We start from the raw sequence: 230,686 nt of genomic DNA on the forward strand, positions 1-230,686 counted from the left end.
GCCCATTCATCTGTTTCACCGTATGCGATATAAAGTACTTTTGGCTTTTTATTTTTCAGTTCGTCTAAGGCCTGATAATGGGTAAAAACATCCAGACATTCATCCATATGAAAGGGTTTAAACGAATTATCACGCATTTCATTTAATAAATTTTGAGCAGCGGTTGGTTTATTTCCGCCCACTTTGTCAAAAGCAGAAATTACCGGGAATCCGCTTCTTTCCTCATTTAGAATCCTGTCAAAAGCATCCCAGGCGCCGAACGCAGCTATTTTTCCTTTTAGTTTGGATTGCTGATTTAAAAATTCCAGAATATTCACATTGGGATTGGCTTTGTAACCGTTTGAATTGACTTTTAAATCTACATTTCCGGTCATGATTTCGCTGTATCCTGGATAACTAAACCAATACGGATTGGCTACATCGACTTTATTACCTAAATCTCTATTGCCATAAATCTGCCCTTTCGAAGCAATTTCAGACCAGAAAAAAGGCATTAGTTTTTTGCGTGCCTCTTTAATGTTGGCATCAGCATATTTTTTATAAATGTAAGCGCTGTCTCCCTGATTAAATTTTTTATCATTGGCAATTGCAGGATCAATTCCTTTAAAAACTTCCTGCCATCTAAAACCATCTGTTGTAATAATAATGATGTTTTCTGTTTTTTGAGCCAGAGATTTACAGCTTAATAAAATGAAGAGAATTACGATTGCTTTTTTCATTTTGTAATAGTTTCAATTTTATTCAAAACTACTTAATTTAAGTAGCTTTTTTTATGGGATAACATAATATAACTATAAATTAATAAAAGGCTAAGTTTACATTTGAAAGCTTTTACAAAATCCCTCTGGATTTAATTTCCAAATATTTATTGATTGCATCAAGCGTAAGATTTTCTGGCTGCGTTAAAACCGAATGAATTCCGTATTTTTTTAATTCATTCACAATTAAACGTTTTTCGAACATGAATTTTTCGGCAATTACTTTATCGTAAACTTCCTGAATTGTAGCTGTTTTTTTATTGATGATGGAGTTTAATTCTGTATTTTGAAAGAAAACTACAACCAGTAAATGGCTTTTGGCAATTCCTTTTAAATAAGGCAACTGACGATTTAAACCATCCATGGTTTCAAAATTAGTGTACAGAATAATCAAACTTCTCTGATTGATGTTTTTCTTAATATCAACATACAATCTACTGTAATCGCTTTCGAAGAAATCTGTTTTTATATTGTACAAAGTTTCCAGAATCTTCTGCATTTGTGAGCCTCTTCTTTCTGCAAAAACTCTGTTTTCTACTTTTTTAGAAAAAGAAAAAAGCCCGGCTTTATCTTGTTTTTTCAAAATAACATTTGATAAAACCAAAGAGGAATTAATTGCATAATCCAACAAACTCAAACCATCAAAAGGCATTTGCATGACACGCCCTTTGTCAATGGCCATGTAAACAGATTGCGATTTCTCGTCCTGAAACTGATTGACCATTAAAGAATTCCTTTTTGCGGTAGCTTTCCAGTTTAAAGTTCGTAAATCGTCACCCTGAACATATTCTTTAATCTGTTCAAATTCCATAGTATGACCAATTCGACGAATTTTCTTTATTCCGTATTGAAACAAATTATTTGAAAAAGCCAGTAAATCGTATTTCCTTAACTGAATATAAGACGGATAAGTCGGAACCATTTGGTCTTTGTCAAAAGAAAATCTTCTGGAAATCAATTTTAATGGTGAAGAAACATACACATTTAAAGCTCCGAAATGATATTCTCCACGTTCTGTAGGGCGAAGCTCATAAGTAATTTCTTTTTGTGTTGAAGCTTTTACAGTTTTGATAATTTTAAAATCACGTACCTGAAACTGAAATGGAATCTCATCAATAATCTTAACCGAAACTGGAAAAGAATAGTGATTTTTTAAATTGATTTTTATTGGATTTAAATCTCCATTAGATAATTTTTCTGGTGTAATTCGTTCTGCTTCCAGTCCGGTTTTTGCGATATACAAAATCAAAAGATCCAGAGCTAAAAAAGTACCAAGCGCTAAAACAATAAGCCAGACAGCATTATAAATGTTTGGAAAAATAAAAGCGCAAACAAATAATCCTATTATGCCTGTCAGCACATAGAAGAAGAAATTATTCAGATATAGACTTTTTATGAATTTCATGGTTTTAAGTTTTCAGTCGCGGTTTTCAGTCTCAGTCTCAGTTTTCAGTCTTAGTTAAAACTGTTTACTGCGACTGCGACTGAAAACTAAATATTATCTCGGAATTTCCACCGTTTCAATAATCTGCTTAATGATTTCGGAACTTGTGATGCCTTCCATTTCACGTTCCGGAGTTACAATAACTCGGTGTTGTAAAACAGGAATAGCAGCTTCTTTAATATCTTCGGGAGTTACAAAATCGCGTCCTCGGATAGCAGCAAAACCTTTAGCAGCGTTCAAAATTGCAATTGAAGCACGAGGAGAAGCTCCTAAATATAAAAAAGCATTTTCTCTGGTATTTACAACAATTCGCGCAATGTACTCCAATAAATTTTGTTCCACTCTGATTTGTTTTACCAAACCTTGATATTCTTTAATTTCATCAGAAGAAAGAATGGTTTTTATAGCATCTAATTTTCCATGATCCTGTAAAGAATGTTCTCTTTGGATAATTAGAATTTCTTCGTTTAGTTTTGGATAATCGACTGTAATTTTGAAAAGAAAACGGTCTAACTGAGCTTCCGGAAGACGGTAAGTTCCTTCCTGTTCAATTGGATTCTGCGTTGCAATTACTAAAAATGGTGCTTCTAACTGATAACCGGATCCATCAATTGTAATTTGACGTTCTTCCATTACTTCAAAAAGTGCCGCTTGTGTTTTTGCTGGTGCACGGTTGATCTCATCAATTAAAATTAAATTAGAAAAGATTGGTCCTTTTTTGAATTCAAATTCAGAACTTTTCAAATTAAAAATAGAGGTTCCTAGAATATCAGAAGGCATTAAATCCGGTGTAAACTGAATTCTGCTAAAACCAATATTTAAAGTTTTAGATAATAATTTGGCAGTAATGGTTTTCGCAACACCCGGAACACCTTCTAAAAGAACGTGTCCGTTTGATAAAATAGCCACCAAAAGCTGATCCACCATTTTATGCTGACCCACAATTACAGTTTCGATCTCTTGTTTAATCGTATTAACGTGTTCTAAAAGAGGGCCTAAATTGATTCGGGTTTCAAAATTCACATTTTCATTTGTGATTTCACCTGATGTTGTATTGATCTCGTCCATAATTGGTATGTTTTGTTTTTTTAGTCAAAGATTAAAGAAATTAAAAGTTTTTTGTTGAAATGGAATAACTTGTATTATTTCTTTTTAATCTGTGGCAAATATTTCTGGTTAATGTAAAATCTTTTCTATTGCTGTATTTATTTTAATCAAATCTTCTTCGAGACTTCCGTGATAACTATTTCGATGATCATTGATTAATCTGACAAGATCTTCAATGTCTTTTTCGTCTTTTCCGGTTTTGTAATGCAGTTTTTTTATAAACTCTTCATCCAGTTTCGAAGTATCAATCAGATAATCGGTTCTGATTTTTTCTAAGAAATAAATAATTTTTTTATCAATAATGTTGGTATGATCTCCTTCCTGATAATATAGATTCCCAATGGTTTTGGTAAAATCTACTGTTAGATTCTGCAATGGTTTTTCAATTGGTACAATACGTTGTTTGCGTTTTGCATTAAAAATCATAAAAATAAAAATGCCTAATAGTCCTAATAGCCAAGCCGATTTTAAAGCCGGCTGACTAAAAATATAACGCAACGGAGAATTCGAAATTCTTTTATCATTTAAACTTTTATTATACCAGAAAATATTTCCTTTTGTAAAATAAGAAAGTACATTTTCAGCATATTGAGAATGATCTTTTTTTAACAGATTGTAATTGGTAAATGCCACTGGCTGAGTGTGTAAATAGACATAACCATTTTTATAAGGAACTTCAATAAAGTTAATTTGTCTTTTATTTTTATTGCCGTTTTGATAACCTAAAACTTTTGTATTGAGAGTATCTATTTTAGAAAAATAATCACTTAAACCCGTATTGAAAGTATATTTTTTAGTACTGACATTTTTATTAGCCATCCAGATTGAAACATTTTCTGAAGGCATAAAATCGGTTTGCAATTCAATCTTTAAAGAATCTAATAAAATTTTTGGAAATGCACGCATGCTCAAAAAAGCCTTGTTTCCATGCGAAACAAAATATAAAATTTCTTTCATAGACTGGTCATCAATATTGTTGGCTTCAGAAATATTGATGAAAGTACCTTTGATTTTATAGGTTTCGACATTTTTATTGTCATCGTATTGAGCATCTAAATATTCATACGGTGTCTGGCTTGCTATTTTTTCTACTTTCTGATTCTTAAAAAAATCTTTGATTTCGTGATCGAAGATGTATAATCCAAACGGGATTTTATCATTTACAGAATAAGTAGGAGTCCAGTCGATAGGTTTTGGTTTTCCTTCGTCTGTAAGTAGTACTAAACCGAATATAAAAACGAGAATAGCAATGTATATTTTAACGTTTTTATCCATTGCCAAACATTTTTAAAGCATTCTTAAATCTATTTTCTGTTTTTCTGAATACAATATCATCAATTTCAAATTCGCCGTACCAAATGTAATTGTACAAATAAGAAAGATACATGAATTCTTCTTTATGAGCGGGTTGCTGTAATTCGTATAAATAATCTGAATTTGTTTTTTCGATATCCCATTCGATATAATTACGCTGTGCCATCACTTTTAAAAGCCACAGATAATAATAGCGTACAGCGATTCTCTTTTCGCCCGCTTCGATACTTTCTTTTATTAATTTTTCGAAATCTAAAAGGTGAATATTTTTTTCGGCATCAGAATAAAAAATGGCTTTTTTATTGGCGCTTTTTCCAAAAATCCATCTTCCTTCTTGTTTGGTTAATGCTCTTGCTATAAAATAGATTAACGCAATAATAATTAAAACCATTAAAATCCTGAACAAAATAACAACAAAGTTGAGTGAGCTTTTAACGCTTTTAAAATTGAACAGTTTAATAAATAAGTTTGCCAGCCAATGCTTAAAATGATCCCACCAGTTTTTTTCCGGCTGCTTATACTCGTATACAAATTCCGGATCTGTATATTTTTTTTTGAAGTTTTTATCAAAATGCTTGGTAGTTATTGGGCGGGAATCGACCTGAATATCCTTTTCAGTATATTTAATGCTACTGATTTTGGGTGGATCTACAGGTATTACAACAGAATCCTGAGCCTTAGAAACACAGCAGCAAAAAAGAAAAGATAAAATAAAAAATAATCTTGTCATTACTTGGACTTAAAGTTTTTCGGCAGTTAATGAATTTAATTTTTTGTGTACAATAAAAGGATAAACCAGGTAATAAAATGAAATAATGGCAAGCGTAAATAAAATGATAAAACTGCTTAACCAATTGGGCATATCAATAGAATATCGTGTAATAAAACCTTCCAAAAATCCTGCACTTATGGTGAAAGGAAAAGTACTCAGGAAAATTTTGAAACTGTTTTTAAATCCAATTTTAAATGAGTTTAATCTGGAAAAAGTTTTAGGAAAAAGAATAGAAGCACCTAAAATAAATCCGGCAGTAGTTTCGATTACAATGGCAAAAATTTCCATAGAACCATGAATCCAGATCCCTCTAACACTTTTCCAGAAAACATCCTGCTCATAAAAGAAATACTGAAATGAACCCAGCATAATACAGTTTTGAAGAAAAATATAAAAAGTACCGATTCCTGCAAAAAGGCCATAAAAGTAACATTTGGCACCGACGTAAAGATTGTTAACGGTAATACCAATAAAACTTCCCCAATTGCTTCCTGAGCCATATACAGCCATAGGATTGCCTTTTTTGATGTTTTCTAAAGTCATATTGACATAATCATCTCCTAAAATCAAGCGGACAAAATCCTGATCGTAACGAGCGGAAAGTACACCAATTGAAACGGTGATAAAAAATAAAACAAAAGCATAAGCAAGGTATCTTTTGTATTCGTAAACCAGCAAAGGAACATCGATTTTAAAGAAATCGATAAATTGATTACTGTCGGTTCGTTTGGTTTTGTAAATCTTCTGATAAATCTGAGAAGCTAAATGATTTAAGTAGATAACCGTTTTGCTTTTAGGGTAATACGTTTGGGCATACGCTAAGTCATTCATCATTTGAATGTACAAATTAGCTAATTCATCAGGATTTTTTTTAGCTTTACCGAAAATTGCCAGCTCAAATTCGAGCCATTTTTCTTTGTTTTGTTTTATAAAAGCGATTTCTCTCATTGTAGGCTAAAATATAAAATATGTCAGAATTATCTATTAATACGACACAAAATGTCAAAATAAATTTTATCGCTGCAACTGTAGGCGAGCGATTAGGAGCTTTTTTCATTGATATTGCTATCATAGTCTCTTATATTTACACCATTTCGCTGGTTATTTTTGACTGGCTTCAGGTTGATCGTTTGATGTTTAATCTGGATGGCTGGTCCAAAGGAGCAGTTTATTTAATTATATATTCACCCATTATTGTCTATTCTTTAGTTTTAGAAAGCATTTTTGAAGGACAATCGTTTGGAAAGAAAGTGGTAAAAATTAAAGTGGTAAAAATTGATGGTTATCAGGCGGGTCTTGGAGATTATTTAATTCGCTGGTTTTTTAGAGTCATTGATTTTTTTAGTTTTTTTGGACTTCCGGGACTTATAACCGTAATTACAAGTAAGAAATCACAGCGTCTGGGAGATATGGCGGCAGGAACAGCTGTTATTACTTTAAAAAACAGAATCAATATCAGTCATACCATTCTGGAAGAAATTGGAGAAGCGTATGTACCGACTTATCCTTTGGTTATCAAACTTTCAGACAATGATATGCGAATCATTAAAGAAACTTATCAAAAAGCCGAAGCCAAAAACGATCACGAAATCATTTACAAACTGGTTGCAAAAATCGAAAGTGTAACAGGTATTAAAAACCAATCCGGAAATAATATTGATTTTATCAGAGTGATTTTAAAAGATTACAATTTCTATACACAACATATGTAATAGATTTAATGAAGAAGAATTGAAAATGTTTTTCAATTTGAAGTTATATTTTTTATATTTAACTGATTATTAGTTTTTAATGTGAAAATTAAACTTCCAAAACATGAAAAATAGAAAGTCTTTCCTTGTTGTTTTAATGTTGTTTGCATTCATTTTCAGTTTCGCTCAGGGCGGAAAAAAATTAGATAAAATCATCAAAAGAGATTATCAGATTATCGAATGTACGATTTCAAAGGTGTCTGATACAAGCGTGGAATATTCACTTCCCGGCGAGACTCTTCAAATTGCTCTGGATGTGTCAAAAATTGCACGAATTGATTTTGCCAGCGGAAGATCACAGACTTTTGATGTAAGTGGTGGAAATACCGAATCTCCATCTGGTTCTACTGCAATTACAGCTTCTGAAATGAAACCCAATACAATAGCCGTTCTTCCGGTTCCGTATTTAAATTCAGATAATCAGGAGAGTTCAGAAGACATGGCAAAATTTGCTCAAAACGATCTTTACAATAAACTTCTGGACAAATCATCCAATATTTTTCCGTTAACAGTTCAGGATTTAAGAACCACAAACAGTTTGCTGCATAAAGCGGGAATTGACCATAATAATATTGACGAAACTCCAATTGACGATCTTGAGAAAATACTGGGAGTAGATAATATTGTGGCTGCGAAAATTTCTTATACAATTGGAACTAGTACAACAGCGACAACATATAACAGTGGAAACGCAAAGGTAAGTGACAATAACAAAAAAGTAAAAACCAACGATGTTTCTACTACAACTGCCAATAATCAGACTTATTACTATTACACTGTTTATTTTGATATGTATAAAAACAAAGATAAAATATATTCGCAGACCCGAAAGCCATTTTTGGCGGTAAAAGACAGTTGGATGGATTCTGTTACCTATCTGCTGAAAAGAAGTCCGATTTACGTAAAAAAATAAGCATCGTTATTTAAGAATTTAAATTGTTCAGATAATTCCTTACAACTTTGTAACTTTGACCCTTTGCATCTTTGTAACTTAAGAAAAAATGTTTCACTTACTTGATATTATTGGGACAATGGCCTTTGCTATGTCCGGCGCTTTAACGGCAATGCATAAAAAACTAGATCCGTTTGGGGTTTTTATAATTGCATTTGTTACGGCGGTAGGAGGCGGAACACTGCGAGATGTGCTAATTGGAAGAACTCCGGTTGGCTGGATGCGTGATATGCAATATGTTTATGTGATTATTTTAGGTTTTTTTTTAGCAATTCTTTTTAGAAAAAGCTTTGATAAACTAAGAACTTCTTTGTTTCTGTTTGATACGATTGGTCTTGGCGTTTTTACTTTAATTGGTTTGGAAAGAGGAATTCTGACAGGTCTTCATCCGGCAATTTGTATTGCACTTGGAACCATGACAGCCTGTTTTGGAGGCGTAATCAGAGATATTTTGTGCAACGAAATTCCGAACGTTTTTAGGGAAGAAATTTATGCTACAATCTGTATTTTTGGCGGAATTGTATTTTTTGGTTTGAGAAGCTTAAACCTAAACGATGATATTTTATATTTGGTTACTTCGCTTGTAATCATTGTAATCCGTTTGATGGCAGTAAAATACAAATGGCATTTAAAAGCATTTGATCACAAGTAATCAGGAAATGACAAAATATATCATAAAAAAATACGATCAAAACGATTTTACAGCTTGGAACGACTTTATTTCCCAGGCAAAAAATGCTACTTTTTTATTTCATCGCGATTTTATGGAATATCATAAAGATCGATTTGAAGATTATTCGCTTTTAGTTTTTGAAGAGCATAAATTACGAGCTGTTCTTCCGGCCAATAGAAAAGGAAATACCGTTTATTCACATCAGGGACTTACTTACGGCGGATTGGTTTTTTCTTCTAAGTTGAATGGCGAAAAGGTGGAATCTATTTTAGATAATATTTTACTTTTTTTGAAAGAAAATAAGATTGAAACTTTTTATTATAAACCAATTCCTGATTTTTACTTTTCTGGAGGAAATAAGGAAATGGAGTTTTTTTTATTGAAAAGGGGAGCGGTTTTAGAAAGAAAAGAAATGAATCTGGCGGTTAATTTATCTGTTCCGTTACAGATTTCTAAAAGTAAAATGAAGCATTTCAGAAGAATTGAAAATCTTGATCTAGATATTTTCGAAGAAGAAAACTTTGATCCATTTTGGGAAAAAGTTTTGGAACCTAGATTGCAGGAGAAATTCAATACAAAACCCGTTCATTCCAAAGAAGAAATCACATTTTTAAAATCTAAATTCCCTCAAAATATAAAACAATATTCGGCGTACAGAAACGATGAAATTATTGCCGGAATAACAATTTTTGAAACAAAGAATGTGATAAAATCGCAGTATGGAGCCACTTCAAAAACAGGAGAAGAATTTCGGGCTCTTGACTTTTTATTCATAAATCTGATTCATAAATATAAACGAAAAGGAAAACATTTTTTTGATATGGGAATTGTGAATTCTGATACTGAAGATTACAATGTCGGACTTTTAAAACAAAAAGAAGAATTAGGCTGTACGGTTTACAGTCAGGATTTTTACAAAATTGAACTCAAGTGATACCTTTTTTAGATCTAAAAAAAATAAACGAACCGTATGAAACTGCTTTTCAGGAAAAACTGAAAACGGTTTTAAATAACGGCTGGTATATTTTAGGAAAAGAAGTGGAAACCTTTGAAGAATCTTTTGCTCAATATTGCAAATCAAAATATTGTATTGGTGTTGGTAACGGTTTTGACGCTTTAGTTTTAATTTTTAAAGGATATATTCAACTTGGAAAATTAAAAAAAGGAGATGAGGTTATTGTTCCTGCCAATACTTACATCGCAAGTATTTTGGCCATTCTACAAGCCGATTTAGTACCGGTTTTGGTTGAACCAAGATTAGAGACATACAATATAAATCCGGATTTAATTGAGGAAAAAATCACTCCAAAAACAAAAGCCATTTTAGCTGTTCATTTATACGGACAATTGGCCGAAATGGAAAAAATCAATGAAATTGCAATAAATAATAATCTGATTGTAGTTGAAGATTGTGCCCAATCACATGGAGCGATCAATGATCTACAATCTACAATCTACAATCTAAAATCAGCCTGCGCATATAGCTTTTATCCTGGGAAAAACCTGGGATGTTTAGGAGATGGAGGCGCAATTACAACAAACGATTCTGAATTAGCGAAAGTGCTTTTTTCGCTTCGAAATTATGGCTCAGAAAAAAAATATCATAACGAATATATTGGCGTAAACTCCAGATTGGACGAATTGCAGGCAGGATTTCTAAATTTAAAATTACCGAATTTAGATACTGACAATGAAAAGAGACAAAAGATTGCAAAGCGTTATTTGTCTGAAATAAAAAACGATAAAATAGAATTACCATTTTGGGATTTTTCGAATAATCACGTTTTTCACTTGTTTGTTATCCGAACAAAAAACAGAGAAAAGCTGCAGGAATATTTAATGCAATATAATATTCAAACCTTAATTCATTATCCAATTCCTCCGCACAAACAAAAAGCTTTTCCGGATTGGAATCACTTATCTTTTCCTATTACCGAAAAGATTCATAACGAAGTTTTGAGTTTGCCAATGAGCCCCGTTTTAACGGAATCTGAAGTCGATTTTATTATAGAAATATTAAATCAGTACTAAATTTGAATTTCTATAAAAAAATAGTTCAAACCAGTTTGTTTAAGATTACTTCTTTAAACAGTTTCAGCGTGGTTTTAAAAATAGGAATTGGCTTAATTACGTCAAAAATATTAGCCATTTTTATTGGTCCTGGCGGAATGGCTTTGGTTGGAAATCTTCGCAATTTCTTGACTTCACTGGAAAATATTTCAACTTTAGGTTTTCAAAATGGTATTGTAAAATACGTTGCCGAAAACGAAAAAAATCAAGTACAACTCCAAAAAATAACCACAACTGTTTTTCTTAGCTTATTTGGTGTAGCTGTTATTTTGAGTGTTTTTTTGTTCTGTACAGCCAACTATTGGAATTACAAAATTTTCGGAAATAATACCCAATATGTGATGATTTTTAAGGTTCTGGCTTTGGCTTTGCCTTGTTATGCGGTTTCCATTTTTTTTGTTGCTTTGATAAACGGGTTGGGTAAATTTCAAAAGGTAATCTGGATCAATATCATCGGAAATACAATAGGATTATTGGTTTCTGTTTTCATGATTTTACAATACCAGACAATTGGTGCTTTACTGGCTATTATTATTGCACCCGCTTTATTGTTTTTTTTTACGTTCTATCTGGTTCAAAAAGAAATTAATTTTTCTCAAATCATAAACTTCAGTTTCTTTGATTTTCAGGTTTTAAAAAACCTCTCATCTTATTCGTTAATGGCTTTGGTCTCGTCTGTTTTTGGACCAATTGTATTCCTGGCAATCCGAAATCAAATTATTCAAAGTTTGGGAGTAGAGCAGGCAGGATATTGGGAAACTATAACCAGAATTTCGTCTTACTATCTATTGTTTGTCAGCACAATTCTAACCGTTTATTTTTTGCCTAAACTGGCGAAAGCCTCAACAAGAGAAGAAACAAAAAGTATTTTTTGGCAGTTTTATAAATTCATTCTACCCGTTTTTATTTTGGGTTTAATTGTACTTTACGTCCTTAGATTTTTTGTAGTCGAACTTCTTTTTACAAAAGAATTTTTGCCTGTAACCAATTTGTTTTTCTGGCAGTTTTTAGGAGATATTTTTAAAGTTTGTGCACTAATTTTAGGCTATCAGTTCTTTGCTAAAAAATTGACTTCAGCTTTTATAATAACTGAATTGTTTTCTATTACGCTTTTGTATTTTGCAAGTTTGTTTTGTATTAAAATATTTCAAATTGAAGGAGCTGTAATAGCTTATGCCTTTCAAAATTTAATCTATTTGATTGTACTTTGTCTCTATTTTAGAAAAAGCCTTTTTTAATTGGCGCTCCATTTTTGGATATACAGCTGAGCGATTTTTACATAATGATGTTCTTTTTCTATAAAAGCTCTTGCGCGTTTTCCAATCGCAATAATTTCTTCGGGATTTTCAATTAAAAAAGACAATTCGTTTACCAAATAAGCAACATCCGGAATAGCGTTTATACAGACTTTTTCAGAAAGATTGTAATATTCCTGAAATTCAGTTTCTGCATTGGTAAAAACGACCTTCCCTTTCGCCATCGATTCCAGTGCATTATAACCCTGATCGTATCCGTAAATTTGATCCAATAAAATGTGAGAACGATTATAGAGATTAATATACTCTGAATAAGGAATGCTTCGAACAGTAATTACTTCAATTTTAGAACCATATTTTTTTTCGATTATCTCCAAGGCTTTTTCAAAATAATCATTTCCTTTTTTTAAATAATTATCATTGTTAATACCATGAAAAATGATGATTTTATCATTGATTTCAATAGGTTGAAATGGAAGTTTGTCAATATTAATCGGATTTGGAATCATGCCTAAATATTTAGGATTTCCTTGCAACGGAAGATGATAATCTAAATCTGATGCAATAATTCCGTTGCAGTTATTATAAATAAACTGATGTAGTTTTAAAAAGGCTTTTTTACGGAATTTCAGAACATTCGCAAAAGATTTTTTATCAATTTGATTGTTTTGATATAATGAAACCACAGATTTGAAATCAGGATTTTCGAAGCAATATTTCACATTTAAATAATCGTAGCCGGAACTTAGTAAAAACAATTTTTTATTGTTTTGTAAAAGGCTTGAGATGATCTTTTTTTCAAAGTTAAAAGTACAGTGAAAACTGTTTTCGTTTATTAACTGTACCACATCAAAACCGGAACACTGTTTTTCGAATTTTAGAAACTGACGATAAGTTAGATACGAACTAATATCAAATCCTGAAATTTTAAAAATACCAATTTTGATTTTTTTAAGTAAACCTGAATCCCATTTCTTTTGAATAGAATAATCAACAGGAAAATTTTTAAAGCCGTCATTTTGACCAATGATAAAAACATCATGTCCCAATTGCTGCAAACCATCTTTCAAAGAATTGTGCAAATGACTGTATTCTCCTACCAGTAAAACTTTCATTTATGTGTATATTTGACAAATATATTTACTTTTTTGATCAAAAGCATGAATAAAAAGAAAGTTGCAATAGTTTCAAATTCTTTAGGGAAAGGAGGAGCAGAACGTTTTGCAGCTTTATTGACATTTATGTTGGAAGATTCCGGTTTCGAAGTACATTCGATTATTGTAAATAATGTTATAGATTATTCGTATACAGGAACTTTATATAATTTAGAGAAGGAAAGTTCCCAATCCTCATTTCCTTTCAGAAAGCTGAAAAAAGGAATTTTATTACGTCGCTATTTAGTTGAAAATAACATAGAGATTGTAATAGACAGCAGAACCCGAAACGTGTTGTTAAGAGAATTGATTACGAGATTCATTTATCGAAATACGAGAATTTTTTACATTGTGCATAGTTACAATTTTGAAAACTATTTTCCTTCCTCAAAATTTTGGTCAGGAGTAATTTATAAAAAGGCAGAGGCTTTAGTTTGCGTGTCAAAAGCAATCGAACAGAAAGCAAAACAACTCTACAGATTCAACAATACGATTACAATTTACAATTCTTTTTTTATTGCTGAAGAGGAATTCCAAAAGCAGGTTTTAGAAGCTAAGAAAGTAATTTTGTACTTTGGACGATTTGATGAAAAAGTAAAAAATTTCACGTTGATGCTGGAAGCTTTTTCATATTCTAAAGTTTTTTTGAAAGAGTATCAGCTTCATTTAATGGGATCTGGAAATGATTCCAAATTTATTCAACAAAAGATAGAGGAATTGAATTTGAGTAATTATGTTGAAATTTTTCCTTTTAAACAAAATCCTTATAATGAAGTTCGCGAAGCAAAATTTACAATTTTGACGAGTTATTACGAAGGTTTCCCAATGGCTCTTGTTGAATCTTTGACTCTAGGAACTCCGGTTTTAGCGGTAGATTGCAATTCTGGACCGAGAGAAATTATTCAGAACGAAATTAATGGGCTATTGGTCGAAAATCATAATGTAAAAGCATTAGCAGAAGCGATGAATCGATTTGTAGATGACGAAGAATTATACCATTTTTGTAAAAAGAATGCTGTTGAAAGTGTTGCACATTTATCTTTAAAAACGATTTCCGTACAATGGAAGAATCTTCTAACCAAATAAAAATGACCAGTATTTCAGATATTCAAATAATAGAAGTTCCTAAAATTCAGGATCGAAGAGGAAATCTTTCGGTTGTTGAAGGAGATACGATTCCGTTTGTTTTCAAAAGAGTTTATTATTTGTATGATGTGCCAAGCGGAAGCAAAAGAGGAGGACATGCACATATTGAACAACAGGAATTTTTAATCGCTTTAAGCGGTAGTTTTAATGTGGTTTTGAAAGACGGGAAAAATAGTAAAACTGTAACGCTCAATAAACCGAATGTTGGATTACTAATTGTTTCGGGGATTTGGCGTGAACTTAAAAATTTCTCTTCCGGAAGTGTTTGTTTGGTATTTTCTTCGGGTGAATTTAGTGAAGATGATTATATTCGGGAATATAAAAAGTTCAGGTTATTTAAAGACCGATGAACCCAGACCTAAATTAGCGAGTAGTGTTTTTACTTTAATTAGAAGGATCAAAATAAAAGCTGGAAGACGTAATAAAAGCCTTTTCTTTAATCCCAAATTCTTTAAATCAATTGGTTGATAATATTTGGTAAACAATTCTTTTTCTCCTGCAATTTTACTTTTTACAGCCAGCGAAAAACGGTTTAAATCCAGAAACTTTTTGAGGTCAGCATTGCTTTTTTCTATTTCTTCATATTTCGAAAAATCCATTTTTTCGTGGATCAATTTATTGTTTTTTGAAAGACTTTTAGGATCGTAAACATAACGAGCTAATATTTTCCAAGAAAAAACAACGGGGTAGAGCAAACCAATTCTAATCCATAAATCAGTGTCCTGACCGCTTTTTATTCTGGTGTCAAAATTTCCGGCTTTTTCAAAGACCGTTTTATGAAAAACAGCGCATGAAGTACAGAGAACGGTTTCTTTTAAACTAGCTTTAAAATAATTTACAATTTCAAAGTCATTATTTGATTTTGAAATCGAATATTGCACAGGGATTATTTTTTTGGAAGTATCAAATTCAATCGCTGCAGAAAATACGTTTTGATCCGGAACTTTTGAAATGAGATTAAACATCGTTTCTAAAAACGTCGGATACCAATAATCATCAGCGTCGAGAAAGGTTATAAAATCTGATTTTGCTTTTTCTATTCCGTAATTTCTTGCCGTTGAAGCCCCTTCATTTTTTTTGCTGAAATAATGAATTCTGGAATCTTTAAATTTTAATAATTTTTCTTCACTTTTATCTGTAGATCCGTCATTTACCACAATAATTTCAAAATCCTGAAAAGTTTGGTCTAAGATACTTTGTATCGTGTTTTCGATAAAATGTTCTTTATTATAAAGCGGAATTATTACAGAAAAAAAAGCCATTTATTGTGATTTTAAAAAAGAATAATAGCCTAATTTATAAATATCAAACAGAAAAAGAGATGGGTGTGCTGAGACTAGATTTCGTTCGATTTTTGATTGTGATTTTCGAAAAATAAAAGAAAAAACAGCAAGCAATTTTAATGTTTTCAAAAGTTCAAAAGAGGCAATAATTCTGCTTTCATTGATTGAAATCTTTTTTGCGGCGTTTAAAATTACCAGATTTTCTAAAGCTGTTTTTGTTTTATTTAAAAAAAGGGAGGAAGTTTCTAAATTTAAATGGAAAACGGGATTGTCAATATGGGTAATTTCGATTTGCTTTGCTTTTAAAGCAGTGAAAAAAAGTAAATCTTCGTAACCATATTGTGTCAGTGTTTCATCAAACGGAAAGAGAATTACAATTTCCTTTTTTATAAATAAATTAGAAGCCAAAGCCGATTCTGATGGATTTTGATTTCTTTGAGAAATGTTTAAAGCTTCTCGTTCTTTACCATAAATCCAACGTAAAAGTACTTCTTTGGAAGGCTTTTGGGTTTCATATAAAATACCTCCAAAAACTACTTTTGGATTCGTTGTTAATGCTGAAATATAATTAGAAATAAAATCGTGATGTACAGGAATGGTATCGGCATCTAAAAAAAGCAGATTTTCATGAATTGCTTTTTGTGCCAATAAATTTCGAATTGCACTTCGTCCTATATTTTTTTCTAAAATAGAAAAGGAGCAGTTTGTAAATTGATTAATTCTTTGGTTTTCAATTGTATATTCTTGCGAAGCGTCATCTAAACAAATAATTTCAAAAGGAATGTCACAATCCGAAATTTGTTTATGCAACGTTTCAACAAGTGTAAAAATGTTGTAATTGTAAACCGGAATTAAAACGGAAAGCATTACACGCTTCTTTGCACCACTTCGAAGATTCTCTCATCTTCGCATTTCAATGTTTTAGAAGGGAATTTCATTAATAAAGCATAATCATGAGTAGCCATGATAATTGTTTTACCAGCAGCATTGATTGCTTTTAATACTTCTAAAACCTCAGAACTGGTTTGTGGATCCAGGTTTCCTGTTGGTTCGTCTGCCAGGATAAATTCGGGATCGTTAAGAAGAGCTCTTGCAATAGCAACACGTTGTTGTTCTCCTCCCGAAAGTTGATGCGGCATTTTATTCACAAAATCTTTCATGCCTACTTTATCCAAAACTTCATCAATTTTGTGCAACATTGCATCTTTTTCGTGCCATCCGGTTGCTCTTAGTACAAAAAGCATATTGTCTTTTATAGAACGGTCTGGAAGCAATTTAAAGTCCTGAAACACGATTCCGATTTTACGTCTCAAAAATGGAATATCGTTTTCTTTTAGTGCAGCCAAATCAAATTCAACAATATGTCCTTCTCCTTCAACTAGCGGTAAATCAGCATATAAAGTTTTTAAGAAACTACTTTTTCCGGAACCTGTTTTTCCAATGATGTAGATAAATTCACCGTGGTTAACATCCAAATTAATGTGAGAGATAATTTTTCTTCCTTCTTGATATATAGTGACTTCTTTAAGAGATAGTACGGTTTGTGACATAATAAAATTGATTTGAATGGTAAAAGTAATAAGATAACGTTTGTATTCAAAATAAATTTGAATCATTTCTGTAAGAAATTAAAAAAAATGAGAATAGATTAAAACAACAAGAAAAAATGGAATAATACTTGTGTTAAGAAAAATTTCATTTTAGAAAGTTTGAGAACCAATATTTTGAAGTTTGAATAAACAAAAAATCATGTCTGATTAATGTTTTGTTCATAATAAAACCTTAAAACGTTTCGTTATAAACCGTATAAAATTGATACATTTGAATACTAAATATTATTAAAATGCGTAAACTTTCCTGGTTCTTTTTATTCCAAATCATTCTTTTATCGACCACAGTTTCGGCACAAAAATCAGCTATTTATACTTACGATTTAAAGGATTTTGACAAAGCGCTGGCTTTATATAATGATAAACAATATGCTTCGGCACAGCTTATTTTCGAGCATGTTAAAAATAGCGGTGTTACCGAAGAAGTACAGTCAGACTGTGCATTTTATATTGCCAATTGCGCGATAAGAACCAACAAAGCAAATGCCGATGCATTGGTCGAAAAATTCGTTAACGATTACCCAACCAGCACCAAACAAAATCAGGCTTATATAGAAGCGGCTCAGTTCTTTTTTGAGCAGGGAAATTATCCAAAAGCCTTGCAATGGTTTGATAAAGTAGATGAAAGTTATATGAGTAAAGCGGAATCGGACAAATTCAACTTTATGAAGGGATACAGCTATTTTAATGCTAAAAAGAAAAAAGAAGCGACAAACTATTTTAATAAAGTGGTTAATTCTAAAGAATATGGTTCTCAGGCTAAATATTACTTAGGATTTATGGCTTATGAAGGAGACGATTATAAAGAAGCAACCAAATATTTTGATGAGGTTTCGGGCGAAGAAAAGTACAAAGAGAAACTTTCGTACTATCAGGCTGACATGAACTTTAAATTAGGAAATTTCCAAAAAGCAATTGATTTAGGCCAAACTGCTATGGCTAAATCAAATGAAATGGAAAAATCGGAATTGAATAAAATCATTGGAGAAAGTTATTTCAACTTAAAACAATACGAAAAAGCGATTCCATATTTAGAAAAATATGCGGGTAAAAAAGGAAAATGGAACAACACCGATTTTTATCAGTTAGGTTATGCTTATTATGAGCAGAAAAACTACGAAAAAGCGATTTCTCAATTCAATAAAATTATTGAAGGAAAAGATTTCGTGGCACAAAATGCTTATTATCATTTAGGTCTGAGTTATTTGAATATCGGTAAAAAACAAGAAGCTTTAAACGCTTTTAAAAATGCTTCTGAAATGGATTTCAATGCGCAGATTCAGGAAGACGCTGCCTTAAATTATGCTAAATTGAGTTATGATATTGGAAATGCGTATCAGGCGGTTCCAGGGATTTTATTGGATTTCCTGAAAAAATACCCAAATAATTCAAGCCGCTCTGAAGTAGAAAAACTATTAGTTGATTCTTATATTTCTTCTAAAAACTACAAAGAAGCTTTGGCTTTGTTAGAAAAAAACAGAACTGCTGAAAACAAAGCGGCTTACCAAAAAGTGCTTTTTTATCGTGGAGTAGAATTGTATAATGAATCAAATTACCAGGAAGCAGGTAAAATGTTCAAAAGTGCTATCAGCGAACAAAAAACGCCGGAATTCACTGCTCGTGCGACTTTCTGGAAAGCAGAAACAGAATATCTGAATGATGACATGCAAAATGCTTTATTGACTTACAAGCAATTTGCAGGAATGGCCGCAGCAAAATCTACAGACGAATACAAAAACATCAATTACAATATTGGTTACACTTACTTTAAGTTGAAAGAATACGATCAGGCTGCGAATTCTTTTCAGGCTCAGATTGATAATTCTCCATCAGACAAAGTACGTTTAAACGATTCCTATCTTCGTTTGGGAGATTGTCGTTTTGTAACTTCAAAATACAGTGCAGCAAATGAAGCTTACGGAAAAGCAATTGCCGCAAAAGGTGTTGATGCAGATTATGCACAATTCCAAAAAGCACTTTCTTATGGATTCATGTCAAATAATGCGAAGAAAGTAGATGAATTAAATAATTTCCTTCAGATGTACAAGAAATCATCTTACAGAGACGATGCTTTATTTGAATTAGGAAATACTTATGTGGCTGAAAAGAAAAACGATCAGGCTTTAAAAACCTACGATCAGCTGATTTCAGAATTCCAAAACGGATCTTTTACTTCAAAAGCAATCTTAAAACAAGGTCTGATTTATTATAACTCAGATCGTGATCAGCAGGCTTTAACAAAATTTAAAAAAGTAGCTGCAGAATTCCCGAAAACTCCTGAAGCTCTGGAAGCGGTTGCTACGGCAAGATTAATCTATGTTGATTCAGGAAAAGTTGATGAATATGCGACTTGGGTTCGTACATTAGATTTTGTTGAGGTTTCAGATGCTGAATTAGACAACGATACTTACGATGCCGCTTTCAAACAATACAGTCAAAACAACAGCAAAGCTGCGATTACAGGATTTGCAGGTTATGTTAGCAAATTTCCAACAGGTTTACATGCATTAGAAGCTAATTTCTATCTAGGACAGCTTTATTATGCAGAAGGTTCTGAAACAAAATCGACATCAAATTATCAATATGTTGCAGATCAGCCAAGGAGCGAATTTACAGAGCAGGCTTTAAACAGACTGGCTCAGATTTATTTGAAAACAAAAGATTGTGATAAAGCAATTCCGGTATTAAAACGTTTAGACAGCGAAGCAGATTATCCACAAAATAAAACTTTTGCACAAGCAAACCTGATGAAATGTTATTATGATAAAAAAGATTATGATAACTCTGTTATTGCTGCTGAAAAAGTGCTGGAAAATGCAAAATCGGATGCCGGAGTAAAAGCCGATGCACAAATTATTGTAGCTCGTGCCGCAATTCAAACAGGTAATGAAGATAAAGCGAAAACAGCTTACGCTAAATTGTTAACGACTTCGAAAGGAGAACTAGCAGCAGAAGCTTTGTATTATGATGCTTATTTTAAAACGAAAGAAGGAAAATATGATGCTTCCAATACTGCAGTTCAGAAATTAGCAAAAAGTTATTCTGCTTATAAATATTATGGAGCAAAAGGTCTGGTGTTAATGGCGAAAAACTTCTACGGATTAAAAGATAGTTATCAGGCAACTTATATCTTGGATAACGTAATCAACAATTTTACAGATTATCCGGATGTTGTAGAAGAAGCGAAAAAAGAATTAAATGCTATTAAAGCAGAAGAGTCAAAAACAAATTCGTCGATTAATAGATAGAAGAAAGAGAATAGAAAAAAGAATATAGAACATAGATATAAAAGCAAAGATTGGAAAGTCTATTCTCTATATTCCTTATTCTATTTTCTAAAAAAAAAGAAATAAAAAAATGAGTTTACCTTTTTATATAGTAGATGTTTTTGCAGATAAAAAATACGCCGGAAATCAACTGGCAGTTTTTATGGATGCAGAAAATCTTAGTACAGCACAAATGCAGCAGATTGCCCGCGAAATTAATTTTGCAGAAAGCACATTTGTTACCAAACTGGACAGAACAAATAATAAAGCAGAAATTAGAATATTTACACCTGCACATGAAATGCAGTTTGCGGGACATCCAATCATTGGGACTTCATGGGTTTTGATGAATAAGATATTTGAAAATGCTCCGTCAGAAATTAAATTGGAAGTGCCGATTGGACCGATTTCAATTCATAAATCAGAAGATTTGATTTGGTTAAAAGCAGCGCAGCCAAAGTTTTGGGATGTTTTTTCGAAAGAAGATTTTACACATTTCAGTAATTTGAAAGTAAGCGATTTTGAAAATCAATTTCCGGTTCAGGAAGTAACAACAGGAAGTGCTTTTGTATTGGTTCCTTTAAGCAGTGAAAGGGCTCTGAAAGATTTGGTTTTAGACAAAGATAAAGCCGATCAATGGATGAAGCAACATTGTAAAACGGATCACAGAGGCTTATATTTTTACTATTTTGAAGGAACAAAAGTAACAAGCAGATTATTGTACATTGAACACAATCAGTTAATGGAAGATGCTGCGACAGGAAGTGCGAGCACATGTTTGCAAGCCTCTTTGTTAAAATACAATACCAAAGAAATTGAACTAATCAACTACCAGGGAGAATTTATAAACAGACCTTCTGAAATATATTTTAAAGGAAAATTAGTTGACGATCAATATGATATTAATATTGGAGGAAAAGCTCAGTTTGTTGCTAAGGGAGAATGGGAAGCTTAAGCAAGAAAATAGAAAATAGAACAAAGAAAAAAGATTTTAGAATATAGAAAGAGAACAAAGAGTTTTTAGCATAAGAATTAAGGAATAGTATAAGTCTATTTTCTATATTCTTTTCTCTATACTCTTAAAAAAAAGAAATATGAAATTAAATTGCCAGTATAAAATTGTCGTTTTACTAGTATTATTTGTTGTCCAGCTTTCGTTTTCCCAAGTTAAGAAAAATGAAAGTATCGGAACGGAAACTGTAAACGTTGTAAAACCGTATTCGCCGACTATTTCAGACGCTTTTAAAGTAAAAGAAAATCCTTCGCTTGACGATAGTGGAAATCAGCAGAAAGAAGTAATTAAATATAGTATTTTGTCTGTTCCTGTTGCTTCTACTTTTACGCCTTCTAAAGGAAAAGCGGAAGGAGTTGAAAAAGCTAAAAAAGAGAGATTATTTAATAATTACGCAACTTTGGGTATTGGAAATTACAGTACTTTGAATGCGGAGTTATTTGTAAACCAGGATTTAGGTAATAATGATTATGTGGCAGGAATGTTTCGTCATCATTCTTCGCAGGGCGGAATTAAAGATGTAGAGTTAAATGATGAATTTTACGACACATCAATTAATGTAGGTTACGGTCAGAATAACAGGGATAATAACTGGAATGTTGATTTAGGATATCAAAACCAAATCTACAACTGGTATGGGCTTCCGGCAGATTTTGGTTCTACAATTCCGGCTCAGCGTTATGATTTGGTAAATAGCATCAATCCGGATCATTCTTACAATACAATCTGGCTAGGTGGAAATGCTGAATTTACAGAAAGTATTTTTAGTAATCTTGCTGCAAAATTCACTCATTTCTCAGATAGTTATTCTTCATCAGAAAACAGATTTTTTGTAAAGCCGACTTTTACTGTTGATGTAATGGATCAGGCAATTAAAACAAATGTAATTGTAGATCATGTAAGCGGTTCTTTTAAAAACAATTATTTACAGGATAATACGGAAGCTGTCAAATACAGTTTTACCAATGTTGGAATTGAACCAAGTTTTGTTATTCATGAAAATGACTGGACTTTAGAATTAGGAGCTGGAGTTTTCTACAGCGGAGACACGGAAAACAGTGGGAATAAATTTTATTTGTATCCAAAAGTAAATGCTTCTTATAAACTAGTTGGCGACTTAATGATTTTTTACACTGGAGTAGATGGAGGTTTAAAGCAAAACTCTTATGCTGATTTTGTGACTGAAAATCCGTTTTTATCACCGACTTTAAACATGCGTCCGTCAAGTACACAGTATAATGTATTTGCTGGTTTAAAAGGAAAATTGGCAAACAATGTAAATTATAATTTGACTGGTTCTTACATGAACGAAAAAGACAAAGCATTGTTTAAAGCGAATGATTATACAGAAGTAATAACAAATGAAGATTACGCTTTCGGAAACTCATTTGGAGTTGTGTATGAGGATATTAGAACATTACGATTTTATGCAGAATTAAAGGCCGATTTCTCTCAAAATGTAACTTTTGGAATTAACGGAACGTTTAATAGTTATAATACTGATAATGTTGTTGAAGCATGGAATTTACCAACAATGAAATTAAGTTCAACTTTAGACGTTAATATTACTAAGCAATGGTATGCAGGATTGAATGTGTTTTATGTGGGAGAAAGAAAAGATATGCAGGCAAATTCGGGTATTGCAGCTAATTATGCTCCGATAACTTTAAAAAGTTATTTTGATGCCAATGCTCATTTAGGTTACAAGTTCAGCGAGCGTTTGACATTTTTCTTAAAAGCTAATAATATTGGAAATCAAGCATATCAAAAATGGTTGAATTACCCGGTACAGGGATTCCAGATTTTAGGAGGGGCAAATTATAAATTTGATTTTTAAAGCTATATAGCCACAAAGACACCAAGGCACCAAGGCACAAAAACATTTCAAATGAAAGTGCCTTTTTTTTTCAGCCATGAACTCATGAATTTTTTGGAGTAGATTCGTGAATTCGTGGCTGTTTTTTAAATTTTATCTTTATGGAAATTAATTTACGTCAGGAAAATAAAAAGGATTTTGAAAGTGTTTTTCAATTAATAGAAAAAGCTTTTGAAAAGGAAGAATATAGCGATCATAAAGAACAATTTTTAGTAGAAAGATTAAGGGATTCCGATGCTTTTATTCCAGAATTATCTATTGTTGCTGAAATTGGTGATACAATCGTTGGATATATTTTATTTACCAAACTGGAAATAAAGAATGAAACTCAAACCTTTCAATCATTAGCACTTGCACCAGTTTCAGTTTTACCAGAATTTCAGGGAAAAGGAATTGGTTCTAAACTTATTTTGCATGGACATGAAATTGCAAAAGACTTAGGTTATAAATCGGTTATTTTACTTGGGCATCAAGACTATTATCCAAGATTCGGATATGAACTTTGTAAAAAATACAACATCAAAATGCCTTTTGATGTGCCAGCTGAAAATTGTATGATAATAGAGCTTATAGAAGATGGTTTAAAAGCAGTAAGCGGAGAGGTAGTTTATCCAAAAGAATTTTTCGATTAAGATTAGAAAAAAAATCACTTATCTTAGCGCCTTAGTGCCTTCGTGGCAAAAAAAAAACCTTTGCATCTTTGCAACTCAGAACCTCAGTACCTAAAAAAAATGACTTTCAAAGAAAAAATATATACTCACTACACACAAATGGTTCAGGATCGAATAGATGTTTTTAGAGACATGATTTCCAACTTGACAGAAGATTCAAAAAACGATGCCAAGGGATCTGCCGGTGACAAACATGAAACAGCATTGTCGATGATGCATATAGAGCAGGAAAAATTGACTGCTAAATTAAAAGAAGCGATCGAACAAAAAGGTATTTTAGATAAAATTGATCCGTTGAAAACTACTGAAAATATAGTTTTGGGAAGTTTGGTAAAAGCAAACGGAATTTATTTGTATGTAAGTGTTGCACTTCCTAAAATTACAATTGACGGAATAAATGTTATTGCACTTTCTCCTCAATCTCCATTAGGGAATCATTTAATGGGGAATAAGGCTGGATTTCAATTTGAGATAAATAAGACGCATTACACGATTCAAAGTGTTGAGTAATCTTATTTACTAAGTCTGGAACTTTGTCAAAGTTTTAAACTTTGACAAAGTTGAATTAACCTCAAAGTATTCTCCATAATCTTGTCATTTTCGAGGAACGAGACCCGAGCGATAGCGAATAGGCGAAGCAAATCTTTGCAGGTAACTCTGCAAAGTATATTGCCAATCTTAGTTTTTTGTTAAATATAGCCCGTGGTTTCAACCACGCGACACGTTTTATATATTGCATCCCGTGGTTGAAACCACACACTATATTTGATAAACGATTGTGGAATTTATAATTTTAGAACAGTTTGATGTTGTCTCTTTACGGATTCTTTATTGATGCTGAAATAACTCAAAATTTAATTCAAAAAATCGTTCTGAACTTTCAAATTTAAAGCGTTTTTTGGTTCCAAATTAAAATTTTCAAGTTTCGACCTTATTTTTACTTCTAAATTTTACATTTTATGCGTAAATTGTTTTTTTTGGTTGATAATTGTAATTGATATTAAGGTTTGTGTTTTTCAATTGTAACTAATACTTCATCTTTGCCTTATCAAATTAAAACTTAAAAATTAAAATATAGAATATTATGTGTGGAATTGTATGTGCCTTTGATCTTAAACAAAAAGCCGAAGCGTTAAGACCTCAAGTATTAGAAATGTCAAAAATCATTCGTCACCGTGGACCAGACTGGAGCGGAATTTACAGTAATGATAAAGCAATTCTTTCTCATGAGCGTTTGGCTATTGTAGATCCAGCTTCAGGAAAACAACCTTTATTTACAGAAGATAAAAAATTGGTTTTAGCTGCAAACGGTGAAATTTACAATCACAGAGATTTGCGTAAGCAATTTGAAGGAAAATATAACTTTCAAACTGAAAGTGACTGTGAAGTTATTTTAGCTTTATATAAAGAAAAAGGAGTAAGTTTTGTTGACGAATTAAACGGAATTTTTGGATTTGCAATTTATGACGTTGATAAAGATGAGTATTTTGTTGCTCGTGACCATATGGGGATTATTCCATTATACATTGGATGGGATCAGCACGGAACTTTCTATGTGGCTTCTGAGTTAAAAGCTTTAGAAGGATACTGTACAAAAATCGAATTATTCCCTCCAGGACATTATTTATCAAGTAAAGATGGCGAATTTGTACAATGGTACAAAAGAGACTGGACAGAATATGATGCAGTTAAAGACAACGAAACTAGCATTCCAGAAATCAAAAAAGCATTGGAAGCGGCAGTTCACAGACAATTAATGAGTGATGTTCCTTATGGAGTTTTACTTTCTGGAGGTTTAGATTCTTCTATTACTTCGGCTGTAGCCAAAAAATTTGCACAAAAAAGAATTGAATCTGATGATACTACAGATGCTTGGTATCCGCAATTACACTCTTTTTCTGTTGGTTTAGAAGGTTCTCCTGATTTAGCTGCAGCAAGAAAAGTAGCAGATCATATCGGAACTATTCACCACGAAATTAAGTTTACAATCCAAGAAGGTTTAGATGCGGTTCGTGATGTAATTTACAACTTAGAAACGTATGATGTAACTACAGTTAGAGCTTCAACTCCAATGTGGTTAATGGCTAGAGTAATCAAGTCAATGGGGATCAAAATGGTTCTTTCAGGTGAAGGTGCAGATGAGTTATTCGGAGGGTATTTATATTTCCACAAAGCGCCAAACGCAAGGGAATTCCACGAAGAAAACGTTCGTAAATTAGGAAAACTTCACATGTATGATTGTTTACGTGCCAACAAAAGTTTGGCAGCTTGGGGAATCGAAGGACGTGTACCTTTCTTAGACAAAGAATTTATGGATGTTGCAATGCGCATCAACCCACAAGATAAAATGATCAACAAAGAACATCCAATGGAAAAATGGGTAGTTCGTAAGGCTTTTGAAGACATGCTTCCGGAAAGTGTTGCTTGGAGACAAAAAGAGCAATTTTCTGATGGAGTAGGATACAGCTGGATTGATACTTTGAAAGAAGTGGTAGCCAGAGAAGTTTCAGATGAACAATTGGCAAACGCTAGATTCAAGTTCCCATTACAGACACCAACTTCAAAAGAAGAATATTACTATCGTTCAATCTTTACAGAGCATTTTCCAAGTGATGCAGCGGCATTATGCGTGCCTCAGGAAGCAAGTGTGGCTTGCAGCACAAAAATCGCTTTGGAATGGGATGAAGCTTTCAAAAACATGAACGATCCATCTGGAAGAGCAGTAGCAAGTGTTCACGATGATGCTTATGTAAAAGCCTAAAGAAGAGTTTAATTTTTAGAATTAGTATATATATTGCCGAAAGACGTTCTTGCAAAAGAACGTCTTTCTTGTCTAAAATTGTTAAATTCTAGATTTCAGTTCTTTATAAAAAGTTTTTGGTAATTAGTAAGCTTACTTTTTTTATATTTGGCATTCTCCGAAATAAAATTGAATCTCCAAAGATTTTAATATGGAAAGTATTAGGAAAGCAAAAAATAATCTTTAGTTTTGCTTTTAGTGAAAATTTTTAATGATTTTTTAATGTACAGCTTGCTTTAAGTTTTGTGCAATACAATATAATAATAAATAGAATAGTATGTCTGGATTGTTAGCCGTAATTGGTAAAGGAAAAGACCCCAAACTTGTTAAAGAACTTTCAGAAAGAATGTCATATCGCGGCCCTGATGAAAGTGATGTCCATATTATGGAAAATGGCAGTATATTGTGTCATGAAAGTCTATCAATTATTGATCTTAATTCAGGAAAACAGCCGATTCAGGGAACAAATAAAGCCTGGATGGTTCATGATGGTGAAATTTATAATTATCAGGAACTGAAAGATACAGTTTTAAAACATCATGCTTTTAGAACAGAATCGGATTCAGAAGTGATTGTACATCTTTATGAAGAGTTTGGCTATGATTTTTGTAACAAACTCGATGGCGATTTTGCTTTTGTAGTAATTGACGGAGATAAATATATTGCTGGTCGTGACCCTATTGGGGTGAAGCCATTATATTATGGTTTGGACGAAAGAGGAAGAATTTATTTTTCTTCAGAAATGAAGTCTATTGCAGATCAGTGCAAATCATTTTCTACATTTCCTCCGGGACATTATTATACAGCGAAAACAGGTTTTGTAAAATATTATCATCCGGAATATGAAGATCATAAAAATGCAGATCAGTCTTTGGATTTAGATGTAATTCGCCAGAGTTTAATCAATGCTACAAATAAACGATTGTTGGCAAATGTTCCTGTAGGAGTAATACTTTCAGGAGGATTGGATTCTTCTTTAACCTCTTCTATTGCTTCTCGTACATTAAAAGAAAATGGGCAGAAATTGCATTCTTTTTCCATTGGTCTGGATGCTAATTCACCGGATAATATTGTGGCAAGAAAAGCGGCAGAGTTTTTAGGAACAGAGCATCATGAAATTCATTTTTCTGTAGAAGAAGGAGTTCAGATTTTGGAAAAAGTAATTTATCATATTGAAACTTATGATATTATTTCGGTAAGATCAGGTGTACCAATGTATTTGTTGTCTAAAGCAATTGCTGAACAAGGAGTCAAAGTGATTTTATCAGGAGAAGGAGCAGATGAGGTTTTTGGAGGGCATTTGTATTTTAGAAACGCACCTTCGACAGAGGAATTTCAAGATGAAACCATAGAAAGAGTTCAGAAGTTGTTTACGGCAGATTTACTTCGTGCAGATAAAACAACAATGGCACACGGACTGGAAGTGAGATTTCCATTTTTGGATACCACATTCTTAGATACTAATATTCGAATCAAAACAGAAGAGAAGCAACCTAAAACCTATGACGGTATTGAAAAATACATTTTAAGAAAAGCTTTCGATACACCGGAAGATCCTTATTTGCCTTCAGAAGTTTTGTGGCGTCAGAAAGAACAGTTTTCTGATGGTGTAGGGTACAATTGGGTTGATGAATTAATTGAATATTGTGCTTCTCAAGTTACAGACGAACAATTAGCGAGTGCAAATGCAGAATTTCCATATAATTCTCCAACGACAAAAGAAGCTTATTTGTACCGTTCTATTTTTCATAAATATTATCCACAGGTCAGTGCAGCGCAAACTGTGCGTAAATGGATTCCAAAATGGCAGGAAAACCTTGATCCAAGTGGAAGAGCAAATGCAGCACACTTACAGGGAAATTTTGAAAGTGTAAAATCTGGTGTTCCGGTTTAGAAAACAAATTCCAATTTTATAAATTCCAAATTCCAAGATTGGAATAAATATAGAAAAGCCGAAATACATTAAAGAAATGTAGTTTCGGCTTTTTAGTTTTTACATTATTTCCAGTTTTATAATTTAGAATTTAAGAAAATTAGAATTTAAAGTTCGCTTTTAGAATTTTTTTTGGGTTTTTCAGACAATTGTGTTGATAACTTAAGTGCTTTAAGTGGTATTTTACTGGGTATATAGCCTGCGTTTTCATATATTTGCCTGTTAGACAATAAATACATTTATTAGAATAAATTATATGAGCGAAGAAATCAAGAAGAACAATTATTCAGCAGATAGTATTCAGGCATTAGAAGGAATGGAGCACGTAAGAATGCGTCCATCGATGTATATTGGAGATGTAGGGGTTCGAGGACTGCATCATTTAGTTTATGAGGTTGTTGATAACTCTATTGATGAGGCCATGGGAGGACATTGTGACGCTATTAGTGTTGCGATAAACGAAGATGGTTCTGTTACAGTTGAAGATAACGGACGTGGTATTCCAGTTGATTTACATAAAAAAGAAGGTGTTTCTGCACTTGAAGTTGTAATGACTAAAATTGGTGCCGGAGGTAAATTCGATAAAGATTCATATAAAGTTTCCGGAGGTTTGCACGGTGTAGGGGTTTCTGTAGTAAATGCCCTTTCGGTTCATATGAAATCTACCGTATTTAGAGAAGGTAAGATTTATGAGCAAGAGTATGAAAGAGGAAAAGCTTTATATCCGGTAAAACAAATTGGAGAAACAGAAAAAAGAGGTACGCGTCAGACTTTCTTTCCTGATGATACTATTTTTCAACAAACTACTGAGTTTTCATACGATACGCTTTCAGCTCGTATGCGTGAACTTTCGTTCTTAAACAAAGGAATTACGATCACATTTACGGATAAGAGAGAAGTTGATGATAAAGGTGAATTTAGAAGTGAAGTTTTCCATTCAGATGAAGGGCTTAAAGAATATATTCGTTATTTAGATGGTAACCGTGAGCCAATCGTTTCTCATGTTATCAGTATGGATAATGATAAAGGTGAAATTCCGGTTGAGGTTGCCTTAATTTATAATACAAGTTATACAGAGAATATTTTTTCTTATGTAAATAATATCAACACTCACGAAGGAGGAACGCATTTACAAGGTTTTAGAAGTGGTTTGACAAGAACGCTTAAAAAATATGCTGATGCTTCAGGTTTATTAGATAAATTAAAATTCGAAATTGCCGGAGATGACTTCCGTGAAGGATTAACAGCTATTATTTCGGTAAAAGTTTCTGAGCCTCAGTTTGAAGGGCAAACGAAAACTAAACTTGGAAACAGGGAGGTGGTATCTCCGGTTTCTCAGGCTGTTGGAGAAATGTTGGAGAATTATTTGGAAGAAAATCCAAATGATGCGAAATTGATTATCCAAAAAGTAATTTTAGCAGCGCAAGCACGTCACGCAGCGAAAAAAGCACGTGAAATGGTACAGCGTAAAACCGTTATGGGCGGCGGCGGATTGCCTGGTAAATTATCTGACTGTTCAGAACAAGATCCAGCAAGATGTGAGGTTTACCTTGTCGAGGGAGATTCGGCTGGTGGAACAGCTAAACAAGGACGTGATCGTAACTTTCAGGCGATTCTGCCATTACGTGGTAAAATCCTGAACGTGGAGAAAGCGATGCATCATAAAGTATTCGAAAATGAAGAGATTAGAAATATTTTTACGGCTTTAGGAGTAACGGTTGGAACTGCTGAGGATAGTAAGGCATTAAATCTGGAAAAACTTAGATATCACAAGGTAATCATCATGTGTGATGCCGATGTCGATGGTAGTCACATTTCTACCTTAATATTAACATTCTTCTTCCGTTTCATGAAAGAACTTATCGAAGAAGGTCACGTATACATTGCGGCACCACCTTTGTACTTGGTTAAAAAAGGACAAAAGAAAGAATATGCTTGGAATGATGTACAGCGTGATCAGGCTAACGAAAGAATGGGTGGAAGTGCAGCTATTCAGCGTTATAAAGGTCTTGGAGAGATGAACGCGGAGCAATTATGGGAAACCACAATGGATCCAAATTTCAGAACTTTGCGTCAGGTAAATATTGATAGTTTGGCAGAAGCTGACCAAGTTTTCTCTATGTTAATGGGTGATGAAGTACCGCCTCGTAGAGAGTTTATCGAGAAAAATGCAGTTTATGCAAATATTGATGCATAAAATGAAAAATTAATAATTTCAATTCGTTTAATTGTTTAAATTTACTAGACAATTAAACGAATTGCCTTTTTAAAGAATAGGCATATTAATAACCGATAAAGTATAAAATATGAAAGTTACCATTGTAGGAGCAGGAAATGTTGGAGCTACATGTGCAGATGTTATTTCTTATAGAGGAATTGCAAGCGAAGTAGTATTGTTGGATATTAAAGAAGGTTTTGCAGAAGGAAAAGCACTGGATATTACACAGTGTGCTACAAATACTGGTTTTAATACCAAAGTATCAGGTGTAACCAACGATTATTCTAAAACTGCAGGAAGCGATGTAGTTGTAATTACATCAGGTATTCCAAGAAAGCCCGGAATGACAAGAGAAGAATTAATAGGTATAAACGCAGGAATTGTAAAGGCAGTTGCTGAAAATGTACTAAAGTATTCGCCAAACACCATAATTGTTGTAGTGTCGAATCCGATGGATACAATGACGTATTTAGCACTGAAAGCAACTGGTCTTCCAAAAAACAGAATTATTGGAATGGGAGGCGCGTTAGATAGTTCTCGTTTTAGAACGTATCTTTCTCTTGCTTTAGATAAACCTGCAAATGATATTTCGGCAATGGTAATTGGAGGTCATGGTGATACGACTATGATACCATTAACACGTCTGGCATCGTATAACGGAATTCCGGTTACGGAGTTCTTGTCTGAAGAGGTGCTTCAAAAAGTGGCGGCTGATACAATGGTAGGAGGAGCTACTTTGACGGGTTTGCTTGGAACTTCAGCCTGGTATGCGCCAGGAGCTTCTGTAGCTTATTTAGTGGATAGTATTTTAAATGATCAAAAGAAAATGATTGCCTGTTCTGTTTTTGTAGAAGGAGAATATGGTCAAAATGATATTTGTATCGGAGTGCCATGTATAATTGGTAAAAATGGAGTAGAGGAAATTTTAGATATTAACTTAAATGAACACGAAAAGGCTTTATTTGCGAAAAGTGCAGATGCAGTTCGTAGCATGAATGAGGCTTTAAAAACGATTTTAGTGTAATAAAAAACGAAATAAAAGAAAAAGGCTGCACTTTTGCAGCTTTTTTTTTGAGATTAATTAATAAATTAATTGGTTAATATTTTCGTTAATTATATATTTGCTCGGTTTAAAAAAAAATTGGTAATTCGTGATCTCGTATTTTTGTTTTAAAAAATCATGTCAGGGCTTATTTTATGGGACTTTAAAACAAAAACAAAAATAAAACATAATTAATTTTTAGTAATAATGCAGAATAAAGGACTTATTAAATTTTTCGCAATTCTATTTGCATTGGTAAGTATTTACCAACTATCATTCACTTTTGTGGCAAATGGCGTCAAAAGTGAAGCCAAAGCTTTTGCAGGAGACAATCCAGATAAAGAGCTGAAATATTTAGATTCTATTGGTAAAGAAAAAGTATTAAATCTTGGTTTTACTGATTTCACTTATAATGAAGTGAAAAACAAACAGCTTAATAAAGGTCTTGACTTAGAAGGAGGAATCAACGTAATTCTTCAAATTTCTATTAAAGATGTATTAAAAGGTTTGGCTAATAATTCTAAAAATCCAGTTTTTAATAAATCATTAGCTGATGCATCTGCAAATTTAGAAGGAAACAAAACATATTTAAATAAGTTCTTCGAAGCTTTTGAAGCAAATTCAAAAGGAAGTGTGAAATTGGCATCGCCAGATATTTTCGCTAACAGAAGTCTTCAGGGAGACGGAGGAGTGGATTTTCAAATGTCAGATGCTCAGGTTCAAAAAGTAATCAAAAGAAAAGTTGATGAGTCTGTAGAAAGTGCTTTTAAAGTATTAAGAGAGCGTATCGATAAATTTGGTGTTACTCAGCCAAACATCCAGAAATTAGGAGAAACAGGAAGAATCTTAGTAGAGCTTCCAGGGGCTAAGGATGTAGACAGAATTAAAAAATTATTAGGTGGAAAAGCTCAATTAGAGTTCTGGGAAACTTATAAAATTGAAGAAATCGGAAATTTCTTAGTTGCTGCTAACGAAGCATTAAAGAAAACAGAAGTTAAGAAAGTAGAAACTAAAACTGTTGCTAAAGACTCATTGAATGCTTTATTGACAGATGATGCTAAAGATTCTACTGCTGCTAAAAAAGGAAACAATCCTTTATTTGATAAAATTATTGGTAATGGTGGTGGACCGGTTTTGGGTTATTTTGCACCAAAAGATACAGCAGCAATCAATGCTTATTTTAAAAGACCAGAAATTAGAGTTTTATTGGCAGCTGATCAGCATTATGCAAAATTTGTTTGGAGTAAGCCAACTACTATAAAAGATCAAAAAGCAAAAGATTTAGCAAGTGCTAAAGATATTGAAGTTGTTGAATTATATGCTTTAAAAGGAAACAGAGACAATAATCCTGCAATGAGCGGTGGTGTTGTAACTGACGCAAAAGATACTTTTGATCAAATGGGTAAACCTGCAGTTTCTATGCAGATGAACAGCCAGGGTGCTAAAGTTTGGGAAGAATTAACAGGAAGAGCATTTGCTCAAAAAAGTTATATTGCTATTGTTCTTGATGACATCGTATATTCTGCTCCTGGTGTTACAAGTGGTCCTATTGCGGGAGGAAGATCTGAGATTACAGGTTCTTTTGATGTTGCTGAAACTAAAGATTTAGCTAACGTATTAAATGCAGGTAAGTTGCCAGCTTCTGCAGATATTATTCAGTCAACTGTTGTTGGGCCATCTTTAGGTCAGGCAGCTATTGATGCAGGTACAATTTCTTCTGTATTAGGGTTCTTATTGGTTTGTGTTTGGATGGTATTCTATTATGGTAAAGCTGGTTGGTATGCAAACCTTGCTTTATTATTAAACTTACTATTCTTGTTCGGAATTATGGCAAGTTTTGGTTTCGTATTAACGTTACCAGGTATTGCGGGTATCGTATTAACATTAGGTACTGCAGTAGATGCTAATATTATTATTTACGAAAGAGCAAAAGAGGAATTACGTGAAGGAAAATCTCTTTCTGATGCAGTTCAGGCTTCTTACGGATGGCATGGAGCAATGCGTTCTATTATTGATGCTAACGTTACTCACGTTTTAACTGGAGCAATCTTGTTTATCTTTGGTACAGGTCCAATCAAAGGTTTTGCTTTAACGTTATTAATCGGTATTGTAACTTCATTGTTTACGTCAATCTTTATCGCTAGAATCTTCATTGATAGAAATATCATTGGAAAAGCAGATTTAACGTTCTCTACAAACATTACTAAAAATTGGTTTACTAATTTCCACTTTGACTTTATTAAAGTTAAAAAATTCACTTATATCTTCTCTTCTATTGTAACGGTAGTAAGTTTAGTATCTATTTTCTTTGTAAATGGATTAGATGAAGGTGTTGATTTTGTAGGAGGTAGAACTTTCCAGGTTAAATTTGAAAAAGCGGTAGATGCTACTGCAGTTTCAGATGAATTATCTGCTGCTTTCGGTACGCCGGTTGAAGCTAAAATTTTAGGTGATGATGATCAGTTGAAAATCACTACTAAATATAAAATCAAAGAAGATGGTGTAGCTATTGACGAAGAAGTGAATCAAAAATTATACGCTGCTTTGCAGAAATATTTCCCAAATACTTCGTATGATAAATTCATTAACTCTTACAACGGTAAAACGGTAGGAGTATTACAAGCTTCTAAAGTTGGTGCTTCAATCTCTGAGGATATTAAAACAAACTCATACTGGGCAGTTCTTGGAGCAATGGCAGTTATTTTCTTATACTTAATGGTATCTTTCCGTAAATGGCAATATTCATTAGGTGCGATTGCAGCTGTTGCGCACGATGTTGTTTTTGTATTAGGAGTTTATTCATTATGCTATAAATTTATGCCTTTCCACATGGAAATGGATCAGCACTTTATCGCTGCAATCTTGACTGTAATTGGTTACTCAATGAATGATACAGTAATTGTATTTGACAGGGTGAGAGAATTTATCATCGGAAACCGTAAAGGAAGTTTTGAAGATATCGTAAACGCTTCTATTAATACTACATTATCAAGAACTTTGAATACTTCATTAATGATGATTATTGTATTGTTAACAATGTTTATCTTCGGAGGAGAATCTATCAGAGGATTTATCTTCGCGATGTTAATCGGTATTATTGTAGGTACTTATTCTTCATTATTTATCGCAACTCCTGTATTGGTTGATACGATTTCAAGTGATGAGAAACATACAATTGAAGACAAGCATAATAAGGTTTCATAATTAAAAAATCTTGTTTTTAAATAATAGAAAGATCCAGTGAAAGCTGGATCTTTTTTTTATGTTTGTAATTACCTTCAAAAATGATATATGATTCAAAAACAGATATTCTTCATTGCTTTATTGTTTGCTGCAGTGCAGCTTAAAGCACAGCAGATAAACAGTAATTATAGAATAGGTCTTAGTTATGGCTTTGGAAGCGAATTTAATAATCGAAACTATACATTTACAAATCATTATTATAAAGTACAATTGTATTATAAGATTAAAGAATCTGAAAATTTTCAATATGAAATTTTAGTACAGCCTGAAGTTAATTTTGGAAAACATCAGTTGCTGAATTTATATTTCGTAAAACCAGAAACTCTGGATTTTGAACAGAAACGTATTGAGTACATGCAATTGAAAAATGTGCATGAATATGCTCTTAATTTTGGGTTTCTTGTTAAGAAGCCAATAGGGAGGTTGTTTTCTTGCTATGCATTGGGAAGTGTGGGGCCAATGATAACGGATACAGAAACAGAACGAATGTCTAAGGGTTTTGCTTTCGCTGATGTTCTTGCAGTTGGGTTTACGGTTGATTATGATAAATTGCAGTTTGATATTCGTCAAAGTTTACGGCATGTTTCAAATGCAGGCTTAGGAAGCTCAAATGCGGGCTATAATACAAGAAATATCGAGTTTGGTGTTTCTTATCAGCTATAAAAGAAAATGCCCAATATCGACTGATATTGGGCATTTTTTATTTTTATGAATTATAATTTTATGATTCAGCAAGCGGATTTCTCTGTGCTCTAATGATAAAAAATAATCCGATGATGATAAATGGAATGCTTAACCATTGTCCTGTAGAGAAATAACCTAAATTTTCTTCGATACCGCCTTGGCTTTGTTTTACGAATTCGACAATAAAGCGCACGACGAATAAAAGAACTAAAAATAATCCGAATAAATAACCTGATTTAAGTCTGGTATTTGTTTTCCAGTATAAGAAATATAAAATAGCAAACACAAAAATATAAGAGAATGCTTCATACAATTGTGCAGGATGTCTCGCTGGAACTTCTGCTAATAAATTTGCAAATTTTGGATTAGTAGCAATGGCATTATAAGCCTCTTTTGGATCTGCAATTCCAGTTTTTTGTACAGCTTCATTTTTGCTGAAGGCATCATGTAAAAAACGAATCCCGAATGAAGATGTTGTTTCGTTACCAATGATTTCTGAATTGAAAAAATTTCCTAAACGCACAAAAATAGCACCGCTTGCAACTGGAATAACAATACGATCTAGAATCCATAAAAGTGGACGTTTTAAGATCTTTTTGCTGTAATAATACATGGCGACAATAATAGAAATCGCTGCACCATGACTTGCTAATCCCTGAAAGCCTGTGAATTCAAATTTTGGTTCAAATCGAAATGGAAGGAAGATTTCTAATAAATGATTTCTAAAATATTCCCAATCGTAAAAGAAAACATGCCCTAAACGCGCTCCGATTAAAGTTGCCAGAACGGTCCATACAAATAAAGAATCCAGTTTTTCCAGTGATTCATTTTCTCTTTGAAAAATCTTTTTCATTAAAAACCATCCTAAAAGAAAAGCAATTACAAACATTAAGCTGTAATAGCGAATCATAAAAAATCCCAGATTGATTCCTTCTGAAGGATTCCAAACAAAATTTAAGGCGTGTGTCATGTAAAGTGTTTTATATATTGTAAAAATAAATATTTAATGTAAAGTACCGTTTTATAAAAGGTTAATGTTTATGACTGCATTTCTTTTCGGGTACCGGATCATAACCGCTTCTTCCCCAGGGATGACAGCTTAAAATGCGTTTCATTCCCAGAAACCCTCCATAAAATAATCCGTGGGTTTGTAGTGCCTGAATCATATAAGTAGAACAAGTCGGTTCAAATCTGCAAGATGCCGGAGTAAACGGAGAAATTGCTGTCTGATAAAAACGAACCAGTATTACAAAAGGATATATTAGAATTTTGGATAGCTTCATTAAATAGTTGTTTGATTTTTCAAACTCTTTATTTGTTGTTTAGAAATGAATTCTGTTAGATCCAAAACTTTATTTTCTTATTGAATGCTAAACGATGTTCCTTCTTTTCCGTCTTTTAGTTGTATTCCTAAAGCAATTAACTGGTCTCTAATTTGATCTGAAAGAGCAAAGTTTTTATCTGCTCTTGCCTGATTTCTCATTCCGATAAGCATATTAACTACGCCTTCCAGTTTATCATTGTCTCCATCGGCGTTTTTCTCGTCAATAAGGCCTAAAACATCAAATACGAATGCGTTTACTGCTGTTTGAAAATCAGCTAAATCAGTTGCTGAAATTGTTTCTTTACCATCTTTTAATAAATTGATATAACGAACGGCTTCAAACAATTGAGCAATTAAAATAGGCGTGTTAAAGTCATCGTTCATCGCATCGTAGCAAAGTTGTTTCCATGCTGCGAAATCAATCGAACTAGTATTTCCTGCTGTAACATTTGGTAAGGCATCAACAGCTTCCATTAATCTTTTGTATCCTTTTTCGGCAGCAACAATAGCATCATCAGAAAAGTCTAAAATACTTCTGTAATGTGCCTGTAGCATAAAGAAACGTGTTACAGATGCTGAAAATGGTTTGCTTAGAATATTATTATCACCGCTAAGAATTTCGCCTGGAAGAATATTATTTCCAGTTGATTTAGCCATTTTCTTTCCGTTTAAAGTCAGCATATTGGCGTGCATCCAGTAATTTACCGGAGCCTGACCGGTGCAAGCTTCATTTTGTGCAATTTCACATTCGTGGTGAGGGAATTTTAAATCCATACCACCTCCATGAATATCAAAATGATTTCCAAGATATTTAGTGCTCATCGCAGTACATTCCAAGTGCCAGCCAGGGAAGCCATCGCTCCAAGGCGAAGGCCATCTCATAATATGTTCTGGTTCTGCCTTTTTCCAAAGTGCAAAATCCTGCGGATTTCTTTTGTCCGACTGTCCGTCAAGATCACGAGTATTCGCCAGCATATCGTCAATGTTTCGACCGCTTAGAATACCGTAATTATTGGTTTCGTTATATTTTACAACATCAAAATAAACAGATCCGTTGGCAACATATCCAATGCCTTTGTCAATTATTTTTTTGATGATTTCAATCTGTTCAATAATATGTCCAGTAGCAGTTGGTTCAATACTTGGATGTAAAAAGTTGAAAGCTTTTAGAATATTATGAAAGTCTACAGTATAACGTTGTACTACTTCCATTGGTTCTAACTGCTCCAAACGTGCTTTCTTAGCGATTTTATCTTCACCTTCATCTACATCATCTACAATATGACCTACATCGGTAATATTACGAACATAGCGAACTTTATAATCCAAATGAAGAAAATATCTGAAGATTACGTCAAAAGACATAAAAGTTCTTACGTTTCCTAAGTGAACATTACTATATACGGTAGGTCCACAAACATACATTCCAACATTTCCATCATGGATGGGTTTGAAATCTTCTTTTTCACCAGATAGTGAATTGTATATTTTTAAGGGTTGACTGCTATATAGTGGCATATTTTTAACTTAATATTTGTTGTTTATTGTTTGTTGTTTTTGGTTGAAGATGTTATTTAAACTTTAATCCTTTGATTTCACAATTATTAAGATAGTTCATCATTGCTCCAATTTTGTTTTTTACTATTTCAACCCTTTCATTTAATTTTAAATGCTGTTCTTCAGAAATCAGTTTTTTGTCAAAAGCTCTATAAGATTGTGATTTTACCTCGCCGGCAGAACCTTTCGCAATACTTAAAAAATTGATGAATTCTCTATTTCCATTTCGCTCAAACCCCTCAGCAATATTATCCATAACTGAACCTGAACTTCTGTCAATTTGATCTTTAAGAGAATAGTTTGTTTTTAAGTTTGTATTTTGAATTAAAAATTCGATTTGCTGGCAGATTTCTCGCGCAAATCTCCAAATTTCTAGATCTTCAAATTTCTCTATTTTCGCCATCAGAACAATAAACTATTAACTATAAACAATAAACTTTTTTAAAACTGTGTTTCTAGTTTAATGTAATCAAGAAATTCTCTTTTTGTTTGAGGGTCTTTAAATTTTCCTCCAAATTCAGAGGTTACGGTACTGCTTTCGATATCTTTAATTCCACGTGAATTTACACAAAGGTGTTTTGCATCGATAACGCAGGCAACATCTTCTGTTCCTAAAGCTTTTTGAAGTTCCTGAACAATCTGCATGGTTAAACGCTCTTGTACCTGAGGTCTTTTTGCATAATATTCAACAATACGGTTCATTTTGGATAAACCAATAACTCTTCCGCTTGAAATGTAAGCGACGTGAGCACGCCCAATGATTGGTAATAAGTGGTGTTCGCAGGTAGAATAAACCGTAATGTTTTTTTCTACTAACATTTCACCATATTTGTAATTGTTGTCAAAAGTAGAAGCTTTTGGTTGTTTTGCAGGGTTTAAACCTCCAAAGATCTCTTTTACAAACATTTTAGCAACTCGGTTTGGAGTTCCTTTAATACTGTCATCTGTCAAATCCATTCCAAGAGTTTGCAGAATGTTTTCAACATCTTTTTTTATTTTTTCTATTTTTTCTTCGTCAGTGATATCAAAAGCATCTGCTCTTAAAGGGTTTTTTGCATTACTGCTGAAGTGACTGTCACCAATTTCGTCTAAAAAATCTTCGTTATTTATCATTAAAAACTACTATTATAATGGGTATATCTTTTTAAGGCGGTAAAGATAATTAATAAATGGGAAACCTTTTCTATGGTTTTTACGATTTAATTGTTCCTTTTTGGATATAATTTAAAATTGATTCCAAAAACAAAAGACAATAACGAAAATGGTTATTGTCTTTTGAAAGTTATGTTTGAATATTTTTATCTATTATTATAAACCAATAAAGCTTCTTTTAAGATGTTTACGGCTGTAATTAAATCTTGTTTGTTTAAAACATAAGCAATACGAACCTGATTTAGTCCCATTCCTGGTGTTGAATAAAAACCTTTTGCCGGGGCAATCATTACTGTTTCACCGTTTAAATTATAACTTTCCAAAAGCCACTGCGCAAAATCATCAGAGTTTTCTATTGGCAATTCTGCAATACAATAAAAGGCACCTTTTGGTTTCGTTACAATAACGCCATCAATTTTATTTAATTCGGCAATCAAAGTGTTGCGGCGTTCTTTGTATTCTGCAATAACTTCGTCAAAATAACTTTGAGGAGTGTCTATTGCAGCTTCACAGGCAATTTGTTCAATGGTTGGCGGACTTAAACGCGCCTGAGCAAATTTCATTACTGTTGCTAAAACCTCTTTGTTTTTAGTAACCAAACAGCCAATTCTTGCTCCGCACATGCTGTAACGCTTAGAAACAGAATCTACCATAATCACGTTTTGCTGTACATCTTCCAGATTCATTACAGAAAAATGAACATCATCGCCATCGTATAAAAATTCACGATATACTTCATCAGCAATTAAGTATAAGTCATGCTTTTTGATTAAGCTTGCCAGTTGTTTAATTTCTGTTTCAGAATATAAATATCCAGTCGGATTTCCAGGGTTGCAAATCAGAATGGCTTTTGTTTTTGGTGTAATTAGTTTTTCAACTTCTTCAATACTTGGCAATGCAAAAGCAGTTTCGATAGTAGAAACTAACGGAACAACAGTTGCACTAGTTGAAGATGCAAATGCGTGATAATTAGCGTAAAAAGGCTCAGGGATAATGATTTCATCTCCCGGGTCTGTTATTGTGGCCAGCGCAAATAGTAAGGCTTCAGAGCCACCAGTTGTTACAATGATGTCTTCTGTGTTAACGTTTACATTTTGGCGCTGGTAAAATTGTGCTAATTTTTTTCTATAGCTTTCATATCCGGCAGACGGACTGTATTCTATAAGAGTCAAATCAATATTTTTTACCGCCTCGATGGCCACTTCCGGTGTCTTGATATCCGGTTGACCAATGTTTAAGTGATACACTTTGTGTCCTTTTTTCTTTGCTAAATCTGCAAAAGGAGCCAGCTTGCGTATCGGGGATTCAGGCATGTTTCTGCCTTTGTGTGAAATTGTTGGCATGAGTATAAATTATTGAAGTGCAAATTTGCATTTTTTTTTCCAATTTAACGTAAACAATACGGGTACTTATAAAAATGTAACAATAATAAATATATTTAGTAATTTTATAATAAAATATTGTCAATGAAAAAATATATAGTATTGTTTTTTGGGTTATTCTTACCTTTTATGCTTTTTGGACAAGGCGATTTTTTATTAGAGAACAATGCAACAAAGGCTATAGTGCCATTTAAATTCATCAATAATCTTATTTTTATTCCTATAAAAGTAAACGGAATAGAACTTAATTTTCTTCTGGATTCGGGTGTTGAAGAGACTATTTTATTTAGTATGGAGGATAAGCAGGAAGTGAGTTTTAACAATGTTGAAAAAATTAAACTGCGAGGCTTAGGAAGCGAAGAGGAAATTGAAGGCCTGAAGTCAACCAAAAATATTCTGGAAACACACGGACTAAAATCGAATGACCATATGGTTTTTATTATTTTAGATCAGAGTTTTAATTTATCCTCTCACATAGGTATTCCTGTTAATGGAATTATCGGCCATAAATTCTTTAAAAACTATCTCGTTGAAATTAATTATCAAAAAAAAAGAATTGTAATTCATGCCAAGAATGCTAAATTTCAGCAAAAACTGGACAGGAAATTTAGAAGGGTTCCCATAACCATTGAAAGATCAAAACCTTACTTAGTAACTACTGCTACAGTTAAGAATGTGCAAATTCCCGCAAAACTGCTTATTGATATAGGAAATAGCGATGCCTTTTGGATTTTTGAAAATAATAAAATAAAACTTCCGGATAAAAATTTCCCCGATTTTTTAGGTAAAGGATTTAGTGGTGATATTGAAGGACACCGGGCTAAAATTGATAAATTTTCTATCGATGAATTTGATTTTAAGAAACCCATTGTTTCATTTCCGGATTCCGCTTCTGTTCGAAACGTTAAGATGGTTCCGGGACGTATTGGTTCAGTTGGAGGAGAAGTTCTTAAACGGTTTACTTTGGTTCTTAATTACAAAGACAAAGAACTGTATTTAAAGAAAAATAACAGATTTTCTGAACCTTTTACTTACAATAAAAGCGGAATTACCGTTCAACATAACGGATTGCAATGGGTTCAGGAAACAGTACATTTAGAAACAGTGCAGGTCGCATCTTCAATTGATGAGATACAGGAGAGAGAGAGGAATAATAATAATTTTAAATATAAGTTTGCCCTTAAACCGGTATATGAAATTGTCAATGTACGCAAAAACTCAGCTGCAGAAAAATGTGGTTTGCGTAAAGGGGATATTATTGTAAGTATAAATAGAATTCAACCTTATAAGTACAGTTTACAACAAATTAATAATCTCTTAAAATCAGAAGAAGACATTTGGATAAACTTAGAAGTAGAACGAAACAGTTTAGTATTGAAATTCAGATTTAAATTAGAAGATGAACTTTAGGAACAATCCTGTTGTGGAAATACTTAATGGAATCAAAATCAGTTTTTAAGATGTTTTTTTAGAAAAATTATTCCTTTTTGTGAAAAAACATTTGTTAAAACTAGTTTTTTGCCTGGATATTTTATTATGTTTAACAAAAATTTAATCCATGGGGAAAAACTACATTAATTTCTTACAATTTGTAATAATTTTTATTTTTTTAACCTTCTTTTCTGAAAAACTTAGTGCACAATGTGCCGGAATTGATTCGCAAAAAGTGATTTGTGATATAGAAAATCCGGTTTATCAGTCACTATCCTTATTTTCATTGTTAGATGGTTCGCCAGTGCCGGGCGGAACCTGGTCTGATAATAACAATTTAAGAGGTCTTGATCCTTCAACAGGAATTTTGAATGCTCAGCTTATTAGTTCAGGCGGTACCTATAAATATACTTATACTGCTCCTGATACCACAGGATGTAGTAATAACACAGCTGTCGTCACACTTACAATAGGTGCCTATGCGGGAGTTGGATCACAGGCTACGATCTGTAGTGATTTAGGTACTTATAATCTTTTTAACGCATTTGACAGCAAGGTAATGGGGCCGCACTCCAATGGAATTTGGACTAATGCAGCGGGGCAGGAAATAAGATCTCCTATTTCTGTGGGAAATATTGAACAAAAAACAACATATCAATTCACATATACGGTACCGGTAGTACCTGAATGTCCTTCAACTCCACTTTCGTCGACTATATTTGTTACTGTTTTAAGAGCTCCCAGACCAGGAACGCCTTCAAACTTGACTCTATGCGGTACAACAGATTTGTCAGGTTATACGAATTATGATCTAAATGAACTATTAACCGGAGAAGACAGTGGTGGTTCATGGATTGGTCCTGGTATAACTTCAGGTTCTGATCATAATGTGAATCTTCAGGAAATTTTTGATACTATGGGGGCTAATGAATATCACTATTCTTATACTGTATTGGCAATTCCTGATAATAATATCTGTCAAAACAAAACCTCTGAAGTAACCATTACTTTAGAAAAGAGACTTGATTTTACCGGAGCTAAAATTACAGTAGAAAAAGATATATGTGAATCTGAGATTGAAACAGCTACATATAGGGCAAAAATCACACAAGGTCCTGATTTTATTCCTAATGGAGAATATGATGTTTCATTTACCGTTTCCGGACCTTCATCAGTATCACAAACGATTACTGGAAATTTTAGAAATGGGGTATTAGATTTTTCAATCCGCCCTTCTTATTTTAGACAAGTAGGAAAATTTACGATAACGGTCACCAAAATTGTCTCCAATTCAAGTAAAAAATCCTGTACAGATATTTTCAGTCCATTTGCAACAGATTTGAATATTTATCCTCTTCCAAAATTAGATGGAGCTGTACTAACAGCGAATCCTGTTTGTCAAAATGATACAGCTTCAGTTCAGATAGATGCACCTCAATTGCTTGACGGAAAGTATAGTATCACTTATAATTTGTATGGTGATAATTTAGCTATGGCTGAAACTGCAATTGTAAATACGATAGGAGGTAAAGGTACTTTTGAAATTCCGGGAATTTTAAATGCAAGAAGCGGATTGTCTGTAATTAATATCCTTAGTATTGTCAACATTACAAATCCTGCCCCACAATGCAGTAACTCGGCAAATGTAATAGGAAATTTAATTATAAATCCTTTGCCTAATGTAAATGCAGTAAAGATAACAGTGAATGACAATTGCTTAAATGAACGATTTACTGCCAGAATTTCGGGATTAGGAAATCTTACAAATGTTACATTTGCTTATACTATTTCGGGAGCTAATTCATCTACTTTACAAACCGTTTCTTTATCAGTGCTAAATGGAAATACCAGTTTTCCAATTCCTTTATCTCTTTTGGTTAACTCCGGTTCAACCACAATTTCAGGAGTTAGTCTGACCAATAATGTTACAGGATGTCAAAGTGTACTCCAGAATGTTTCACATGATTTTTTAGTGAATCCAATTCCTATTGCTCCAACTGTAAATCCCCTTTCATTTTGTAAAGTAGAGGAAGCGACAGTAGCTAATTTAGTTCCAAATGGAAATCAATACAAATGGTATACTTCTCCAACAGCAACAACACCGCTGGAGAATACTGTGCTTTTGCAAACCAGTACTTATTACGTAAAAGAAACTTCTGTTGCCGGTTGTACCTCAGAAGCTGCTGCGGTTGCAGTTACCATAAACGATTCACCAGTGCCGGTATTAAATTCAGAGGGACAAAATTTCTGTGGATTAAACAATCCGACTATTGCAGATTTATCCAATAATACGAATATACCTTCAACAGTAGTTTGGTATGATGCGCCTGATAACGGAAATTTACTATCAGTGACAACTCCTTTGACTGAACAAGGCCGATATTATGGATTTAATTTTCCCGATACAGATTGTTTTTCTTCAGCATATATAGAAGTTACGGTAACCTTAACAAACTGTGATAATGTGCCCAATAACTTTTTTGTACCCGATGGTTTTTCTCCAAACGGAGACGGAACAAACGATTCATTTGTAATAAAGGATATTGAATTTTTATACCCAAATTATACACTTGAAATTTATAACAGATACGGAAATGGTATGTATAAAGGAGATAAAAATAAACCCGCCTGGGACGGAATGAACTATGAAAAGAGCGGAATCGCCGGCGGAGTTGCACCAAACGGAGTTTATTTTTATGTGCTTCATTTTAATAAAGACAATAAACCGCCCCAGCAAGGCCGTCTTTATTTAAATCGATAATTCTCTTTTTATATTTTTAATATATTTTAAATGAAAAAAATACTACTCCTTATAAATTTCCTTTTTTATTTATCAGTTGCTGCTCAGCAAGATCCGGAATACACCCATTATATGTACAATATGAGTGTTGTTAATCCCGCTTATGCGACAGGTGTACCCGCAATGATGAATTTTGGAGGATTATACAGAACACAATGGGTTGGAGCATACGGTGCTCCAAAAACATTTACATTTTTTGGACACAGTGCCATTACAGATAAAATTGAAGCAGGAATTTCATTTATCTCAGATGATATTGGAGATGGTGTCAAAAAGGAAAACAATGTCTACGCTGATTTTGCCTATGTTTTAAAATTAAGCGGACAAAATAAGCTGTCACTTGGTTTAAAAGCCGGATTTTCTTCCATGCAGACCAATTTTAACGGATTTCGTTTTACAGATCCTCAAACTGATTTTGCTTTTTCTGAAAATATAAATGCTACGAAACCTAATATTGGAGTTGGGGCTTATTATTTTAGAGATAATCTTTATGTTGGATTGTCAGTTCCTAATTTGCTGAAATCGAAATACATTCAGGAAAAATCAGGAGTAAATGCTTTTGGTTCTGAGGAAATACATACATTTTTAACAGCAGGTTATGTTTTTCAGCTGAATGATATGTTGAAATTAAAACCGGCATTTATGTCCAAATTTGTAAAAGGTGCTCCGATAACTTTAGATGTTACGGCGAATGTTTTGTATAACGAAAAATTTGAATTTGGTGCAGCTTACAGAATTGACGATTCTGTAAGTGCCTTGTTTAATATCAATGTGACACCAACATTGAGAGTTGGTTATGCTTATGATTATACGCTTACCAACTTTGGGCAGTTTAATTCCGGCACACATGAAATCATGTTGTTATTTGATTTGGATTTGTTAGGAAAAGGATTTGATAAATCACCAAGATTCTTCTAAGATGAAAAATATGAAAAAACTACTCGTTATTATATTCGTATTTTCAATACAGTTTATAAATGCACAGGATCAGGAATTAGCCAGAGCAAAGAAATTCTTTGACAGAACATATTATCAGGAAGCAATTGTTCTGTATCAAAAATTGGCTGACGAAAGACCGTCACAGGAAGTCGTTAAAAATTTGGCCGATTCTTATTTTTACACCAATGATCTGATAAAAGCACAACGTTATTATCGACTTTTAGTAAAAAACTACAGTAATAATCTTGACAGGGAATATTATTTCAGATACGCGCAAACTTTAAAAGCTACTAATAGTTATGACGATGCAAATGCTGTCCTTAAAGAATATTACGTAAAATCATCAAATCCGGAAGATAGTACTGTTTTTGAAAAAGACCTTAAAACACTTGAAAATGTCAGTGCAATCGGAAAGCGTTTTGAAATTAAAAATCTGGCAATAAATACTCCTAATTCTGAATTTGGAGCAGTAAAATATAACAATAATTTAGTTTTTGCCGGAGTTAAACTGAAACCCAATTTATTTGATAAAAAATACAAATGGGATAATGAAACGTATTTAAATTTGGTGAAAATTCCATTAAAAAACCTTAACACAGCTGATTCTGTTGTTCAATATTTTGCGAAAGAATTAAAAACAGGAATGCACGAATCAAATGCTGTTTTTACAAAAGACGGCAAAACCATCTATTTTACCCGAAATAATTCTAAAAACGGACGAAAAAAGAAAGACGATAAAAAAATATCTAACCTTCAAATTTTTAAAGCAGAATTAGTAAACGGAAAATGGACAAATGTAACATCGCTTCCGTTCAATAGTCCAAACTATTCAACAGAACATCCTGCTTTAAGTGCAGACGAAAAAGTGTTGTATTTTGCTTCAGATATGCCGGGTTCATTTGGCTCTTTTGATATTTATTCTGTAAATATCAATAAAGGAGCTTTTGATACGCCAAAGAATCTTGGCTCGGAAATTAATACAAGTAAAAGAGAACAATTTCCTTTTGCTTCAGCAGATAATAAACTTTATTTTTCTTCAGACGGGCATTTAGGATATGGATCTTTGGACGTTTTTGTTTCTGAAATTAACGGAAACGAATATTCAAAACCAGTTAATATCGGACTACCGCTAAATTCAAATTCAGATGATTTTGCTTTTACGGTTGACGTTACTACTAAAGAAGGATTTTTTGCGTCAAATAGAGAAGGAGGAAAGGGAAGTGACGATATTTATCAATTTAAAGAAATCAAAGATTTAATTGTAGAAGATTGTAAACAGTTTATTGCCGGAACTATTACCGATGTGGATACTAAACTGGCTCTGGAAAATGCAACTGTAATTCTGCAGGATTCAGAGAATAAAACGTTGAGCACAATTACAACTTCTGTAGATGGAAAATTTAGTTTTACAGTAGCCTGCGAAGCTTCTTATAAGGTTGCTGCTTTTAAAGAAAAATATACAAATGAGTCAAAAATATTGGCTTTAGACAAAATAAGAGACAAAATAAACGACGGTTCTTTAGCACTAAAATCGTTAGAAGCAATCAAACAGGAAGAAAAGGAAAAGGCAGAAAAGAAAAGACAGCAGGAAATTATTATTGAAGAAGAAAACAAGAAAAAAGCAGAACTTGCTGCCATTGAATTAAAACAAAAAGAGAAAAAAGCCAAAGAAGCGGAAATTGCTGCTGCCGAGGTAAAAAAACAGGAAAAAGTAAAAGAAATTTTAGCGCAGGAAAAAGATGTTGTAAAAGACAAAGACCGCCTGATAATAAAAACGGATCCAATTTACTTTGACTATAACATGTGGTATATTCGTAAAGAATCAAAAGTAGTCTTAGGAAGAGTTGTCGATTTGATGAAGAAATATCCGGGAATGGTAATCGAAATTGGATCACATACAGATTCCAGAGGGAATGCTAAATTCAATGAAGATTTATCTCAGAAACGAGCCAATTCTACAAGGGAATTTATGATTCAGTCAGGAATAGAGGCTAAAAGAGTTACTGCAAAAGGATACGGAGAATCGGTTCCAATTGTAAAATGTAAAACGGATGAAGCTTGTTCTGAAGAAGATCATGAATTAAACAGAAGATCTGAATTTGTAATTAAAAATTTATAAAATAGTTTTTTAATACGTTACAATTAGCCTGAGAGTTTTAAAACTTCTCAGGCTTTATTTTTACAGAAAATTTTGCTAAAATCTTTTTGTTGATTTGTTTTTTATTTAATTTTATAGAATAACCCTGAAATAAAATAGCTAAATATGAAAAATCTAGTGTTACCATGTCTGCTTGTAATCTGTATTGGATTTCAAAGTTGTAAAAATGAAGAAAAACAAAAAGAAGCTGCAGCAGCAAAAGCCGAAGGAGAAACAGTTGTAAGTACAGAATGCTACAAAGCAATCTACGAAAAAGATACTGTTGATTTGAAACTGAATACCTTAAAGAACGGAAAATTATCTGGCGAAATGGTTATGAAAGTGGCGCCTTCAACAGTTAGAACCGGAGAAGTAGCCGGTGAGTTTCATGGAGATACTTTATTTGTAGATTATACCTTTAAAGATTCAGCTACTAAAAACACTACATTTAAAAATCCGATGGCACTATTGAAACGTGACAAACAGCTAATTTTAGGAAACGGAACCATGCAAACCACAATGGGAGTTACATATCTTGTAAAAGACAAACCTATTGATTTTGAAAAAGTAAAATATAAATTTGATGCAGTTGAATGTGCTGCTAAATAATACTGCAGAATGTAAAATGATTTAGTTTTATAGGTTGTCAAAATAAAAAAGCCGTTTCTTTAATTAGAAACGGCTTTTTGTAATTTATAATTTTAAGTTTTTTTATAAAACTTCACCTTTAATTTTAAGAGCGACACGCCCGTCAGGATAATTTACTGCATTTGTTTCAACAGTAATGGTTTTACGAATTGGCCCTGAAACCATGTTGTATTTAACATCGATTTTTCCTTTTTTGCCCGGCAAAATTGCTGCGGCAGGTTTTGTAACTACAATTGAACTCACGGTTGATTCTGCGCCTGTAATCAATAAAGGAGCGTCTCCGGTGTTTGTAAATTCAAAGGAGCGCAGTCCGTTATCCGTTTTAGAAATTTTTCCATAATCAATTGTATTGTCCGGGGCTGCAAATTCAATTTTTGGGCCGTTTTGTGCATAACTTATTGCGCTAAACAATAAGACTGCAATAAAAGAGGCTGCATTTTTCATATGAAATCAGTTTTTAATTGTAAGTAAATATACATTCTTTTAATTAACACACAAATTATTATTTCTCTTTTTATAGTCTACTTAATTATTTACTTTTGCTGTCAGTTATAAATACAAAAATTGAACCAGTTTTTTGTTTAACCGTTTAATCGTTATTTCGTTTAATCGTTTTTTAGGTTGAATTGTAAATGATTTTATTATTGCAGTTAAACAATTAAAAGTAGACGTATAACACTTATCATTCGATTAAATAGTTAAACAAATAAACGATTAAACAACCTAAGTAAATGACAATTCCAGCACAATTTGACGCTAAAGCGATTGAGAACAAATGGTATGATTACTGGATGAAAAACAACTATTTTCATTCAGAACCAGATCATAGAACACCGTACACCATTGTAATCCCGCCGCCAAACGTCACTGGAGTCCTTCATATGGGACATATGTTGAACAATACAATTCAGGATGTTTTAATTCGTCGTGCCCGCTTAAAAGGTTTCAATGCATGTTGGGTTCCGGGAACAGATCACGCATCAATTGCTACTGAAGCAAAAGTGGTAGCAAAATTAAAAGCAGAAGGAATCAATAAAAACGATTTAACTCGTGAAGAATTCCTAAAACACGCTTGGGAATGGACCGATAAATATGGCGGAACAATCTTGGAACAACTTAAAAAATTAGGTGCTTCTTGCGATTGGGAACGTACTAAATTTACGATGGATCCAGATATGTCTGCATCTGTAATTAAATCGTTTGTTGATTTATATAACAAAGGATTAATCTACAGAGGTTACCGAATGGTAAACTGGGATCCGGAAGCGAAAACAACTTTATCTGACGAGGAGGTAATTTACGAAGAACAACAAGGAAAATTATTTTTCTTAAAATATAAAATCGAAGGTTCAGAAGATTTTCTTACGATTGCAACAACACGTCCTGAGACTATCTTTGGAGATACTGCAATCTGTATCAACCCGAACGACGAGCGTTTTACGCATTTAAAAGGTAAAAAAGCTATCGTTCCAATTTGTGGCAGAGTAATTCCAATTATCGAAGACGAATATGTAGATGTTGAATTCGGAACAGGATGTTTGAAAGTTACGCCTGCACACGATATGAACGATAAAACGTTAGGAGAAAAACACAATCTTGAAATCGTTGATATTTTTAATGAAGATGCTACATTAAATAGCTTCGGATTACATTACCAAGGAAAAGATCGTTTTGTAGTTCGTACTGAAATTGCAAAAGAATTAGAAGAAATTGGAGCTTTGGCGAAGACCGAAATCCATTTAAATAAAGTAGGAACTTCTGAAAGAACGAAAGCCGTAATCGAACCAAGATTATCAGATCAATGGTTTTTGAAAATGGACGATTTGGTAAAACCGGCAATTAAATCAGTTTTAGAAACGGGAGACATTAAATTGCATCCAAAACGTTTTGAGAACACTTATGCGCATTGGTTGAACAACATTCGCGATTGGAATATTTCCCGTCAGTTATGGTGGGGACAACAAATTCCGGCTTACTATTACGGAGACGGAAAAGAAGATTTCGTAGTTGCAGAAAACATTGAAGATGCATTAGTTTTAGCAAAAGAAAGAACCAACAACCAACAACTAACAACCGACAACTTAAAACAAGACGTTGACGCGTTAGATACCTGGTTTTCTTCTTGGTTATGGCCAATGTCAGTTTTTGGAGGAATTATGGATCCGGAAAGCCCAGATTTCAAATATTACTATCCAACAAATGATTTGGTAACAGGTCCGGATATTTTATTTTTCTGGGTTGCGAGAATGATTATTGCAGGTTACGAATATGCTGGTGAAAAACCGTTTACAAACGTATATTTAACTGGTTTAGTTCGTGATAAACAACGTCGTAAAATGTCTAAATCATTAGGGAATTCTCCTGATCCTTTAGATTTGATCGATAAATTTGGTGCCGATGGTGTTCGTGTAGGATTGCTTTTAAGTGCTTCTGCAGGAAACGATATTATGTTTGATGAGGAATTATGTAATCAAGGAAAAGGTTTCTCTAATAAGATTTGGAATGCATTCAAATTGATTAAAGGTTGGGAAGTTTCTGAAACTATTCCACAGCCAGAATCATCAAAAGTAGCAATCGAATGGTACGAAGCAAAATTGCAAAAAACATTAATTGAAATTGAATATTGTTTTTATAAATACAGAATTTCAGATGCTCTAATGGCTATTTATAAATTGGTTTGGGATGATTTCTGCTCTTGGTTTTTAGAGATGATTAAACCGGCATATCAACAACCTATAGATAAAACAACATTTGAAAAAGCAATCGAAATATTGGAAAGTAATTTGAAATTACTTCATCCGTTTATGCCTTTCTTAACAGAAGAAATTTGGCATTTAATTGAGAAAAGAACTCCAGAAAAGGCTTTGATTATTTCTGAATTTCCAGTTTCGAAATATATAGATGTAAAAAGTAGTTCAAATGAATATGAAAAATTAATTTTCGAATTATATCTTAAAATTATCGAAATTGAAGCTAGTCTTTCATATAATGAAGAAATCAATTCTTCCCTTAGATTAGACGACTCTTTTAAAACATTAAGTATTAGATTTAGTTCTTATGAAGATTTATTGAAAGACTTAGTTTTGTTAAAAAACTTTGATTTTTCAACCGAAGTAATTTCTGGAATAAGAACGATCAGAAAAGACAAAAATATTCCGTTTAAAGATGCAATAGAATTAAAAGGAATCAACAGCGAAAATGTTTCGACTTATTTTGATTCAGTTGTAACGAAATTAGGAAACGTTTCTGCTTTCGAATATGTTTCTGAAAAAGTAGATGGCGCTTTATCTTTCCGTGTAAAATCAAATGAATATTTCATTCCGATTACTGGAAATATAGATGTTGAAGCTGAAATCAAAAAGCTGACAGAAGAATTGAATTACACAAAAGGATTCTTAAAATCTGTTGAAGCAAAACTTTCAAACGAGAAATTCGTAAACGGAGCTCCAGAAAAAGTTTTAAATATAGAAAAACAAAAACAAGCAGATGCTTTAGCAAAAATTGCTACAATTGAGCAGAGTTTAGCTGGTTTGAAATAAAATTCAGAGTTTCTATTACTTTATAGAATTAAACCCGACAGGTTTTAAAACCTGTCGGGTTTCTTGTTTTTATATGCAATTTGTCATTCCGAGGAACGAGGAATCACACTATTGGATCGATAAAGATTGGCGACTTTCTTTGTGGAATTTTGCGTGTGATTCCTCGTTCCTCGTAATGACAGAAGCATTATCTTTTTCTTTATAGACAATCAGATTTATTGTTTTTATATGCCCATTTTTTCTAAAAAATAGTCTGAGTTTTTTGATTTTTGTATTTCAAAAAGATATAAATTTAATACGATTTTACGTTAAAATAAAAAATATCATTGCAATGAAAAAATATCTGTTACTTGTGATTATTTCTTCTTTTTTATTGGGATGTTCCAATAAAGAAAATAAAGTTAAAAATGTCGAAAGAGCCTTCTATCACTGGAAGAGTGGATCTTCTTTAAATCAGGAAACAGTCGATCAGCTAAATAAAATGCAAGTAAAGAAAATCTATTACAAATTTTTTGAGGTGGATTATAGTGAAACGATGGGAAATTTCCCCTATCAAAAAAATAGTCCTGATCGATACACATTAAAAAATCTGGATTCCGTAAGTATCGTTCCAACCATTTTTATCAAGAATGAAATCTTTCAATACAATAATGAAAAGTCACTGGATAAGCTTGCAGATAATATTGTTTTTTTAATAAATAAATACCGTAAAGGTCGTTATCAATACAACAACAACGATGAAAACAATTTCGATTATTCTGAAATTCAAATTGATTGTGACTGGACAAAATCAACAAAAGATAAATATTTCTATTTATTAAAAAAGATAAAACAATTATCTAAAAAAGAAATTAGTTGCACGCTACGCCTTTATCCATATAAATATCCTGATATAATGGGAGTTCCACCTGTAGATAAAGTCACGCTAATGTGTTATAATTTGATTAAGCCACAATCTCAGAAAGACAAAAATTCAATTTTAGATATAAACGAGTTAAAATCTTATTTAGATAAAAAAAGAAGTTATCCGGTACATTTAGATGTTGCGTTGCCTGTTTTTTATTGGACATTATGGTATCACAATAATCGTTTTGCCGGATTGGTCAATTTTAATTCTGCAGATATAAGCGGAATTGCTAAACAAACTAAACCAATGTGGTACGAAATGACAGAAGATTATACTTTTGAATATGAATATTACTTAAAAAAAGGCGACCAACTAAAAATCGAAGAAGTCGATTCGAAAACAATTCAAGAAGCGATTTCGATTATTAAAAAAAATGTCGAATTAGACGACACAACAACAATTTCATTATTCCATTTAGACGACAGTACTTTTAAAAAATACAATCATGAAGAAGTTTCTAGTTTTTATAGTTCTTTTAGTAAGTAGTTTTTACAAAAGTTTTGCTTGCGGATATTCGCCTTATGGTGAAGATGTGAGATATTGTTTGTTTAAACCTCAGTATTTTAATTATACTCAGTACAAATCATTCTTTTACAATGCAGATTTATGGGGATTTGATTATAGCAGAAATCCAGAAGATTATAAGCTGAATGTAGATTCTAATATTGCAGACTGGTATAATTATACCAATAAAAAAGTTTCGATTGATGCTATTGAAGATTTTAATTTCAATTTGTCTTACACTGATATTCACTCTAAAAGCGACAACGACTTTATAAAATACTTATATCAACATAATAAAACAACTGCAATTGCTTACCTTAAAATGGCAAAGAATTGTGAAATGATTGGTGATGCAGAAGATGTTTGGGAGAGAAATGAAAATGCAAACAATAAAAGCAAAGCTGAATTATTAGATAAAATTGTAGACGTTATCAATAAAGAACAAAATCAATATTTTAAACGAAAATATGCTTTTTTAACTATTAGATTAGCTTATTATTCTGGAAGAAATGATATTATCAAATCGGTTTTTGAGGCTAATTTTAATAAAGCTAAAAAAGATTATTTGTACTACTGGAGTTTATTTTTCTACACTTTTACGAAATCAAATCCGGGATATATGGTTGATGTAGCCAATTTAATGGCAAATTCTCCAGAAAAAAGTTACGCAAGCTATTTCTATTTTCATCATTATTTTAAAATTCAGGAAGCTTTAAAATACGTTGAAAGTAAAGAAGAAACAGCAAATGTTTATGCTTATGCATCGGTTCAGAAAGTAGATAAAAACCTCGACTATTTGAAAGCGATTTATGAAAACAATCCAAAGTCTCAGATATTAGGATTCTTGCTCTTGCGTGAGATTAATAAAATTGAAGATTGGGTTTATACGCCTTATTATTCTAATTATAATCCGTCTACAGATTTTGGAGATTTTTGGAGAATTGACGAAAAAGTAAAAGTTACAACCGAAACCTTACGCAATCGCTCTGAAAAGGATAGGTTGTATGCAAAAGAAGTTTTGGATTTTATATATACGGTAGATGTTGCTAAAACACAAAATCCGATTGTTTGGGAAGCTTCAAAAATCAACTTGCAATTTATTACAAGAAATTATACGGGTTGTTTAAAAAATATTTCCCTTTTTGAAAAAGCACATCAATCTGAAAAAATAACGGCTGAAATAGAGAAAATAAAAGCGCTTTGTATTACAGCAAATCAGGAAAAAGGAAAAGCGATTATCAAACCTGAAATCGAACCGATTATCTTAAAATATAAAGACGATCCACGTTTTATTTTTGCTTTAGGAAGAGAATTGGAATTTAAAGAAAATAGTACTGACGGATTGGCTTTAATGGCTCTAATTGAAGAAACAACACAGCGATCATATGATTCAGATGATGTAGAATGGCGAGGAAACAGAATTAAAACATCGGGTAATTTACAGGAGTTTTATGTTTATTTTGATTATTTGGATTTTGTTTATTCTGCTAAAGATTTGCAAACCATTGTTGATAAAATAGACAAAGGTTTTTCTACAGAATTTCAAAAAATAATTTATGCAAAACTCTTGAAAGACAAAGATTATCTTAAAGATTTATTAGGGACGAAATATCTTAGAGAGAATCAATTAAACAATGCATTAATTACGTTTAGATCTTTGGATAAAAAATATTGGGATGATAATTATAATGCTTGGGAAAGAGGAAGCTTTGGAGATTATTACGTTTTTGATCAAAATCCGTTTTATGATTTTAAGTACACAAATTCTTTTATTGAACATAAAGAAAAATATTTGGTTACTAAACTTTCTGTGGCGGAACATTTAATAAAATATACGAGTTTGGCAAATAATCCAAAAACGAAAGATCGCGATTATTACTATTTTCTAATTGCAAATTGTTACTATAATATGTCAGATTATGGTAATTCCTGGATGATGAGGCGTTATTCAAGCTTTAGTTATGGAAGTAAAGAAGTAAATGAATCTTATATCGACGAAATTGAATACCGAAACAAAATCAAAGCTATTGCAAATTATAAATTGGCTTATCAAAATGCAAAGACAGATAAATTTAAAGCGCTCTGTTTGCGAATGATGGATTATGTAGAAAAAAATGAATATTCGAGTTCAAAAAGAGTGGACAAAGAATTTCCTGAATTCAGTTCAGATTTATCAGGATGCGAAAGTTTAAAAAATTACTTTACTTCGAGAAGATAATTCAACCCAACAGGTTTTTAAAACCTGTCGGGTTTGTTACTTAAAATCTTAATTTTTGTTCTTTTTTTTCAAAACCAAAAATAAAGGATAAGAAACAACCGTAATTCCAATAATAATAGCAAAGCCTTTTGGATCGCTGTAAATAAATCCAAATAACAAAGCGATAGAGACAATTATAGCAATTATAGTTGTCCACGGATACCAAAAAGAGCGGTAAGGTCTTGGTAAATCTGGTTCAGTTGTTCTTAGTCTTAAAAGGGAATAATACGCCAGTCCCCAAACAATTATAGAGATAAAAGCGGCGAAAGAAAACAACACTTCAAAAGAACCAATACAGATTAAAAACAAACTGAAAAGAGATGAAACCAAAAGCGCTACAATTGGTGTTCCGCCTTTATTGACTTGTGTTCCCTGTTTGATGAAAAATCCGTCTCGGCTTAATCCGTAAAGAATTCTTGGTGGAATCATCATAAAAGCATTCAAAATACTGATTAAAGAAAAAATCGAAATTACCGTTACAATTTTTGCTCCGCTGTCTCCAAAAATAATTTTGGCAACATCGGCTGCAGCAAGATTTGATTTGGCTAAAGTTTCAATTGGTAAAACATGAAAAAAGGCTGCATTTACCAAAATATAAATCGCTACAACTAGTAAAACCCCACTGTATAAGGATTTCGGAATGTTTTTGCTTGGATCATCATTTTCTTCAGCAAAAAAACAAACGGCGTTCCAACCGTTATAAGTTCCTATAATAAGCTGTAAAGACTTAAAAAATCCAAAAATAAGTCCGATTTGAAAGATGGAACTATCGGTTTTGATTTTTGGAACTTCAACTCCTGAATACATAAAACAGGCAATTACCAAAGCTACAAAACAAATCACTTTTAAGAAACTTGTAATTTGTTGAATTACGCTTCCATTTTTGACGCCGCTTAAATGCAAAAGCACAAAAGCAATTAATAAAGAAACGGATATTACGGTAGAGTAATTGACCAGTTCCGGAAATAAAATAATAGTATATTCACTAATCACAATACAGTAAAATGCAGGCGGAATGGCATTGACAATATAATCAAACCAGCCCGATAAAAAGCCTGCATATTCGCCCAAAGCTCTTTTAATATAATTATAAGAACCGCCAGCTTTTGGTAACATTGTAGCCAGTTCGGAGTATGAATTGGCCCCTAACAAAACATATAAACCTCCAAAAAACCAGGAAGCAAGAATTAGCCAGTAATTATCTAATAATCCGGCAATGGAACCAGGTGTGCGTAAAATCCCAACTCCAATTGTTCCGCCAATCAATACAGCAATGTTAAAACTTAGCCCAAGAGTTTTCTTTAATTGGTTTTGTTTGGAATGGGACATATACAGGAATTTAAAATTAAAGTGGTTTCGAAGGTAAAAGTACTTATTAATAAAGAACATTTTTTAAGAAAATAAAAAACCTCACCTTTTGAAAGATGAGGTTTGAATTTTCAAAAAAAATCTGAAGGAATACTAATTCAATATTTTTAGAACTTATAACGAAGACTTGTCATTACCTGACGAGGAGCGATTGGGTTCACACTGTAATTTTCGTGAACAGTATAATTTAACTCATTCGTAATGTTTGATAATCGGCATAAGATGGAGAATTTTCTCCATTCATAACCAAGAGAAGCGTCTACAGTAACGTATCCTTCTAATGGAATATCACGGTCTCTGATAGTTATGGTGTAAGCAGGATCTGGCTTTGGATTAGTTGGAGTAGGAGTAACTGCTGTCCAAAGATAATCATCATTCCAGCCTCCTGTACGATCACCAATATAGTTTCCAATGGCTCCAAAAGTTACTCCTTTAAATAAGCCACTCTGTAATTTGTAGAAAAAGCTCAAATTGGCAGTATTTCTTGGTGTTCTTGCTAAAACATCTCCCACAACAAGACTTCCGTTTGTTCTTGATGATTTAGACACTTTTGTTTCATTATAACTATAACCAGCCATAATATTCAAACCTTCTACAGGATTAGCGGTAATATCAATTTCAACTCCTTTTCCTTTTGTTGCTCCAACCAATTCTTTAATATTCGTGTTCACATTTTGTGTGACACCATCTGCCAAATAAGGAGCGGTTTGTGCTAAATTGTTGTTTGTAATTTGATAAACCGTAACGTTTGTACTCAAAAGACCTTTCCAGAAATCTTTTTTTACCCCCACTTCATATTGATCTATAATAGATGGATCTAAAGGTTTTGAATCGACTGTTGTTCCTGTATTTGGAGTAAAAGAGTTGGAATAACTTGCAAACAAAGATAAATCTTTAGTTGGCTGAACTACCAATCCTGCCTTAGGTGAAAAAGCTTTATTAATGGCTTTAGCTCCTGTTACAGGTATTGCATTTTCGTAAGTAGTTGTAATGACATTTACATTATTCTTTTTCTCTATAACTTCTTTTGTAGTGGTAGCTTCGCTTTCTTGCCATGACCAACGTAATCCTGCCAGAACTTTTATGTATTTATTTATTGACACTAAATCTTGAAAATAGGCTCCAAAACGTTGCGTTTCTGTATTTGTTAATTGAGTAGTTCTTGTTGGATAAGGAATAACAGTACTTTGTGTGCTGTAATTGTAAGTATATAAATTTATAGCGGTAGCTTCTGTGGTTAAAAGGTCTGCAGGTTTTCCAGGAGCGTAGAATCCAAAAGTATAACTAGGAGCCATAGCGTTTTCGTAATCTACACCGGTAAATAATTGATGTTTAATCTCGCCTGTATTGAAAGTTCCTTGTAAACTTAACTGATCACCGAAAATGTTTTCAGCCGCATCAGATTTTGTTAAGCCTCGTTTCCAGTTTCCACTAGCATCAATCGTACTTAATTGTGCTGTAGAAGTTTGTGTTCTTCTGTAATATTGATAAGAAGAATTAAAGTTTAACTTCCAGTTTTTATTAAAGTCATGATTAAATAGCATGGAAGCACTGGAAGATTTTGTGTTTGCAGTTGACCAAAGCGCTCCGAAAAACTCGTTGCGAGGCAGGTCTAAAATAGTCTTTCCATAAATTCCTGTACCAAAATCCGGAGTCCAGTTGGCACTTAGATAATCTCCTTGTAAAGTAATTTGGGTTTTATCTGATAGATGAAATAAAAAGGAAGGATTAACATAAATACGTTCATTTTTAACATAATCTCTAAAGCTTTCAGAGTTTTCATAAGATCCTGTAAAACGATATGCAATAGATTTGTTTAAAGGACCGTAAAAATCAATAGAAGGTTTATAATAAGCATAGCTTCCTAATTGCATAGACACTTCGCCACCCTGAGTGAATTTTGGTGTTTTAGTAACCAAATTCATGATTCCTCCCGGAGCCACATTTCCATACAACAAAGCAGAACCTCCTTTTAAGAATTCTACTTTTTCTAAAGAAGAAACTTCAGGTATTGAACCTGCATTATAACGGAATCCATTTTTAAACATGTTATTGGCACTCATATCATATCCTCTTGAAAAGAAAGATTCCTGTGCACCACCACGGGCAGATCCAACATAAACACCGTTAAGGTTTTTTACAACTTCACTTAATCTGATGGCTTGTTGTTGTTCTATTATTTCACTTCCAACGATTTGGACACTTTGTGGCAAATCCATTACTTTAATTCCGGAACGTGCAGCTTCAATTGGTTTTTTAGGCTTATTTGCTGTGATTAAAACTTCATTAAGAGTTTCCCCTTTTTTATTTTTTACAGTATCGGTTACTGTAGAAGTAGTCTCTCTGCCTGAATAATCCTGACCGTAAGAGACAAAGCTCAATAATCCTAGTGCTAATAGTAAATTATATTTCATGGTATTTATTTAGATTCAATAAAAATTATTGAGTGCAAATATAAATACACATCTTCTTTAACAGGAAATTATGAAGTGGTTTTCTTACTTAAACCTTGCTTAGTCTTTTCTTAAGATTTGCTTAAGTTTTTTCTAATGTTATTTTAATTTTGTATTAATGTGGAAAAAAAAACCTTGCCGCGAAGCAAGGTTTTTTCAATTGAAATTAAATCTAAGAATATATGTCTTAATACAATTATTTTACAACAATTTGGTAAGTAGCCATTTTCCAGATTTCATCGTATTTTTTACCATTGTGTTCTCCGGAAGCTTTATCAGTGTGTGCATATTCTACCATATAATTTCCAGACCAGATTGGAGTAAAAGAGAATTCTCCTTTATCGTTTGTCCATAATTCTTTTTCCCATCCGTTTGGTGCAATTACTTTAATTTTTGCTTCTTTTGCGATAGTTCCGTCATAAGAAGCAAGACCTGTAATTTTAGTATCTTTTTTTGCTACATCTGCATTTTCTGAGAAAACTGCAATTTTGTTTGTGTTTGATGCGATTGTATTTCCTGCAGCTTTGTTTCCAACAACAACTGTTGCACTAGAGTTGTAATCTAATTTCATAGTTCCGTAAACATCTTTTACAGTATGTTGCATTACAACCGTGTAAACACCGTCTTCAGTTGGAGTAAAAAAGGCCTGATATTTATTGTCTAATGCTTTAGAAGTAAGTTTTGTCTCTTTTTTGGAAGGAGAAATAACAATCAAAGAGAAATCTTTTAAATCAGAAAACCATTTATCGGCTTTTGTAATATCATTATCAGAGAATTCTCCAAAGTAAATAGAAATTTCCTGAGCTTTTCCTTTTGTCCCCGTTGCTTTAGTTTCGATCCAAAGTGCGTGAGCAAAAATTTGCGGTGCAGCAAAAAGCATTAAAAATAAAAAAGTTAATGTTTTTAAAGTATTTGATTTCATACGATCAAGTTTAAAATTAGTAGAATGATATTTTTTACAAACATAGTTCTTATTTAGAATAATTAAAAATAAAAACGCATAAAAAAAGCCTTGAAACCAATATATTCTTTGGATTTCAAGGCTTTTTTGTGATTTAAATTCTATTTAGAATTTATAACTGAAACTTGCTACGACATTTCTTGGTTTTTGGGGATTTAAAGTAGACCAGCCACCATTGAAATAATTTTTATTGGTAATATTATTTACATTTAAGCTTACACGGAATTTATTTGAGTTATAAAAAACCGAACTATTAATAACGGTATACGCAGGTAGTACAAATTTCCCTGTAACATTACTGTCCAAAATAGCGTTATCACTGGCATAATTTCCTCCAAACCCAAGTCCAAAGTTTTCTAAAGCTCCTTCATCAAATTTGTAGGTTGCCCAAAGATTTACCAAATTTTTTGGACCAGCCCAGAAAGGTCTTTTCCCCTGATCAAGCCAAACGTTATTTTCATCACCTTTTGTAATTTTACTTTGGTTATAGCTGTATCCCGCAATAATACTTAGGTTTTTTAATGGCGAAGCATTCAGGTCAAATTCAAATCCCTGACTTCTTGCTTCACCACCCTGCGAACTGTACATTGGATTGCTAGTAACTAAATTGGCAACATTGATATCATAATAACTTGCAGTTGCAGTTAATTTGTTTGAAAGCAAATCTGCTTTTATTCCCGCTTCTAACTGATTCGCATGTTCGGGTTTAAAAGTCTTTGAGCCAATAAAATTACCGTCATTATCATATATTGCGCTTGGAGCAATATTTCGAAAGCCATTCATGTAATTAGCAAAAACAGATAACTGATCCTGAATTGGCTGATAAACAAAACCAAATTTCGGGGATAATGCTGTTTGATTGTAATTATCTATGTCAGTTTTGATATTTCCTTCGGTGTCAAAATAATCCACTCTTAAACTTGCCATTACCAATAATTTTGAAGTAATGTTCAAGACATCTGATGCATAAGCACTGTAGGTTGCATCTTTAGAATTATAATTCGGTCCGGCTTCTCCCGCTAACAATTTGTCTACAGATGTCTGAGTAAGATTATAAGGATTATCCGGATCTAATTGTCTTACTTCACCCTGAGCTGTTACATTGTAAAGTTTTCCATAGCCAGAACCGCCAAACATTACATTTCGGTCAAAATAATCTAAACCAACTATGAGACGATTTCTCATGTTTCCAATTCTGAAATCACCAATAAAGTTCTGCTGAATATCAGTAGTTGCTGTCTGTGAATTTTCTTTGGTAATCCAAAAACCAAAGTCGCGATTTCCGTCTTCGTTATCATAGATATAAGAATAATATCCTTTTGATTTGGAAGAAGTCCTGGAAAGGACAGTTTGGGATGTCCATTGGTCAGAAATTTTATAGGTCATTTGTCCCTGCAGATTAAATCTCGGGTTTTTCATTGGAAGATCATTACTGTAAAATGATAAATCAGTATTGTAATTTAAATCGGCCAGATCAGTGAATTGCAGTGGAGCATCCCTTCCTAAAAATAACATAGATGGCGTCGTTTTTTCTTCCGACATAAATTCGGTATTGATCAGGAAAGATAATTTATCATTTACTTTATAAGACAGGGAAGGAGCTACAAAGATTGAAGTACGAAATCCGGCATCCTGAAAACTATTTTCGGTTTGGTAAGCTGCATTTATTCTAAAAAGTACATCATTGTTATCATCAAGAGGCGTATTAAAATCTGCTGTGACTCTGTTTAAACCAAAACTTCCTGCCAAATAAGATATTTCACCTCCAAAACCGCTGTAAGGTTTTTTAGTAACCGTATTAATAAGTCCGCCGTAGCTCACTAAACTGCTTCCGAATAAAGTTCCGGAAGGCCCTTTGATAACTTCAATTCTTTCAATATTTGCGGGATCAAGAGTACCGCTTGTAACGCCCGGAAGACCATTTACAATATTTGCCTGAACTTCAAAACCACGAAGTGAATAATAAGAACCTCCATCGCCACCGCGACCAGTAGATTCCCATAATTTTTGAATTCCGGGAACATTTTTTAAAGCATCTTCATAATTTGTGATTGCCTGTTCTTTCATCAGTTCAGACGAAACAATGTTGTAAACCTGAGGATTTTCAACATTTTTAAGAGGCATTTTAGAAACATAAGTACTTTGTTTTGGAAATGCTTTTCCTCTATTATTTGTAATGATAACTTCCTTTAATTGTTTGTTGGAAACAGTTAGTTGTAAATTTAGAATTGCTGTTTCATTTGCTGTTACATTTACCTGTTGTTCTAATGTTTCATATCCGGATAATGAAACTTGAAGTGTATAATTATTTGGTTTTATCCGATTAAATTCGAAAGCCCCCTTTTCATTACTGACAGTGCCATATTTTGAATTTTTAAGGATTATATTAACTCCGACAGCATTTTCACCATCTGATGTAGTGATTGTCCCTTTAATTTTACCCAGATTTTGCTGGGCAAATACATTGCTGCTAAAGAGTAGCAATAAGCAGATTTTGGTAAGGATCTGCATAAAGCCGATTTTCGAATAATTCATGGTAATTACTTTTTTTGGATTAATTTTAAAGTTTGCTATTTAGAATAAATAAAAACAGAGCAAATTTAAAAATTATAATTTCCTGAACAATAATTAGTCTAAGTTGATTGCTTCTTTTTTTTGTTATTTCTTCCCCACCAAATGAGAAAGCCTGTAATCGGTAAACTTGCACAAATCAGGCTGGCAAAAAAAGCGAGTACTTTACCTGGAAAGCCCAGAATACTGCCTACATGAAGATCATAATTTATAAAACGAAATTTTTCGCCATTACTTTTGTCTTTGTACTTTATCGTTCTAAGAGGTTTTGCAGTATATTGGTCATAATCTGTAGCTGTATCATCAAAGCGGCTTTTGTATCTGATAAAGGTATTGTAAGTTGCAAGTGAATCAGTTTCTTTTGGAAGAAACATATAATAACTTTTGGCCTCAGGATGCGATTGTTTTACAGAGGCATAAATTTTGTCAAGCGGTCTGTTTTTGGTGAATTGAGTAGTATCTGAAACTACTTTTTCTCTTTTGAATGTTTTTCCCCCATTAAATAACCATTGCAAACCTTTATCATAAGATTGAAATGCCCAAACCAATCCTGTAAGTGCAATTAGCAAGGCAAAAAGCATCGAATAAAAACCGAGTATATTATGCAAATCGTAGTTTTTGCGTTTCCATTTTGTACTGTTTTTCCATTGAAACCAAAAACGCTGTTTAGCAGCCTGTTTGTTTTTTGGCCACCAAAGAATAAGCCCAGTAATTAAGGAAATGATAAAGATAATCGTAGCCGTTCCAGTAATTGGATCTCCAATTTTGCTATTAAGGCATAATGTCTGATGCAGCATTCGAACAAAAACAAAAAACTCGAAATTAACATTTTCCTGTTTTTTAACCGCTCCACTGTAAGGATCTACATAGAGATAAGTGCTTTGATATTGGTTCCAATACCAAAAGGCATCTGGATTTAATTCTTCATAAAACCACACAATTACGGTGCGGTCATTTTCATTAAGTATTCGACATCCTGAAATAGATTCTTTTGGGTTTTTGTTGGCTTTTTTTGCAATTTCTATGATTTGGCTCAGAGGCAGTTTTTTTTCTTTTACCTGATCTACGTGATAATAATCATGAACGATAGGACGTAATTCCTCCTCAAAAGAGTACAAACATCCCGTAATACCCAATATTACTACAATTAGGCCGGACGCTAATCCCAGCCATAAGTGAATTTTAAGAATGAGTTTTTTAAAAGTCATAAAAGTAATTCTGATTGTTATAATTAAAAGCGCCTCAATTTAATAAATTGAGGCGTCAGTTTAATTGTTTTAGGTCTTAGAATTTGATTGTCAGATTTGCTAACAAGTTGGCTGGTGCCATTGATGAACCCCAGAAATCCCAGTATTTTTCGTTTGTAATATTGTTGAATTTTAAACCTAATCTCCATGTTGGTTTTTCATAATATACAGTTGCATTGTAAACGGTATAAGAAGGCATATAAATTAAATTATTTGCAGTAAAGTAATTCTTGTCGATATAGTTTGCACCTGCACCAATACCTAATCCTTTCAATTTATTTTGGAAAGTATAAGTAGTCCAGAAGTTAACTACATTCTCAGGAGAACTTGTCGCTTTTTTTCCTTCAATAGTTGGATCAGATGCTCGTACAATTCGGTTGTCATTATAAGCATATCCACTTACAATACTAAGTCCGTTAAATGGAGTTGCCATTAATTCAAAATCAACACCTTTGCTTACTTGTTTACCATCTTGGATCGTATATCCGGCATCAACTCTTGTAGCATTATCAATAGTAATGTTGTAGTAGCTAATAGAACCGCTTAATTTTTTATTAGACGTTTCTGCTTTTAAACCTCCTTCATATTGTACCGCATAAATTGGATCTAAAACTAATAAGGTTTGATCGGGTTGTGTGACAGGTGCCATATTCTGGAAACCGTTCATGTAATTTGCGAATACAGAAACCTGACTTTTTACAATTTCATATACTAATCCAAATTTTGGAGAAAGTGCTGTTTGGCTGTAACCCTCAACAGTTCCCACTTTTGCTCTTTCAAAATTATCCAGACGCAAACTTAACATTGCGGAGAACTTGTCTGTAAAATTGACAACATCACAAGCGTAAGCACTAATTGTTTTTTGGTCAGCAACCGCAGAAGTTGTCAGGTTAAGACCAGCATCAACTGCTTTTCTTCTAATAGGAGCAAAAGGAGTTGTAATATCAATATTATCAAGTGTAAAAGTTGATCCGCCTGAGAAGTTTGAAGTATAAAGTCTGTAGTTTACACCAGCAAGGAATTTATGTTTGATGCTTCCAGTTGAAAACTGTCCGTTAATGTTTTCCTGAATATTAGTATAGTTGTTGAAGATAGGTCCCCAAAGTCCAACTCTTCTGGCTACTTGTGTTGGCGAACTCCATACAGCATAACTTTGATAACTGCGTTCTACATCTTCACCTACAAAAGAGAATACAGTTGTAGATTTCCAGTTTTCAGATATTTGATATTCAGCTTGCCCAAAGAATTTTGTAGCCGTTGATTTTGCATCGTTATCATCATGGAACATAGACTTTTTGTAATCAATTCTTAACTGACTAGGATTTGTTATTCCAGAATTTGCGTCATAAGTATTATACGTACGTCTGGTGTTGTTTACATTGTAAAGTTCTGCATCGAAGTTAAAAGTAAGTTTTTCCGATGCTTTGTAAGTTAAACTTGGAGCAAAAAGAAGCGTATTGTTGAACCCATAATCAAGGAAGCTTTTTTCTCTGTGAACTCCCATATTGATTCTGAATAAAACTGTTTTTTCCTGATTTAAAGGAGTATTAACGTCTACAGTTAATCGGTTTAAATTGTAGCTTCCAGCTGTGTAAGATACTTCGGCAGCAGTAGTTTCAAAAGGTTTTTTTGTAACAAGATTCACTACACCTCCAAAAGAAGATACTGATGAACCAAATAAAGTTCCAGAAGGGCCTTTCATGATTTCAATACGTTCTACGTTACCAAGATCAACAGAAGAACGTCCAGAAACTGTTTCCATTCCGTTACGAGCATTAACTCCAATAGAAAATCCTCTGAAAATCATTCCAACTCCACCAGATGGGTAACTAATTGACACAACCCCTGGTGCGTTCATAACAGCGCCTTTGATATCTACGGCAACCTGCTGTAATAAAAGTTCTTTTTGGATTACACTGTAGACCTGCGGGTTTTCAATGTTGGTTAAAGGCATTCTGGCAACATAATCTGTTTTTTTAGATAATATGCTTTTTTTTCCATTTACAACAACTTCTTTTAATTCTTTGTTGGAAACTTTTAGCTGTAAATTAATATTTGATGTTTCACTTTCTGCTACAATTACTTCACTTTCTGAAGTCTCGTAACCAGTTAAAGAAACTTGTAAAGTATAAGTATTTGGTTTTACTCTGTTGAATTCAAAGTTTCCATTTTCATCAGAAACAGTCCAGTATTTTGAGTTTTTAAGAATAACATTAACTCCTGCTGCTAATTCACCATCAGAAGTAGTGATGGTTCCTTTAATTTTTCCATTTTGTTGGGCAGATACGATTAAGAACGAAAAGACAAAACTAATTGTCAATAGAAGACGTAATGTCCTCGGATTAAAATATTTCATTGGTTTGTAAAATTGGTTTATAAATATATTTTATTTAGAATAAATAAAAATAACGCAAATGTATAGATAATATTTTCTTTGACAAATATTATTTTTAAGGATTTACTAAGTATTTGTTAAGATTATTTTAAGAAAAGAAAGAATATTCTTCAGGTCTTAATTAGAAAAGAAATTCAAGTTTTTGTGAAAAAAGAAAAAAGTAGAATGCTTCCTCTAAAAAAGCCTTAATTTTGCAGTCTGAAAAACAATTTCATGATTTTACCTTTCTTTAAAAAAATTCAGAATACACCCCGAGGATATCGTATAGCGAACACTGTATTTTTCTTTCTTTCAGGATTTGGGTACTCTTCTTGGGTATCTCGTATTCCACACATACAAGCACAATTACACTTAAGTGAAGCTCAGTTTGGAGCCGTTTTATTTGCTTTTCCAATTGGATTAATGCTGACAATGCCGTTTACGGGGAAACTTTTAAACAAATATAGTAGCCGTTACATCATGCTTTTAGGAGCAATTATGTTCAATATTGTATTGTCATTGCCCGGATTGGTGGCTTTTGTCTGGCAATTGGTTATTGTGCTTTTAATCTTTGGTGCCTCTCGTAATATTTTCAATTTATCGATTAATGCGCAGTCTCTGGAGGTGCAGAAATTGTATCCAAAATCTATTATTACCCGTTTTCATGCCGTTTGGAGTATTGCGGTTTTCTCAGGAGCTGGTTTAGGGTATGTGATGGTAACACAGAAAATTGCACCGTCACATCACTTATTGGGAGTGAGTGTTTTTATGCTGGCGCTAACAGCTTGTTTTTATCCGATGAGTATTCACAATGAGCCTGTTCCGGTTAAAAAGAAGTTCTTTTCTATGCCGGAAAAAAATCTGGTAAAGTTTGCCTTGATTTGTTTTGTCTCTATGGCATGTGAAAACACAATGTACGACTGGAGCGGAATTTACTTTGAAAATATTCTGAAAGCTTCTCCAAAATTAACCAGTGCAGCCTTTGTGTTTTTTGCATCGGCGGTTACGCTGGGACGTATATTTGGAGATTATGGTGTAATGAAATTTGGAACTAAAAAAATCCTGCTTTATAGCGGAATCCTAATTACAATAGGTTTTGGAATCTGTTTTATTCTGCCTTATGCGTATCCAACTATTTTCGGTTACGTTTTAATCGGATTTGGAGTTTCTTGTGTCGTTCCTTTAGTATTTAGTATTGCGGGAAGATCTTCAAAATTAAGCAGTGGTTCTGCCTTAACTTCGATTTCTACAATTGGTTATTTAGGGTTTTTGCTGGTTCCGCCAATGGTTGGTTTTATTTCTGAATATCTGAGTATGAAATGGGCCTTTTTAATTATGGCACTTTTAGGTATTCTGATGATTTTTATGGTGAACAAGATCGGGGAGAATGAATAAGAAAGTTGCTAAGGTTCTGAGATGCTAAGATTCTAAGTTTTTTTACCGCTAAAGCGCTAAGGCGCAAAGTTTTTTAAGATTAAGTTCCGTTAGGAATGAATTATTTTCTAGCAACGGATTTCAATCCGTTGAAATCGATTTGTGAAAAGCTAAAGTTCCGTAGGAACGATTCACATATCACATTAGAATCATCGCTTTTTCATTACAAATCGCTCTGTATTGGGTTTTCCTTTTTTCAAACCGGAGATTTCTGCGATCAATGAATCTTTTGCAACAAGATTGTAAATGATTTTGTTGGGATAATCGTGTTCTGGATTTTCAAAGACAATTTGGTTATCAGTTGCAGAGGTCATTTCAAAACTTACCGGTAATTCTTTATTTTGACCTGGAACTGTTACGATGTAAGATAGTTTTCCATTAGCTTCTTCAAGACGAACATGTTCTGCAAAAACCGTATCATTTTGTCCGACAACAAAATAAGATTCCCCCAGATATACCGAATCATTTTCTTTTTTCCAGCGTTCAGTTAGTTCACCTTCGGCTGATTTATTTCCCCATTCGCCAATAAACCATTCTGCTTTTGCAAGATTAGAATAGGTTTTTGGAGGAGTTTCGGTTTTGATTTCTTTTTTGCAAGAAGATAAAACTACAATAGTAAAGATTGAGGAAAATATAATACCTTTTGTTTTCATGATTCGTATATTTAAAACAGTATTGATTTTATTAAAAATAGAATAAAGGTTTGATTTTTAGTGTTTTGTGTTCGTTTTTTTTACTAGATAATATTGTCAATTTACATTTTAAAAAGCAGCGATATAGTTTAAGAATAAATTACATCATATCGTTTAAATTTTTAACGAATGTATTTAATTTAAAATCTTTGATTAATTTCCTGAAATAGTCTAAATTTTTAGGTTCAATTTTAGAACTTTCAAGGAAGCGAGATGCTTCTTTTTTATTTTCTGAAAACAAATAATAAGAAAGCACTAGAGCGATAGAATCTCCATTTTCCGGATTAACCTTTAATCTGGCATTTGAGATTTTATTTAATAAATCCAATTCATTTTTGTATGTTTTGATTTTTAGCTTTTTCTTTAGTAAAATCATTGTCTGAGCAGCTCCGGATAAAAGATCATTATTGAAATCATACTCTTGATATTTCAGATACTTACTTAAGTTTTGATAAGCTTCTTCATATTTTAGATTTTGCAGTTCTATCTTAGATTTCCAATATAAAGCATAAGTATTTTTACTATCATATTCTAAAGCTTTATTGATTAAATCGAAAAAATCTGCTATATTTTTTTTGTCCAGAATTTCGAGCTCTTCTTTGGAATAATTTCCTGTAATAGTTAATTTACTTGTTGCCATATCCACGTAGAACATAGATTTTTCTGAATCAGTTTTTTGTGAGTAGCAATAGCCTGAAAGCAATAAAAGTATAAAGAGTACTTTTTTCATCTTCAATTTTAATGAAAGGTAAATTTTGAGATGAACAATTGCTTTCATTTAAACGATTTATAATTTTGGTCTTTATGAGATTCGATTTCTTTTTTTACAAAAGACAATTATTTACTTCTTCGTCATCACAAACTTCTCAGAACTCGGTTTTCCATTCAAATTCCCGGAAATTTCAGCTGTCAAACTATTATTAGCTCCTTTTGTATAAGTAATTTTTTGAGGATAATCGTGTTTGGCATTTTCAAAAATCAATTGTTTATCTGATTCTGATGTTGAAGGAAAGAAGACAGGTTTATCATCATTTTGTCCTTTTACAGTTGCTTTGTAAGTTAGTGTTTCGCCAAGTTGCGCCAGTATGATAGTTTCAAAATGAAGTGTGTCTTTTCCTTTTATAAAATAAGAAGAAGCGCTGAAAGTACTATCGTTTAGTTTTTGCCAGTTTTCACTTAGAACACCTTCTGGAGAAGCATTTTCCCAGTTGCCAATAAGCCAATCTGCGACTTTGATTTTATCTTTTTCTACAGATTCTTTTTTCTGGCAGGAAACGAAAGCAATGATAAGTGTAATAAGAGTAATTTTCTGAAACATATTTTGTAAGGTTTTGATTGTACTAATGTATGAAAAAAATGTTTGCCACAAATTACACGAATTTCCACGAATTTTTCTTTGAAAATTGGAACGATATTTACGCCATAGATTAAAGATTAAAATGATTTTATTTCACGCAGATTTTACAGATGTAAGCAGATATTCACAGATTTATATAATTTAAATCCAAGTTTAATCTGCTAGAATCTGCAAAATCTGCGTGAAATAAATTTGTGGAAATTAGTGTAATTTGTGGCTAAATAACTTAAAAGCTTTCCTTCAAAATAGAATACACCAATTCCTTGGTAGGTTTTTGATCCTGAAGTTTGGCTCTTACTTCATCAAAAGTAACTTTAAAATCACAACCTGATTTGTACTCAGCGCAACCATAAGCAGTTTTTCCTTTTAAAATAGTTCCTTTTTGACATTTCGGACAAATTAAAGAATCTGAAGCTTCTTCTTTTACCGCCGTTTTAGACGCTGTTTTCTTCGGTTCTAATTTGAGTTTGTAATTTTCCTCAAAACGAATCAAACCTTCAACAGTTCCATTTTCAGTTTTAAAGCCTTTTATGTTGACTGTTGAACCTTTTTGAAGCAATCGTAAATACTGCGGTTCTGTAATTTTTTTATCATGAAAAACATAAGGAAGTACAAAATCACAACCCGATTTGTATTCGCTGCAACCAAAAGCCGATTTTCCTTTTATGAAATTTCCTTTTTGACATTTTGGACAGGTTTCTGCTAAAATTCCCCCTGAAGCTTTCTTTTTCTCAGCTTTCACAACAGGTTTCTGAACAGATGCAGCATAAGAGATATTCGCACGGGTAGTTTCACTTCGGACTTCATAGACCAAAGATTCCACCATTCTTTTCATGTTTCGGATAAAAGCAGCAGCCGTAAAAGTACCTTTTTCAATATCTTTCAGCTGTTTTTCCCAGGAGCCCGTAAGTTCAGCCGATTTAATCAGTTCATTTTGAATCGTATCAATTAACTGAATTCCGGCAATAGTGGGTAAAATCTGTTTTTTATTACGAACAATATACTGGCGTTTAAAAAGCGTTTCGATAATATTGGCGCGAGTTGACGGGCGACCGATTCCGTTTTCTTTCATCAATTCGCGTAAATCTTCGTCATCGACTTGTTTGCCGGCTGTTTCCATTGCACGAAGTAAAGTCGCTTCGGTATAATAATTGGGCGGTTTGGTTTCTTTTTGAAGGAAAGAAGGTTCATGTGGTCCTCGTTCGCCTACAGTAAAACTAGGCAGTAAATCTGGTTCTTTTTCTTTCGCATTCGGATCTTCAAAAACAACACGAAAACCTTTTTTCAGTATTTCTTTTCCTGTGGCTTTAAAGGTCACATCGGCTGCTTTTCCAATAACCGTTGTGTTGGCAACAAGACAATCGTCATAAAAAACGGCAAGAAACCGTTTTACAATAATATCATAAACCTGCTGCTGATTATGAGGCAGATTAATTTCGATTCCAGTGGGAATAATAGCGTGGTGATCGGTTACTTTTTTATCGTTAAAAACCTTTGGTGATTTTTTGATTTTCTTTCCTAAAAGCGGTTCTGTTAAATGAGCATAATTTGTCAGTTTTTGCAGAATTCCCGGCACTTTTGGGTAAATATCTCCCGGTAAAAAAGTGGTATCAACTCTCGGATAAGTAATCGCTTTTTGTTCGTACAAAGTCTGAGCAATTTTAAGCGTTTCTTCTGCCGAAAATCCAAATTTCTGATTGCAATATACTTGTAAACCTGTTAAATCAAATAGTTTTGGGGCGTATTCGTTTCCGTTCTTTTTATCGACAGAAACAATTTCAAAATCACTTTCTTTGACTTTTTCAGCCAGAATTTCTCCGTCTTCCTTTTTCAGAAAACGACCTTCTTCGTAACTAAAAAGTGTATCTCGATATAAAGTCTGTAATTCCCAATACGGTTGAGGTTTAAAGTTTTCGATTTCTTTAAATCGTTCGACAACCATTGCCAATGTTGGTGTCTGTACACGTCCAATTGACAAAACCTGTTTGTAACCGCCATGTTTTACGGTGTACAAACGTGTTGCATTCATTCCTAAAAGCCAGTCGCCAATGGCTCTTGAAAATCCTGCGTAGAATAAATTATCGTAGTTTTCAGAGGGTTTTAAGTTGTCAAAACCTTCTTTTATCGCTTCGGTAGTCAGAGAGGAAATCCATAAGCGTTTTATTTCGCCTTTGTAATGGGCCTCGTTCATTACCCAGCGCTGGATGAGTTCCCCTTCCTGCCCGGCATCCCCGCAGTTGATAACTACTTCGGCTTTTTCGAAAAGGGTTTTTATAATTTTAAACTGTTTCTGGATTCCTGAATTCTCAACGACTTTGGTTTCAAATTTTTCAGGAAGCATTGGTAAATTGTTTAAATCCCAGCTTTTCCAGTGCGGTTTGTAATCGTTGGGTTCTTTTAAGGTACATAAATGCCCGAAAGTGTAGGTTACGGCATAACCGTTGCCTTCATAATATCCGTCGTGTTTGGTATTGGCCCCCAAAACGGATGCTATTTCACGTGCTACACTTGGTTTCTCAGCAATACAGACCTTCATTTTTTCCTTTTCTTATTGAGGAGCGAAGTTAGGATTTTTTTGGGTTTGCCGCAAAGGTACTAACGTGCTAAGATTTTTGATTGTGCAGTTGGATTGATTATAAAGAAATAAAAAAACATAAGATAATTGTTTTAATGTATTGGTTTTTAAATGATTAAAATAATTATATTCGTTTGGCCAAAATCAAATATTATGAGTGTAAAACAAGCGTCGACGATAAATGAGGTCATTCAGATACTGGATGAAATCATCGAAACATCAAAGCTGGAGCAAAGTGCTTTAGGTTTATTTGCTATGCTATATCGTGAAGTAACAGTAAGAATAAAACAAGGAATTATTGAAGGATCTTTTCAAAATGGTGAGCGAATGGAAAAACTGGATGTTATTTTTGCGAATCGTTACATTGAAGCCTATTACCAGTATAAAGCTAAAGAAAAGCCATCTGAATGCTGGGCATTTTCTTTTGAACAGGCAGAAAAATTCTGGCCCATTGTGATACAACATTTACTGCTTGGAATGAATGCACATATTAATCTGGATTTAGGAATAGCCGCCGCGCAGGTGAGTACAGCCGAGAATATTGGAAATTTAAAAGCCGATTTTGATAAAATAAATTCCATACTCAGCAGTTTGGTAAAAGGAGTAGAGAAATGTTTAATTAAAATCTGGCCAACTCTTACTGTTTTACTAAAATTGGCAGGCAAGGCCGATACTTTTTTTATTGATTTTAGTATGGAAACGGCCAGAAATGGGGCTTGGAAATTTGCCAATGAATTTGTCATACTTCCGGAAAATCAAACACAAGGTTGCATAGAAGAAAGAGATAAAAAAATCACAGAAATTGCTCGTTTAGTTTCAAATCCGGGCTATTATGTTAGCGCTATTTTTAAGTTTATCCGCTTATTTGAAAAAGGAACTGTAGCTCAAAAAATAATTGATTTAAGGATAATGGAAGAAAAAAATATGGAATGTGTTACGGTTTAGCTGAAAAAACAGCATTAATCAAAGTACCATTTGGTTGGAAAAGTCAAATTAAATTTTGGATTTTTGATGGCTAGTTCAACACATTTTTTTTCAAAATCAGTTTTATTGAAGGGGCCAAATACAGGTTTGTCCTGAAAACCACTTACAGTTCTTTCGATAATGTAATAATGAATTATTTCGCGATTTATTTTTTGTGCAGCGTTTTCTACAAGCGGATGTTGTTTCGAATAAATATATTTTGAATCATAACCCACTGCAAAAACATAAGCAGGAACTAAGATTTCACCTTTCTTTAAAGCTCTGGACTCATACAAATCGATCCACAGTGTTTCATAATCATCTACAATAACATCACTTCCGTAATCATATAAACTGAAACAAGAGGTTACTAACATTGATATAAAAATTATAAAAATGATCTTTTTCATGAATAGTAATTTTACAAGGTAAAGTTTCAAATACTTTGTTTTTAATAACTTATCAGATTAAGCGGGTAGATGGGGAACAGAGATTATTCTGTTTTGGATTTCTTTTTTAGAATTAGTAATTGTATGATTAACAGTATAAGAGAAATCTGAAAATATAAACCAATGATAGCGTTACTCTTTTCAGCTTGCAGTAACTTTTCGTTGTTCAGGAAAATTTCATTATTTAGCTTATTCCTGAGTACTTTTATTGTTTTGTTTTTAAGCAAATCATTGTTGCTTGTTAAAGTATATTTGGTATTGTAAATATCGATTAACTGATTATCAGGACAGGTTAAATCTCTTTGGATTTCAGAACCTTTTAAATGTCCTTTAATGCTTGTATAAGTACATCGTTCTGTAGAGGTTCCTGCAGAAGATTTTCTTTGTTCCGTAATAGCAGTATTAATTAGAAAAAAATCATTTTTTAAATATTTTTTCGGCTTGTTTAAGGCTTTAAAATTTTCAAAAGGTCTGACAATGCTTTTAAGAGGATTCCCTTCAGTACAGCCATGAACGAATTGTGAAATAACAAAAACCAGACTAATTACCAGATGAACCAGTAAAAAGTATTTCATGGTTTTGTTTTTTTGAAAAAACGGATGTCTTTTTCGTTTCATTTTGTTTTACGAAACCGCTGTTTATATTTTGAAAATATCAATTCTTTTAAGCCAGCTAATTTCTGATCCTAAAAATTGAAGTTTCGTCTGAACTATTTTATCACTTTTATCTCTCGGATTTTTAGTAACAAATCGTGCAGTAGAATTACTAAAATCTAAAGTATATTTTTCGTCCAGATCTTCTTTTTTATCAGCAGAAAAAGTAACGACATTGTCTTTTGCAGTCCATTTTCCTTTACCGTATTTGTTTACTTCCGGAGGAGTTCCGCCTTGTAATTTTGAATACGAGTGAAATAAAAATGTTCCGTCCTGGTTTAATGTTAATTTGTATTCAATTTCATGTTTTCCTTTTTCGGAAAGTGAACGCGTGTAATCACCCGCAAACTGACTGGTTTGTGCAGATAGCAGGAAGTTGAAAATTAAAAGTAAAGCGGTTAAAATTAGTTTCATTGGTTTTGTTTTTTGAGTGTTTTTTAAGGCTGGTTTAGGAGCTTTCTCAAAATTAATTGGTTTAAAACAAAATTCCTTACGGGAAACCGTATTTCCAAAATTTTAATTAATAACTCAAATCAGGAAGAAATATTTTGTGAGGTTTTTCTTTTTGAATGTTCTTTTACTATTTTCGTTAAAAATTAAATTCTATGGAAAAATTAATTAATGATTTTGAAATCGGACTGTTCTTATGGCAGTTATTTCTTTTGATCCTTTTTGGATTTATACTTTACTTTTTTTACAGACTTTTAAAAAAAATAATAAAATAAAATGCTGTTTCCGGTAAAGTAAAAAACCGAAGAAATTTTTATTTTAATAAAAAAGCGTAAAAGTCTAAATCTTTACGCTTTTTAGATTACGTCTATTCCGAACAAATTTACTTTCTCATTGCTGCAAATTGTATTTTAAAACTTTCCAGTTTGACCAAATAAAAAGTAGAAAATAACAGAATCCAGGCAATAAACAGTAAAAACAAATTGGTTAAATTAGAATTTGTAAATGCAGTGTACTGAGAAAAGAAACCAAAAAATAAAAGTCCAATAAAGTTGTACAGAAAAGCATTTTTTAAGCTCATTTTTATACAGCCCGTTAGAAAATTCCAACTGGAAAGATAATCAGAAATTATAATTTTAGTAGGATCTGATAAGTCAATGACAACATTTTGAGAAAATTCGAGTGAGACAGTTATGATTTCTTTTTTTACGGTATACTTAAAGTTGTTTTGGTCTAAAAGTTTTACTATTTGGGTTATTTCCATTTTTTTTGGGTTTAGAGTTTAAAACTATATTTTTAGAAGAATAATCCTAAAATTTGGTTAATTTTATTTTTTGCAAGAAAATAGATGTATCTTACCCAAAGATTAGAATGATTGCAATAATGGAAACTGCCAACTTTTATTTAGTAAACAGCTGTTTAATGTGCTTACTGTGCACCTTATTGTATTTGCATGACGATACTTTCTTAAAAAGTTCCAAAGACTTTATTCCTTTAGCCCTGTCATAACTCTGGACAGGGAAACATTTATTTTATAAAGCTCATTTTATTAAACTTTCATTTTCATTCAGGATAAGGTATCACTGAATTATATTGGGCTGTGAGATATTCAGTGAAGAGTTGAATGTCGTTATCTATGGAAATGGAGCAAATAGGAAAGTCATGTCACAAAATATTATTTTAACTACAGGAACATACGATTTAATTAAAGATCACGTAAGAAGAAAAAAAGTAACACCGCAGGAAGAAGAGCTTTTATTAAGTGAACTAAAACACGCTACTCAGGTATTACGAAGAAATTTACCCGAAGATATTGTTTCGGTAAACCGAAGAGTAACTTACAAAGACCATACGAATAATGAAGAAAAAACGATTCTTTTAGTTGGTCCGGAAAAAGTAAAAGTGAGTAAAAACAAAATTTCAGTTCTTTCTGATGAAGGGATTGCAATGGTTGGTTATAAAGTGGGCGATCTTATAGAATGGCCGGCAAAGAAAGGGAATTTGAAATTAGAAATTTTGAAAGTAGAAAACGCAGAAGCTTAATATTGTTTTCTGCTTTTACGTTTGTTCAAAACGTCCCGAAAGAGTTTTCTTTTGGGACGTTTTTTCTAAATATCCCCTAAAAAATATTAAAAAGTTAGATTCTTTATTGATTCATCAAATGACTTACATATCTTCCGCCACCTGCTTTTATAATTAAAAAAGGTACTTTATTCAATTTTTGAAGTTCAAAAAGCTGTTCATCCTTAAGATTAGTATTTCTTAATTTGAAATTTTTAACTGATGAAAATGCCTGTGAGTTGAAAAGTTCAATAAAGTTGTCAAAACTGGTGTATTCTTCATCTAATAAGTCATAAAAATCTATTAAATCTGTGTAATCCAATATAGTTAGTTGTTTGAAATTATTGCTTTTTGCTAAGTTCGTAATAAAATTTTGATGATTATAACCAGCTTGCAATTTCAAAATCTTCAGAGGATGTTCACCAATTTCAAAAAAAGAATAATCTGGGGCAGATGGAATAACCAATTGTTCCAAATTCGGCATTCTTGAAACAAGTTTTGCAACCATACCATTTTCTTCCAAATCACCATCATCAATTATACTTTGATTATGATCTCCTAAGTCAGTTAGCTGGATTTTAAAATTTTTAAGTTTTGGAAATATTACATTTGAGTTTAGAAGTCTATTAAAATTCCATGATTTTGTACCATTTGCACCTTCGTCAGGTCCTGTAAAGTCTATAGAAATTACTTTATCAGCTCTGTTTTGATCGCTAAGAAAATCTAATAAACTACAAAATGCGAAGTTAGTCTGATAATCAATTTCTGAAATTTTAGTATCAGGATCATCGTCATAGCCATCACCAAAAAAGTTAATTTCAAATAGGTCTCCAACTGGAAAAAAAGAAAGTTTAGGAGAATAATTAGTATAAAACTGACCTTTATTCTCTACTGAATAATTATAGATTTCCTGTTGAAGTTTTTTTAATTCGTCTAACATAATTTAATGCATAAAGTGATGAATCACAAATATAATTCTTTGTTTTCAATAAAGGAAAAAACTTACAAAAAATATTAGCTAAAAATATATTTTTAAACGACAAGGAATTTAAAAATTAAAATAACCAATAGCACTATTAACTTGGCGACCAGAAAGCTGAAAATGTTCTAAAATCATCATCGTTTGAAAGAGTCGATAAATTGAAATAAAGAAATCGTAGCGAAGCTCCCCAAAAAAACAGAATAATTCCTCCTTAAAATACTTTTAAAAAGAGTATAAGTTATTTTAAAAGAAGCGTGATGTCTTCCAGTTTTTCATCTGTCAATAGATTTCCTTTTAAATTAAGGATATGCCCATTTTGATGTTTGTTATATTTTGAATATTTTCTAATTAGCTCCTTTGAAATTTTGTATCCCTTAATTACTTCAGTATTTTCATCAAACAATAGAGCAATTAAGTAATCAAAAGTATCATCATTCAGTTTTCTGATAACCCCAAGCTGTTTAGTGCCTTTTCCATTTATTAAAGTTCTGCATTTAATTTGTACTCTAAGGTTCTTTGAATCAATTGCATCAAAACCTGAGTTTGAACTAATTTGTAAATTCCATTTGAACTTTTTTGCTACATACCACTCACAATAATCTGCAATCGGATTGTTTCTGGTACGAATTATTTTTCTTGCTTTTAATTCGTCCATTATTTCAGAGTTTAATCTCATCAACTCCTTTTCTGTAAGTTTTTTTAATTCTGGCATTTATTACTTTTATTTAACTTAATTATTAATCATCAGATTCAAATTCTCATCCTTATTACGCGAATCCATTCCGTTTTCGTAAATGTTTTGACATAAAATAGATGAAATCTTTTAAAGTTATGATTCTGTTTTTTTATCTGAAATTTCAAATAGTTTTATAAATTTTCTCTCGAAATAGTTCTTTTTATAATTCATTCTTAAATTAGAAATGAGACCAATAAGAAATATAAACAAATTAAAAAATACCCAAACAACTAAAGGTGATTTTTCGATAATGAATATAATATTGAACAAAATAAATGCGATAAAAGGAAAGTATCGAATCCAGTAATATCCAAATCGAATTGGAACTATTTCGTATAATATCTCGGTTTGGTTTAGATTTTTAGATTTAATCTTGCCTTTTAAAATATACGGAATAGGAAACAATATTGCATTTGGAGTTATATTAAAATCATTTTCACGGAATGTTCCGTAAAATAATTTTTCTTTCTCTCCAATCATATTAAATGCATGTAGTGGACTTCCACTAATTTCAGGATTACCTATTTTAGTATTTGCTTTCAGTCTTGCTCTGAATTCGTGAATACTTATTTGTGATACCATTTAACTTAATTATTAATCATTGGATTCAAATTCTCATCCTTATTACGCAAATCCAAACCACCTTCGTAAACCGATTTTAGATTTATCAAATAAAAATGCCAGCCATTGGAACAGCCCAGTCTAATGTATTGTTTAGACGAATTATCTGTTGGAATATTATGATGACGGAGTTCTACCATCGTATAGCCATTGCTCTCGCTTAGTTTAATATCTATTAGACAATTTCCTTCAAACGTAAACTGTAAATAGTCTTTTCCGTTGACAGCAGTAATTTTACCTTTCATGGCATCATTGTACAAATACCAAAACCATTCATAAGTATTTCCTTCCGTAACGTTTTGATCTTTGTCAATTGGTTTCTGATTGGCATCAAAAAAAGATACTTTTTCCAGAAACCATTTTTCCAGTTCATTCGCAGTTGTCCAAGCGTTATAAATATCGCTGAGTTTCGCTTTAATGGCTATTTTTTTGGTGAAAGAAGTCCAGTCAAAATTTTCCATGATTTACTTTTATTTCTGTTGAGTCGCTGAGCAAAAAAGTTTTCACCTTTTATTTCCGAAATATTAGATAAAACAAATACTACATTGTTCGAAATATTATTCCAGCATTTTAGTCTTACCAATTCAAGTAATGGTGTAGTTAGATTTTGTATATTTTTTTCAATGTTATCTTTCATCTTTTAATATACATAATTGTATTTACCTTCAGAAAATACATTTCCTGTAATGGCATCAATTTGTATAAATGGGCAATGATTGCATTTTTTGGAGACATCCCAATAATACAATTTTCTTTTTCCCTTTTGATAACCTAAGCTGGTTTTTGAGTAGGTATAAGTTTTAAAGAATATCTCTACATTCTGTCCATAAATACCATATCGTTTAGCAATATGGAGTGCCTGTTTTTCTGTGATTTTTATTTCGTCCTTGTTTTTTTCTTTGCAAGAAGTAAGACAAACAGAAATTCCAATGAAAAAGATAATTATGGCAGATAAAATATTCTTTTTCATACACTACTTCTTTTTAAACTTATATTCACGTTTATTGCTTTTTGGATTAAGATCAACAAATTCATAATCTTCAAAATCTGCGAAACGGGTTTTAAAGAACTCGCCGGCTTTTTCTAATGACCAGGTTTTAGGATAATAAAAACCATCAAATTCGACATTTTGAAGATGCAGTTTAAAATCATATTTAAATTCGTAGTTGCCAACATAAGTCAGAGCGATTTTTCCGGACCAGTCAATATCAAATTGATTTGGAGTTTTGGGCGTGATTTTAATGCTGTGATTAGCACAACTGTCGTGTCCTAATAAATAGATTCCGAAAGCAATATCATCATAATCATAATCGGCATCAAGAGGAAAAGTATCTGCTAGTAAAGCGTCTTTTATAAAATCATTAAAAACAGCTTTTTGAGATGAGGTATTGATTTTAATTCCGTTATCGCCCCAAAAAGTCGAAGACATCGTACAACGATGAAAATTTTCCCAGACTCCTTTAGACTCCCAGTCGCTATCAGCGTCCTCATCTTCTTCGTCGTTAAGCTTGGTGTCGTCTTCTGTGTAATAATTCTCGGTTTTTAAATGAAAATCAAACCAAATGGATTCGTCTTCTTCAATTCTGCCGCTCCATTCAAATTCTTCTAAAGCGTGACCGTTTGGATACGGATTTTCTAAAAAATAGATTCTGTTGGGTTTATTCATGTCTTTTTGATTTTCTAAAGACTAAAGATAGAAACAAAACGTATTCTTACAAATTTTTCTGGGATTACAATTGGTGTTTTGTGGTTTAGGATTTTTAATAAGTACGAAAGTTATGAAAAGGCAATTCTAAAAGCTGGATGTATGACGAACTGTTTATTATTATTTCCAGCTTAAAATTAAATCAAGTAAGTTGTCTACAAATATTTTGAGCCAGTTTTTCTTTTTTGTCATAGGATGAATAGTAATGAAATTAACTTTTCGATTTTTCCATATTTATGAATTACTAAGATTTGAAATTAAAATGTACGTTTAAGTTTTAATTAGTATTAATTTTTACAAATCCTTAATTAATTCACTTGGATGAATTTTTAATGCTTGTGCAATTTTAAACAAAGTTCCAATTTTCATTTCCTGTGAACCTTTAATGTATTTTCTTAAATTTTCAACATCCATTTCAGCATCATGAGCAACTTCTCTTGTCTTTAATTCATTGCTGTTAATCACATCTTTAATCTTTACTCCAAGTTCTTTTACTACTTGAGGAATTTCACTTTTTCTTTCTCTTTTCATAGAAATGAAATTACAAGTAATGGATTGTTTTGATAGTATTGTTAAAAATCGATTGTTTACAACCGAAATTTTATATATTTGTTTAAAATTGTAAATTAAATCTTATATAAAATGGAAATGAAAAATGAAGAAAAAAGGGAAGCATTACTAGAATTAATGACGAAATCAAACTATTTTACCAAACTAAAACCAGAGCATAAAAAGGATGATTCGTTTACCATACCGTTAAAAGTATCTTCATATAACGAATTAAACATGATGGTTTCAGATTTGCTTAAAGCCAGTATTATCTTGCTTAATCCAGAAGCCAAAAGTTTTTCCAGTTTTACAAAAGACCAAAATATTAATGTAATGACTTTACTAGAAATCGCGCTGCAACTTTTACCAGAAGAAGAAATGGAATTGTTGGATGATTTGCATAAGGTTTATTTGGAGGGGGATTTTTGAAAAAAACTGCGCAAATGTTCCTAACATTTGCGCAGTTTTTTTATTAGATTTTTTCGAGGAATAAGAACCAAAGAATTTAATTTATTTTAATCCATTGCGCATTTTTTATTTTGATATTAAAATAAAATCAAGTAAGGTTTCTACAAAAAAAAATGAACCAATTTTTTCTTTTGGTTTGGTTTCTTTCATTTTTAGAGATTGTTAGAAAGCAATTTTGATTTATTTTTCAAAAACACTAAAATTATAATAATCAGAATAATAGAAAATTCAACATATATAATCGTTATTGCATTAGCTTTTTGATCACTCAAATGTTTTTTACTCTTTAAAAAAAGAGTATCGTTAAGTATGCTTTTCCAGACGGGTATGATTTTTTTCTTTTTTATTGATACATACTTTAAATCACCGTTTTCGAACATTTTTAAGCGTTCTCTATAAAAAACAGCTAGATGATTTCCTTGATAAATTATTTCTTTTTTAGTTTTTGAATGCAATAAATTACCCTTAATAAAGGTATCAACGGAGCTGCTATTTTTGTCCGAAGATGATTTTTCAGTAAAAGCAGTATCAAGTACAAAAAAATCAGTTTTTAAGTATTTCTCAGGGTTTGATAATGCGGTGTAATTTTGATACGGTTTTTTAATTTGTTCTATAATAGAGCCATTTATAACGCCATGAACTAATTGTGAAATAAAAATAAGTACTGAAAAAAACAGATGTACCAATAAAAAGTATTTAAAATATCGGTACTTTTTAAAAAAGGAATGGTTTTTTAGATTCATTTAGTTTTTTGGTTCTTTTAATTATTTAAAGTCATCTTGTAATGTTCGCAAAGATTGGTTTGTTTTCTGTAAATATACTCCTTGCTGGTGCGAGCGTCTCGCTCGGGCTCGCAAAGTTATTTTTAAAAGTGACTTAGATTGTGTTCACGAGCGAGACGCTCGCGCCAGCGGGGGTGACCGGGAAAAAACAGATTGTTTTTACGAGTGAAAATATTTACTTTTAAAATCATTAAAATGATCTTTGAGCTTTTTCTCTTCAATAGAATCATTAATATTCTGAAATAATGTTTCCCAATTAATGCATTTAAAGTTATTACTATAATTTAAGTTTATAATTTCTTTTGCACTTTCAGCACCTTCTCGAATTTTTTTATTGGCTTCAGGATACACAAATACGACAAAGGAGTTTTCTTCAATATGAATAAGATTTCTGCATATTTGATATTTTTTTAGAAACGCCTCTATAGTTTTAAAATCATCATTTAAAGCATTAACGAATTTTGAATAAACAGTATTAAATTTTTCCTGATGGGAAATATCATTTTTTGCACTCCCGAATTCCGCTTCAGTATATTTAATTTCAAAGAAGAATTTCTTTTCGTTTTGAGTTTCAAAATAGAAGTCAAAACTAGTAGGTCTATAGTTTTTAATTTCACACTTGTCTTTCCCATCTTTCTCAAAGCAAACAGTGCTGTAATTGATTTTTTCATTTTTTATTCCAAGCGAATCTAAAACTAGTTCTAGTTTTCTTTCATGATAAAGTGGATAAAAGAAATTGAAGCACATAGCTTGTGAAGAATTCAAATGAGAAAAATAGATATGAAGTTTATTTGCGTCATATAAATTGCTTTGCAGAATATTTTCTCGATAAATTTGAAGGAAGTTTTTCTCCTGATGTTCTTTTGGAAGTATGTGTTTATAACCGTCTTTTTTTCTATAAACTCCATCACCCAAATCGGGGTATGTTTCTATTTTGTGTTTTTCTAGATGCTTAATAGTTTTTTCTCTATAGTTCATGATTAAAGAAGATTAAAGACTTTTATAAAATTTGATTTTTATGAAAATAGCGTAGCTGTTTAAGGAGCTCTTTGGAGAGCAGGGTTCCTTTTTTAAGCTTCAACAATTGTAACTTCGTAGTCTCCTAATTTTGGAGAATTTGTACCTGTAATTGTTATTGATTTTTTTGATTCATCAAATACAAATAGAGTATTTTTAGAAAATTTAGGATTGAAATCTAAATGATATTTTGTACTTGTTAAGATTCTGCCTTTAAAGTCAATGTCTAATTTAATTGTTGGTTCAAAACCTCCTACAATTAACACTACATCTAGTATTTCCGTTTCAATTTTCCCTTTAGCCGAATAAGTTACTAAACCTTCAAATTTATAACCATCATTTCCAAATTCTGTTTTGTTTTTGATAGCACTTTTAAATTGATTTAGTGCCATAATACTTTTCATTTCTGCATCCATTATTATCTAGTCTGTTTTTTATTGGTAATTATTCGTATAGCGCATTAATCCTACAGGCTAATAATATTAAATCCTGTTATGTACCCGCTAACGATAGCGTCGCGCTCGTGCCTGCATAGTTTGATTGCGTTCACGAGCGAGACGCTCGCGCCAGCGAGGGGACTTTATACTACAGAATTATGTTTTTGGTTCCAAAGTAAATTTTCTTCAAAGAGTATTTCTGCTATCTCCTTACCTAATCTTGTCAAAGATATTTTCTCAGGATGATTTATATCACCTTTTATAGCATCGAAAAAAAATAATTCTTCAATATCTCTGTTAAAACTTTTATCATCCTTCCAATTCTTAATAAATGATTCCCATTTATCTTGATACATGAATAATTGGGAAAGTGCTCTTGAATCTCCAATTTTTTTCTTAAGTCTTTCTTTATCTCTATTTTTTAATATTGTTTCAATTTTAGCCTTCTTATCATTTGGTTGTACATCTCCTAATTCTTTTGATATAAGTTCAGCTGTAACTTTACTTTCTTTTTCAATATTAGTTTTTTGCTTACTTGTTAACTGTTTTTCATTCTCTCCATTATATTTTCTTTCTAGATATTTTGAATAAAAAGTATCTTCTTGCATTTCAGGTCTAAATTTAGTTTGCAAAAGAAAAATACTACATAGAAATAGGGGGACATTAACAACGGAAGAAATTATTAAAAGTCCAGAAGCCCAATCTGGTTTATTAATTTGTGATGCTGCGGTTAAAAAAGCAGTGTTTATCAAGATTAAACCTATTAGCCAAGCGGCTAATAATTGAATAGGCCTAGTTATTTTCTCTGGTTTGATTTGTTTATTCATAATTTATGAAAACTTAATTTAGAAATTTATTTGTTTTTTGTTACCTACATTATGTGATATAAGTTTTTACATTTGTATAAGTTGTTAATATTTTTTAGAATTATTCAGATTGCATTAACGAGCGAGACGCTCGTGCCAGTAAAGAGGTAGTGGAATATTTAGCTTAATTATTAAAGTTGATTTTTTTATAATAAATTTTTTAATCAATTTCTTTTTTATGACAGATATAATAGGCTCTTTGATATAATTCATCATAAGTAAGTATGTCAATATTCTTTAAGCTTTTTCTAAATATTTCAAATGGCGAAAATTTTATTTCGTTTATTTTATCATCTTTTTTAAACTCTTTCAAATTTCCTATAAGTATAAAAGCTTTAGGGTTGTATAGATACAATGTTTCACCTGTCAAATAATCTTCCGAATCTTTAATTTCCGTTTTTGTAGAAATCTCTGTGATTGCCTTCTGAAGTGTTCTTTGGACTTGAGCTATGGCACCGCTTAATTCATCTGAAATTTGCCAAGATTCTTCTCGATATGCATTCTTTACTTTTTTTAGCAAAGGATGAGTGTCTAGTTTTAATTCGCAAAAACAAAGAGAATTAATTGCTCCTTTGGATTTTAATAAAGCATCAATTCTTTTTCCTTTAGAGGTAAAATCTGAACCTGCGGTTATTTGCTCTAGTTTTTTACTGTTAAGTTCAGTGTTAAAAATATAATCCAATCCATAACCTAGAATCCAAGTGTTTTTTTCGAAGAATTTTTGCCAAACAGCTTCGTCTCCTTGATTGATATTTAGTTCTTCTTTTAGAGATAATTTATATTCAGCAAAATAATTTTCTTTATAAAGAAGTTTCTCAAAGATTTCAAGTTGAGCTTTGCGATAACCAAAATTTATGATATCTCTAGTAGTTATATTGTTATTTAAAGCTTCTTGAAGGATTTCTAAATTTTCAGAGATTAATTTCATTGCCTGATTCTTATTAAGAAGCATTTTAGATAATTCTGCATCAGTAACATTAAATGTACTACTGTTTGGGAATTCAACTTCTTTTATGCTTTTTAAAAATTTATAAAGATTTTCAACTTCTTGACCACGAAACGATGCTTCTTTAGGAGCATTTTTTAAAGGACTGTTTTTTAAGTCAAATTGCTGAATTACTAATTTTTCTATAAAACGACTATCATCATGCAGAAAAAGAGCTTTAAGTTGTCGTAGTCCATTTGAAGAGTGTCCTAAAGTTTTTTCATCTTTTAAAAGATATTCATTGTCTTGAAAGTCTAAAATTTTATTAGCAAACTTTTTCATAAAATTAGAGTATGGAGTTTTGAAACTCTTTGAAAAATATGTTTTACCAACTGTACGCTGTGATGCATGATATGCATCTTGATTTAATTCTTCATCCATCTTAAATAAAATAAAATTTTCCTAAATCAATATTAAATTTATCTTCAAAAAAGAAATTTAGATTTAAAGTAAACATCGTCTTAATTTTAGATTTATTACCAAGTAAAAACACCTGATTAATTGTAAAAAGAAGGTTTATTTAATCTCCTTCAACATCGTAAGTAATTCTGGAATTTTACTTACCTGTGATTCTGTCCAGAAATAATGTTCGTTATCTGTAGAGCCATTATCTTTTAAATAAATAGAAATTCTTCGAGAATTTTTTTCAATGTAGAAACTAAAAGTGATCTCTCTTGAATTAAAAATGTATGTTGTAGATTGTTTTCTTTCAGTTTTATCTTTTAGATTTGGAACAACATATTGCTCAATGAATAAAATAAACTCATCAACTTCATTTAAATCGATCCATGAAGATTTGAAATAATTAAAATTACGTCCTGCAATTTGATATAAGACAGTCATATCCATTTGCAACGACTTTATCTTGTTATTTGATTTTAAATCAATTGCTTCAACAGGAAAAAAAGCAACTACTTCGCCAAGTCCGGATTTAAATTCTGCTTTTACATTCCAGTCTTTATTAATCTGTGTTATTTCAGCGTTGTCGATAAACTTTCTTGTTTCAGAGTTTGTTTTTTGAGAATAATTTTTTGTCACTAATGATAGTAACAAAAATGTAAAAAGTAATTTTTTAATTTCCATTTTAATAATTATTGAAGTTATGTATTGTGTCCAAAAATAAAGTCTTAGAACCCAAATACTTTACGGAAAACCGTAAACAGACTAAATAAAATGATTGCCCTAGCCCTGATAGCAGCGGCATCCTTTTTAGGCAAACGAAAAAGATCTTATTAAAACCGTAACCTTCTGCCTAAAAAGATATAGCGGATAGCAGGAAACAGCTCCTAAAACGAACATAATTTCACTAAATAGTCAACTTAAATCCCTCAAAAAATAACCACTAGAAAAATCAATAAAAATTTTGTAATTTTGCAGTCCAATAAAAGGAATTAGAAAATGTTAGATAGACTTCAATATGTAAAGCAGCGTTTTGATGAGATTTCGGATTTGATTATTCAGCCGGATGTTATTGCTGATCAAAAACGTTATGTGCAGCTTAACCAGGAATATAAAAGCATAAAAGCACTGGTTGAAAAGAGAGAAGAATACATTCTTGTTTTAGCAAACATCGACGAAGCAAACGAAATTATTGCAGACGGAAGCGATGCAGATATGGTTGAAATGGCCAAAATGCAATTGGATGAAGCAAAAGAACGTTTGCCGCAACTAGAGGAGGAAATCAAATTTATGTTGATTCCTAAAGATCCTGAAGATGCTAAAAATGTTATGGTGGAGATTCGCGCCGGAACGGGTGGGGATGAAGCGAGTATTTTTGCCGGGGATTTATTCAGAATGTATACTAAATACTGTGAGTCACAAGGATGGAGAACATCTGTTGTGGATATGAACGAAGGTACTTCGGGAGGTTTCAAAGAGGTTATTTTTGAGGTTTCGGGAGAGGATGTTTACGGAACTTTGAAGTTTGAAGCGGGTGTTCACCGTGTACAACGTGTTCCTCAGACAGAAACACAAGGTCGTGTGCATACATCGGCTGCAACGGTAATGGTTTTACCGGAAGCAGAAGAGTTTGATGTGCAGATCGATATGAACGATGTTCGTGTAGATTTCTTCTGTTCATCTGGACCTGGAGGACAATCGGTAAATACTACGAAATCGGCAGTACGTTTAACGCACGTTCCAACAGGATTGGTGGCGCAATGTCAGGATCAGAAATCACAGCATAAAAATAAAGACAAAGCCTTAATCGTATTACGTTCTCGTTTGTACGAAATGGAATTGGCGAAAAAACAGGAAGAAGATGCTACAAAACGTAGTTCTCAGGTTAGTTCCGGAGACCGTTCGGCTAAGATTCGTACGTACAACTACGCACAAGGTCGTGTAACCGATCACCGTGTTGGTTTGACACTTTACGATTTAGGAAACATCATGAATGGTGATATCCAGAAAATTGTTGCCGAGCTTCAGTTGGTTAACAATATGGAGAAATTGAAGGAAGCTTCTGAGGTGTACTAATTGTACAGGTTCAAAGTGACATAGAGACAAAGGTTCAAAGGTTTTTTTTGAACATAATTATATTTAAGCCGAACTTGCGTTCGGCTTTTTTTGTGGAAAAAATGACCAGTTTTTGTAGAGCTTCTGGTGTAATCTTTCCTTCGTCAAGATGATAAAAAAACATACAATTTCTGTATAAATAAAAAGTATTGATTGAAAACATAGCCAGTGGTTTCAACCACTGGAACGCAAAGTATAGTATTCGGGGAGCCATTTTCGAAATCTGATAGAATCTACTATTCCTGTTAGCTATGGGGGCGAAAAACAAAAAAGCCAATCTTTGTAAAGTTTCGAGTGTGATCTTTCCTTCGTCAAGATGACAAAAAACACACAATTTCTGTATAAATGAAAAACATTGATTGAAAACATAGCCAGTGGTTTCAACCACTGGAACGCAAAGTATAATATTTGGGGAGCCATTTTCGAAATCTGATAGAATCTACTATTCCTGTTAGCTATGGGAGCGAAAAACAAAAAAACAATCTTTGTAGAGTTTCGGGTGTAATCTTTCCTTCGTCAAGATGACAAAAACACACACAATTTCTTTATAAATGAAAAGTATTGATTGAAAACATAGCCAGTGGTTTCAACCGCTGGAACGCAAAGTATAATATTTGGGTAGCTATTTTCAAGATCTGATAGAATCTACTATTCCTGTTAGCTATGGGGGTGAAAAACAAAAAAGCTAATCTTTGTAGAGTTTCGAGTGTGATCTTTCCTTCGTCAAGATGACAAAAAACACACAATTTCTTTATAAATAAAAAGTATTGATTGAAAACATAGCCAGTGGTTTCAACCACTGGAACGCAAAGTATAATATTTGGGTAGCTATTTTCAAGATCTGATAGAATCTACTATTCCTGTTAGCTATGGGGCGAAAAACAAAAAAGCCAATCTTTGTAAAGTTTCGAGTGTTATCTTTCCTTCGTCAAGATGACAAAAAACACACAATTTCTTTATAAATAAAAAGTATTGATTGAAAACATAGCCAGTGGTTTCAACCACTGGAACGCAAAGTATAATATTTGGGGAGCCATTTTCGAAATCTGATAGAATCTACTATTCCTGTTGGCTATGGAGGCGAAAAACAAAAAAGCCAATCTTTGTAAAGTTTCGAGTGTAATCTTTCCTTCGTAAAGATGAAAAAACACACACAATTTCTTTATAAATAAAAAGTATTGATTGTAAACATAGCCAGTGGTTTCAACCACTGGAACGCAAAGTATAGTATTCGGGGAGCCATTTTCGAAATCTGATAGAATCTACTATTCCTGTTAGCTATGAGAGCGAAAAACAAAAAGCCAATCTTTGTAGAGTTTCGAGTGTTATCTTTCCTTCGTCAAGATGACAAAATTGGAGAGAAAACTTTGCGCCTTTGCAACTCTGTACCTTTGCGCCTTTTAGAAAAAAGTTATTTTTCTAAGAAATTAATGTAAAGTTTTTAGAAAAAACAGAATTTCAGGAATTCATTCTAATAGGCTTTATCAGGTTTAAATTAAGGACAATACTACAGCAGGTGAGTAAGCGAGTAAGATTTATAAGAGTTTTTAACTAAAACTTAGAACCTTATCATCTTAGTGTCTTAGCAACTAAAAAAAACTTAACGAATCGGTAGATTCGCTAAGTTTTTTTTTAACATTTTTTGTTTCATATTTGTCCTACCAAACCAACCTAATCTAAATTTTATTTATGAAGAAAACTTTACTATTATTTTGCTTCTTTGGAAGCTTTTTTTATGCGCGGTCGCAATCGTATTTTGGATTTCGGGACGACAATTATGCCGGAATTCAGGGTGTACTTTTTAATCCTTCAGCAGTTGTGGATTCTAAATACCGATCTGATGTTACGATTTTTTCTGCCAGTGGGACAGGACAGAACGATTTGTACGGAGTAAACGTTTTAGATGTTTTAGACGGAAATTACAATCTGGATCTTGACGCAAGCAAGAACTTTAAAAGCAATAACAGAGGGAATTTGAACCTGGATGTTATGGGACCTTCGTTTACGCTTAACATTACACCTGTACACAGTATCGCACTTTTTACACGTGTGCGAAGCGTGACCAACATGGTCGGTGTAAATGGTGAACTTGTAGATGAGGTAAATAAAGATCTAGACGTTTCAAACAGCTTTTTAATTTCGGGAGGTAATCCGAACGGGGTTACGAATTCGTGGGCAGAAATTGGCGCTTCTTACGGAACTGTTTTATTTGATCGTGACGACCATTTTGTAAAAGGTGGAATTACCCTGAAGTATTTAATGGCAGGTGCAAACGGTTATATCAATGGAAATGATATTAGTGTTGCTTTTAACAGAAATGCTGCTAATCCTGAATTGAGCGAATATTATTCAACAGGAACTTTAAGAACTGCTGCAAGTTATGATTACGAAAACGGAGATAAGATGAAGTTCGATCCTTCTTCGGCAGGAGTAGGAGTAGATTTAGGTTTTACTTACGAGTATCGTACGAACTGTCATACTTGTATTGGAAACCGTTATAAATTTAAAGTAGCAGCTTCGATAACTGATATCGGAAGTCTGAATTATAATAACGTTATTGAAAACACTTATAACTTAACGGGAAGAGTAACGCAGGAAGATGTTAAAGATGCGGAAGATATTTTCGAGTTTTTTGATGCCAATTATACCAAAACATCATCAAAAAAAGCGGTTAAAGCGAATCTGCCAACTGCTTTACACGCTGCTTTTGACTGGAATATCGACAATAGATTTTACCTGAATTTAAGCGGCGATTTTAGCCTGGTTAATGCTAATAAAGTAAACGGAACTACAATTGCGAATTCGGTGACGTTTACGCCAAGATATGAAACAAGACAATTCAGTTTTTATCTTCCGGTAACGTATATGGAATACAGCGGTACACAGGTAGGAACAGGTTTTAGAGCGGGTCCAATCTTTATAGGTTCAGGATCTTTGGTTTCGAATTTGTTTTCAAACAGTTCCAAAGCAGCGAATGTGTATGTTGGTTTGAAATTGCCGATTTATCAAAATTACAACTAAGGTGCTGAGATGCTAAGATGCTATCCCGATAGCTATCGGGACTAAGTTTTTAGCTGTTCGAAATTTTGTAATACAAAAACGGTCTGTTTCACTTGTGAAACAGACCGTTTTATTTAAAGGCTGAAATTGTATTCTACTATTTTAATGAGTCTTTTTTCGTAAACTTCTACTTATCGAAGTAAAAAACTTAGAATCTCAGAATCTCAGAATCTTAGCATCTCAGTACCTTTAAAAAAAATATATTGATGATCTTGTCTTCATTAACCGCTTTCCCCAAAAAGCGTATAATGAAATTTAGATACCTAGAAATACTCTTGTGTATTCAAAACATTTATATAGATTCGAGTAAACGTATACACCATTTTTTACTATTATATTGTTTAACTTTTCCATAATACATAAATTTAGTTAGACCAACTTACTCTTGTGATGTTTAATATTGTGATGAATCTTCTTCTTCAGAATCTTCATTTGAAGTTTCGTTTTGTGGCTTAGAAACCAAATTGGTAACGATAAGCTGGACAATTGAGCCTAAGATGCCTTTAAACATAGAATCACCTTTTCCGACTATGAATCTTTTAGCCAGATAGCCAATTCCGATACTAATGGCAGATTGTGCTAAGTGACTTTTAAAACCAACTGTTTCATTAATTTCTTCGACTGTGTTTCGGATTAAATTGATTGGCTTTAAATTTTCTTTAAGATCGTCAATATGATCTTTTATAGCGCACCATTCTGTGTCCTGACGAACTTCTAATTCCTGAATTTTTTGATTTAATTGATCAATAGTGTTTATAGCCTCCATAGGTTAGAATTTTGTATTAACGAATTAAATCTCAGTTCTTAGTCTCTTTCAAAATACTTGAAATAATGGTATTTCCAATTGGTGTTTTTATTATTTTATGATGTGACTTGACCACTATCACGGCAAGGATCAGATAGAACAATGCCATAACAAAAAAGCCATAGTAATACTCTCCAAGTTGTTGTCCAATCCATAAACTAATCCCTATATTAAGGAACAAGGTAAAAAATGCAACAACAATTCCGATTGCGATCTTAGATGCCAGCGATGAAACACCGTCAGCCACTGAACATACTGTTTTTAGTTTTAATAATTCTAAACTAGTTTTAGCATAGTTTTCAGCTTTTTCGTAAAGATTAAGATCTTGATTTGTTGTTGCATTTGGTTCCATGATATAGGGTTTTATGGTTTGAAAAGTTCACTAATTGATTAGCCTTTTTAGTAGTTTGATTTTACTGCTTTAGCATCGTCTTTTAGTGTGTTAAAATCATCTTTAACTTGAGCTAGTTTAGATTTTCCTTCTTCGATAATATCTTTACCGTTTGAAGAAATAGTACTTACAATCCCGTCAAATTTTGTTTTAATATTATCTCCGTAATCTTTCGATTTATCTTTGATTTTTTTTCTTGTGTTTGAACCTTTATCCGGTGCGAATAAAACTCCTATTGCTGCTCCCGCCGCTGCGGCTCCTAAAATTCCTAAAATTGTTGTGCTAGTTTTCATAATAATAAATTTTAAATTGGATTAATATTGATAATTTGTTGATTTAAAGTTTTTAAATTTCCCGACCTTTAATAAGTCTAAGAAGAATTGCAATAATTGCGATTACTAACAGTATATGGATAATGCTTCCGAAACTGTAAACAAAGAACCCTAAAGCCCAAAGTATAACCAGAATCACTGCGATTGTATATAATAAATTAGACATGGTTTTTTATTTTAGAGGTTAATAATTAATTTTCTTTTTCTAGTTTAACTTATACGAAAGGTATAAAGTCAGGTTGCTGTTTTTAGCATCGGGAATTGTGTAAGTTGTTCCTGCAACTGTTCTTTCTTTTCCAACAGTTGTTAAACCGTAATTGTAACGAACTCCAATACTGATCGGGTCAAAATCAACTCCAACACCTGCTGCAATACCTGCATCAAATTTTGCAAGGTCGTCTCTGTCTATTTCCTGATCAAAATCGAAAGATCCGTCTCCTGTAATTTTAGAGCTTACTAAGTACGATGCATAACCACCAGCGTGAATATTAAAGTTCTTAGTTACATTTACTCTTACTAGTAACGGAACTTCAATATAGTTCAATTTGAATTTTGTGCTTCCGCTTGCAAAAGCATTATTGTATTCAAATTCAGCTCCTTTTGTAGTAAACAAAAGCTCTGGCTGTATGGCTACGAAATCTGAAATAGGAAGTGTAGCATAAAGTCCGGCGTTAAAACCATATAAAATGTTGTTGTCATCTACATCGTCACCACTACCATACAGGTTCGACATGTTGAATCCTCCTTTTACACCGAATTCGGTATTTACATTATTGTCCTGAGCGTGCAGTGTTCCAAATGTTGCTGCTAAAAAAAGTGTTAAGGCGCATAAAAAATTGGCTTGTAATTTCATAGTAAAAAATTTAGTTAATAGATAGATAATAGGCTTTTATACATTTTGTTTTCTTATTCTTTCGGTTTCCCGTAATAGTTTATATTGTTCAGGCAGATATCTCAGGACCAGTTCCAGAATTTGTTTATCGTTTGTTTCTCTCGAAATGGTTTCAAATAATTCAATCTGGTCGCTTAAAGCATCTTTCATGGCGTTTAAATAGATATCGTTAAATTCGTTGCCTTTTGCATCAACGAGATTGTAAAGATCTCTTTTGTGTGTGGCGTTTATTTCAGTAATGACAATGAGCTTCATGGTGGCCATTTTTGATATTTCATTCAAAACTAAATTCTCCTGGAATTCAATTCTTTTCCCCAATTCCTGAATGATAACATCTGAACTTTTTTGTTGTGCAATTTGACTTTTAGAAATAATGGATTTACTCGCATTTGCCGTCGAAATAAAGAAGTAGGTTTCTGTCTCTTCTCTTTCTGTTATTGCAAAAGCCTGATTTTTTAAAGAGTTCTCTATCGGATTAATTTTTCTGCAGGAAGTGCTGCATACTACTAATACGAATACAAAAAAGACTTTAAATGTCGAAGCTTTTAAAGGGGGAATTGCTTTCATTATTATTTCCTCAAGTATTACATTACAAAGATGCTAACGAATGAAAGATTTTGCTTTACAGCATAAAAACCAAACGTTATATAATTCCCATAATGCAATTATTTAAGTTGTTTATCCTTTTAAAATCAATGGTTTATGTGATTTTTGGTAAAAGCAAAAAAAAAGAAATTACAGCTTTTGCTATAATTTCTTTTTTTGATCTTATAAAATGGAGAGATTTTTTTTTCTTACAATAATTGAAAAGCTGTTCTGTCTTTACAATTAAAATTTAAGGATTAAATGGAAATTTCTAATCGGGAAGAAATACTGTAAATTCAGAACCTTTTCCCAGAGTACTATCGGCAATAATATGGCCTTTGTGATTTTCGACAATTTTTTTACAAATTGCTAAGCCAATTCCGGTTCCGGGATAATCTGTTTTAGAATGTAACCTCTGAAAAAGAATAAAAATAGTTTCTTTAAACTGCGGGTCAAATCCCATTCCGTTATCATTAAAAGTTATTTTATGAAATTTCTTTATGGACTGTTCCAGTATTTCAGGGTAATCTACAGAGTTTACTTTTTCGCTTGTAATCGAAATTTCAGGATCAACTCCGGGACGGCTGTATTTTAGTGAATTTCCAATTAAATTAATAAACAGCTGTTCGATCTGATACGGAATAACCGAAAGTTTGGGAAGCTTATTGGTTTTAATAACCGCTTTCTTTTCTTCAATAATTTCAGCCAGTTCTGATTCGGCATTATCTAAAAGCTCGTTCAGGTTTATTTTTAAAAATTCTTTTTTAGTAGTATTTGTTCTGGAGAATAAAAGAAGATCATCAATTAAGACACGCATTCTTTTTGCCGAACTTTCGATTTTACTGATGTAATTTTTAGCACTCTCAGACATGACAGCTTTATCAGCATCTGAAACGCGGGAAATAAAAGTCTGTATTTTTCTAAGTGGTTCCTGTAAATCATGGCTGGCAACATGGTTGAAAGAAGCCAGTTCTTTATTGCTTTTTTCGAGTTCTTTATTTCGTTCCTGAAGTTCTATATTTAATAAGTGCTCGTCTGTGATGTCAAAATTAATTCCCAGTAAAATTTTGCTTCCCTGTTGGTCGGTTACAATTTTACCGGTTGTTTTAAAATAACGGATTTCATAATTCGGACGAACAATTTTATAATAGATAAACGGAAGATTTTTTCTTTCTACAATTCCGTCCATATAATTAGCAAAAGCTTCCTTATCATCGTGATGAACGAATTTTAAAAGTGTTGCTTTATTAGGTACAAAAGAATTGGGTTCGTGTCCAAGAAGACGGTATTGATTGTCTGAATAGTCAATCTTATCGGTATCCAGATCCCATTGCCAGGTACTGAAATTACCAATATTTTCAGATTCGGCAATTAATCCGGTAGAAATTAAAAGTCTTTTATTAAAGATTTTAAGACGTTCAAAATCACGGCTGATTTGTCTGTACGCCAGTAAAATAAAACACAAAGCCACTAAGAATAAGGAAATAGAAAAAAGCGGACTTAAAGAAATTTCAGAATCATAAATTTTAAGTCTGGTTTTTAGAAAGGTCTTTTCAATATCATTCATTTCATCCACCTTAAAACGGATATTTTCCATTAAGATTCGTCCGCCAAACATATGATTGTCCAGTTTTCTTTTGTCGTACGTTTTAGGATCGCTGTATTTTAGACAGTTTTCAAAAGAAACAAAACGCTGGGTAATGAGTTTGAATAAATTTTGAAGGTTTTTTTGCTGCTGTGGATTATCGGCAGTTAGCTTTTTTAAAGTAATAAACGATGTATTTACTTTATCTCTCGAATAAATGTAAGGGGTTAAAAAACGGGCATTACGAGTAATAATATAGCCTCGCTGGCCCGTTTCTGCATCTTTAATAGCCGACATTAATCGTTCGAGCTGGATGTTTATTTCGTAGGTATGCATAACCAGTTTACTCGATTCATTCAAGTCCTGATTATGCTTGTAAGCAATTGAAGAAAGAAATAACAGAATGAAAACTGCGATTACAAAAATAACTCTCAATGAGTTTGAAGAATTAAAATTTGGTATCCACTTCATTGGTGTGTACTTATTTTAGTCGAAGCAGGAAATTATCACGGTTAAGTCCGGAAGTATGATAATGCCAGTTTACGGTCACGACCTCATTAATTATTTTTTTAAGCGTATTGAAATCGCTCGGTTTTTTAATGTAAATATTGGCACCCTGAATAAAGGTGTCTTCGATGTCTTCTTCAGAAGACGAAGTAGAGTAGATAGCAATGATGATATCTTTTAAATGCTCTGTTTTCTTGATTTCAATTAAACATTCTTTACCTGTTTTTTTAGGCATGTTCAAATCCAGAAACAAAATATCAGGAAGTTTATTTTCGGTATTCATTAAATGATCCATGAGCTGCATTCCGTCATGAACAAAATTTACATTCGTTTGGATTTTGATTTCTTCAAAAGCATCTTTAAAGAAAAGACGGTCATCTTCATCATCATCGGCTAATAAAATGTGTAATGCGTTTTTTTGCATTTGTATGAGGTATTTGGGTTTTTATTTTAAATTTTCTCTTCGTTTCTTAATAATTCTCTGAAAAGCAGACGGAGTAATTCCGGTTGTGTTCTTAAACTGTGTACTCAAATGCGCAACACTGGAGTAATTCAGTAAAAAAGCAATTTCGGTCAGACTCATTTCATTGATAATGATCAATTGTTTTGCTCTTTCAATTTTCTGTAAAATAATAAAGTTTTCAATAGAAGAGTATGTTACTTCTGAGAAAACATTAGATAAATAACCATAACTGTGGTTCAGCTTTTCAGCCAAAAACACAGAACTTTTATAATTGTTGCTGTCATCCATAAAAACAAGTTCGATAATCGCATCTTTTATTTTCTGAACCAGCACACTTTTTTGATTTTCAACTACTTCAAAACCACATGGCGCTAATTTAGTTTTCAAATTGTCCAGTGCTTCGGCATCTATATTGTCTTCAATCTCGATTTCTCCAAATCCCAGAGTAGTAAAATTTATATTATTCTGTTCCAGGTTTTGTTTTAGATAAAGAGAGCAAATCGTGTTGATGTCGAACTTTATAAATAGTTTCATTTTATAGAAATTTGGTTAAAGATACTTATTTTATTTGGTGTTTTTGCTTAAAAAAAGCTTAGAATTACAAGTTAAATGCATTTTAAAATAAAATTTTCAAAAAAATACCGCCTAATATTTTTACTAGACGGTATTTTCCCGGTTGAGTTGTAAGGATTTACAAATCTGACAGGATTTTGTGGAATTCTTCTTTAGTTTTTCCCAATTTTTGCTGAAGCTTTCCATACATTTCGTCTTCTTTTCCTTCAGCAAACATCAAATCGTCATCTGTTAATTCAGCATATTTTTGCTTTAATTTTCCTTTTAACTCGTTCCAGTTTCCTTTTATTTCAGTAGTATTCATGATGTTTTTTGTTTGTCGTTATTAATAATGTAAAATTGCAAAATATAAATCAGTTTCTTGTTACATTACTTTTTCAGACTGTTGCATAATTTTCATTTCAATTAAAAATCAGAACTAAAAATTAACAATTTGCATTGCCATTGTTATTGATATTTAAACCTGATATCTTCTCAGAATCCAGGCCATTTTTTCGTGTTCCTGAAGCAATCCTGTAACAAAATCGGCAGATCCGGCGTCGTTGGTTTCATTTTCAAAAACAGGAATGTAAGTTCTGAATTCGGTTACCAGTTGCTCATGGTTTTCTAAAAGTTCTGATAACATATGTTTTTGAGAAGCGTATTCTTTTGGAGATTCTTTTAAAGTTGAATTATCAATAAACTCTTTCATTGTTCCAATTGTTTTTTCGCCTAATTGACTTATTCTTTCTGCTACTTCATCTATATTGGCTTCCAGAATTCGATATTGATCTTCAAATAGTTTGTGCAATTCCATAAAACTGTTTCCGGAAATATTCCAGTGAAATTTTCTCGTTTTTACATACAAGGTCATTTCATTAGATAAAATCGTGGCTAATATAGAGGCGCTTTTTTTAAGGTTTTTTGGTGTGATTCCGATATTTGGGCTCATAAGTGTCTGTATTAAAGGTTTCTCTCAAAGATACTTTCAAGATCTAATTTTCTCTTACACAATTTTTGATAGAAGTTACAGAAATTCAATGTGAATTAGATAATTAGAGAATGGATGAATTTGATAATTAGATATGCTAAATGAATAAACATCGGGTTAAAATATGAAACCATTACCACCAACGATTAACAATTAACCACTAACCATTAACCATTAACCATTATAATTTGTAATTTTGCCGCACAAGAAAAATACAATATGACAACACAACAACTGCACGAACAAATACTTCAAAAAAAATCATTTTTATGCGTAGGTTTAGATCCTGATTTGGCTAAAATTCCTCAGCATTTATTACAAACAGAAGATCCAATTTTTGAATTTAATAAAGCCATAATTGATGCAACTCACGATTTGACTGTTGGATACAAACCGAATACAGCATTTTTTGAAGCATACGGAATAAAAGGATGGCTGTCTTTGCAAAAAACAATCAATTATATCAACGAGAATTATCCGGATATTTTTACTATTGCCGATGCAAAACGTGGTGATATCGGAAATACTTCGAGCATGTATGCCAAAGCGTTTTTTGAAGATTTGAATTTTGATAGTGTAACTGTTGCTCCTTATATGGGAAAAGATTCTGTTGAGCCTTTTCTGGCTTTCGAAAACAAACATACAATTATGCTGGCTTTAACTTCTAACGAAGGTGCTTTTGATTTTCAGACTTTAAATACTAATGGAAAAGAATTGTACAAACAGGTTTTGGAAACTTCTAAAACATGGAAAAACAGCGAAAACCTAATGTATGTTGTAGGCGCAACCAAAGCTGAATATTTTACCGAAATCAGAAAAATTGTTCCGGACAGTTTCTTGTTAGTTCCTGGAATTGGCGCTCAGGGCGGAAGTTTGTCAGAAGTATGTAAGTATGGAATGAATGATAAAGTGGGATTATTAGTAAACTCTGCAAGAGCCATCATCTACGCTTCTAAAGAAACTGATTTTGCAGAAAAGGCCAGAGAAGAGGCTTTGAAAGTACAGAAAGAAATGGAAGAGATTATTGGTTTAAAGTTTCAGGTTTAAAGTTCCATGTTAACTTTGAACATAATTTTTTACCGCAAAGTACACAAAGAAATTATGTGCGGTCTCGTAAAAGTTTCTTAAGTTCCCAAAGAAGAGTGTAAGTTTTACTTTAGCTAAGCTTTGAGAACTTCTAAAAACTTTAATTCAAATCTCTGTGAACTTTGCGATAAAAACTTTGTGAACTTTGCGTTACCATATACATTCCCATAAATATGAAGCAATTAACTGACCAACTTGGAACAATTCATTCTTTTGAAACAACTCCAAAACGTATTATTTCGCTGGTTCCGTCACAAACGGAATTGTTATACGATTTAGGTTTAGAAGATAAAATCATTGGTATAACGAAGTTTTGTGTTCATCCGTTTCATTTTAAATCTACTAAAAAGATTGTTGGAGGAACCAAGAAGATCCATTTTGAAAAAATAAGACTGTTGGAACCGGATATTATTATTTGTAATAAAGAAGAGAATACCGAAGAAATCGTAAATCAGTTAAAAGAAATCTGTCCGGTTTGGGTTACGAATATTGTTTCAATCGAAGACAATTTTCAAATGATTTCAGATTTCGGACAATTATTCAATTGCAGAACCGAAGCGCAAAAATGGAATAACAAACTGACTTTCGCTTTAAGCGATTTCAAAAATTATATAAAGGATATCAAGGAAAAGAAAGCAGCTTATTTTATCTGGAAAGATCCGTATATGGTTGCTGGAAAGGACACCTATATAAATGAATTATTAAAACTAAACCATTTCAAAAACATCTACGAAGACAAAGGACGTTATCCCGAAATCGAATTAAAGAAAATGCGTTTAGAAGGCGATCCGGATATTGTTTTTCTTTCATCAGAACCGTATCCTTTTAAAGAAGAAGACGCTTTCGAAATCGGAAGATTTACACATCACGCCAAAACGATATTTGTAGACGGTGAAATGTTCTCCTGGCATGGAAGCCGATTATTAAAGGCTTTTTCTTATTTTAAAATCCTTCACGAAAGATTGAAGAATTAGTTTCAGGTTAGCTATAGAATACGTTGATTTAACCGCAAAGAGCGCTAAGATTTAACGCAAAGTTCGCAAAGTTTTATCTCAAAGCTTTGTGAACTTTGCGTTTGTATAAGCACTTACAAATAAAAAAACTTTGCGTGCTTTGCGGTTAAATTAACAAGGAAACTTGAAAGAAAATTAGTTTATACTGTCAAGCTTTATTATTTCAACACTAGCTCCATAATCAGGAGCGCCCTGCGGAACTACCTGAATTTGCAAATAATCCTCTAGTATATATTTACCAGTTTTCATTCTTTCTTTCAAACCGGGAGTCATTATAGGAGGCTTAGGAAAAGTAGAAGGATCATAGGTATTTAAATATTTGGAATCTTCAGGATGTTTATCCAAATATTCTAAAATCCTTTTTCTTTGAGATAGTGTTAAAGTATTTTTATCGGGTGTTTTCATAAGTCTAATAATTTCGGCATCTGTAGAAGCTTTTGTAGCTTCAGCTTCATTTGCGCAAGAAAATAACATACCCAAAGAGAAAATAGAAATAATTTTTTTCATCGTTTTTTAAGTTAATTGGTTATTAGTAATTACTCAATACATTATTTAAGTAAGAGCAGAAATACCAAAAAGGGATGCAAAAAAAAATGTTAAAAAAATAATTTTATGTAAGTTTTGTATGTAGTCTTTTATTTACGATATAGTTGGTAAATGGATTGTTTTTTTAATGTTTTAGCCTTAAACATAATTTAAGTGTAAAGAGCGCTAAGATTTCACGCAATTCCGATAGCTATCGGGACGCAAAATTTCTATCTCAAAGCTTTGCGAATAAGTATTTAACAAATAAAAAACTTTGCGCGCTTTGTGGTTAAATTATACTCAAAGTAAGGCAACTGGAAACCTTAAATAAATTAGTCAAAAAAAAAATGCCGGCATCTCAAAGACGCCGGCATTATTTAACTAACCAAAACCAAAATAATAAATAACCAGTTTATTACATTACAAAGATCCGACATAAATCAATGTAAAGCTGTTAAGATCTTGTTATTACTTTGTTGGATATAAGTTAATGTCTGGATTTTTTGTTTCAGGTTTCAAGTTTCAGGTTTCAAGTTGTTGGGAGTTTTAACCGCAAAGAGCGCTAAGAATTACGCAAAGTTCGCAAAGCTTTGCGAACTTTGCGTTTTGGGTAAAACCTTTAAATAAAAAACTTTGCGCTCTTTGCGGTTAAATTATGTTCAAAGTTAAGCAACCTGAAACTTGAAACCTGAAACCTGAAACCTGAAACAAAACAGATATAAAAAAAGAATGCCGGCATCTCGAAGACGCCGGCATCATTTAACTAACCAAAACCAAAATAATAAATAACCAGTTTATTACACTACAAAGGTCAGACATAAATCGGTGTAATGCTGTTAAGGTTTTGTTATTACTTTGTTGGACATACGTTAAGATTTCTAAATTACCGATTCTGAGTATTTTATAACTATAAATAATTTTTTATTATTAAAATATAATAACTATCAATTTTGTTTATCAATATCCTAATGATAAGTTTGTATATTTGATAAAACACTAAAAATCAGCAAAATGGAATCAAACAAAAAATTAACAACTGCTACGGGAACTCCGGTTCCCGACAATCAAAACATTCAAACAGCCGGTCCTCGCGGCCCGGTTTTATTACAAGATTTTTGGTTTCTGGAAAAGATGGCGCATTTTGACCGCGAAGTAATTCCGGAAAGAAGAATGCATGCCAAAGGATCTGGTGCCTACGGAACTTTTACCGTGACGCACGATATTACAAAATATACCAGAGCTGATATCTTCTCTGAAATCGGAAAAAAAACTGAAATGTTTGCCCGTTTTTCTACAGTAGCAGGAGAGAGAGGCGCTGCAGATGCAGAAAGGGATATTCGGGGTTTTGCTTTAAAATTTTATACGAATGAAGGAAACTGGGATTTGGTAGGAAACAATACACCGGTATTCTTTTTTCGTGACCCAATGAAATTTCCGGATCTGAACCATGCTGTAAAACGTGATCCAAAAACCAATTTAAGAAGTGCTGATAACAATTGGGATTTTTGGACATTATTACCGGAAGCTTTGCATCAGGTTACCATTGTAATGAGCGATAGAGGAATTCCGAGATCCTACAGACAAATGCACGGATTTGGAAGTCACACTTTTAGTTTTATAAATAGACAAAATGAAAGGCATTATGTGAAGTTTCATTTTGTAACCCAACAGGGAATTGATAATCTTTCTGATGAAGAAGCAGCAAAACTAGTTGGAGGTGACCGCGAAAGCCACCAAAGAGATTTATTTGATGCTATTGAAGAAGGAAACTTTCCAAAATGGAAAATGTTTGTTCAGATTATGACAGAAGAACAAGCAGAAAATTATCGTTTTCATCCTTTTGATTTGACGAAAGTTTGGTTAAAAAAAGATTTTCCATTGATTCCAGTTGGTGAATTTGAACTCAACAAAAATCCCGAAAATTATTTTGCCGAAGTAGAACAAGCCGCTTTTAATCCGGCACATGTGGTTCCCGGAATTAGTTTTTCTCCTGATAAAATGCTTCAGGCGCGTTTGTTCTCTTACGGAGATGCGCACCGATATCGTTTAGGAGTAAATAATTTCCAGATTCCAGTAAACGCATCAAGATGCCCTTATAATACTTTCCACAGAGACGGAGCAATGCGTGTTGACGGAAATAACGGTTCTAAAAAACATTATGAGCCGAACAGTTTCGGAGAGATGCAGGAACAACCGGAATTTAAAGAACCGCCATTGAAACTTCATGGTGATGCCTGGGCACATAATTTTAGAGATGATGATAATGATTATTTCACACAGCCGGGCTTATTATTCAATCTGCTAACTCCGGAGAAAAAACAATTGTTATTCAAAAATACTGCAGGACAGGTTGGAGGCGCTCAAAAGTTCATTCAGGTTCGCCATATCCGAAACTGCTTTAAAGCTGATCCTGCATACGGAGAAGGTGTAGCCAATGCCTTAGGAATGACTATGGATGAAGTAAATGCTTTTGATGATCCAAGATTGTCGATTGTGGTTAGATAAGAGATTCTGAGATACTAAGGGACTAAGTTTAAAAGTTTTTTTAATAGCAAACCCGACAGGTTTTTAAAACCTGTCGGGTTTTTATTTTGAGATTATTGTTGTCAGACTGAGCGAAGTCGAAGTCTTTAGGTAAAGAAAGCTTAGAATCTTAGCATCTTAGAATCTCAGAACCTTTTAAGAAAAAACCACTGTCTTATTGCTATAAACCATCGTTTTACGTTCAGAATGTAATTTAATGGCTCTTGCCAAAACGATACGTTCTAAGTCACGGCCTTTCATAATAAAATCTTCTACAGAGTGAATATGCGAAACTCTTGCAATATCCTGTTCAATAATCGGACCTTCATCCAGTTCTTCAGTTACATAATGACTTGTAGCACCAATAATTTTTACACCGCGTTTAAAAGCCGAATGATAGGGTTTCGCTCCCGGAAAAGCAGGTAAAAACGAGTGATGAATATTGATGATCTTATTTTCGTAAAGCGAAATCAATTTTGGAGTAATAATTTGCATGTAGCGCGCCAAAACAATAAAATCGATCTCGTATCTTTTTAATAACTCAATTTGTTTGGCTTCGCCTTCTTCTTTATTGTCTTTTGTAAAAGGAACAACATGAAACGGAATATCAAATTTTTCAGCAATAGCTCTTAAATCATTGTGGTTGCTTACAATTACCGGAATTTCAATATTCAATTCTCCGGCGCTGTAGCGTCCTAAAATATCAAAAAGACAATGGTCATATTTAGAAACAAACAATGCCATTTTAGGTTTTTGTTCCTGACTGTACAAATCCCAGGACATGTCAAATTTAGAAGCAAGAGTTTGGTCAAAATCTTCTTTAAAACTTTCAATTGTAATTTCAGAATTGGCAAATTCACATTCCAGTCGCATAAAAAATACATTTTGCTCCACATCAACATGCTGGTCAATGTAAGTAATATTTCCGCCTACTTTAGCAATAAAAGTAGTTACGGAAGCAATAATATTTTTCTGGTCTTTGCAGTGAATTAATATAGTTATTTTTTGCATTCTTAAAAATTGGTTATTTTGGTTAGTGAAAAAGTTACAAAGTTTGAAGTCGTAAAGGTTGCTTTGAATCTTTATCGCTCTGTCTCTTTGAACCTTTAGGAAAAATTACTTCCCATCCTGCATAGCAAAAACCTTTTGTAACAAAGGAGTTGTTCTTGCAGAAATGTCATTTCTTATTTCTTTTTCTTCAACAGCAATCATTTTAAAAACACCTGCCAAAGCCTGATTGGTTGTGTAATCAGTCAAATCCGGGTTTACTTTTTTTACTAATGGAATTGTGTTGTACTTTGTAATGATGTTTTTCCAGACTACATCGGCACCTACTTTTTCAAAAGAACTTTTAATTACGGGATTAAATTTCCCGTACAGCGCTGTTGTTGTACTTCCTTGCAAATAACTTGTTGCGGCACTGTCATTTCCTAAAAGGATATTTTTAGCATCTGTAAAGCTCATGTTTTTAACCGCCGAAACAAAAATCGGAGTTGCTTCTTTAACCGCATCTTCGGCAGCACGGTTCAGCATTTTGATTCCTTCATCAGCAAGTGAACTTAAACCTACTTTTCGTAAAGTAGCGTCTACTTTTTGCAATTCTTCCGGCATTAATATTTTTACGGCTTCATTTTTATAAAACCCGTCAACAGCTGTCAATTTGCTCACTTGTTCTGTAATTCCTTTGTTTAATGCTTCTTTTAATCCGGAAGCAATATCAACATTACCGGCAGGAAGTTGAGAAGCTATTTGAGGCAATTGATTTAATGTCTGTTGTACCTGTGCACAAGACGTTAAAGAAAATGTAACGGCTAATAGTAAAATCTTTTTCATTATTGGGGTTTATTTAAGTTTCAAAAATACTACTTATTCAAAAATAAAGCCACAATTTTATATGATACTCAGCTACATTTTGTTTTATAAATAACAAAATGTTCCAAGTCTCAAAGTTAAAGAGGTTAATAAAATATAATTACATGAATTTTGGGACAATATTTCCTGAATATGTGTCATTTTTATAAGAAAGGAAATCCTTTTTAGAGAAGTTTTTATTTAAAAGATAATCGCGATTGTGAATTGTAAACGGGTTTGTTTGTACTCAAATCTTTCAAAATAGTTTCCGTATAATCTTTTCCGCCCTTTATCAGATAAATAAAAGATTTTATAACATAAATTGGTCCGTACGGAAATATGCGCCACCCCTCAGAAAGGTTCAGAAAAAAGTGCTTTAAAGCGTATTTAAAAGTGCTTTCGTCCGGACGAATAAAATAAACATTAGAAGCTTTAATTCTTTTCACCATTTTAGAAAATATAAACGGAAAAGCAACAAACTTTGCTCCCTGTTGGATTAAGACATTTATTTCAAACATAGTAAGGCCTTCAGTGTTATTCGTTTTCATAATAATTAGCTTTTAAATATTACAAATTAGTGGTATAATCGATTGCAAAAATCGTAAGTTTAAAAAAGTCTTATTACTTATAAATGTTTTATTTTTAGTAATTTAAGGTATTTTTTTGTTGTCTTTATAAGATAAAAAAGTGAGAACTTATCTAAAATTGATAAATTCTCACTAAAATTAAATAGAATTATATTATTGAGCTACAACAGCATTTTCGCTGGTTAGTTCTTTATCTTTTTCATATACGTCCTGAAAGAATCCGATTTCACCGTTTTCATTAACCACAGAAGTGAAGTAAGTAATATAAATAGGTACTTTTTTAGACAATTTAAAACTGTTTTCTACTTTACCTTCCATTGCTTTATCAATTTTTGCCTGTGTCCATTCCGGATAATCTTTAAGCATTGCTACGGCTAATTCTTTTGCCATTTTTACATTAATACAACCGTGGCTGAAAGTTCTTTTTTCAAAATCGAATAATGTTTTAGAAGGTGTATCGTGCATATAAATATCATCTGGATTTGGAAACATAAATTTTACCAAACCTAAAGAGTTATCAGGACCTGGTTTTTGTCTAACTTGTCCGTTTACCATTTCCATATTTTTTTCTGCCAGATAATTTGGATCTGATGCGATTTTAGATCGTAATTCGTTTTGAACAATACTTTGTGGAACTGTCCAATAAGGGCTGAAAACGATTTTGTCAATTTCTCCATTAAAAATGGTTGTTTTGGTTAAAGGAGCACCAACAAATACAGGTGAAGTTAATGCTACTTTTCCATTTTTAACATAGACCATTTCGTATGAAGGCACATTAACCAAAACATATTCATCGTTTGCCGCAATTTGAGCCGCAATGGCACGGCATCTTTCCATATTAAGTTTCAAAGTCTCCATTTTCTCACCAAGCGGAATATTCATTTCTTTAATATGTTCTTCGGCAAGAATATAATTTGGTTTAAATCCGTTACGGACTTTGTATTTCATTACAGCATCCATTAACTCACGGTCATAAATATCACTTTTAGAATCCTGTTTTAAATCACCTAATAAATACAAACGGGTTCTTACTTGTGCAATCGTATTAGAAACGGCATCCGGACGTAACTCTTTATATGGAGTTTCAGCAGGAACAATAGGTTGCCATTTGTGCGAACGGTCTAGTTTTTTATACTTTTTCAAGACATCTTCCAATTTGTAATATTGGTCGTATTCGACTTTTGCATCAAGATTTGCAGTTGCAGAAGATTCTTCAATAGTGCTGTAGTTTAGGAAATCTTTAAGCATGTCGTTGTAAGACAGCTTTTTTTTGTCTGCGTTGCTTTTTTTAGTGTACACTACATACAAAGAACTCAAAAGCATGTCTGCGTCTGTTTTGGAAAGATTGTTTTCTGACGAAGCATCAAAAAGTTTATCTATTTCATTTTGATACGGAATCACTAAATCGTTCGTTTTTTTTGCTTTTTCGTATAATACAGAACCAAATTCGTTGATTTCGTCTTCATCAAACCAAATACTTCCAAGAGTTCTGTTTTTATATAAAGACATTACATCTGATTTGTATTTTTTTAAATCAGAATACCTTTTAAAGAAATCATTAGCTTTTTCAATATTAGCTATATCAGTATCATTGTTAATAGCTAAAGTGGTCAAAGTTTTTTTATATGATAGAGTATTGTTTTCTATTCTAGTATAAGAAGATACAAAGAAACTCAAACCTAAAATTACGGTGAATGAATAAAATGTTCTCATTTTTTTAAATTTTTACGTTTTTACTTTTTGGTGGTAAGCTTTGGTAAAAATTTGGGGGCTTTTCTACATTGCTAAATTACTTTAGAGAGCCTTAAAACATGTTTATTGATTTTATTTAAATGTTGCGAAATTGCCATGTCTTTAAGCTTTCTTTAACTATATCAATTAGTTACGTAATTTGTTACCTTTATAGTTCACGAAATCGATTTATTTTTGTTAAGATAAGCTTAGAGTGATGATCGAATATTAAAATATTTTGTAAATTGCCTCCATAAAATTATCATATTCATAAAATGGAACAACAAATACCATATATTCCTAAAAATAAAGTAAGAATTGTCACTGCAGCTTCACTTTTTGACGGACACGATGCCGCGATCAATATTATGCGCCGTATTATCCAGTCGACGGGGGTTGAGGTTATACATCTTGGACACGACAGAAGTGTTGAAGAAGTAGTGAATACCGCGATTCAGGAAGATGCCAATGCCATTGCAATGACTTCTTACCAAGGTGGACACAATGAGTACTTTAAATATATGTATGATTTGCTTCGCGAAAAAGAAGCTGGGCACATTAAAATCTTCGGAGGTGGAGGAGGTGTAATTCTGCCAAGCGAAATCGAAGAATTACATGAATATGGTATTACAAGAATTTATTCTCCGGATGACGGACGTTCTCTTGGTTTGCAGGGAATGATTAATGATTTGGTACAACGTGCCGATTTTCCTATTGGAGATAAATTAAACGGAGAAATCGATCACATCGAAAATAAAGTTCCAACGGCAATTGCACGTTTAATTTCGTCTGCAGAAAATTTTCCGGAAATTGCAAAACCTGTTTTTGATAAAATTCACGAAAGCAATGCAAGTTCTAAAATTCCGGTTTTAGGAATTACAGGAACGGGTGGAGCAGGTAAATCATCTTTGGTTGATGAATTAGTTCGCCGATTTTTAATTGATTTCCCGGAAAAAACAATCGGATTAATTTCTGTCGATCCTTCGAAAAGAAAAACCGGAGGAGCACTTTTAGGAGACAGAATCCGAATGAATGCGATTAATAATCCTCGTGTTTATATGCGTTCGTTGGCGACACGTCAGTCGAATTTGGCTTTGTCTAAATATGTAGCCGAAGCGATTCAGGTTCTAAAAGCTGCAAAATACGATTTGATTATTTTAGAAACTTCAGGAATTGGTCAGTCTGATACTGAGATTATGGATCATTCTGATGTTTCTTTATATGTAATGACACCAGAATTTGGAGCGGCAACACAATTGGAGAAAATCGACATGCTTGATTTTGCCGATTTAGTAGCGTTGAACAAATTTGACAAAAGAGGTGCTTTAGACGCTTTGCGCGATGTAAAAAAACAATATCAAAGAAATCATAATCTTTGGGATAAAAATCCTGATGAAATGCCAGTTTTCGGAACTATCGCTTCGCAGTTTAACGATCCGGGAATGAACACGCTTTACAAAGCGATTATGGATAAAGTGGTTGAAAAAACGGATTCAAATTTGAAATCGACTTTCACCATCACTAAAGAAATGAGCGAGAAAATCTTCGTGATTCCGCCACACAGAACGCGTTATTTATCTGAAATTGCAGAGAATAACAGAAGTTATGATGAAACAGCGCTTTCACAACAAAAAGTAGCGCAGAAATTATACGGAATTTTCAAAACGATTGAATCGGTTTCTGGAAAAGTTCCTCAAATTATTAAAGCGGGAATCGACGATTCGACTGTTTTACCAAGTGGAATCCAAGAACACGACGAAAACAGAATCTTTTTAAATCTTTTACTGAATCAATTCGATAAAGTAAAAATGGATTTAGATCCGTACAACTGGGAAATTATTTTGAATTGGTCTGATAAAGTAGCGAAATACAAAAATCCGATTTATTCCTTTAAAGTTCGTGATAAAGAAATCAAGATTGCAACGCATTCTGAAAGTTTATCGCATTTGCAGATTCCGAAAATTGCTTTACCTAAATATGAAGGTTGGGGCGATATTCTGCGTTGGAATTTACAGGAAAATGTTCCTGGAGAATTTCCGTTTGCTTCGGGATTGTATCCGTTTAAGCGTGAAGGCGAAGATCCGTCAAGAATGTTTGCGGGCGAAGGCGGACCAGAAAGAACCAACAAACGTTTTCATTATGTAAGCGCGGGAATGCCTGCAAAACGTCTTTCAACCGCTTTTGACAGCGTTACTTTATACGGAAACGATCCAGATTTGCGTCCAGATATTTATGGGAAAATCGGAAATGCGGGAGTATCTATCTGCTGTTTGGACGATGCCAAAAAATTATATTCAGGTTTCGATTTGGTTCATGCATTGACTTCGGTAAGTATGACCATTAATGGGCCTGCGCCAATGCTGCTAGGTTTCTTTATGAATGCGGCAATCGATCAGCAATGTGAGATTTACATTAAAGCAAATGATTTAAAAAAAGAAGTTGAAGCTAAAATCAACAAATTATATAAAGAAAAAGGAATCGAAAGACCAAGATACCAAGGTGAACTTCCAGCAGGAAACAATGGTTTAGGATTAATGCTTTTGGGCGTTACAGGCGATCAGGTTTTACCTTTGGATGTTTATAATGATATAAAAGCCAAAACATTGTCGCAAGTTCGCGGAACGGTTCAGGCCGATATTTTAAAAGAAGATCAGGCGCAAAATACTTGTATTTTCTCAACTGAATTTGCTTTACGTTTAATGGGTGACGTTCAGGAATATTTTATTACTAAAAATGTTCGTAATTTCTATTCGGTTTCGATTTCAGGATATCATATTGCTGAGGCGGGAGCGAACCCAATTACACAGTTGGCGTTTACGCTTTCAAATGGTTTCACTTACGTGGAATATTATTTGAGCCGCGGCATGAACATCAACGATTTTGGACCAAACTTATCGTTCTTCTTCTCCAACGGAGTAGATCCGGAATATTCAGTAATTGGCCGTGTGGCACGTAAAATTTGGGCAAAAGCCATGAAAAACAAATACGGAGCCAACGAAAGAGCACAAATGCTGAAATACCATATTCAGACTTCCGGGCGTTCGTTACACGCACAAGAAATTGATTTCAATGATATCAGAACAACTTTACAAGCTTTGTATGCGATTTATGACAACTGTAATTCATTGCACACCAACGCTTACGACGAAGCGATTACAACGCCAACAGAAGAATCGGTGCGTCGTGCCATGGCGATTCAGCTGATTATTAATAAAGAATTAGGTTTAGCGAAAAACGAAAATCCAATTCAAGGTTCGTTCATCATCGAAGAATTAACCGATTTAGTAGAAGCTGCTGTTTTACAAGAATTCGACAGAATTACAGAACGTGGCGGAGTTTTGGGTGCTATGGAAACCATGTACCAAAGATCTAAAATTCAGGAAGAAAGTTTGTATTACGAAACTTTAAAACACAATGGCGATTTCCCAATTGTGGGTGTAAACACATTCTTGAGTTCAAAAGGTTCACCAACGGTAATTCCGGCTGAAGTTATTCGTGCCACTGAAGAAGAAAAACAATATCAAATTACGATGTTGGGTAACTTGCATAAATTTCACGAAGCAAAAGTAAACGAGTATTTAACTACGTTACAGCAAGCGGCTATTAAAAACGAAAACTTATTCGATCATTTAATGGAAGCGACAAAGGTTTGTTCTTTAGGGCAGATTACTTCGGCGTTGTTTGAAGTTGGTGGGCAGTATAGGAGAAATATGTAGAAAAATGCATTTTTGAATGTCCGAAATTATCGGACATGTGTTAATTATAGAAAGCCTCTCAGAAATGAGAGGTTTTTTTATCAAAACATATAATAATATGTCTTTAAGTTTAAGGACCTTCCAAAAAGGCCAAAGGCCTAAAAGCATTTTAGCATTGGGCAAAGCCCAATGTCTATCACAGGTTTTGATAAGAAAGCCCTGAAAGGGCATAAGCCATTACATAACGAGAATGGCTATCGCCCTTTCAGGGCTTCGAGTTGCATTGAGTTTTATGTAATAGGGGAGCGGGGTGTTCTCTAATAGGGCGTTGCCCTATTTTGGAGCTGGTAGCCTTTCAGGCTTTTTTATACGAGATTTTTTTAGTCCCCGCTGGCGCGAGCGTCTCGCTCGTGAACGTAACGCAACAAAATTCAATAATCAAATATAGCCCGTGGTTTCAACCACGGGTACATAATGCGAGTAACACAATATGACGTTCCGTGGTTGAAACCACGGGCTATGTGTATACAATTTGGAATAGAAAAAATCATTCAACAACCTCCCCAGCAACACTACAAAATCCAATAATCAAATATAGCCCGTGGTTTCAACCACGGGTACACAATGAGAGTAACACAATATGACGTTCCCGTGGTTGAAACCACGGGCTATGTTTATACCGTTTGGAATAGAAAAAATCAATCAACAACCTCCTCAACAAACCCCAAAAACTCAAACTCATCCATAGGAAATAAATGCAAAACAGTTTCCAAAACTAGAGAAACATTAATAGAAGAAGCATTATCTTTCTTAGAAAAGTTATGCATATCATTGTCGAGTGCGAGAATACATAATTTCAGCAAATCGGTAATAAGACAGCCGAGTTCTAAATAATTAACGACTTTAAATTGAACGGTATAAGAATTAGGTTCATTTGTGGGTTTTAGCGTTGTAAAATACTGAGCGGTTAATTGTTGTAGTTTTTGTAAAGTTTCGGTTTCGTTGGCTTTCATGACAATGTGGTTTTAGTTAGTATCTTGTTTTTTACTTCACAATTTGGCTTTTATAAAATTATTATAAGAAAAATTGTACTTTTGTTTGGTTCGGCGAAGAAAGAAATAGAATTTCACTGTACCAAATCATTTTTTATCTGTATCGTACGGCAAAAAAATCTGTTTTTTACATTTTACGAATTTTGACACTTTATTATTATCTTTGAATTATGAGCACACTAACAAAACCAAATCATATAGGGCGAAAAATAAGCCGTATTCGTGAACTTCGTGATATGAAGCAGGAAGCTTTGGCACAGGCTTTAGGAACAAACCAACAGGCGATTTCGGCTATGGAAAACAGCGAAACCATTGATGACGAAAAATTGGTTGAGGTGGCAAAAGCACTTGGTGTAACAGTTGAAGCTATTAAGAATTTTTCAGACGAAGCGGCAATTAATTACTTTAATACCTTTAATGATACTAAAGCGAGTCAAGTTAATTTTGGAAATAGTAACAATTGCACTTTCAATCCATTAGATAAATTAATGGAAACGGTAGAAGAAAATAAAAAGCTTTACGAGCGTTTGCTTCAGTCGGAAAAAGAAAAAATCGAATATTTAGAGAAATTACTAAATCAGAAATAAGAAAAGGCAGTTCACAGAGAACTGCTTTTTTGCTTTAAGGAAAACTTAATTACTACGGTTATGGAAATTGAAAAGTATTTAAAACAAATCGGCAGTTTAGAAAAATTGGAATTACTTCAAAATTCCGAACTGGAGAATATTGTTTCAGATGTTGTTTCAAAAGATGATTTAGTGCAATTTAAACTCGAAGATCTTTTTCAAAATCAAAACTTAAATGCAGTGCTTCTTTCTAAAATAGAACAAACTGTGAATCTAATTTTTATAAAAGAAGAGAACATAAATGTATGTTTTGCCAACAACAATGAAGTGAGACCAGAATATAAACAAAGTTTCAGGATAATAGATTTGTTGGATTATATGTATGCTTTTGCGCATTCTTCTGAATATCAAAAATTACAAAAAATAATCATTTCATTAGAAGTTAAGGTCTTTTGGAAATTGGTAAAGATCGGTGCCGATTTAAGAAATGAAAATGCATCTTTATGAAAGTAATATTAAAAAATAAAGGAATAAAAACAGATCTTTTTTTCATACCGCCTTTTACTTTGTATGAAGGGGAGATAATAGTTTTGTATTTACACAACACAAAATATACTTATGAAAATGAAATGTATCTTAAAAATATATTTTGTGGTACTGTAAAACATGATAATGTAGTTCTGGATAGAAAAATGACTTTTGTAGATTATTTCAGGGAATCAAACTTCAGGGATACATTTTTTCCTTCAACGATTAACAAGTTCATTAAAAAAGATGCAGATCTTGCCAATCCTTTTCTTGTAAAATTGTTTGAAGATAAATACGTGACAGGAAAAACCAAAATGCATAACCTTGGAGGTACGCAGCGAAAGCTATTAAATTTGTATAAGACACTTTTAAAAACAAAAGATATAGTATTTGATTTGGGAGGAATTGATCCGCAAGGATGTGTGCTTACTTTTAAATTAGTTCAGGAAGCTGTAAGAGACAATGGTTCGGCTATAATACTCACTGGCTTTGACAATTTAAAGGAATATGCACCTAAATTTGTCACTATAGAGTGGAACGATGGTGATACTCCACTGGGAAATGAATTTCATTTCAATTTTTAAATAAGAAAAGCAGTTCATACACGAGTGAGACGCTTGCGTCAGCAAGATGAAACAATTATAATGTATCTTTCAATTTAGGAATCTTCAATTAAGACCAAAGGCCTAAAAGCATTTTAGCATTGGGCCAAGCCCAATGTTTGCAATAGATTCCAATAAGAAAGCCCTGAAAGGGCGTAAGGTATTAGATAACGAGAATGGCTCTCGCCCTTTCAGGGCTTCGATTTGTATTGGGTTTTATGTAGTAGGGTGTTCGGGATGTTCTCTAATAGGGCGTTGCCCTATTTTTGAGATGTTAGCCTTTCAGGCTTTTTTTAGTGAGGGCTTTTAAGAATCTAAACCTCTTACTAAATTCCATAAAAAAAAGCAGTTCTCCTGGTAATAGAACTGCTTTTTAAAAACTTTTTTCTTTGGGGACAAAAAAGGCTTAGCGACGGAAAGACGGACTGTGATTAACAGTTTCTTCTAACTTCACTGCCTTTACTTTTTTTGCAGCAACTTTAATTTCGTGTTTCGAAACTTTGTCGTTTGCTTTTACTTCCAGAACATAAGTTCCAGCTGGAAAACTTTCTAAACTAATAGTTTTGGAAACTTCCAATTTGTTTGCTGCAGCATCTCCAGCATAAAGTAAATTGTGATTCTCATCAAAGATAGAGAAAGATGAATTTTCAACAGTGTCTAAAGTAAAACTCATTACTTTTCCGTTTCCTGTTTTAATGTTTAGAATATAATCACCTTTTCCATCAATGGCATAGGTAAAAACAGTCGCTAAAAAAAAGGCAGCAACTAAACCGGCTTTGGTAAATTTTGTCATGTTTTTTTTAAATTGTTAATTACTAAATGTGGAACGAGCAAAACTACAAATAGAAATTTAATTTTTAGCAATAAAAAAGCGTTTTCAAACGGTTAAGTTGCTGAATCTTAAACTTTTTTGCGTTTTGTTTGAACTATGTACGTAAATACTGGACTTACGGATTGTAGTTTTTTCATATTTTTTTATTACTTAAAAATCAATGAGTTGAATTAATAAGAATATTTTTTCAGAAATACGTTTTAGTGTAAAAATGACATTTAATCTGAAACAAAAAAAACAGCTCTGTAACCAACCACGAGCTGTTTCTTTTCTTCAAACAATAAAATAATCTTAATTTTTTTTAACCCTGTTTTATACCTTTTTGAAAGTATAAAAATTTAACGTGTAGCAACAGCTGAATTTTTAGCAAAACCTGCTTTGTAAACAGAAGAAATTGCAGTTTTTGATAATGAAGCATTATCATCGATAGTGATTTCGTATTTTGCTTTTTTAATATTGTCTTCTACTTCTAAGAAATAAGTTCCTTCCGGAAACTCTTCTAAACTGAAAGTTCTCAAAATTCCGTCTTTGCCAGTAGCACTTTCAGAATAAATTAAAGTTCCCTCTTTGTCATAAATAGCTAAGTTCGCTTTCTGTGTTTTGTTAAGTGCGAAAGTGATTAGTTTTCCATTAGCCTTCAATACATGAAGATTAAATTCTCCATTTCCATCAATTGCGTAAGTGCTTATTCCTGTGAAAAGCAACGCTGCTACTAAACTCATTTTTGCAATCTTTTTCATGATACTTAGTTTTTAAATTATTAGTTCTAATTCTCTGATGCTAAATTACTTATGAAATGCATAGAAAAGCGCAACTGTATTTTCCAATTTATATGCTATATTCTCATTTACGAAACCGTTATAGGTTAAAACTTGAATTATTTTTAACGTTTTTGTTAATTCAGTTATTATTGTTTAATGTTTTGCTTGATTTTAAATTTACTTTGGATTAAGAATTTATTTACATATAGATTGTAGATTTAACCGCAAAGTGCGCGAAGGTTTACCAAAGCACGCTAAGAATTATTTGTAGAAGAAGTATATAAAAAACGAAAAAGTTCGCAAAGCTTTGAGAAAAAACTTTGAGTAAACCTTAGCGTCTTTGCGGTTTAAAAAAAAACAAAAAAAAACAGCTCAGTAACCACAAAGAGCTGTTTTTAAAACTTTTGAAAGTTTTTTAACTTACTAACTATCTAACCTCACTTTTTATACTGTATGAGAGTATAAAAACTTTTTTAGCGTACTGCTACGCTAGTATTTTTAAAATCTGCTTTGTAAACCGAAGAAACTGCTTTTTGAGATAAAACAGTAACGGTATCTGTTACAGAGATTTCGTATTTTGCTTTTTTTGTATTGTCTTCAATTTCTAAAAAGTAAATTCCTTCAGGGAATTCTTCTAAACTGAAAGTTCTTAATATTCCTTCTTTACCGGAAGCAGTTTCAGAATAAATAAGAGATCCGTCTTTATCATATATAGATAAGTAGGCTTTCTGAGTCTGATTAAGACCAAAACTGATTAATTTTCCATTTGCTTTAATAACATGAAGATTAAATTCTTCTGTTCCATCAATTGCGTAAGTGCTTATTCCAGAAAAAAGCAACACAGCTAGTAAACTCATTTTTGCAATCTTTTTCATAATACTTAGTTTTTAAATTAATTAGTTCTAATTCTCTGATGCTAAATTACTTCTGTTGTAAGTAAAAAAACGCAACTATATTTTCCTATTTATATGCTGTATTTTCATTTACGAAACCGTTATATGTTAAAATTTGATATAATTTTTACCGTTTTAGCTAATTCAGTTATTATTTTTCAATGTTTTTCTTGATTTTGAATTTACATTGAATTAAAGATTTATTTGCAAATTGTAGGAAATTTGAAAAGATGCTAAGATTCTGAGATTCTAAGTTTTTATTTGTATTGTGTATTTAACCGCAAAGGGCGCAAAGATTTTTTGCTTAAGATTGTGGATACAAACGCAAAGTTCGCAAAGCTTTATGAAAAAAACTTTGCGAACTTTGCGTAAACCTTCGCGTCTTTGCGGTAAAAAAACTTTGCGGTTAAAATAAAAAAGTAAAGAGCAAAAAAAAACGGCTCAGTAACCACAAAGAGCCGTTTTTAAAACTTTTGAAAGTTTTTAACTTACTAACTATCTAACCTCACTTTTTATACTTTATTAGAGTATAAAATTTTAAGTGCCGTGAAGAATTGCACTTAACCTTAATATTTTCTTAGTAAAGAGAAGTAGTTCCTTTTGAAGACAAAACAGAACTTTTCGCGTCTACATTAATATCGTATTTTACTTTTTTGTAATTATCAGCAACTTCTAAAATGTATTTTCCTTGTGGAAATTCTTCTAAACTGAAAGTTCTTAAAATTCCATCTTTACCAGATGCATTTTCAGTATAGATTAAGCTACCATTTGTATCGTATATACTGATAACTGCTTTTTGAAGTTGGTTAATACCAAAAGCAATTACCTTGCCATTTCCTTTTAATACATGAAGATTTAACGCTTCATTTCCATCAATTGCATAAGTACTCATTCCAGTTAAAAGTACTGCACATACTAAACTTAATTTCATAATCTTTTTCATATTCTGTAGTATTTAAATTCTTAGTTCATTTCTCTGAGGCAAAGTTATGGCAGGAGTTGTGTTATTTTAACAACTATATTTTCCAATTTATGTGCTATATTCTCATTTACGAAACCGTTATAGGTTAAAATTTGATTTAAATCTTATGTTTTTGTTAATTTGGTTGTTATTCTTCAAAGTTTTTAAATGATTGAATACTTCTTAAAATTTCTATTTTTCTTACAAAATTTCACATATTTGTATTTATTCGGGTTTTAAATAAGATTATTAAAAAAAATAGGCAGAAAAAAAACAAGACCAGAAAAAAAATGGGTTTTTGATGTAAAATCTTCAGTGTTAAGAACGTTATTTTAATGTAAAATTCGCATTTACGAAACCGTTGTAGGTTAAAAATTAGATTATTTTAGGTGTTTTTGTTAAATTTGCTATTATTTTTTAAAGAAATTATCATGAAGACAATTGCCCCAGCTCTTGAAGTGATAACTAACTCATACGGAAGTTCTTTTACCTACACTAAACACGCCGAAAAGACCAATAGTAAAGCTCATTTATGGCATTATCATCCAGAGATTGAGTTGGTTTATGTAAATGGCGGGGCTGGAAAAAGACAAATAGGAAGCCATGTTTCTTATTATACGAATGGTAGTTTAATCTTGATAGGAGCCAATTTGCCCCATTGTGGATTTACAAATGAAAATACGGGAAACACGAACGAAACCGTAATTCATATTAAACCTGAATTTTTAGGAAACGATTTTTTTATCGCTCCTGAAATGAAAAAAGTTCAGAATATTTTAAAACAGGCTAAAGGCGGAATCGCTTTTGGCGGTGAAACGAAGAAAAGAATCGGAAAGAAAATCGAAATGATGGAGAATGAAACTCCATTTCAAAGGTTGCTTTCTCTTTTGGGAATTTTAGATGAATTAGATTCTTCTACAGAGTCTACGGTATTAAATGCTGATGGTTTTTCGTTAGAATTACAGACTCAGGATAACGATCGTATGAATGTGGTTTTTAATTTTGTGAAAGATCATTTTCAGGAATCTATTTCGATAGATGAGGTTTCGAGTCTGGTAAGTATGACTACGCCTTCTTTTTGTCGTTATTTTAAAAAGATTTCCAATAAAACCTTTACAGAGTTTGTAAATGAGTATCGTTTGGTGCATGCGTCTAAACTCTTGGCAGAACAGCCCATGAGTATTAACGAAGTTTGTTATGAAAGCGGTTTTAATAATTTCAGCCACTTTAGTAAATCATTTAAACAATATACAGGTAAAAGCGCATCGCAATACCGACATGAGCATAAGATAATAATTAGTTAGTTTTTTTGCCGCGACCCGAGCTATAGCGAATAGGCAAAGCAATTGCACGAATTAGCACGAATTGAACTTTATAGTTTGTGAATAGAAATTAAATCCAATCGGTCAAAACTGGTTGGATTTTTTTATGACTTTTATTTAGTTGCGTAGAGTGAGTTAAATAAATTAGTGTAATTAGTGGCATAAAAAAGCCGGTCGGGTTTATCATATTATTCTATTCTGAAAAAAAGGTATATTTACAAACCCTAATCAGAAAAAAATAGATCAAAATGAAAAAATTTAAAATGCTCTTGTCTGCATTTTTGCTTTGTCTTACCACCATGACATATGCTGCAAAAGTAGACACTTTGCAAGTTGCAAGTACCGCTATGGGAAAAACCTATAAAGCAGCGGTGGTTTTGCCAAATTCTTATGCTAAAAGCAAAACCGCTTTTCCGGTAATGTACTTACTGCATGGAGCTTACGGACATTTTAGTGATTGGCTTAAAAATACACCAAACAAAAAACTGGTTCAAAATCTCTCAGACCAATACAATATGATTATTGTAATGCCAGAAGGAGAAACTTTTAGTTTTTATATAGACAGTCCTGTAAATAAGGAAAGTCAGTTTGAGACTTTTATTACTCAGGAAGTGATTCAGAAAGTAGATAAAACCTATAAAACAATTGCGAATAAAAACGGAAGAGTAATTACAGGTCTTTCAATGGGCGGACATGGTGCTTTGTATTTATCGGCCAGACATCCCGATTTGTTTTGCGCAGCCGGAAGTATGAGTGGAGCAGTAGATATGAGTACAATGCTTAACAGAGATTCATCGGCTCAAATTGTAAAATTAATGCAGCCTGTTTTTGGAGATAAAAGCGGTAATACGGAATTGTATGAGCAAAATTCTGTTTTAAGAATGGCAGATAAATTAAAAACAAATAAACTGCCTTTGATTATAGATTGCGGTGTAGATGATTTTTTAATTGAACCGAATAGAGAATTACACAGAAGATTGGTTTATAATAGAGTAGATCACGATTATACAGAACGCCCAGGAGCGCATACTTGGGAGTATTGGGAAAATTCACTTCCGTATCACGTTTTGTTTTTCAATAAAATATTGCTTAAAAATCAAGTAACTGCGAAAAAATAAAGCCTTTTTTGATGTAAAATAAACCGATTTACTTTTTTTGGTTTAATTTTTGGAATACCTTTATAGTATAATCCTTAAAAAAATAAAAGTTATGAAAAAGATACTTACACTATTCGCTGTTGTTGGAATGATGGCGTTTTCGAGTTGCTCGAATAATGATGATGATATTGATTATGATACAATTAGTGAGGTTTTTGAGAGAGAGGTAGATTTTAATCCAAATGGTTATTCAGTAACTATTCCTTTAACTCCACCAATTTTTGAAAGTGACGTTGTATTGGTTTATCATTTGTATACTGTTTCGGGAGGTAACGATGTTTGGAGATTGATACCTCAAACTTATTATATGGATGATGGTGGAGCATTAGATTTTAACTATGATTTTACAATTAATAGAATTAATATATTTTTAGGAGCTGATTTTCCATTAGGAAATTTGTCATCTGATTGGACTCAAAACCAAGTTTTTAGAATTGTTATTGTGCCAGGAGGTTTTTCTAATACAGGTAAATCAGTTGTAAAAGAAGATTATTCGAATTATCATGCGGTTATTAAGAAATACAATATTAATGATAGTAATGTGAAAAGAGTTAAATTATAATTTAATTAATATCATAAAAAAAGGAAATCGTAATAGATTTCCTTTTTTTATGATTATATGTTTTAAAGAATAATTATTCTTCGCTTGAAGAATCATTTAAAACCTTTTCTTCTCCAAATTTAAGAGAAACCAAGATTCCAACTAAAAGCGATAAAGCAATAAATCCTAAAGAAGCCCATTCCGGAACGTGGAAGAAATCATGTAATAGCATTTTTAGTCCCACAAAAGCTAAAATCGCGACCAGGCTGTATTCTAAATAACTGAATTTTGCCAGCATATTGGCTAAGAAGAAATACATAGAACGTAATCCAAGAATAGCAAAAATATTAGAACTGAATACTAAAAAAGGATCTTTGGTTATAGCAAGAATTGCCGGAACACTGTCTACAGCAAATAAAACGTCCATTACTTCAATAACAATTAAAGCGACAAATAATGGAGTAGCGGCTTTTTTTGCAGTTTGGGTTGAAATGAAAAACTTTTCTCCATCCATTTCTGATGTAATCGGCATCACTTTTCCTAATGTTTTGTAGACAAAAGAATCTTTTGGGTGAAAATCTTCTTCTTCGCCGGAAAAAAGCATTTTTACAGCGGTAAATATCAGGAATAAACCAAAAACATAAGTGGTCCAGGTAAATTTGTTAATCAACATTACACCAAAGAAAATCATTAAGCCGCGGAAAACTATGGCTCCCAGAATTCCCCAGAATAATACACGGTGCTGGTATTTTTGCGGAATTTTAAACGAAGCAAAAATAATAGCAATCACGAAAATGTTATCAACGCTTAAAGAAAGTTCAATTAAATAACCCGTTATAAATTTCATTGAAGCGACTGCTGGCTTTAAATTATCAGGATTATCAATATAATCCGTAGTGTACAGCCAATAAATTACTCCTGAAAAAAGGAAAGATAAAGTAACCCAAACCAAAGTCCATTTGCTGGCTTCTTTAGTACTAATAATATGTGGTGTTTTGTTGAAGACACCAAGGTCTAAAGCAAGAATAAAAATTACAGCAAGTAAAAAGAGTGACCAGACTATCATAATTGTTTTTTTTAATGATATACAAAGATAAGTTTTGAACTTTAACTTAAAAATTAAATTTACTTTTAAAATTAAGTAATGTTTGTTAATTGTAAAATGTTAATTGTTATAGAGTTATGAGATTTTTTTGGAGAAAGTTTGGAGTTATTCTGTTGTTAAGTTTGTTAAATGTCACTCTTAATTTTGTCATTCCGGGGAACGAGGAATCGCACTCGGGATTCGATACAGATTGGTGACATTCTCTGTAGAGTTTCCAGTGTGATTGCTTCGCCAGTTCGCTATCGCTCGTGCCCTCGTTCCTCAGGAATGACAAACAGTGCGGTCGGGCTTGGTTTAACAATGCATAAAAAAAGTGCCAACAATGAATGCTGGCACTTTTGTAAATATATTGTAAACTTAAAATTATAGCGCTGATTTAACAGTTTTGATAATTCTAGCAGCAATTTTGTATGGATCTCCGTTTGAAGCTGGTCTTCTGTCTTCCAACCATCCTTTCCATCCTTTTTGAACAGTCATTAAAGGAATTCTGATAGAACATCCTCTGTCTGAAACTCCATAAGAGAAATCGTGGATAGAAGCAGTTTCGTGTTTACCAGTTAAACGTTGGTCGTTGTAAGCTCCGTAAACTGCGATGTGCTCAGCAGTAACAGGACGGAAAGCTTCGCAAATTCTTTCGTAAGTTGCCTGGTCTCCACATGTTCTTAATACTTCGTTAGAGAAGTTAGCATGCATTCCAGAACCATTCCAGTCTGTATCTCCCAGAGGTTTTGGGTGGTATTCGATATAGTAACCATATTTCTCAGTCAAACGGTCTAATAAGTAACGAGCAACCCAGATTTCATCTCCGGCTTTTTTAGCACCTTTAGCGAATAATTGGAATTCCCATTGTCCGCAAGCAACCTCTTGGTTGATACCTTCAAAGTTGATTCCTGCAGCGATACATAAATCAGCGTGTTCTTCAACTAATTTTCTACCGTGTGTGTTTTTTCCACCTACTGAACAGTAGTACATCCCTTGTGGAGCAGGGTATCCTCCAACTGGGAAACCAAGTGGAAGTTGAGTTTTAGTATCCATGATGAAATACTCTTGTTCGAAACCAAACCAAAAATCATCATTATCATCATCAATTGTAGCTCTTCCGTTAGAAGGGTGTGGTGTTCCGTCAGCATACATAACTTCAGACATAACTAAGTATCCATTGATACGAGTTGGATCCGGATAAATTGCAACAGGAACTAAAAGACAGTCAGAAGAACCACCTTCAGCTTGTTTAGTTGACGAACCATCAAATGACCAATTTCCAAGTTCTTCTAATGTTCCTTTGAAATTTTCGTGCTCTTCAACTTTAGTTTTACTTCTAAGATTTTGAGTTGGTTCATATCCATCTAACCAAATGTACTCTAACTTAATTTTAGCCATAATAATATAAATTTATTTTTTTTGTTTTTTCGCTGGGTCAAATATAGATTTATTTTTTTAGTCCTAAAAATTAGGGGGCTATTTTGTTTTGTGAAGTACTATTTTTTAGAGAAGCGCAATTTTGTGAGGGGTATATTTTTAAAAAAGCAATTTTGTTTGGCTTAAAAATGTAAATTCGTAAAAAAAATGAGCTGTTTTTGAATTTTAAGGTTAAGTAATTATGAAAAAATGTTTATTTAATGAATACTATTAGGGTATTTTGTTATATTTCTTTACAACCTCTTCATTATTCTTTAAAAAAAGGGGGTTCTATTGAAAAATCCTTTTACAAAAATCTCACTTTGAAGTTAAAAACGACTACTTTATTTGTTTATATTTGCAGATCATTTTTTATATGAAAAATAATACGAATTTTTAAAATTATAATCATGTCAACATTACGTTTCCAAGCCCTAAAAGAAGCTTCAAACAGAAAGCCGGTACATTTTGAAGAAATCGACAGAAAGTCTAGTCTATTTGGTTCAAATGTGTTTAATGAAAAAGCAATGAAGCAATACTTAACTTCTGATGCCTTTAAAGGTGTTAGAGATGCTATTCAGCACGGAACTAAAATAGACAGAAAGCTGGCAGATTATATTGCCATGGGAATGAAAGAATGGGCTCTTGCCAAAGGAGTTACGCATTATACACACTGGTTTCAGCCTTTAACAGGAACAACTGCAGAAAAACACGATGCTTTTTTTGAAACTTCTTATGATGGAAGCGATCCTGTTGAGAAATTTGGAGGCGCACAATTGGTGCAACAGGAACCGGATGCATCAAGTTTCCCGAATGGAGGAATCAGAAATACATTTGAAGCGAGAGGATATACCGCTTGGGATCCAACATCTCCAGCCTTTATATATGGTACCACTTTATGTATTCCGACTGTTTTTATTGCTTACACTGGTGAAGCTTTAGATAATAAAATACCTTTATTAAGAGCATTGTCTGCCATTGACGAAGCGGCTACAGAAGTTTGTCGTTATTTTGATAAAAATGTAAAAAAAGTAACTGCAACTTTAGGCTGGGAACAGGAATATTTTTTGATCGATAAAGCTTTGGCCAATTCACGCCCTGATTTAATGATGACGGGAAGAACATTATTAGGACATACATCAGCTAAAGGACAACAGTTAGACGATCATTATTTTGGATCAATTCCAACTCGTGCGCTTACTTATATGAGAGATTTAGAGCAGGAATGTATGTTGTTAGGAATTCCGGTAAAAACGCGTCACAATGAGGTTGCGCCAAATCAGTTTGAGCTGGCACCAATTTTTGAAGAAACGAATTTAGCCGTAGATCATAACTCTTTATTAATGGATGTAATGCAGAGAGTTGCAGAACGCCACGATTTTAAAGTTTTATTTCACGAAAAACCATTCAAAGGTGTAAATGGTTCCGGAAAACATAATAACTGGTCATTGGCAACAGATACAGGAGTTAACTTGTTGAGTCCTAGTAAAACACCAATGAGTAATTTACAGTTTTTGACTTTTTTCATTAATACAATTAAAGCAGTTAATGACAACGAAACTTTATTAAGAGCTTCTATTGCGACAGCAAGTAACGATCATAGATTAGGAGCAAACGAAGCGCCACCGGCAATTATGTCTGTTTTTATTGGAGCTCAGTTGACAAAAGTTTTGTCTGAATTAGAAAGTGTAACAACAGGAAAATTATCTCCTGAAGAAAAAACTGATCTTAAATTAAATGTAGTTGGAAAAATTCCAGACGTTTTATTAGATAATACAGACAGAAACAGAACTTCTCCTTTTGCTTTTACAGGAAATAAATGGGAATTCAGAGCTGTTGGTTCAAACTCAAACTGTTCGAATGCGATGACAACTTTGAATGCGATTGTAGCCAAACAGTTAATCGACTTTAAGAATGAAGTAGAAAAACTGATTGAGACTAAAGACATGAAAAAAGATGATGCTATTTTTAATGTTTTAAGAGAATACATCAAACAATCTAAAAAAATCCTTTTTGAAGGAGACGGTTACAGTGAAGCTTGGGAAAAAGAAGCGGCAAAAAGAGGTTTAAGTAACTTTAAAACAACTCCTGAAGCGATTAAAGCTAAGGTTTCTAAACAAGCTTTAGACTTATTTGCTGAATTGGGAATCTTTAACCATGTTGAAGCTGAAGCACGTTACGAAATTGAATTGGAAGAATACACTAAGAAAATCCAGATTGAAGGAAGAGTCTTAGGTGATATTTCCAGAAACCATGTAATTCCGACGGCAATTCGTTACCAAAATACATTAATTGAAAATGTAAAAGGATTAAAAGAAATCTTTGGAAAAGAATTTGAAACGATTGCGAGAGAACAGATTGTTTTAATAAAAGAAATCTCTGGTCATATTGAAGGAATCAATTCTAAAGTGTTAGCAATGACAAACGAAAGAAAAAAAGCCAATCAGTTGACAGATGCGCAAAAAATGGCAGAAGCTTATTGTAATAAGGTGAAACCTTATTTTGATGAAATCCGTAATCACTGTGATAAATTAGAATTATTAGTAGATGATGAAAGCTGGACATTAACTAAATACAGAGAGCTATTATTCACAAAATAATTTCTACGAATATTTTATTGAAGCCTGTCTCTAAAAAGACAGGCTTTTTTTATTTAACATAAAATTAAAAATAGGGAGTCTTTTTCTGTTATATTTTGTTTTGTCTTCGGAGTTCATCGGGATAGTCCTACAGTTCGTCGAAAAGATGCTAAAATATTGAAAATATGTGTTTTCGCTTTGCGGTCATTTGGATAAGTTTTCTAATTTTGGATAAGATTTTGAGACTAAATCAATCTTTTCTGGTAAATTCTGAAGGGATAAAAATAGCAAGCCAAAAGCTTCATAACCAATTTTATTTAGGGAAATCGGCGGAATAGAAACTTCTGCCGATTTTTTTTTGAATCAATAAAAGAATTAAAAAAAGGGATTATCTTTGCACCACATCAACACAAACTAATTTTCATGAGTTCAGATTCTAGCAAAAGGTACGCACAAAGAGGTGTTTCGGCATCAAAAGAAGACGTACACAACGCCATTAAAAATATTGACAAAGGTTTATTTCCACAGGCTTTCTGTAAAATTGTTCCCGATTATTTAACACAAGATGCAGAGCATTGCTTGATTATGCATGCAGACGGAGCCGGAACAAAATCATCTTTGGCTTATATGTACTGGAAAGAAACCGGAGATCTTTCGGTTTGGAAAGGAATTGCTCAGGATGCCTTAATCATGAATATTGACGATTTATTATGTGTTGGCGCAACCGATAATATTCTGCTTTCTTCAACTATCGGTAGAAACAAAAACTTAATTCCTGCTGAAGTTATCTCAGCAATCATCAACGGAACAGAAGAATTAATCAACGAATTAAAATCGTTTGGTGTTACGATTCATTCAACTGGTGGAGAAACGGCAGACGTTGGAGATGTAGTGCGTACTATTATTGTAGATTCTACGGTAACTGCTCGTATGAAACGTTCTGATGTTGTAGATAATGCAAACATTAAAGCGGGTGATGTAATTGTAGGTTTAGCCTCTTTCGGGCAGGCAACTTACGAAAAAGGGTATAACGGAGGAATGGGAAGCAACGGATTAACATCAGCACGTCATGATGTTTTTGGTAAATATTTAGCTAAAAAATATCCGGAAAGTTATGATGCTGCCGTTCCGGAAGAATTAATTTATTCGGGACAGGTAAATTTAACGGATGAAGTTGAAAACAGTCCAATTAATGCTGGACAGTTGGTACTTTCTCCAACCAGAACTTACGCACCAATTATCAAGAAAATTTTAGATAAATATACTTCGAAAGAAATTCACGGAATGGTGCATTGCAGTGGAGGAGCACAAACAAAAATTCTTCATTTTGTAAAAGACCTTCATGTAATAAAAGATAATTTATTTCCGGTTCCACCATTATTCAAATTGATTCAGGAACAATCCAAAACAGACTGGAAAGAAATGTATCAGGTTTTTAACTGTGGTCACAGAATGGAATTATATGTTCCGGAAAACATCGCACAAGATATTATTGAAATTTCAAAATCATTCAATGTTGATGCACAGATTGTAGGTAGAGTAGAGGCTTCAGATTCTAAAAAACTTACTATTACCAGCGAATACGGAAAATTTGAATATTAATTTTTTTATGTAGAGACGCACCGCAGTGCGTCTTTCTACATTTTAGACGCACTGCGGTGCGTCTCTACAATTTATAAAAACAATTTATATGTACGAATTACTTTTTTGGAAATATCTGGACGAAATTTATCTGAACAATCAGGAAGTTTATGAAGCACTTGTTGAAAAACAAGAAGTGGATGGTCTGGCCGTTCTTCAAATTGAAGTAATCGTAAACCGAATCAATTCTGTTTTTTCAGACTGGGAAAGAGTAGACGAAGACAGCTGGAAAAATCCAAAAGGGAAAGGGGCGTTTCAGGTTATCACAACTCCGCAAAGCATAAAAATTGACTGTTACGGAACAGAAGGGAAAACCATGAATAAACTGGTAGATATCATGGAAGAATTTAAATGTCCGCTGTACGATCCGCAGGTTCCGGAACGTTATGATGAAATGAGTGAGTAGTTTTTTGTTTCAGGTTTCAGGTTTCAAGTTTTTTGAAATTTTTAAATTTGGAATTTAACCTATCCGTCTTTCAAAATCAAATTCTGTTCTTTTCTAAGTTTTACTACTAACAGATCAATGTACGTTTTGATTTTCTGTGGAAGTGTATTCCAGTTTTGATCTTTTTTGAAGCTTCTGCAATAATCTAAGTCACATTCGACTGCGCGAATAACATATTTCTTGTTTTTGTAAACTGTAATAATTTTTACACGTCTTATTTCACCATATTCCGTTTTGCTTCCATACACAATAACAGGATCAATATAACCATCTCCGTCAAGATCTTTGGTACTGCAGTATTTTGTCCAAAACCAGATATTCGTTTCTTTCGGATCGTACTCTTCTAATAAATCATTAATCCTCCATTTTTCTAAAAATCCTCCGTGATCATTAACCACGCAAACGGCTTGTATTTTGGTGTTTAAAGTATCTTTTTTAGAAATAACTTTTTGATTTTCGCCTAAGACCAATTCAAAAACACCTCCTTTATCCTGATATTCAAAAGCGCTGTAAATAGGAAAATTAATTGTATTTTCAAGTTCTATTTCATGAATTTCTTGTTTGGTGAGTTTACGGCTTTCTGTTTTTTGAGAAAAAATAATAGTAGAATACAAAGACAACAGAAGTAAAATATACTTTTTCATTTTTAAGATTATACTTTTAATATATCAAAGATATTTAAAACCTTTTGAGCAGCATTAAATATATGTTTTTTAAAAACAGTTTTTATCGTACTTTTCTAGATTAAAACAAAAAATAAGAATAACGATAAAATGATTACAATTAACCGCAGAAATTTTCTTTTTGGAATATCTCTTTTGATGTTTGGTTTTACTCCTGTGATAAACGCACAGCAGAAAATAAATGAAAAACGAAACCTGATTCAATATGTTGATCCTATGATCGGAACGGCCAGAATGGGGCATACTTATCCAGGCGCAACCGTTCCTTTTGGAAGCGTGCAGTTAAGTCCTGAAACCGATACGATTGCTTACAGCTTAAACGGAAAATATAATGGCGAAGTTTATAAATATTGTGCAGGATATCAATATGAAGACAAGACGATTGTTGGTTTCAGCCACACCCATTTTAGTGGAACAGGACATTCCGATTTAGGTGATTTTTTAATCATGCCAACAATGGGGAAATTGCAGTTAAATCCGGGCGTTGCTTCAAAACCTTTCTCAGGTTACAGATCGGCATTTTCGCATGCAACAGAAAAAGCAGAACCTGCCTATTATAGTGTTTTTTTAGAAGATCATAAAATTAAAGCAGAATTGACAGCTACAACCCGCGTTGGAATGCATCAATATACATTTCCAAAGTCTGATGAAGCACATATTATTCTTGATTTGACGTCCGGGATTTACAATTATGATAAAAAGAACGTTTGGACTTTCGTAAGAGTAGAAAATGATACTTTGATTACAGGATATCGTCAGACCAATGGATGGGCTAGGACTCGTACTGTTTATTTTGCTATGTCTTTCAGTAAACCAATAAAAAGCTATGGACAAGCGGCACAGGAAAAAAGTGTCTACAGAGGTTTTTGGGGAAGATTTGATCAAACCAAAAATTTTCCTGAAATGGCAGGACAAAACTTAAAATTATTTTTTGATTTTGATACTAATGAAGGAGAAAAAATCAAGATAAAAATGGCTTTATCTCCTGTTAGTTCTGCAGGAGCTTTGGAAAACATGAAAAAAGAAACTCCGGATTGGGATTTCGAAAAAGTAAAAAAACAAAGTCAGGAAACCTGGAACAATGAACTGAATAAAATTCAGGTAGAAACCATTCAAAAAGGAGATCTGGTTAATTTTTATACCGCAATGTATCACGCCTTTCTTGGACCGACCGAATACATGGATTTAGATCGAAACTATAAAGGTTTGGATATGAATGTTCATAAAGCAGAAAACTTTACGAATTATACCAGTTATTCGCTTTGGGATACATATCGCGCTTTGCATCCGTTTTTTAACATTGTACAGCCAAAACGAAATGCAGATATGGTAAGTTCGATGTTGGCACATTCCGATCAGAGTGTTCATAAAATGCTGCCAATCTGGTCGCATTATGCCAATGAAAACTGGTGCATGATTGGCTATCATTCGGTTTCGGTTGTAGCAGATGCTATTGTAAAAGACAATATCAGTTTTGATGCAGAGAAAGCGCTTCAGGCTTGTGTCAATACTGCAAAAGTTCCGTATTACGATGGATTAGAATATTATATGAAACAAGGTTACGTTCCAGAAGATAAAAACGGAGCTTCGGTTTCTAAAACTTTAGAATATGCTTATGATGACTGGGCGATTGCGCAAGCGGCAAAGAAACTTGGAAAAATGGATATTTATAATGAATTCATTAAAAGATCTGAAAATTATAAAAATGTTTACGACGGGAAAACCGGTTTTATGCGTCCAAAACTAGCTGATGGAACTTTCAAAAAAGAGTTTGATCCGCTGGATACACACGGACAAGGTTTTATAGAAGGAAACTCATGGAATTACAGTTTGTATGTTCCTCATAATCCATCAGAAATGATTAAAATGATGGGAGGAAACGATCAGTTTAAAGTTCGTTTAGATTCCTTATTCAATATGCATCTTCCGGATAAATATTTTGAAAATACAGAAGATATAACAAGAGACGGAATCATTGGGAATTATGTTCACGGAAATGAACCTTCTCATCATGTAGTTTATCTGTACAATTGGACAGATTCTCCCTGGAAAGCACAAGATAAAATCAGAATGATTTTGAAAAAAATGTATCGAAATGGAGCAGATGGTTTAGGAGGAAATGATGATTTTGGTCAAATGAGCGCCTGGTATATTTTCAGCAGTTTAGGATTCTATCCCGTTGCGCCAGGTTCTGATGAATATGCATTGGGAAGTCCGTTAGTTAAAAAAGGTATTTTTAATTTAGAAAATGGAAAAACTTTTGAAGTCGAAACAGTAAACCAATCCGATAAAAATGTATTTGTGAGTAAAGTTATGCTGAATGGAAAACCTTTAGACAGACCATTTTTAAAACATGCAGATTTGATGAATGGTGGAAAGATTACGTTTTATATGAGTGGGAAACCTAACAAAAAAGGATATTAATTTTTGACTTGATTAAAAGCTTTTAAAATGGAGAATATTATAATTGAAGATGTACTATTTTGGATGGATGGAGGAACTATTACATTAAAAATGAAAAAAGGTTCTTCAAATTTTTATGAGGTTGAGTTTGTTCAAAAAATGATATTGGAGAAAGGAATAAGAAACCCTGATAGACGAGCTCCAGGTAGTTTTTTGTTGGATAAAAAAGAAGTTGAAATTCGGTCTCCCTTAGAAAGACAACTACTTTTAGAAATTAAAATTGCTGAATTTGGGGCGGGGATTAATGTAAAAGAAAGAGATTCTATTAAAAAAACAATATTAGAAGCTATTGATTTTGTGGAATCGGAAGATTATATAATTGTTGCAAAAAAAGTAGGCCGTATAACGTGAAAAATAAATATGACAAACCTAACAGGTTTTTAAAACCTGTTAGGTTTCTTAAGAATTGTAAATTAGTATAATTTGTGAATTCGTGGCAAAAAAACAAAAAACTTTACGAAATTTGCACTTCAAATAAAGACAAGTAAATATGAAAATAAATTTAAAATCAGGAATTGATAAATTGCTTTTCGGAATGAAGCAGAATGATGTAACGGCAGCTTTAGGAAAACCTGATAAAAATTATAAAGACGAAGACGAAAACGTAATTTTTGTGTACAATGCGCTCAAAGCGCGATTGACTTTCTATCAGGAAGAAGATTTTAAATTAGGTTATATTGTAGCTTCAGGCAATAATCTGGAAGTTTTCGGATTCAAATTAATTGGAAGAAAAATTGCTGATGTAAAGAAAGATTTTGCCGCAAAAGGAATTACAAAATACAATCAGGAAACTTTTGATACTTTCGAAAATTACTTTAACGAAGACAATTGGTTTATCCTTCAAACAGAATTTGATGAGGTTGTGAAATTTGAAATTGGAGCAATCATCAATGATAAAGATGAATTCGACTGGAAATTTCCCGTGAAGAAATAAGCACATAAAAAAAACCGACAATCACTTGTCGGTTTTTTTTATGTTTTTAAAAGAAATTATCCTTTTAACCATGCATTTTTAAGTTTCTCTTTTGAAGCATCTGTAGCTTTAAAAGTTTCTGCTTCTTCGTATGGTAATTTTACGGTTCCTTTAATCGTTTCTTCTTTTGTACCACGTTTAATTTTCAAAGTGATCGGATCGTTTTCTTTCCAGTTTTCACTTTCTGTAATCAAATCATAGATGTTGTCTAAATTGTATGATTTGTTGTTTACAGTTAAAATTTTATCGCCAGCTTTTAAGTTCAGGTTTTTGAAAAATTCAATTGATTCAGACTCAGGACGAACAGCAATTTCTTTGGTTGCTTTGTCTATCGTAATGTTTGGAACTTGTCCTTTAATAAAAGGATTTCCGGCTTTTTTCTCAGTAGATTTTGCTACACCAACTTTAGCTAAGTAGAAGTCGTAAGGAATTGGGGTGGTTCCTGCAACGTATTTGTTTAAGAATTCGCCCACTTCAGGATAAGTTAAGGAAGTGATTTTTGCAAAAAGTTCATCATCATTAAATGGTTTTTCAACACCGTATTCGTTAGATAATTTGTGCATTAAATCCAAAATACCTCTTTGTCCGTTGCTTTTCTCTCTGATTATGATATCAATACACATCCCAATTAAAGCTCCTTTTTGATACACATTTAAGTATTGATCTTTATAAGGCTGTTCCAATACGTTTTTACTCATAACAGTAAATGACATCGTATCATTTAATTGTTTAGCCTGCTCAATTTTATCAGCAATACGAGTATAGAATTCAGCTTCATCAATTAAACCCTGATTGATTTGGAAAAGGTTTGCAAAATATTCTGTAACTCCTTCATACATCCATAAATGCTCAGACATTTTTGGTGCATTATAATCAAAAAACTGAATTTCTTTTGAGTGAATAGTTAGTGGCGTTACGATATGGAAGAATTCGTGAGAAACCACATCTTTCATTGTTTCTACCAGTTTTTCTTTAGGCATAGATTCCGGTAAAACTACAGTTGTTGCAGTTGGATGTTCTAAAGCTCCAAAACCATGTGCATCGTCTTTTGCCATACTAGATAAATACACTAAAACACTGTATTTTTTAGTAGCATTTACTGGTCCAAGGAAGTTTTTTTGAGCAGTCATCATCGTTTTCATCTCTGGCGTGATGCTTTCTGCGGTATATTTTCCTGTTGGAGAATAAACAGCAATCAAAATATCCATTCCGTTTACATTAAATGTAGTGTAGTCCGGTTTAGAATACATAATTGGATTTTCCACTAAAACCGCATAACGAGGAGTTTTAAATACGTCAGTTGTATTGCTTGCATCTTCGTCTGTCATTGAAGTTGCTCCCCAAAGTGTTTCAGGATGCGTAATGGTAACTTTGTACGGAACATCTAGTTTATCCTGAAAATATCCAACAAAACCATGTGTGTTTACCATGAAGTTTTTGCCGGCATCAATGTTTGTTCCCGCAGGAGAGAAAATATCATCATTTCCAAACCCAGTGCCTTTTTCAGTATCGAATGTATCGTTTACTAAATAAGTGATTTTTTTTAATGTTTTTGCATTTGAGATTGACCATGAATTGTCGTCAATTCTTTTTACTGTCAGAGCGTTTCCTTTGGCATCAAATGCTTTGAAATCTTCAGAGTATTTCCCGTAATTATCTGTAGAATAAGTACCGGGAACAGTTTTAGGAATGCTGTAAACAATTTCGTCTGTTTTAATGGCTGGAGGAGTTACAGTTACTAAAACTTTATCGTCTTTTACGTCAGTTAAATTAATGTTCACTTCTACCGTATTGCTTTCAGCGGAGCCGGTGCTACCTGTTTTACAGCTCCAAAAGGTCACCGCCAGAGCTAAGGTGTAAAGTATTTTCTTCATTTGTATATGTTTAGTTAATTTTATTTGTCACAAAAAGTATCGAAAAGTTACTAAAAAATTACATTAAATTAAAAAATAAAAAAAGCTCCTGAAAAACAAGAGCTTTAAATCTTAGTCAAATTTATTTTTTATATAATACTTTCCATCCAAATTTTCATCAAAATCATCTATTTTTATTGGTTTTGGTTTTGGTTTATTTGCAACTGCCTTCTTTTTCCACATCTCAAATTTTTCAAGAGGCATTTTCTTCTTCATGATTTCCAAGACTTCTTTTTCGGCTAATCCAAATTCTTTTTTTATAATTTCAAATGGATTTCTTTCTTCTAAAGCTAACGATACAAGTTTCTCTGTTTGTTCGTAAGTCAATTCTTTGCGGCTACTCTTTTTCATCTCGTGAAAATTAATTCAAAATAGGGTGTTAATTATTAATAGATTGATTTTCAATTTCTGTATCAATATTAAAAAAAAAAATAATATGTTGGTTCAGTAGAGTCTAATTTTTTTACTGATTTTAACTGTTTTTGAAAGATCGTGATTTTTGAAATGGTATTTTTAACAGATTCTTCAATTCATTATTTTCTTCAGGCTTCATGTGAGTGTCTACGCCATAAACAAGCTGTTCTTTAGGCAATGAAGTAAAAGTTCCAAAAAGTCTGTCCCAAACAGAGAAGATATTCCCATAATTACTATCTGTATAAGGCAGCACATAATGGTGATGGACTTTGTGCATATTTGGAGAAACAATAAAATAACTTAGAAGAGTATCTAGTTTTTCAGGAAGCGAAATATTAGCATGATTAAACTGTGAAGCCACTACTGATAATGACTGATAAAGAAAAACCATCCACATTGGTGCACCAACGATTAAAACTCCAATAGTTGTAAATACAAAGCGAATAACACTTTCGCCGGGATGATGTCTATTGGCTGTTGTAGTATCAATCCAAGTATCTGTATGATGCACTAAGTGAAACTGCCACAAATATTTGAATTTATGTTCGACATAATGCGCTAGATAAGCACCAATTAAATCGAGAAGCAATAATCCTACTATAGCGTAAAGCCAGATTGGTATTGGAGAAATCCATTGTAAAAGCCCAAAATGATGTTCGATTGTCCATTCGGCTGTTTTGATCAGAATAAAGGCCAAAATGAAATTGACTATAATGGTAGTGAAGGTAAAGAAGAAATTTATTCCAGCATGCGGCCATTTCTTGTACTGCATTTTGAATAAAGGAAAAGAGTTTTCAATTAGCCAAAAAATGGTGATGCCGCCAACAAGAATCAAGCTTCTATGAGTGGATGGAATTGTACTGAAGTAAGAAATAATTTCGTTCATAAATACTAATATTTTTAGTTGAAACACTATTTTTCTTTTCGATTTTATCCAAAAAAAAAGAGAAAATCAAATATAAATATATCTGATTTTCTCTTTTGAAATAAATTATACAGTAATTTATAATTATTATGAACTAATATTTATAGAACTATTTTTTCGGGTTCACCCTCTTGCTTTAGTAGATTTTTATAGATAAATCCTGCCACGATTGCACCCAAAATTGGAGCTGCCCAAAAAAGCCAGACTTGAGATAATGGTTCACCTCCCGCAAAAACTGCCTGAGAAAGCGATCTTGCAGGATTTACAGAAGTATTGGTAATTGGGATACTAACCAAATGAATTACAGTCAGTGTTAAACCAATCGCAATACCGCAAAAATTACTATTAGCAAATTTGTCTGTTGCACCAAGAATAATTAAAATAAAGAACAAAGTGAGAACAAATTCTGCAATAAAAGCAGCTTGTAGAGAATAGCCATCGGGAGAAAACGCTCCAAAACCATTTGATGCAAATGCTCCGGCTTTAGTATTGTCAATAGCGAAACCAGCTTTTCCGGATGCAATAGTATACAATGTACCAGCTGCAGCTATAGCTCCAATACATTGAGCTATTATATATGGAATAAGATCTTTAACCGGAAATTTTCCTCCTGCCCATAATCCAAAAGAAACTGCGGGATTAAAATGTCCTCCGGAAATGTGTCCGACGGCATAAGCCATTGCCACTACTGTGAGACCAAAAGAAAGTGCAACACCAGCAAAACCGATTCCTAGTTCCGGATAACCGGCAGCAAATAAGGCACTTCCACAGCCTCCAAAAACAAGCCAGTAAGTTCCGAAAAACTCAGCAAATAATTTTTTCATAATAAAATAATTTAATGGTTAATGAATGTTAGAATATATATTGGTAAGCCCAATAAATCAAAACAATTTGTAAGGGCAAACGTACAGATAAAATCCATCTTGGTAAACCAAAACCTGCTTTTTTGTTTTGAAGCATGTACACATTTGCTGGAAATACAGCTATTAGTAAAGCTATAATTCCCCAGGCAGCAAAACTTCTCGTAAAAGGCAGGGTGAGGAGGATGCCTAAAATTATTTCGGCAGCTCCAATTAAAATATTTATTAATTTGGGGTTCTTAAATGCGGGTGGAATGATTTTGATATACATTCCGGGTTTTCTAAAATGATTAATACCTGCCAATATATAAAGCAAAGCCATTAAATATAGATGCCAGGGTAAAATCATGATATTTAATTGTTTATCACGAATTTATAAAAAAATTAACAATTATTGCATTACAGAGTGGCTTTTTTTAATAATGTTTATTTTGGATTATTTTTTCGACTTGAAATTTACATTCATAATAATTATGGCAAGAATAATTAAGATAATTCCAACCCATTGAGAGAAGATTACTTTTTCATTTAAAAGGACAAAAGCCATCATAACAGAAACAGGTAATTCTAAAGCTGAAACAATGCTGCCCAGACCAATTCCGGTTAAAGGAAAACCAATATTCATAAGCATTGGAGGGATAATTGTACCGAATAAAGAGAGTACAATTCCCCATTTTAGGAAAATTTGAAGATTGAAGGCTGTTTCCTGAGTTGCCAACGCAAATGAAAAAACGATTATGGAACCACCCAAAAGCATATAAAGACTTCTTTGAGCAGAAGAAATTTCAGTAGCCACACGATTGGCAGTAAACATAGTTGTGGTAAAAGAGGCTGCTGCCAGTATTCCCCAAACCAAACCACGCCAGTCTAATGTAATCTCATTTTTCATGATATTTGTGGCTAAAACAGTTCCGAAAAGCACAATAAATACAGCAATGACTTTTTGTTTGGAAGGTAGTTTTTTTTCTAAAATCATTTCGAGCAAAACTCCCATCCAGACTGTCTGCATTAATAAAACGATTCCGATAGAAACAGGAATATACTTTACTGCGAGATAGTAAAAAAGACTCGTCATTCCTAGTGAAGTTCCGGCAAGCATTAAACTGAAAATATTTTTAGGGGTAGCTTTTACAACTTCCTTTTTATTTTTTATTCTCTGAAAAAGATTGATTAAAAGAATACCTGTAATGCCATAAATAAATTGAGAGGTCGTAACTTCTGCAGTGGTATATCCTTCAGAATAAGCTATTTTTACAAAAGTAGCCAGCATTCCGTATGTTGTTGCACCTAAAGCAACCAGAAAAACACCTTTTAATACATTGTTTTGCGACGTCATAATTTATTTGTTTTAAAAATTTTAAGCCGGCAAAGGTAAGCTATTTTATTTAAGATTCTATCGTACTATGTTGAGAGTATTGATTTATTAGTAATAAAATTGAATTTGAAAGCGCTGAATTGTGAATTCTCTAAAATATAAAAAGCCATCAAATTTGTTTTTTGATGACTTTTTGTATTTATAAAGAAAATTATAATTTCTATTTTTTAAGTTATTAGGGTTGCTTTTGATAAGTTTCAATTTCAAAAACCAAAGTAGCATTTGGAGGAATTACACCACCAGCACCTTTTTCACCATAAGCTAAATTTGAAGGGAGGAAGAAAATAGCTTTTTCGCCGTCTGTCATCATATCAAGCGCTTCGATAAAACCAGGAATCATTCCGTCTTTTTTGCCTACTGTAAAAGGAAATGCTTTGTATCCGCCTTGTGCATCTCTGTTGGCATCATATTTTCCGTAAGCTTTTGCTACTCCGGCAATACTACTGTCAAAAAGAGTTCCATCTTCAAAATATCCGGCATAGTGGAAATAGATAGTTGATCCTTCAGCGCCTTTAACTCCGGTCCCTTTTTGAGTGATAATATATTTTAAACCGGAAGCAGTTGTAGTTGCTTTTGCTTTCGTTGCTGTAAAATAAGCTGCTTTTTGTGCCACTACTTTTTTAGCTTCTTCTTTTTTCAGGTCTCCTTGTTTCATTTCATCACTAAAAACTTTTACAGCATCGAATTTTTTTGCTGCTGCACCTTTGCGTGTAATTGTGATTTTGGTCATGATATCGTCCTGAACAATTTTATTTACATTGTCCATTCCGGAAACTACGTGTCCGAAAATTGTGTGTTTTCCGTTTAACCATGGAGTATCTTTATGAGTGATAAAAAACTGGCTTCCGTTTGTTGCGGGACCAGAATTGGCCATTGCTAAAACACCGCCTTTTTCAAATTTCAGTTCCGCTACAAATTCATCTTTAAAGGAATAACCAGGATCTCCGGAACCATTTCCCTGAGGATCCCCACCCTGAATCATAAAGTCGTTAATAACTCTGTGGAATTTTAAACCATCATAAAATGGTTTTCCTTTTAAGCGCTCCACTTTTACGTAAGGGTTTTTTCCTTCAGCCAAAGTGATAAAATTTGCTACTGTTACAGGAGCTTTTGTGTATTCTAATGAAACTACAATATCTCCCTTTGAAGTAGAAATTGTAGCAAAAATCCCGTCTCCAGAATTTGTATTTGGTTTCGCTGCAGGTTTTGCAGCTGTAGTAGTTTTTGCTTTAGCTGCAGGTTTTGCGGCTGGCTTTTTTGTTTGTGCCTGAATATTTACTACTGCTAAGCAGAATAAAAATAAGAATTTAAACTTCATTACTTTTCAGATTTAAGTCTGTGATTACTAGTCTTTTTTATGGTTTTTCCAATAATTGAACTTCGAAAATAATATTAGCATTTGGTGGAATTACACCACCTCCGGCTCCAGTTTCTCCGTAAGCTAAATGAGATGGAATGAAAAGAATCGCTTTATCTCCAAAAGAAAGCTGCTCAAGACCTTCAATAAATCCTGGTATTAAACCAGTTTTACTTCCTGCTGTAAATGGAATTGGGCTATATGCTTTAGCTTCCGCTCTTGCAGGATCAAATTTACCAAACTGTTTTGCAATATCTTCAATGCTGGTATCAAATAAAGTTCCGTCTTCCAGAAAACCGGCATAAGCAACATATACTTGTTTTCCGGTAGCAGGTTTTTGACCAGAACTTTTTTCAGTAATTACATATTGTAAACCGCTTGCTGTTTTAGTGGCTTTTGCTTTTGCAGAAGCATAATAAGCAACTTTTTCTTTTTGAACAGCAGCATATTTACTTTGCTCTTTTGCGATATCAACGAAGTAATCATGGAATACTTTTACAGCATCAAATTTTTTAGCTGCTTCTCCGTTTCTGATGATAGTTACAGCAACAATGTTATCACCCTGAACTACTTTGTTTACTACATCCTGTGTTTTTTGATCTACAACATGACCAAAAATAGTATGTTTGTTGTCTAACCATGGCGTTTCAACATGTGTAATAAAAAATTGACTGCTATTGGTTCCAGGGCCATTGTTTGCCATTGCCAAAACACCGGCCTTGTCAAATTTTAAATCTGAAAACTCGTCTTTAAATTTATATCCTGTATCTCCTGAACCAGTTCCTAATGGATCACCAGTTTGAATCATGAAATTTTCGATAACTCTGTGGAATTTTAAACCATCAAAAAAAGGTTTCTTTTTTAGGTTTTCGTGTGTTACAAATTCGTTTTTGCCTTCAGCAAGGGTTACAAAATTTGCTACAGTGATTGGAGCTTTTTTATAATCTAATTCTACAATGATGTGACCTTTGTTAGTTTCGATGTCAGCGTATAAACCATCTGGAAGATTGCTGTGATCGTCTTTGCAAGAATAAAATGAACTAATGGCAATTAGTAATAATAAAATAATCTTTTTCATTTTAAGATATTGTTTTTATTGAGTTAATGTGTCTTTTTTTGCTGGAGTCGCAGGCTTTGACGCTGCAGGTTTTGGTGTTGCAGTTTTGGGAGTTTTAGTACTCGCAGTTGCTGTTTGTGCCGCTGGATCTGGAACAAAATTCCTAAGTGTAACTGTAACGATTAGAGATTCGTTTGGACCAATTTTTTTATTGTCTCCATGATAGCCATAAGCGCTGTGTGATGGGAATAAGAAAGTTACAGTCTCATTTTTATGCATTCTTTTAATTCCGTCGCGTAGTCCCATCATGATATCTTGTTTGTCTACATAATAGGTTTGCGGTCCAAGATCAGAATCAGAGTAAATAATGTTGCCTTTTATATTTTTTACTTCCATATTAAAGTAAGCGATATCACCTTTTCTTGGTGCTGCAGTTTCTGTTTCGTTTCTTTCTTCGTAATTAAACCAATATCCTTTTGGAGTAGCGTAATATTTTACCTTCGGATTGCTTTTGATGATTTTTTTAATGACTTCTTCTTCATTAGCCACTAATTTTTTATTACGGTCAGCAGATTTTTTCATGAATGTTCCCGAAGCTCTTGAAATAGGTCTTCTGGCTTCCTCAGGATGCTTACAGCTGATGAGCAGAACAGCAAAAAATAAGCTGTAAATAGTAAGTTTTAGGTTGTTCATGATAGGGCTATAATTTTAGTTTTGTTACTAAATCTTCAAATTTCTTAACTGTTTCTTCCATCGAAGTTTCAGATCTTCCGCCGGCTGCATTGCTGTGCCCTCCGCCATTAAAATGATCTCTTGAAAACTGATTTACATCAAAACCTCCTTGTGATCGAAATGAAATCTTGATAATACCTTCGTCTTTATTTTCGATAAAAATAGCAGTAAAAACAATATCTTTTATACTTAAACCATAATTAACAATTCCTTCAGTATCTCCTTTCACATAATTAAACGAATCCAGTTCTTCTTGTGTTAGTGTAGTGTAAGAAGTTTTATGCTCTTCAAAAATCTTCATGTTTTGCAAAGCACAACCTAATAATTGTAATCTGCTGAAAGAACTGTTGTCGTATAACAATACCGGAATCTGTGTGTTTTCAACTCCAAGATCAATCAATTCGGCTATAATTCGATGTGTATTTCCTGTTGTCCCCGGAAAACGGAATGAACCCGAATCAGTTAAGATTCCAGTGTAAATACAAGTGGCAATGGTTTTGTCGATATCTTCTTTTTTGTTTAAGAAATTGATAAAGTTATAAACCATTTCGCAAGTGGATCCGAATGAGGTGTCAGAATACATATAAGCGGCATAATCATCCGGTTTTTGATGATGATCAATCATTATAAACGGAGCTGTAAGCTTTTTTAGTGTATGCTCCATTTCACCTGTACGATGAAAGGCATTAAAGTCCAGTGTAAAAATTAACTCCGCTTCTTCTAAAATTCTGGTACAGTTTTCAGTGTCTTTTTCAAATATTTTAACTGTTTCTGAACCTGGAAGCCAGGCGAGAAAATTAGGAAAATCATTTGGAGCTATAACAGTTGCCTGATGATTGTTTTTTATTAAGAAATGGTATAAGCCTAATGTAGAGCCCATCGCATCGCCATCTGGTCCTCTGTGCGGAATGATGACAATTTTCTTTGGGGTTGCGAGTAATAACTGAATCGCTTGAATATCTTGTATTTTCATAGTTTGCGAATTTACATTTTTTTAATGTAATGCTGAAAATATTTTTAGTGCCCAGTCTCAGTTATCCCTGTTCCGCTTTTAAAAATTGGAATTTAATCTTTGGTATAATTTGTATTTAGCGCCTTTCACAATTTGAGATTTATAAATTCCAACAGATCCGGAAGAAAAATAAGCCACTGTGCAGGCGATAGCAATAAATAATCCCGGGGCAATTCCAAATAATTCCATTCCCATAATAGTGCAGGCGATAGGGGTATGGGTTGCACCGGAGAAAACAGCAACAAATCCAATTCCGGCTAAAAGCGCAATGGGCATTGGAATTACAAATGATAAAGCACTTCCTAAAGTAGCTCCAACAAAGAATAATGGCGTTACTTCTCCACCTTTAAAACCAGCTCCTAAAGTAAATCCTGTAAATAAGATTTTTAATAGAAAATCGTACCATTCGCTTTGGTTCGAAAAAGATTCAACAATTACAGGAACGCCTAATCCGGAGAATTTGGTAAATCCAAATCCGGCAATTGCAATGGCTAAAATGACACCTCCAACCACAGGACGAAGCGTAGGATGTTTAATGTTTTTTGAAAAAAGAGCTCCCCAGAAATGAGTACTTCTGGAGAATAATAAAGCAGCAAATCCAGATAAAATACCGACAATAAGCGTGAAAACAATATTGTTTAAACTAAGCTCAGGAACTACCGGAATGCTGTAATGCGTATGTTTTATTTCCCAAAATTCTACCGTAAAGTAAGCGGCATAAGCAACTAAAAATGAAAGTAAGATGCTTTTAAAATTGATTTTACTGAAATATAAAACTTCTAAAGCAAAAATAGCCCCTGCCAAAGGAGTTCCAAATACGGAAGCAAAACCCGCGCTAATTCCCAGTATAATTAATATTTTACGTTCTGAATTATCGAGTTTGAATAATTTTGTGAATTGATCGGCAATTGCACCTCCCATTTGAACAGCAGTTCCTTCACGACCCGCAGAACCTCCAAACAAATGGGTAAGTAAAGTTCCCAAAAGAACCAAAGGAGCCATTTTGAACGGAATAACTTTCTTCGGATTTTCATATTCTTCGAGAAGCAGATTGTTTCCTTTTACTACAGATTCTCCCCAGTAATAATAACTTGCTCCAACCAGAAATCCGCCTAAAGGTAAAAGCCAGATAATCCAGTCATGATGAATTCTAAATTGTGTAACCCATTCTAAAGAAACTAAAAAGAAAGCAGATGCCGATCCTGAAAGTATACCGATTAAAGCACAGATAAGAATCCATTTTGGAAGAGAAAGAAGGAATTGTTTTGGAGTTTGGGAAGTCATTTTATATTTTGAGCGTATTTTTCAGCCACGAATTCACAAATTTAAAAAATTGAATTCTTTCTGTACTAAATAATTTGTGAATTCGTAGCGAAAAAAAATACTATACTACAGCGGTAAATTCGATTTCAACCAAATACTCAGGAGCAACCAACTTACTGATTCCGTAAAATCCTGTAGTTGGTTTTACATCTTTAAAGAAAGCAGAGTGTGCTCTGGCAACTTCTTCAAAAGTAGAAACGTCTGTTGTGAAAATTCTTGTTCGGATAACATCTTTCATGCTTACATTTAAATCTTCTAAAACTTTTTCAACTCGCTCTAAAATGTTATAAGTTTGAGCATAAGCGTCATCTGCCTTTACTTTTTCACCATCAACTATAGCGACAGTTCCCGAAACTTCGATGATATTACCAATTCTTACGGCACGACAATATCCCATTTTGTCTTCCCATGGAGATCCGGTTAAGATGTTTTCTCTTTTCATTTTTTATGTTTTGCGAATTTGATTATTGATTTTTAAAAGCAAATTCAGGTTATTTAAGATCACGCAATTTACGAATTATGGTTTTGAATGGAATTAAAAAAAGCTTGAAATCAAATCGGAAATCAAGCTTTTTTTGTGATATTTTTAGTGTTATTCACTTTGTTTTTCTTCGTAAATACGAAGCCTGTTTTGTACTGTATTAAGATTTTGCTGTAAATTTTCAATCTTGTTTAATAAATGGGCAATGGCATCAATTCCTTCCAGATTTATTTTCAGATCATAATGCATGCGGATCATCTTTTCTACCGTTGGGAGCTGCTCTGGTTCCAGATATTCGTCATTTTCTTCTGTAATAATATGAATGAGTCCATAATTATTAAGTTCTGTAATAAAAGTATTTTCAATTTCGTGATAAATACAAAACTGTTTGATCTGGATTAAATTTTTATTTTTCATGATTTCTTAGTTTTGCCAGTTCTTCAAATAATTCTTTTTCTTTATCCGACAATTTTGTTGGAAGTTTTATGGTGTAGGTAATATATAAATCACCAAATTCATTTTCTTTTTTATAAACAGGAAAACCTTTTCCCTTCAGTTTTACTTTAGTTCCGGGTTGCGTTTCTGCAGGAACTTTAATTTTTACTTTTCCATCAAAAGTATTGATATGAGTCTCTCCGCCTAAAATAGCGGTGTATAAATCAAGTGGTGCATCGGCATATAAATTATTGCCCTCGCGTTTGAAATCGGAATTATTTGAAATTAAAAAAGTAATGTATAAATCACCATTTGGACCTCCATTTACACCAGGCCCTCCATGATTTGGAATTTTAATAACCTGACCATTTTCGACACCTGCAGGAATTGTAATTCGGATATTTTTTCCGTTAACAGTTAAGTTTTGTTTGTGTGAAGTATAGGCCGCTTTAAGGTCTAATTCTAATTCAGCGTTAAAATCCTGTCCTCTGTATTTCGACTGTGATCTGCTTCTGCCGCCTCCGTACATCGAATTGAAGAAATCGGAAAAATCGCTGCCGGAGAAATCTCCTCCTTCAAAGCCGGAGAAGTCGCCTCCGGAATATTGAGACCTGCTTTGCTGTCTGTTTTGTTGTTGATTCGGATCGTAACCGGCTTTTTCAAATTCATCAGCATGTTTCCAGTCTTTACCATATTTATCATATTTTTTTCGATTTTCAGGATTGCTTAAAACTTCATTTGCTTCATTGATTTCTTTGAATTTTTTTTCGGCTTCCTTATCATTTGGGTTTAAATCCGGATGATATTTTCGAGCCAGTTTTCGATATGCTTTTTTGATATCTGCTTCAGTTGCAGATTTTGTAACATCCAATACTTTATAATAATCGATATAATCCATTTTGCTAAGATTTATAAATGGCACAATAAAGTCTTGAAGTTAAGAATAAGTTGCTAATTATCAAAATACTGAATCCGTTTTAAAAGTTAAAAAATATTGATTTTGAAAAGAATTTTGGAATTTGGAATTTTACAATTTTGATTATTATTTTTTATAAAGGAAAAAATTCTGGCAGGTTTTTTGATTCCAAAAATTAGCTTAATTTAATGTTATAAAAGTCCTAAAGTTGTAGCACCAAACTAAATTGTATTATTTTTGTGATGCTGGACTATTAATTATAAAGGCCGATTCGATTAAAACGTATTCAATGAAGCATATTTTATTTTTCATATTATTTTTTACTGCATTGTCAGTATCAGCCCAAGCCGAATTTAGTACTAAATTCAAAGCTATTCCTGCACCAAAGTTTAGCGCTAAGCCAAAAAAAACACCAATTCCTGAGGTAAAAGATCCTCAGTCAGATGTTAGCGATATTCCGAGTATTAAAACGCCAAATGTTTTTGAAAATACTACGATAACTCCCAAATCGAAATTCCAGATTGGGGAAGAAAAAAGCAAATTTACCATGTCTACCGAAACCGATTTTGCGAATCCCGGCGATCGTTATGTGGACAAAATGGAAAAGGATTTGAATAAAGCCCTAAAAGATGCCGGTTTAAGAGAAGGGCGAGGAGTTTTAGTAAAGAAAAATATTTCACTGGGAGACTTTAAAACCAAATCAGAATATTTTATTGTAAAATTCCGTGATTTTGGAGCGATTGACGGAGATTTAGTGAAAGTGTCTTCAAATGATTATGTAATTCGGGATCGTCTTTTATTGGATTCTAATTATCAGTCGGTTAAAATTAATCTAACTCAGGGGTTTAATAAATTAGACTTCGAAGCTTTGAATATAGGGACACTTGGTGGTAACACTGCAGAAATCCAGGTGTTTGATGATAAAGGTAATATGGTAACAAGCGATTATTGGGATAATTTAGCAGCTGGATTTAAGGCTTCTATTGTTGTAACAAAAGAGTGATTTTTTTGAGTTGCTAAGGTTCTGAGATACTAAAATTTTAAGTTTTTTCTTTTTTGGAAGAAACAGTATAAAATAGGTATAATACAAAAAGAGGTTCCAATTGGAACCTCTTTTTGTATCTGCTTTTTCTAACTTAGAATCTTAGTGTCTCAGAACATCAGTATCTTAGATTAGAAAGGATCCGCAGTAACTCTAAACTTCATATCTGCTTTTACAGTGACATCTTTTGTTAAGGTTTCTTTTAAGGTTACTTTAGTTCTGATTTTATAACTGTCTGCTTTAATATATTGATCCAGTCTTTTATCTGTACAAATCAGATCAATTGTATTGGTTGACACATTAATATTGTCCTGGTAAGCCAATTCGATTTCATCAGAATTTGTAGTTGAAATGTACAAGTGAACTGATTTTAAAAATGTAAAAGTTTTATCTGATGGATCTGCAATGGATAATTTAAGGGATCTGATTTTAACGTCTTTTACTAAACTTGCTTTTGTTTTGTTGTTTTCAAATTCAGCCGAAGAATTGGTTGTAACTTCCGGAGTGATGATTTCCGAAGGCAGGTTAATTGGAGAAGTGCTCTGGATTTTAATAGAAGTTGAGTTAGAAATGTTGAAGCTTAACAAATCATCAACCGTGTTACAGGAACTTAAAAAGATTGACAAGAAAACTGTCAAGGCAATAAATTTTGATTTCATAGTTAAATTTAATTGGGTTTTTCGTTAGATACGAAATAAAGTAGTTTTTGGATTTCTTTTTCTAGACTCAAAGATGCAAAGGTTCAAAGGAAGAAAGCAAATAATATTTTATTATTTTTATAAACCTTTGAACCTTTGTTACTTTGGATTTTGTCCCTGAAAAGTGGAACGTTGAAAAAATATTTATTTTTTCAACGTTCCACTTTTGAAAATTTAGTTATATTTAGATGCTTAATGTGTTGATTTTTAGTTTTTTTTAATATTTATCGTTGTGAAATTTTTATAAAAAACAATGAATTATAAATATAGTATGTATAATATTTTGATAACTGGAGGGCTGGTTTTATTGGAAGTAATTTGGCATTGACATTAATTAAAAAAGGATATAAAATTACTGTAATAGATAATCTTTCTCCACAAATTCATGGACTAAACCACAAGAGAATTCCTCTTTATATGCTAGTATAGCAGAAAAAGTAACTTTTATAAAAGGAACCGTTACCTCTCGGGCTGATTGGGAAAAAGCTATTAGTGGTCAAGATGTCATAATGCATTTAGCCACTGAAACTGGAACAGGCAAGTCAATGTATTGTATTGAAAAACATACAGAAATAAATATTAATGGAACTGCAATTATACTAGAGATATTAGTTAATAAGCAAAATTCAGTAAAAAAAATGTATTAGCTTCATTTATATCTATTTATGGTAAAGGAAAATGTAGACATCCAAATTTAGGAATTGTTTATCCAAAGCAGCGAAAAGAGCAAGATATGTTGGCTGGAAACTTTGAGGTTACTTTTTTTGATAATCAGCGACTGGAATTGCTGGCAACTGATGAGCCTGTAAAATCTATCCATGTTCAATATATGGAATTACTAAGGAATATCAAGAATAAATGTTAATGACTGTTTGCCCTGCAATTGGTATAGCTCCTGTAATATTGAGATATCAAAATGTATATGGACCAAGACAATGTTTATCAAATCCATATATTAGGAACACTTTCAATTTTTTCAACACAAATTAGAAATAATAATAGTATTGAAATTTTTGAGGACGGTAGAGAAACTCGAGATTTTGTTTTATTGATGATGTAGTTTAGGCTATAATTCTGGGAATTGAGAAAAAAGAGGCAAATGGTGAAGCTTTTAATGTTGGAACAGGAGTTGCCATAAGTATATACGAAGCAGCAAATGTTTTGATCAAAACCTATAATAGTAATATTCGGATTGCAATTACCGGGAAATTTAGATTAGGTGATATTCGTCATAACTATGCTGATTTATCTAAAATCAAAACTCTTTTAGGATTTAAACCTGAGATTTATTTCGAAGAAGGAATTTGTAAGTTCCCCCTTTGGGTGTTACAACAAGAAATTAAATTAGCTGCATTATTAGAAAAAATAAAACAAAGAAGATTGCTGAAATGAGATGAAGAAAACACTTAATAATAAAAATATATTATTTCTTTCCATGCAAACGTTTGATTATGAAAAAGCGATAAAAAAAAAGCTGGAAGAACTGGGAGCTAATGTTCAATACTTTGACGAGAGGCCTTCAAATAACATTTTCTTTAAAGGCATTATAAGAATTAAAAGAAATATTTATCAAAAAAAAATAAATAAATATTATAACGAAATAATCCTAAAAACAAAAAATAAACTCTATCACTATTTATTTGTAAATAGAGGTGAAGTTGTTCCAGAGTTTTTTCTTATCACATTTAAAAAAAATCATCCTGAATGTGAATGTATTTTTTACACATGGGATTCCTTTGAAAATTATAGCCATCCTATTAAAATTCTTAAATATTTTGATAAAAAGTTTACCTTCGATCCTAATGATGCCATAAAGTTTGGCTTAAATTTTAGGCCGTTATTTTATCTGGATGTTTATAAAAAATTAACCCCAGAAGCAGATGAAAAATTTATATATGATTTGCTTTTTATTGGGACTGCTCATTCAGACAGATACATAATAAGCAATAAAATAGCACGTTGGTGTGAAGAGAATAACTTGAGTTCCTATTTCTACTATTTTATTCACGGCCGTTTAGTTTATTTTTATAAAAAGCAATTTGATAAAAGTTTTAAAATGTTTGACTTTAAAAAATTAACTTTTAAGAGTTTAAAAACGGAAGAAATACTAAAATTATATAAAGTTTCAAATGTAATTTTAGATATTAATCATCCTGGTCAAAAAGGACTCACTATGAGAACATTTGAGGCGATTGGCGCACGTAAGAAAATAATCACAACCAATTCTGAGATTAAAAAATATACTTTTTATAATTCAAATAATATTTATGTTATTGATAGAGAAGATGTTATTCTGGATAAAAGTTTTTTTGAATTGCCTTATAAAGAAGTTGATAAGGAATTATATTATAAATCGTCAATAGAAGATTGGTTGAAATGTATCTTTCTTGAAAATCAATCTAATTATTGGATAAAAGGATTAAATTAAAAGAGTAAGTATGATTATTAAGTTTTTTTGCTTTAAGAATTAATAATCGTAACAAAAACTATCGGTGTTTTTAAAAGAAAGAATGGAAATTAATTTATAATATTTGATTTTATACTTAGTTGTATATGTAGTTATTACTTAGCTATCGTCTTTAATATTTTTAAACGATGGCTTTAATCGGTCTTCAGTTCTTTTTTACTACCTTTGCGACATTTAAAATAAAAGTGAGCTAATAAAATTTTTCCATTTTAAAAAGTTGCTTTTATTTTTTTTTTGAAAATAAGAGAATTAGAAACAACTATACTTTTGCGCATGCAACACAACGTACTTATTTTAGATTTCGGATCGCAATATACTCAGCTTATTGCGCGTAGAGTTCGCGAATTAAATATATTCTGCGAAATTTTTCCTTACAATCACATTCCAAGTGATTTATCAAGTTATAAAGCCGTAATTTTAGGAGGAAGCCCTTTCTCTGTTAGAGGAGAAGATGCACCACATCCTGATTTATCGCAAATTAGAGGTAAAATGCCTTTACTTGCTGTTTGTTACGGAGCACAATATTTAGCTCATTTCAGCGGTGGTGAAGTGGCTGCTTCAAATACAAGAGAATACGGAAGAGCAAACTTGTCTTATATTAAAGAAGGTGAAACTTTCTTTGATGGAGTTTCAGAAAACAGTCAGGTTTGGATGAGTCATAGCGATAGTATCAAAGCGCTTCCAACAAATGCTGTAAAATTAGCAAGTACGCATGATGTAGAATATGCAGCTTACAAAATTGAAGGCGAAACGACTTATGCAATTCAATACCACCCGGAAGTTTACCATTCAACAGATGGAAAACAGATGTTGGAAAACTTCTTAGTAAAAATTGCTGAAGTTCCTCAAAACTTTACTCCAAATGCTTTCGTTGACGAAATGGTAGCAGAATTAAAAGAAAAACTAGGAAACGATAAAGTAGTTCTTGGTTTATCTGGAGGAGTAGATTCTACGGTAGCGGCAGTTTTATTAAACAAAGCAATCGGACAAAATTTATATTGTATTTTCGTTAACAACGGACTTTTACGTAAAAACGAATTCCAAAATGTATTAGATCAATACAAAGGAATGGGATTAAACGTAAAAGGGGTAGATGCCGGAGATCGTTTCCTTGGGGAATTAGCAGGAATTAGTGATCCTGAAACGAAACGTAAAACAATCGGCCGTGTATTTATCGAAGTTTTTGATGATGAATCACACCTTTTAGAAGACGTAAAATGGTTAGCGCAAGGAACTATTTACCCGGACGTTATTGAGTCTGTTTCGGTAAAAGGACCATCTGCAACGATTAAATCGCATCACAATGTTGGTGGATTGCCAGATTATATGAAATTAAAAATTGTAGAACCACTTAGAATGTTGTTTAAAGACGAAGTTCGTAGAGTTGGAGCTACATTAGGAATAGATCCAGAATTATTAGGAAGACACCCTTTCCCGGGACCAGGTTTATCAATCAGAATTTTAGGAGATATTACTCCGGAGAAAGTACAAATTTTGCAAGATGTAGATTCAGTTTTCATCGAAGGATTAAAATCTTGGGGATTATACGATAAAGTTTGGCAGGCTGGAGCAATTTTGCTTCCGGTAAACTCTGTTGGTGTTATGGGCGATGAGCGTACTTACGAAAAAGTAGTAGCGCTGAGAGCTGTAGAATCAACAGATGGAATGACTGCTGACTGGGTTCACTTACCTTACGATTTCCTGATGAAAGTATCGAATGATATTATCAACAAGGTAAAAGGTGTGAATCGTGTTGTTTACGATATTAGTTCAAAACCACCTGCAACAATTGAGTGGGAATAGTAGCATATTTTAAAATTAAGGTCTTACATTTGTAAGGCCTTAATTTTTTATAACCTACTATTTATGAGAGAACTTTTAACAATTTCTCTTGTCTTTATTTTGTCTTTTAACAAAATAATTGCGCAAGATTCAATTATCGAGCACAAGATTCAAAAAGGTGAAACCGCTTATTTTATTGCCCAAAAGTATAAGGTTTCTTTAGATGAAATTTACAAGCTCAACCCCGAATCACAAAATGGAATCAAGGACAATCAAATTTTAAAGATTCCGGCTCATCACTCAGAAAATACAATTTCCAAGCAACAAACCCATATTGTTGCACCAAAAGAAACACTTTTTGGCTTATCCAAACAATATCATGTTTCGGTTGAAGCTATTCAGAACGCCAATCAGGAAATTCTGGCAAGCGGACTTCAAATTGGTCAGGAATTAATTATTCCTCAAAATTCAGAACATTTTTCAAAACAGGAAAATGTCACTTCTTCGAAAATAGCACATCAGGTTGTGGCAAAAGAATCTTTATTTAGTATCGCCAGACAATACAATGTTTCGGTTCAGGATTTAGAAAACCTTAATAAAGATATTTTGATTAATGGGTTACAAATTGGCCAGACGATTTCAATTCCAAATAAAAGAAAAACGATTGACGGAAGAGTTCGTGTCATCAATCAGGAAACTGTTTTTCATGTGGTTGAACCAAAGGAAACCAAATTTTCGATTGCAAAGAAATACGGAATTTCAATTGATCAGTTAGAGTCACAAAATCCTGAAATCGTAAACGGATTAATTGTTGGAAATAAATTAGCCATTAATACAAAAGGAATTCAACCAGCAAACGAAAGTGAAGAATTGATGCTGGCTTTGGCTGAAAAGCAAGTTGTAGTCGAGAAAACAAAAGCCAAAGTAGTTGAAATTGATGATTTAAAAGACCGTTTGGTTGTTCAGAAAGAAATGAATCAGAAAATCATAAAGATTAATGATTTGAAAGTGAATTTGAATGATATGAACGGCTCTAAAGAAAATTCGGTAGAAAAACTGCGTCTGGTTTTAGAAGCCAATAAAAATGTTCAGGATATTTTAATGGCAAAACTGGATTCGCTTGTCACTTCTATGAATAATGATTTGAAAGAATTAAAGCGAATGGATATTCTGAATGTTGAGGAATCTAAAAGATTAGAAAAGCAATCTTTTGACGGGATCAATAAGACCAATGAATTGTCTTCCCAATTGAAAAAAGAATTAGCAGAAAACAGAAAAGTGTATGCCGGTTTGATGAATAAAGTAGAGAAAATTGCTGTTGAAGAAAATCAGGAATACAAAAAGAAAATCCGAGAAAGTGAGAAAAAAGCAAATACCGAGCCTTTGCAGCAACGTTTATCTTTGGAAGAAATTAAACGTTATAAAATAGAACAGGAGAAAGGCGATGCACAAAATCAGCTTTTGATTGCTAAGATTGATTCATTGGATAATCAGAAAAAAATAGAAGTAAAAAGACATATTAGCAAAGCTTCTTATTACAGTATGGAAGCCCGAAAATTTGATGATAAACTGGCTTTGATGAAACTGAAAAAATACCAGGACGAAGTGGTCAAAAAACAGAAACGGGATAACACAGTCGAAAATTCAAAAACAATTTCATTGGAAGAAATGAAACAGGAATTGAAAGACAATCCGTTACGAACTGACAAAACAGTAAAAGTAGAAGTTTATGATAATCTTAGAGAAGTTTCGAATGGGTATTACTTAGTTTTGGGTATATTTACAGACGCAGTGGAGCGAGATAAGCTTATTATGAAACTCATTGATTCTGGCGATTTTAATGCTAGTTTCTTCTTTAATATTAACAGCCTTTCGTACTATGTTTATAGCGATAAATTCGAAAACATGGAAGAAGTACTTTATAAATGCAAGAAAAAAGAAGAAGATGAGTTATATAAAGAAATCGTAATTGCCAAAGCAGAAATTGATTTGAGATGATTTTTCAATGAAATAACAAACGGCTCGAATTTTGCTTTTGGATAAATCTGTGAGATATTTTAAATTAGAAATTAAATTGTTTTAAGCCATATTATGAAATACTATTTAACATTATTCTCCCTTGTATTTTTTATTAGTTCAAGCGCTTTTTCTCAGGAAAAAGTAGTGAAGTATAAAGTGTCAAGCGGCGAAACGATTAATCAGATTGCGCAGAAATTTAAGGTTACGCCTTATGATATTTACAAACTTAATCCAGATGCCAGAACGGGTTTAAGTGCAAATACAGTGTTGTTGATTCCAACAGCAGCAGGAGAAGTCAAAAAAGAAGTTTCGGAAACTAAAAGTGTAGTAACTTCCGGAAAAGAAATAATCCATGAAGTGCAGCCTAAAGAAACATTTTACAGCATTGAGCATAAATACGGAATTTCAGATGAAGCTTTAAAAGCAGCAAATCCATTTTTAGAAAAAACAGGTGTTCAAATTGGACAAAAACTTGTAATTCCTGCTAAAGGGGCTGCTCCAAAAGCGATAGCAAAACCTGCAAAAGAAAAAGGTGCTGAAAAGTATGTGTATCATGATGTACAGCCAAAAGAAACAAAGTTTGGTATTGCAAAACAATACAATATTACGGTTGACGAATTGGAAAAACGCAATCCGGATATTGTGGCTAATCTGCCAGTTGGTTATAGATTAACGATTAAAGGAACTGCTCCAAAAACAAATAGTGCTTCAGTAGAAACAATAAAACCTGCTGAAAACAAAAAGTCTGCTGAAACTTCTAAAAAGGCAGTAACTTATATGGATTATCAGGTGAAACCCAAAGAAACTTTGTATAGTTTATCACGTACTTTCCATTTAACCCAAGATGAATTAACAGCGCTTAATCCGTCACTTTCAGAAGGTGTAAAAGAAGGAATGGTTTTAAAAGTTCCTACAGGGTATTTAGCTCCAGTTGCGATTGTTGCGGCGCAAGTACCATCTGAAAAATCAGCTGATTCTGCAATTAGTAAGCCAACAGAAAGTACGGGAGGTGGTATTAGAATTATTGATAAAGTTAAATCAACAGAAAATGATAATATTGAAATTGTTGAATTAACTAAAAAGAGAGGAGTAAATGAGCGTAAAAAAGTGGTTTTATTGCTTCCTTTTAATTTGGCTAAAGTACAAAGTGATACATCGGGAACGGCTAACAGAATTAAAAATGATAAGTTTTTAAATATGACTTTAGATTTTTATTCTGGTGCTATGATGGCAATAGATTCTGCTAAAACGTTAAAACTTCCAATTGATGTTGCTATTTATGATTCTCAGGAAACTAAAACAACTTCTAATGTTTCAAGCTTAATTACGAAACTTCAAGATGCAGATGCTGTAATTGGGCCATTCTATCAAAGTAATGCAGAAGCTGCGGCAAATTCACTTCGTTTATATAACGTCCCTGTGATTTCGCCATTGTCAAAAGATAGTGCGAATCCTATTGATAATTTGTACCAATCTATTCCGGCAAATGACGTGATCAGAAATTCGGTTTTTGATTATATGCGTTCTAAAAACGGAAATATTGTTGCGGTTGTTGACAAGAAAAAAGAATCAATTATCAATTATATCAGACAAAACCAGAAAGGAGTAGCATTTGCATCTCTTACTGAAACCGGTGGTTTGGATGTGGCTAATTTAAAAAGCTTGTTAATTCCGGGACGAATGAATTATGTTGTAATGGAAACAGGAAATACTGCGATGGTTAAAGCAACTATAAAGGCTTTACTTGATTCTCAGAAAACATGTCAGGTTCAGCTTGTAATTTTAGAGCCAAATAGCACATTAGATACAGATGAGATTAGTTTTGATAATTTGGTAAAATTAAAATTAATGTATCCATCGGTTACTCGTGAAAGCGATGAACAATCAGTTTTAATTTATGAAAAACAATATCGACTAAAAAACAAAGCCAATCCAACAACTTACGCAACAAGAGGATTTGATGTAACGTTTGATACGATGATGCGTTTGGTACAGGGAAAAAACTTTCAGGAAACGGCTGATTTGATGACTACACAACAAGTAGATAATAAATTTCAATATTACAGAAAAGAAGATGGCGGACACGCCAATAAAGGTGTTTACATCTTATATTACGATAGTGACTTAACTTTAAAAGTAGCAAATTAATGACATCAAAAGTAACCTATTTAGGAGATTTAAGAACAAGTTCAATTCACGTGCAGTCAGGAAGTGAAATCATTTCTGACGCACCAGTAGATAATAACGGAAAAGGGGAAGCTTTTTCTCCAACAGATACAGTGGCAAATGCTTTAGCAAGCTGTATGATGACGATTATGGGAATTAAAGCCCGTGATTTAGAAGTAGATTTTGTAGGTTCAACTGCTGAAGTAACAAAGATTATGAATGCGGAACCAAGAAGAATCGGTGCAATCGAAATTGTTTTTAATATGAAAAGCAATGCCGATGAAAAAAGCAGAACAATTTTAGAACGCGCAGCAATGACTTGCCCAGTGTTTTTAAGTTTAAGCAGTGAAATAGAAAAGAAAATTAGTTTTAACTGGAACTAATATTTTAATTCTTTTAAGTTATAGAAAAGGTACTTTATAGTACCTTTTTTTTTGATATAATCTTTCTTTAAAAATAGATTTTATAGTTTCTCTTTTTAAAGTTCTGAATAGACTGTAGTTTATAAAAAAAGTCATTTTGAACATCTTCTTAAAAATTACTCATGTAGTATTTTATTTATTTGTGTTCAAGCACATTGAGTTTTTAGATTGTTTTACTATTTTTTATGTATTAAAAATATCACAAAAAATAAAATATCACCATTTGTTTTGTGCTCGAACACATATTTTTTTGATTTTTTATTGCAGGTTAAAAAACATTATTTACTTTAGTCAGAAATAAGTCAGTTTTTGTTTGCTTTTTGTATATATAATAGTTTTAAAATCAATGATTAAGATTAATTGAAGCGATGCCGTATTTTGATTTTGAAAACATAAATAGCAATCAGGTTCTTTTTACTGATATAGAAATATTGCAATATTTAACTATAGATTTTTTTACTATTAATCCTAAAATGTCAAAATTATGAAAGTCAAGAAAATTACATTTATTATTTTATTTTGCTTTATACAAGGTTTTTCACAGACATATGTCTCTACAACAGGAAATGATACAACGGGTACAGGTACTGCTGCTTTGCCATTTAAAACCATTTTAAAAGGAGTACAAGCAGCTCCGTCTGGAGGAACTGTATTAGTTCTTTCTGGTACTTATCCTGTAACAGGGCCTATTTATGTTGGAAAACCATTAACAATTCAAAAAAGTGGTTCAGCTGCTGTAGTTCTCAACGCATCTGGCTGGACAAGTACAGATACTTACGTATTAGGAATTGTAAATACAAGTAATGTTACCATTGATGGGTTAACGATATCAAATAAAATTGGTAACGGAAGTAAAGGAATTTGGATTCTTGCAAATTCAGGAGCTACAGCTAATCTAAACAACATTACAATCAAAAATTGTATTGTAAGAAACATTGGCTGGATCAGCAACAATTTATCAGCGATTCCTGCTAATAGTGGTATAGTTGCCAATGCCATAAAAGTTGATGGAGGAAATGCTACTTATGCTATTACCAACGTAAAAATTGAAAATAGTGAAATAAACAATTGTGCTACAGGCTGGGGAGAAGCAGTAACTTTAACCGGAAACGTAAATGGTTTTTCGGTTTTAGGAAATACGGTTTACGATATTGCTAACATCGGAATTGTAGCGGCAGGAAATTACACATCAACAGGAGCTGCGAGCAATAATCAGGCAAGAAATGGGATCATTGCTTCAAATGAAGTTTTTGATTGTATGAGTGCCGTAGCAAATAGTGCCGGTATTTATGTAGATGGTGCATTAAATGTTACCATAGAAAGAAATGAAGTTTATAATTGTGGTGTGGGACTTGCTATTGGAGCTGAACAAAATACAGCCACAGGAAATGGAGGTCAGTCTACAGGACACATTGTAAATAATAATTCAGTTTATAATAACGTCATAACCGGAGCAATTTTTGGTGGTGTTATTGGCAGTGGTTACACAACAAGCGTTAGTGATACTAAAATTTTCAATAATACATTTTATAAAAATAGAACAGGTGCCACTATTAATGGTGTTACAACTATTGGAGGTACTGCTGTAAGTACGATTGCGGATATTTATGGTGGCGAAGTTCATTTTCAAAACAGTTCAGGAATTACTTTCAAAAATAATATCCTGTACGCTACAACTGGTAAAAAAGCATTTTTAGCATCTTATGGCTATACTATTTCAAATTTTGTTTCCAATTATAATTTGTATTACAGAGAAGAAAATACCGATTTTATAATCGATTTAACAGGAGTTAGTTTTAATGGCAGTTCTGCAACAGGGTCTTATAATGCAGCACAATTTGCAACTGCTACAGGACAGGACGTAAATTCAGTAGTTGGTCTTCCAGGATTTGTAAATGCTGCTATTTTTGATTTTTCATTAGTCTCAGGTGCTTTTGCCGCCGACAAAGGTGATCCAACATACAACGCAACTTATTCTGGTACATTAGATTTTGATGATAATAACCGTAAAAGAAATGGTCGTATTGATATTGGATGCTCAGAATTGCAAACTGGATCTACAGCTAGATCTGCAGCAAAAACAACAGAAGAAACTACTTTTGCTGTTTTTCCTAATCCTGCTTCGAATATAATCACTATTAATTTTGGAAAAGACATTAAAGCAGCATCAATTTCTGTTTCAGATCTAAACGGTCGAGTACTTTTAAAAGAAGAATATAGTGAAATGAATACAGCAACAATAAATGTTTCTGATTTAAAAAAATCACAACTGGTTATTCTTCAAATTAATGCTGATAACGAAATAAGTAGTAATAAAATATATTTAAAATAATAAAAAAGCTTTTAGGGAGTAAAAAGATTTTCTTATTTGCTCCCTTTTTTTATTTTTAAAATTTCTTACCTTTTTCGAATGAAAAATTACAATGTAAACCAAATTGAAAAAAACATTTTGCAAATAAATGGTTTAGGAAATAATCCAATTTGGAATAATGCTACAGTTTTAACTGATTTTGTTTCTCCTTGGGATTCTATGACCCCTGATAAAATTGAATTAAGAGCTTTGTGGGATCTGGATCATATCTTCTTTTTGTATAAAGTATATGATGGAAATATCCACATTGATAAAACTGATGATTCTGTTGAGAGTATTGCAAAATCAGATCGAGTTGAAATCTTTTTTAGAAAAGACGATTTATTAAATCCGTATTATTGTTTAGAAATTGATCCTGAACCGAGAATTATGGATTTTATTGCTTACCCAAACTGGCAGTTTGATTATGATTGGAAGTGGCCTGAAAAGCATCTAACTGTAAAATCAAATAGTCAAAAAGATTTTTTTACTGTTGAAATAGCCATAAGTATTGAATCTTTAAAAAAATTCAATCTAATAAAAGGAAATAAAATCGAAGCAGGACTTTATAGAGCTAAATACATCAAACAATCTAATTTGGATTACGAACCTGTTTGGATTTCGTGGATAAATCCAAATACTGAAATGCCAAACTTTCATATAGCAAGTTCTTTTGGTACTTTAACCTTAATGTAATTTATTTATGGTAAATAAGGTAGATGCTAAAGATTATAAAAAGTAATCTTTAGCATTTTCAGTATTGATAATGTCAATTGGGAGTAGAATTTCAGAACTTATTTCTTTTTCAAAAATAAAATGCTCAATCAAACTTGTAGCTCCTAAATAAGCTTGTCTTTTTGGATTCTGGTGTATTAAAAAATCAATCGTCTTGTTGTTTAAATATTCAAGATTATTTTCTAATAAATCATAGCCGATAAGCGCAATTTTCTTTTCTGGTTTTTTGGCAATTATTTTCGCCACTTGATAAGCTTTTGAAGTCGTCACAAAAAGACCTTCAATAGTTGGATTTGCTTCTAAAAACTCTTTTAGTGTGCTTTTAAACTGTGGATGTTTGACTTTAAAAGTTTTAATTTCAAAAGCAGCATCTTCCAGATTATTAAAATAGTCTCTAAATCCTTTCTCTTTTTCCTGCATGTGAATTGCATTTTCATAATCCTCATCAATATGAACAATTGCAATTGTACCTTTTTTTAGTAATAAGTCTAATAATCGTGCTGCAATTCTGCCGCTTTGAAATAAGTCTTGACCAACAAAACTTCTAATGCTACTGGATTTAAGCTGGTTATTAAAAATACTGGAAATAATGCCTTTTGAATTATAAATCTCGATGGCATCTATGGCTTCTTTATGAAATAATGGAACCAGCAATACAGCATCTGGAGCAGTGCTGAGAACATTTTGATTGGTTTCTACAAAAGAAGAAGTGCTGGTAGGATCAAAGAGAAAAATTTCAATTTTGACATTAAAAGATTTAAACTCTTTTTTAGCTTCGTTTATGCCATCAATACATGGCTGCCAATAAGGATCATTTGCAGAATCCGGAATAAGTACACAAATAGAGTAAATTTGTTTTTTCTTCAAACTTCTGGCCATTAAATTGGGCTGATAATCAATTTTGTCCAGTACTTCATTTACCTTTTTTAAGGCGTCTTCAGATACTTTTCCCCTTTTGTGCAAAACACGGTCAACGGTTCCTTTTGAAACACCTGCAAGTTCTGCAATATCCTTAATTGTGTAAATTTTTTCCATATAAAACAAATATATATAAAAATCGAATATTACAAAATATTAAATTCAATGTGTTCGATAACATTTTTCATGTGTTCGAGCACATTTTAACATATTTTTCTTTTTTTATAGGATATTAATATATATTTTAGCCGAATATTAATCAGATAGTCTATAAAATTAACTTAAAAAATAGCAGATTACTATATATTTTTCGATTTATAAAAGAAGTTTTCAAAACCACTTATTGGAAGATTCTCGGAAAAATGACAGATTTTAAAAATGCAAAAATGATTAAAAGAAAATTAAAAAAAAATTAAAAAAATAACCCATTAATAATACTATTTAAATGAGCAAAAATAAGCCTACACTCGTGATTTTGGCAGCAGGTATTGGAAGTCGATATGGAGGATTAAAACAGTTGGATACATTTACGCCGGAAGGAGATACAATAATGGATTTTTCGATATACGATGCACTTCAGGCAGGTTTTGGAAAATTTGTATTTATTATAAGTAAAAATATTGAAGAAGAATGCAAAGAAATATTCAATAAAAAACTGGAAGGAAAAGCAGAAGTTGGATATGTATTTCAGGAAATTGACAATGTGCCGCCACAGTATTTGAATCCGGAAAGAAAAAAACCTTGGGGAACAGGACACGCATTGCTTATGGCAAAAGATGAAGTAACTGAAAACTTTGCCATAATTAATGCTGATGACTTTTACGGAAAAGAAGCTTTTGAAATAATGGCCAAGGCATTAATGGAAATGGATAAAGAATCGTATAATTTTAATATGATGGCTTATTTGCTTAAAAATACCGTTTCAGATCATGGTTTTGTTTCAAGAGGAGAATGTCAGGTTGACGAGAATAATTATTTGACAGATGTTACTGAAAGAACCCATATCGAAAAAATAAACGGGAAGTTAATGCGTAAAGACGATAATGGCGAGTTTATTCCTATTGATGAAAATACAATTGTTTCAATGAATTTTTGGGGATTTACACCAAAATGCTTCGAATTTGGAGGTGCACTTTTTGAACAATTTCTAAAAGAAAATGAACACGATTTGAAAGCAGAATTTTTTATTACATCAGTAGTAAATGAAATTTTAAAATCGAATAATGCTTCTGTTGAGGTATTGCAATCCAATGCAAAATGGTTCGGAGTGACTTATAAAGAGGATAAGGAAATCGTAAAAAAAGAAATTGAAAAATTAAGAGCTCAAAAAGTATATCCAACTAATCTCTGGTAATATGACAGTCGAAAAATTAAAATTTATATTCGAACAGTTTGACCATATTGAGGTCTTTAAAACTTTTGAAGAATTGTCTTCCGGTCATATTAATGATACTTATTTAGTAACTGCTGATAGCCGTAGACAGTTTATTTTACAGCGAATAAACGAAGGTGTTTTTAAAGACGTTCCAGGGCTTATTGCTAACAAAGTAAGTGTTAGCCAGCATTTGTTGAAAAAACTAAAACAATTGTCTGAAGATGAATTAAAACGTCGTGTTTTAACCTTTATAGGAACTAAAAAAGGTGTTTTTTATTATAAGGATAAAGAGGGGAATTTCTGGAATGTAATGGTTTATATAGAAGGAAGTTTAACTTTTGAAACCGTAAACAATGAAGAAATTGCTTATGAAGGAGGAAAGTTGTTTGGCGAATTTTTGAATCTAACCAGTGATTTTGATGCGAGAAAATTAATTGAAGTAATTCCGAATTTTCACAATATGGCTTTTCGTTATGCTCAGTTTGACAACGCACTTAAAGAAGCTTCGGAACAAAGAATTGAACAAGCCAAAGATTTGATTAAAATCACTCAGGATTTAAAAGAGGAAATGCATGTTCTGCAGAATTTGAAAGACACTGGAAAAATAAAACTTAGGGTTACGCACAATGACACCAAAATCTCAAACGCACTTTTTGATACCAATAAAAAAGGACTTTGTGTAATTGATACTGACACGGTAATGCCTGGAATTATTCATTATGATTTTGGAGATGCCATAAGAACGATTTGCAACACTGCTGCTGAGGATGAAAAAAATCTGGAATTGGTTCAGTTTAATTTGCAATTTTATAAAGCTTACGTAAAAGGTTTTCTGGAAAAAACAAGTTCATCACTTTCGCCGCTTGAAATAAAATACCTTCCTCTTGGAGCAAAAACAATGACATTCATAATGGCACTTCGTTTTTTGACTGATTTTTTGAATAATGATGTGTACTATAAAACGGAATATCCAGAACATAATTTGGATCGTTCTAAAAATCAATTTAAACTAATAGAAAGTCTTTCGGAACAATTTAAAGAAATGGAAGAGTATAATTTGAATTTCCTTGGATCATTAAAAGAATAAGATATGAGTAAATATGTAATTACCGGAGGTGCTGGTTTTATAGGAAGCCATATTGCTGAACATTTGTCAAACGAAGGGCATCAGGTTTTGGTATTTGATAGTCTTAGAACGGGATTCGAAAATAACCTAAACGGATTAAATGTTGAATTTGTAAAAGGAGATATTCGCGATGAAAATTTAGTAAATGAAGTCATAAGTGGTGCAAGCGGTGTTTTTCATTTGGCGGCTTTGGTCAGCGTTCCAGAGTCCTTATTAAAAATTAAAGAATGTATCGAAATCAATACGATTGGAACAATCAATATTTTAGAAGCGGCCAAAAACAATACAAATTGTAAAGTGGTGCTTTCAACTTCGGCGGCGAATTATGGTAATAATCCTGTTTTGCCAAAAGTAGAAACGATGTTTCCAGAACCAATGACACCGTACGCAATTACGAAGTTAGACGGCGAATATTATTTAAAAATGTATCTCGATCAATACCAAGTTCCAACAGCTTCTTTAAGATATTTTAATGTATTTGGACCACGGCAAAATCCAGAATCGGCTTATGCGGCTGCAGTGCCTATTTTTATCAATAAAGCACTTCAAAATGAACCGATCACGATTTATGGAGATGGTTTGCAGACTAGGGATTTTATTTATGTAAAAGATGTAGTAAAAGCTAATATTCTAGCTTCCCAAAAAGGAAATGAAACTTACAATGTTGCTTTAGGACATAGTACATCAGTTTTAGAATTGGCGGAAAAAATTATAGAAATAACCAATTCTAAGTCTCAGATAAAATTTTTAGAAGAAAGACCAGGCGATATCAAACACTCTAAAGCAAATCCCGAAAAATTCAATCAATTGGGCTTTAAACCAGAATATACAATTGATAGAGCATTAGAAGAAACAATCGAGTTTTATCAGCAACAATTAGTCAGCAGATAATTTTCAGAAAACTAACTAAAACTACAACCAAAATATGTCAGAAATCGATATTACTTTAAAAAAAGATCAAAATAGCACTTTGATTCCCATGGTCATTTTGACCTCCTTATTTTTTATTTTTGGATTCGTAACCTGGCTTAACGGACCTCTAATTCCGTTTTTTAAACTAGCCTGTGAACTAACTGAATCACAGTCGTATTTTGTAACTTTTGCTTTTTATATTGCCTATTTTGTAATGGCAATTCCATCGTCATTCTTAATTGAGAAAGTAGGCTACAAAAATGGTATTTCTTTAGGATTAGGAGTAATTGCGGTTGGCGCTTTGTTATTTTATCCAGCAGCCGAAGCACGAACTTTTAGTCTTTTTTTAATTGCTTTATTTGTAATGGGCACTGGTTTAGCAGTTTTACAAACAGCCTCTAATCCTTATGTTGTGGTAATTGGTCCGCGCGAAAGTGCTGCAGCTCGAATTAGTGTTTTAGGAATTGCAAATAAGCTTGCAGGTTTTCTGGCTCCTTTATTATTGACGGCTTTAGTATTGTCGAATATTGGAGATTATTCTGCAGATAAAATTGCGGCAATGAATTCGGTTCAAAAAGAAACGGCCTTAGATTTACTCGCATTACAACTGCAAACACCTTATATTTATATGGCAGTGATTATGCTGGTATTGGCAGTTTTAGTAAAATACTCGCCCCTTCCAGAAATTAATTTGGATGACGAGGGACAAGTGAAGCACTTAAGTATCTTTAAACAAATAAAAGAAGCTTTCAAACATCCACAACTGGTTTTTGGAGTAATTACTTTGATGGTTTATATCGCAGCAGAAGTTCTGGCAGGAGATTCTATAGGCGGGTTTGGAAAACAATTAGGTGTTTATGGAGAAAATGGTTCTTTTTATTTAAAATTAACTTCGTTTACCATGACTTTTATGGTAATTGGCTATGTGCTGGGAATTACTTTAATTCCAAAATATGTATCTCAAGTTTTTGCCTTAAAAGTTTCCGGATTCTTAGGTCTTATTTTGGTTTCGCTAATTGTGATACTTTCTCCAAAAATTATGATTCAATTGCCGGGAATACCGCAATTGCCTTTAGTTATTATTTTAGTAGCGTTTTTAGGATTGGCGAATGCGCTTTGCTGGCCCGCTATTTGGCCAATGGCACTTCAGGATTTAGGCGGATTTACCAAAATCGGAGGCGCAATTTTAATTATGGGGATTATTGGTGGCGCTGTTTTTCCATTGTTTTATGGAATGCTTGCAGATGCTATTAATGCATCAAATATTGCTTCAGGAGTTGTTGCAACAGCAAAAAGTGGTAATCAATTAGCGTATTTAATTTTATTCCCTGCCTATTTGATGATTGTCTTTTTTGCATTTAAAGGCCATAAATACAGGAGTTGGTAAAATAAAAATATTTGACAAATCCCCGTTTTAATCCTCTTTTTTAATATTTCGATCTTAAGAAAAAAGATCAAACAAAGCATTCAAATAATGTTTTTGAGTTGCTTGCACTCAACTTATGCCTTTTTTTAGCTGTAAAAGCATAAAAAATAGCTGTAAAAAAATGGAAATTCGAACGGAATAATTTAAAAATAAAAAATGACTTTAATAAAATCAATTTCAGGAATAAGAGGCACAATTGGAGGAGTTGTAAATGAAAATTTAACTCCAGTTAATGTCGTAAAATTTGCCGCTGCCTACGGAATGTGGCTCAAAGAAAGTAGTGGCAATAAATCTTTAACAATCGTTTTAGGAAGAGATGCGCGTATTTCGGGAGAAATGATTAGTAATCTGGTTGCTAATACGCTTGTAGGTTTAGGAATAAATGTAGTTGATATAGGTTTGTCTACTACACCAACAGTTGAAATTGCTGTAACTTTAGACAGGGCTGATGGTGGCATCATAATAACGGCAAGCCATAATCCGAAGCAATGGAACGCTTTAAAATTATTGAACAACAGAGGAGAATTTTTAAATGCCGAGGCAGGGGAAAAAATTTTAAAGATTGCTGAGGATGAAAATTTTCTTTTTGCAGAAGTTGATGCTTTGGGAAAGTACGAAAAGAAAGAAGGTTATATCAATCGACATATTGAAGAAGTTTTAAAACTGGCAGTAGTGGATATTGAAGCAATCAAAAAATCAAACTTCAAAGTTGTTGTCGACGCTGTTAATTCGACTGGCGGAATTGCAATTCCAGCTTTATTGGAAAAGCTTGGTGTAGAATGTGTCAAGTTGTATTGCGATCCAACAGGTCACTTTCCGCATAATCCAGAGCCTTTAAAGGAGCATCTTACTGATATTTCGGAATGGGTCGTAACAGAAAAAGCTGATTTTGGAATTGTAGTAGACCCAGATGTAGACCGACTAGCCATTATTTGCGAAGATGGTTCAATGTTTGGCGAAGAATACACTTTGGTTGCCTGTGCAGATTATGTTTTAGGAAAGACTAAAGGTGATACAGTTTCTAATTTATCGTCTTCAAGAGCTTTAAGAGATATTACAATGAAACATGGAGGAAAATATGAGGCCAGTGCAGTGGGAGAGGTCAATGTGGTTGAATTAATGAAAGCCACTAATGCAGTTATAGGAGGAGAAGGAAATGGCGGAATTATTTATCCGGCATCACATTACGGCAGGGATTCTTTAGTAGGTGTCGCTTTATTTTTGTCTCATTTAGCAAACCTGAAAATTTCCTGCAAAACTCTTAGAAAAACTTACCCGGAATATTTTATGAGCAAGAGTAAAATTGAGCTCACACCAACGATTGATGTTGATACAATTTTGGAAAAAATTACTGAGAAATTCACTAAAGAAAAACCGAACTGTATTGATGGTGTTAAAATAGATTTTGAAGAACAATGGATTCATTTAAGAAAGTCAAATACGGAACCCATTATTAGAATTTATACGGAAAGTATTTCTCAAGAAAAAGCAGACAAATTAGCTCAAGAATTTATTACCATAATAACCGATTTATTGTAGCCAAATTGATTGGAATAAAAGGATATTAAAAAAAATAAAATATTTGTAGATAACGACTAAATATTTAATTAATAATACAAAATGAGGTTTTTTATTGAGATTTCTAATTAAATGAATATCAAAAAGAATACTCCAATTATTGAAATATTGTCAATTTATTTTAGTAATTATTTCAATTTTTAAGCTTCGGTTTTTTGAAATCATTAAGAATTTAATAATACTTTTTAGAAAAAATGTGCTCGAAAACACTTTTTTTATGTGCACGAACACATTTTTTTGATTTTGACATTGTTTATTAAAAAATATTCTTTAGTTTAGCCAAAAGTAAGTTGAAAACCAGCTTTTTTATTACCCTTTTTGAAGTTGAATTTTCAGTTTTAAGGCATGAGAAATGAGGCTGGAATTCAGAAAAAAAGTCACTTCAAAAGAGATGGGTTTTAGTGGAGGGAAAACAAAAAAAAACATCAATAAAAAAAATCAAACAAAAAACAAAAACAGAAGAATTATGAAATCAAAAAAAACATGACAAATTATTTCACTTTGAGTTCGATTATAGCTTAACCAATTTAGAATTACTCAAAGTATGCTTTTTACATTAACCATTTAAACTAACCAGAATAATATGAAAAAAAGTAACAAGTTATTATGCTGTAATTATCAGGATATAAAATTAAGGACATTACTCACTGTCTTTTTCTTGATAGCGGCATTAAAAGTAAATGCAGCGTCTTTTACAGACAGCAGCGAAAAATTAGCAATAGAGAATAAAAAATCAGAAGCAGATATTACTATCAAAGGAGTGGTTTTAGATGAATTGGGACAGCCAATGATTGGTGTTACAATTGTGCCAAAAGGATCTCCAAAAGGAACTACAACTGATTTTGACGGAACCTTTACCATTGTAGTTTCTTCTACAACGGAAGCATTATTATTTTCTTATGTAGGATATGAAACAAAAGAAGTTGCTATTGCCAATGCCACTAATCTAAAGGTTTCAATGGTGCCTTCATCAAATAGCCTTAACGAGATTGTGATTGTAGGGTATGGAACACAGAAAAAGAAGAATGTATTAGGAGCTATTTCTTCTGTTAAATCAGATGCTTTAGTGTTATCATCTGCGCCTTCTGTACTAACTGGACTTCAAGGTAAAGTAGCTGGTTTACAGATTTCTCAAAATAGTGCACAACCAGGAGGTGGATTTAATATTCAAATTCGTGGTGCAGGCTCTATAAACGCAAGCAACGATCCGTTAATTGTTATTGATGGGTTTCCAGTTACAAATTTAGAGCAACCAGGAACGGGTAACCGTTATGACGGTGGAACGCAGAGTATTTTAAATTCCTTTAACCCAAATGATATTGAGTCTATAGAAGTTTTAAAAGATGCAAGTTCAACAGCAATTTATGGAGCCAGAGCAGCAAATGGTGTTATCTTGATTACAACTAAAAAAGGAAATGAAGGTGATGTTAGAGTTGACTATTCTGGTTCATATTCCTATCAAAAATACAACAATAGTTATGAAGTCCTTGATTTGAAAGAATGGATGCAGTTAAGAAATGATGCGGCAAAAGAAAATTGGGAATTTATAAATAAAGTTTATCCATATTCATCAAAAACCTTAGAAGAAGCAAATGCAGCTCCGGTAAATGGGATTCCGTATAAAAGAATTTATTCAGATGAACAAATTAGAAATGCTGGAAAAGGAACAGATTGGCTTGGATTAGTTACAAGAAATGGTGTAATTGAGCAAAACAACTTATCACTTCGCGGAGGAACAAAATCGACCAAGTATTTTTTATCAGGTAACTTATTCAATCAGGATGGAGTTATTAAAAACTCAGGTTTAAAGAGAACGACTTTTCACTTTAACTTGGATCAGAAATTAACTGATTATATCAATGTTGGGATGAATATGACTAAAAGCCGAATCAAAAATCAAAATTCACAATTAGGAGGAGATCAGTATGAAAACTCAGGAATTATAAGATCTGCTATACAACAAAGCCCTGAAGTTTTAGCGATTGATGAATTGGGTAATTATCCAATAAACCCGGACAATGCTTTAGAACCTAATCCATATTCACTTTTGACAATTTCTGATGAAGGTGTCATTGATCGAACATTAACAAATTTCTACGCCGAAATAAAACCAATTAAAGGTCTTACAGCAAGATTCCAGGCAGGTTTTGATCAGGGGAATTCAAAGAGAAGCACTTATTTGCCAAGAACTACTTTATATGGAGCATTAGAAAATGGTAAGGCTACTATTAATTCTCAAGAAAAGAATGATGATTTATTTGACTTCACATTAAACTATACTACAAAATTAATGGAAGACAATACTTTTGGTTTAATGGTAGGTTACTCACAACAGACCTATAGAACAGAAGCAGCAACTTTAGGAAACAGCAATTTTATTACAGATGCTTTTTTATGGAATAATATGAATGCTGGTGCAGGGACAAAAGTTACCTCTTCTTCAAAATCTGAAAACAATTTTATTTCTTATTTCACAAGATTTAATTATTCGTATAAAGATAAATACATGTTGACTTCAACAATTCGTCGTGATGGTGCGAGTGTATTTGCAAAGAACAATAAATATGGATTATTTCCTTCTGTTGCCGTTGGATGGGATGTTTCTCAGGAATCATTCATGAAATCGATAGATAAATATGTGTCGCAGTTTAAAATTAGATTTGGATACGGACAAACAGGTAATGCATCAATTGGAGGAAGTGCTTTTGGAGCTTTCTATGCACAGCCGGCTTATTTAAATCCAGATGAATCAATATTAATTGGTGTATTTCCTTCAAGACTTGAAAATCCTGACCTAAAATGGGAAACTACAACAGAGAAAAATTTAGGTGTTGATTTTGAGTTGTTTAATAGAAGAGTTTCAGGTTCATTTGAATTATATGACAGAGTAATTTCAGATTTGCTGACTGTAAAACCTATTAACAGTTATCAAGAAATAAATACCGTTTGGGCAAATATTGGAAGTACACAAAGTAAGGGGATTGAGCTTACTTTAAGCACCTTAAATATTGACCGTCCTGATCTCAAATGGAGAACAACTTTTACTTATTCACAGTTTAGAACAAATTGGAAAGAAAGAGCGCCAGATTGGAAGCCTTCAGTTTACATGGGATATAATGATCCGGTTCGTGCACAATACAGTCAAATTGCTGATGGTGTAATGCAGATTGGAGAAGTTGTTCCAGCGCAGCCTGATTTATATCCGGGACAAATTAAAATTAAAGATTTAAATGGTTTTGTTAGAGATGCAGCAGGAAATCCTGTAACAGACGAAAATGGAAGATTCTTAAGAACTGGTGCTCCGGATGGAAAAATAGACGAAGCTGATACTGTTTTACTTGGATCATCTGACCCTGATTTTGTAGCAGGTTTAAACAATACAATTACGTGGAAAAATTTCCAATTGAATTTTCAGTTTAATGGAATGTTTGGACGAAAAATTGTAGATCAGACTGATTTTGCTTACGGTGTAACTGCAGTAGGAGTGGCACAAAACGGAAGAAATGCTGTGCGAAATGTATACAATAGATGGACACCAGACAACCCAACAAATACGCGACCAGGTTCACATTTTGGATATACACAATATGGTTCAGGAGATTTCTTCCTGCAAGATGCATCATTTGTTCGTTTACAAAATGTATCATTAAGTTATAATCTTCCAAAAAAATGGTTTGGGAAATATATGCAGGGAGCTGCTGTTCGATTAGATGGACAAAACCTTTTTACGATTACCAAATATGATGGTATTGATCCTGAAACAGATGGTTACGCAGCAGCATATCCAAATGTAAAAACATACACAGTAGGAATTGATCTTAAGTTCTAATATAAAAGATATGAAAAATTTTAAAAGTTATATAATAGTAACATTGATGCTTGTATTCTCAGGATGCAGCAACGATTTAGAGTCTATAAATTACGATGAAATTAATCCGAGTATTTTTCCTAGCTCGGAAGCTGATATTCAGGCGATAGTGGCTTCAGCATATTATCCGCTTAGAGGTTCTTATGGAAACGGAATTCATACGACTTCCGAAAATGGGTTAATGTTTATGTTAGATGCAACAACCGAAATTCTTCAAGGGCCTTATGGAGTGCAACAGGAAGCATCTTTGCACAGTTATAAAGCTACTTCTACTGCCTTTACGCGTTTTTATGATGTGTTTTACAATAAGATCAGTGGTATGACTTTAAGTATTGACAGAATTCAGTCATCAAATGTAAATGAGTTAATTAAAAAACAAGCAATCGCCGAAATTAAATGTGCACGCGGACTATTGGCCTACGAACTTTTTGATTTATACGGTCCATTAGTGGTAGCACCTCTGGACTTACTTAAAAATCCATTAAAAGAAGAACCATTGGCAAGACTTTCAAATGCTGAAATGGTAAGTTTTATTGAAAATGATCTGAAAGACGCAGCAGCAGATTTAAAAGCGCCAGGCGAAACAGCTTATGGAAGATTTAGTAATGGTATGGCCAGAATGGTTTTGATAAGATTATATCTGCATGAAAAAAGATGGGCAGAGGTTGAAGAACAAGCTGCAGCAATTATGGCAATGAATTATTATGGTTTAGAAGAAAATTATGTGGGATTATGGGATATTAAAGCTCCTGTGGATAGTAAAGAAGTAATTTGGGCAGTACCGGCAGATTATGCAGGAACTAGTGAAAATCAATGGCAATTAATGGTATTGCCGGCTAACTTTCCAGGGCGTGGCGGTTATGGAACTATTCAGAGTTCATGGACGTTTTATGATTCTTTTGAGGCAACAGATATTCGTAAAAATGCACTTATTGCTGAATTTACAGGAACAGATGGCGTAACGTACAATAGGGCAAATCCAGCTAATTATATGCAATTAGGACCAATTCCGTTAAAAATTGATCCGGATGCTGCCAGAACAACAGCTCTAACAACTGTAGATATTATTGTGTATCGTTATGCTGATGTCTTACTATCAAGAGCAGAAGCAATAGTGAATAAAACAGGAACTCCAACACAAGAAGCTATTGATTTAGTAAATATCGTAAGAAGAAGAGCTAAAATCAGCGAAATACAATTAGCAGATTATGCGACACTATCTAAATTTAACGATATTATTCTCTTAGAAAGATCACATGAATACTGGTGTGAAAACGGACAATACCGTTCAGATTTAATCCGACACGGAAAATTTACAGAACACGCTCTCGCCTTAAATGGAGCAGCGAGTCAAAGCGCTCCTTATAAAGCATTATTTCCTTTTTCATTGGATAGAATAAGTGAAGGTAAAGGTAAATTTATTCAGAATCCTGGATATAATTAATTTAGAAGGTTATCACTTTTTGTGAAAGTATAAAATGAAATCAGATAATTTAATTATAAAAAAAATGAAAAACTTACTATTGCTATTTTGTCTTCTCCTAAACATGGTATCAAGCTGCCAAAGTGATGGCGACAAAAATGATGGAGGACAAGCAAACGGACTAGAAAAGGTTACGTACGCTGTTTCTAACGAGGTTTTTACAAATCCGGAACGAGGGTTTATGCATACCTGGCAGGTAAATTCTGAAGGAGCAGCAATCACTGCGGCCTCTTTGAATAATTTAAAGAAGGAAAATGTGAGTCTTATTCTGCGTTTGTATTATCTGGAAAAATTTAAAACGACTCCTTTAAGCCAAACACAATTAGATCTTATTAAAACTGATTTTACTCGTTTGAGAGAAGCTGGTTTTAAATGTGTTTTACGTTTTGCATATACTGATGCACAGGATGGTTCAGATGCTTCTGTTGCCGTAATATCTGGACATTTAGATCAGCTGAAACCTATTCTGGAAGAAAATAAAGATGTAATTGCTTTTGTACAGGCGGGATTTGTGGGAGCTTGGGGAGAATGGTATTACACAACCAATCAGCTTACTACGCCGGCAAATAAAAAACTGATTCTGGATAAACTTCTAGAGTCTTTTCCAAAAGAAGTGAAAATTCAGGTAAGAACGCCAAAAATAAAACAGGATTTTGTTGCTACAACAACAGCAATGGACGCAACAGTTGGTTATGGAACGTCAAATACAGCTCGCTTAGGTTTTCATAACGACTGTTTTATGGCAAGTGTTGACGATTATGGAACATATACAAATGTTACTGCTGATAAAACATATATAAGCAATGAAGCGCTTTATGTACCAACAGGAGGAGAAACCTGTCCACCAACAGATGTGCCTACAGCCAGCTGTAGTATTGCAGAAAAAGAAATGACGCTTTTAAAATGGACGTATTTAAATCTGGATTATTACGGTCCTGTTTTGCAAGAATGGAGAAACAATAACTGTTTTGCCGATTTTGAGAGAAAATTAGGGTACAGACTTTCAGTAGCTTCTTCAAGCATCAAAAAAGAGGTTGCGCTAAATTCTTCACTGGAGTTTAATGCTTTGATAAACAATTCTGGTTTTGCACCAGTTTATAATTCAAAAAATGCTTTCTTAATCTTGAGGGCAACAACTGGAGGAACTCTATACAAGAAAAAATTAAACTTCGATGTTAGAAAAGTAGTTCCAAAAGTAACATTCGATTTAAAAGAGTCAGTGAGTTTGTCAGGAGTTCCAGCGGGAACTTATGAATTGCTTTTAAAAATAGAAGACAGTTCTTCTAAACTGGAAGACCGACCTGATTACTGCATTCGTTTTGCAAATACAGGAACATGGGAAGCAGCGACAGGATTCAATAAATTATCACAAACGGTTATTATTAAATAGTTATTCAAAACATTTAAATTCAAAACCATGAAAAAAATAAAATTAACCCAATATATAACATCGCTAATTGTCGTGTTATTGCTGACAGCTTGCTCAAGTGATGGTTCGTCATCAGAGGATTCAGCAACAAAACCAACTGCAGATTTTTCATTTACAAATGATGGAAGCACATTTACCTTTACCAATCTTTCAACAAACGGTACAAAGTATAGATGGGATTTCGGGGATTTATATTATACATCTGCTGAAAAAGATCCTATTTACACTTATAAAATTGGAGGTGAAATAAGAGTTTCTTTAACTGTTACAAACGATAAAGGAGAAGAAGCCTTTATTACTAAAATCATTACAGCACCAAGAATTATCATTATTGATATTAAAATTGATGGAAAATTTACGGATTGGGATGATGTTGCTGTGACAGATGAAAATACTTCAGGAAATGGTTCTATTCAAAAAATCAAAATCTGGGCAGGTGGTCCAAATGTTAATGTGTATTTAGAAGGAAACAAAAAAATGCTGATGGAATTGGTAGATATGTATATCAATACTGATGGTAATACCCAGACGGGATTCTTACACAGCAATTGGCCTCAGGGTTCTGGAGCGGAATTTTTGTTCGAAGGCCCCGTTGTAACTGGTGGCTGGGGCGATTTCTATAAACATACCGATCCAAATGGCGGTTGGGGCTGGGGGCAACAAGTAGGTTCTGGAGTTAACTTGAAATCATCTGGAATTGTAAGTCTTTCATCAACTACCAATGCGATTGAATTTAGTATTCCAAAATCACAATTAGGAACTTTAGGGAGTTCAATTGGTATTGCCATTACCGAAATGAATGCAGGATGGGGTCTTGTAGCCAATTTCCCTGAAGGCCCTAAGTTCTCTACATTGCAATTGTAGTTTGTCATCGATAGCCGGTCAAAACGTGCCATTGGATGAAGCGTTTTTTGAAGATTAATTGTTTGAGTCTAATGGCATGAGCTATCGAGTTTATATAATTTTATAATCCCGGTTATTAAAAAATATCGGGATTATTATAAAATAGAAAAAAGAAGAAATGACTAAAGTTATTGCCAATAATCGATTAATGTCTATAGATGTATTGCGAGGATTTGATCTGTTAATGATCATTGTTGCAGATCGATTTTTTTATAATTTACATGCAGCGGCTCAAACCAATTTTACAAAAGCCTTAGCTGATCAGTTTGAGCATCCGGAATGGATTGGTTTTCATTTGTATGATGTTATTATGCCTTTGTTTCTATTTGTTGTTGGAGTTGTAATTCCGTTTTCATTAGGAAATAGAAGTATCGAATCAGGTTCAAAATTTACATTATATGCTCACATTTTAAAGCGATTCATAATTTTATTTATTCTTGGATGGATTGTGCAGGGGAATTTATTGTTTTTAGATATTTCGAAGTTTCACGTTTTCAGTAATACATTACAGGCCATTGCGGTCGGTTATTTGTTTTCATGTATTGCGTATCTCAATTTTTCACAAAAAGGAAGATATGTATTTTTTGCCTCATGTCTTGTTTTATATGCCGTACTGCTATCTATTCCAGATTTCCTTGGACATCATTTTGAATTGCTTCCAAATAAAAATCTTCCCATTTATATAGATCAGCAGGTTTTGGGTCGATTTTATGATCAGACACAATATTCGTGGCTATTGACAGGATTAGGATTTACGGCAACAACCTTATCAGGATTATTTGCCGGAGAGTTGCTGCTGTCTTCAAATCCAAGGCCTAAAATAGCTTTGTATTTAGCAGTAATTGGAGTTTTCGGAATAGGCATTTCATTGCTTATTGGTTTGTGGCATCCTATTATAAAAAAAATATGGACAAGTTCGTTTGTAATTTTTTCATCAGGAATCAGCTTTGTTTTATTAGCATTATTTTATTGGCTTGTGGATGTGAAGGGGTATAAAAAATGGGCTTATCCGTTTCGTGTTATTGGTTTAAATGCTATTGCTGCTTATGTTGGTTCTCATGTTTTTAATTTCTCAGCTATAGCCAAACAGATTTTCTTTGGTTTTGAGCAGTTTACAGGAGCGTATTACGATGCGTTTTGTGATTTAGCAGGATTTGCAATTCTTTATTTTATACTTTGGTATATGCACAAAAACAAAACCTATGTAAAAGTTTAATACAAGCATCAGCTATAAATAATTATCAAAATATTATATTATTAAAAGAAAAAAAAATGAAAAGTTCAAGTTTAAGATTTTTGCTATTAGCTTTTTTGTTATTAAAAGTTTGCGATATTTCGGCGCAGCTTATAAAAACTAAAGCACCCAAAAGAGACAAAGGACAAACAGATGTTTTACGTCTCGCAACACCAGCAATCCCGCATGTGCGAGTAGCAGTTATTGGTCTGGGAATGCGCGGTACTGGAGCTGTAGAGCGTATTCCGCATATTCCGGGAGTAGAAATTGTAGCTCTGTGTGATATGATGGAAGAAAGAACAAAAGCAGCAAACGATACTCTGATAAAGCTTGGCGCACCAAAAGCGCAGGAATTTTTTGGGGAAGATGCCTGGAAAAAAGTAACAAAGCTGGACAATGTAGATCTGGTTTATATTGTAACCGATTGGAAACATCATGCCAATATCGCAGTTCAGGCTATGAAAGACGGAAAACATGTTGCCGTGGAAGTCCCAGGTGCTTTGACTATGAAAGAAATCTGGGATATCATCGATACTTCTGAGAAAACCAGAAAACACTGTATGATGCTTGAAAATTGTGTTTATGATTTTTTTGAATTGACGACTTTAAATATGGCGCAACAAGGTGTTTTTGGTGAAATTCTTCATGCGGAAGGTTCTTACATCCACGGATTGCAGCCGTATTGGGGAAATTACTGGAATAATTGGCGCATGGAGTACAATCGCAAACACAGAGGAGATATTTATCCAACTCATGGAATGGGGCCGGCTTGTTTGGCATTGAATATTCACAGAGGAGATAAAATGAATTTCTTGGTTTCGATGGATACTAAAGCAGTTGGAAACCCAGCTTTTATTAAAGAAAAAACAGGAGAAGTGGTTACTGATTTTAGAAATGGAGATCATACCATGACGATGATTCGCACCGAAATGGGGAAAACAATTCAAATTCAGCATGATGTTACAAGTCCGAGACCTTATAGCAGGATGTATCAATTGTCCGGAACAAAAGGGTTTGCTAATAAATATCCGGTTGAAGGTTATGCAATTGATGCAAAAGAGGTTGGAGCGGAAATTTCTAAAAATTATCAAAATCTTAATGCTGAAGAATTTGTATCGGAAGACGTTAAAAAGATTTTAATGGAAAAATATAAAAATCCGATTGTAAAAGATATAGAAGAAATGGCTAAAAAAGTAGGTGGTCATGGCGGTATGGATTTTATTATGGATTACAGAATGTTTTACTGTCTACAAAGAGGGCTTCCGTTGGATATGGATGTTTATGATTTGGCTGAATGGTCTTGTTTAAGTCCATTAACAGAGATTTCTTTAGATAACAATTCAGCTCCTGTTGAAATTCCTGATTTTACAAGAGGAGCATGGCAAAAACTTAAAACGGTAGAATTTTCTAGATAAAAAAGTTATTTGGATTCGTGTTTAGTTATTTTTTGTTAGCCTTAAAAATCTCCTGTTTTTGTACAGGAGATTTTTTTGGATGCAATTTTAATGCAGATTAGTAGATTAGACTTAGTAGTTTTGGTTTTTATGAATATTAATTATTTGAAAATGAATCGTTAGAAAGTTGATCTGTTAATTTTTTTTATACATGTTATTAAAAATAATTTTATATTTAAGTGTTTAGAATGTTCTAAAAGTAAACTAGATTTTCTTTGAAAGAATGCTATAAATATAGAGAAAGGTTTTACTCTCATAGCCTGTTTTTATTATTGAATTATGAAATTCTGACCGAAAGATACCCATTTTGTATTAGAAAACTTCAGAACATTAACAAAAAGCTGCTACTTAGTTAAAAATAAATAAAACTTACTATTTTATTTTTGTGTTGCAATAAAAATGCAGATATTTGCAAAAAAAATGCACTGTGTTGCAAAAAAATCATTGTTGCTTTTTTTAGTTATGTTATCCAACTTAAGAATAAGAAAATAAATTTTAAAAAAATATACCATGTTAAAAAGTAAAATCGACAAAGCAACAGGTTTCGAAAAACGATTCGAAAACATTAACACAGTTGTTTTTGAAAACTCAACAGAAGCTTCAAAAGAAGTAGCGCAGGAAATCGCAGCTTTAATTAAAGAAAAACAAAAAGAAGGCAAGCCTTGTATTTTAGGTTTGGCGACAGGTTCTTCTCCAAAAGGTTTATATGCTGAATTAGTGCGTCTGCATAAGGAAGAAGGTTTGAGTTTCAAAAACGTAATTAGTTTTAATCTGGATGAATATTATCCAATGGAACCAAATTCAATCAACAGTTATGTTCGTTTTATGAAAGAACTTTTGTTTGATCATGTCGATATTTTACCTGAAAACGCTCACGTCCCAGACGGACTTTTGACAAAAGAACAAATTGCAGACTACTGCCACGAATACGAAGCTAAAATTGAAGCTTTAGGCGGCATCGATTTGCAGGTTCTGGGAATTGGAGGTAACGGACATATTGGCTTTAACGAATCGGGTTCGCTTCAGAACTCTAAAACTCGTTTGGTGGCATTAGACCATATTACAAGAGTTGCAGCAAGCAAAGATTTCTACGGTTTAAATAATACACCAAGAACTGCTATTACACTTGGGGTTAAAAAAATCATGGAAGCTAAAAGAGTAATCTTATTGGCTTGGGGAGAAGGAAAAGCAAATATTGTAAAAAAATCGGTTGAGGATGAAGTTACCAATAGAGTTCCTGCGTCATTTTTGCAAGAGCATAACAATGCCGTTTTTATTTTAGATAAAGAAGCTTCTTCTAAGTTAACAAGAATCAATAAACCTTGGTTGGTTGAAAAAATTGTTTGGACAGACAAATTAACTCGTAAAGCAGTTTTAGGATTAGCATTAGATCTTAAAAAACCAATTTTAATGCTTACAGATGCAGATTATATCGAAAACGGTATGAGCGATTTGTTAGCAGATTCTGGTCCGGCTTACGATACTAATATTAAGATTTTTAATAAATTACAAAATACGATCACAGGTTGGCCAGGTGGAAAACCAAATTCTGATGATTCTAATCGACCTGAAAGAGCAGAACCGGCTAAAAAACGTGTATTGCTTTTTAGTCCGCACCCTGATGATGATATTATCAGTATGGGAGGAACTTTCATGCGTTTGCAAGAGCAGGGACATGAAGTACACGTTGCTTACCAAACATCCGGAAATATTGCAGTTGCTGATGATGAAGCACTTCGTTTTGCAAGATTCGTAATTGATTACAACGAGAAATTCGGAATCAAAAGCGAAGAAGCGGATAATATCTACAAAAAAGCAGAAGCATTTTTACAGAACAAAAAGAACAGCGAAATTGATATTCCTGAAGTTCGTTATATCAAAGGTTTAATTAGAAAAGGAGAAGCGAGAGCGACAAGTTATTTTGTTGGTCTTCCGGATTCTCAAATTCACTTTATGGAATTGCCTTTCTATGAAACAGGAACAATCGAGAAAAAACCAATTGGACCAGAAGATATCCAGTTGACTGTTGATTTAATTGAAAAAATTAAACCACACCAAATTTATGCTGCTGGAGATTTAGCAGATCCACACGGAACACACAAAGTTTGTTTAGACGCTATTTTTGAAGCTGTAAAAGTTTTAAAACCAAAAGAATTCATGAACGACTGCTGGTTATGGTTGTACCGTGGAGCTTGGCAGGAATGGGGAATTGACGAAGTTGAAATGGCGGTTCCAATGAGTCCTGATCAGGTTTTAGCAAAACGTCATGGAATCTTCAAACACCAGTCTCAAAAAGATGGAGTGGTTTTCCAAGGAACAGATGCAAGAGAGTTCTGGCAGAGAGCAGAAGACAGAAACCGCGAAACAGCTCAATTGTACCATCAGTTAGGTTTGGCAACTTATGCAGCAATGGAAGCTTTCGTGAGATGGCATTATTAAAAGTCTCAGTTTACAGTATCAGTTTTCAGTTTTAACTGTAATTGAAATCTGCGACTGCAAACTTTAAAAATATTTTTGAAGCAGGAAGAAGGAATGAAATATTTTCTTTTTTCTTGCTTCTTTTTTTTTAGATGCTAAGATTCTGAGGTTCTAAGTTTTTCAGTCTATGTCTGCATTTTTGTTGTAAACTGTAAACTGTGACCGAGACTGAAAACTATTTTTTAATCTGTGGCAAAAGAAAAATAAGTAATAGCTTTGCATAGCGAAGCAAGTGCAGAAGTCTATTTTCTATATTCTAGCTTCTTTTCTCTTAAAAAAATGGATCAGGACAAAAAACAACTCATAAAATTAGCCCACACCAAAATGCCATTCGGTAAGTACGAAGGAAAATATTTAATTGATTTACCTGAATATTACGTGGTTTGGTATCATAATAAAGGTTTTCCAAAAGGAGAGCTTGGCCAGCAGTTGCAATTGATTTATGAATTGAAATTGAATGGCTTGGAAGAGTTGATTCGAAATATCAAAAAACAATATCCAAAGCCTTAAAAAAAGTATTTTTAAATTGTTAAGGTTATGGATTATTAATTGCGAATTTTTAGCTAAAATCATAAAATTCTTTCGTTTTATAAAGTCAAAACTTAAAACCTTCATTTAAATTAAAAGAACTCTAAAATTTAAAAAATTATCTCATTCTGGAATTGATAAATTGTCTAATTAAATTTGTACTTTTGCCAAGTTTTTTACACAACTACTTACAAACAACAACAGAATGAATCAAACAAAATATATTTTTGTTACAGGAGGTGTGACCTCTTCATTAGGAAAAGGGATTATCGCGGCATCTTTGGCAAAATTGTTACAAGGAAGAGGATACCGTACAACTATTCAGAAATTTGATCCATACATTAACGTTGACCCGGGAACTTTGAATCCTTATGAGCACGGAGAATGTTATGTGACAGATGATGGAGCTGAAACTGACTTAGACTTAGGACACTACGAGCGTTTCTTGAATGTTCCTACTTCTCAGGCTAATAATGTTACTACAGGAAGAGTTTATCTTTCGGTTATTGAAAAAGAAAGAAGAGGAGAATTTTTAGGAAAAACAGTTCAGGTTGTTCCTCATATCACAAACGAAATTAAAGACAGAATGCAATTGCTGGGAAAATCTGGCGATTATGATATTGTAATTACTGAAATTGGTGGAACTGTAGGTGATATCGAATCTTTACCTTATATAGAATCTGTTCGTCAGTTAGTTTGGGAGTTGGGAGAAAATAACGGAATCGTTATTCATTTAACTTTAGTTCCTTATTTGGCTGCTGCTGGTGAGTTGAAAACAAAACCAACACAGCACTCTGTTAAAACTTTAATGGAAAGTGGTATTAAAGCAGATATTTTGGTTTGTAGAACGGAGCATGAATTGTCTCAGGAATTACGCCAGAAATTAGCTTTATTCTGTAATGTTAAAAAAGAAGCGGTTATTCAGTCAATCGATGCTTCTACTATATATGAAGTGCCAAATTTAATGCTTGAAGAAGGATTAGATGTTGTGGCTTTAAAGAAATTGGATTTACCTAAAAAAGCATCTCCAGATCTTAAAAACTGGAATACTTTCTTGAAAAGATTAAAAAGTCCAAAACAAACTGTAAACATTGGTTTGGTTGGAAAATATGTAGAAATGCAGGATTGTTACAAATCTATTTTAGAGGCGTTCATTCATGCAGGAGCTGCAAATGAAACTAAAGTAAACGTTATTTCAATTCATTCAGAGCATATTAATGCAGAGAATGTGGAAGAGAAATTAGGAACTCTTGACGGAGTTTTAGTTGCTCCTGGTTTTGGTGAGAGAGGTATTGAAGGAAAAATTGAAGCAGTTCGTTTTGTACGTGAAAACAATATTCCTTTCTTCGGAATTTGTTTAGGAATGCAGATGTCTGTTATCGAATATTCCAGAAATATTTTAGGTTATAAAGAAGCGAATTCTACAGAGATGAACGATAAAACGCCTCATCCTGTTGTGAATTTAATGGAAGAGCAGAAAAACGTAACCGATAAAGGTGGAACAATGCGTTTGGGTGCATGGAAATGTGATATTAAACCAGATACTTTAGCCTATAAAATTTACGGAGAAAAAACTATTTCGGAGCGTCACCGTCACCGTTATGAGTATAATAATAAATATGCAGATGAACTGCAAAAAGCTGGTTTAAAAGCTTCTGGTGTTAACCCTGATACAGGTTTGGTGGAAATCGTAGAATTAGAAAACCACCCATTCTTTATTGGTGTTCAATACCATCCGGAGTACAAAAGTACGGTTGCCAATCCGCATCCGATTTTTGTAAACTTTGTGGCAGCTGCAGTAAATGCGCATAAAAAATAATAATTCATTCTAAGAGGTGTAACTTTTAAATTAAACTAATTACTAATATCCTCAAACGAATAACTTTTTTTAAAAATAATGGAAGAAAAAAAATTAGACCTCAATTCGATCATTGGTTTTGTATTGATATTCGGAATCTTGATTTGGATTTTTTATCAAAATCAACCTTCTGAGAAAGAAATTGCTGCTGAAAAAGCCAAGAAAGAATTAGTTGCTAAACAAGAAGCACAAGCAAAAGCTGAAAAGGCTAAAACTGCATCTTTACCTGCTGTAGCTGTAACTCCCGGAGATACATTGCAGCTGGCTCAATTGCAAAAAACTTTAGGAGGATTTGCTTATTCTGCAACGCTTCCTTCTGCAAAAGAAACTTTTACTACAATCGAAAACGAAAAGCTTAAACTTAAAATCGCTAATAAAGGTGGTTATATTGTTGAAGCTACTCTAAAAGAATTTGAAAAGTTTAAAAAAGGTTCCGGACAGTTAGTTGAGTTAATTAAAAACAACAACTCTAACTTAAATTTACAGCTTCTTACTACAGACAACAGAACATTAAATTCTAAAGATTTGTATTTTGAACCAACATTAGAAAAAATTGGTTCAGACCAGGTTTTATCTATGCGTTTGAAAGCTGGCGCAAATGAGTTTTTAGAGTACAAATATATTTTGAGACCAAATGATTATTTAGTTGGTTTTGATATTCGTTCTCAAGGTTTGAACAGAGTTTTAAATTCGGCTAAGCCAGTTGATTTGCAATGGGATTTAAAAACATACAGAAACGAGAAAAGTGTTTCTTATGAGAATCGTTTTGCTCAGGTCGATTATAAATATGAAGAGTCAAAATATAATAATGTAAGTCAGCACGGACAAGGGAAAGAAGAAACGCCTGCTAAAGTTAGTTATGTGGCTTTTAAACAGCATTTCTTTGCTACGATTTTGTCTACAGAAAAATCGTTTGAGACTTCAAAATTACAGTCTGATGATTTAGTTAAAGATGAAAAAATCGATACTGTTTTTACAAAACAGTTTAGAGCAAATTTACCTTTGGCGTTTACAAATGGAGAGATCGATTACAAAATGAATTTGTACATGGGTCCTGTAGATTATAAAACATTAAAAGCTTACGATAAAAATTTTGATAAAATCATTCCGTTAGGATGGGGAATTTTTGGATGGATTAACAAATTTATCTTTATTCCATTATTCGGTTTCTTAAGCTCAACTATTGGATTGTCTTTAGGAATTGCGATTATTATTTTTACGATAATTATCAAATTGGCCATGTCGCCAATTACATATAAATCATTCTTGTCTCAGGCTAAAATGAAAGTTTTAAGACCTGATATTGCAGAGTTGGGAGAAAAATTCAAAAAAGACCCAATGAAGAAACAACAGGAAACCATGAAGTTGTACAACAAAGCAGGGGTTAACCCAATGGCAGGATGTATTCCAGCATTGATTCAGCTTCCGTTTATGTATGCTTCATTCCAGTTTTTCCCTGCAGCGTTTGAATTAAGACAAAAAAGTTTCCTTTGGGCAGACGATTTATCTTCTTTTGACTCAGTTGTGAAATTGCCATTTAATATTCCATTGTACGGAGATCATATCAGTTTGTTTCCAATTTTGGCGGCAATCGCGATTTTCTTCTACATGAAAATGACTTCAGGAGATCAGCAAATGGCAGCTCCTCAACAGGAAGGTATGCCGGATATGGCTAAAATGATGAAAATCATGATTTATGTTTCGCCATTAATGATGTTGATTTTCTTCAATAGTTATGGTGCTGGTTTGAGTTTGTATAACTTTATTTCGAACTTAATTACAATCGGAATTATGTTTGTTATTAAAAATTACATCGTTGACAGCGAGAAAATTCATGCTCAGATTCAGGAAAACAAACTGAGAGAACCTAAGAAACCAGGTAAGTTTCAACAACGTCTTCAGGAAGTAATGGAACAACAGGAAGCTGCAAAAGCTCAAAATAAAAAGAAATAATTCTAAATAAAAAAATCTCGATTTATCGGGATTTTTTTTTGCCAGTATAATTTATAATTCAGATTTTCGTTAAGCTTAAAAAATATATTATGATCTCAAAAAAAATCATTCTTGGATTACTATTCTTAAATGCATTGGTTTTGAATGCACAAACAGATATTAATAAAGTTGATGCTGCCGGAAAAAAAGATGGGCTTTGGAAAGGTACTTATACCGAATCTAAGCGCCCACGTTATGAAGGAACTTTTAATCACGGAAAAGAAACGGGGCTTTTTAAGTTTTTTGATGATACTAAAAAAGGAGATGTAATCGCAACAAGAGATTTTAGTGCTAATGATGGGAGTTCGTATACTATTTTTTATGACCAAAATAAAAACATAGTTAGTGAAGGAAAAGAAATAGGAAAATCCCGTGAAGGAGAATGGAAATATTACCATAAAGCTTCAAAGGTTTTAATGACTTCTGAAAATTATAAAAACGGAAAGCTGGAAGGCTTGAAAACTATTTATTATCCCAATGCAAAAGTGGCAGAAGAGATGATGTACAAGAATGGTTTAAAAGAAGGAGCTTATAAAAAGATAGGACAAGACGGAACGCTTTTGGAAGAATCTACTTTTAAAAATAATGAATACAACGGTGAGGCTGTTTTTTATGAATCAGATGCTTCGGTGGCATCTAAGGGGAAGTTTGTAAACGGCAAAAAAGCAGGAATCTGGCAGTTTTATCAAAAAGGGAAATTGGTAAAAGAAGTAAATATGAGTGATCCTAAAAATACGAATAAAGCTTCTGAAAAAGGATCTGCGCCTAAAAAACAATAAGAGATACAGTTCTGATTTTCATTGCTTAAAAAGCAAAAAGATAAAGAATAAAATGTTTACATTTGAGCAACCAATTTATTCTGACCTATGGATTTAAACGAACTTTTAGGACGATTTCTACTTTTGTTTTTTTCGATTTTGGTTTTGTATTTTTTCTCCAACAGAAAAGATAACGCCACCATTAATCCATTGATGGTTATTGTGGGACTTTGTACTTTTTCGCTTTGTTATCTTTTTACGAAAATCGAAATCGGAGTTGGAATTGGTTTTGGATTATTTGCTATTTTTTCGATACTTCGTTTTAGAACACAATCATTTACTGTAAATGCGATAATCTTTCTTTTTGCTACGATTACGCTTTCAATTTTGGATATCATGTATCCATTTGAAAAGATTGAATTACTACTGTTTTTTCAAATAATCATTATTGGTTTTTATATTTTGGCATCGATTATTGTCAACAAAAAAGCTTCAAAATATCTGAATTCAGTCGATGTGAAAATTCCGCTTGACGATAATTTTTCTTTAAATCAGGAATTCATTCGAAAAACAATTCAGCAGAAAATTAAAATTGATGAATTTGATTTTAGAATTGTCTTAATTAATACATCGGCAAACGAAATAGATTTATTGGTTTTCTATTAATCATTAAAGGGGCGAACTTGTTTGATATATAAATCTCTTTTTTCTCCGACAATTTTAAATTCAATATCAACAGGATGAAATTGGTTTTTACGCCAGTAACGATACATTTTTTCTTCGATTTTTCTACTGACGTTAAAAATGTTGCTCATTTCTTTTCTGCTCAATAAAGGTTCATTATTATTCAAATTAGAATTTGAAGTGTAATCAATATCAAAATCAGTATCATTTTTTCCGTCGTTAAAATGATAAGCCACAAACTGCTCACAAATTTCACCTTTTTCCGGTTTTACGACAGAGTTTTCTCCTTTCTGAACATTAACTGTAATTCCCGGAAAGTTTTCTCTAAAAAGATTTTTAGTAATAATAACGCCATTAGCCAATTCATCAGGAAAAGAACGATGTACTAAAACGCCCATTGCAATATTCTGCTGATCAATTCCGAAAAGTTCTCTTTCGTTATAGGAAGCTTCGTTCCAAACACTTGCCCAAACTTGTTTGATTGCTTTTTCAAAAGTTTTAATGGAATCTCCAAAGATTCCTGTTTTAGAATCGTATAATCCGGCTCCGTTAAAGTCATCCAAATCTTCAGCATTGGTTGAAGATCGGAATCTAAAGTTTTTAAATTTAGCTTCTTTAAAAGCCAAATTCAATTTTGAAATTAATTCAGGATTAACAGGTTCTTTTTTAATGGCTTCCCTGATTTTTTTTAGTTGATTATTAATCCAAATTGTAGAATCTTTTTTCGGAAAAGCTAAAAGTTCAGCTATTAAAGGGGAAATTGATTTTTTCTGAATATGTTGGGTATAAAAATAAAACGGAATGGCATGAGCATTTTCCGGAACTTTAAATGGAATTTCTTTTGATATGGCAATTAAGTATGCCATATTCTGCGCTTTAGAACCAATATAATTCACACCTCTTTTTGGGATTTGAGACAAATTAACCAATTCAGTTATAGTGTTGTCAATGATTAGTTTTTTCTTTTTTCCGATCGTTTTAGTTGTGATTTTTTTGGTTGTCTCTTTAATGTAAAAAGTATCGACGGCAATTTTTAGTTCTACTTTTTTAGAAAGTAATCTCTTGATATTGTTGTCTTTTTCAATATCGGTATAAGCCATAATCGGAATCTTTCTGTTTTTTCCTAAAAGAACCAAATGACTTAAAGGTGTCTGAAGTTCATTAACAATAATACCTCTTACATTCGGAAGAATATCCGGCGTTCCGTTTAAAATAATGATTTCATCGGGATTCGGTTTTGTAGTTTCTAATTCTTTGAGATTGTATTTTTTAAGGATTCCGATATTAGTACCCCGAACGACTTCCTGATATTTGATTTCGCCAAAAATATAATCTGATTTGACACATGGAATTTTGAATTTCTGTTGTTGAAGCCATTCCATCATCTCAGGATTATTCAGATAAAATTTTAATTTTCCGCCAATAAAAGTGGAATTTTTTACGAGGTTAAAGAAACGTTCAATAAGTGTAATAGGCATGTGATCTGAAGCAGCAAGTTCAAAAATCCATTTATCTGTTCCTTTGATGTGATTTAAATTTCCGAGAAGAAAATCCCTGTCTTTTTCTGTATTGCTGTAATTTCGATTATTGAAAATTTCTAAATCAGGAGTGTAGCCTAAATAATTAACGGCAAAATCATAGTGCAGTAAAATTAAACTACTGTTGAAATAATACATTTTTTGTTTTCGAAGGTCATAAATCACTTTTACCGATTCGATATTCGAGAATTTATCAGACAGAGGTTTACCTTTAAATGCTTTGTAAGCCTCATAATCAGCTAAAGAAGAGACAAATCGTTGTGCATTTAATGTTGTCAGGATAAACAAGAAAAATAAGCTGTAAATGTATTTTTTCATGTCTTTTAAATTAATGATTAAATGTAATTAAAAAAGTAATAAGTTTTATCTACTGCAGGATTGCTTAAACTAATGAAAACCATGGTGAAATTTTCTATTATTTGGTGTACCTTTGCAACCTTAAAAAATTAAACATTTCAAAATGAAACGAGTAGTTGTTGGACTTTCCGGTGGAGTAGATTCTAGTGTTGCGGCTTATTTATTGCAGCAACAAGGATACGAAGTTATTGGCCTTTTTATGAAGAACTGGCATGATGATTCGGTTACTATTTCTAACGAATGTCCGTGGCTGGAAGACAGTAACGATGCTTTGCTTGTTGCTGAAAAACTGGGTATACCGTTTCAAACTGTTGATTTGAGTGAAGAATACAAAGAAAAAATCGTTGATTATATGTTCAACGAATACGAAAAAGGAAGAACTCCAAATCCTGACGTGCTTTGTAACCGCGAAATCAAATTTGATGTGTTTATGAAAATCGCTTTAAGTCTTGGGGCAGATTATGTGGCAACAGGACATTACTGCCAAAAAAGCGAAATCGAAGTGGACGGAAAAACGGTTTATCAATTGATTGCCGGAAATGATGTAAACAAAGATCAATCATATTTTTTGTGCCAATTGTCTCAGGAACAATTATCAAAAGCGTTATTTCCTATTGGAGCTTTAACGAAACCTGAAGTACGCGAAATTGCTGCTGAAATGGAATTAGTTACTGCAGAAAAGAAAGATTCTCAAGGTTTATGTTTTATTGGAAAAGTTCGACTTCCTGAATTTTTACAACAAAAATTACAACCTAAAGAGGGTAAAATTATTCAGGTCGATAAAAACGATCCGATTTATAGTGTTGAAAAAACAAGTGAGCTTTCTTTAGAAGAAGGATTAAAATTAGAATCTCAAAAATTAGGATATCTTCCAACTATGGGAAAAGTAGTTGGAAAACACCAGGGCGCACATTATTTTACAGTTGGACAAAGAAAAGGTCTGAATGTAGGAGGAACTACAGATCCTTTATTTGTAATTGCGACAGATGTTGAAACTAATACTATTTATACCGGTTTATCAAGCCAGCATCCAGGATTGTTCAAAAAAGCACTTTTTGTTGGAGAATCTGAAGTACATTGGATTAGAGAAGATTTGACATTGAAAGCGGGTGAAAAAATGGAAGTAATGGCAAGAATTCGTTATCGTCAGCCTTTACAGAAAGCTGTTTTACATCAATTTGAAGGCGGAATGTATGTAGAGTTTGAAGAACCTCAGTCGGCTATTACAGAAGGACAATTTGTAGCCTGGTATTTAGGAAATGAATTAGTTGGTTCGGGAGTAATTTCTTAGCTTTATACTTTATTTGGAAGAGATTCCATAAAAGTATGCTATGAGATATAACTTTACTTTTCTTTTAATACTTCTTTCATTTACGGTATTTGGGCAAGAAGAAGCATGGGTTTACTTTAATGCTAAACCTAATGCGCAATTGTTCTTCAATAATCCGTTGACAGAACTTTCTCAGAAAGCTTTAGATCGAAGAACAAACCAAAATATTGCTTTGGATATTACCGATGCTCCTTTGGAAACCTCATACGTTGACCAGATTAAAGCGAGTACCGGAATAACAGTTATGGCTCAGTCTAAATGGCTTAACGCACTTCATATTCGTGGTACGCAGGCAAATATTAATGCTTTGAAAGCTTTAGCTTTTGTGCAGAAAGTAGAATTTGCAGATAGAACTTTAAATACAACTACAAGAAAAAGATTTTCTGAAACTTCAACGGATCAAACTAAAGATAAATTAGAGACGGCAGTGAATTATGCTTATGGCAATTCTGCCAATCAAATTCAAATGCTGAATGGTCAGGTTTTACATCAACAGAATTATACGGGAGAAGGGAAAATTATCGCAGTTTTGGATGATGGTTTTTCAGGCGTAAATACAGTTCAGCCGTTCGAAAATCTTAGAAACAATAATAAAATTTTAGGAGGTTACGATTATACTACACGAAATGCTAATTTTTATGCAGGAGGCAATCACGGAACTTCTGTCCTTTCGACAATGGGTGGCTATAAAGAAAATGCTTTGATAGGAACAGCTCCAAATGCTTCTTATTACCTTTTTATTACAGAAATTGATGGTCAGGAAAATCCATTGGAAGAATCCCTTTGGGTCGAAGCAGCAGAGAAAGCAGATGCTTTGGGTGTTGATATCATCACAACTTCACTAGGATATTTTCTTTATCGTGATGAAGTTAGGTATAATCATACTTATAGCGATATGAACGGCATTACTACTTTTATCTCGCGTGGAGCAGAAACAGCATTTAGCAAAGGAATTTTAGTTTTGGCGTCAGCTGGAAACGAAGGTACCAAGGTAGAAAAACATATTGGAGCTCCTGCAGATGCTGTTTCGGTGTTAGCAATTGGTTCTGTCACAGCTTCTAAAGTGCAATCCGGATTTAGTTCAATTGGTCCAAGTTATGATGGTAGAATAAAACCGGATATTATGGCGCAAGGGACACTAGTTGTAGTTTCTGATGCGAATGGGAATATTGGTACAGCAAACGGAACTTCTTTTTCGTGTCCAATCATGGCAGGAATGGCTGCTTGTTTATGGCAGGCTTTTCCGTCGAAAACAAATAAAGAAATCAGGCAAATGATTCTGGCTTCTGCTGACAGATATTCAAATCCGGATAATAATTACGGTTATGGAATCCCTAATTTTGGAACTACTTTAAGTGTCGATGATTTTATAGCAGAAGCTGCTTTTTCGGTCTATCCTAATCCGGTAAAAAATACAGTTACTTTTTCTTTTTTAAATGAAACTAATACTGCTTCTGTGACAATTTATTCGGTCTTAGGTCAGAAATTAATAGAAGAAAAAATAAATAATTCGAATCCCGTTCTTTCTTTGCAGACCTTACAAAGCGGTCTTTACTTTTATAGTTTTGATGCCGATAATCTGCATAAAACAGGAAAGATACTAAAACAATAATTTTTTTAATGAATAAAATCACCCAACTTTTTAATATAAAATATCCAATAATTCAGGGCGGAATGATTTGGAACAGCGGTTATAAATTAGCTTCAGCAGTAAGTAATGCAGGAGGTTTAGGGCTCATTGGTGCAGGTTCGATGTATCCAGAAGTTTTAAGAGAACATATTCAGAAATGCAAAAAAGCAACCGATAAACCTTTTGGAGTTAATATTCCAATGTTATATCCTAACATTGAAGAAATTATGGATATCGTAGTGGAAGAAGAGGTGAAAATCGTTTTTACTTCGGCCGGAAATCCTAAAACATGGACTTCATTCTTAAAAGAAAAAGGGATAACTGTTGTGCATGTAGTAAGTAGTAGTGTTTTTGCTTTAAAAGCACAAGAAGCAGGTGTTGATGCTGTTGTAGCAGAAGGTTTTGAAGCAGGTGGACATAACGGACGCGAAGAAACCACCACGCTGACTTTAATTCCGATGGTGAAAGAAAAAATTAAAATTCCTTTAATAGCTGCAGGAGGAATCGCTACAGGAAGAGGTATGTTAGCTGTAATGGTTCTGGGTGCTGATGGTGTACAGGTTGGAAGTCGTTTTGCAGCTTCTTTAGAGTCTTCTGCACACAATAATTTTAAAGAAACGATAGTTAATACTCAGGAAGGGGGCACTCAATTGACATTGAAAGAATTAGCTCCTGTTCGATTGGTAAAAAATAAATTTTATAATGATGTTAAGGCTTTATATGAAAAATGTCCCTCAAAAGAAGATTTAGTTCAGCTTTTAGGAAGGGCCAGAGCCAAAAAAGGAATGTTTGAAGGAGATCTGGAAGAAGGAGAATTGGAAATTGGACAAATTGCCGGACTTATTCATGAAATTTTACCAGTAGAACAAATTGTTCAAGAAATGATGTCTGATTTTAAAGCTGCGTGCGAAGAAAAGGCTACATTTGAGTTTTAATTATCTGCAAGAAATATTTTATGAATTCCCTACGCGCTTATATTGTATTATTTTTTTTAGTTTTTGGATTGCAACAAGTTCAGAGTCAGTCATATCATTTTAAAACTTCCGGATTTAGTGTCTTGCAAAAAAATGAAAGAGGGAAATGGGGCGAATGGTCCAATCTTGATTTAGTCAATCTTTCGGTAGTTTTAGATACTAATAAACATAGAATCGTGGTATATTCTCAGGAAATTCAACTTTTCAATATTCTGGATTATATTGAGCGTGAAGAAAATGATACCGATATTGTGTATTCTTTTATGTGTAAAGATAATGACGGAAAAGAATGTAAGCTTTCAATTATTACGCGTAAAAAACAAGACTTCAGAAAACAGCTTTATATCAACTATGATGATCATATTATCGTTTATAATATAATTACTGTTTAAAAAAACAAAAACCTATTATTGGTTTTTGTTTTTTTTATCTTAAAGACTATAAAGAATCTATGTCTTTAATAAATTCATCATATTCTAAATAGAACATTTCAAGTGCATGCATGTTTTCATTAAAGAAATCAAAAATAGCATCCCAATTGTTTCGATTGCTAAAACCTACTCCGGTTTTTTCAACCCAAATTCGGCTGATGGTTTTACCACTTTCCAGTGTATAGTTTTTTTCGAAAACCAAATCTTTAATAAATTCCTCTTCAAGAATACTTTTTAGCGCTTCCAGTTTTTCAAAATAAGCATTACGTTTTTCGTCGCTTCGGTGTTCAATATCAATTAAAACCTGTGCTTTTTTATTGTCAACAAAAAACTTAAAAGAAAAGTCTTTGATTTTGGTATCATAAAGAACCCATTTTCTTGGATACTTTTCGGCAAAAGCTACCCAAAATTCTCTTTTAATTCTTTGTGATTCTTCTCTGCTGTACATTTTTTAAGGCTTTAATTTTAGAAAACTTGCGGTACTGCGTTTTCTGGAGTATATTTATGTTTTATTTGAAAGTACAAAAATAAGCTTTGATTATGAATTTTCAAGATTTTTTGAAATATGTTCTTCATATAATTCCAATTGAACTGCCAGCGGTAGAATCGCATTTAAAAATGGCTCCAAAAGAGCGTATAGAGGGATTAAAAAATCTTGATGTAAATGCATTAAATCCAAGAATGGCAGGAGTAATGATGTTGTTTTATCCAAAACAGGAAAAAACACATCTGATTTTGATTGTGCGAAATACATACGAAGGAGTGCATTCTGCACAAATTGCCTTTCCGGGAGGGAAGTTTGAGAAAGACGATTTTAATTTTGAAAATACAGCTCTTAGAGAAACTCATGAAGAAATAGGAATTGAAAGGGAGAAAATAGAGGTTATTAAGAACTTTTCTCCTATGTATATCCCGCCGAGTAATTTTTTGGTACATCCTTTTTTAGGAATTGCAAGAGAAGAACTCTCTTTTTATCCTGATATTAGAGAAGTTGCAGGAATTATAGAACTACCTTTATCAGTTTTCCTGAATGACGAAATTATTATAGAAGCCAGATTATCGACTTCTTATGGAGCTAATATTTTAGTTCCCGCATTTAATATTCAAAATCATGTAGTCTGGGGAGCAACAGCAATGATTTTGAGCGAATTGAGAGATGTCTTAAAAAAGACATTTGAAAAAGAGAACTAGAAATGTTTATTTAACAATTTGATATTCATTTGGATAACTTTAAATCCGGGAAAATGTTTAAAACTATTGCTAAAAGAATAATTTTTGTATGTTTGCTACCTAACAAAAAATAAGATACAATTAGTTATGGGATTGTTTAAACGAAATCCTTTTGGGCATATATTATTCATCAAGAAATGGTTAATCCGAATCTTGGGTGCTATGACGCATAGAAGATATAGAGGTTTTAACGAATTGCAGATTGAAGGATCTGAAATTATAAAAACTCTCCCGGACTCTAATGTCTTATTTATATCGAACCATCAGACTTATTTTGCCGATGTTGTGGCGATGTTTCATGTCTTTAACGCAAGTTTAAGCGGACGTCAGGATACCATTAAGAATATTGGGTACTTGTGGCAGCCTAAAATGAATATTTATTATGTTGCTGCAAAGGAAACGATGCAGGCAGGTTTATTGCCACGAATTTTGGCTTATGTTGGAGCTATTACAGTAGAACGTACCTGGCGTGCAAAAGGCGTTGATGTTACTGAAAAACGTGAAGTAAATCCAAATGACACTGAAAACATTAGGATTGCTCTTGAAGATGGCTGGGTAATTACTTTTCCACAAGGAACTACAAAATCATTTAAACCTGTTCGTAAAGGGACGGCTCATATTATCAAACAGCATAAACCAATTGTAATTCCGATTGTAATTGATGGTTTCCGAAGATCATTTGATAAAAAAGGATTACGCCTTAAAAAGAAAAATATCCTTCAGTCTTTTATCATAAAAGAGCCACTTAAGATCGATTACGAAAATGATACAATTGATGAAATTGTTGAGAAAGTAGAATACGCAATCGAACAGCATCCGTCATTTTTAAAAGTTATTCCTGCCGAAGAACTAAAAGTACAGGAGGAACTTAACAAATTGAGACAATGGGATTATTAGGAATTTTAGATTTCTGAGTTTAGATTTGTTTTAAAATTGTCAGGCTGAGCGAAGTCGAAACCTCGCTTGCAAGCAGGTATAATCAAGCTAAAAAAACTTAGAATCTTAGCAACTTAGAATCTTAGCATCTTAGAAGTCTATCTTCTTCAATTCTTTATAATTCGCATATAATCTTCTTAAAAGTGTTCCGTAAATTACTCTGTAAAAACACCAGAACAATCCGAAGAAACCTAAAATGACTAAGAACAGAATGCCCATTGTAACAAACATTGCTTTTCCGTTCATTGCTAATTTGTCTCTAAGAAATTCCATATCCGGATTGTAAACAAAGGCAATAAAGAAGCTTAAAATTGCTGTTACTACAATCATTCCTAAATTGTACCAAACATAATACTGAACCGTTTTTCTGGTCTTTAAAATAGCGCTCATTAAAGATTTTGTGGCTATTGTGGTTGAAATAGTTTTGTAATTTTTATAGAAAATATAAACAAATATTAAAACTACAACATAATTAAAGTAGGTTAGGAACTCTAAAGCCTTTACAATTTCAGGATGGTTTATTTTTCTTAAAACATCATCGGTATTAATAAATATGTTCGAAAAAGTCCAAAACGAAATTTCCAAAATACTGATAATTAAAATCCATTTTACAATAGAAGATGATTTTCTATGAATCATCTTGTAGATTTCATTTTCAGAAATTTGTTGAAAAGAACCTGCGTTCTTTTGCCAGTCTTTTTTTAATAAATCCAGTTCTTTCATAATAATTTTTAAGGATTTAGTATTTTTTTAAGTTTCCCTTTAATTCTGTTCATTTTCACGCGCGCATTCACTTCGCTGATTCCCAGGGTTTCAGCTATTTCTTGATAATCTTTGTCTTCTAAATACATAAAAACTAATGCTTTTTCGATGTCATTAAGTTGGTAAACGGCTTTGTACATCAATTTTATCTGTTCTTCTTCTTCGTAATTATAATCCACATCTTTTACAAAATGCTGATGGTTTTCGTAATCTACGGTAGAAATAGTTCTTTTGGTTTTGCGGTATAGTGTAATCGCGGTATTTAAAGCAACGCGATAAGTCCAGGTCGAAAATTTACTGTCTCCTCTAAATTTTGGATAAGCTTTCCAAAGCTGGATAGTAATTTCCTGAAATAAATCTTTATGAGCGTCTTCTCCAGCAGTATATAATCTACAAATCTTGTGGATTATATTCTGATTTGCCTGCAATTGCGCAACAAATGACTGTTCTAGATTTTCGCTCATAAAAGTATTAGTAGTTATGAAATCATTTTTGTTACAGTTAAATCAAAGTTTTCTTGTTTTATAATAATTAATCATTAAATCTAAAAACTTACTGTAGCTTTCCATTCCGTCTTTTTGATTGTTTGATTTTAAAAATTTGTCATAAAGAAAATAAAAACCATCATCTAGAAAACTATCATACTTTTTACTAAAATCCTGACTTTCTTTGAAGTTTTTTAAAATTCCTGTATGAATTGATTTCTTTAAATGATTAAAAACTTTCTCGTTTTTAAACTTCCAGATTCGTAGACAATAATGTAAAGTAAAACTATAGCCAGCATATTTGTAATAAAGATTGTCATTTTTTAATGAAGCCAGAACACTAATAAAATTACATTCATTTTCGCTGGCAAAACCGATTTGATGAGCCATTTCGTGTGCTGTGGTTTGCGGAAAATTGTACATTGGAAGCAAATCATTAATTTGAGCTTCGTTTGTAAACGGATTTAAATAACCTCCAAATCCCATGTAAGATAATGGAGTGCTAAATAATGATTTTTTTACGCTTAATGTCTCGTATTTAAAATAAGGATATTCTTTTGCTAGATTATCATAACCATTCAAAATCATATCGAATGAAACTGCCTGAGAGTAAGGGAAAATAATTTTTGCAGTATCATTTTTAGTGATAGCAAATTGGATTTCGTTGGTTTTGGCGATTAATCTTTTTGTAAAAGCATAAAAATCAGCATCAGAATACTCTCTTTTGATTTCCATTTTATCAGAAAGTGGTTTTCGGTAATAATTGAAAGCCCAAAGAAGATGAAAGAAAAAATAAAAGACAGATATCTTACTTAAGATTTTTAGAATATGATCTTTCCATTCTGTTTTCCATGTTTTTCTAATCTGCCAAAACCATCCAATTATAGATAAAATTAGAAGTGCATAAATACAATCGCCAAGAGAAAAAGGAATTTTGCCCAAAGCTACTCTTGAGAAGTGGGAAATTCTAATAAAGATGTTATTGCTGTAAAAACCTTCAACGTAATCCGGGAAGTATCTAAGGATTCTTAAAAAGATAATTTGAACTAAAAGAAATAGAGGGAGAATGTATTTTGATTTCACTGTATAAATTTTATTTGCGTAAATATAATTACAATTTTGACTGATTAAAAAATGTTTGCAACGAATTGCACGAATTTTCAGTAATTGTAAATTTAATCCGTTATAGAGCCATTATAATTTGTGCTAATTCGTATAATTCGTGGCAAAAAAAGCAATTAAACTTTGTAACTTTGAGGCTCTTAATTGTTAAACATCAAACAAAATATAATGAGTCAGGAAATAAGAAATCTGGAACCAAAAGCACTTTGGAATAAATTTGCAGATTTAAATGAAGTTCCGCGTCCGTCTAAAAAAGAAGAACGTGTAATCGAGTTTATGAAAAACTTTGGAAACAGTTTAGGTCTGGAAACTTTCGAAGATGAAATCAGAAATGTAATTATAAGAAAACCGGCGACTCCGGGAATGGAAAACCGTAAGCCTATCGTAATGCAAGGGCATTTGGATATGGTGCATCAAAAAAATGCAGATACTGTTTTTGATTTCGATACACAGGGAATTGACATGTATGTAGACGGTGACTGGGTTCGTGCCCGCGGGACAACGCTTGGTGCAGATAATGGGTTAGGAGTGGCTACTATTATGGCGATTTTAGAAAGCACAGCTATTCCGCATCCGGCGATTGAAGCTTTGTTTACAATTGATGAAGAAACTGGAATGACAGGAGCTTTAAATCTTAAAGGAGGAATTCTTCAAGGTCAGATTTTATTGAATTTAGATACTGAAGAAGACGATGAAATTGATATTGGATGTGCAGGAGGAATAGATGTAACAGCTACAAGAACATATCATGAGGAAGAAGTTCCGGAAGGTTCTGTTGGATATACAATCACAGTCAAAGGCTTAAACGGAGGACATTCAGGAATGGATATTCATAAAGGTTTAGGAAACGCCAACAAAATTATGAACCGTTTATTGTTTGATGGATTTGAAAACTTTGGTTTACAGGTTGTTGAAATAAACGGAGGAAGTCTTCGAAATGCAATTCCGAGAGAAAGCGTTGCCAAAGTAATCATTTCTCAAATGTTTGACGAAGCTTATGTGTATGATATGCAGGAAATTATTTCTGATATCAAAGCAGAATATAAAACAACTGAACCAAACCTGACTATTGAAATCGTAAAAGGTGATTTACCTGAAAAAGTAATGGATCTTGGTGTTCAGGAAGGGATCATCAGAGCAATTTATGCAGCTCAAAATGGAGTGTATAAAATGAGCGCTGATATGGCTGATTTGGTTGAAACTTCAAATAATATTGCTCGCGTTGTTGTTAAAGACGGAGAAATTTTAGTGGGATGTTTAACGCGTTCTTCTGTTGAATCTTCAAAATTTGATTTAGCAAATTCATTACGTTCTGCATTTGAATTGGTTGGATGCGAAGTAGAGCTTTCAGGTTCTTATCCGGGATGGACACCAAATGTAAATTCTGAAATTTTAGAAGTTTTAAAAGAGATTTACGAAAAACAAAATGGGGAGCAGCCTAAAGTTGTAGCTTGTCACGCTGGTTTAGAATGTGGAATTTTAGGAACAAATTATCCGGATATGGATATGATTTCTTTTGGACCAACTATTCACGGTGCACATTCTCCAGATGAAAGAGCAAGTATTTCTTCGGCTCAGAAATACTGGAAATTTGTATTGGAGATTTTAGAGAATATTCCAGTAAAATAATTCTAAGTTTTATATATAAAAAAATCCCCAATTTTTAAATTGGGGATTTTTAGTTTATTGTATTTTTTAATTTCTTTTAAGAACTTTATATTGCTCATAACAAGCACTAATGGCATCCATGATTTGAAGATCGTTTGCTGTTTGGATGAAAGAATCAGAATAATTACAGCGGTGCATAATTTCGGGAATTTCATCTTTACTGATGCCTAATAATACCGCAACTGTTTCACGATCGTATTTCGATTCTAAAAGCGTTCTTACAGTATCATCCTTTTTCATTTCCTTCAGCTTCTTCAGCTCTTTACCATTTTTTCCAAAGAAATTATAGAGCATATCGGCGGGGTTAAAGATGGATCCTAAAACCTTACCAAAAGCATTTGGAGCATATTCTCCAGCTTCATAACCTTGAGTAAGACCAGAAATACTGTAACGATAATTTTCTTTTGTTGGAATTAATTTAGAGTCGATTTCAAGATATCCTGTTAAGGTAAAAGGAGCAATGATAACTTCTTCTAAGGCAATTGCTTTTTCGGTAAGCTGAATTCGGGTTACTTTGTTTTTGATCCAGTCATTTGTAACTCTGATTCTTAGGGATTGAAAACCAAGAATAGAAAAATGCAGTGTATCATTAACCTGAACGTCAATTTCAAAATACCCTTTTTCGTCAGATTTTGCACCGCGAACTTTATTGGTATTGATAACGTTTACACCTACAAGAGGCTGTTTGCTGTTGTCGTTGATAATGTAACCTGAAACTCTTTGAGGAACTGTTGGCTGCGTATCTTGCGCAAAACCAATATTGGCCATAAGAATAAAAAAGAAAACTGCGAAATATTTCATATCCTGATTTAAAGCTCTAAAAGTAGTAAATAGGGATTAAATATCTTGCAGTCTTGGAATTTAATTATAAGAAAATTAACAAAGGCTTCAGTATTGCTTTTTTGTATTAAATAAAAAGGGATAGGGAAGATTAAGTTATGGGGTTTCGAATTATAAATCATTTATGAAGACTAAAATTTCCGCCATAAAAAAATCCCAAGTTCCATTTGTATTTGGAATTTGGGATTTTGTATTTTAAGAAATAGAATGATTAATCTCTCCTTGATCTTCTTGGTCTTGAGCTGTCGCCAAAGTTTTCTGAACGTCTTGGGGCTCTGTCAGAACCACTATTTTCGTTTCTTGGAGCGGAACTTCTAAAACCACCTTCTCTTCTTGGAGCAGATGAATTTCTATCACTTCTGAATCCGCCTTCGCGTGAACCTCCGTCTCTTGAAGAGTTTCTGTCGCTTCTAAATCCGCCTTCACGTCTTGGAGCAAAGTTTCCTTCTCTTCTGCCAGAATCACGTCTTCCGCCACGGTTGTTGTGGTCACGTCTTCCGCCGCCATCATTTTTAGAAATTTCAACATTGATACGACGACCTTCTAATTGTACGTTGTTTAAAACGTCCATTACTTTGTCTGTGAATTGTGGGTCAGTATTGAAGAAAGAGAATCCTTCTTTTACGTCAACTTTAAAGATATCATCACGACCTAAATCTAATGTTTCTTTCAAGTAATCTTTTAATGACATCCAGTCGAAGTTGTCTCTTGAACCTATATTTACGAAATAACGAACTGCTCCGTTATTATTGAATTCTCTTGGCTCAGAATCACCTCTTTCACGTCTGTCTGAAGACTGAGTAGAAATATCTCTGTTCTTTTTGTAATAAGCGATGAAACGGTTAAATTCTACTGAAACCATTTTTTTAATCAATTCTTCTTTAGATAAATCTTCAAGAACATTGTTAATTGCTGGTAAGTAGTTGTCAATTTCGTGATCAACCTCAGTATCTTTAATCTTGTTTGCTAAGTGTAATAACTGAATTTCGCAGATTTCAATTCCGGACGGAATAGATTTTTCTTCGAATTTTTGTTTGATAATTCTTTCGATAGAAGAAATTTTACGTAACTCGCTTTTTGTAACAATTACAATAGAAGTACCTAATTTTCCAGCTCTACCGGTACGACCAGAACGGTGGTTGTATGTTTCGATTTCGTCAGGTAATTGGTAGTTTACAACGTGAGTTACATTATCAACGTCAATACCACGTGCAGCAACGTCAGTAGCAACAAGCATCTGAATTTGTCTTCCACGGAACGATTTCATTACTCCATCACGTTGCGCCTGAGATAAATCTCCATGTAACGCAGCGGCGCTATATCCATCTTCAATTAACTTCTCAGCAATAGCCTGAGTGTCTCTTTTTGTACGACAGAAAACTACAGAGAAAATATCCGGGTTAGCATCAGCTAAACGTTTTAGAGCTTCATAACGATCACGAGCGTTAACTAAATAAAATTCGTGAGAAACTGTTGATGAACCTGAATTTTTTGTTCCAACAGTGATTTCTAATGGTTCGCTCATGAATTGTTTTGCAATTCTCGCAACCTCTTGTGGCATAGTTGCAGAAAACAACCATGTGCTTTTTTCGTTTGGAGTATCTGATAAAATAGATACGATATCATCATAGAATCCCATGTTTAACATTTCGTCAGCCTCATCCAAAACACAGTAATCTATGTTTTTAATGTTAACTAAACCTCTGTTGATCATGTCTTGCATTCTTCCTGGAGTTGCCACAATAATTTGTGCTCCTCTCTTTATTTCTCTTGCTTGTTCTGTTATACTAGCTCCTCCGTAAACTGCTACCACATTAATACCTTTTTCGTATTTAGAGTAGTTTTTAAGTTCGTTAGTAATCTGTAAACATAACTCGCGTGTTGGCGATAAAACTAATGCTTGTGTATTTCTGTTGTCGGCATCAATTTTTTGAATTAGCGGAAAACCGAAAGCTGCCGTTTTCCCTGTCCCTGTTTGAGCCAACGCAACCATATCCGTGTCTTTTTCCAATAATAGGGGAATCGCCTTTTCCTGTACCTCTGACGGATTTTCAAATCCTAGATCTAAAATCGCCTTCAGTAACGATTCATTTAATCCTAATTGTTCAAATTTATTCATATGTGTTTTTAAAATAGGGTGCAAAATTACTGTTAATTATTCAGATAAACTAATGCAATTTCAAGAATTATGTATTTGTTATGATTTGATTATCAAAAAGTTACGATTTGAGTAAAATGATTTTTTGCAAGAAATCACGAATTTGCCCCAAAAACACGTCTTAAAATGTAAAATTTAAGTATTAAAATGTTGTATTTTAAACAATTATTTTGTGGCGTTCAGGAAATCAATTAGTTGCTGAACCGCTTTTCCGCGATGACCTATTGCATTTTTTGTCTCCAATGGCAGTTCTGCAAAGGTTTTGTCGAAATTTTCAGGTTTAAAAATTGGATCATATCCAAAACCATTAGTCCCCGTTTTGCTTAATGTTATTTCGCCTTTTGCAATTCCTGTAAATAAATATTGTTTTCCGTTAAGATTTAAAGTGATAACGGTTTTAAATTGAGCTTTTCTATTTTCTTCATTTTTTAATGCCTCAAGAAGTTTGTTCATATTGTCATCTGCATTTTTTTGCTCGCCTGCATATCGGGCAGAATACACTCCGGGTTCGCCGTTTAAAGCCTGAACTTCTAAACCAGTGTCATCTGCAAAACAATCATAACCATATTTTTTGGTTACATAATCTGCTTTTAAAATAGCATTTCCCTCAATGGTATCAGCAGTTTCCGGAATATCTTCAAAACAATTAATATCTTCTAAACTTAAAATTTTGATGCTTTCCGGAAGCATACTTTGTATTTCTGCGATTTTATTTTTGTTATTTGAAGCGAAAACGAGTTTCATAGCATTAAGTGTTTAAATGATTTTCAACACAAATTTAGAATTCTTATATTTGATATGTTACCTAAAATTCAAATAAATGCAATTATCAGTACTTTATAAAAAAATCCTGCCTTTTGTAAAGCCGTATCGAAAAATGGTAATTGCAACTTTACTACTCACGTTTTTAGGATCTTTTGCAGCACAGGTAAATGCTGTAATTTTAAAATATACAGTCGATACCATTAATAATTTGATGGTGGCGCACGAACCATTGTCAAAAGGATTTCATCTTTTGGGAATTATAAGTATTGTGTTGTTAACTAAAGAATTGGTTAATTCAGTCGTGCAATTTGGTCAGAAATTCTATGGAGAAAAACTCCGAATTTTTATTACCCGTGATATTTCTCAAACCATAGTCGAAAAAATTCTAAGCTACAGAATGGAATTTTACACTTCTGACGAAAATGAAAGTGGAAAACTTCAGACTAGAATTGATGCAGGAATTAGTAGTTTAACTCGATTAGTACAAAACTTTTTTATTGATATACTACCCTTATTTGCCAATGCTTTCGTGGCCTTGGTAATTATGTTTTATGCCAATGTTTATGTGGGTCTGGTAAGTTTGTGTATTGTTCCGATTTATTTTTACATCAGTCAGTTGCAGGCAACGAGATTAAGCGGATTCCGACGAAGAATGCGTAATTACCGCGAAACTAAAAACAACGGAATAATCAGTTTAATTGAATCGATAACAGTTATTAAATCTTTTGTCCGTGAATCTACAGAAGCAGATCGTCATGAAAAGATTCAGTATGAAATGACCGAAAATCAGTTGGCGACTCGTAAAACCAGTTTTATTTTTGAAAGTATTAAAAGTTTTGTAGAACAGATTGGAGTTGTGATTATAATAATTCTGACCGCTTATTTCGTTTTGAATAATCAAATGACAATTGGCGCCATTATGTTTCATATAATGCTGTTTAATAATGTTTCGTCGCCAATTAGACAGCTGCATCGTATTTATGATGAAGTAAATGATGCTTTAATTTATTCGGAAGGATTTTTTGATATTTTAGAAGCAGAGCACGAAACGGAAACCAGCGGTAATTATATTCCGGAAAAAATTGTTGGATTAATAGAAGTAAAAAATGTAGATTTTGTATATCCAAACGGAACTCAGGCATTATACGATATCAATTTTACGGTTAAACCGAATGAAACATCTGCTTTGGTCGGATTAAGCGGTGCAGGAAAAAGTACTATTATTAATTTGTTAGATAAATTTTATCTCCCATCATCAGGACAAATCTTTTTAGACGGAGTTGATTTAATAGATTACGATACCGATTTCCTTAGAAAAAACATCGGTTTGGTACTTCAGAAAAACCATATTTTTAAAGGAACCGTCGCGGAGAATATTTTATACGGAAATCCTGAAGCTTCACAGGAAGAAGTTGTGGAGGCTGCAAAACAGGCCTATATTCATGAACAAGTAATACAATTGCCAAAAGGATATGATTCTGATGCACATTTACTTTCAGGAGGACAGCAACAGCGAATTGCAATTGCAAGGCTTTTTCTTAAAAATCCGCCAATTATTTTTCTGGATGAGCCAACTGCAAGTTTAGATGCTATTGCAACCGAACAAATTAAAAAATCTCTGGATGCAATTAAAAAAGACAGAACCGTTATTATCATTTCGCATAGTATTTCTCAAATAATTGATGCGTCAAATATTATTGTTTTAGAAAAAGGAAGATGTGTCGAAAAAGGAACTCATGACGAATTGTATGACAATAAAGGAACCTACTATCAAATTTTTATGGCAATGGCCAACAGCTTAAACATTGATAAAATTACACAGACTTTCGATTGAGAAAATTCAAAGTAAATTTTTCTGCAATAAAAGCTATAAGGATTCCAAAAGTATATGCAATAATATCTTCCCATAAAAATCCCTGACCTAAAACATATCTTCCAAAAAGTGTTTTTCTAAGTTCGATCATCCATTCGCCTTGATATAATTGTAAAAACTCAATTCCGTAACAAATCAATAGAGAAAGACATGCAATTGAGATAGCATTTTTAAATGGAAGAAATATTCTAACTAAAAAATAAATCATTACAGCATACAGAAAATCTCCAATCCATAATGGTATAAAAGAAATTTTTCTGGAGAGGATTCCAAGAAAAATAATGGAGAGAAAAATTAAGGTGTAATAGATTCTTGGGTTTTTCAAGTTTAGAGAGGGTTTAGTTAAAAGCAAATTTATATTAAAATTCTAAAAGAAATTAAGTCTAGTTTGCCATTCCGAGGAACGAGGAATGACAAACTAAATCTTATGTTTCAAAATAGTACATCAATAATCCACTTTTAGGCATCTAAAAATACAAAACCCCAACTGATTCACTTTATTTCCTAAATTTATCGATTAAACAAACTATCGACCAAATGAATACTAAATTTTTTACCCTGATTACTGCTTTGTTTCTTTTAGGAAATCAAGGTTATTCTCAAAAAAACAATTCGTTTAATATTAAAAAACAGCTGGAATATTGCGCAGTGCAAGCTTCTAAAACATTACAGGTAATTCCAAATGACGGAACTTCTCCGCGAACAGTACCAAATGGAAGCAAAGAATGGAAATTTGTAGGCTATAAAGACTGGACAAGTGGATTCTGGCCTGGAGAATTATGGTTTTTATATGAGGCAACCAAAGATAAAAAATGGGAAAAAGAAGCAGATAAATTCAGTCGTTTTTTAACGCCTTTATCTGTTAGCAAAGCAGGCGATCATGATTTAGGTTTTCAGGTTTTTAACAGTTTTGGAAATGGATATCGATTAACCAAAAATCCGGAATATAAAGAAATTATTCTCAAAACTGCCGACACTTTGGCAACGCTTTTTAATCCAAAAGTAGGAACAATTCAGTCCTGGCCTCACAATAAAATGGGCGGCCATAATACGATTATTGATAATATGATGAATTTGGAGCTTTTGTTTTGGGCTTCAAAAAATGGTGGAAATAAAAATTTATATGATATCGCTGTAAAACATGCCGAAACTACAATGGCAAATCATTTTAGACCAGATAATACTTCATACCATGTCATAATTTATGATTACGAAACCGGTAAAAAAATAAAAGGAAGAACAGCTCAGGGATATAATGATGACAGTATGTGGGCGCGTGGTCAGGCTTGGGCGATTTACGGTTTTACAATGACGTACAGAGAAACAAAAGACGTTAAGTTTTTAGATTTTGCCCATAAATTAGCACGTGTTTATTTAGACAAATTGATTACAGAAGATTTAGTTCCGTATTGGGATTTTAATGCGCCCAATATTCCTAACGAACCTCGTGATGCTTCGGCGGCGGCCATTGTTTCGTCTGCACTTTTAGAATTAAGTTCATACACAAAAGACAAGGATTTAAAGGCTGAATATTTGACAAAAGCCAAAAAAATGATTGTTTCACTTTCTGATCATTATCAGAGTCATGATGTTAATTCTGCATTTTTATTACATTCAACGGGACATAAACCTGCAAATAGTGAGATCGATTGTTCTATAAATTACGCAGATTATTATTATCTTGAAGCACTTTTGAGACTTGAGAAAATAAAAAAATATGAAAAAAAGGCGAGTTCTTAGTTTTGCTCTCAGTTTTATTATAATTACGTTAGCTGTTCTTAGGGTTACTTTCGGAATAATTAGATTTGTTAATTATCACTCTCATAAAAATGATATAAAGAAGCCTTTTTTAGATATTAGTCCATATGTAATGACACTTGAGGAAGCTGAAAGAAGAACACAACAACATCTAGTAGATATAAAAAAGGCACGAGATACAATATCAAATACTATTTTATATCTAGATTATAATAGCTTAGATAAAATGTCCTTTGTAGATAAGAGAAATTACGGGCTGAATAAAGTAAAAAATGATTCTATACTTTTTATTGATTTTAATACTCAATTAAAAATTCCTAAGGATTATTATAGTAAAGAGAGTTACAATGATTCTTTGCGTGCTGCATTTAAATCAGTTGAAGATTTAAATGTTTTTATTTATACTTTTAAAGCTCAAGGTAATGTTGAAAGAAATTTTAAAAGTTTGAAAACCAAAAATGATTTAAAAAATTACAGACAAGAAGATATTGTAATTAATGACGAAGGTATTTCATATAAAATGTCTGAAAAGAATAAACAGTTTAGAGGTTATGTTTTTTATTTTCACAATAAGAAAGAAGAATCTTTAACTTTTTTTGAGTTTGAGAGTAATAAATTGTCAGGTAAAGAGTTAAAAATAAAAGCTTTTGAATTTTTAGCAGAAAATTTAAAGCAAAAAAAATAGAATTTAAAATGTTTCAGAACCAAAAAAGCAAATAAAAAGAATGAATAAAATAAAACAAATTTTGATTACAATTATTCTTGTAATGTCAATTGTAAGCTGTAAAAACACCAAACAAAAACTCCAGGAATATGTTGTAACTTATAATAAAACAATCGCTCCAAGTTTTAGGGCAGATGATGTAACGCTTACAACTGCTAGAGGTTATATAAATGATGATAAAATCGAACTGCGATTTGAAACCAATTTAGAGCAAAATGAAGCCAATAAGTCGGCTGCTGTAATTTCTTTTCCAAAATTGATAAAATTGATGATTGATAAAGATCAGATTCCGAGACAATTAATTGAGGAAGGTGTTCAGTTTGATGTTTATTTTCTGGCAGATGATAATACGGTTTTAGATAAAGAAATTTTAAAAGGAGAATCTTTAAAAGATTTTTTAAAATAAAACTCATTTTCAGTTCGTTTAATTCTTACATATTAGAAGTCTCTTTAAACTTGATTTAAAGAGACTTTTTTGTATTTGAGGTTTAGTGGTTAGTGTGTAAGGAGTGTTTTTATTCTTACAATTTTATATTTTTTATGGGTATAAATGATTTGTTGTCAAACGATTAAGAGTTGGTTTTTGTCGATTAAATGTTGTTTTTATGTTATAATTTAATTATGTTTGAGTTAAAAAATAACTATAAAACCAATAATTTATGAAAAAAATTACCCAAATCGCATTCGTGCTAACCTTCGCATTATTTTTAATCAGCTGTAAAAACACTAAACAGAAAATCCAGGAACATGTAAGTACCTACAATAATTCTTCTTCGATAAAAGGTCACGGAATTACAAGCACAGCAGCAAAAGCTTTTCTAAATGACAACAAAATCGAAATTAGAATTGAAACAAACCTGGAAGAAACAGATGAAAATAGAGCAGCCTACAAAGAATCATTTCCAGATTTGTTAAAAGAAATGATTAAGAATGATCAAATTTCAGCTGATTTAATTAATGAAGGAGTTTCTTTTGATGTTTACTTTTTAGCGTACAACAATGCTATTTTAGCACAACAGTTAGTAAACAAAGAAGAATTAGCAGTTTTAGAAGGAACTGCAGAGCCCAATAAAGAGACAGCAAAATTGTAATTAGAAATAGAAGTTAAAAAGCCTCTTCAGTTTGCTGAAGAGGCTTTTTTGTTTTTAGGAGAATTGCGTAACGTTTTTAAGGTTATCAGGGAAATACATGTCCGATAAATTAGCAAATTCATCGCCACGCATAAAAATATTAATATCTACATCTGCAAAACTACTTTTACCTGCCGCTGCCAAAAGTTCATTGGCTGAATGCAATGTGTTTTTATGAAAATGATAAACACGTTCTGACTTATCGGTTACAACCAAACCTTTCATCAGCATTTTATTTTGTGTTGCAACTCCAGTTGGACATTCATTGTTATGACAACGAAGGGCTTGAATACAGCCTAAAGAAAACATAAAACCTCTCGCACTGTTGCACATATCTGCGCCAAGAGCTACAGCATGTAAAATAGAATAACCGGAGATAATTTTTCCGCTTCCAATAATACGCATTTTATCACGTATTCCTAAACGAACCAAAGTTTGATTGACAAAGATTAAAGCTGGTTCAAAAGGCATTCCAACACCATCAGCAAATTCTAAAGGAGCGGCGCCAGTTCCGCCTTCAGCCCCGTCAACTGTTATGAAATCCGGATAGATATCTTCATTAATCATTTCCTGGCAGATGTTTTCAAATTCGGCTGTATTTCCAATACAAAGCTTAAAACCAATTGGTTTTCCGTTCGATAAATCACGTAATTGTTTAATGAAATGAATTAATCCTTTAGCATCAGAAAAAGCATGATGTCCAGGAGGAGAAAGAATCATAGTGTGTGGTACAACACCTCTGATTTTTGCAATCTGTTCTGTGTTTTTAGCCGCAGGTAAAACACCTCCATGACCTGGTTTAGCACCCTGTGAAAGCTTAATTTCGATCATTTTTACATTTGGAAGATTCGCTTTTTCAGCAAAATTTTCCGGGCTGAAATTTCCTTCTGCATCACGGCATCCAAAATATCCTGTACCAATCTGCCAAGTTATATCGCCTCCGCCGGCAAGATGAAATTCGGTTAAACCTCCTTCTCCTGTATTTTGGTAAAAGTTTCCTTTTTTAGCTCCAATATTGATAGCACGAACAGCATGTTCGCTTAACGAACCAAAACTCATTGCCGAAACATTAAATAAAGAAGCTGAATAAGGTTGTTTGCAATCTTTTCCTCCAACTAAAACACGAGGTAATTCTTCATTGACTTTTGCAGGGAAAATAGAATGTTTTATTCCTTCGTAGTTTTCGGTATTTAAGTTTAATTGTGTTCCGAAAGGCGTGGTCGAATCAATATTTTTAGCTCTTTGGTAAACCAAGGAACGCTGATTTCTAGAAAAGGGTTTTCCATCTGTAGATCTTTCAATAAAGTATTGCTGAATTTCCGGTGCAATCATTTCAAACAAATATCTGAAATAACCCAGAACGGGGAAGTTTCTTAAAATAGCATGTTTTTCCTGAGAGGCATTGTAAGCGCCTACAATTAGCAAAAGTGGAATAATAAATACGAGTAAATAACCTCGTCCTGTGTAATAGTAAATTGCAAGAACAATTAGAAACAATAAGAATCCGTAAATAAAGAATTTCTTTCTCATGTTTTTAAAAAATTAAATAGGTAATAAATGCGATAATTAGTTGAATCTTAAACGTACATAAACGTGTTTGATTCCTTTTTTGTCTGATTCTCTTTCATCAATCTCTAGGATATCAGTCAAAGATTTTAACATAGGTGTCAGTTTGGAATAACCATAATTTCGGGGGTCAAACTCCGGTTTTTTCTTTACGATCAAATTTCCAACATCTCCTAAGAAAGCCCAGCCATCATCGTCTTCTATATCTTCGATTGTGGCTTCAATTAGTTCAATAGTTTGTTTGTCGACTTTATGAAGTGCTTTTTCAGCAGGTTTTTCAACAGGTTTTTTGGTATCAGCAGCAGCAACTTTTGGTTTTTTCTTTTGAGTTGCTCCGTCCAAAACCTCAATATAAATAAATCGGTCACAGGCTACAATAAACGAATTTGGAGTTTTCTTTTCTCCAATTCCAATTACTTTCATTCCCGATTCGCGAAGTCTAATAGCAAGACGAGTAAAATCGCTGTCGCTGGAAACAATACAGAAACCATCTAATTTTCCCGAATACAGCAAATCCATTGCATCAATAATCAAAGCAGAATCCGAGGAATTTTTTCCAACGGTGTAGCTATACTGTTGAATAGGCGTAATGGCATGTTCCAGCAGAACGCCTTTCCATCCGTTGGCATTCGGTTTTGTCCAGTCGGCATAAATCCTTTTCGTTGTTGGTGTACCAAACTTTGCAATTTCTTCCATCATGCCTTTTACATTGCTGTAAGGCACATTGTCTGCATCAATCAGAACAGCCAGTTTTAAATCTTTTGAATTGCTTAACGGCATTATTTCAATATTAGAAATTAAGTATACTCAAAGTTAAAATTAAAATTGGTTTTTATAAGAATCGAATGATGAATTAGTACTTTTTGTAACACTAATTAGTTTCATTATAAATAATATTCGGCTGCTTAAAATTAATTAAAGATAAATTTGTCTTTTATGTAAAATCACTCTATCTTTGTAGAGAATTAATTAAAGATGTATGTTTTCAAAAGCGTGTGAGTACGGGATTAGAGCTTCTATTTTTATTGCAACCAAATCTTCTAAAGGAATTAGGGTTGGAATAAAAGATGTGGCAAAAGAAATTGATTCGCCAGAACCCTTTACGGCTAAAATCATGCAGATTTTAACCAAAAATGGAATCATACATTCGGCAAAAGGAGTAGGAGGTGGTTTTGAGGTTTCAAATGAAGCAGTAAAATCAATAAAATTAATCCAGATTGTTGATGCCATCGATGGTAATAAAATTTATAGCGGCTGTGGTATTGGACTAAAAGAATGCTCCGAGGAACATCCTTGTCCCGTACATCATGAATTTAAAAAAATAAGAGGCCTGCTTTTAGAAATGCTCACTAAAACAACTTTGGAGCAATTGGCTTCGGATGTAAAATCTGGGGATTTCTTTCTTAAAACATTTAATACAAACGATTAACATTTAATAAATTATCTTAAAAATGAATACAAAAACCAAAATTTCAGTACTAATCTTAATGGGATTTTTAGCAGTTACTTCTTGTGGTAAAAAAGAAACGGCTCCGGCTGATCAAACAGAAACAACTGAACCGTCTACAGAAGGAGAAGCAGCTCCAGTAACGTCAACTGAAGAAAATGTATTAGTTATTGAAGGAAATGACCAAATGCAGTTTAATACCAATGAATTAAAAGCGGTTGCCGGAAAACCAATCAAATTGACTTTGAAACATGTTGGGAAAATTCCAAAAGAAGCAATGGGACATAATTTAGTGATTTTACAAGAAGGAACAGACCAAGCTGCTTTTGCACTAAAAGCAAATGACGCAAAAGCAACTGATTATATTCCGGAATCTGAAAAAGCTTCTGTAATTGCTCACACTAAATTGTTAGGTGGCGGCGAAGAAGATACAATCGAATTTACAATTGATAAAAAAGGTTCTTATCCATTTATCTGCTCTTTTCCTGGTCACGTAGCCATGATGAAAGGTGTACTAATTGTTGAGTAAATAACAAAGACTCCAAATACTGGAATAGGTTTGGAGTTTTTTTAAACACTAATAAAAGATAAAATTGTCTTTTATTGAATTAAAAAAAGATGAAAAGAGAAAAAAAATTATGGATTGTTTTTGCATTGGTAATGAGTGTCTCATTTGCAGTGCTGGGCTATTATGGATATGAAATTTATCAGCAGGCGCCTCCGGTTCCTAAGGAAATAGTTTCAGATTCTGGAAAAGTTATTTTTAGCGAAAGCGAAATTAAAGACGGACAAAATATCTGGCAGAGTATAGGAGGCCAGGAAGTGGGATCGATCTGGGGACACGGCGCCTATGTTGCCCCAGACTGGACCGCTGATTGGCTGCATAGAGAAGCGGTTTTTATACTGGATCTTTATGCACAAAAAGATTTTAATAAAAAGTATGAGCAATTAGATGCTGAAAAACAATCGGCTTTGAAGGTTAGATTGCAGAAAGATGTAAGAACTAATCGTTATAATCCTGATACAGGATTTCTTACGATTTCTGAAAATCGGGTTGCGGCAATCGAAGGTTTAAGCGAATATTATAAAGGTCTATTTACGAATGATCCTAAGTTCGATAAGTTGAGAGAAGAATATGCCATTCCGAAAAACTCGATTAAAGATCCTGAGAGAATGCATAAAATGAATGCCTTTTTCTTTTGGGCAACTTGGGCAACAGTTACCAATCGTCCTGATGGAGATATTTCGTATACACACAACTGGCCGTCAGATGAATTGGTTGGAAATACTGCCACAACCGAACTTTTAGCTTGGTCTGGAGTAAGTATTATTTTATTGATTTTGAGTGTTGGAATTTTAGTTTTCTATCACGCCAAATCGGGAGAGGAAGAAGAATTTCCGCTTCCAAAAGAAGATCCGATTATCAAGCAGGGAAAAACAAAATCAATGGGCTTGGTTGTCAAATACTTTTGGATTGTCAGTTTATTGATGGTTTTACAAATGGTTTTCGGAATCATTACAGCACATTACGGTGTTGAAGGAAATGGTTTGTACGGAATTCCAATTGATCAAATTCTGCCATATGCCGTAACACGTACCTGGCATACGCAATTGGCCATTTTCTGGATTGCAACGGCTTGGCTGGCAACGGGATTGTATATTGCTCCGGCGGTTTCGGGTAAAGATCCTAAATTTCAGTGTTTTGGAATCAACTTCTTATTTGTCGCTTTACTAATTATTGTTTTAGGTTCAATGGCTGGACAATGGTTTGGTGTAATGCAAAAACTGAATTTAGTTCAAAATTTCTGGTTCGGACATCAAGGTTACGAATATGTTGATTTAGGTCGTTTCTGGCAGATTTTCCTTTTAGTTGGATTGTTTTTATGGCTGGCTTTAATGATTCGTCCGTTACTTCCGGTTTTGAAGAAAAAAACAGAAGAGAAAAACTTAATCATTTTGTTTTTAGTTTCTTGTACTGCAATTGCGATGTTCTACGGAGCGGGATTAATGTGGGGAAGGCAAACCAATTTAGCAATTGCAGAATATTGGAGATGGTGGGTTGTGCATCTTTGGGTGGAAGGTTTCTTTGAAGTATTTGCAACGGTTGTAATTGCATTCTTATTCGTTCGTTTAGGATTATTAAAAACGAAAACTGCGACCTTAAATGTGCTTTTTGCGACAATTATTTTCATGTCGGGAGGAATTTTAGGAACATTCCATCATTTGTATTTCTCAGGAACACCAACGGCAATTATGGCTTTGGGAGCAACATTCAGTGCTTTAGAAGTTGTGCCTTTAACTTTAATCGGATTTGAAGCGTATCAAAACTATAAAATCTCAAAATCAACACAATGGATTGCCGATTACAAATGGCCAATTTATTTTATGATTTCTGTAGCCTTTTGGAATTTCCTCGGAGCGGGAATCTTTGGATTCATCATTAATCCACCAATTGCATTGTATTATGTGCAAGGCTTAAACACAACGCCTTTACACGGACATACAGCTTTATTTGGAGTGTACGGAATGCTTGGAATTGGATTGGTGTTATTTGTATTAAGAAGTTTATACCGAAACGTAAAATGGAATAACAAATTGCTTAAAATCACTTTCTGGTCATTAAATATTGGTTTATTCCTGATGGCAATTTTGAGTTTACTTCCAATTGGTGTTTGGCAGGCAATTGAAAGTATTAGTCACGGAATGTGGTACGCACGTTCTTCAGAATTAATGCAGCAACCAGCAATGATTACGCTGAAATGGCTTCGTGCTATTGGAGACTCAATCTTTGGAATCGGATTTATTACAATGGCTTGGTTTGTATTTGATCTGACATTAAAAAACAAAAAATAAAAACACATTTAAAAATAAGAATCATGGAAAATTTAAAAAATAAAACAATAGGATCGTTCGTAGCGGATGATTTTAGAACGGCTGCAGTTTTCTCTAAGTACAGAATAGATTTTTGCTGTAAAGGAAACCTAACCGTTACGGAAGTTTGTGAAAAACAAAACATTGATGCAGATGCTTTATTAGAAAACGTGTTACAAGTGTCACAATCAGAAAACAACGGAAGTATCGATTTTAATTCCTGGCCTTTAGATTTATTGGCAGATTATATCGAGAAAACGCATCATCGTTATGTGGAAGAAAAAACAAACGTTTTGCTTCCGTTTTTAGACAAACTGTGTAAAGTTCATGGAGCAAATCATCCTGAATTATTCAAGATTAATGAATTGTTTATTGGTTGTGCAGGCGAATTGTCACAGCATATGAAAAAAGAAGAATTGATATTGTTTCCTTTTGTAAAACGAATGGTAAAAACCAAAGAATCGGACGGAATTTTGCATCAGCCATCTTTTGGAACCGTTTCAAATCCAATTGCAATGATGATGCACGAACACGATAATGAAGGCGAACGTTTTAGAGCAATTGCCGAATTGACCAATAATTACACGCCACCAGCAGATGCTTGTACAACTTACAGAGTGACTTTTGCGATGTTGAAGGAATTCGAAGCAGATTTGCACAAACACATTCATTTGGAAAATAATATCTTATTTCCAAAAGCGGTTGTTTTAGAAAAAGACTTTGTTGAAGTAGAATAAAGGTTAATTTTATTAATTCGAAAAGCACCGATAACCTATCTGAAAAATGATAATTATCGGTGTTTTTTATTTAAGGAAATGTTTTAAACCATATAAGTAATATAAGTTCATTTTAGCCAAACTTATAATTTCTTATATTACTTATATGGTTTAATAATTTTTTATAGGTTTAAAAATTTACAATATGAATTCTCAAAAAACCTGGATACTCTGTTGTTTTTTTAATTTTCTGATTGCCTGTGTTTTCGGATTATTAATGCGTTTTATGTATCTGTTTCCTTTAGATTTTCTGAACTACAGTTTTCTGCTTCATGCGCATTCACATGTTGCCATGTTGGGCTGGGTTTATTTGATCGTGTATGTTTTGGTTGTTCATTTTTTTATTCCGAAAGAAAAAAGTCAGAAACCAATTTACAATCGTTTGTTCTGGCTAACGGAGTTTTCAGTTATCGGAATGATGATTGCTTTTCCAATTCAGGGATATGCTTTGTTTTCGATTGTATTTTCAACGATGCATATTTTATTGAGTTATGTTTTTTGCCGTTTGGTTTGGAAAGATTGTTTCAGAGATAAATCTTCGTCACAAAAACTTTTATTGACTTCCATTTTATTTATGATTTTGTCTACTTTCGGCGTTTGGTGTTTGGGTCCAGCTGTAAGTACACTAGGAAAACAAAGTGCTTTTTATCAGATTGCGATTCAGTTTTTCCTGCATTTTCAATTTAATGGCTGGTTTATAATGGCAATTTTAGCTTTGTTTTTAAAACAATTTCAAGATAAAATTGATGAGGTAAAATTTAAGAAGTTTTATGTTCTAATGATTGTTTCCACAGTATTAACAGTTGCTTTTCCAGTCCGTTGGTTTATCGAAAATAATGTTTTGAACTATATCAATGCTTTAGGCGTTTTGATTCAATTAGGCGCTTTTATTTATTTTTATAAAATGCTAAAACCTCAAATAAGTCATTTTAAAAGTACTTTAGATGAAACCACAAAACTAGTTTACGGTTTAGCTTTATGTTCTCTGTTTTTGAAAGTTGGAATTCAATTGCTTACTATTTTTCCAAATTTGGCGGAAGTTTCACATCAAATTCGAAATTTTGTAATTGGTTTTATTCATTTAACGACTTTAGGAATTATTACTGGATTTTTGTTTGGAATTTTATTGCAGCATAAAATGCTTTCTGCCAATTCTTCAATATTAAAAATAGGAGTAAAGTGTTTTATTTTCGGATATATTTCAACTGAATTTTTGCTTTTTTTGCAAGGCTGGTTTTTCTTTTTTGGAGAAGGAACAATTACATTTTATTACCAAAGTATTTTGATCTTCAGTTTATTTCTGGTTTTGGGATTAGTTTTAATGATGAGTTCAATAACTAAGCGAAATTTATAGTGGCTTAGTAAATAGTCCCAGCGGGACGAAATATTTATAGCTTTTTAATTATAAATCAAGATAAAAGCCCCAGCGGGGTGACATGTTTTTGGGCCAAATTAAACCAGAAATATATCGCTCCGCTGGAGCTTTTAAACTAAATGGGCAATGTAATATTATCTATAAATATATCGCTTCTCCGAAGCTAACAGTAAATTATAAATAAAAAACAAGAGCCAATTTCTGCCAAAATCAAACTCTTGTTTCTTACTAATCAACCTATTATTTGCTGTTTTTTTTACACATAGAAACATAGTTTTGGTGTACTTAAAAAAAGACGGTTCATTAATGCACACAGCTATGTGTTAAAATCTAGATTTTTTAAAATTATCTTATTCTACTTTCTAAAAAATCTATGTTTCTATGTGTTTACAAAAAAAGCTATATTTTTTTTGCTTCCTGATTTATTACTTCAATAGTTTTTTCATTGTTTACGCCTAAACCTTCCTGCTGAAAAACCAATTCTCCTTCTGGATTAAAAACACTGATAATATTCGAATGCGAAAAATCAATTGGAGATATTTTTTTATAATTAACAGCCAAAACCGCTGCAAACTCTCGTGTGTTTTCTTCTGTTGAACGAAGAAAAATCCAAGGATCCTGATTCATTTTATTTTCAATTGCAAACGATTTTAATCTTTCAGGTGTATCGGTGTTTGGATCGATGCTGACTAGAATAAGTTTTACTTTTTGTTTGTATTTTTTGTCCAATTTTGATTCAATATCGCGCATGTCTGCAACTAATCTAGGACAGGCAGCTTTGCAACTCGTGTAAATCATGACCATGACCAAAACATTTCGTCTAAGGGATTTTAACTCAATATCTTTTCCATCCTGAGTTGTCCATTTTGAAGGCAGATTATAAATTGATAAATCACTGATTTCTTTTTTTGTTTCTGATTTGCTTTCTGCTTTTATGTCGGCCTTTTTACAGCTGTAAAGAGATAAGACAAGAGCGAGAAAAACAATTGTTATTTTTTTCATTTCAAACTAATTTAAATTAGATTTTTGGTTTTGTTGTGCTGGCGCATCTAAAGCCAAGATTTCTTGTGGAATATTGTGCTTTCAAACTTCCTCTGAATGCGTAACGCATAAAAGCGGCGTAATCCATTAAATCGGATGCATTAACTGAGGCGCCTCCGCAGAAGAGGTTTTTGTCATTGCTTTTATCTTTTCTCGATTCTCCTGATAAAAAAATACTGTTGAAATCAGATGTCCATTCCCAGACTAAACCGTGCATATCATAAACGCCCCAATAATTCTTGAACGTTTTACCAATCTCATTCTCATACGTTCTCGATTTTTCATACCAAGATAAAATATATTCGTTGAATTCTTTTTTGGTTCTGGCATCTATTTTTTTGGTGTCCGCCATTGCTACATATTCCCATTCGTCCATTGTGGCTAATCGTTTGCCTTCGCATTCGCAGTATTTTTTAGCAGCAAACCAAGAAATGCCTGTAACTGGCGAATTTGGTTTTACATTTCCAAAATCAAAATCGGTTGCCCAATAAGACAAATAACTTTTATCAGCGAAAATTCCTTTAATTTTTGATTTTTGATAGGAAGGATTTTTTTTGACAAACTCTAAAAACTCACTATTGGTAACTGGATAAATGTCTATGTAAAAGGACTTGACAACTACAGGGTTTTTAGAAACAGCTCCATAAAGAGGGACAAAAGATCCCTCTTTAATGAAAGCCATTCCTTTTTCCTGCGCCTTCATGACACTAAACACAGAGAAAAAGAGAGTTAGTATGAAAATGTATTTTTTCATGCTGCTTGTTTGCTGTTTATCTTAATGCCTTCACCATTTCTGGCGTAACTTCAGTTTTATTATTTCCCCAGCTATTATAAATGTAGGTCAGTACATTTGCGATTTCGTCATCAGATAAGTTCTGAGCAGGCATAACGTTGTTGTATTTTTTACCGTTAACCGTTACTTCTCCGGTTAAACCATGCAGGATTGTTTTGATCGCACGTTTAGAATCGGCATTTAAATAATCTGATTTTGCCAAAGGAGGAAAAGTACTTGGAATTCCTTGTCCTTCAGATTGATGACAGGCGAAACAAGTTGTTCCAAAAATTTCTTTACCAATATTGATTTTCTCGGCAATAGTTCGTTTTGGGATTGCTGTTTTTGCAGTTGATCCACCCGGCATTTTCTGAATCGTTCCACCTTCAGGCAGATAAATGCCTTCTTGAATAGTTCCAGAATAGATGTTTTTGTTCTCCTTTCCTTCCACTTTCAACATTCCTAAAGCGCCTTTATTAAATGCTCTAAAAATAGAGTGATCTACCAAAATAAAAGTTCCAGGAGTTTCTACTTTAAAATCTACAATTGCAGCACCTCCGGCAGGAATCAGAGTCGTTTGCACGTTTTTGTTAACTGTACTTCCGCCTTCAACGTGTACATTGTCAAATATTTCTCCAATTACGTGGAAAGAAGAAACTAAATTCGGTCCACCGTTTCCAACATACAAACGAACTGTTTCACCCACTTTTGCTGTTAATTCTCCGCCATTTGTTAGAGAACCTACTTTTCCATTAAAAACAACATAATCGGGTGTTTCTTTAACGGCTTTGTTCATGTCAAACGGCTGAAGACCTTTGGCTCCATATTCCCCTTGAGTATAAAAATCGCCCTGCATTACATAATATTCTTTGTCAACAGGAGGAAGTCCGCCTTCGGGTTCAACCAAAATCAAACCGTACATACCATTTGCAATATGCATTCCAACAGGAGCTGTAGCACAGTGATACACATACAATCCAGGATTAATTACTTTAAAGCTAAATACTTTTTCATGTCCAGGAGCTACTAGGGAAGAAGTCGCTCCACCACCCGGACCCGTTACGGCATGTAAATCGATGTTGTGAGGCAGTTTATTGTCAGGATGATTTTTTAAGTGAAATTCAACTTCGTCGCCAACACGTGTTCTGATGAAACTTCCCGGAACAGAACCGCCAAATGTCCAATACGTATATTTTACGCCATCAGTCATAGTACCTTCCTGTTCTTTGATTTCCATGTTTAATTTCAATTTCATGGCGGTTCTGTTTCCAACTGGCTTTGGAACATGAGGTGGCGATGTAAGCTCGGCTTCCATTTCGCCTTCGGTCATAATATCGGCATAATTATGCGCTTCCTCTTTTTTACAGCTTCCTAATAAAAGAAGCATAAAAAATGAACAAAATAACATGTTCATTTGGATTAAAAATTTAGTATTTCTTTTCATATTACTTGGGTTTTGTTTTCGTTTTTAATATGAATCAAAAATAAAAGACAATTTTATCTTTTATTATGACAAAAATCATGTTTTCAGATATTTTTGGTACTTTTTTCGGGAATTATTTAAGGTTAAATCTTGTTAAAAAAAACGTGCAGATATTTTTTGAATAAAAATAAATGACACTCTGAATTTTAGAATAATAATGATTATTTTTGCTCGCTGATTAAGTTAAAAAAATTACTACACTATATTATGGTAAAAGATTTATTCGAAAGAATTCAGGACAATAAAGGACCTTTAGGAAAATGGGCTTCTCAGGCAGAAGGTTATTATGTTTTCCCAAAGTTAGAAGGAGAGTTGGGTCCTAGAATGCAATTTCACGGAAAAAATATTTTAAACTGGAGTTTAAATGATTATTTAGGTTTAGCAAATCATCCGGAAGTTCGTCAGGCAGATACAGATGCGGCAATTCAGTTTGGTGCAGCTTATCCGATGGGAGCTCGTATGATGTCTGGACACACTACGTACCACGAACAATTAGAAAATGAATTGGCTGAATTCGTAATGAAAGAATCTGCTTATTTATTAAATTTCGGTTACCAGGGAATGGTGTCTATTATTGATGCTTTGGTTACTAAAAATGATATTATTGTTTATGATGTCGATTCACATGCTTGTATCATTGATGGTGTTCGTTTGCACATGGGTAAACGTTTCACATACAAACACAATGATTTGGAAAGTATGGAGAAAAACTTGCAGCGTGCTACTAAAATGGCAGAAGAAACCGGAGGAGGAATTTTATTCATTACTGAAGGTGTTTTCGGAATGCGCGGACAGCAAGGAAAATTAAAAGAAATTGCAGCTTTAAAACAAAAATACAATTTCCGTTTATTAGTTGATGATGCACACGGTTTTGGTACACTTGGTAAAACAGGAGCCGGAGCAGGCGAGGAACAGGGAGTTCAGGATCAAATTGATGTTTACTTCTCTACTTTTGCAAAATCTATGGCTAATATTGGTGCTTTCGTAGCAGCTGATAAAACAGTTATCGATTATTTGAAATACAATTTACGTTCTCAAATGTTTGCGAAAGCATTACCAATGATTCAGACAATTGGTTCATTGAAACGTTTAGAGTTATTGCGTAAATCTTCTGCGATTAAAGATAAACTTTGGGAAAACGTAAATGCATTACAAAGTGGTCTTAAAGAAAAAGGATTTAATATTGGAGATACCAATACTTGTATTACACCAGTTTACTTAGAAGGAAGTATTCCTGAAGCGATGGTAATGGTAAACGATTTAAGAGAAAACTATGGTATTTTCCTTTCCATCGTGGTATATCCGGTTATTCCAAAAGGAATTATTTTGTTAAGAATGATTCCAACGGCTTCTCATACTTTAGCAGATATCGAAGAAACTTTGACAGCTTTCGAAGCAATTCGTGAGAAATTAGTTAACGGAACTTATAAAGAAATTGCAGAACGTACAACTGTAGACGTTTCGTAATGACTTAAAAAAATAAATTCTCAAACATGGGAATTATGTAAAAAAATCCATTCTTGCAAAGAATGGATTTTTTTTTATTTAAAGTAATTTTATTTCATAATCAACAAAATAAAAAAGACAAGTATGAAAAAAGTTACAACAATAGCGGCTCTAATATTAATCGTTTTTGCTTCCTGTAAAAAAGAAACAACTACGACAGAGCCTGTGCAAATTACACCAAGTCCGCCAAAAGAGGCTGAAATTGTTGAACCTGCCGGAGATCAATGTTATGCATGGAGATCAAACGGAAGTGTGATAGAAATGAGTTTTAATGTAAATTCTCATCAGGAAGTAAACGGAAAATTAAGCTATAATATAGTAGGGAAAGATAAAAATGAAGGAAGTTTAATTGGAAACATGAAAGGAGATACTTTAATCGCCGATTATACGTTTAGTTCTGAAGGAGTTTCTTCGGTTAGAGAAGTTGCATTTCTTCAAAAAGATGGTGCTTTTATAGAAGGTTACGGTGATGTAGTTGAAGCAAATGGTAAATTTACTTTTAAGGATAAAACGAAATTGAAATATGATGCAAAAAATACATTGACAAAAGTCGATTGTAAAGTAGAATAAATGAAAGTGACTATGAAGTTAAAAACCATTCGTTTGGGGGCGAATGGTTTTTTTGTTTATGGAAACTGCTCACTGAAAACAGTGACTGAATACTAAATTATAAGTTCTTCAAATAAGTTTTTCTCTGGCAGTGAATAGTTGGATCGAAATTTTTCCAAAGTAAATGAATGGCATTATTTTCTAATAACTCTGGTGTTCTAATGCAGTTTTGGATTCCTTTTTCAGAAAATGTTTTAAAATATTCATCAAAAATAATAGCTGTAACACCTTTGTTTTGGTATTCCGGATGAACTCCAATAAGATAAAAAACAACATCTTTACTGTGTTTTCTTGCTTTTAATAATTGTAAAAAGCCAAACGGAAATAATTTACCTTTTATCTTTTGTAAAGCTTCTGTGAAACTTGGCATTACAATGCTAAAAGCTACTAAATTATCATCTTTATCCACTACAAACTTAATGTATTCAGGATTGATAAAACTGATGTATTTTTTTTTAAAATATTCTTTTTGAACATCTGAAATCGCTACAAAAGAAGCCAGTTTTGCATACGTTTCATTAAACAAATCGAACATTTTGTCTACATGAGGCATAATGTCTTTTGTTTTGGTGAAAGTAAGTGATTTTAACTCATAACGTTTTTTGATTAAGGCTTGTGCTTTCTGAAAAAACTCTGGTTTTACATTCGAAAAAGGAAATATACTTTCAATATATTGTTTTTCAATCTGAAAACCTAATTGTTCCAAATGCGTTACATAATAGGGATGATTGTACCAGGTTATCATGGTTCCAACCTGATCATAACCTTCTGTTAAAAGTCCAACTTTATCCAGATTCGAAAATCCCATTGGACCTTCTGCGTGTTCTAAATTGTGTTTTCTTCCTAATTCAAAAACTTTATCCAATAAAGCTTTTGTTACTTCAATATCATCAATAACGTCAAACCACCCAAAACGCACTTTTCTTTTGTGTTGGTTGTTAACCTCAGACCAATTAATGATAGCCGTTATACGCCCCACAATTTTATTGTCTCTGTAAGCCAGATAGAAATAAGCTTCCGCATTGTCAAAAGCAGGGTTTTTGGTTTTGTCAAAAGATTCTAATTCATCTGCAATAATAGGAGGCACCCAATATGGATTGTCCTTGTATAAGGAAAAAGGAAATTTAATATATTCGGTTAATTCTTTTTTGCTTTTAGCTTCTTTAATTGTGATCATTAATGTGATATTGAGTATACTCTTTTAATTATTAATTTTATTCGTATTTGGCCTTACGTCTTCTTTCTTTTTCCTGATAATCGACACTTTTTTCGTTATCAGGGTTCTTTTTAGCTCTGTCTTTATTTTTAGCTTCTATTACTTTGTCTTTGTACCAGCCGTCATAACGCCATGATACTCCAACTCCTCCGTACAATACAGAAGGCGTATTTTTAAAATTTGTACTTATGGAAGCATCAACCTGCATATTGGAAGAAAGAAGATAAGCTGCTCCGCCGCGAATAATAGAGTCGCTGTAAAAGTCGCTTTTATAGCCTTGATTTTCAACAAAACCGGACCATTTATCATTAAAACCGTGCGTCAAAGTTAATACATATCCGTAACTTGGGTAATCAGTTCCGATATAATCTGCAATAATATTGGTTACAAAAACCCAGGATCCCCCTCCTAAGATGTTTTGAGTAATCAGGGAAACTTTTGGAGAAACAGCTCCATCCGGAGAAAAATAATACGGATTATTAGCTCCAACAAAATTAGCTCCTGCGAAAACGGAAACAGCCGGAATCAATTCGCGCCATTGAAAATTACGATTGGCTTTGTAGCTGTAAATATTGACTTCTCTTTTGTAGTTTTTATATGGATCATAAATAAGGTATTTTGCACCTAAAACAGTTTGCTTAAAATTGTTTTTCTTATAACTGGTGTAAGGAGTGTCATAATTTGACATTTGATATTGAACATCAAATATAAATTCTAATTGTTCTAAAAATGCGCCATATCGAAGCGTAAAATCGGTTCCTAAACCGCTGGCATCATAATCTAATAAATCATGTTTTTCTTTAATGCCGTAAAAGCCAAGTTCACCTTGAATTACAGATTTTCCAACACTATAAGCTGACATGGTTTCGCCTGGACGATTGGAGTTTATAACATCAGTATATTGTGCAAAAAAGAGTTGTGGAATAAAAAAAAGTACCGGGGCGAGTAAGTTTTTAATTTTAAACATATAATTTTTTTTGGGTTAAAATATAATAACGCATATCAAATGTACATATTTTATTATTTATTTAAGATTCATATTTTATTTTTAAACAACGGATTTATTAATTTTGGAAAAAATTTATAGTTATGCAAGAAGCATCATTTTCAGGTTTAAGATGGATTATTGGGATTATTGCCTTTTATTATATTTTTAAATTTTTGGCTAGAATCTTTTTGCCGGTATTGGTAAAAAAGGCTGTTGAAAACGCAAGCGGAAATTTTCAGAGACAGCAACAACAATATAATCAACAGTTTAATCAAAGTACTTCCTGGCAGAATACAAGTAAAAATAATAATGATGAAATAATTATTGACACTGCCAATGCTAAGAAGCCTCGCGAAACCAAAAAAGTGGGAGAGTACGTTGATTACGAAGAAATAGATTAGATTTGTGTCCTGAAAATTTAGGATTCATTTTAACCCAAACCAGCCAAAATTGAAAATAGTAAATAAGTTCTATCCGCACGCCCTTGTTGTATTGGGCTTTATCCTTGTATCATTAATTTATTTTTATCCAGTTCTGCAAGGAAAACAAATTTTTCAGTCAGATATTGCTCAATATACCGGAATGGCAAAAGAGCAAAATGATTTTAGAGCAATGGAAAATGCAGAACCTTATTGGACCAATTCTGCTTTTGGGGGTATGCCTACTTATCAGCTTGGAGCAAATTATCCATACGATTTTGTTGGTAAAATAGATGATGTATTGCGTTTTCTGCCTCGTCCTGCAGATTACTTATTTTTATATTTTCTTGGTTTTTATGGCTTATTATTAGTTTTAAAAACAGATCCGTTAAAGGCTTTTATTGGCGCCATTGCTTTTGGTTTTTCAACTTACATGATCATTATTTTGGGAGTTGGTCATAATGCCAAAGCACACGCTATTGCTTATATGCCTTTGGTAATTGCCGGATTTATACTCGTCTTTCAGAAAAAGTATATTTGGGGAGGTTTGCTCACGATGTTTGCGGTGGCATTAGAGGTTAATGCCAATCACTTTCAAATGACCTATTATTTATTGATTTTCTTATTGATACTTTCAGGTTATTACGCTTTTGAATTTATTAAAAATAAAGAATATAAGCCTCTTTTGGTTTCGATTGGAACTCTTGCTGTTGCAGGAATTTTTGCGATTGGCGCAAATGCCGGAAATTTATTAGCTACAAGCGAATATGCAAAATATAGTATCAGAGATAAAAGTGAGTTAACTTTTAATCCTGATGGATCTAAAAACGAGACTACTGCGTCTATGACAACAGACTACATTACAGAATATAGTTATGGAATTGCAGAAAGTCTCAATCTTATAGCTCCAAGAATTTTTGGAGGTTCAAGCCATGAAAATGTTGGAACGGATAGCCGTATGTATGAATTTATGCTTGAAAAAGGAGTTCCGGAAAGTCAGGCAAAAGATTTTGTTTCCGGAATGCCAACTTATTGGGGAGATCAGCCAATTGTTTCTGCACCTGCATATATCGGAGCAGTAGTATTCTTTTTGGCAGTTTTAGCTTTGTTTATTGATGAAAGAAAAATCAAATATGTTTTCTTAACAGGAGCACTTTTTACTTTAGTGCTTTCATGGGGTAAAAACTTCTCTTTATTGACAAACTTTTTTATAGAGTATGTTCCAATGTATGATAAGTTTAGAGCTGTTTCTTCTATACAGGTTATTTTAGAATTATGCTTTCCGGTTTTAGCTGTTATGGGATTACAATCCTTTTTTAAAGCTAAAGATGACCCAAAATTACAACAGAAAGCATTAGTTCAAACGGGAGTTTTTGGTTTAGGAATACTTGTAATTTTATTAATTGCCAAGGGCTTTTTCCACTTTACAGGAACAAGTGATCAATATTTCTTAGAGAGCTACGGACCAGATTTTGTTGATGCTTTAAAAGAAGACAGAATGACGATGTACTATGCAGATTTGTTAAGATCTGGATTCTTAATCGTAGTGACTTTTGTAATTCTTTGGATGTTCATTAAAAATAAATTCTCTCAAACAACTACTTTGATTATTGTGGGAATTGTCATGATTTTCGATTTGTTTTTTGTGGACAAAAAATATGTTTCAGCAAAAGACTTCGTAAGTCCGGTTCAGATTGCGGCTCCTTTTCAGGAAACGCCAGCTGATTCTCAGATATTAAAAGATACTTCAGTTTACCGTGTTTTCGATCTCCAGGGACAATTGCAGGGAAGGTCTTCTTATTTCCATAAAACAATTGGTGGTTATAGTGCTGTAAGACCTAGAAGAATGCAGCAATTATACGACTATCAAATAGCTAAGAATAATCTGGAAGTACTTAATATGTTGAATGTTAAGTATGTAATTCAGGTGGATAAAGAAGGAAATCAGATCCCGACTGTTAATCCGGATGCAAATGGAAATGCGTGGTTTGTAGGTTCTGTGAAACTGGTGAATAAACCGGATGATGTTATGAAAGCGCTGAATACTTTGGATACTAAAAAAGTTGCTGTTTTCAATGTTCACGAACACGAAGGTAAATTCCCAAATGCACGTCTAAAAAAGCCTTGGGATACATCAGGAACAATCAAAGTGGTAGAGTATAAGCCTAATTATATTAAATACAAATCGGATAATGAAAAAGACGGTTTAGCTGTTTTTTCTGAAATGTATTATAAAAATGGCTGGAATGCTTATATAGATGGTAAATTAACAGATCATTTCCCTGTTGATTATGTTTTAAGAGCAATGGAAATTCCTGGAGGTAAACATACTATAGAATTTAAATTTGAACCACAAGTTATTAAAACCGGAGGAACCATTACTTTGATTAGCTCAATTGGAATGTTTATTCTATTGGTTGGTGGGATTTATTTTGAAAGCCGAAAAGCTAAAAAAGGAATAAATACGATATAATTATCAATTATATATTCGTAAATCGTTTTGTATCTTTGGATTAGTCTATTTATAAAAAAATGAAGTGATGAAAAATTTTGTATTGAGTTTTGGTAATCCAAAAGAATTGGAGGCTAAAAGAATAGCAGAAATTAAATCGCTTTCTTATTTAGAAAGATTGGAACGATTAATGGTTTTGATAGAAGTTTCTTATACATTAAAATCAGGTAAGATTATTAAATCTAAAAAAACATGAATGAGCAGATAATTGCCATTTGGAATAGTTTTTTTGAGAACAAGGTTAAATATATAACTATTGGTGGATTTGCTGTAAATATTTATGGATACAATAGAAGTACAGGTGACATTGATATTTATTTAGAAGATACTATTGAAAATAGAATTAATTTAAGAAAAGCATTAAAATCAATTAATTTGGGAGATTTCGAAACTATCGAAACAATGCAATTTATACCAGGTTGCACAGATTTTACTTTAAGTTATGGTTTAAGGCTTGATATTATGACTGCTGTAAAAGGTTTAGAAGATAAATCTTTTTCTTCTTTGTTGGAAGATGCAACAATCGTAATGATTGGTGAAACTCCAGTTTATTTTATTGACTACGAAAATTTAATTATTGCTAAAAAGGCTTCTAATCGAGCGAAGGATATTCTAGATATTGAGGAATTACGGAAATTGAATAATGAAAATCAAGAAGATAATTAATTCGATTTAAGGTTATTTTAAAGAAATTAAATAAGAACATTGGAACAAAAAAAACTCTTAATAATTACCTATTACTTTCCGCCTGCAGGTGGGCCTGGTGTACAGCGTTGGTTGAAATTTATAAAATATCTTCCCGAATTTGATGTACAGCCAATTGTTTATGTTCCGGAAAATCCAACTTATCCAATTGTTGATGAAGGTTTAGTTAGTGAGATATCAGATAAAGTAATTGTTTTAAAGAATAAAATTTGGGAGCCTTACCAATTGGCTTCCATTTTTTCAAAAAATAAAACTAAAAAAATCAGTTCAGGCATTTTTCCACAAAAGAAAAAGCAGACTTTTTTAGATAAAACATTTCTGTGGGTTCGTGGAAATCTTTTTATTCCGGATGCTCGTGTTTTTTGGGTAAAACCTTCTGTTTCTTATTTAGAAAAATACATTCAGGAGAATAATATTGATACTATTGTAACTTCAGGGCCGCCGCATAGTCTGCATTTAATTGGTTTAGAATTACAAAAGAAATTAAATGTAAAATGGTTTGCCGATTTTCGTGATCCTTGGACAACAATTGGTTATCATAAAGCACTTCGTTTGTCTTCTTATGCGGAAAAGAAACATAAAAGTTTAGAACATAAAGTTTTAAATACTGCTGATGAAATTATTGTAACCAGTAAAACTACAAAAACAGAATTTGAAGCTATTACAAATAAACCAATTACGGTTATTACAAATGGTTACGATGTAGAAACGGTTGAAAAACAAACTCCAGACAGTAAATTTACTCTGGCACATATTGGCTCTTTTTTATCAGACAGAAATCCGCCTTTTTTGTGGGAGGTTTTGGTAGAACTACTTCAAGAAGTTTCAGGATTTAAATCTCACTTAGAAATTAAATTAATTGGAGCTGTAAGTCAGGAAGTGCTAGATGCAATAAAAGAGCATAAATTAAATGATCATCTGAATTTAGTTGGATACGTTTCTCATAAAGAAGCAGTTGCCCATCAAAGAAAATCTCAGGTTTTACTTTTAATCGAAATTAATTCTGAGGATACCAAAAGCATTATTCCTGGAAAATTATTCGAGTATATGGTGTCAAACCGCCCAATAATAGCGATTGGACCACAAGGTTCAGATTTTGCAGATATTGTGACGCAGACCAATACTGGAGTATTTTTTGATTATTCTGAAAAAGCGAAGTTAAAAAGTGTAATTTTGGACTTTTTTAATCAGTTTTTGGAAGGGAAATTACAAGCGCACGGAATTGGTTTACAGCAATATTCCAGAAAAAACCTAACCAAACAATTAGCACAACTGATTAAGAAATAATCAATTGAAAATTTAAATTCTACAATCTAAACTCAAGAAATGGGTATTGTCTTAAATCAGTCTTTTAAAAATACTGTAATTACATATATTGGTTTTGGTATCGGAGCCATTAATACACTTTATTTATATCCAATTTTTCTGGGATCAACCTTTTATGGATTAACTAATTATATTACTTCCAGTGCGAATGTTATAATGCCATTGTTTGCTATTGGAATGCAAAATACTTTAGTGAAATTTTATTCTCAGTATAAAACAGAGGAAGAAAAATCCCGTTTTTTATCTTTTACAGTCTTGTTTCCCATTCTGTTAATAATTCCATTGTTATTAATCGGGCTTTGTTTTTATGATGAGATTTTGTTCTTTTTATCAAAAAAGAATGCAATTGTCAAAAGTTATATATGGTTAATACCTTTTATCGGTTTAACTATGGCTTACTTCGAAATTTTTTACGCCTGGGCACGTGTTCATATGCATTCTGTTTTTGGTAATTTCATTAAAGAAATTGGTTTACGATTATTCTCTTTGTTTTTATTGATTGCTGTTTATTTCAATGTACTTAGCGTTGAAGGATTTGTATATGCAACTGCAGTGTTATATTTATTAGCATTTTTAGTAACTATGTTTTATGCTTTTAACGTTCAGAAACCAGTGTTTCAGCTTAAAAGACCTGAGAATACAAAAGATATCCTGATTTATTCATTTTATATTATTTTGTCAGGAAGTGTTGCTAATTTACTTTTAGACGGAGATAAAATGATATTAAATCAATATATGATTATTGACAATATTGCATTTTATTCTGTTGCTACTTATATTGCTTTGGTGATTTCGGTGCCAAGCCGAGCAATGCACCAAATTGTGTATCCGATTACGGCTAAATTGATGCACGAAAACAAACATGATGAATTGAATCAATTATACAAAAAAACTTCTATAAATCTGCAGATTGTTGGTGGATTTGTAATGCTTTGCATTTTTGTAAATATCAATCAGTTGTATGAATTAGTTCCAAAAGAATATAGCGGAGGTATTTCAGTAGTATTTATGATTGGTCTTTCAAAATATTTTGATTTAATTTTAGGGAACAACAACGCTATTATCTTTAATACAAAATATTACCGAATGGTGTTGTATTTAGGATTGATGCTGGTTGTTTTAACTGTGGTTTTAAATATGATATTTATTCCGATTTTTGGAATTTTCGGTTCTGCATTTGCTACGCTTTTGTCAATTACTTTGTATAGTTTAGCAAAACTGCTTTTTGTGGTAAAGAAACTTCATTTATATCCTTTTACCAAACAAACTATTTATTCAATGCTTTTGACTTTTGCATTGTTTTTAGTTTTTTATTTTTGGGAATTTCCATTTTTCCAATTGATTAGTATTGTTTTAAAATCGATTTTAGTAACCATTTTATATGTTTATTTAAATTATAAATTTAAAATTTCACCAGAGATTAATGACGTTATTGATTCAATCTTTAAGAAAATAGGTGTTAAGATTTAATTTTTGGGTTGTAGGAAAAATGGAGTCAATCTAAAATTGCAGCATTTTTATTTTTATATTTGTTAGAAAGGATAACTGATTTATTTCTAGTAGAATATGAAAATAAAAGTACTTAGGTTATTAACTTTCTTTCTTGTTTTGTTTTCTTGTTCGATGTTGAGTCAGAGCAGGAATCTGAAAATTTCAGATACATCAACAGTAAAGCTTAAAGGTTATCCTGTAAGTCCTTTTAAAGACACGCTTTTTTACGTGTATAATAATGTAGGATCTTTTCCTGCTAAAGAACGGGCAGAATATATAGCTAATAAAATTAGGAGACTTTATAACGAATCTTTTTTCGAAAAAGATTCTCTCAAAGTTGTTCCTTCTGATGTTTCTACAGACATTGTTTATAAGAATGATCTCGTTCTGATGTCAGTTTTAGAATCTGATGCAAAAGCTGAAAATCAAACAGTTTCTTTTATTGCCAATCGCAATTTAAAGATCATTAAAAGCGCTATAATTTATCAGAATGAAAATTATTCTCAACTTCCTAAGCGATTTGGATATACGGCTCTACTGGTTCTGATTATTGGACTGATCCTGTTTCTGGTCAATAATGTATTCCGCCTCATCAAAAAATATATTGTTAAGAATAAAGAAAAATATTTTAAAGGAGTAAATTACAATACCGTTAAAATATTGTCACCGGATAAGCAACTGTTTTTGTTTCTTAGATTTTTTGGTTTTATCAGGATTCTAACACTTATCCTGATTGTTTATCTCTCGCTTCCTATTTTGTTCAGTATTTTTCCTGCGACAAAAGAATATACCACAACGCTTCTTAGATGGATTTTAACACCGGCGAAATCTGCGTTGATGGGATTTGTTGGTTTTCTGCCAAGTCTATTTACAATTATCGTAATTATTATAATTTTTAAATATTCTTTAAAAATTATAAAATTTTTCTTTGATGAAATAAAATCAGAAAACATCAAAATTGATGGTTTTTACAGTGATTGGGCTTTACCGACTTTTAACGTAATCAGATTATTGATGTATGCCTTTATGCTAGTCGTCATTTTTCCGTACCTGCCAGGTTCTGATTCTGCAATTTTTAAAGGAGTTTCGGTATTTGTTGGTGTTTTGTTTTCTCTTGGATCTTCAAATGCGATCGCTAATATGGTGGCAGGATTGGTTATAACTTATATGCGTCCATTTAAGATTGGTGATTATATTAAAATTGGTGATGTAAGTGGAGAAGTGGTTGAAAAAACGGCTTTGGTTACCAGAATCAGAACTCCAAAATTTGAAGATATTACAATTCCTAACGCAACAGTTTTGTCGAGTACATCAACCAATTATTCAGCTA

At 32.8% G+C, this 230,686-nt stretch carries 202 protein-coding genes (2 of these 202 only partly in view); 102 read left to right on the forward strand and 100 right to left on the reverse strand.

From position 1 onward, the window contains the following. The 6 genes from ACFS3A_RS01575 to ACFS3A_RS01600 all read right to left on the reverse strand — a co-directional run. A protein-coding gene (locus ACFS3A_RS01575; protein WP_379823517.1) for a phosphoglyceromutase crosses the window boundary here: on the reverse strand, positions 1-719 show its 5' portion. 367 nt of this gene lie to the left of the window's left edge; only the first 719 of its 1,086 coding nucleotides appear in the window; it begins with the start codon at positions 717-719; the stop codon falls past the left edge of the window. Positions 720-831: 112 nt separating this feature from the next. Beyond that, positions 832-2,163 carry a DUF58 domain-containing protein gene (locus ACFS3A_RS01580; protein ID WP_379823518.1) on the reverse strand — a complete coding sequence of 444 codons (1,332 nt, stop codon included), beginning with the start codon at positions 2,161-2,163 and terminating at the stop codon, positions 832-834. 93 nt (positions 2,164-2,256) lie between these two features. Next, positions 2,257-3,270, reverse strand: a complete 1,014-nt coding sequence (locus ACFS3A_RS01585; protein ID WP_379823520.1) for an AAA family ATPase — start codon at positions 3,268-3,270, stop codon at positions 2,257-2,259. A gap of 108 nt (positions 3,271-3,378) precedes the next feature. Continuing rightward, positions 3,379-4,584, reverse strand: a complete 1,206-nt coding sequence (locus ACFS3A_RS01590) for a DUF4350 domain-containing protein (protein ID WP_379823521.1) — start codon at positions 4,582-4,584, stop codon at positions 3,379-3,381. Continuing rightward, entirely contained in the window at positions 4,577-5,353 is a 777-nt protein-coding gene (locus ACFS3A_RS01595) for a DUF4129 domain-containing protein (protein WP_379823523.1), read from the reverse strand. Before ACFS3A_RS01595 ends, ACFS3A_RS01590 begins: the two co-directional genes overlap by 8 nt. A 9-nt stretch (positions 5,354-5,362) precedes the next feature. Further along, a complete protein-coding gene (locus ACFS3A_RS01600; RefSeq protein ID WP_379823525.1) occupies positions 5,363-6,343 on the reverse strand; it encodes a stage II sporulation protein M in 981 nt (326 codons plus the stop codon). Positions 6,344-6,363: 20 nt separating this feature from the next. Between ACFS3A_RS01600 and ACFS3A_RS01605 the strand changes: the two genes are divergently transcribed. The 6 genes from ACFS3A_RS01605 to ACFS3A_RS01630 all read left to right on the forward strand — a co-directional run bounded on the left by ACFS3A_RS01605 (position 6,364) and on the right by ACFS3A_RS01630 (position 12,079). Further along, complete coding sequence (locus ACFS3A_RS01605; RefSeq protein ID WP_379823526.1) at positions 6,364-7,107, forward strand: RDD family protein; 744 nt, start codon at positions 6,364-6,366, stop codon at positions 7,105-7,107. Between the two features lie 103 nt (positions 7,108-7,210). After that, a complete protein-coding gene (locus ACFS3A_RS01610) occupies positions 7,211-8,059 on the forward strand; it encodes a hypothetical protein (RefSeq protein WP_379823527.1) in 849 nt (282 codons plus the stop codon). A gap of 88 nt (positions 8,060-8,147) precedes the next feature. Then, a complete protein-coding gene (locus tag ACFS3A_RS01615) occupies positions 8,148-8,750 on the forward strand; it encodes a trimeric intracellular cation channel family protein (protein ID WP_379823528.1) in 603 nt (200 codons plus the stop codon). Between the two features lie 7 nt (positions 8,751-8,757). Beyond that, positions 8,758-9,705 carry a FemAB family protein gene (locus ACFS3A_RS01620; RefSeq protein WP_379823530.1) on the forward strand — a complete coding sequence of 316 codons (948 nt, stop codon included), beginning with the start codon at positions 8,758-8,760 and terminating at the stop codon, positions 9,703-9,705. Continuing rightward, the gene (locus ACFS3A_RS01625) at positions 9,702-10,802 is read left to right on the forward strand and encodes a DegT/DnrJ/EryC1/StrS family aminotransferase (RefSeq protein ID WP_379823532.1); all 1,101 of its coding nucleotides are present in this window, start codon (positions 9,702-9,704) and stop codon (positions 10,800-10,802) included. Before ACFS3A_RS01620 ends, ACFS3A_RS01625 begins: the two co-directional genes overlap by 4 nt. 35 nt (positions 10,803-10,837) lie before the next feature. After that, positions 10,838-12,079: an O-antigen translocase gene (locus tag ACFS3A_RS01630; RefSeq protein ID WP_379824353.1), complete on the forward strand. Its 1,242-nt coding sequence runs from the start codon at positions 10,838-10,840 to the stop codon at positions 12,077-12,079. Here the strand turns inward: ACFS3A_RS01630 and ACFS3A_RS01635 are convergent. Next, entirely contained in the window at positions 12,076-13,212 is a 1,137-nt protein-coding gene (locus ACFS3A_RS01635; RefSeq protein WP_379823534.1) for a glycosyltransferase, read from the reverse strand. The genes ACFS3A_RS01630 and ACFS3A_RS01635 overlap by 4 nt on opposite strands. A gap of 45 nt (positions 13,213-13,257) precedes the next feature. Between ACFS3A_RS01635 and ACFS3A_RS01640 the strand changes: the two genes are divergently transcribed. Both ACFS3A_RS01640 and ACFS3A_RS01645 read left to right on the forward strand, forming a co-directional pair. Then, positions 13,258-14,337, forward strand: coding sequence for a glycosyltransferase (locus tag ACFS3A_RS01640; protein WP_379823537.1), 1,080 nt, complete (start codon positions 13,258-13,260; stop codon positions 14,335-14,337). Continuing rightward, the gene (locus ACFS3A_RS01645; RefSeq protein WP_379823538.1) at positions 14,313-14,747 is read left to right on the forward strand and encodes a sugar 3,4-ketoisomerase; all 435 of its coding nucleotides are present in this window, start codon (positions 14,313-14,315) and stop codon (positions 14,745-14,747) included. The genes ACFS3A_RS01640 and ACFS3A_RS01645 overlap by 25 nt, the downstream gene beginning before the upstream one ends. Here the strand turns inward: ACFS3A_RS01645 and ACFS3A_RS01650 are convergent. The 3 genes from ACFS3A_RS01650 to ACFS3A_RS01660 are packed head-to-tail and all read right to left on the reverse strand — an operon-like array spanning position 14,730 to position 17,230. After that, on the reverse strand, positions 14,730-15,659 hold the full coding sequence (locus tag ACFS3A_RS01650) for a glycosyltransferase family 2 protein (RefSeq protein WP_379823540.1): 930 nt from the start codon (positions 15,657-15,659) through the stop codon (positions 14,730-14,732). The two genes, ACFS3A_RS01645 and ACFS3A_RS01650, sit on opposite strands and share 18 nt — an antisense overlap. Next, a complete protein-coding gene (locus ACFS3A_RS01655; protein ID WP_379823542.1) occupies positions 15,660-16,547 on the reverse strand; it encodes a glycosyltransferase family 2 protein in 888 nt (295 codons plus the stop codon). Beyond that, a complete protein-coding gene (locus ACFS3A_RS01660) occupies positions 16,547-17,230 on the reverse strand; it encodes a cell division ATP-binding protein FtsE (RefSeq protein ID WP_379824354.1) in 684 nt (227 codons plus the stop codon). Before ACFS3A_RS01660 ends, ACFS3A_RS01655 begins: the two co-directional genes overlap by 1 nt. A gap of 293 nt (positions 17,231-17,523) precedes the next feature. Between ACFS3A_RS01660 and ACFS3A_RS01665 the strand changes: the two genes are divergently transcribed. The 11 genes from ACFS3A_RS01665 (at position 17,524) to ACFS3A_RS01715 (ending at position 36,014) form a co-directional block, all read left to right on the forward strand. Further along, the gene (locus ACFS3A_RS01665; RefSeq protein WP_379823543.1) at positions 17,524-20,538 is read left to right on the forward strand and encodes a tetratricopeptide repeat protein; all 3,015 of its coding nucleotides are present in this window, start codon (positions 17,524-17,526) and stop codon (positions 20,536-20,538) included. Positions 20,539-20,647: 109 nt separating this feature from the next. Continuing rightward, a complete protein-coding gene (locus tag ACFS3A_RS01670) occupies positions 20,648-21,511 on the forward strand; it encodes a PhzF family phenazine biosynthesis protein (protein WP_379823544.1) in 864 nt (287 codons plus the stop codon). A 139-nt stretch (positions 21,512-21,650) separates the two neighbouring features. Then, positions 21,651-23,405 carry a TonB-dependent receptor gene (locus ACFS3A_RS01675; protein WP_379823546.1) on the forward strand — a complete coding sequence of 585 codons (1,755 nt, stop codon included), beginning with the start codon at positions 21,651-21,653 and terminating at the stop codon, positions 23,403-23,405. A gap of 140 nt (positions 23,406-23,545) precedes the next feature. Further along, complete coding sequence (locus ACFS3A_RS01680; RefSeq protein WP_379823548.1) at positions 23,546-24,076, forward strand: GNAT family N-acetyltransferase; 531 nt, start codon at positions 23,546-23,548, stop codon at positions 24,074-24,076. 99 nt (positions 24,077-24,175) lie between these two features. Beyond that, positions 24,176-24,625 (forward strand): hypothetical protein, encoded by a 450-nt coding sequence (locus tag ACFS3A_RS01685; RefSeq protein ID WP_379823550.1) that lies wholly within the window; start codon positions 24,176-24,178, stop codon positions 24,623-24,625. A gap of 574 nt (positions 24,626-25,199) precedes the next feature. After that, positions 25,200-26,876, forward strand: coding sequence for an asparagine synthase B (gene asnB / locus ACFS3A_RS01690; protein ID WP_134140716.1), 1,677 nt, complete (start codon positions 25,200-25,202; stop codon positions 26,874-26,876). Between the two features lie 316 nt (positions 26,877-27,192). Then, on the forward strand, positions 27,193-28,809 hold the full coding sequence (asnB, locus tag ACFS3A_RS01695) for an asparagine synthase B (RefSeq protein WP_379823552.1): 1,617 nt from the start codon (positions 27,193-27,195) through the stop codon (positions 28,807-28,809). 295 nt (positions 28,810-29,104) lie between these two features. Continuing rightward, positions 29,105-31,045, forward strand: coding sequence for a DNA topoisomerase (ATP-hydrolyzing) subunit B (gene gyrB / locus ACFS3A_RS01700; RefSeq protein WP_379823553.1), 1,941 nt, complete (start codon positions 29,105-29,107; stop codon positions 31,043-31,045). Between the two features lie 109 nt (positions 31,046-31,154). Then, positions 31,155-32,090, forward strand: a complete 936-nt coding sequence (gene mdh, locus ACFS3A_RS01705) for a malate dehydrogenase (RefSeq protein ID WP_379823555.1) — start codon at positions 31,155-31,157, stop codon at positions 32,088-32,090. 225 nt (positions 32,091-32,315) lie between these two features. Next, positions 32,316-35,312 (forward strand): protein translocase subunit SecDF, encoded by a 2,997-nt coding sequence (gene secDF, locus ACFS3A_RS01710; RefSeq protein ID WP_379823557.1) that lies wholly within the window; start codon positions 32,316-32,318, stop codon positions 35,310-35,312. Positions 35,313-35,399: 87 nt separating this feature from the next. Next, entirely contained in the window at positions 35,400-36,014 is a 615-nt protein-coding gene (locus tag ACFS3A_RS01715; RefSeq protein ID WP_379823559.1) for an acyloxyacyl hydrolase, read from the forward strand. 58 nt (positions 36,015-36,072) lie between these two features. Here the strand turns inward: ACFS3A_RS01715 and lgt are convergent, their stop codons facing one another. The 6 genes from lgt to ACFS3A_RS01745 all read right to left on the reverse strand — a co-directional run bounded on the left by lgt (position 36,073) and on the right by ACFS3A_RS01745 (position 41,411). Continuing rightward, entirely contained in the window at positions 36,073-37,005 is a 933-nt protein-coding gene (gene lgt / locus ACFS3A_RS01720) for a prolipoprotein diacylglyceryl transferase (RefSeq protein ID WP_379823560.1), read from the reverse strand. Positions 37,006-37,066: 61 nt separating this feature from the next. Next, positions 37,067-37,318, reverse strand: coding sequence for a membrane protein insertion efficiency factor YidD (yidD, locus tag ACFS3A_RS01725; RefSeq protein WP_379823562.1), 252 nt, complete (start codon positions 37,316-37,318; stop codon positions 37,067-37,069). 77 nt (positions 37,319-37,395) lie between these two features. Continuing rightward, positions 37,396-38,877 carry a cysteine--tRNA ligase gene (gene cysS, locus ACFS3A_RS01730; protein WP_379823563.1) on the reverse strand — a complete coding sequence of 494 codons (1,482 nt, stop codon included), beginning with the start codon at positions 38,875-38,877 and terminating at the stop codon, positions 37,396-37,398. A 52-nt stretch (positions 38,878-38,929) separates the two neighbouring features. Beyond that, positions 38,930-39,319 carry a four helix bundle protein gene (locus ACFS3A_RS01735; RefSeq protein ID WP_379823565.1) on the reverse strand — a complete coding sequence of 130 codons (390 nt, stop codon included), beginning with the start codon at positions 39,317-39,319 and terminating at the stop codon, positions 38,930-38,932. Between the two features lie 38 nt (positions 39,320-39,357). Next, entirely contained in the window at positions 39,358-40,029 is a 672-nt protein-coding gene (gene folE, locus ACFS3A_RS01740) for a GTP cyclohydrolase I FolE (protein WP_133525116.1), read from the reverse strand. A gap of 185 nt (positions 40,030-40,214) precedes the next feature. After that, entirely contained in the window at positions 40,215-41,411 is a 1,197-nt protein-coding gene (locus tag ACFS3A_RS01745) for a pyridoxal phosphate-dependent aminotransferase (protein WP_379823567.1), read from the reverse strand. Between the two features lie 123 nt (positions 41,412-41,534). Between ACFS3A_RS01745 and ACFS3A_RS01750 the strand changes: the two genes are divergently transcribed. The 5 genes from ACFS3A_RS01750 (at position 41,535) to ACFS3A_RS01770 (ending at position 49,366) form a co-directional block, all read left to right on the forward strand. Continuing rightward, positions 41,535-42,860 (forward strand): PDZ domain-containing protein, encoded by a 1,326-nt coding sequence (locus ACFS3A_RS01750; protein ID WP_379823568.1) that lies wholly within the window; start codon positions 41,535-41,537, stop codon positions 42,858-42,860. A 148-nt stretch (positions 42,861-43,008) separates the two neighbouring features. Further along, a complete protein-coding gene (locus ACFS3A_RS01755; protein ID WP_379823569.1) occupies positions 43,009-45,642 on the forward strand; it encodes a gliding motility-associated C-terminal domain-containing protein in 2,634 nt (877 codons plus the stop codon). Between the two features lie 30 nt (positions 45,643-45,672). After that, positions 45,673-46,599, forward strand: a complete 927-nt coding sequence (locus tag ACFS3A_RS01760; protein WP_379823571.1) for a PorP/SprF family type IX secretion system membrane protein — start codon at positions 45,673-45,675, stop codon at positions 46,597-46,599. A 10-nt stretch (positions 46,600-46,609) separates the two neighbouring features. Next, on the forward strand, positions 46,610-48,739 hold the full coding sequence (locus tag ACFS3A_RS01765) for an OmpA family protein (RefSeq protein WP_379823573.1): 2,130 nt from the start codon (positions 46,610-46,612) through the stop codon (positions 48,737-48,739). A 144-nt stretch (positions 48,740-48,883) separates the two neighbouring features. Then, the gene (locus ACFS3A_RS01770; RefSeq protein WP_379823574.1) at positions 48,884-49,366 is read left to right on the forward strand and encodes a hypothetical protein; all 483 of its coding nucleotides are present in this window, start codon (positions 48,884-48,886) and stop codon (positions 49,364-49,366) included. Between the two features lie 102 nt (positions 49,367-49,468). On the opposite strand, the gene ACFS3A_RS01775 is transcribed toward ACFS3A_RS01770, so the two are convergent. Then, positions 49,469-49,849 carry a DUF1573 domain-containing protein gene (locus ACFS3A_RS01775; protein WP_379823575.1) on the reverse strand — a complete coding sequence of 127 codons (381 nt, stop codon included), beginning with the start codon at positions 49,847-49,849 and terminating at the stop codon, positions 49,469-49,471. Between the two features lie 287 nt (positions 49,850-50,136). Here ACFS3A_RS01775 and ACFS3A_RS01780 point away from each other — a divergent pair, with 287 nt between their 5' ends. The 3 genes from ACFS3A_RS01780 (at position 50,137) to ACFS3A_RS01790 (ending at position 56,573) form a co-directional block, all read left to right on the forward strand. Further along, entirely contained in the window at positions 50,137-52,944 is a 2,808-nt protein-coding gene (locus ACFS3A_RS01780; protein ID WP_379823577.1) for a valine--tRNA ligase, read from the forward strand. A gap of 331 nt (positions 52,945-53,275) precedes the next feature. Beyond that, complete coding sequence (locus ACFS3A_RS01785) at positions 53,276-54,337, forward strand: hypothetical protein (RefSeq protein WP_379823578.1); 1,062 nt, start codon at positions 53,276-53,278, stop codon at positions 54,335-54,337. Further along, on the forward strand, positions 54,297-56,573 hold the full coding sequence (locus ACFS3A_RS01790) for a hypothetical protein (protein WP_379823579.1): 2,277 nt from the start codon (positions 54,297-54,299) through the stop codon (positions 56,571-56,573). The genes ACFS3A_RS01785 and ACFS3A_RS01790 overlap by 41 nt, the downstream gene beginning before the upstream one ends. Positions 56,574-56,621: 48 nt before the next feature. On the opposite strand, the gene ACFS3A_RS01795 is transcribed toward ACFS3A_RS01790, so the two are convergent. The 6 genes from ACFS3A_RS01795 to ACFS3A_RS01820 form a co-directional block, all read right to left on the reverse strand. Further along, on the reverse strand, positions 56,622-57,941 hold the full coding sequence (locus tag ACFS3A_RS01795) for an APC family permease (RefSeq protein WP_379823581.1): 1,320 nt from the start codon (positions 57,939-57,941) through the stop codon (positions 56,622-56,624). Between the two features lie 146 nt (positions 57,942-58,087). After that, positions 58,088-60,394, reverse strand: coding sequence for a TonB-dependent siderophore receptor (locus tag ACFS3A_RS01800; protein WP_379823582.1), 2,307 nt, complete (start codon positions 60,392-60,394; stop codon positions 58,088-58,090). Positions 60,395-60,629: 235 nt separating this feature from the next. Next, entirely contained in the window at positions 60,630-61,355 is a 726-nt protein-coding gene (locus ACFS3A_RS01805; RefSeq protein ID WP_379823584.1) for a DUF4198 domain-containing protein, read from the reverse strand. A 144-nt stretch (positions 61,356-61,499) separates the two neighbouring features. Continuing rightward, positions 61,500-63,929, reverse strand: a complete 2,430-nt coding sequence (locus ACFS3A_RS01810; protein WP_379823585.1) for a TonB-dependent siderophore receptor — start codon at positions 63,927-63,929, stop codon at positions 61,500-61,502. A 98-nt stretch (positions 63,930-64,027) separates the two neighbouring features. After that, positions 64,028-65,173 (reverse strand): PepSY-associated TM helix domain-containing protein, encoded by a 1,146-nt coding sequence (locus tag ACFS3A_RS01815; protein WP_379823586.1) that lies wholly within the window; start codon positions 65,171-65,173, stop codon positions 64,028-64,030. 76 nt (positions 65,174-65,249) lie between these two features. Beyond that, on the reverse strand, positions 65,250-67,568 hold the full coding sequence (locus tag ACFS3A_RS01820; RefSeq protein WP_379823587.1) for a TonB-dependent siderophore receptor: 2,319 nt from the start codon (positions 67,566-67,568) through the stop codon (positions 65,250-65,252). Between the two features lie 252 nt (positions 67,569-67,820). On the opposite strand from ACFS3A_RS01820, the gene ACFS3A_RS01825 reads away from it, so the two are divergent. Further along, positions 67,821-68,981 (forward strand): MFS transporter, encoded by a 1,161-nt coding sequence (locus ACFS3A_RS01825; RefSeq protein WP_379823588.1) that lies wholly within the window; start codon positions 67,821-67,823, stop codon positions 68,979-68,981. 188 nt (positions 68,982-69,169) lie between these two features. Here the strand turns inward: ACFS3A_RS01825 and ACFS3A_RS01830 are convergent, their stop codons facing one another. The 4 genes from ACFS3A_RS01830 to ACFS3A_RS01845 all read right to left on the reverse strand — a co-directional run bounded on the left by ACFS3A_RS01830 (position 69,170) and on the right by ACFS3A_RS01845 (position 73,605). Continuing rightward, the gene (locus ACFS3A_RS01830) at positions 69,170-69,673 is read right to left on the reverse strand and encodes a DUF6265 family protein (protein ID WP_379823589.1); all 504 of its coding nucleotides are present in this window, start codon (positions 69,671-69,673) and stop codon (positions 69,170-69,172) included. Positions 69,674-69,812: 139 nt separating this feature from the next. Then, positions 69,813-70,442 carry a hypothetical protein gene (locus ACFS3A_RS01835; RefSeq protein ID WP_379823590.1) on the reverse strand — a complete coding sequence of 210 codons (630 nt, stop codon included), beginning with the start codon at positions 70,440-70,442 and terminating at the stop codon, positions 69,813-69,815. A gap of 111 nt (positions 70,443-70,553) precedes the next feature. After that, entirely contained in the window at positions 70,554-71,030 is a 477-nt protein-coding gene (locus ACFS3A_RS01840) for a DUF6265 family protein (RefSeq protein WP_379823591.1), read from the reverse strand. 265 nt (positions 71,031-71,295) lie between these two features. Next, positions 71,296-73,605, reverse strand: coding sequence for a type IA DNA topoisomerase (locus ACFS3A_RS01845; protein WP_379823592.1), 2,310 nt, complete (start codon positions 73,603-73,605; stop codon positions 71,296-71,298). Between the two features lie 192 nt (positions 73,606-73,797). On the opposite strand from ACFS3A_RS01845, the gene ACFS3A_RS01850 reads away from it, so the two are divergent. Next, on the forward strand, positions 73,798-74,589 hold the full coding sequence (locus ACFS3A_RS01850; RefSeq protein WP_379823594.1) for a DUF5995 family protein: 792 nt from the start codon (positions 73,798-73,800) through the stop codon (positions 74,587-74,589). 14 nt (positions 74,590-74,603) lie between these two features. Here the strand turns inward: ACFS3A_RS01850 and ACFS3A_RS01855 are convergent, their stop codons facing one another. The 4 genes from ACFS3A_RS01855 to ACFS3A_RS01870 all read right to left on the reverse strand — a co-directional run bounded on the left by ACFS3A_RS01855 (position 74,604) and on the right by ACFS3A_RS01870 (position 76,922). Continuing rightward, on the reverse strand, positions 74,604-75,017 hold the full coding sequence (locus ACFS3A_RS01855; protein WP_379823595.1) for a DUF3997 domain-containing protein: 414 nt from the start codon (positions 75,015-75,017) through the stop codon (positions 74,604-74,606). Between the two features lie 83 nt (positions 75,018-75,100). Further along, positions 75,101-75,631: a hypothetical protein gene (locus tag ACFS3A_RS01860; protein ID WP_379823596.1), complete on the reverse strand. Its 531-nt coding sequence runs from the start codon at positions 75,629-75,631 to the stop codon at positions 75,101-75,103. Positions 75,632-75,694: 63 nt separating this feature from the next. After that, complete coding sequence (locus ACFS3A_RS01865; protein WP_379823597.1) at positions 75,695-76,123, reverse strand: copper resistance protein NlpE N-terminal domain-containing protein; 429 nt, start codon at positions 76,121-76,123, stop codon at positions 75,695-75,697. A 418-nt stretch (positions 76,124-76,541) separates the two neighbouring features. Next, complete coding sequence (locus tag ACFS3A_RS01870) at positions 76,542-76,922, reverse strand: hypothetical protein (RefSeq protein WP_379823598.1); 381 nt, start codon at positions 76,920-76,922, stop codon at positions 76,542-76,544. Positions 76,923-77,320: 398 nt separating this feature from the next. Between ACFS3A_RS01870 and ACFS3A_RS01875 the strand changes: the two genes are divergently transcribed. Continuing rightward, positions 77,321-77,701: a GreA/GreB family elongation factor gene (locus ACFS3A_RS01875; RefSeq protein ID WP_379823599.1), complete on the forward strand. Its 381-nt coding sequence runs from the start codon at positions 77,321-77,323 to the stop codon at positions 77,699-77,701. Positions 77,702-77,804: 103 nt separating this feature from the next. Here ACFS3A_RS01875 and ACFS3A_RS01880 read toward each other — a convergent pair whose 3' ends face one another. The 7 genes from ACFS3A_RS01880 to ACFS3A_RS01910 all read right to left on the reverse strand — a co-directional run bounded on the left by ACFS3A_RS01880 (position 77,805) and on the right by ACFS3A_RS01910 (position 82,294). Next, the gene (locus ACFS3A_RS01880; protein ID WP_379823600.1) at positions 77,805-78,659 is read right to left on the reverse strand and encodes a hypothetical protein; all 855 of its coding nucleotides are present in this window, start codon (positions 78,657-78,659) and stop codon (positions 77,805-77,807) included. A gap of 280 nt (positions 78,660-78,939) precedes the next feature. Continuing rightward, positions 78,940-79,413 (reverse strand): DUF6998 domain-containing protein, encoded by a 474-nt coding sequence (locus ACFS3A_RS01885; RefSeq protein ID WP_379823601.1) that lies wholly within the window; start codon positions 79,411-79,413, stop codon positions 78,940-78,942. Between the two features lie 117 nt (positions 79,414-79,530). Beyond that, positions 79,531-80,019, reverse strand: a complete 489-nt coding sequence (locus tag ACFS3A_RS01890; protein WP_379823603.1) for a hypothetical protein — start codon at positions 80,017-80,019, stop codon at positions 79,531-79,533. 5 nt (positions 80,020-80,024) lie between these two features. Beyond that, positions 80,025-80,519 (reverse strand): SRPBCC family protein, encoded by a 495-nt coding sequence (locus ACFS3A_RS01895; protein ID WP_379823604.1) that lies wholly within the window; start codon positions 80,517-80,519, stop codon positions 80,025-80,027. Between the two features lie 179 nt (positions 80,520-80,698). Beyond that, entirely contained in the window at positions 80,699-81,028 is a 330-nt protein-coding gene (locus ACFS3A_RS01900; protein WP_379823605.1) for a hypothetical protein, read from the reverse strand. 3 nt (positions 81,029-81,031) lie between these two features. After that, complete coding sequence (locus ACFS3A_RS01905) at positions 81,032-81,724, reverse strand: hypothetical protein (RefSeq protein WP_379823606.1); 693 nt, start codon at positions 81,722-81,724, stop codon at positions 81,032-81,034. Between the two features lie 333 nt (positions 81,725-82,057). Further along, a complete protein-coding gene (locus ACFS3A_RS01910) occupies positions 82,058-82,294 on the reverse strand; it encodes a helix-turn-helix domain-containing protein (RefSeq protein ID WP_379823607.1) in 237 nt (78 codons plus the stop codon). 111 nt (positions 82,295-82,405) lie between these two features. Between ACFS3A_RS01910 and ACFS3A_RS01915 the strand changes: the two genes are divergently transcribed. Further along, the gene (locus ACFS3A_RS01915; protein ID WP_379823608.1) at positions 82,406-82,741 is read left to right on the forward strand and encodes a hypothetical protein; all 336 of its coding nucleotides are present in this window, start codon (positions 82,406-82,408) and stop codon (positions 82,739-82,741) included. A gap of 191 nt (positions 82,742-82,932) precedes the next feature. On the opposite strand, the gene ACFS3A_RS01920 is transcribed toward ACFS3A_RS01915, so the two are convergent. From ACFS3A_RS01920 to ACFS3A_RS01945, 6 genes are all read right to left on the reverse strand, one after another. Then, positions 82,933-83,523, reverse strand: coding sequence for a hypothetical protein (locus ACFS3A_RS01920; RefSeq protein WP_379823609.1), 591 nt, complete (start codon positions 83,521-83,523; stop codon positions 82,933-82,935). 198 nt (positions 83,524-83,721) lie between these two features. After that, positions 83,722-84,540, reverse strand: a complete 819-nt coding sequence (locus ACFS3A_RS01925) for a PGN_0703 family putative restriction endonuclease (protein WP_379823610.1) — start codon at positions 84,538-84,540, stop codon at positions 83,722-83,724. Positions 84,541-84,632: 92 nt separating this feature from the next. Next, positions 84,633-84,971 (reverse strand): hypothetical protein, encoded by a 339-nt coding sequence (locus ACFS3A_RS01930; RefSeq protein WP_379823611.1) that lies wholly within the window; start codon positions 84,969-84,971, stop codon positions 84,633-84,635. A 188-nt stretch (positions 84,972-85,159) separates the two neighbouring features. Next, positions 85,160-85,843: a hypothetical protein gene (locus tag ACFS3A_RS01935; RefSeq protein ID WP_379823612.1), complete on the reverse strand. Its 684-nt coding sequence runs from the start codon at positions 85,841-85,843 to the stop codon at positions 85,160-85,162. A 199-nt stretch (positions 85,844-86,042) separates the two neighbouring features. After that, entirely contained in the window at positions 86,043-87,248 is a 1,206-nt protein-coding gene (locus tag ACFS3A_RS01940) for a Shedu immune nuclease family protein (RefSeq protein WP_379823613.1), read from the reverse strand. A 135-nt stretch (positions 87,249-87,383) separates the two neighbouring features. Continuing rightward, positions 87,384-87,950: a hypothetical protein gene (locus ACFS3A_RS01945; RefSeq protein WP_379823614.1), complete on the reverse strand. Its 567-nt coding sequence runs from the start codon at positions 87,948-87,950 to the stop codon at positions 87,384-87,386. A 315-nt stretch (positions 87,951-88,265) separates the two neighbouring features. On the opposite strand from ACFS3A_RS01945, the gene prfA reads away from it, so the two are divergent. Next, positions 88,266-89,342 (forward strand): peptide chain release factor 1, encoded by a 1,077-nt coding sequence (gene prfA / locus ACFS3A_RS01950; protein WP_379823615.1) that lies wholly within the window; start codon positions 88,266-88,268, stop codon positions 89,340-89,342. Positions 89,343-91,070: 1,728 nt separating this feature from the next. Then, complete coding sequence (locus tag ACFS3A_RS01955; protein ID WP_379823616.1) at positions 91,071-92,402, forward strand: DUF5723 family protein; 1,332 nt, start codon at positions 91,071-91,073, stop codon at positions 92,400-92,402. A gap of 433 nt (positions 92,403-92,835) precedes the next feature. Here ACFS3A_RS01955 and ACFS3A_RS01960 read toward each other — a convergent pair whose 3' ends face one another. From ACFS3A_RS01960 to ACFS3A_RS02010, 11 genes are all read right to left on the reverse strand, one after another. Next, on the reverse strand, positions 92,836-93,207 hold the full coding sequence (locus ACFS3A_RS01960; RefSeq protein WP_379823618.1) for a hypothetical protein: 372 nt from the start codon (positions 93,205-93,207) through the stop codon (positions 92,836-92,838). Between the two features lie 31 nt (positions 93,208-93,238). Beyond that, positions 93,239-93,598, reverse strand: coding sequence for a hypothetical protein (locus tag ACFS3A_RS01965; protein WP_379823619.1), 360 nt, complete (start codon positions 93,596-93,598; stop codon positions 93,239-93,241). A 47-nt stretch (positions 93,599-93,645) separates the two neighbouring features. After that, on the reverse strand, positions 93,646-93,930 hold the full coding sequence (locus ACFS3A_RS01970) for a YtxH domain-containing protein (protein ID WP_379823621.1): 285 nt from the start codon (positions 93,928-93,930) through the stop codon (positions 93,646-93,648). Positions 93,931-93,982: 52 nt separating this feature from the next. Then, positions 93,983-94,135: a lmo0937 family membrane protein gene (locus ACFS3A_RS01975; RefSeq protein ID WP_143102046.1), complete on the reverse strand. Its 153-nt coding sequence runs from the start codon at positions 94,133-94,135 to the stop codon at positions 93,983-93,985. Between the two features lie 39 nt (positions 94,136-94,174). After that, a complete protein-coding gene (locus tag ACFS3A_RS01980) occupies positions 94,175-94,822 on the reverse strand; it encodes a porin family protein (protein ID WP_379823622.1) in 648 nt (215 codons plus the stop codon). A 36-nt stretch (positions 94,823-94,858) separates the two neighbouring features. Continuing rightward, complete coding sequence (locus ACFS3A_RS01985) at positions 94,859-95,428, reverse strand: DUF4142 domain-containing protein (protein ID WP_379823624.1); 570 nt, start codon at positions 95,426-95,428, stop codon at positions 94,859-94,861. A 289-nt stretch (positions 95,429-95,717) separates the two neighbouring features. After that, positions 95,718-97,502: a sensor histidine kinase gene (locus tag ACFS3A_RS01990; protein WP_379823625.1), complete on the reverse strand. Its 1,785-nt coding sequence runs from the start codon at positions 97,500-97,502 to the stop codon at positions 95,718-95,720. Positions 97,503-97,512: 10 nt separating this feature from the next. Further along, positions 97,513-97,962, reverse strand: coding sequence for a response regulator (locus ACFS3A_RS01995; RefSeq protein ID WP_379823627.1), 450 nt, complete (start codon positions 97,960-97,962; stop codon positions 97,513-97,515). A gap of 21 nt (positions 97,963-97,983) precedes the next feature. Continuing rightward, the gene (locus tag ACFS3A_RS02000) at positions 97,984-98,535 is read right to left on the reverse strand and encodes a helix-turn-helix domain-containing protein (protein WP_091491510.1); all 552 of its coding nucleotides are present in this window, start codon (positions 98,533-98,535) and stop codon (positions 97,984-97,986) included. 157 nt (positions 98,536-98,692) lie between these two features. Further along, positions 98,693-98,878 carry a CsbD family protein gene (locus ACFS3A_RS02005; protein WP_379823628.1) on the reverse strand — a complete coding sequence of 62 codons (186 nt, stop codon included), beginning with the start codon at positions 98,876-98,878 and terminating at the stop codon, positions 98,693-98,695. Between the two features lie 153 nt (positions 98,879-99,031). Continuing rightward, positions 99,032-99,505, reverse strand: a complete 474-nt coding sequence (locus tag ACFS3A_RS02010; protein ID WP_379823630.1) for a Dps family protein — start codon at positions 99,503-99,505, stop codon at positions 99,032-99,034. Positions 99,506-99,763: 258 nt separating this feature from the next. Here ACFS3A_RS02010 and pyrF point away from each other — a divergent pair, with 258 nt between their 5' ends. After that, positions 99,764-100,591 carry an orotidine-5'-phosphate decarboxylase gene (gene pyrF / locus ACFS3A_RS02015; RefSeq protein ID WP_379823631.1) on the forward strand — a complete coding sequence of 276 codons (828 nt, stop codon included), beginning with the start codon at positions 99,764-99,766 and terminating at the stop codon, positions 100,589-100,591. A 212-nt stretch (positions 100,592-100,803) separates the two neighbouring features. Next, positions 100,804-101,604 (forward strand): ABC transporter substrate-binding protein, encoded by an 801-nt coding sequence (locus tag ACFS3A_RS02020; protein WP_379823632.1) that lies wholly within the window; start codon positions 100,804-100,806, stop codon positions 101,602-101,604. 174 nt (positions 101,605-101,778) lie between these two features. Here the strand turns inward: ACFS3A_RS02020 and ACFS3A_RS02025 are convergent, their stop codons facing one another. Then, complete coding sequence (locus ACFS3A_RS02025) at positions 101,779-102,150, reverse strand: hypothetical protein (RefSeq protein ID WP_379823634.1); 372 nt, start codon at positions 102,148-102,150, stop codon at positions 101,779-101,781. Positions 102,151-103,179: 1,029 nt separating this feature from the next. Between ACFS3A_RS02025 and ACFS3A_RS02030 the strand changes: the two genes are divergently transcribed. Further along, complete coding sequence (locus tag ACFS3A_RS02030) at positions 103,180-104,673, forward strand: catalase (protein ID WP_379823635.1); 1,494 nt, start codon at positions 103,180-103,182, stop codon at positions 104,671-104,673. A gap of 174 nt (positions 104,674-104,847) precedes the next feature. Here ACFS3A_RS02030 and purU read toward each other — a convergent pair whose 3' ends face one another. The 4 genes from purU to ACFS3A_RS02050 all read right to left on the reverse strand — a co-directional run bounded on the left by purU (position 104,848) and on the right by ACFS3A_RS02050 (position 108,842). Next, positions 104,848-105,702, reverse strand: a complete 855-nt coding sequence (gene purU / locus ACFS3A_RS02035) for a formyltetrahydrofolate deformylase (RefSeq protein WP_379823637.1) — start codon at positions 105,700-105,702, stop codon at positions 104,848-104,850. 105 nt (positions 105,703-105,807) lie between these two features. After that, positions 105,808-106,524, reverse strand: coding sequence for a DUF4197 domain-containing protein (locus ACFS3A_RS02040; protein WP_379823638.1), 717 nt, complete (start codon positions 106,522-106,524; stop codon positions 105,808-105,810). A 215-nt stretch (positions 106,525-106,739) separates the two neighbouring features. Next, positions 106,740-107,090, reverse strand: coding sequence for a hypothetical protein (locus ACFS3A_RS02045; protein ID WP_379823640.1), 351 nt, complete (start codon positions 107,088-107,090; stop codon positions 106,740-106,742). A 192-nt stretch (positions 107,091-107,282) separates the two neighbouring features. Then, positions 107,283-108,842, reverse strand: coding sequence for a L,D-transpeptidase family protein (locus ACFS3A_RS02050; RefSeq protein WP_379823642.1), 1,560 nt, complete (start codon positions 108,840-108,842; stop codon positions 107,283-107,285). 293 nt (positions 108,843-109,135) lie between these two features. On the opposite strand from ACFS3A_RS02050, the gene ACFS3A_RS02055 reads away from it, so the two are divergent. Next, the gene (locus tag ACFS3A_RS02055; protein WP_379823643.1) at positions 109,136-112,576 is read left to right on the forward strand and encodes a methylmalonyl-CoA mutase family protein; all 3,441 of its coding nucleotides are present in this window, start codon (positions 109,136-109,138) and stop codon (positions 112,574-112,576) included. A gap of 677 nt (positions 112,577-113,253) precedes the next feature. On the opposite strand, the gene ACFS3A_RS02060 is transcribed toward ACFS3A_RS02055, so the two are convergent. Next, positions 113,254-113,568, reverse strand: coding sequence for a hypothetical protein (locus ACFS3A_RS02060; protein ID WP_379823645.1), 315 nt, complete (start codon positions 113,566-113,568; stop codon positions 113,254-113,256). A 209-nt stretch (positions 113,569-113,777) separates the two neighbouring features. Between ACFS3A_RS02060 and ACFS3A_RS02065 the strand changes: the two genes are divergently transcribed. From ACFS3A_RS02065 to ACFS3A_RS02075, 3 genes are read left to right on the forward strand one after another with little or no spacing between them, the layout of a single operon-like run. Further along, positions 113,778-114,194, forward strand: coding sequence for a helix-turn-helix domain-containing protein (locus ACFS3A_RS02065; protein ID WP_379823647.1), 417 nt, complete (start codon positions 113,778-113,780; stop codon positions 114,192-114,194). A gap of 60 nt (positions 114,195-114,254) precedes the next feature. Beyond that, positions 114,255-114,680, forward strand: a complete 426-nt coding sequence (locus tag ACFS3A_RS02070) for a hypothetical protein (RefSeq protein ID WP_379823649.1) — start codon at positions 114,255-114,257, stop codon at positions 114,678-114,680. Then, complete coding sequence (locus ACFS3A_RS02075) at positions 114,677-115,285, forward strand: hypothetical protein (RefSeq protein ID WP_379823651.1); 609 nt, start codon at positions 114,677-114,679, stop codon at positions 115,283-115,285. The genes ACFS3A_RS02070 and ACFS3A_RS02075 overlap by 4 nt, the downstream gene beginning before the upstream one ends. 424 nt (positions 115,286-115,709) lie before the next feature. Here ACFS3A_RS02075 and ACFS3A_RS02080 read toward each other — a convergent pair whose 3' ends face one another. The 4 genes from ACFS3A_RS02080 to ACFS3A_RS02095 form a co-directional block, all read right to left on the reverse strand. Continuing rightward, on the reverse strand, positions 115,710-116,096 hold the full coding sequence (locus tag ACFS3A_RS02080; RefSeq protein ID WP_379823653.1) for a secretion protein: 387 nt from the start codon (positions 116,094-116,096) through the stop codon (positions 115,710-115,712). Between the two features lie 377 nt (positions 116,097-116,473). Beyond that, a complete protein-coding gene (locus ACFS3A_RS02085; protein WP_379823655.1) occupies positions 116,474-116,875 on the reverse strand; it encodes a secretion protein in 402 nt (133 codons plus the stop codon). Positions 116,876-117,369: 494 nt separating this feature from the next. Then, positions 117,370-117,771: a T9SS type A sorting domain-containing protein gene (locus ACFS3A_RS02090; protein ID WP_379823658.1), complete on the reverse strand. Its 402-nt coding sequence runs from the start codon at positions 117,769-117,771 to the stop codon at positions 117,370-117,372. A 595-nt stretch (positions 117,772-118,366) separates the two neighbouring features. Continuing rightward, positions 118,367-118,732, reverse strand: a complete 366-nt coding sequence (locus tag ACFS3A_RS02095; RefSeq protein WP_379823660.1) for a T9SS type A sorting domain-containing protein — start codon at positions 118,730-118,732, stop codon at positions 118,367-118,369. Between the two features lie 449 nt (positions 118,733-119,181). Here ACFS3A_RS02095 and ACFS3A_RS02100 point away from each other — a divergent pair, with 449 nt between their 5' ends. The 3 genes from ACFS3A_RS02100 (at position 119,182) to ACFS3A_RS02110 (ending at position 121,791) form a co-directional block, all read left to right on the forward strand. Continuing rightward, positions 119,182-120,054, forward strand: coding sequence for an AraC family transcriptional regulator (locus ACFS3A_RS02100; protein WP_379823663.1), 873 nt, complete (start codon positions 119,182-119,184; stop codon positions 120,052-120,054). Between the two features lie 266 nt (positions 120,055-120,320). Beyond that, positions 120,321-121,190: an alpha/beta hydrolase gene (locus ACFS3A_RS02105; RefSeq protein WP_379823665.1), complete on the forward strand. Its 870-nt coding sequence runs from the start codon at positions 120,321-120,323 to the stop codon at positions 121,188-121,190. A 91-nt stretch (positions 121,191-121,281) separates the two neighbouring features. Beyond that, positions 121,282-121,791, forward strand: coding sequence for a hypothetical protein (locus tag ACFS3A_RS02110; RefSeq protein ID WP_379823667.1), 510 nt, complete (start codon positions 121,282-121,284; stop codon positions 121,789-121,791). A 73-nt stretch (positions 121,792-121,864) separates the two neighbouring features. On the opposite strand, the gene ACFS3A_RS02115 is transcribed toward ACFS3A_RS02110, so the two are convergent. Continuing rightward, positions 121,865-122,836 carry a TerC family protein gene (locus tag ACFS3A_RS02115; protein WP_379823669.1) on the reverse strand — a complete coding sequence of 324 codons (972 nt, stop codon included), beginning with the start codon at positions 122,834-122,836 and terminating at the stop codon, positions 121,865-121,867. Between the two features lie 402 nt (positions 122,837-123,238). Next, positions 123,239-124,255, reverse strand: coding sequence for a glutamine synthetase beta-grasp domain-containing protein (locus tag ACFS3A_RS02120; RefSeq protein WP_229352532.1), 1,017 nt, complete (start codon positions 124,253-124,255; stop codon positions 123,239-123,241). 428 nt (positions 124,256-124,683) lie between these two features. Between ACFS3A_RS02120 and ACFS3A_RS02125 the strand changes: the two genes are divergently transcribed. The 3 genes from ACFS3A_RS02125 to ACFS3A_RS02135 all read left to right on the forward strand — a co-directional run bounded on the left by ACFS3A_RS02125 (position 124,684) and on the right by ACFS3A_RS02135 (position 128,899). Next, entirely contained in the window at positions 124,684-126,873 is a 2,190-nt protein-coding gene (locus tag ACFS3A_RS02125) for a glutamine synthetase III family protein (RefSeq protein WP_379823672.1), read from the forward strand. Positions 126,874-127,275: 402 nt separating this feature from the next. Next, positions 127,276-128,454, forward strand: coding sequence for an AIR synthase related protein (locus ACFS3A_RS02130; protein WP_379823674.1), 1,179 nt, complete (start codon positions 127,276-127,278; stop codon positions 128,452-128,454). 88 nt (positions 128,455-128,542) lie between these two features. Further along, entirely contained in the window at positions 128,543-128,899 is a 357-nt protein-coding gene (locus tag ACFS3A_RS02135; RefSeq protein ID WP_379823676.1) for a hypothetical protein, read from the forward strand. Between the two features lie 59 nt (positions 128,900-128,958). On the opposite strand, the gene ACFS3A_RS02140 is transcribed toward ACFS3A_RS02135, so the two are convergent. Then, positions 128,959-129,582: a M949_RS01915 family surface polysaccharide biosynthesis protein gene (locus ACFS3A_RS02140; protein WP_379823678.1), complete on the reverse strand. Its 624-nt coding sequence runs from the start codon at positions 129,580-129,582 to the stop codon at positions 128,959-128,961. A 129-nt stretch (positions 129,583-129,711) separates the two neighbouring features. On the opposite strand from ACFS3A_RS02140, the gene ACFS3A_RS02145 reads away from it, so the two are divergent. From ACFS3A_RS02145 to ACFS3A_RS02155, 3 genes are all read left to right on the forward strand, one after another. Beyond that, on the forward strand, positions 129,712-132,045 hold the full coding sequence (locus tag ACFS3A_RS02145) for a GH92 family glycosyl hydrolase (RefSeq protein ID WP_379823679.1): 2,334 nt from the start codon (positions 129,712-129,714) through the stop codon (positions 132,043-132,045). Between the two features lie 27 nt (positions 132,046-132,072). Further along, positions 132,073-132,435, forward strand: a complete 363-nt coding sequence (locus ACFS3A_RS02150; protein ID WP_379823681.1) for a hypothetical protein — start codon at positions 132,073-132,075, stop codon at positions 132,433-132,435. Between the two features lie 139 nt (positions 132,436-132,574). Further along, positions 132,575-133,018, forward strand: coding sequence for a hypothetical protein (locus tag ACFS3A_RS02155; protein ID WP_379823682.1), 444 nt, complete (start codon positions 132,575-132,577; stop codon positions 133,016-133,018). A 56-nt stretch (positions 133,019-133,074) separates the two neighbouring features. Here the strand turns inward: ACFS3A_RS02155 and ACFS3A_RS02160 are convergent, their stop codons facing one another. The 14 genes from ACFS3A_RS02160 to ACFS3A_RS02225 form a co-directional block, all read right to left on the reverse strand. Then, positions 133,075-134,931: a M61 family metallopeptidase gene (locus tag ACFS3A_RS02160; RefSeq protein ID WP_379823684.1), complete on the reverse strand. Its 1,857-nt coding sequence runs from the start codon at positions 134,929-134,931 to the stop codon at positions 133,075-133,077. Positions 134,932-135,042: 111 nt separating this feature from the next. Beyond that, the gene (locus ACFS3A_RS02165) at positions 135,043-135,321 is read right to left on the reverse strand and encodes a DUF2805 domain-containing protein (protein WP_379823685.1); all 279 of its coding nucleotides are present in this window, start codon (positions 135,319-135,321) and stop codon (positions 135,043-135,045) included. Between the two features lie 121 nt (positions 135,322-135,442). After that, positions 135,443-136,270, reverse strand: a complete 828-nt coding sequence (locus ACFS3A_RS02170) for a sterol desaturase family protein (RefSeq protein WP_379823686.1) — start codon at positions 136,268-136,270, stop codon at positions 135,443-135,445. Between the two features lie 140 nt (positions 136,271-136,410). Continuing rightward, positions 136,411-137,133, reverse strand: coding sequence for an aquaporin Z (aqpZ, locus tag ACFS3A_RS02175; protein WP_379823687.1), 723 nt, complete (start codon positions 137,131-137,133; stop codon positions 136,411-136,413). Between the two features lie 28 nt (positions 137,134-137,161). Beyond that, positions 137,162-137,518, reverse strand: a complete 357-nt coding sequence (locus ACFS3A_RS02180) for a DoxX family protein (protein ID WP_379823689.1) — start codon at positions 137,516-137,518, stop codon at positions 137,162-137,164. 87 nt (positions 137,519-137,605) lie between these two features. Then, complete coding sequence (locus ACFS3A_RS02185) at positions 137,606-138,505, reverse strand: EamA family transporter (protein ID WP_379823690.1); 900 nt, start codon at positions 138,503-138,505, stop codon at positions 137,606-137,608. Positions 138,506-138,719: 214 nt separating this feature from the next. Next, complete coding sequence (locus tag ACFS3A_RS02190; RefSeq protein WP_379823691.1) at positions 138,720-139,862, reverse strand: peptidylprolyl isomerase; 1,143 nt, start codon at positions 139,860-139,862, stop codon at positions 138,720-138,722. Positions 139,863-139,899: 37 nt separating this feature from the next. After that, on the reverse strand, positions 139,900-140,979 hold the full coding sequence (locus tag ACFS3A_RS02195; protein WP_379823692.1) for a peptidylprolyl isomerase: 1,080 nt from the start codon (positions 140,977-140,979) through the stop codon (positions 139,900-139,902). 15 nt (positions 140,980-140,994) lie between these two features. Beyond that, positions 140,995-141,651 (reverse strand): gliding motility-associated peptidyl-prolyl isomerase GldI, encoded by a 657-nt coding sequence (gene gldI, locus ACFS3A_RS02200; protein WP_379823694.1) that lies wholly within the window; start codon positions 141,649-141,651, stop codon positions 140,995-140,997. Between the two features lie 7 nt (positions 141,652-141,658). Then, complete coding sequence (locus ACFS3A_RS02205; RefSeq protein ID WP_379823696.1) at positions 141,659-142,663, reverse strand: DHH family phosphoesterase; 1,005 nt, start codon at positions 142,661-142,663, stop codon at positions 141,659-141,661. A gap of 78 nt (positions 142,664-142,741) precedes the next feature. Next, positions 142,742-143,986, reverse strand: a complete 1,245-nt coding sequence (locus ACFS3A_RS02210; RefSeq protein WP_379823697.1) for a voltage-gated chloride channel family protein — start codon at positions 143,984-143,986, stop codon at positions 142,742-142,744. Between the two features lie 100 nt (positions 143,987-144,086). After that, entirely contained in the window at positions 144,087-144,467 is a 381-nt protein-coding gene (locus tag ACFS3A_RS02215; protein ID WP_379823698.1) for a RidA family protein, read from the reverse strand. A 150-nt stretch (positions 144,468-144,617) separates the two neighbouring features. Further along, a complete protein-coding gene (locus ACFS3A_RS02220; protein ID WP_379823699.1) occupies positions 144,618-144,923 on the reverse strand; it encodes a chaperone modulator CbpM in 306 nt (101 codons plus the stop codon). Then, a complete protein-coding gene (locus ACFS3A_RS02225) occupies positions 144,913-145,839 on the reverse strand; it encodes a DnaJ C-terminal domain-containing protein (protein ID WP_379823700.1) in 927 nt (308 codons plus the stop codon). The genes ACFS3A_RS02220 and ACFS3A_RS02225 overlap by 11 nt, the downstream gene beginning before the upstream one ends. A gap of 307 nt (positions 145,840-146,146) precedes the next feature. On the opposite strand from ACFS3A_RS02225, the gene ACFS3A_RS02230 reads away from it, so the two are divergent. Further along, positions 146,147-146,860: a hypothetical protein gene (locus tag ACFS3A_RS02230; protein WP_379823701.1), complete on the forward strand. Its 714-nt coding sequence runs from the start codon at positions 146,147-146,149 to the stop codon at positions 146,858-146,860. Positions 146,861-147,030: 170 nt separating this feature from the next. Here ACFS3A_RS02230 and ACFS3A_RS02235 read toward each other — a convergent pair whose 3' ends face one another. Then, positions 147,031-147,558, reverse strand: coding sequence for a hypothetical protein (locus tag ACFS3A_RS02235; protein WP_379823703.1), 528 nt, complete (start codon positions 147,556-147,558; stop codon positions 147,031-147,033). A 527-nt stretch (positions 147,559-148,085) separates the two neighbouring features. Here ACFS3A_RS02235 and ACFS3A_RS02240 point away from each other — a divergent pair. The 9 genes from ACFS3A_RS02240 (at position 148,086) to ACFS3A_RS02280 (ending at position 159,499) form a co-directional block, all read left to right on the forward strand. Beyond that, complete coding sequence (locus ACFS3A_RS02240; RefSeq protein ID WP_379824355.1) at positions 148,086-148,244, forward strand: hypothetical protein; 159 nt, start codon at positions 148,086-148,088, stop codon at positions 148,242-148,244. 514 nt (positions 148,245-148,758) lie between these two features. Continuing rightward, positions 148,759-148,989, forward strand: coding sequence for a hypothetical protein (locus ACFS3A_RS02245; protein ID WP_379823704.1), 231 nt, complete (start codon positions 148,759-148,761; stop codon positions 148,987-148,989). Between the two features lies 1 nt (position 148,990). After that, positions 148,991-150,025 (forward strand): hypothetical protein, encoded by a 1,035-nt coding sequence (locus ACFS3A_RS02250; RefSeq protein WP_379823705.1) that lies wholly within the window; start codon positions 148,991-148,993, stop codon positions 150,023-150,025. A 312-nt stretch (positions 150,026-150,337) separates the two neighbouring features. Next, the gene (guaA, locus tag ACFS3A_RS02255; RefSeq protein WP_379823706.1) at positions 150,338-151,867 is read left to right on the forward strand and encodes a glutamine-hydrolyzing GMP synthase; all 1,530 of its coding nucleotides are present in this window, start codon (positions 150,338-150,340) and stop codon (positions 151,865-151,867) included. A 63-nt stretch (positions 151,868-151,930) separates the two neighbouring features. Next, positions 151,931-153,844 carry a lytic transglycosylase gene (locus ACFS3A_RS02260; RefSeq protein WP_379823707.1) on the forward strand — a complete coding sequence of 638 codons (1,914 nt, stop codon included), beginning with the start codon at positions 151,931-151,933 and terminating at the stop codon, positions 153,842-153,844. A 93-nt stretch (positions 153,845-153,937) separates the two neighbouring features. Further along, positions 153,938-156,013, forward strand: a complete 2,076-nt coding sequence (locus ACFS3A_RS02265; RefSeq protein WP_379823708.1) for a PBP1 and LysM peptidoglycan-binding domain-containing protein — start codon at positions 153,938-153,940, stop codon at positions 156,011-156,013. Beyond that, positions 156,013-156,414, forward strand: coding sequence for an OsmC family protein (locus tag ACFS3A_RS02270; RefSeq protein WP_379823709.1), 402 nt, complete (start codon positions 156,013-156,015; stop codon positions 156,412-156,414). Before ACFS3A_RS02265 ends, ACFS3A_RS02270 begins: the two co-directional genes overlap by 1 nt. Before the next feature lie 523 nt (positions 156,415-156,937). Further along, positions 156,938-158,785 (forward strand): T9SS type A sorting domain-containing protein, encoded by a 1,848-nt coding sequence (locus tag ACFS3A_RS02275; RefSeq protein ID WP_379823710.1) that lies wholly within the window; start codon positions 156,938-156,940, stop codon positions 158,783-158,785. 78 nt (positions 158,786-158,863) lie between these two features. Continuing rightward, positions 158,864-159,499 (forward strand): sugar-binding protein, encoded by a 636-nt coding sequence (locus ACFS3A_RS02280; protein ID WP_379823711.1) that lies wholly within the window; start codon positions 158,864-158,866, stop codon positions 159,497-159,499. 33 nt (positions 159,500-159,532) lie between these two features. On the opposite strand, the gene ACFS3A_RS02285 is transcribed toward ACFS3A_RS02280, so the two are convergent. Further along, positions 159,533-160,573 carry a LacI family DNA-binding transcriptional regulator gene (locus ACFS3A_RS02285; protein WP_379823712.1) on the reverse strand — a complete coding sequence of 347 codons (1,041 nt, stop codon included), beginning with the start codon at positions 160,571-160,573 and terminating at the stop codon, positions 159,533-159,535. 328 nt (positions 160,574-160,901) lie between these two features. Here ACFS3A_RS02285 and ACFS3A_RS02290 point away from each other — a divergent pair, with 328 nt between their 5' ends. The 17 genes from ACFS3A_RS02290 (at position 160,902) to ACFS3A_RS02370 (ending at position 185,524) form a co-directional block, all read left to right on the forward strand. Beyond that, positions 160,902-161,810, forward strand: coding sequence for a sugar phosphate nucleotidyltransferase (locus ACFS3A_RS02290; protein ID WP_379823713.1), 909 nt, complete (start codon positions 160,902-160,904; stop codon positions 161,808-161,810). 1 nt (position 161,811) lies between these two features. Continuing rightward, the gene (locus ACFS3A_RS02295; RefSeq protein WP_379823714.1) at positions 161,812-162,918 is read left to right on the forward strand and encodes a phosphotransferase enzyme family protein; all 1,107 of its coding nucleotides are present in this window, start codon (positions 161,812-161,814) and stop codon (positions 162,916-162,918) included. A 3-nt stretch (positions 162,919-162,921) separates the two neighbouring features. Further along, positions 162,922-163,848 carry an NAD-dependent epimerase/dehydratase family protein gene (locus ACFS3A_RS02300; RefSeq protein ID WP_379823715.1) on the forward strand — a complete coding sequence of 309 codons (927 nt, stop codon included), beginning with the start codon at positions 162,922-162,924 and terminating at the stop codon, positions 163,846-163,848. Between the two features lie 34 nt (positions 163,849-163,882). Continuing rightward, positions 163,883-165,256, forward strand: coding sequence for a sugar MFS transporter (locus tag ACFS3A_RS02305; RefSeq protein WP_379823716.1), 1,374 nt, complete (start codon positions 163,883-163,885; stop codon positions 165,254-165,256). A 195-nt stretch (positions 165,257-165,451) separates the two neighbouring features. After that, complete coding sequence (gene glmM / locus ACFS3A_RS02310; RefSeq protein WP_379823717.1) at positions 165,452-166,834, forward strand: phosphoglucosamine mutase; 1,383 nt, start codon at positions 165,452-165,454, stop codon at positions 166,832-166,834. A 622-nt stretch (positions 166,835-167,456) separates the two neighbouring features. Next, a complete protein-coding gene (locus ACFS3A_RS02315) occupies positions 167,457-170,702 on the forward strand; it encodes a SusC/RagA family TonB-linked outer membrane protein (protein WP_379823718.1) in 3,246 nt (1,081 codons plus the stop codon). 10 nt (positions 170,703-170,712) lie between these two features. Then, positions 170,713-172,185, forward strand: a complete 1,473-nt coding sequence (locus tag ACFS3A_RS02320) for a RagB/SusD family nutrient uptake outer membrane protein (RefSeq protein WP_379823719.1) — start codon at positions 170,713-170,715, stop codon at positions 172,183-172,185. 103 nt (positions 172,186-172,288) lie between these two features. Further along, the gene (locus ACFS3A_RS02325) at positions 172,289-173,614 is read left to right on the forward strand and encodes a DUF4832 domain-containing protein (protein ID WP_379823720.1); all 1,326 of its coding nucleotides are present in this window, start codon (positions 172,289-172,291) and stop codon (positions 173,612-173,614) included. Between the two features lie 27 nt (positions 173,615-173,641). Then, positions 173,642-174,517 (forward strand): PKD domain-containing protein, encoded by an 876-nt coding sequence (locus ACFS3A_RS02330; protein WP_379823721.1) that lies wholly within the window; start codon positions 173,642-173,644, stop codon positions 174,515-174,517. A gap of 157 nt (positions 174,518-174,674) precedes the next feature. Further along, complete coding sequence (locus tag ACFS3A_RS02335; protein WP_379823722.1) at positions 174,675-175,772, forward strand: acyltransferase family protein; 1,098 nt, start codon at positions 174,675-174,677, stop codon at positions 175,770-175,772. Positions 175,773-175,828: 56 nt separating this feature from the next. Continuing rightward, positions 175,829-177,205 carry a Gfo/Idh/MocA family protein gene (locus ACFS3A_RS02340; protein WP_379823723.1) on the forward strand — a complete coding sequence of 459 codons (1,377 nt, stop codon included), beginning with the start codon at positions 175,829-175,831 and terminating at the stop codon, positions 177,203-177,205. Positions 177,206-177,754: 549 nt separating this feature from the next. After that, positions 177,755-179,683 carry a glucosamine-6-phosphate deaminase gene (gene nagB / locus ACFS3A_RS02345; RefSeq protein ID WP_179007424.1) on the forward strand — a complete coding sequence of 643 codons (1,929 nt, stop codon included), beginning with the start codon at positions 177,755-177,757 and terminating at the stop codon, positions 179,681-179,683. A gap of 318 nt (positions 179,684-180,001) precedes the next feature. After that, positions 180,002-180,232 (forward strand): DUF3820 family protein, encoded by a 231-nt coding sequence (locus tag ACFS3A_RS02350; protein ID WP_008462478.1) that lies wholly within the window; start codon positions 180,002-180,004, stop codon positions 180,230-180,232. Positions 180,233-180,455: 223 nt separating this feature from the next. Next, positions 180,456-182,069, forward strand: coding sequence for a CTP synthase (locus ACFS3A_RS02355; protein WP_109192574.1), 1,614 nt, complete (start codon positions 180,456-180,458; stop codon positions 182,067-182,069). A gap of 78 nt (positions 182,070-182,147) precedes the next feature. Next, positions 182,148-184,061 (forward strand): membrane protein insertase YidC, encoded by a 1,914-nt coding sequence (gene yidC / locus ACFS3A_RS02360; RefSeq protein ID WP_379823724.1) that lies wholly within the window; start codon positions 182,148-182,150, stop codon positions 184,059-184,061. Between the two features lie 89 nt (positions 184,062-184,150). Next, on the forward strand, positions 184,151-184,879 hold the full coding sequence (locus tag ACFS3A_RS02365; protein ID WP_379823725.1) for a toxin-antitoxin system YwqK family antitoxin: 729 nt from the start codon (positions 184,151-184,153) through the stop codon (positions 184,877-184,879). An 87-nt stretch (positions 184,880-184,966) separates the two neighbouring features. After that, entirely contained in the window at positions 184,967-185,524 is a 558-nt protein-coding gene (locus tag ACFS3A_RS02370) for a DUF4956 domain-containing protein (RefSeq protein ID WP_379823726.1), read from the forward strand. Here ACFS3A_RS02370 and ACFS3A_RS02375 read toward each other — a convergent pair. Then, a complete protein-coding gene (locus tag ACFS3A_RS02375) occupies positions 185,521-187,398 on the reverse strand; it encodes a PEP/pyruvate-binding domain-containing protein (protein ID WP_379823727.1) in 1,878 nt (625 codons plus the stop codon). The two genes, ACFS3A_RS02370 and ACFS3A_RS02375, sit on opposite strands and share 4 nt — an antisense overlap. A 142-nt stretch (positions 187,399-187,540) precedes the next feature. Here ACFS3A_RS02375 and mnmA point away from each other — a divergent pair, with 142 nt between their 5' ends. From mnmA to ACFS3A_RS02395, 4 genes are read left to right on the forward strand one after another with little or no spacing between them, the layout of a single operon-like run. Continuing rightward, positions 187,541-188,728 carry a tRNA 2-thiouridine(34) synthase MnmA gene (gene mnmA, locus ACFS3A_RS02380; RefSeq protein WP_379823728.1) on the forward strand — a complete coding sequence of 396 codons (1,188 nt, stop codon included), beginning with the start codon at positions 187,541-187,543 and terminating at the stop codon, positions 188,726-188,728. A 40-nt stretch (positions 188,729-188,768) separates the two neighbouring features. Further along, positions 188,769-190,379, forward strand: a complete 1,611-nt coding sequence (locus ACFS3A_RS02385; protein WP_379823730.1) for a S8 family serine peptidase — start codon at positions 188,769-188,771, stop codon at positions 190,377-190,379. Between the two features lie 8 nt (positions 190,380-190,387). After that, positions 190,388-191,332 carry an NAD(P)H-dependent flavin oxidoreductase gene (locus tag ACFS3A_RS02390; protein ID WP_379823731.1) on the forward strand — a complete coding sequence of 315 codons (945 nt, stop codon included), beginning with the start codon at positions 190,388-190,390 and terminating at the stop codon, positions 191,330-191,332. Positions 191,333-191,352: 20 nt separating this feature from the next. Next, on the forward strand, positions 191,353-191,763 hold the full coding sequence (locus ACFS3A_RS02395; RefSeq protein WP_379823732.1) for a hypothetical protein: 411 nt from the start codon (positions 191,353-191,355) through the stop codon (positions 191,761-191,763). Positions 191,764-191,809: 46 nt separating this feature from the next. On the opposite strand, the gene ACFS3A_RS02400 is transcribed toward ACFS3A_RS02395, so the two are convergent. Continuing rightward, a complete protein-coding gene (locus ACFS3A_RS02400; RefSeq protein WP_379823733.1) occupies positions 191,810-192,250 on the reverse strand; it encodes a DUF4268 domain-containing protein in 441 nt (146 codons plus the stop codon). 92 nt (positions 192,251-192,342) lie between these two features. Between ACFS3A_RS02400 and ACFS3A_RS02405 the strand changes: the two genes are divergently transcribed. Together ACFS3A_RS02405 and ACFS3A_RS02410 are read left to right on the forward strand one after the other, a co-directional pair. Further along, complete coding sequence (locus ACFS3A_RS02405) at positions 192,343-192,993, forward strand: NUDIX hydrolase (protein WP_379823734.1); 651 nt, start codon at positions 192,343-192,345, stop codon at positions 192,991-192,993. 126 nt (positions 192,994-193,119) lie between these two features. Continuing rightward, positions 193,120-193,929 (forward strand): lysophospholipid acyltransferase family protein, encoded by an 810-nt coding sequence (locus tag ACFS3A_RS02410; RefSeq protein ID WP_379823735.1) that lies wholly within the window; start codon positions 193,120-193,122, stop codon positions 193,927-193,929. A gap of 129 nt (positions 193,930-194,058) precedes the next feature. On the opposite strand, the gene ACFS3A_RS02415 is transcribed toward ACFS3A_RS02410, so the two are convergent. The 3 genes from ACFS3A_RS02415 to ACFS3A_RS02425 are packed head-to-tail and all read right to left on the reverse strand — an operon-like array spanning position 194,059 to position 196,298. Then, positions 194,059-194,691 carry a hypothetical protein gene (locus tag ACFS3A_RS02415; RefSeq protein ID WP_379823737.1) on the reverse strand — a complete coding sequence of 211 codons (633 nt, stop codon included), beginning with the start codon at positions 194,689-194,691 and terminating at the stop codon, positions 194,059-194,061. Positions 194,692-194,699: 8 nt separating this feature from the next. Further along, on the reverse strand, positions 194,700-195,194 hold the full coding sequence (locus ACFS3A_RS02420; protein WP_008462500.1) for an RNA polymerase sigma factor: 495 nt from the start codon (positions 195,192-195,194) through the stop codon (positions 194,700-194,702). 42 nt (positions 195,195-195,236) lie between these two features. Further along, positions 195,237-196,298, reverse strand: a complete 1,062-nt coding sequence (locus tag ACFS3A_RS02425) for a DUF3810 domain-containing protein (protein WP_379823738.1) — start codon at positions 196,296-196,298, stop codon at positions 195,237-195,239. 207 nt (positions 196,299-196,505) lie between these two features. Between ACFS3A_RS02425 and ACFS3A_RS02430 the strand changes: the two genes are divergently transcribed. Further along, on the forward strand, positions 196,506-197,966 hold the full coding sequence (locus ACFS3A_RS02430) for an aminoacyl-histidine dipeptidase (RefSeq protein WP_379823739.1): 1,461 nt from the start codon (positions 196,506-196,508) through the stop codon (positions 197,964-197,966). Positions 197,967-198,032: 66 nt separating this feature from the next. On the opposite strand, the gene ACFS3A_RS02435 is transcribed toward ACFS3A_RS02430, so the two are convergent. The 3 genes from ACFS3A_RS02435 to ACFS3A_RS02445 all read right to left on the reverse strand — a co-directional run bounded on the left by ACFS3A_RS02435 (position 198,033) and on the right by ACFS3A_RS02445 (position 201,747). Beyond that, positions 198,033-198,806, reverse strand: coding sequence for a carboxypeptidase-like regulatory domain-containing protein (locus tag ACFS3A_RS02435; RefSeq protein ID WP_109192590.1), 774 nt, complete (start codon positions 198,804-198,806; stop codon positions 198,033-198,035). A gap of 250 nt (positions 198,807-199,056) precedes the next feature. Continuing rightward, on the reverse strand, positions 199,057-200,964 hold the full coding sequence (locus ACFS3A_RS02440; RefSeq protein ID WP_379823740.1) for a DEAD/DEAH box helicase: 1,908 nt from the start codon (positions 200,962-200,964) through the stop codon (positions 199,057-199,059). A 204-nt stretch (positions 200,965-201,168) separates the two neighbouring features. Next, the gene (locus ACFS3A_RS02445; RefSeq protein ID WP_379823741.1) at positions 201,169-201,747 is read right to left on the reverse strand and encodes a non-canonical purine NTP diphosphatase; all 579 of its coding nucleotides are present in this window, start codon (positions 201,745-201,747) and stop codon (positions 201,169-201,171) included. Positions 201,748-201,823: 76 nt separating this feature from the next. Between ACFS3A_RS02445 and ACFS3A_RS02450 the strand changes: the two genes are divergently transcribed. Beyond that, positions 201,824-203,602, forward strand: coding sequence for an ABC transporter ATP-binding protein (locus ACFS3A_RS02450; protein WP_379823742.1), 1,779 nt, complete (start codon positions 201,824-201,826; stop codon positions 203,600-203,602). Here the strand turns inward: ACFS3A_RS02450 and ACFS3A_RS02455 are convergent. Continuing rightward, on the reverse strand, positions 203,583-203,966 hold the full coding sequence (locus tag ACFS3A_RS02455) for a ribosomal maturation YjgA family protein (RefSeq protein ID WP_379823743.1): 384 nt from the start codon (positions 203,964-203,966) through the stop codon (positions 203,583-203,585). The genes ACFS3A_RS02450 and ACFS3A_RS02455 overlap by 20 nt on opposite strands. A gap of 212 nt (positions 203,967-204,178) precedes the next feature. Here ACFS3A_RS02455 and ACFS3A_RS02460 point away from each other — a divergent pair, with 212 nt between their 5' ends. From ACFS3A_RS02460 to ACFS3A_RS02475, 4 genes are all read left to right on the forward strand, one after another. Next, on the forward strand, positions 204,179-205,381 hold the full coding sequence (locus tag ACFS3A_RS02460) for a glycoside hydrolase family 88 protein (RefSeq protein ID WP_379823744.1): 1,203 nt from the start codon (positions 204,179-204,181) through the stop codon (positions 205,379-205,381). Continuing rightward, on the forward strand, positions 205,359-206,084 hold the full coding sequence (locus tag ACFS3A_RS02465) for a hypothetical protein (RefSeq protein WP_379823745.1): 726 nt from the start codon (positions 205,359-205,361) through the stop codon (positions 206,082-206,084). The genes ACFS3A_RS02460 and ACFS3A_RS02465 overlap by 23 nt, the downstream gene beginning before the upstream one ends. 40 nt (positions 206,085-206,124) lie before the next feature. Continuing rightward, positions 206,125-206,529, forward strand: coding sequence for a hypothetical protein (locus tag ACFS3A_RS02470; protein ID WP_379823746.1), 405 nt, complete (start codon positions 206,125-206,127; stop codon positions 206,527-206,529). A 253-nt stretch (positions 206,530-206,782) separates the two neighbouring features. After that, a complete protein-coding gene (locus ACFS3A_RS02475) occupies positions 206,783-207,214 on the forward strand; it encodes a hypothetical protein (RefSeq protein WP_379823748.1) in 432 nt (143 codons plus the stop codon). 54 nt (positions 207,215-207,268) lie between these two features. Here ACFS3A_RS02475 and ACFS3A_RS02480 read toward each other — a convergent pair whose 3' ends face one another. After that, positions 207,269-208,783, reverse strand: a complete 1,515-nt coding sequence (locus tag ACFS3A_RS02480) for an FMN-binding glutamate synthase family protein (RefSeq protein ID WP_379823749.1) — start codon at positions 208,781-208,783, stop codon at positions 207,269-207,271. Between the two features lie 36 nt (positions 208,784-208,819). Further along, positions 208,820-209,599 (reverse strand): NYN domain-containing protein, encoded by a 780-nt coding sequence (locus ACFS3A_RS02485; protein WP_379823750.1) that lies wholly within the window; start codon positions 209,597-209,599, stop codon positions 208,820-208,822. A 199-nt stretch (positions 209,600-209,798) separates the two neighbouring features. On the opposite strand from ACFS3A_RS02485, the gene ACFS3A_RS02490 reads away from it, so the two are divergent. From ACFS3A_RS02490 to ACFS3A_RS02510, 5 genes are all read left to right on the forward strand, one after another. Continuing rightward, on the forward strand, positions 209,799-210,248 hold the full coding sequence (locus tag ACFS3A_RS02490; RefSeq protein WP_379823752.1) for an RrF2 family transcriptional regulator: 450 nt from the start codon (positions 209,799-209,801) through the stop codon (positions 210,246-210,248). 22 nt (positions 210,249-210,270) lie between these two features. Next, positions 210,271-210,795 carry an azurin gene (azu, locus tag ACFS3A_RS02495; protein ID WP_109192601.1) on the forward strand — a complete coding sequence of 175 codons (525 nt, stop codon included), beginning with the start codon at positions 210,271-210,273 and terminating at the stop codon, positions 210,793-210,795. Positions 210,796-210,884: 89 nt separating this feature from the next. Further along, positions 210,885-213,119 (forward strand): nitric-oxide reductase large subunit, encoded by a 2,235-nt coding sequence (locus ACFS3A_RS02500; protein ID WP_379823754.1) that lies wholly within the window; start codon positions 210,885-210,887, stop codon positions 213,117-213,119. 23 nt (positions 213,120-213,142) lie between these two features. Next, on the forward strand, positions 213,143-213,874 hold the full coding sequence (gene ric, locus ACFS3A_RS02505; RefSeq protein ID WP_379823755.1) for an iron-sulfur cluster repair di-iron protein: 732 nt from the start codon (positions 213,143-213,145) through the stop codon (positions 213,872-213,874). Positions 213,875-214,058: 184 nt separating this feature from the next. After that, positions 214,059-215,267, forward strand: coding sequence for a hypothetical protein (locus tag ACFS3A_RS02510; protein ID WP_379823756.1), 1,209 nt, complete (start codon positions 214,059-214,061; stop codon positions 215,265-215,267). A 420-nt stretch (positions 215,268-215,687) separates the two neighbouring features. On the opposite strand, the gene ACFS3A_RS02515 is transcribed toward ACFS3A_RS02510, so the two are convergent. The 3 genes from ACFS3A_RS02515 to nirK are packed head-to-tail and all read right to left on the reverse strand — an operon-like array spanning position 215,688 to position 218,515. After that, positions 215,688-216,290 (reverse strand): SCO family protein, encoded by a 603-nt coding sequence (locus ACFS3A_RS02515; RefSeq protein WP_379823757.1) that lies wholly within the window; start codon positions 216,288-216,290, stop codon positions 215,688-215,690. 16 nt (positions 216,291-216,306) lie between these two features. Beyond that, entirely contained in the window at positions 216,307-217,083 is a 777-nt protein-coding gene (locus ACFS3A_RS02520) for a formylglycine-generating enzyme family protein (protein WP_379823758.1), read from the reverse strand. Between the two features lie 16 nt (positions 217,084-217,099). Next, positions 217,100-218,515 carry a copper-containing nitrite reductase gene (gene nirK, locus ACFS3A_RS02525; RefSeq protein ID WP_379823759.1) on the reverse strand — a complete coding sequence of 472 codons (1,416 nt, stop codon included), beginning with the start codon at positions 218,513-218,515 and terminating at the stop codon, positions 217,100-217,102. Between the two features lie 276 nt (positions 218,516-218,791). Between nirK and ACFS3A_RS02530 the strand changes: the two genes are divergently transcribed. Continuing rightward, the gene (locus ACFS3A_RS02530; RefSeq protein ID WP_379823760.1) at positions 218,792-220,051 is read left to right on the forward strand and encodes an aminotransferase class I/II-fold pyridoxal phosphate-dependent enzyme; all 1,260 of its coding nucleotides are present in this window, start codon (positions 218,792-218,794) and stop codon (positions 220,049-220,051) included. A 123-nt stretch (positions 220,052-220,174) separates the two neighbouring features. Continuing rightward, on the forward strand, positions 220,175-220,660 hold the full coding sequence (locus ACFS3A_RS02535; protein ID WP_379823761.1) for a hypothetical protein: 486 nt from the start codon (positions 220,175-220,177) through the stop codon (positions 220,658-220,660). 97 nt (positions 220,661-220,757) lie between these two features. On the opposite strand, the gene ACFS3A_RS02540 is transcribed toward ACFS3A_RS02535, so the two are convergent. Both ACFS3A_RS02540 and ACFS3A_RS02545 read right to left on the reverse strand, forming a co-directional pair. Beyond that, positions 220,758-221,876 (reverse strand): GTP cyclohydrolase, encoded by a 1,119-nt coding sequence (locus tag ACFS3A_RS02540; RefSeq protein WP_379823762.1) that lies wholly within the window; start codon positions 221,874-221,876, stop codon positions 220,758-220,760. A gap of 37 nt (positions 221,877-221,913) precedes the next feature. Next, a complete protein-coding gene (locus ACFS3A_RS02545; RefSeq protein ID WP_379823763.1) occupies positions 221,914-222,882 on the reverse strand; it encodes a transporter in 969 nt (322 codons plus the stop codon). A 122-nt stretch (positions 222,883-223,004) separates the two neighbouring features. On the opposite strand from ACFS3A_RS02545, the gene ACFS3A_RS02550 reads away from it, so the two are divergent. From ACFS3A_RS02550 to ACFS3A_RS02580, 7 genes are all read left to right on the forward strand, one after another. After that, entirely contained in the window at positions 223,005-223,304 is a 300-nt protein-coding gene (locus ACFS3A_RS02550; protein ID WP_379823765.1) for a DUF4834 family protein, read from the forward strand. Between the two features lie 49 nt (positions 223,305-223,353). After that, positions 223,354-225,795, forward strand: a complete 2,442-nt coding sequence (locus tag ACFS3A_RS02555; protein ID WP_379823766.1) for a YfhO family protein — start codon at positions 223,354-223,356, stop codon at positions 225,793-225,795. Positions 225,796-225,862: 67 nt separating this feature from the next. Further along, positions 225,863-226,030, forward strand: a complete 168-nt coding sequence (locus ACFS3A_RS02560) for a hypothetical protein (protein ID WP_379823767.1) — start codon at positions 225,863-225,865, stop codon at positions 226,028-226,030. Beyond that, entirely contained in the window at positions 226,027-226,500 is a 474-nt protein-coding gene (locus ACFS3A_RS02565) for a nucleotidyltransferase (protein ID WP_379823769.1), read from the forward strand. The genes ACFS3A_RS02560 and ACFS3A_RS02565 overlap by 4 nt, the downstream gene beginning before the upstream one ends. 39 nt (positions 226,501-226,539) lie before the next feature. Beyond that, positions 226,540-227,826, forward strand: a complete 1,287-nt coding sequence (locus tag ACFS3A_RS02570; protein ID WP_379823770.1) for a glycosyltransferase family 4 protein — start codon at positions 226,540-226,542, stop codon at positions 227,824-227,826. 39 nt (positions 227,827-227,865) lie between these two features. Then, complete coding sequence (locus tag ACFS3A_RS02575; protein ID WP_379823771.1) at positions 227,866-229,335, forward strand: oligosaccharide flippase family protein; 1,470 nt, start codon at positions 227,866-227,868, stop codon at positions 229,333-229,335. 96 nt (positions 229,336-229,431) lie between these two features. Beyond that, a protein-coding gene (locus ACFS3A_RS02580) for a mechanosensitive ion channel family protein (protein WP_379823772.1) crosses the window boundary here: on the forward strand, positions 229,432-230,686 show its 5' portion. Its footprint extends 392 nt past the window's final position; the window shows 1,255 of its 1,647 coding nt (coding positions 1-1,255); the start codon lies at positions 229,432-229,434; its stop codon lies off the right edge, out of view.

Source organism: Flavobacterium notoginsengisoli (assembly GCF_042686225.1).
GTDB classification, from domain to species: Bacteria; Bacteroidota; Bacteroidia; order Flavobacteriales; family Flavobacteriaceae; genus Flavobacterium; species Flavobacterium notoginsengisoli.

Coding starts and splice junctions, on each gene's coding strand:
- ACFS3A_RS01660 (WP_379824354.1), bottom strand. CDS start 17,230: ATGTCACAAACCGTACTATCTCTTAAAGAAGTCACTATATATCAAGAA.
- ACFS3A_RS01640 (WP_379823537.1), top strand. CDS start 13,258: ATGAATAAAAAGAAAGTTGCAATAGTTTCAAATTCTTTAGGGAAAGGA.
- ACFS3A_RS01735 (WP_379823565.1), bottom strand. CDS start 39,319: ATGGCGAAAATAGAGAAATTTGAAGATCTAGAAATTTGGAGATTTGCG.
- ACFS3A_RS02395 (WP_379823732.1), top strand. CDS start 191,353: ATGAATTCCCTACGCGCTTATATTGTATTATTTTTTTTAGTTTTTGGA.
- ACFS3A_RS02405 (WP_379823734.1), top strand. CDS start 192,343: ATGAATTTTCAAGATTTTTTGAAATATGTTCTTCATATAATTCCAATT.
- ACFS3A_RS01945 (WP_379823614.1), bottom strand. CDS start 87,950: ATGGAAATTAAAAAATTACTTTTTACATTTTTGTTACTATCATTAGTG.
- ACFS3A_RS02080 (WP_379823653.1), bottom strand. CDS start 116,096: ATGACAAAATTTACCAAAGCCGGTTTAGTTGCTGCCTTTTTTTTAGCG.
- cysS (WP_379823563.1), bottom strand. CDS start 38,877: ATGCCACTATATAGCAGTCAACCCTTAAAAATATACAATTCACTATCT.
- ACFS3A_RS02500 (WP_379823754.1), top strand. CDS start 210,885: ATGAAAAGAGAAAAAAAATTATGGATTGTTTTTGCATTGGTAATGAGT.
- ACFS3A_RS02565 (WP_379823769.1), top strand. CDS start 226,027: ATGAATGAGCAGATAATTGCCATTTGGAATAGTTTTTTTGAGAACAAG.
- ACFS3A_RS01980 (WP_379823622.1), bottom strand. CDS start 94,822: ATGAAATTACAAGCCAATTTTTTATGCGCCTTAACACTTTTTTTAGCA.
- ACFS3A_RS01685 (WP_379823550.1), top strand. CDS start 24,176: ATGACTTTCAAAGAAAAAATATATACTCACTACACACAAATGGTTCAG.
- ACFS3A_RS02190 (WP_379823691.1), bottom strand. CDS start 139,862: ATGAAGTTTAAATTCTTATTTTTATTCTGCTTAGCAGTAGTAAATATT.
- ACFS3A_RS01925 (WP_379823610.1), bottom strand. CDS start 84,540: ATGAACTATAGAGAAAAAACTATTAAGCATCTAGAAAAACACAAAATA.
- ACFS3A_RS01595 (WP_379823523.1), bottom strand. CDS start 5,353: ATGACAAGATTATTTTTTATTTTATCTTTTCTTTTTTGCTGCTGTGTT.
- ACFS3A_RS02440 (WP_379823740.1), bottom strand. CDS start 200,964: ATGAATAAATTTGAACAATTAGGATTAAATGAATCGTTACTGAAGGCG.
- folE (WP_133525116.1), bottom strand. CDS start 40,029: ATGATAAATAACGAAGATTTTTTAGACGAAATTGGTGACAGTCACTTC.
- azu (WP_109192601.1), top strand. CDS start 210,271: ATGAATACAAAAACCAAAATTTCAGTACTAATCTTAATGGGATTTTTA.
- ACFS3A_RS02435 (WP_109192590.1), bottom strand. CDS start 198,806: ATGAAATATTTCGCAGTTTTCTTTTTTATTCTTATGGCCAATATTGGT.
- ACFS3A_RS01785 (WP_379823578.1), top strand. CDS start 53,276: ATGAAAAAATATCTGTTACTTGTGATTATTTCTTCTTTTTTATTGGGA.
- ACFS3A_RS01765 (WP_379823573.1), top strand. CDS start 46,610: ATGAAAAAACTACTCGTTATTATATTCGTATTTTCAATACAGTTTATA.
- ACFS3A_RS02025 (WP_379823634.1), bottom strand. CDS start 102,150: ATGAAAAAAATTATTTCTATTTTCTCTTTGGGTATGTTATTTTCTTGC.
- ACFS3A_RS02195 (WP_379823692.1), bottom strand. CDS start 140,979: ATGAAAAAGATTATTTTATTATTACTAATTGCCATTAGTTCATTTTAT.
- ACFS3A_RS02515 (WP_379823757.1), bottom strand. CDS start 216,290: ATGAAAAAAATAACAATTGTTTTTCTCGCTCTTGTCTTATCTCTTTAC.
- ACFS3A_RS01655 (WP_379823542.1), bottom strand. CDS start 16,547: ATGCTTTCCGTTTTAATTCCGGTTTACAATTACAACATTTTTACACTT.
- ACFS3A_RS02290 (WP_379823713.1), top strand. CDS start 160,902: ATGAGCAAAAATAAGCCTACACTCGTGATTTTGGCAGCAGGTATTGGA.
- ACFS3A_RS02340 (WP_379823723.1), top strand. CDS start 175,829: ATGAAAAGTTCAAGTTTAAGATTTTTGCTATTAGCTTTTTTGTTATTA.
- ACFS3A_RS02135 (WP_379823676.1), top strand. CDS start 128,543: ATGTACGAATTACTTTTTTGGAAATATCTGGACGAAATTTATCTGAAC.
- ACFS3A_RS02125 (WP_379823672.1), top strand. CDS start 124,684: ATGTCAACATTACGTTTCCAAGCCCTAAAAGAAGCTTCAAACAGAAAG.
- ACFS3A_RS01920 (WP_379823609.1), bottom strand. CDS start 83,523: ATGAATCTAAAAAACCATTCCTTTTTTAAAAAGTACCGATATTTTAAA.
- ACFS3A_RS02210 (WP_379823697.1), bottom strand. CDS start 143,986: ATGACTTCCCAAACTCCAAAACAATTCCTTCTTTCTCTTCCAAAATGG.
- ACFS3A_RS02375 (WP_379823727.1), bottom strand. CDS start 187,398: ATGAAAAAATACATTTACAGCTTATTTTTCTTGTTTATCCTGACAACA.
- ACFS3A_RS02185 (WP_379823690.1), bottom strand. CDS start 138,505: ATGACGTCGCAAAACAATGTATTAAAAGGTGTTTTTCTGGTTGCTTTA.
- ACFS3A_RS01890 (WP_379823603.1), bottom strand. CDS start 80,019: ATGGTATCACAAATAAGTATTCACGAATTCAGAGCAAGACTGAAAGCA.
- ACFS3A_RS02385 (WP_379823730.1), top strand. CDS start 188,769: ATGAGATATAACTTTACTTTTCTTTTAATACTTCTTTCATTTACGGTA.
- ACFS3A_RS02050 (WP_379823642.1), bottom strand. CDS start 108,842: ATGAGAACATTTTATTCATTCACCGTAATTTTAGGTTTGAGTTTCTTT.
- ACFS3A_RS02095 (WP_379823660.1), bottom strand. CDS start 118,732: ATGAAAAAGATTATGAAATTAAGTTTAGTATGTGCAGTACTTTTAACT.
- ACFS3A_RS01715 (WP_379823559.1), top strand. CDS start 35,400: ATGATTCAAAAACAGATATTCTTCATTGCTTTATTGTTTGCTGCAGTG.
- ACFS3A_RS02160 (WP_379823684.1), bottom strand. CDS start 134,931: ATGAAGAAAATACTTTACACCTTAGCTCTGGCGGTGACCTTTTGGAGC.
- gldI (WP_379823694.1), bottom strand. CDS start 141,651: ATGAACAACCTAAAACTTACTATTTACAGCTTATTTTTTGCTGTTCTG.
- ACFS3A_RS02520 (WP_379823758.1), bottom strand. CDS start 217,083: ATGAAAAAATACATTTTCATACTAACTCTCTTTTTCTCTGTGTTTAGT.
- ACFS3A_RS02535 (WP_379823761.1), top strand. CDS start 220,175: ATGAAAAAAGTTACAACAATAGCGGCTCTAATATTAATCGTTTTTGCT.
- ACFS3A_RS01825 (WP_379823588.1), top strand. CDS start 67,821: ATGATTTTACCTTTCTTTAAAAAAATTCAGAATACACCCCGAGGATAT.
- ACFS3A_RS01955 (WP_379823616.1), top strand. CDS start 91,071: ATGAAGAAAACTTTACTATTATTTTGCTTCTTTGGAAGCTTTTTTTAT.
- ACFS3A_RS02170 (WP_379823686.1), bottom strand. CDS start 136,270: ATGAACGAAATTATTTCTTACTTCAGTACAATTCCATCCACTCATAGA.
- ACFS3A_RS02140 (WP_379823678.1), bottom strand. CDS start 129,582: ATGAAAAAGTATATTTTACTTCTGTTGTCTTTGTATTCTACTATTATT.
- ACFS3A_RS02415 (WP_379823737.1), bottom strand. CDS start 194,691: ATGAAAGAACTGGATTTATTAAAAAAAGACTGGCAAAAGAACGCAGGT.
- ACFS3A_RS01905 (WP_379823606.1), bottom strand. CDS start 81,724: ATGAATAAACCCAACAGAATCTATTTTTTAGAAAATCCGTATCCAAAC.
- ACFS3A_RS01770 (WP_379823574.1), top strand. CDS start 48,884: ATGAAAAATCTAGTGTTACCATGTCTGCTTGTAATCTGTATTGGATTT.
- ACFS3A_RS01635 (WP_379823534.1), bottom strand. CDS start 13,212: ATGAAAGTTTTACTGGTAGGAGAATACAGTCATTTGCACAATTCTTTG.
- ACFS3A_RS01970 (WP_379823621.1), bottom strand. CDS start 93,930: ATGAAAACTAGCACAACAATTTTAGGAATTTTAGGAGCCGCAGCGGCG.
- ACFS3A_RS02180 (WP_379823689.1), bottom strand. CDS start 137,518: ATGATTTTACCCTGGCATCTATATTTAATGGCTTTGCTTTATATATTG.
- ACFS3A_RS02330 (WP_379823721.1), top strand. CDS start 173,642: ATGAAAAAAATAAAATTAACCCAATATATAACATCGCTAATTGTCGTG.
- glmM (WP_379823717.1), top strand. CDS start 165,452: ATGACTTTAATAAAATCAATTTCAGGAATAAGAGGCACAATTGGAGGA.
- ACFS3A_RS01760 (WP_379823571.1), top strand. CDS start 45,673: ATGAAAAAAATACTACTCCTTATAAATTTCCTTTTTTATTTATCAGTT.
- ACFS3A_RS01850 (WP_379823594.1), top strand. CDS start 73,798: ATGAGTGTAAAACAAGCGTCGACGATAAATGAGGTCATTCAGATACTG.
- mnmA (WP_379823728.1), top strand. CDS start 187,541: ATGAAACGAGTAGTTGTTGGACTTTCCGGTGGAGTAGATTCTAGTGTT.
- ACFS3A_RS01835 (WP_379823590.1), bottom strand. CDS start 70,442: ATGAAAAAAGTACTCTTTATACTTTTATTGCTTTCAGGCTATTGCTAC.
- ACFS3A_RS01875 (WP_379823599.1), top strand. CDS start 77,321: ATGTCACAAAATATTATTTTAACTACAGGAACATACGATTTAATTAAA.
- ACFS3A_RS01820 (WP_379823587.1), bottom strand. CDS start 67,568: ATGAAATATTTTAATCCGAGGACATTACGTCTTCTATTGACAATTAGT.
- ACFS3A_RS02070 (WP_379823649.1), top strand. CDS start 114,255: ATGGAAATTGAAAAGTATTTAAAACAAATCGGCAGTTTAGAAAAATTG.
- ACFS3A_RS02390 (WP_379823731.1), top strand. CDS start 190,388: ATGAATAAAATCACCCAACTTTTTAATATAAAATATCCAATAATTCAG.
- ACFS3A_RS01815 (WP_379823586.1), bottom strand. CDS start 65,173: ATGACTTTTAAAAAACTCATTCTTAAAATTCACTTATGGCTGGGATTA.
- ACFS3A_RS02550 (WP_379823765.1), top strand. CDS start 223,005: ATGCAAGAAGCATCATTTTCAGGTTTAAGATGGATTATTGGGATTATT.
- ACFS3A_RS02155 (WP_379823682.1), top strand. CDS start 132,575: ATGAAAATAAATTTAAAATCAGGAATTGATAAATTGCTTTTCGGAATG.
- ACFS3A_RS01780 (WP_379823577.1), top strand. CDS start 50,137: ATGACAATTCCAGCACAATTTGACGCTAAAGCGATTGAGAACAAATGG.
- ACFS3A_RS01650 (WP_379823540.1), bottom strand. CDS start 15,659: ATGGCTTTTTTTTCTGTAATAATTCCGCTTTATAATAAAGAACATTTT.
- ACFS3A_RS01805 (WP_379823584.1), bottom strand. CDS start 61,355: ATGAAATCAAATACTTTAAAAACATTAACTTTTTTATTTTTAATGCTT.
- ACFS3A_RS02370 (WP_379823726.1), top strand. CDS start 184,967: ATGGATTTAAACGAACTTTTAGGACGATTTCTACTTTTGTTTTTTTCG.
- ACFS3A_RS01840 (WP_379823591.1), bottom strand. CDS start 71,030: ATGTTTCAGAAAATTACTCTTATTACACTTATCATTGCTTTCGTTTCC.
- ACFS3A_RS01915 (WP_379823608.1), top strand. CDS start 82,406: ATGGAAATGAAAAATGAAGAAAAAAGGGAAGCATTACTAGAATTAATG.
- ACFS3A_RS01995 (WP_379823627.1), bottom strand. CDS start 97,962: ATGCAAAAAAACGCATTACACATTTTATTAGCCGATGATGATGAAGAT.
- ACFS3A_RS02250 (WP_379823705.1), top strand. CDS start 148,991: ATGAAGAAAACACTTAATAATAAAAATATATTATTTCTTTCCATGCAA.
- ACFS3A_RS02010 (WP_379823630.1), bottom strand. CDS start 99,505: ATGAGCCCAAATATCGGAATCACACCAAAAAACCTTAAAAAAAGCGCC.
- guaA (WP_379823706.1), top strand. CDS start 150,338: ATGCAACACAACGTACTTATTTTAGATTTCGGATCGCAATATACTCAG.
- ACFS3A_RS02120 (WP_229352532.1), bottom strand. CDS start 124,255: ATGGCTAAAATTAAGTTAGAGTACATTTGGTTAGATGGATATGAACCA.
- ACFS3A_RS02530 (WP_379823760.1), top strand. CDS start 218,792: ATGGTAAAAGATTTATTCGAAAGAATTCAGGACAATAAAGGACCTTTA.
- ACFS3A_RS01910 (WP_379823607.1), bottom strand. CDS start 82,294: ATGAAAAGAGAAAGAAAAAGTGAAATTCCTCAAGTAGTAAAAGAACTT.
- ACFS3A_RS02445 (WP_379823741.1), bottom strand. CDS start 201,747: ATGAAACTCGTTTTCGCTTCAAATAACAAAAATAAAATCGCAGAAATA.
- ACFS3A_RS02205 (WP_379823696.1), bottom strand. CDS start 142,663: ATGAAAATACAAGATATTCAAGCGATTCAGTTATTACTCGCAACCCCA.
- ACFS3A_RS02545 (WP_379823763.1), bottom strand. CDS start 222,882: ATGTTTAAAATTAAAAACTTACTCGCCCCGGTACTTTTTTTTATTCCA.
- ACFS3A_RS02045 (WP_379823640.1), bottom strand. CDS start 107,090: ATGAAAACGAATAACACTGAAGGCCTTACTATGTTTGAAATAAATGTC.
- ACFS3A_RS01985 (WP_379823624.1), bottom strand. CDS start 95,428: ATGAAAGCAATTCCCCCTTTAAAAGCTTCGACATTTAAAGTCTTTTTT.
- ACFS3A_RS02145 (WP_379823679.1), top strand. CDS start 129,712: ATGATTACAATTAACCGCAGAAATTTTCTTTTTGGAATATCTCTTTTG.
- ACFS3A_RS02560 (WP_379823767.1), top strand. CDS start 225,863: ATGAAAAATTTTGTATTGAGTTTTGGTAATCCAAAAGAATTGGAGGCT.
- ACFS3A_RS02325 (WP_379823720.1), top strand. CDS start 172,289: ATGGTATCAAGCTGCCAAAGTGATGGCGACAAAAATGATGGAGGACAA.
- ACFS3A_RS02060 (WP_379823645.1), bottom strand. CDS start 113,568: ATGAAAGCCAACGAAACCGAAACTTTACAAAAACTACAACAATTAACC.
- lgt (WP_379823560.1), bottom strand. CDS start 37,005: ATGACACACGCCTTAAATTTTGTTTGGAATCCTTCAGAAGGAATCAAT.
- ACFS3A_RS01745 (WP_379823567.1), bottom strand. CDS start 41,411: ATGCCAACAATTTCACACAAAGGCAGAAACATGCCTGAATCCCCGATA.
- asnB (WP_134140716.1), top strand. CDS start 25,200: ATGTGTGGAATTGTATGTGCCTTTGATCTTAAACAAAAAGCCGAAGCG.
- ACFS3A_RS01790 (WP_379823579.1), top strand. CDS start 54,297: ATGAAGAAGTTTCTAGTTTTTATAGTTCTTTTAGTAAGTAGTTTTTAC.
- aqpZ (WP_379823687.1), bottom strand. CDS start 137,133: ATGAAAAAATTATTTGCTGAGTTTTTCGGAACTTACTGGCTTGTTTTT.
- ACFS3A_RS02115 (WP_379823669.1), bottom strand. CDS start 122,836: ATGATAGTCTGGTCACTCTTTTTACTTGCTGTAATTTTTATTCTTGCT.
- ACFS3A_RS02465 (WP_379823745.1), top strand. CDS start 205,359: ATGAAAAAAAGGCGAGTTCTTAGTTTTGCTCTCAGTTTTATTATAATT.
- ACFS3A_RS02475 (WP_379823748.1), top strand. CDS start 206,783: ATGAAAAAAATTACCCAAATCGCATTCGTGCTAACCTTCGCATTATTT.
- ACFS3A_RS01665 (WP_379823543.1), top strand. CDS start 17,524: ATGCGTAAACTTTCCTGGTTCTTTTTATTCCAAATCATTCTTTTATCG.
- ACFS3A_RS02005 (WP_379823628.1), bottom strand. CDS start 98,878: ATGAATACTACTGAAATAAAAGGAAACTGGAACGAGTTAAAAGGAAAA.
- ACFS3A_RS02575 (WP_379823771.1), top strand. CDS start 227,866: ATGGGTATTGTCTTAAATCAGTCTTTTAAAAATACTGTAATTACATAT.
- ACFS3A_RS01990 (WP_379823625.1), bottom strand. CDS start 97,502: ATGAAGTGGATACCAAATTTTAATTCTTCAAACTCATTGAGAGTTATT.
- ACFS3A_RS02320 (WP_379823719.1), top strand. CDS start 170,713: ATGAAAAATTTTAAAAGTTATATAATAGTAACATTGATGCTTGTATTC.
- secDF (WP_379823557.1), top strand. CDS start 32,316: ATGCAGAATAAAGGACTTATTAAATTTTTCGCAATTCTATTTGCATTG.
- ACFS3A_RS02365 (WP_379823725.1), top strand. CDS start 184,151: ATGATCTCAAAAAAAATCATTCTTGGATTACTATTCTTAAATGCATTG.
- prfA (WP_379823615.1), top strand. CDS start 88,266: ATGTTAGATAGACTTCAATATGTAAAGCAGCGTTTTGATGAGATTTCG.
- ACFS3A_RS02065 (WP_379823647.1), top strand. CDS start 113,778: ATGAGCACACTAACAAAACCAAATCATATAGGGCGAAAAATAAGCCGT.
- ACFS3A_RS02105 (WP_379823665.1), top strand. CDS start 120,321: ATGAAAAAATTTAAAATGCTCTTGTCTGCATTTTTGCTTTGTCTTACC.
- ACFS3A_RS01940 (WP_379823613.1), bottom strand. CDS start 87,248: ATGGATGAAGAATTAAATCAAGATGCATATCATGCATCACAGCGTACA.
- ACFS3A_RS02225 (WP_379823700.1), bottom strand. CDS start 145,839: ATGGATTATATCGATTATTATAAAGTATTGGATGTTACAAAATCTGCA.
- ACFS3A_RS01860 (WP_379823596.1), bottom strand. CDS start 75,631: ATGAAATACTTTTTACTGGTTCATCTGGTAATTAGTCTGGTTTTTGTT.
- ACFS3A_RS02285 (WP_379823712.1), bottom strand. CDS start 160,573: ATGGAAAAAATTTACACAATTAAGGATATTGCAGAACTTGCAGGTGTT.
- ACFS3A_RS02540 (WP_379823762.1), bottom strand. CDS start 221,876: ATGATCACAATTAAAGAAGCTAAAAGCAAAAAAGAATTAACCGAATAT.
- ACFS3A_RS02450 (WP_379823742.1), top strand. CDS start 201,824: ATGCAATTATCAGTACTTTATAAAAAAATCCTGCCTTTTGTAAAGCCG.
- ACFS3A_RS01855 (WP_379823595.1), bottom strand. CDS start 75,017: ATGAAAAAGATCATTTTTATAATTTTTATATCAATGTTAGTAACCTCT.
- ACFS3A_RS02040 (WP_379823638.1), bottom strand. CDS start 106,524: ATGAAAAAGATTTTACTATTAGCCGTTACATTTTCTTTAACGTCTTGT.
- ACFS3A_RS02350 (WP_008462478.1), top strand. CDS start 180,002: ATGGATCAGGACAAAAAACAACTCATAAAATTAGCCCACACCAAAATG.
- ACFS3A_RS02000 (WP_091491510.1), bottom strand. CDS start 98,535: ATGAAACTATTTATAAAGTTCGACATCAACACGATTTGCTCTCTTTAT.
- ACFS3A_RS01830 (WP_379823589.1), bottom strand. CDS start 69,673: ATGAAAACAAAAGGTATTATATTTTCCTCAATCTTTACTATTGTAGTT.
- ACFS3A_RS01675 (WP_379823546.1), top strand. CDS start 21,651: ATGAAATTAAATTGCCAGTATAAAATTGTCGTTTTACTAGTATTATTT.
- ACFS3A_RS01620 (WP_379823530.1), top strand. CDS start 8,758: ATGACAAAATATATCATAAAAAAATACGATCAAAACGATTTTACAGCT.
- nirK (WP_379823759.1), bottom strand. CDS start 218,515: ATGAACATGTTATTTTGTTCATTTTTTATGCTTCTTTTATTAGGAAGC.
- ACFS3A_RS02055 (WP_379823643.1), top strand. CDS start 109,136: ATGGAACAACAAATACCATATATTCCTAAAAATAAAGTAAGAATTGTC.
- ACFS3A_RS01585 (WP_379823520.1), bottom strand. CDS start 3,270: ATGGACGAGATCAATACAACATCAGGTGAAATCACAAATGAAAATGTG.
- ACFS3A_RS02430 (WP_379823739.1), top strand. CDS start 196,506: ATGAGTCAGGAAATAAGAAATCTGGAACCAAAAGCACTTTGGAATAAA.
- ACFS3A_RS02215 (WP_379823698.1), bottom strand. CDS start 144,467: ATGAAAAGAGAAAACATCTTAACCGGATCTCCATGGGAAGACAAAATG.
- purU (WP_379823637.1), bottom strand. CDS start 105,702: ATGCAAAAAATAACTATATTAATTCACTGCAAAGACCAGAAAAATATT.
- ACFS3A_RS02275 (WP_379823710.1), top strand. CDS start 156,938: ATGAAAGTCAAGAAAATTACATTTATTATTTTATTTTGCTTTATACAA.
- ACFS3A_RS02280 (WP_379823711.1), top strand. CDS start 158,864: ATGAAAAATTACAATGTAAACCAAATTGAAAAAAACATTTTGCAAATA.
- ACFS3A_RS02260 (WP_379823707.1), top strand. CDS start 151,931: ATGAGAGAACTTTTAACAATTTCTCTTGTCTTTATTTTGTCTTTTAAC.
- ACFS3A_RS02085 (WP_379823655.1), bottom strand. CDS start 116,875: ATGAAAAAGATTGCAAAAATGAGTTTAGTAGCAGCGTTGCTTTTCACA.
- ACFS3A_RS01975 (WP_143102046.1), bottom strand. CDS start 94,135: ATGTCTAATTTATTATATACAATCGCAGTGATTCTGGTTATACTTTGG.
- ACFS3A_RS01845 (WP_379823592.1), bottom strand. CDS start 73,605: ATGAAGGTCTGTATTGCTGAGAAACCAAGTGTAGCACGTGAAATAGCA.
- ACFS3A_RS02235 (WP_379823703.1), bottom strand. CDS start 147,558: ATGAAATCAAAATTTATTGCCTTGACAGTTTTCTTGTCAATCTTTTTA.
- ACFS3A_RS01965 (WP_379823619.1), bottom strand. CDS start 93,598: ATGGAACCAAATGCAACAACAAATCAAGATCTTAATCTTTACGAAAAA.
- ACFS3A_RS01800 (WP_379823582.1), bottom strand. CDS start 60,394: ATGAAATATAATTTACTATTAGCACTAGGATTATTGAGCTTTGTCTCT.
- ACFS3A_RS01930 (WP_379823611.1), bottom strand. CDS start 84,971: ATGGCACTAAATCAATTTAAAAGTGCTATCAAAAACAAAACAGAATTT.
- ACFS3A_RS02480 (WP_379823749.1), bottom strand. CDS start 208,783: ATGAGAAAGAAATTCTTTATTTACGGATTCTTATTGTTTCTAATTGTT.
- ACFS3A_RS02090 (WP_379823658.1), bottom strand. CDS start 117,771: ATGAAAAAGATTGCAAAAATGAGTTTACTAGCTGTGTTGCTTTTTTCT.
- ACFS3A_RS01795 (WP_379823581.1), bottom strand. CDS start 57,941: ATGTCCCATTCCAAACAAAACCAATTAAAGAAAACTCTTGGGCTAAGT.
- ACFS3A_RS02165 (WP_379823685.1), bottom strand. CDS start 135,321: ATGAAAAAGAGTAGCCGCAAAGAATTGACTTACGAACAAACAGAGAAA.
- ACFS3A_RS01935 (WP_379823612.1), bottom strand. CDS start 85,843: ATGAATAAACAAATCAAACCAGAGAAAATAACTAGGCCTATTCAATTA.
- ACFS3A_RS02110 (WP_379823667.1), top strand. CDS start 121,282: ATGAAAAAGATACTTACACTATTCGCTGTTGTTGGAATGATGGCGTTT.
- ACFS3A_RS02150 (WP_379823681.1), top strand. CDS start 132,073: ATGGAGAATATTATAATTGAAGATGTACTATTTTGGATGGATGGAGGA.
- ACFS3A_RS01680 (WP_379823548.1), top strand. CDS start 23,546: ATGGAAATTAATTTACGTCAGGAAAATAAAAAGGATTTTGAAAGTGTT.
- ACFS3A_RS02315 (WP_379823718.1), top strand. CDS start 167,457: ATGAAAAAAAGTAACAAGTTATTATGCTGTAATTATCAGGATATAAAA.
- ACFS3A_RS02230 (WP_379823701.1), top strand. CDS start 146,147: ATGAAGCATATTTTATTTTTCATATTATTTTTTACTGCATTGTCAGTA.
- ACFS3A_RS02420 (WP_008462500.1), bottom strand. CDS start 195,194: ATGAGCGAAAATCTAGAACAGTCATTTGTTGCGCAATTGCAGGCAAAT.
- ACFS3A_RS01590 (WP_379823521.1), bottom strand. CDS start 4,584: ATGGATAAAAACGTTAAAATATACATTGCTATTCTCGTTTTTATATTC.
- gyrB (WP_379823553.1), top strand. CDS start 29,105: ATGAGCGAAGAAATCAAGAAGAACAATTATTCAGCAGATAGTATTCAG.
- ACFS3A_RS02335 (WP_379823722.1), top strand. CDS start 174,675: ATGACTAAAGTTATTGCCAATAATCGATTAATGTCTATAGATGTATTG.
- mdh (WP_379823555.1), top strand. CDS start 31,155: ATGAAAGTTACCATTGTAGGAGCAGGAAATGTTGGAGCTACATGTGCA.
- ACFS3A_RS02490 (WP_379823752.1), top strand. CDS start 209,799: ATGTTTTCAAAAGCGTGTGAGTACGGGATTAGAGCTTCTATTTTTATT.
- ACFS3A_RS02030 (WP_379823635.1), top strand. CDS start 103,180: ATGGAATCAAACAAAAAATTAACAACTGCTACGGGAACTCCGGTTCCC.
- ACFS3A_RS02300 (WP_379823715.1), top strand. CDS start 162,922: ATGAGTAAATATGTAATTACCGGAGGTGCTGGTTTTATAGGAAGCCAT.
- ACFS3A_RS02295 (WP_379823714.1), top strand. CDS start 161,812: ATGACAGTCGAAAAATTAAAATTTATATTCGAACAGTTTGACCATATT.
- ACFS3A_RS02410 (WP_379823735.1), top strand. CDS start 193,120: ATGGGATTGTTTAAACGAAATCCTTTTGGGCATATATTATTCATCAAG.
- ACFS3A_RS02220 (WP_379823699.1), bottom strand. CDS start 144,923: ATGAAAAATAAAAATTTAATCCAGATCAAACAGTTTTGTATTTATCAC.
- ACFS3A_RS01885 (WP_379823601.1), bottom strand. CDS start 79,413: ATGCCAGAATTAAAAAAACTTACAGAAAAGGAGTTGATGAGATTAAAC.
- ACFS3A_RS01645 (WP_379823538.1), top strand. CDS start 14,313: ATGGAAGAATCTTCTAACCAAATAAAAATGACCAGTATTTCAGATATT.
- ACFS3A_RS01870 (WP_379823598.1), bottom strand. CDS start 76,922: ATGGAAATAACCCAAATAGTAAAACTTTTAGACCAAAACAACTTTAAG.
- asnB (WP_379823552.1), top strand. CDS start 27,193: ATGTCTGGATTGTTAGCCGTAATTGGTAAAGGAAAAGACCCCAAACTT.
- ACFS3A_RS01670 (WP_379823544.1), top strand. CDS start 20,648: ATGAGTTTACCTTTTTATATAGTAGATGTTTTTGCAGATAAAAAATAC.
- yidD (WP_379823562.1), bottom strand. CDS start 37,318: ATGAAGCTATCCAAAATTCTAATATATCCTTTTGTAATACTGGTTCGT.
- ACFS3A_RS01775 (WP_379823575.1), bottom strand. CDS start 49,849: ATGAAAAATGCAGCCTCTTTTATTGCAGTCTTATTGTTTAGCGCAATA.
- ACFS3A_RS02020 (WP_379823632.1), top strand. CDS start 100,804: ATGAAGCAATTAACTGACCAACTTGGAACAATTCATTCTTTTGAAACA.
- ACFS3A_RS01750 (WP_379823568.1), top strand. CDS start 41,535: ATGAAAAAATATATAGTATTGTTTTTTGGGTTATTCTTACCTTTTATG.
- ACFS3A_RS01755 (WP_379823569.1), top strand. CDS start 43,009: ATGGGGAAAAACTACATTAATTTCTTACAATTTGTAATAATTTTTATT.
- nagB (WP_179007424.1), top strand. CDS start 177,755: ATGTTAAAAAGTAAAATCGACAAAGCAACAGGTTTCGAAAAACGATTC.
- ACFS3A_RS01865 (WP_379823597.1), bottom strand. CDS start 76,123: ATGAAACTAATTTTAACCGCTTTACTTTTAATTTTCAACTTCCTGCTA.
- yidC (WP_379823724.1), top strand. CDS start 182,148: ATGGAAGAAAAAAAATTAGACCTCAATTCGATCATTGGTTTTGTATTG.
- ACFS3A_RS01610 (WP_379823527.1), top strand. CDS start 7,211: ATGAAAAATAGAAAGTCTTTCCTTGTTGTTTTAATGTTGTTTGCATTC.
- ACFS3A_RS02265 (WP_379823708.1), top strand. CDS start 153,938: ATGAAATACTATTTAACATTATTCTCCCTTGTATTTTTTATTAGTTCA.
- ACFS3A_RS01900 (WP_379823605.1), bottom strand. CDS start 81,028: ATGAAAAAGAATATTTTATCTGCCATAATTATCTTTTTCATTGGAATT.
- ACFS3A_RS02400 (WP_379823733.1), bottom strand. CDS start 192,250: ATGTACAGCAGAGAAGAATCACAAAGAATTAAAAGAGAATTTTGGGTA.
- ACFS3A_RS02510 (WP_379823756.1), top strand. CDS start 214,059: ATGAATTCTCAAAAAACCTGGATACTCTGTTGTTTTTTTAATTTTCTG.
- ACFS3A_RS02460 (WP_379823744.1), top strand. CDS start 204,179: ATGAATACTAAATTTTTTACCCTGATTACTGCTTTGTTTCTTTTAGGA.
- ACFS3A_RS01960 (WP_379823618.1), bottom strand. CDS start 93,207: ATGGAGGCTATAAACACTATTGATCAATTAAATCAAAAAATTCAGGAA.
- ric (WP_379823755.1), top strand. CDS start 213,143: ATGGAAAATTTAAAAAATAAAACAATAGGATCGTTCGTAGCGGATGAT.
- ACFS3A_RS01605 (WP_379823526.1), top strand. CDS start 6,364: ATGTCAGAATTATCTATTAATACGACACAAAATGTCAAAATAAATTTT.
- ACFS3A_RS02470 (WP_379823746.1), top strand. CDS start 206,125: ATGAATAAAATAAAACAAATTTTGATTACAATTATTCTTGTAATGTCA.
- ACFS3A_RS01615 (WP_379823528.1), top strand. CDS start 8,148: ATGTTTCACTTACTTGATATTATTGGGACAATGGCCTTTGCTATGTCC.
- ACFS3A_RS02485 (WP_379823750.1), bottom strand. CDS start 209,599: ATGCCGTTAAGCAATTCAAAAGATTTAAAACTGGCTGTTCTGATTGAT.
- ACFS3A_RS01580 (WP_379823518.1), bottom strand. CDS start 2,163: ATGAAATTCATAAAAAGTCTATATCTGAATAATTTCTTCTTCTATGTG.
- ACFS3A_RS02305 (WP_379823716.1), top strand. CDS start 163,883: ATGTCAGAAATCGATATTACTTTAAAAAAAGATCAAAATAGCACTTTG.
- ACFS3A_RS01880 (WP_379823600.1), bottom strand. CDS start 78,659: ATGTTAGACGAATTAAAAAAACTTCAACAGGAAATCTATAATTATTCA.
- ACFS3A_RS02270 (WP_379823709.1), top strand. CDS start 156,013: ATGACATCAAAAGTAACCTATTTAGGAGATTTAAGAACAAGTTCAATT.
- ACFS3A_RS02075 (WP_379823651.1), top strand. CDS start 114,677: ATGAAAGTAATATTAAAAAATAAAGGAATAAAAACAGATCTTTTTTTC.
- ACFS3A_RS02130 (WP_379823674.1), top strand. CDS start 127,276: ATGAGTTCAGATTCTAGCAAAAGGTACGCACAAAGAGGTGTTTCGGCA.
- ACFS3A_RS01895 (WP_379823604.1), bottom strand. CDS start 80,519: ATGGAAAATTTTGACTGGACTTCTTTCACCAAAAAAATAGCCATTAAA.
- ACFS3A_RS02100 (WP_379823663.1), top strand. CDS start 119,182: ATGAAGACAATTGCCCCAGCTCTTGAAGTGATAACTAACTCATACGGA.
- ACFS3A_RS01810 (WP_379823585.1), bottom strand. CDS start 63,929: ATGAATTATTCGAAAATCGGCTTTATGCAGATCCTTACCAAAATCTGC.
- ACFS3A_RS02355 (WP_109192574.1), top strand. CDS start 180,456: ATGAATCAAACAAAATATATTTTTGTTACAGGAGGTGTGACCTCTTCA.
- pyrF (WP_379823631.1), top strand. CDS start 99,764: ATGACAACACAACAACTGCACGAACAAATACTTCAAAAAAAATCATTT.
- ACFS3A_RS01600 (WP_379823525.1), bottom strand. CDS start 6,343: ATGAGAGAAATCGCTTTTATAAAACAAAACAAAGAAAAATGGCTCGAA.